Below are 221,870 nucleotides of genomic sequence, written 5' to 3' on the forward strand. Positions count from 1 at the left end.
GCCTCGCCTCCCACTCCGGCGCGGTGCTCGGCGAGCCGTACCGGCGCGAGGGCACCTTCGTCATGGACCGCCTGACGCGCTGACGGTCCGGGGTCAGTCCCAGAGCGGGGCGATCGCGGCCGAGAGGAGCGGGCCGACGTCGCCGAGGAGGTGGTGGCCGCCGGTGACGATGGGGCGGCCACCGGCGATGACGGTGTCGACGTCGGCGGAGGTGGCGGCGAACAGGGCCTGAGCAGGCTCGACGCCGGCGGTGCGGGGGGAGTCGAGGCGGACGGCGACGAGGTCGGCGTGGGCGCCGGGCGCCAGCCGGCCCGCGTCCGGCCAGCCGAGGCTCGCGTGCGCCGTCGCCGCGGCGAGCAGGTCCGCGGGGGAGAAGTGGCCGCGCTCCAGCGTCCGCAGCCGCTCGTGTGTCTCCAGCGCCCGGGCCTCCTCGAACAGGTCGATGACGGCGTGCTGGTCGGTCCCGAGTGACAGCGGCGCGCCGGCGTCGAGCAGCGCGCGGGCCGGCCCGATGCCGTCGGCGAGGTCGCGCTCGGTGGTCGGGCAGAGGCACGCGGTCGTCCGCGACGCTCCGAGCAGGGCGATGTCGCCGGGCGTCAGGTGCGTCGCGTGGACGGCGGTGGTGTGCGGCCCGAGCGCGCCGTGCGCGTCCAGCAACTCCGCCGGGGTGCGGCCGTACGCCGCCAGCGCCGCCGAGTTCTCCGCCGGCTGCTCGGAGAGGTGGACGTGCAGCGGGCGGCCGGACGCCGCGGCGGCGACGGCGCCGATCGCCTCGGCGGGCACGGCCCGGACGGAGTGGACGGCGGCGCCGACGCGCGTGGTGGCGTCGTCCCGTAGCAGGGCGAACCGCTCGGCCCAGCCGTCCGCGTCGCCGTCGCCGAAGCGCAGCTGGACGCCGTCCAGCGGCCGCCCGATGCCGCCGGCCAGGTAGCAGGTGTCCAGCAACGTCAGCCGCAGGCCGGCGTCCCTCGCGGCCGCACGCAGCGCCGCGCCCATCGCGTTCGGGTCGGCGTACGGCACACCGCCGGGGCCGTGGTGCAGGTAGTGGAACTCGCCGACGGCGGTGACGCCGGTCAGCGCCATCTCGGCGTACGTCGCCCGCGCCAGCTGGTAGTACGTGTCCGGCGTGAGCCGCCCGGCCAGCGCGTACATCGCCTCGCGCCACGTCCAGAACGAGCCGTGCCCGTCGTGCGTGCGCCCGCGCAGCGCCCGGTGGAACGCGTGCGAGTGGGCGTTCGCGAACCCGGGCAGCACGACGCCGGGCAGCCGGACGTCGTCGGCCGAGGCGGGCGACCCGGCCGCGACGGCGACGATCACCCCGGAGTCCACCGAGATCCGCACGTCGGACGCCAGCCCGCCGGGCAGCCAGGCGTGCGCGGCCCAATAGGCCGTCACCGGGTCAGCTCCGCCAGCACGTCGGCCAGCGCCTCGACCCCGGCGTGGCAGTCGGCCCGCTCGGCGAACTCGGCCGGCGAGTGCGAGACGCCGGTCGGGTTGCGGACGAACAGCATCGCCGTGGGCACGCCGGCCGCGCTGAGGATGCCGGCGTCGTGCCCGGCGCCGGTCGGCAGCAGCGGCGCATCGCCGAGCAGCGCGCTGAGCCGGGCCGCCAGCGCGGGGTCGAACACGGTGGCGGCGGTCCACGACTCCTGCCGCGGCGCGAACCGGTCGAGGTCGGCGAGGACGGCGCTGACGGCATCGGGGTCGGCGCCGCGGCAGTCCAGCCAGGCCCGCACCTCGGACGGGATGGCGTTGACGCCGTTGGGGTCGACCTCGATCTTCCCGACGGTCGCCAGCACGCCGTGCGCCGCGGCCGCCGCCCGGGCGGACGTGACCAGGGCGGCGAGGTCGAGCATCGGGTCGCGCCGGTCGTCCAGCGGGGTGGTGCCGGCGTGGTTCGCCTCTCCGGCCAGCGTGACCCGCCAGCGTCCGTGCGGCCAGATCTCCGTGGCGACGCCGACCGGCGCGGATGCGGTGTCCGCGCCCCCTTTGCAATGAGCACCGATACGCATCGATGCGTCTGGGTGCTCATTGCAAGGGGGCCCGAGCGCGAGCGCGCGGCCCTGCTCGACGTGCAGCTCGACGAACGTGCCGACGCGGGCCAGCGCCTCGGGGTCGGCGGCCGGTTCGCGCCGGCCCTGCCGGCCCAGCGCCTGGGCGAGGCTGACGCCGTCGGCGTCGGTGAGCGCCAGCGCGCGCTCCACCGGCAGCGCGCCGGTGAGCAGCCGCGACCCCGCGCAGGCGACGCCGAAGCGGGCGCCCTCCTCGTCGCCGAAGTTGACGACGCCGATCGGCCGCGACGGGACGTGCCCGCGCGAGCGGAGCAGGTCGACGGCGGCGAACGCGGACACCACGCCGAGCGGGCCGTCGAACGCGCCGCCGTTGGGGACGGAGTCCAGGTGCGACCCGGTGACGACGCCCTTCGCCGCGGCGGACGGCTCGCCCCACCACGCCCACTGGTTCCCGGCCCGGTCGGCGACGGCGGACAGCCCGCGGCGGGCGGCCTCGGCGGCGAACCACTCGCGCAGCGTCGCGTCGGCGTCGGTCCACGCGAACCGCCGGTAGCCGCCGCGCGGGTCGCGTCCGACCGGCTCGAGGTCGGCCCACATCGAGTCGAAGGAGGCGGTCATCCGCCGGAGCCCTCGCGCATCGGGACGCGGACGCCGCGCTCGGCCGCCACCTCGGCGGCGCGGTCGTACCCGGCGTCGACGTGGCGGATGACGCCCATCGCGGGGTCGTTGGACAGCACCCGGGCGATCTTCTCGCCGGCCAGCGCGGTGCCGTCGGCGACGGTGACCTGCCCGGCGTGGATCGACCGGCCCATGCCGACGCCGCCGCCGTGGTGGATGGACACCCAGCTGGCCCCCGACGCGGTGTTGACCAGCGCGTTCAGCAGCGGCCAGTCGGCGATCGCGTCGGAGCCGTCGGCCATCGCCTCGGTCTCGCGGTACGGCGACGCGACGGAGCCGGCGTCGAGGTGGTCGCGGCCGATGACGACCGGCGCGGACAGCTCGCCGGATGCGACCATGTCGTTGAACCGCAGCCCGGCGCGGTCGCGCTCGCCGTAGCCGAGCCAGCAGATGCGCGCCGGCAGCCCCTGGAAGTGCACCTTCTCGCCGGCCAGCCGGATCCACCGGGCCAGCGGCTCGTTGTCGGGGAACAGCTCGAGGATCGCGCGGTCGGTGGCGGCGATGTCGGCGGGGTCGCCGGACAGCGCGGCCCACCGGAACGGGCCCCTGCCCTCGCAGAACAGCGGCCGGATGTACGCGGGGACGAACCCGGGGAAGTCGAAGGCCCGCTCGAACCCGGCCAGCTGCGCCTCGCCGCGGATCGAGTTGCCGTAGTCGAACACCTCGGCGCCCGCGTCGAGGAAGCCGACCATCGCCTCGACGTGCCGGGCCATCGACTCGCGCGCCCGCCGCGTGAACCCGGCCGGGTCCTTGGCCCGCTCGGCCGCCCAGTCCTCGAACGCGACGTCCACCGGCAGGTAGGCGAGCGGGTCGTGCGCCGACGTCTGGTCGGTGACGACGTCGATCTCGGCCCCGCGCGCGAGCAGGTCCGGCACGACCTCGGCGGCGTTGCCGAGCACGCCGACCGACAGCGCCCGGCGGTCGCGGCGGGCGTCGGCGGCCAGCCGCAGCGCGTCGTCCACCGACGCCGCCTGGACGTCGAGGTAGCCGTGCTCGATCCGCCGGGTGATGCGCGACGGGTCGCACTCGACGACCAGCGCGACGCCGCCGTTCATCGTCACCGCCAGCGGCTGCGCGCCGCCCATGCCGCCCAGCCCGGCCGTCAGCGTCACCGTCCCGGCCAGCGAGCCGCCGAACCCCCGCCCCTTCCGAGCACATTGTGCCGCGACCGCCGCGAACGTCTCGTAGGTGCCCTGCAGGATGCCCTGGGTGCCGATGTAGATCCACGACCCGGCGGTCATCTGCCCGTACATCGTCAGCCCGAGCGCCTCGAGCCGGCGGAACTCCTCCCACGTCGCCCAGTCGCCGACCAGGTTGGAGTTCGCGATCAGCACCCGCGGCGCCCACTCGTGTGTCTGCATGACGCCGACCGGGCGGCCGGACTGCACCAGCATCGTCTCGTCGCCGCGCAGCGTGGTCAGCGTGCGCACCAGCGCGTCGAACGACGGCCAGTCGCGCGCGGCCTTGCCGGTGCCGCCGTAGACGACCAGCTCGTCGGGGTGCTCGGCCACCTCCGGGTCGAGGTTGTTCTGCAGCATCCGCAGCGCGGCCTCCTGCGGCCAGCCCTGGGCGGTCAGCCGGGAGCCGTGCGGGGCGCGGACGGGTCGGGGTCCGGACATGGGGTCCTCCTTAGTGCAGCTCGCCGGCGGCCGCCTGCGCGGCGGCGACGATCCGGCCGGTCGTGACGAGGTCGTGGACGGCGGCGATCTCCGGTGCGAGGTGACGGTCCGGCCCGGGGCCGGCGACGTGGTCGCGGATGAGGTCGCGGACGGCGCCGGTGCCGGCCGCCGGGGCCAGCGGCGCCCGCAGGTCCAGTGCGCGGGCCGCCGTCAGCAGCTCCACCGCGAGCACGCGGCCGACGCCGTCGACGCAGCGGCGCAGCTTGCGGGCCGCGGCCCAGCCCATCGAGACGTGGTCCTCCTGCATGGCGCTGGACGGGATGGAGTCGACCGACGCGGGGACGGCGAGTCGCTTCAGCTCCGACACGATGCCGGCCTGGGTGTACTGGGCGATCATGTGCCCGGAGTCGACGCCCGGGTCGTCGGCGAGGAACGGCGGCAGCCCGGCGTTGCGGGCGACGTCGAGGAAGCGGTCGGTGCGCCGCTCGCTGATGGACGCGAGGTCGGCCGCCGCGATGGCGAGGAAGTCCAGCACGTACGCGACCGGGGCGCCGTGGAAGTTGCCGTTGGACTCCACCCGCCCGTCCGGGGTCACGACGGGGTTGTCGATCGCCGCGGCCAGCTCCCGCCCGGCGACCAGCGCCGCGTGGTCCGCGGTGTCGCGGGCGGCGCCGTGCACCTGCGGCGAGCAGCGCAGCGAGTAGGCGTCCTGGACGCGGGTGCAGTCGGGCCCGCGGTGGCTGGCCACCACCTCCGACCCGGCCAGCAGCGCCCGCAGGTTCGCCGCGGACGCGCGCTGGCCCGGGTGCGGGCGCAGCGCCTGCAGGTCGTCGGCGAACACCCGGTCGGTGCCGAGCAGCGCCTCGACGCTCATCGCGGCGGCCACGTCGGCCACCTGGAGCAGGCCACGCAGGTCGTGCAGCGCCAGCACCAGCATGCCGAGCATGCCGTCGGTGCCGTTGATCAGCGCCAGCCCTTCCTTCTCGGCCAGCACGACCGGCTCGATGCCGGCCGCCGCCAGCGCCTCGGCCGCGTCGACCGGCGCGCCGGACGCGTCGCGCACCGTCCCCTCGCCCATCAGCGCCAGCGCGCAGTGCGCCAGCGGCGCGAGGTCGCCGGAGCAGCCCAAGCTGCCGTACTCGTAGACGACCGGCGTGATGCCCGCGTCCAGCAGCCGCGCGTACGCCGCCGCCGTCGCCGGGCGGACCCCCGTGCGGCCGGTGGCCAGCGTCGACAGCCGCAGCAGCATGAGCGCGCGGACGACCTCGCGCTCGGCCTCCGGGCCGGACCCGGCCGCGTGGCTGCGGATCAGGCCGCGCTGCAACGCGGCCCGCTTGTCCGCCGGTATGTGCTTCGTGGCCAGCGCGCCGAACCCGGTTGACACCCCGTAGTAGGGCAGGTCCGCGACCGCCAGCTGGTCGATGACCTCGCGGCTGCGCGCGACCGCCGCCTGCGCGTCGTCGCCCAGCACGACGCCCGCGCCGTCGCGGGCCACCGCCACGACGTCGTCGAAGGACACCGGGCCGGTGCCGACCACGACGGTCCGGCCGGGGGAGGAGAGCTCGATCGCCATGAGGACATCACAGCGCCCCTTGCACCCCCTCGCAGCACCGACGGAGCTATTTCCGTCTCGGATCTGAGACACTGACCTCATGCCCAACGCGCCGGCCGCCGCGCACGCGCTGGCGATCCTGACCTGCCTGGCCCGGCACGCCGAGCCGATGCCGGCGGCGGCCATCGCCCGGGAGCTGGGCCTGCCCCGCTCCAGCGTCTACCACCTGCTCGCCGTCCTGCGCGCCGACGGCTTCGTCACGCACCTCGGCGAGGAGCGGCGCTACGGCCTGGGCGTCGCGGCGTTCGAGCTGGGCTCGGCGTACGGCCGGCAGGCGCCGCTGCAGCGCATGGCGCGGACGTCGCTGGCCCGCCTCGTCGACGAGACGACGCACAACGCGCACCTCGCCGTGCTGCACGGGCGCGACGTGCTCTACGTCATCGAGGACCGCGCCGCCGGCCGACCGCCGCTGGTCACCGACGTCGGGGTCCGGCTGCCCGGCCAGCTGACGGCGAGCGGGCTGGCCATGCTCGCGGCGCTCCCCGCGTCGCAGGTGCGGGCGCTGTTCCCGTCGCGCGACGCGTTCGTGCGCCGTCACGACACCGGCATCACGTCCGCGCGGGAGCTGCGCTCCGCCCTGGCCGAGGTCCGCCGTCGTGGCTACGCGACCGAGGAGGGCACCGTGACCCCGGGGTTCGCCTCGGTCGCCGACGCGGTGCGCGACCACAACGGGCACCCCGTCGCCGCCGTCGCCGTCACGTTCCCGTCCGCCCGCGTCGACGAGCCCGAGCGCGAGCGGCTCGCGGCGGCCGCCGTCCGCACCGCCGCCGAGCTCTCCTCCCGGCTCGGTTTCCGCCCGGCCCAGGCCGCGCGAACCATACCCGTGTAGGGTATGGCGCACCGGATATCGTCCAGCGAGAGGAACGGCCCATGAGCACCTCCACCTTCACCGTCGTCGGCATGACCTGCGGCTGCTGCGCCAACAAGGTGCGCGACGAGATCGTCAAGATCGACGGTGTGGGAGCGGTGGACGTGGACGTCGAGTCCGGCGCCGTCGGCGTCACCAGCGACGCCCCGGTCGCCGCCGACCAGGTCAAGGCCGCCGTCGAGACCGCCGGCTACCAGCTCGCCGACGCCTGACGACGGGCGCCGCGCCACGCGGACTCCCTGAGCAGCCGCAGGCCGTTGAGGCCGACGAGCACGGTGGAGCCCTCGTGGCCGGCCACGCCGAGGGGTAGCGGCAGGTGGCCGACGAGGTCCCAGGTCACGAGGGCGGCGATGAACGTCCCCGCGATGACGAGGTTCTGGATCACCAGCCGGCGGGCGCGGCGCGACAAGCCGACGACCGCCGGGATGGTGGACAGCTCGTCGCGGACGACCACGGCGTCGGCGGTCTCCAGGGCGAGGTCGGAACCGGCCCGGCCCATGGCGACGCCGGCGTGCGCGGCGGCCAGCGCGGGCGCGTCGTTGACGCCGTCGCCGACGACGAGGACCCGGCGGCCGGCCCGCTCGAGCTCCCGGACCGCCCTCACCTTGTCCTGAGGTAGCAGTCCGGCGCGGACGTCGGTGATGCCGACTCGTTCCGCGAGCCGTCCCGCCGCGGCGGCGTTGTCGCCGGTGACGAGGACGGGCGCGGCGCCGGTGAGGCGGTGCAGCGCTCGCACCGCGGCGGACGCCTCGTCGCGCAGCCGGTCGGAGATGCCGAGGACGCCCGCGGGGGCGCCGTCGACCACGACGAGGACGACCGTCCTGCCCTCGGCCTCCAGCCGCGTCGCTTCCACCGCGGCGGGATGGGCCTGGCCGGTGAGGCGGCCCGGGCTGCCGACCGCGACCACGTGGCCGTCGACGCGCGCGGTGACGCCGGAGCCGGGCGTGGCGGCGAAGTCGTCGGCGTCCGGGAGGTCGAGGCCGCGTGAGCGCGCCGCCTCGACGACGGCGCGGGCGAGCGGGTGCTCGCTGGGGTGCTCGGCGGCCGCGGCCAGCCGCAGCACGTCGTCCTCGTCCAGGCCGGAACCGCCGAGCGGCCGGACGTCGGTCACCTGCGGGCTGCCCTCGGTGAGGGTGCCGGTCTTGTCCAGCGCGACGGCATCGACCTGGCCGAGCCGCTCCATCACCACGGCAGACTTCACCAGCACGCCGTGGCGTCCGGCGTTGGCCATGGCGGACAGCAGCGGCGGCATGGTGGCGAGCACGACGGCGCAGGGCGAGGCGACGATCATGAAGGTCATCGCGCGCAGCAGCGCGGACTGCAGGTCGGCGCCGAACAGCAGCGGGACGGCGAAGATCAGCACCGTCGCGGCGACCATGCCGACGGAGTAGCGCTGCTCGACCTTCTCGATGAACAACTGCGTGGGCGCCTTGGTCCGCGACGCCTCCTCGACCATGGCGACGATGCGGGCGATCACCGTCTCCGAAGGTTCGCGCTCGACCCGCACGCGCAGGGCGCCGGTGCCGTTGAGTGTGCCGGCGAACACGTCGTCGCCCGGCTGCTTGGCGACCGGCAGCGGCTCGCCGGTGATGGTGGCCTGGTCGACGTAGCCGGCGCCGTGCAGCACCCGTCCGTCGGCGCCGATCCGTTCGCCGGGGCGCACCAGGACGACGTCGCCGACCGCGAGCGCCGTGGCCGGCACCGTCTCCTCGTCGCCGCCGGGACGGAGCCGGGTCGCGGTCGCGGGGGCGAGGTCGAGCAGGCCGCGGACGGAGTCGGCGGTGCGCGCGGTGGCGACGGCCTCGAGCGCGCCGGAGGTGGCGAAGATGACGATGAGCAGGGCGCCGTCGAGCACCTGGCCGATCGCCGCCGCGCCGAGGGCGGCGACGACCATGAGCAGGTCGACGTCGAGGGTCCGGTCGCGCAGCGCTCGCAGGCCGGCCCAGCCGGGTTCCCAGCCGCCCGCCACGTACGTGAGCGCGTACAGCGGCCCCCACGTCCAGGCGGGCGTGCCGAGCAGGTCCAGCGGCAGCGCGACGAGGAACAGCGTCAGCGCGGCGGCGGCCCAGCGCGGTTCGGGCAGCGAGAGGATCCGGGTCCGCCGTCGCGGCGCGGCGTCCCGGACGTCGCGCGCAGGCCGCGCCGGAGCGAGGGTCGTGGGCACCGGCCGACCGTAGCATGAACACATGAACAATCATTCATGTGTTCATGCGTGGCTAGGATGAGCGCGTGGGCCACCGCACTCCTCCCGCCGCCTCGGGCGCGCCCCGCGCGCGCCTGGACGCCGCGGCCGCGGCCGAGGTCGCCACCACGCTGCAGGCCCTGACCACGCCGTCGCGGCTGCTCATCCTGTCGCGCTTGCGCGAGGGCCCGCTCCCGGCCACCGAGCTGGCCGCCGAGGTCGGGCTGGAGCAGTCGGCCTGCTCCCACCAGCTGCGGCTGCTGCGCAACCTCGGCCTCGTCACCGGCACCCGCACCGGCCGCTCCATCGTCTACGCCCTCTACGACGACCACGTCGCCGAACTGCTCGACCAAGCCCTCTACCACGTCGAACACCTCAAGGCTGGTCTGGCCGACGGCGCCGCGGGCCGGTCCTGATCAGTGCTGCCCGTCGGCGGCGAGGTCGAACGTCTTCGGGATCAGCAGGTAGGTGACGGCCGCGGCGGCGAGCATGATGATGCCGCCGACGAGGGAGGTCTGGCCGAGCGAGTCGACGAAGGCGGTGGTCGCCGCCGCGGCGAGGTCGGGGAGGCCGGTCTCACGGGCCACCTCGAGCGCGCCGACCAGCGACTCGTCGGCCGCCGCGCCCAGGTCGGCGGGCAGGCCCGCCGCGGTGAACGCGCCGATGCCGAGGTGCTCGCGGTAGAGGGCGGCGGCGATGCTGCCGAGGACGGCGATGCCGAGCACGTTGCCGAGGTCGTACATCGCCTCCTCGATGGCGGCGGCGTTGCCCGCCTTCTCCTGCGGCGTGCTGCCCATGATGATCGCGGACCCGACGGCGAGCGACCCGGTGCCGGCGCCGACCAGCGCCAGCGGCGCGATCAGCTCCGGGTAGCTCAGCGGGCTGCCGAGCGCGTAGAGCAGCAGCAGCCCGGCGCCCGCGGTCGCCAGGCCGGCGGCGAGCACTGTCCGGGCCCCGATGCGGAACGCGAGCGCGGGCGCGAACGGCGCGAACGCGAACGAGCCGGCCGCCATCGGCAGCAGCGCCAGCCCGGCGACCAGCGGCGAGTAGTCCGCGACGACCTGCAGCCACTGGGCGACCAGCAGCAGCATCGCGCCCATCGCGAACATCGAGGCCAGCGCCGCGATGGTGCCGGCGCGGAAGGGCCGACTGCCGAACAGGCGGACGTCCAGCAGCGGGTCGGGGCGGCCGAGGCAGCGGCGCACGAACCACGTCAGCAGTGCGGCCGCGGCGAGCACCGCCGTCCACGACGCGACGTCGCCCCAGCCCTCCTCGGCCAGCTGCTTGATCCCCCACACCAGCAGCGACATGCCGGCGATGGACAGCACCGTCGCGACGACGTCCCAGCGCGGCGGCCGCGGGTCGCGGGCCTCGGGCAGCAGCAGGGCTCCGGCGACGACGGCGACGAGCACGAACGGGACGTTGATCAGGAACGCTGAGTGCCAGCTGAACACCTCGAGCAGGGCGCCGCCGACGACCGGGCCGACGATGGCGCCGAGGCCGGAGACGATCGACCAGACGGCCAGCGCCTTCGCCCGCTCCTTCGGGTCCGGGAAGATGGTGCGGATCATCGACAGCGTCGTCGGCATGATCATCGCGCCGGCCGCGCCGAGCAGCGCCCGCAGCGCGATCACGAACGCCGGGCTCTCGGCGAACAGCACCAGCACCGACACCACGCCGAACAGCGTGAACCCGGTCAGCAGCAGCCGCTTGCGTCCCCACCGGTCGCCGAGCGCGCTCATCGGGATCAGCAGCCCGGCGAGGATCAGCGAGTAGACGTCGATGATCCACAGCTGCTCGGACGCGCTCGGCGCCAGCTCCTCGACGAGGTCGGGCAGCGCCATGATGAGGATCGTCATGTCCATCATGACGACGAGCAGGCTGCCGGCCAGTACGGTCAGCGCCGCCCAGCGCTGCCTGGACGTCATGGCCGGCGCGGTCAGGCTCGGCATCAGGCGTCCTTCGGCCGGGTCAGGCGGGTGAGCACGTCGAGCAGCTCGCCGGCGTCGGGCGCGCCGCCGCGCAGCATGGCCTGGACGGTCGCGCCGTCGGCGTAGGCGCTGATCGCGCGGGCCGTGGCGGGGTCGGTGTAGGGCGTGAGGATCTCCTGGAGGCCCTCGGACCAGCGGGTGGCGATGGAGTGCAGCCGCGGGCTGTCCATGCTGGCGACGTAGAACGCGGTGTCGGCGTGGACCCGCGCGGGGTCGCCCAGGTACTCGTGGAACAGGCGGGCGAGGGTGCCCACCCAGTCGCCGGACGTGGCGAGGTCGCGGGCGATCTCGGACAGCCCCTCCTCGGTCCGCCGGCCCAGCCACTCCAGTGCGGCCGCCTTGAGCTCCTCCAGTGAGGCGAAGTAGTGGGTGGTCGAGCCGAGCGGCACCGCCGCCCGCGCCGCGACCTTCCGGTGGGTGAGGTCGTTGATGCCGTTCTCGACGATCAGCGCGGCGGCGGCCTCGACGATCGCCTGCCGGCGGCCGACCGGATCGCGGGTCGCCCGTGTCGTTCCGTCCATGGTGTACAAGTGTACATGTACATCAGTACATTTCGATCACGGCCTTGACGAAGCCGTCCGGCTTGGACCGCAGCGCCTCGAACGCCGCGTCGGCCTGGTCGAGGCGGAACCGGTGGGTGATCAGCCGGCCGGGGTCGAGCCGGCCGGCGGCGACCAGCTCCAGCGCCGCCGCCGTGCTCGCCCGCAGCAGCGCGCGGTCGCGGACGTGCGCGTTGACGACGTCCAGCGCCTTCCAGTTCCAGCCGCGCAGGTCGACCTCGCGCACGGACTGGTGGTAGCCGAGGATCGACAGTGCGCCGTGCGGCCGGACCATCCGCCCGGCGAGGTCCAGCCCTGCCTGCGTCCCGGACGCCTCGACGACGACGTCGAAGCCGTGCCGTGCGGGCGAGTCCTCGCCGGAGAACGCGGCGGCGGGCAGTTGCGACGGGTCGTGCGCGACATCCGCCCCGTTCGCCAGCGCCGCGCGCTGGGCGTCGTCACGCGGGTCGACGGCGACCAGCCGGGCCACGCCGGTGGTGCGCAGCAGCTGCGTCATGACCAGGCCCATGAAGCCGAGCCCGACGACGGCGACGTGCGCGCCCAGCGGGACCGGCGTGCGGCGCAGCCCTTCGGCGACGCAGCCCAGCGGCTCGGGCAGCGCGACCGCCGGGTCGACGCCGTCGGGCAGCACGACGACGTCGTCGAGGTCGGCCAGCGCGTGCTCGGCGAACGACGGCGCGATGCGGCCGCCGACCAGCGTGCCGGGCGCGATCGTCACGCCCGGGCCGGTGGCGACGACCTCGCCGGTAGGCTCGTGCCCCAGCCGGCGCGGGCCGTCCGCCGCCGCCCACGTGGGCAGGTCGCTCGCGCACACCCCGTTCGCGATGACGCGCAGTACGAGCTGGCCGGGTCCGGGCTCGGGCAGCTCGGCGGTGACGAGCTCGCCGCGGCCGGGCGCGACGAGCTGGTAGGCGCGGGTTCTCATTTGGTCGCTCCAGCGGTGAGGCCGTTGACGAACTGGCGGTTGAACAGCAGGTAGACGATGACGACGGGCAGCGAGGCGATGGTGGTGCCCGCGGCCAGGACGGCGGTGTCGGTGGTGAACCGGCCCTGGAAGAACGTGAGCCCGATCGGCAGCGTGCGGACGTCGTCGGTCTGCAGGAAGAACAGCGGGACGACCAGCTCGTTCCACGACGTCATGAACTGGAAGACGACGATGGCGCCGAGGGCGGGCACGGCCAGCGGCCGCACGATCGACCACATCATCCGCAGGTCGCCGGCGCCGTCGATGCGGCCGGCCTCGATCAGCTCGCGCGGCAGCGCCCGCAGGTTGGCCCGGAGCAGGAAGATCGCGAACGGCAGCCCGAGCGTCGCCTCGATGAGGATCGCCCCGGCCAGCGTGTTCACCAGCCCGAGCGAGCGCAGCTGGTAGAAGAGCGGGATCACGATCGACCAGATCGGGATCATCAGGCCGAGCAGGAACAGCAGGAACGTCGCGTCGGCCCAGCGCAGGTCCAGCAGCGCGAGCGCGTAGGCGGCCGGGAAGGCCAGCGCGACGACCAGCGCCACCGTCCCGGCCGCGACGACGGTGCTGTTGACGAGGTAGTCGGAGAACCGGCCGGCGTTCCAGGCGGTGACGTAGTTCGCGAACCGCAGCGGCCACTCCAGCCCGAACGGGTCGGCGGCGGTCGCGGTCGACGTGCGCAGCGACTGCAGCCAGATCCACAGCAGCGGGACGACGGACACCAGGGTCATGACGACGAGCGCGGTGTGTGCGCTCATCCGTTGCAGCGTGTGGTTCACGGGCGCTCCCGCTCGCGGACGCGGAGGAAGATCACGGTGATGACCAGGATGATCACGGTGAGGACGACGGCGGCGGCCGCGGCGTAGCCGACCCGGTGGGTCACGAACGCCAGCGCGTAGATGTAGTACGCGACCACCTCCGTCGAGTGGCCGGGGCCGCCGTTCGTCATGACGTAGACGAGGTCGAAGGTCTTGAGCGTGTTGATGAACGACACGACGACCAGCAGCGTGATGTGGTTGCGCAGGGCCGGGACGGTGACGTGGCGGAACCGCTGCCGGGCGTTGGCGCCGTCGAGCGCGGCCGCCTCGTACAGGTGCGGGTCGATGTTCTGCAGCCCGCCGAGCAGGATCACCATCGCGAACCCGTAGTAGGTCCAGTTCGCGGTGGCGATGACGGCGCCCATCGCGGTGCCCGACTCCGACAGCCAGCCGCGGGTCAGCGACTCCAGTGCGGCGTGCTCCAGCGCGACGTTGAGCAGCCCGGACTCAGGCCGGTAGATCTGGTCCCACGCGATGCCGACGATGACCAGCGCCATCGTCGCGGGGACGAACAGCAGCGTGCGGTACAGCGTCCGGCCGCGGATCCAACTCGCCGACAGGATGGCCGCGAGCAGCAGCCCGAGGCCCTGCGCGAGCCAGCTGCCGGCCACCCAGACCAGGTTGTTGCCGAGCGATCCGAAGAACCGCTCGTCGCCGACGAGGCGGCGGTAGTTGTCCAGGCCGGTCCACGTGGGCGACGCGGTGAGGCCGTTCCAGTCGGTCAGGCTGAGCCAGACGGTCTGCCCGATCGGCCACAGCAGGAACGCCGCGTAGAGGGCGAGCGCGGGCAGCACCAGCCAGTACCCGCGCAGCGAGCGCCCGCGGCGCCTCGGCCGGCCCTGCCGGTGCGGCGGCGCCGGCGCGCGGGTGCGCGTCCGGACGACCGCCGGGGCGGCGCTGGTCACGGTGTCGCGCTCCGGGCCTCGGCGAGCGCGGCGTCGAGCGAGCCGGTGAACGCGGCGACGTCGAGGTCGCCGGCGAGGAAGGACTGGCCGCCGCCGTTCCACGCGTCGGTCACCAGCGGGCTGGAGCTGAACGCCGTCCAGCGGCCGATGCCACCGCCCTCGTTCGCCGCCTGGACGACCTCGAGGTTCTGCCGCAGCAGGGCGGGGACGTCCGCGCCGGCGCCGTCGTAGCCGGTGGTCGGCAGCACGCCGGCCTCCAGCCAGAGCCGTTCGGCCTCGTCGGAGAAGTGCACGAAGTCGATCCAGTCGGCCGCGATGTCGGCGACCGGCGACGACGCCGAGATCGCCCAGGAGCCGCCGGCGCCGCCCGCGGCCTGCTGCTCCAGCGCCGGGTCGATCATCGGGAACGGCACGAACCGCACGCTGGACTCGGGCCCGAGGGTGGCGATGAGGTCGGGCGTGACGCCGGTGCCCTCGATCAGCATGCCGGCCTGGCCGTTCATGAACGCCTTCACCGAGTCGTCGAAGCTGACCCCGTTGAAGTCGGGCGTGACGAAGCCGCCGGCCACCCAGCCGCGGGCGGCCTCGAAGGCGTCCTGGACCGCGGGCGCCGAGTAGACGCCGTCGCCGCCGAGCGACTCGACCGCGACGATCTCGTCGACCGGCACCGACGCGTGCACGGCCGCCGCGACGAGGTGCGACGACGGCCACTGGTCCTTGTTGCCGAACGCGATCGGCACGACGCCGGCGTCGCGCAGCGTCTCGGCCGCGGCCAGGAACGACGCGTAGTCCGTGGGCGCCGGCGCGCCGTGTTCGGCGAACAGCGCCTCGTCGTAGAACAGGCCGATCGCCTCGCTGGAGCGCGGCACCGCGTAGAACGTGTCGTCGAAGGTGGCCCGCTCGACGACCGACTCCGGCAGCACGTCGAGCCAGCCGTACTGCTCCGCATAGTCGGTCAGCGGGTGCACCAGGCCGTTCGTCGCCAGCACGCCGAGGGTGCTCTCGGACGCGTCGTAGTCGAACACGTCCGGCGCCGAGCCCGACGCCAGCGTCGTCGGCAGCGTCTTCTGCAGGTCGTCGTAGCTGAGGTACTGGATGTCGACGCTGACCTCGGGGTGCTCGCGCTCCCAGGCGGTGCTGATCGACTCGAGCACCGGCTGCAGCGCCGGGGTGTCGCCGAACTGGCTGACGACGGTGAGCGTGGCCTCGTCGCCGAGGGCGAGGCTCTCGCCGTCGCCGTCGTCCTGGGCGGCGCCGACGCAACCGGTCGCGGTGGCCGCCAGGGCGAGAAGCAGCAGGGTGCGGGTGGTCCTGGGCATCGTTGCCTCCGGGAATCAGGGGTGTCGCTCGGGTCCATGGCCTACTGCGCGACGCCCAGGCGGCGCCTCGCTGCGTTCTCGTCAGTCGCCATAGGCACCGCTATGTCTCCTTCCTCGGCCTTGCGAGGCATCCACCTGGACGCCGCTCGCTACGGCCGAGACCCGAGCGACACCCCCTGGAGTGAGCAGCGGCCGCGCGGCTTCGTCGACGAGCGCGACGTGCCGGGCGGCGTCCGCGAACGTGGGGAGAGGCGCGGCCGGCGGGCCGCCGTTGCCGCCGGTCAGCGGCCGGTAGAACGCGTCGAACAGGGCGACGACCCGGGCCTCGGCGTCGACCGGGGTGCGCCAGAAGCGGCTCACGCGATGCGGGTCGGCGTGCCCGTCCAGGCGCAGCCGTCGCGCGTCCGCCGTCCGGACCAGCTCCAGGGTCTCCAGGTCGCCGAGCTGCCAGCTGGCGGTGCCCTGATCGCCGTCGATCTCGACCGCGATGGTGTTGAGGTGGCCGGGGGACACCTGCGACGCGGTCAGCGCGACGACGGCGCCGCCGTCGAGCCGGGCCCGCGCCACCGCGACGTCGTCGGTGCCGGGCCGCAGCGCGTCGCGGCGCGGGGTGTGGAAGTCGGCGGCGAGTGACGTGACCGTCCGGCCGGTGAGCACCTCGACGAGGTCCAGCGCGTGGCTGCCGATGTCGGCCAGCACCCGCGACGAGCCGGACCGGGCCGGGTCGTTGCGCCACGACCCCGCCGCGCCGAGCTGCCAGTTCTGCAGGTAGCTGGCGCGGACGGAGTGGACCTGGCCGAGCAGGCCCGAGCGGACCAGCCCGGCCAGCCGGACCGCCAGCGGCGAGTAGCGGTAGTGATAGCAGACGGCCGACGCGGCGGGCGCCGACGCGGCCAGTGCGGCCAGCTCCGCGGCGTCGGCCGCCGTCGTGGCCAGCGGCTTCTCGCAGACCACGTGCAGGCCGGCGGCGAACGCGGCGCGCACCGCGGGCGCGTGCCGGTCGTTGGGCGTGCAGACGTGCAGGACGTCGGCGATGCCGGCGTCGATCAGCGCGCGCTCGGAGCCGAACGCGGCGGGGACGCCGAGCTTGCGCGCGACCCGTCGGGCCGACTCCTCGGTGGACCCGCTCACCGCGACCACCTCGACGCCGTCGAGGCGGCGCAGCGCGGCGACGTGCGCGGCCCCGACGCCGGAGGCGCCGGCGACGCCGACGCGGATCACTCGGCGCCCGTCCTGGTGGCAGCGGCGCCGAGCCGGGCGAGGGTGTCGCCCAGCCCGCCGGCCGACGTCAGCTCGTCGACCGTCATGGCCGCGGCGCCCAGGATGGCGGCGTCGTCGCCCAGGTCGGACGGGACGATGCGCAGGTCGCGCGTGGCCAGCGCCAGCGACCGGCCGTAGACGGTCTCGCGGATGCGGGCCAGGAACGCGCCGCCGCCGCTCGCCACGCCGCCGGTCACGACGACGACGGCCGGGTTGAAGAAGTCGACGAGCACGGACAGCACGGTGCCGATGTCCTCGGCGGCCTCGGCGAGGATCCGCCGGCAGTCGTCGTCGCCGAGCTGGGCCAGCTCGGCCACCAGCTGCGCGGTCACCGTCCGTCCCGCGGCGGCCGCGGCCTGCAGGGCCGGGCTCTGACCGCTGATCGCCAGCAACTCCGCCCGGGCGGCGATGTCGTCGCCGCCGGCGGTGGTGACGAGGCTGCCGGCGCAGCCCTGCGCGCCGCGGTGCAGCCGCCGGTTGGAGATGAGGCCGGCGCCGACCCAGGAGCCGATCTTGACCACCAGCGAGTCGGCGACCTCCGCGCCGGCGCCGCGGTGCTGCTCGGCCAGCGCCATGAGGTTGACCTCGTTGTCCGCCCACGCCGGCACGCCGAAGCGGACCGCCAGGCGGTCGCGGACCGGCTGGTCGTGCCAGTCGGGGTGCACCGGGGGATGGACGGTGCGGCCGGTGGCGAACTCGACCGGCCCGGCGATGCCGACCCCGACGCCGCAGAGCGTGAGCGGTGCGGCCGCGTCGTCCCGGGCGCGCTGGAGCTGCCGCTCGATCAGCCGCTCCAGCTCGGCGAGGACCCGGTCCGGCCCCTCGTGCATGGACAACGGCAGCTTCTCGTCGGTCAGGATGCGGCCGGGCAGTGTGACGACGGCGGCGCGGACGTGCGTCATCGCGATCTCCGCAGCGACCACCACGAGATCGGACCGGAACCGCACCCGCGTGGCCCGCCGTCCGCCGGTGCTGCCGAACTCGCCGGCCTCCTCCAGCAGCCCCGCGTCGACGAGCGCGCGGACCCGCTCGGAGACGATCGCCTTGCTCAGGCCGGTGCCGGCGCCGATCTCCGTCCGCGACGCGCCGTCGGCCGCGGCCCGGATGACGCCGGCCACGGCGGCCGCGCTGGCGATCGCCCCGCCGTCGCCGCGTCCTCGTGCTGCCGCATCGTTCATGGCACACCTTCGTCTGGTAGCAAGTGGGCTTCGATCGTAAAGCGATCGAAGTAGTTCCGCAAGCTACCCAAAGGTGTGGGTGCGAGGGCTGTTACTCCTCCGCGGCCAGAGCGGCCTGGACGTCCAGGGCGACGACGCTGTCGATGACCTGCTCGAGTGCGGCGGCCGGCAGCGCGCCGGGCTGGGAGAAGACGAGGTAGCCGTTCTTGAACGCCATCAGCGTCGGGATCGAGGTGATCTGCGCCCAGCCGGCGAGGTGGCGCTCGGCTTCGGTGTCGACCTTGCCGAAGACGATCTCCGGGTGCTGCTCGGACGCCTGCTCGTAGACGGGCGCGAAACTGCGGCACGGTCCGCACCAGGCGGCCCAGAAGTCGACCAGCACGATCTCGTTCTCTTCCACGGTCTGCTGGAAGGTCTGGCTGGTCAGAGTGGTGGTGGTCATGCCTCGGTCAACACTCGGGGAGGCGGGTTCGTTCCCGGCTGCATGACACCGGCCTTTACAGAAAGGAAGCTTTCCAATAAAGTCCGGGCACGGTCGCACCACGGAGGAGGCTCGCCGCCATGAGGAAGCTCGCCAGTACGCTCGCCGCACTCGCCGTCGCCGCCGCCGGCTCGGCTGTCGCGGCGCCGGGTGTCGCGGCGCCGGTCGCCGTGGCGCCGGCCGCCGCGGCCGTCCCCGACTCCATCCCGCTCACGATCACCAACGACTCCGGCCGCGGCGACCCCGTCCACGTCTACGTCCTGGGGGAGCGCGACGGCCGGCTCGGGTACGCCGACGCCGGCGGGACGTTCCATCCGTGGCCGTCCGTCGGGGGCGTCCCGGTCGACGCTCCGGACGCGTCGATCCCGGGGCCGGCCGACGGGCAGTCGGTCACCATCGCGCTGCCGCGGCTGTCCGGCCGGGTGTACTTCTCCTATGGCAGCAAGTTGGACTTCAAGATCGTCAACGACGGGCGGCTGGTGCAACCGGCGGTGCAGAACCCGAGCGACCCGAACCGCGGCATCCTGTTCAACTGGACCGAGTACACGCTGAACGACGGCGGGCTGTGGATCAACAGCACGCAGGTCGACTTCTTCTCCGCGCCGTACCAGACCGGCCTGCGCCGCGCCGACGGCACCGTCGCCCGTACCGGCATGCTGCGGCCGGACGGCTTCGGCGCGGTGGTCGCCGCCCTCGAGGCGACGCCCGGGTGGGGCGAACTGGTGCAGCGGGCGGGCGACGGTTCCGTGCTGCGCGTGCTGTCGCCCGGGCACGCCGTCGGGACCGGGCAGCTCGCGCCGGACGTGCTCGCGGACTACGTCGACCGGGTGTGGGCTCGGTACTCGGCCGAGACGCTGACCGTCCGGCCCTACGCCGCCGAACCGGACCGGGTGTTCCTCGGCCGGGTGTCCGGCGACGTCATGACGTTCACCGACGCCGCCGGCGCGGTCGTGGCCGCGTTCACCCGGCCGTCCAGCGACTCCGTCCTCGGCTGCCACCGCGACCTCGCCGCACCGAACGACGACGTCGGCGCCATCGCGCGCACGCTGTGCGCCGGGCTGAACCGGTCGACGCTGCTGGTCAACTCCCAGCAGCCCGACCCCGACGGCGGCGCGTTCTACCAGGACGCCGTCACGAACCACTACGCCAAGCACATCCACGCGCAGATGGCCGACGGCCGGGCCTACGCCTTCGCCTTCGACGACGTCGGCCAGCACGAGTCGCTGGTCCACGACGGCGCTCCGGCGGCCGCGTACATCCAGCTCGACCCGTTCACCGGCGCGGCCACCCCGATCGGCGGCTGAGCGTCGCCGGCGCGCCGGTCAGGGCGTCGAGACGCTGACGACGAGCGCGGCGGCCGCGGCCAGGGCGAAGGCGGCCGGCAGCGTGACCGCCCAGGCGAGGCCGAGGTTCGCGACCACGCGCCAGCGCACCCGTCGGTAGCTGTCATGGACGCCGGCGCCGAGCAGCCCGCCGGTCAGCGCCTGCGTCATGCTGACCGGCGCGCCCGCCGCGGCGCTGCCGAGCACGGCGGCGGCGGAGGCGAACTCGGCGGTGACGGCCTGCGGCGCGCGGGTGCTGATGATGCCGGTGCCGACGGTGCGGGCGACCCGCGGGAGGCCGATCACGGCACCGGCGGCGAACAGCCCGCCGACCACCGGGTACGCCCACCAGTGCGGCGCCGCGTCCCCGCCGGCCGCGACGCTCGCGGCGATGAACAGGACGAACGCCTTCTGCCCGTCGTTCGCACCGTAGGCGAGGCACTGCGCGAGGTACGCCGCCACGTGCGTGCGCCGGACGGTGGCGAGGTAGCGCGCGCCGCGGGCGGCCCGCCAGGCGGTCGCGCCTGCCAGCGCGAGCAGCAGCCCGGCGACCGGCGCGGCCAGGCCGATCGCGAGCACCCGCAGCACGGCCGGCCACTCGACGGACAGGCCGGCGCCCACTCCGGCGCCCGCGACGCCGCCGATGACCGCCAGCGTCAGGCTGGTCGGGAGCCCGCGCCGGGCCAGCCCGCCGGCGACGACGATCGCCACGACGAACCCGATCGCCAGCGGCGCCGGGTCGGACGGCACGATCGAGCCGGCCAGCGTCTGCGCCACCGCTGTCGTCAGCAGCAACGGGACGGCGACGACGGCCGAGACCATCAGGCCCAGACCGGCCGCGACCGGCATCCCCGGGATCCGCAGCCCGGGCGCGATCAGGGCGCCGCCGTCGTTCGCGCCGGTGACGAGGGCGAACACCATTCCCACCGCGATCATCAGGTCGGGCACGCGGCGGCTCGTCAGTAGCCGCGCTTGAGCGCACCGTCGGTGAGGACGTCGGCCGCCTCACTGATGCGCGCGCCCACGCCGTCGAGGCGCTTGATCAGCTCGCGGTGCTTGAGCGCCTCGGGCGACACGTCGCCGTCGACGATGCGGGCGAACTCCTGCTGGTACTCGCGGCTGATGCTGCGCGCTGCCTTCTTCGCGTCGAGCGCCTTGAGCGGGACGTCGTGCGGCGCGCTCCACAGTGTGCCGACGGCCTCGTCGAGTGAGTCGACGGCGGCGACCACGTGGTCGAGGAACGGGCGGTAGGTCTTGCGCCGCTGGATCTGGTAGAGGTCGGCCTCGCGGACGAACTCGCGGATGGTGTCGAGGACGTCGTCGATGGAGCGCGACAGCCGGAACAGGTCCTCGCGGTCCAGCGGCGCGACCAGCGTGCGGGACAGCCGGTCGACCAGCGCCGCGCGCATCTCGTCGCCGCGGTGCTCGATGTCGGCGATGCGCTCGCGCGCCTGCGCCGGCGACACCTTCTTGTTGACCATCGCCCGGGCCAGGGCGGCGCCGTCGCGGGCGGCGTGCACCTGGCCGCTCAGCGCCTCGGACATGTGCTGCCGGCCGCCGCGGAACCGGCGCGGCCAGCGCGGCCGCAACCGCGCGGCCTTCATCGTCACGTCCACCACCTTGTCGAGGCACCTTGACCGATGTATCACGAACTGTGGTTAATCTATCATGCAGAGGTGTGTTTTTAACATCAATCGTTGGTTGAGTGAGGGGATGCCGCGTGCGCACCACCTGGGATCGGGTCCTGATCGCCGGCGACGCCGTCGCGGCCGGCACCGAGACGGCGTACCGCGCGGTGGCCGCGGCGCCCGGTGAGGCGCACGGGATCCGCGCCGACCTCTGCGAGACGCACCCGGGCGGTATCGAGCCGGGCGAGCCGATCCTGCGGCTCGGGCACCTCACCGACCTGCACCTCGCCGACACCCAGTCGCCGCTGCGGCTCGACTTCGCCATGCAGGTGGGCGAGCGCAGCCCGGGCTGGGGCGGCGCCGTCACGTACACGTTCCGCCCGCACGAGCTGCTCACGGCGCACGCGGCCGACGCGATGCTGCGGACGCTGCGCGGGCTCGACCTCGACCTGTGCGTCGTCACGGGCGACAGCACCGACAACGCCCAGGCGAACGAGCTGGCCACGTTCCTCGCCCTGATGAACGGCCGCGACGTCGCCCCGGTCTCGGCCGGCGGCGTGTACCTGGGCCCGCAGAGCGCCGAGTGGGGCGACCCCTGGTACTGGGTGCCGGACGTTCCGGGCGATCGTTATCAGCATCGGTGGGGATATCCCCACGTCCCGGGATTGGTCGACGCCGCCGCGACGCCGTTCCGGGCGTCCGGTGCCGGCGTGCCGTGGATCGGCTGCCTGGGCAACCACGACGTGCTGGTCGGCGGCACCACGGCGGTCACCGACGAGCTCTCCGCGATCGCCGTCGGGGACCGCAAGGCCGTGCGGCTGCCCGCCGACCTCGGCGACGAGCGCGAACTGGAGCTGTACCTGCGCGATCCCGTGCGGCTGTTCTCCGGCCCCGGCGTCCGGGTGACGGCCGATCCCGGGCGCCGGCTGCTGCGCACGCGCGACATCGTCCGGGCCCATCTCGGCGCCGCCGTTGACCTCGGCGGTGGCGTCGGTGGTGGCGTTGGCGCTGACCTCGGCGGTGAGGTCGGCGGCGCCGTCGGTGGGACTCTGTCGGTGCCCGCCCATAGGGTGGGCACCCTCCCTAGAGGGGCGGGTCATACCTACCGCGTCGGCGAGGCCACGGGCGACGGATCGGGCGCGGGCGCTGGGCCAGGTGGCGGCGAGGCTGCGGGCACGGGGTCGGTTGGCGGTGAGGTCGGCGGCGCCGTCGGCGGGACTCTGTCGGTGCCCGCCCATAGGGTGGGCACCCTCCCCAGAGGGGCGGGTCATACCTACCGCGTCGGCGAGACCACGGGCGACGGGGGCGCGGGCGCGAGGCCAGGTGGCGGCGTCGGGCCGGGCACGGGGTCGGGTGGCGGCGCGGGCATGGATGCTGGCGCCACCACGGCCACGGGCGCCGGGCCGGTCGGGCACGGGTTCACCGAGGCCAACCTGCGGGCCGGCACGGCGTACTACCGGTACGACCCGGTCCCGGGCGTGCGTGTGCTGGTGCTCGACACCAACCACCGGCGCGGCATGTGGGACGGCAACGTCGACCGGGTCCAGCTCGAGTGGCTGGCCGACGAGCTGCGCGGGCTGGGCGGCGCCGACGACCCGCTCGTCGTCATCGCGTCCCACCACGCCACGCCGTCGCTGGGCAACGGTTACGGCGTCTGCCCCGACGACGAGGCGGCGGTGGCGTTCGCCGGCGAGCTGCTCGAGGTCGCGCTCGGCTGCCCCAACGTGGTGCTGTGGCTCAACGGCCATCACCACGCGAACCGGGTGGTGGCGCACCACCGTCCGGGCGGTGGCGGCCTCTTCGAGGTGACGACGGCGTCGATGGTCGACTGGCCGACGCAGGCGCGGGTGATCGAGCTGGTCAGGCAGCCCGGCGGGATCCTGCGGATCACGTCGACCATCGTCGACCACAACGCGCCGCTGGACCCGGGGCCGCGGCCGCGCACTCCCGGCGAGCTGGCGTCGCTGCACCGCCAGCTGGCCGCCAACGACGTCTGGCGCGGGGGAGCGCGGCAGGGCCTCACCGGCACGCCGCCGGACCGCAACGTCCACATGCTGGTGCCGCTCGGCAGGCCGATGTGATGACTTCTGATAAAAATCGCGCAACCGGTGTTATCCTCCGGTACCGGCCGGGTGCGGGCCTGACGTTCCGCTGTTCCGGCGACGCGCGAGGAGACGAGCCCGGATGACACCTCCCGAGGCGCCGCGCGGTGCGTCGCCGAAGCGGTCGCAGGCCAGAGAGGCTCGGCAGCAGTTGATCATCGACCACGTCGTCGCCAACGGCGTCGCGACGGCGGCCGAGTTGAGCACGCTCACCGGGGCGAGCCTGATGACCGTCCACCGCGACCTCGACGAACTCGCCCGCCGCTCGCTGGTGCGCAAGTTCCACGGCGGGGTGTCGGCGCAGCCGTCGACGGCGTTCGAGAGCAGTTCGGCGTACCGCATCCGGGTGCAGGGGCGGGAGAAGGAGGCGCTGGCCAGGACGGCGCTGGAACTGATCGAGCCGGGCATGTCGATCATGCTCGACACCTCGACGACCAACCTGTTCCTGGCCCGGATGCTTGGTGGACACGACCACGGCCCGCTGACGGTCGTCTCGAACTACCTGCCGATCATGCAGACGCTGCGGGCGGTCCCCGACGTGCACCTCATCGGGGTCGGCGGTGACTACAACGCCATGCACGACGCGTTCCTCGGCATGTCAGCGATCGAGACCATCCAGGCTCTCAGTGTGGATGTTGCCTTTCTCAGCACATCTGCGATGACTGCCGACACCGCCTACCACCAGGAGCCGGACATCGTCATGGTGAAGCGCGCGATGATGGCCGCGGGCCAGCGCAAGGTGCTGCTGATGGACCGGACGAAGCTCGGCCGGACTGCGCTGCACCGCCTCGCCGCGACCTCCGAGTTCGACCGCCTCATCATCGACGGCGAAGGTGGCTCCGCCGACGTGGTCGACCGCCTCCGCGAACACGTCGACGTCACGCTCGCCTGATCCTCGCCGGACTGCCTGCCTACCGCTGCGGGTTCGGCCGGCTACCCACCGCCGCTGCCCGCCCACCTGGGTGAGTCCGCCGCTGGTGGTGGCGCGGGTGGGTGGCTGTCGGGCTGCTGCCGCCGTCTCGCCGCGTGCCCGTCCGTTGCCGACTCGGCGGTCGTGGGTCCGGCGGTCGTGGTGTGCTGCGGGCCGGCTCGCCCGAGGTGGCTGGCTGTTGCTGCCGCCGTCTCGGTCGCATTCCGGCGGTTGCCGACTCGGCGGTCGTGGGTCCGGCGGTCGTGGTGTGCTGCGGGCCGGCTCGCCCGAGGTGGCTGGCTGTTGCTGCCGCTGTCCAGGCCGCTTGCCCGGCGGTTGCCGACTCGCCGGTCGTGGGCCCTGGCCGTCGTAGTGTGAGGGTGGCTGCCCGCTCAACCGCCTGCCGGTCGTTGTGGTGGGTGCGGCTGCCTGGTCGCCCGGCGTTGCTGGTGGTGGCTTCGGTGCTGGCTGGGCTGCTGCCGTCTCGCCGCGTGCCCGGCCGTTGCCGACTCGGCCGTCGTGATGCCGCGTCGTGGTGGGCTCGGCTGCCCGCTCGCCCGACGTTGCTGGTGGTGGCTCTCCGCTGGTTGGTCGCTGCCGCTCGCCACCCTGGGCGAACGCCGCCCGCAGGGCACGTCCCGCACCGGCGACCCTCCACGCGCTCATCACCGTTGTGATTCGATTCGCGTTAACTCTATCGAAACTCGCGTTAATTCTGTTACGGTCCTCACACCAAATCGGGCATACCCATCAGCAGCAAGCGGAGGATCACATGCAGCGCAGAGTGTTCACCGCCGCCGGCGCCGTCCTGACCGCGCTGGCGCTCACGACCGCCTGCAGCGCCGGTGACGACGGCGGCGCAGCCGGCGGGGGCAGCGGCGGCAGCGGCGACGGCGACTTCGACGGGACCATCACGTTCTGGTACGCGATGGCCGGCCGTAACGGGGAGGCGATCACCGAGCTGGTCGATCGCTACAACGACGAGAACGACGCCGGCGTGACGGTCGAGGCGATCTACCAGGGCAACTACAACGACACGCTGACGAAGCTGCGGGCGTCGGCGCAGTCGGGCGACCTGCCGAGCATGGTGCAGGTCAACGAGCTGAGCACGCGGTTCATGTACGACTCCGGGCTGGCGACGCCGGTGCAGGAGCTGGCGGAGCAGGCCGGCTACTCATTCGACGACCTCAACGAGCGGGTGGTCGGCTACTACACGGTCGACGGCGTGGTGCAGTCGATGCCGTTCAACGTGTCGGCGCCGACGCTCTACTACAACAAGGACGCGTTCGCCGCCGCCGGGCTGGACCCGGACGCGCCGCCGCGGACGCTCGACGACATCCGGGCGGCGGCCGAGCAACTGCGCGGCGGCAGCACCGAGTACGGCTTCGTGTCGTCCATCGACGGCTACCTGGTCGAGCAGTACCTGGCCGTCGCCGACGAGCCGTACTGCGACGAGGGCAACGGGCGCGAGGGCCTGGCCACGACGGTCGAATGGGACAGCGACGTGACGGAGTCGATCCTCACGTGGTGGACCGGCATGGTCGACGACGGGCTGGCGATCAACGTCGGGCGCGACGCCAACAACGCGTCGGCGGCGTTCCAGGCGGGCAACGCGGCCATGATGACCTTCACGTCGGCCAATCTGCGCGACATCGTCGACGGCGCGGACTTCGAGGTCGGCGTGGCGCCGTATCCGATGCCACGGGCCGGCGACGCCGGTGGGCCGATCCTCGGCGGCGGCTCGCTGTGGGCGCTGGCCGGGCAGCCCGACGCCGCGAAGGAGGCCGTCTTCGACTTCATGGCGTTCATGATGTCGCCGGAGAGCCAGGCCATGTGGTCCACCCGCACCGGCTACGTCCCCGTCAACACCAAGGCCGTCGAGCTGCCCGAGTACAGCGAGGTGCTCGACCAGTACCCGGGCCTGGCGCTGGCCGGCGAGCAGCTCTCCGCCACCCCGGACGGCCTGAACACCACCGGCTGCCTCATGGGGGTCATGCCGCAGGCGCGGGACAAGATGAACGACGCCATCGAGGCGTCGCTGCTCGGCGTGAAGGAACCGCGGCAGGCGCTCGTGGACGGCGCGGCCGGTCTGACCTCGGTCATCGAGCAGTACAACGACTCCGTCGGCGCGAACTGACGACAACGAGAGGCAGCACCTTGCTCACTCTGATCGCCCACCGCGGCACGCCCCGCGAACATCCCGAGAACACGCTCGACTCGCTGCGGCACGCGCAGACGCTCGGCGCCGACGCCGTCGAGTTCGACGTGCGGACCACCCGCGACGGCGTCCCCGTCCTGCTGCACGACACCGACCTCGCCCGCATCTGGGGCCGGCCGGACGTGCTCGCGGAGACCGACCACGCCGACGTCGCGGACGTGCTCCCGGCGCTGGCCGACGTCGCCGCGGACATCGCCATCACGCTGATCGTCGACTGCAAGGGCGCCGGGACGGTCGCCCGAGCGGTGCCCGTCCTGCGGGCTGCCGGAGCGCTGCCGCGGTGCGTGTTCATCGGCCAGCCCGACGTTCTGGAGGAGGTGCGCGCGGAACTGCCCGACGCGCGGCTGGCGCTCTCGTGGTCCGGCGCCAGCACGCCGCCGCCGGAGCTGCTGGCGCGGCTGCGGCCGGAGATCATGAACGTGCGCTGGGCCGACCTCGCGGAGTCCAGCCTCGACACCTACCGCGCCGCCGGCCTGACCACCTGGTGGACGTACACCATCGACGACGTCGACGCGCTGCGGCGGGCGCTGGAGCTGGGCATCACCGGCATCATCACCAACGACCTGCCGCTGATCGGCGCGGCGGCGGCGTCGGCGGCGGGCCGATGACCGGGCGCGACCTCGGCGCGGCGCTGGCAGTCGCCGAGGAGGCGGCGCGCTGGGCGCAGCGGCACATCACGTCGCGGCGCCCCGGCCCCGGCGACCCGGAGGAGAAGGCCGGCCCGGGCGACTGGGTGACGTCGGTCGATCGCGAGGTCGAGGAGCACATCCGGGCCGCGCTGCTGGCCGCTTTCCCCGGCGACGTGGTGATCGGCGAGGAGGCCGGTCGGTCGGTGGGCGCCGGGCAGACGGGTGCCGGGCCGGACGGGGCTGGGCCGGCGGCGGGCGCCGGGCAGACGGGTGCCGGGCAGGCGGCGGGTGCGGGGCCGGACAGGGCCGGGCCGGCGGCGGGTGCCGCGCAAGCGAGCGTCAGCACGGACGGGGCCGCGGCGGGGCTCGCTCAGGCCGGCGACGGCGGGCTGACGTGGTACATCGACCCGATCGACGGCACGACGAACTTCGTGCACGGGCTGCCGGGGGTGTCGGTCAGCATCGCCGCGGTCGACACCCGGGGAGTGGCCGTCGGCGTGGTGCACGACGTGTACCGGGACGAGGCGTTCACCGCGATCCGCGGCCGCGGCGCCCGCGTCGGCGGCGTGGCGGTGGCGGCCGGCGACGAGGCGGAGCGGGTCGGGCTGCGCGGCGGCCTGCTGCTCACCGAATGGTCCGGGCTGCTGCCGTGGCCCGGCATGTACGGCCTGATCACGGACCTGCAGGAGAGGTTCACCGCCACCCGCGTCCTCGGCTCCTGCGCGCTGAGCCTGGCCTCGGTCGGCGCGGGACGGGCGACCGGCGCGGTCCTCGGCGGCCACTACAACCCGTGGGACGTGCTGGGCGGCGCACTGATCGCGGCCGAGGCCGGCTGTGTGGTCTTCGACGCCGACGGGGTCGCGGGCGACGTGCCGATGGGCGGCCTCGGGGTGGCCCGCCCGGACGTGGCCGACGAGATCCGGACGGCGTGGCAGCGGGCGCGCAAGGCGGAGGCGGCGCCATGAGCGTCGCGACGAAGGTGGGGACGGCGGCCGGCCCGGCAGCGGCGCCGCAGCCGAAGCGCCGCCGCTACGACCGGCGCGAGGTGACGACGGCGGCGCTGCTGCTGCTCCCGTCGATGGCGATCTTCGCGGTGTTCGCCTTCTACCCGCTGGTCCGCACGTTCTGGCTGAGCGTGCACGCCAACGACCTACTGGGGCTGCCGACGCGGTTCGTGGGGCTGGACCAGTACATCGAGTTCTTCTCCAACCCGGAGCTGCGCCGCATCACGCTGACGACGGGGATCTTCGTGGTGCTGACGGCGCTGCCGAGCGTCGTCATCGGGGTGTTCCTGGCGTTGACGCTGCAGGCGCGGATCCGCGGCATCAACGTGTTCCGGACGCTGATGTCGACGCCGTTCGGCTTCTCGGCGGCGGCGACGGCCGTGGTGTTCGCGGTCTTCTTCAACCCGGCGGTGGGGGTCTTCAACGGCATCCTGAAGATCGTCGGCCTGGACAGCGTGAACTGGCTGACCGACCCCACGTACGCCCTGCCCAGCCTGGCGATGGTGTGCGTGTGGAGCAACGTCGGCTACACGCTGCTGGTCGCGTCGGCCGGCCTGCAGGGCATCCCGGACGAGCTGTACGAGGCGGCCCGCATCGACGGCGCGGGGCGGTGGACGGTGGTGCGCAAGATCGTGCTGCCGCTGCTGACGCCGACGATGTTCTTCCTGGTGGTGATCATGACGATCAACTCGCTGCAGACCTTCGGCGAGATCCACATCCTCACCGGCGGCGGCCCGAACGGCTCGACGACGACGCTGGTGTACGGCATCTACCAGAGCGCGTTCGCCTACGGCGGCAGCAACTACGGGCTGGCGTCGGTGCAGGCGGTGGTGCTCCTGCTGGTGGTAACGGCCGCGACGTGGGCGCAGTTCCGCGTCCTGCAGCGCAAGGTGTTCTACGGATGAGCGGCCTGCGGCGCGCCCTGACCTACGCGGGCCTGACGGCGCTGACGGCGGTCATCGTCTTCCCGCTCTACTACGCGGTGGCCGGGTCGCTGATGACCGACCGGGAGCTGACGACGTTCCCGCCGGCGCTGTTCCCGAGCGGCGTCACCCTGCAGAACTACGTGGACGTGCTGGACGCGATCCCGCTGGTGCGGCAGTACGCGAACAGCATCGGCGTGGCGCTGGTGGTCGTCGCCGGGGTGCTGGTGACGTCGCTGCTGTCGGCGTACGCGTTCGTGTTCCTGCGCTTCCCGTTCAAGCGGACGCTGTTCGCGCTGTTCCTGCTGACGATCATGGTGCCGGGGGAGTCGCTGATCATCCCCAACTACCTGACCGTCTCGAACCTGGGCCTGCTGGACACGTTCCCCGCGCTGACGCTGCCGTTCCTGGCGATGGGGTTCGGGACGTTCCTGCTGCGGCAGTTCTTCGCGGCGTTCCCGCGGGAGATCTACGAGGCGGCCCGGATGGACGGCTGCACGCACGTGCGGTTCATGTTCTCCATCCTGACGCCGTTGTCGCGGCCGGCCCTGGCGGCGCTGGCCATCTACGCGTTCATCGCCACCTACAACAAGTACTTCTGGCCGCTGCTGGTGACCCGGACGCCGGAGATGCAGACGCTGCAGATCGGGCTGAGCCAGCTGCGGTCGCTGGAGGCGCGCGAGCCGGGGCTGATCCTGGCCGGCGTGACGCTCGCGATCATCCCGATGCTGATCCTCATCTACTTCTTCCAGCGCAACATCATCCGTGGCCTCACCACGGGTTCCGGCAAGTAGCTCCTACTGCGAGGAGAACACACCGTGACGACACCACCGCACCATCCCGCCCGCAGGAACCTGCTGCGCGTCGCCGCAGCGGGCGCGGTCTCGGCGGCCGGCCTCGCCACCGCGGCGCCGGCCTGGGGACGCGCCACGGCGGCGCCACAAGCGCCGCCACCCGGGTTGTCCGACCCGGTGCAGCGCGGCGACCTCGTGGTCGACGTGCGCGACCACGGCGCCGTGGGTGACGGCGTCGCCGACGACACCGCGGCGATCCAGGCGGCGCTCGACGAGGGCCGCGGCCGGACCGTGTACCTCCCGCCCGGCACGTACCCGGTCTCGACCATGCTGACGGTGTTCGGCGGCACCACCGTGCTGGCCACCGCGACCACCGTGATCCGCCGGACGGACGGGCCGAGCATCGTCGGCAACGGCGTGCTCGGCGACATGACCGCGACCGGCTTCGACGGCGAGTCGGACATCGTCATCCAGGGCGGCGTCTGGGACGTCAACGCCTCGAACGTGGCGCTCAACGGCAACGGCTTCTCCTTCAGCCACGGCCGCAACATCCGCGTGTACGACGTCCGCGTCCGCGACGTGCAGGGCTGGCACGCCATGGAGCTGAACGCCGTCGAGACGGTCCGGGTGGTGAACTGCCGGTTCGAGGGGTTCTCCGACCCGCAGGGCAACCGGCAGTACTCCGAGGCCGTGCACATGGACTACGCCGGCGGCCCCGGCCACTTCACCCTGTTCGGCGCGCCGGACTTCTACGGCTGCAAGGACGTCGAGGTCAGCGGCTGCTACGCGGGCCCGTCGGCGGACTTCCCGTCCTACCCGCGGCTGGTCGGCTCGCACGGCGGCCCGGACGGCCACCAGCACACCGGCCTGCGCGTCGTCGGCAACTACGCCGACGGGTGCACCGAGTGGGCGGTCCGGCTCTACGACTGGCTCGACGGTGTCGTGCAGGGCAACCAGATCGTCGGCGGCGGTGGCGGCATCCAGATCGGCCCGGCCGGGGTGCAGACCGGCGGCAACGTCGTCGTCTCCGGCAACACCCTGCGCGGCCTGGCCGGGGTGCAGGAGGTGGCCGGCCGGCCGCCGGACGCCGCGATCTGCGTCGGCCGGCTGAACAACTCGCGCACGCACCGGCTGACCGTCGCGGACAACGTGGTCGAGGGCGTCGCGATGGAGGGCATCGCGGTCTACCGCACCGACGGCTGCGTCGTCAGCGGGAACGTGGTCGAGGACTGCGAGGGCGCCGGCATCAGGCTGCACGACGCGCCGCGGGCGGTGGTGACGTCGAACGCGGTGGCCCGCACGGGCGCGGAGGCCGTCGTCGTCGCCGACGCCAGCAACGCCGCCCTGGTGGCGCAGAACCGGGCCGACGACCCCACGGCGGCGGGCGTGCGCGTCACCGGCACGGTCGCCGAGGTGGTGGTGCGCGGCAACGTGGTGCGCGGCGACGCGGCGTACGGCATCGCGATCGGCGCGGGCGCCACCGGCACCTGGCACACCGGCAACGACCTGCGCGGCGGCTACACGACCGGCCCGGTCGACGACCAGGGCAGCGGCTCGCTGACCGACCCGGCGGGCGTCGCCTGACGAGCCCCGGCCGAGCCGCCCGCGCGCCCGGGCGGCTCAGCCGGGCAGCCGCACCACCAGCGGCGCCGACGACGCCGCGAGGTCCGGCCCCGCGTCCGCGGCCGCGACGACCTCGCCGGACGGCGCCAGCAGCTCGAGGCGCCGCACCGCCGCCGCACCGTGCAGCACGTCGAGCACGACGTCCGAGCCGGTCCGCGCCACCCGGCCCCACGCCGTGCCCAGCGTGACCGGCCAGCTCGCGCCGTCGTCCGGCAGCCGCAGCCGCAGGGTCGCGTCGACGGCGTTCCAGCGGGCGCCGGTCAGCGCGGGCAGCACCGACCAGCCGGCCATCGCGCGCACGTAGTGGTCACCGCACTCGATCTCGTTGTACGGGTTGCGCCGCCGCCCGTCGTAGCGGCCCCAGACGCCGCGCAGCACCGCCCAGCCCTCGTCGTCCAGCCCTTCGGCCAGGCACGCCGCGGCGAGCTGGTACTCCGATCCGGTCCACACCTCGTCGCAGTAGCGGGTCGGCACGGCCGGGCGTCCGCCGCGCGGCCACGTGCACATGAGCACGCCGGTGTCGTCGCCGTCGGCGAAGACGCGGTACGGGTGCTCGAAGCCGTCGAACCCGTGCCGCAGGTTGTGCCGCACGATCGAGCGCAGCGCGCTGACGACGTGCTCGCGCGGCAGCACGTACCCGAGGTCGAGCTGGTGCGCCCACCACTGCCCGAGCAGCTGGTCGGTGAGGCAGCCGGTGGCCCACTGGAACGTGGGGTCGTCGCCGGGCTCGATCAGCTGCTGGTAGTACTCGCCGTTCCACAGCAGCTCGTCGTAGGCGGCCGAGCCGCGCTCGAACAGCTCGCGGTGCTCGCGCGCGTACCCGGGCTCGTCGACCAGCAGCGCCAGTTCCTCCAGCGCCCGCAGAGCGGCCAGCCACAGCGACCCCATGAACGGGTTGACGCCGCACAGGTCGATGTCGTGGGTGCTGGGCTGGACGCCGCGCAGCACGCCCGACGCGGACGGGTCCCAGCGGCCGCGGACGTGCTCGCCCAGCCGCCGCAGCCGCGGCCAGTACCGTCGCAGCCAGTCGACGTCGCCGGTGGCGCGCACCTCGCGGTAGGTCTTCAGGATGGTCCCGAGCATGCCGTCCAGCGCCGGTTCGTCCGGCCCGCCGATCGGCACGTCCCACAGCTGCGGCAGGTACGTGGGGACGATGACGCGGTGCGGGATCGCCCCGTCCGGCGCCTGCATGACGTCGAACTCGGTCTCCCGCATCGACCGCTCCAGGCCGGGGAACAGCGCCGCGACGACCTGCGCGTACGTCCACACGTGGGTGCAGTTCAGCGGGCACGACCCGCCGGTGTCGCCGGCGTGGCCGAGGGTCGAGGCGCCGTTCACCCCCTCGAAGCCGAAGAACCGGCCGTCGGCGGCGCGGAAGCACGACGGGCTGCGCAGGAACGCCGCCTGCGCCGCCAGGTGCTCGACGGCGTCGGCGGGCAGCGCGCCGGCGGCCAGCAGGCCGGTCCAGGCCGACGTCCGCTCCACCAGCTCGTCCCACCGCGTCCGCACCGTCCGGGCGACGTCGGCGGCGTCGGCGTGGGCCAGCGCGTAGTGGTTGCCGAGCCAGAACCGGGTCGGGCCCCACTCCGGGCGCTGCGGGCCGAACTGGGCGAAGTCGACGTAGCGGTTCGGGAAGTGCCAGGCGACAAGGACGCGCAGCCGTGTGGTCGCGCCCGGCTCCAGGTGAAACGCCGCCGCGACGCCGCCGTTCCAGGTCGCGCCGGGCGGGCTGGCGCCGAAGCCGTCCCGCGCGCCGGGGTGCAGGTCCGGCCGCGACGGCGTGAGGTCCGGCCGCGCGGGCCGGCTGAGGCCGCGGCGGCGCAGGAACGCCAGGAACTCCTCCGGCCGCCGCCACTGCGGCAGCACTGCCGCCCCGGGATCGTCGACGGCGAGCACCAGCTGCCCGGCGCCGGGGTGGTCGGCCGCCAGCGTGTGGTTCTCCATGACGACGTGGGTCCAGCCGCCGCCGCGGGTGACGCGGTTGGTGTTGCCGCCGTACGCGGCGCCTTGGACGCCGTCGATCGGCGACACCCCGTCGTACCCGACGGCGTTCTGCAGGGCGGCGCCGAGCTGCCCGTGCACGGGGTACGCGCCGGTGTTGCGCAGCGTGATCGTCAGCATGACGACCGGCAGCGACGACGTGTCCTCGTCCATCGGCACCAGCGGGTTGAGCGCCTCGAGCGTGACGTCCAGCGGGACGGCGGCGTCGGCCAGCGCGACCCGCGCCGACGGGTACGTGGCGCTGAACTCCGCCGTCTCGAAGCCGTGCCGGGCCGCCAGCTCCGCCTGCCACTCCGGGACGGCGTCGTCGGTGACCAGCGGCGTCGGCGCGTGCGGGCCCGGCGCCGGCCGCGCCTGCAGCACGCGCAACTCGTCCAGCGGCGGCTCCCACTGGGTGGCCCGCAGCGCCAGGAACGAGCCGGGCAGGTCGCCGCGGTGGTTGCCGGTGTGGTGCAGCTGCCACTGCCGCAGCCCGCCGTCGGCGCCGAGCGCCACCGTGCCGGTGCCGATGCCGCCGAGCGGCATCGCGACCTGCCGTCCTTCGGCGTGGGGGATCGTGCGGGGCATCGAGGTCCTTCCGTCAGTCCTGCGAGGTGTGGCGCGACGGCGTGACGCCGAGCCCGGCGAGCGCCGTCCACGCGGCGCTGACCAGCACCACCGCGGCGATGCCCGGTACCACGAGCAGCAGCACCTGCAGCCGCAGCCCTAGCCAGCCGAGCAGCGCCGCGGCCACCCAGCCGCCGAGCACCGGCACCGGCCGGCGGGCGGCGGCGAGCAGCGCGACGACCCAGACGCGCCGCCACGGCGCGTCCGGCCGGTCCAGCAACAGCGCGACCGCGGCCGGCGCCAGCGCGACCGCGTACGCGGCGACGACGCAGCCGGCCAGCGCCGGGACCAGCGCCGCCGCCGACTCCGTCCGCCCGTACACCTCGAAGGCCGCGAGGGTCAGCGTGACCGCCGCCGTCGCCGCCCAGAACGCCCCGACGGCCGGCGCCCAGCCCGGCCCGCGCAGGTCGCGGGCGCGCACCTCGCCGTCCAGCACCAGCCGCTGCGCGACGATCGCCAGCGCCACCAGGACCGGCGCGCCGGCCACCCCGGCCGCCGGGACCGCGACCAGCAGCCGCCCGCCGCTCAGCCACCCGGTCGCCACGGCGACGGCGAGCACCGGCGCCGACGCGGCCAGCACCCACGGCGCCCGCGACCACAGCGCCCGGGCGCCGCGGCGCAGCCAGTCCTCCTCCACGGCGGGGGCAGCGGTCGCCAACGTCCGCATCGTCACCCCCGCAGCCCGGCCGTCGCCACCGACGCGACGAAGTTGCGCTGGAACGCGAGGAACAGCACGAGCACCGGCGCCACCACCATCGCGATGGCCGCGAAGACCACCGCCGCCGGCGCGCCGCCCTGCCCGCTCTGCAACGTCACCAGGCCCAGCGGCAACGTCATCTTCTCCGGGCTGGAGATGAAGATCAGCGGTCCGAAGTAGTTGTTCCACGACGCCTGGAAGCCGAGGATCGCCAGCGCCGACAGCGCCGGCCCGGACAGCGGCACCAGCATCCGGAACAGGATCCACAGGTGCCCGGCGCCGTCGATGCGCGCCGCCTCGTCCAGCTCGCGCGGGATCGAGTTGAAGTACTGCCGCAGGAAGAAGATCGCGAACACGTTGATCAGCGCCGGCAGCCACAGCGACGTCAGCGTGTCCACCAGGTTGAGGTTCCGCATCAGCACGAACACCGGGATGATCGTCAGCTGCGCCGGCACCATCAGCGCGCTCAGCAGCACCACCAGCACCTGGTCGCGCCCGGTGAACGCCAGCCGCGAGAACGCGTACGCCGCCAGCACGGCGACCAGCAGCGACCCGCCGACGCTGATGACGGCCACGATGAGGCTGTTCAGCGCCATCCGGCCGAACGGCATCAGCTCCAGCACCCGTGAGTAGTTCTCGGTCGAGAACGGCGACGGCAGCCACTTCGGCGGCAGTGTGAACGCCTCGCCCGGCTCGGTGGCGCTGGCGGCGAACAGCCAGATCAGCGGCGCGGCCATCAGCAGCCCGATCACGAGGATCAGGACGTCGAAGGCGATCGCGCCGGGACGGCGGCGTCGCCGCCTGCGCTCGCGCGGCTTCAGCAGCTCGTTCGCGTCAACGTCGACGCGCAGGCTCATCGGTCGTACACCCACTTCCGCGCGACCAGGAACTGCAGGCCGGTCACCGCCATGATCACGACGAACACGAGGATCGCGATGGCCGACGCGTAGCCGATCTGGAAGGCCTGGAACCCGGTCTGGTACAGGAACATGACGATGGTCATCGTGGCGTCGTCGGGGCCGCCCTTGGTGATGATCTGGATCGGGTCGAAGATCTGGAACGCCCCGATGAACGTGATGATCACGGCGAAGAACAGCACCGGCGACATCATCGGGACGGTCACGTGCCAGAAGACCTGCCGCCGGTTGGCGCCGTCCGTACGGGCCGCTTCGACCAGCTCCGACGGCACCGTCTGCAGGCCCGCGAGCATGATCACGAAGGTGAACCCGATGGTGTACCAGAAGTCGATGCCGATGATCGCCGGCAGCGACCACGACGGGTCGACGAACCAGTTCGGCGCGTCGATGCCGATCTTGTCCAGGTAGTACGCCACCAGCCCGAACGTCGGGTCGAGGACGTACTTCCACAGCAGCGCGACCGCCGCCCACGACAGCAGGTACGGGAAGAACACCGCGCTTCGGGTGAAGTACGAGACGAACCGGTTCATCGGCCGGTTCACCGCCAGAGCCAGCAGCAGCGCGCCGAACACGTGCGTCACGACCGACGCGAGCGCGAACAGGAACGTGTTCAGCAGCGCCTTCGGCAGCAGCGGGTCGGAGAACAGCTGCCGGAAGTTCGCCAGCCCGACGTACTCGCGCGGCGTCAGCAGGTCCCACGAGTGGACGCTGAGGAAGATCGCGAACGCGAACGGCCCCGCGACGAAGAGCAGGAACAGCACCAGCGCCGGGCTGAGGAACGCCCAGCCCGCGAGGGTCTGACGGCGCTTGGCGCGGCGCCGCGGGGGAGCGGCGGCGCCGGCGTCGGGCGGCGCCGCGAGGCCGGTCGTCATAGCAGGCCGGCCAGTTCCTCGTTCGCCTGTGCGAGCGCCGCCTCCGGCGTCTCGTTGCCGCTGAGCGCCTTGTCCCAGGCGTTGATCATCGCCGTCTGCACCTCGGCGCCGCGGTCCGGCGACGGCACCGGCGTCGCGTACGAGATGGCCTCCGCCAGCGCCGTCGTCCCCTCGGGCGCGTTGTCGGTGAACGCGGGGCTGTTCGCGACGGACAGCCGGGCCGGGACGATGGTGCCTCCGATGGAGGCGTAGTACTCGCCGGCCTCCTTCGACATCATGAACTTGATGAAGGTCCAGGCGGCGTCCTTCTTCTCCGACGCCTTGGTGATCGGCCAGGCGTCCCAGCCGACCGGCGAGCCGGGCCCGGCCTTCTGCGGCATCGGGACGATCGCCATCTTGTCCACCAGCTCCAGCCGGCGCATGTCGATGACCGGCCAGCGCCCGCCCGCGATCGCGGCCAGCGTCCCCTTCGTCAGCGCCTCGCCGGCGTCGAACGCGCCGCCCGGCTCCGGCGCGTAGCCGTTGGCGATGAGGTCGCGGCAGAACTGCAGCGATTCGATCGACTGCGGGGTGTCGAACGTCGGCGTGGCCCAGTCCTCGTCCAGAGGCGAGCCGCCGTTGGTGAGCATCCACGGCATGATCGCGGTGAACGGGTCGGAGCCGATCGGCAGGATGTACACCCCGGCCGCCTTCAGCTGCTCGGCCGCGACCAGGAAGTCGTCCCACGTCCAGCCGGGTGCGGGCGGGGTGGCGCCGGCGGCCGCCCAGGTCTCGGTGTTGTACCAGAAGCAGACCGTGTTGTAGCCGCCCGGGATGTAGTACGTCTTGCCGTCGTGCGACGCGTACTTCGTGTTCCACTCGACCAGGTTCGGGTCGATGTCGGCGAAGTAGTCGTCGACGACGTCCTGGTCGCGCTCCATGTACGGCTCGAGCGGTTCGAGCAGGTCCTTCGACGCGAAGATCCGCTGGCCCTCGGTGGCGATCTGGATGATGTCCGGCACCTGACCGCCGGCGATCCGCGTCGCCACCGTGTTGGAGAAGTCGCCCCAGGTGTCCGCGGCGATGCCCTGCGCCTTCAGCTTGATGTCCGGCTCGACCTTGTTGAACTCGGCGAACAGCTGGTTGAACGCCTCCTGCTGGTTGGCGTCGCCGCGGTACACGAACGTCAGCGTGTCGCTGCCGCCGCCTCCGCCTCCGCCGCTGGTCGAGCCGGGGCTCTCGCAGCCGGTGGCCGAGCCGAGCACCGGGACCGCCGCCGCGGCGCCCATGAGCTGCAGCAACCGGCGGCGCGAGAGGGGTCCGGCCCCACCGGCCGGATGGTCTGTGGTGAAGGGCACCGGATCCTCCTTGATCGACGCCTCGGAAATCGATTTCCACGGGACGATAGAGGGGAACCGATCACGCGTCAATAGCCTCGGCCGGCCGTGATCATCCACCGTCCCGGCCGTCTGGGCAGCTCAAAAGGCGGATGAACCCGGCCGAGGCCATGCAATCGATTTCCTCGGACAGTGACGTCCGGCCTCGCTGGCGGCCTTGCCGGGCGCACCGGGATCATGGTCGCGTGGACCTCATGAGCGATGCCGATTCCGCGGGGCTGGAGCGGCTGGACCGCGGCACCTGCTATGCGCTGCTGCGGTCGCTGCCGATCGGGCGCATCGTGTTCACCGAGGGTGCGCTGCCGGCGATCCAGCCGGTGAACTTCGTCCTCGACGGCGACGACGTGATCATCCGGACGGGGATGGGGTCGAAGCTGGCCGCCGCGACCCGTTCCGCCGTCGTCGCGTTCGAGGCCGACCGGTTCGACGAGGACGCGCTGGCCGGGTGGTCGGTGGTGCTGGTCGGGCGGGCCGAGGCGGTCACCGGCGAGCAGGAGCGGACCCGGCTGGCGGCGCTCGGTCTCACGCCGTGGGCGCCGGGCGAGCGGCCGCACTACATCCGCATCCGCCCGGAGATCGTCCGCGGCCGCCGCGTGCCGCCGCAGCGGCCGGGCGGCTGATCAGGCCCGCAACTCGACGCAGCACTCGCCGGGGCGCGGCGCCAGCACGGCCTCGACCCGGGCGGCCTGCAGGCCGCCGAGCAGGCCGTCGAGGAAGGCGTGGTTGATGCCGCAGACCAGCTCGGTGGAGCGGGCGGCCAGTGGGTGGAACGGGCAGTTGCGCAGCCGTACGCAGGTGGGCGACTCGCGGCTGGGCTCGAAGCCGTAGTCGGTCAGCAGCGTCTCGGCGAGCGTCAGGGCGCGTTCGGCGCCGAGCCGGCCGGGCTTGACGCGGGCGCGTTCGGCGGCGCCGGCATCGGCGCCGTGCTGCCGGGCGACCCGCACGGACGCCTCGCGGGCGGTCTCGTCGTCCCCCTCGGTGAGGACCGCGTCGATGAGGACCTCGGCGAGCATGGCGTGCCGCCGCGGCGGGATGGCGACCTGGACGTCGTCGCGGGCGGGCTCGTACACCTTGGGGGCGCGGCCGACTTTACGGATGCCGCCGACCGGCTGGAAGTGCGCCCGCAGCAGTCCGGCGTCGACCAGTTTGTCGAGGTGGAACGCGGCCAGCTTGCGGGAGATGCCGGCCGACGCGGCGGCTTCGTCGCGGGTGACGGGGCGGCGGGCCTGCCGGATGAACGCGTACATGCGGCGCCGCAGCGGCTCGTCGAGCGCGGCGACGGCGCTGATCTCGGCCTCTCCTGTCACCCCACCACGATAACGCGTACGGCGATGAGCTCAATCCGGGAACTTGACCACGTCGCCGAATAAGACCAATATCTGTTAGTGAAAAGGAGGTCGCCATGACCAGCGGCATGGAGCAGGCGAAGCGGCCGGTGAGCCGGTGGCTGGCCGGGCCGTACGGGCACCCGTTCCACCCGATCCTGGTGACGGTGCCGATCGGGGCGTGGGTCGCGAGCCTCGTGTTCGACCTGTCCTCGCAGGCGGTGTCCGACCCGGAGTTCCTGACCCGCGGGTCGATGTGGCTGATCGGCATCGGCGTGCTCGGCGCGATCGCCGCGGCCATGGTGGGCTTCCTCGACCTGTTCGCCATCCCGCCCGGCACCGCGGCGTTCCGCACGGCCATCGTGCACATGAGCCTGAACCTGACGATCACCGTGGCCTACGCGGCCAACTTCCTGTGGCGCCGCGACGGCGGCGGGCTGGACGACGCGGTCGCGCCCGGCCCGCTGGTGCTGTCGGTGGCCGCCTTGGCGGCGCTCGGGGTGTCGGGCTACCTCGGCGGCAAGCTGGCCTACCACTACGGCGTCCGGGTGGCCGACGAGACCACGCAGGCCGAGGGCTACCGGCACTGACCGCCGCGCGCACACCACGATTCGAGGAGGACATCATGGCTGTGGCCGCACTGGTCACCTGGCTGGTCACCGCGGCAGGTGGCTTCGTCATGCTGGGCATCTGGGTCGCGAACGGCGGCCCGAGCCGGCCCGGCGCCAGCCGGTTCCCACCGGCGCTGATCTTCGGCCACTTCGCGCTCGCCGCGATCGGGCTGGTCGTCTGGATCGTCTACCTGGTCACCGACGAGGACGCGCTGGCGTGGACGGCGCTGGTGTTGCTGCTCCCGGTCGCGCTGCTGGGCTTCACGATGCTGGCCCGCTGGCTGCCGGCGTACCGGGCGCGGGGTGGCGACGCCGCGTCCAGGCCGGCCGAGGGACGGTTCCCGGTGCCGGTCGTGGCCGGGCACGGCCTGTTCGCCGTCGCCACCGTCGTGCTGGTGCTGCTGACGGCGCTGGAGGTCTGAGTGGACGCGTCGACGCACCTGCGGGTGGTCCACGAGCCCGAGGACGAGCTCGACCTCGAGGCCGCCGAACGGGCCGCCGCCGACTTCCTGCACGCGCTCGGCGTGCACGGCGACGGCGAGGGGATGCGGCGCACGCCCGCGCGCATGGCCCGGGCCTACGCCGAGCTGTTCACCCCGCGCCCGTTCGACCTCACCACGTTCCCCAACGACGAGGGGTACGACGAGCTGGTGCTGGCCCGTGACATCCCGGTCCGCTCCGTCTGCGAGCACCACCTGCTGCCGTTCGTCGGCGTCGCGCACGTCGGCTACCTGCCCGGCGAGCGGATCCTCGGGCTGTCCAAGCTGGCCCGCATCGTGGAGCACTTCGCCCGCCGTCCGCAGGTCCAGGAACGCCTGACCAAGCAGGTCGCCGACTGGCTGTGCGACCGCCTCGCGCCCAAGGGCGTCGGCGTCGTCGTCGAGGCGGAGCACAGCTGCATGGTGCTGCGCGGCGTCCAGGCCATCGGCTCCACCACCGTCACGTCCACGCTGCTCGGCACCCTGCGCGACGACGGCCGCTCCCGCCAGGAGTTCTTCGCCCTCTCCGGGGTGCGGTCCTGACGCTGGTGTGAAGGTGACGCGAAGGTGGGCCGTGGCACAGTCGGGGTCCATGGGGTTCCACGACCTGCCCGGCTGGCTGCCGGAGTTCTGCCGCGAGCAGCTGGGGAGCGAGCCGGCCGAGTTGCTGTTCGAGGCGCGCAGCATCTCGGTGGTGTTCGGGCTGCGCCTGACCGGCGGGGCCGAGGTGGTGGTGAAGGTGCGCACGGCCGACCCGCGGATCGCGGCCTGCGTCGCGGCGCAGACGGCGCTGGCCGAGGCCGGGTTCCCGTGCCCGCGTCCGCTCACCGAGGCGATCGAGGTCGGCTGGCTGATGGTGCACGCCGAGGCGCACTGGCCCGGCGGCGAGCTGCTGCGGGGCGACGCGCCCGCGGTCGCGGTCCGCTACGCCGAGGTGTTCGCCGCGCTGATGGACGGCCTGCGCGACGTCGACGTCGCGCCGCCGCTGCCGAACCCGCGATGGTCCCGGTGGGACCACACCGACAGCGGCGTGTGGCCGGCCATCGGCTTCCTCGACAAGCGCGACCAGCGCGTCGTCACCGAGCACGTCCTCGACATCGCGGTCCGGGTCCGCCGCCGGCTGCTCGCGTCGACGCTGCCGCCGGTGCTGGGCCACGCCGACTTCGAGGCGCAGAACCTGCGCTGGCGCGACGGCGAACTCTGGGTGGTGCACGACTGGGACAGCCTGGCGTGGCAGCCCGAGGCGGCGCTCGCCGGCGCGGCGAGCGCGGCGTTCGCCAACGCCGGCCCGCCGTCCCTGGCGCCGATCGACAGCTCGGCCGCCTTCCTCGAGACCTACCAACGACGCCGCGGCCGCGCCTTCACCGCCGAGGAACTCGAGGTCGCCTGGGCGGCCAGCCTCTGGACGGCGGCGCACAACGCCCGCTGGGAGCTCCTGCACGGCAGCGTCCCGCTGTCCGGCATCGCGCTGCTCGACCAGGCGGCGGAGCGGCTGCGCCGGGCGAACGCGTAACGGCGGCGGCCATCGCCGGTCAGGCGGTGACGAGCTCGCGGGCGAGGCCGACGATCGGGTCGATGTCGTCGTGGTGGTTGCTGAGGACGACGCTGACCCAGCCGAGATCCGGGAAGACGTCCAGGTTGGTGCTGCGGCCGGGGCCGCTGCCGGAGTGGCCGTGGATGCGCCGCCCGCGCAGGATCGAGCTGCTGTGGCCGTACCCGTAGAAGCCGTGGTCGCGCGGCGGCCCGGGCCGGTCCGGCGACGGCGGCGGGGCGACGACCTTCGGGCTGGTGACGAGGTGGGCGTAGGCCGGCGCGAGCAGCACGTCGTCGTCGGTGAGGGCGGTGGCGAAGCGGACCAGGTCGGCGACGGTGGAGGTGGCGCCCTCGTCCGGGCCGCCGATGTAGCGGAACCGGTCGGACGCGGTGACGTCGGCGAAGGCGCCGTCGCGGGGCTCGTAGAGGCGGGCCCAGCGCTCGTCCGCGCGCAGCTGCCGCACCGTCGGGAAACCGGTGTCGCGCAGCTTCGCGGGCCCGAAGACGTGGTCGGCGACGTACTCGTGGAAGGTCGTGCCGGAGACGGCGGCGATGACGGCGCCGAGCAGGAAGAAGCCGTCGTTGCTGTACCGGTGCCGGCTGCCGGGCGCGAAGTCGGGCGCCGGCAGTGATCGCAGCAGCTCCATCCGCGCCTCCCACGTCTGCTCGACGCCGATCGGGGCGGGCGGCGGCTCCTCGCCCGGGCCCTGCAACGGCGGCCGCCCGAACCCCGACGTGTGCGTGAGCAGGTGGTGGACGGTGACGGAGGCCGCGACCGCGGACTCGAGCCCGGTGACGTACTCGCCGACGGGGTCGTCGAGGCGCAGCCGCCCCCGCTGCACCAGCTGGGCGACGGCGACGGCGGTGAACTGCTTGGTCATCGAGGCGAGGTCGAACCGGGTGTCCGGCCGGTTCGGGCGATCCGGGTCCCGGTTCGCGAGCCCGTACGACCGCGTCAGCACCGCCCTGCCGCGGTGCGCCAGCCGGACGATGCCGGAGAACCGCCCGTCCGCGGCCCGCTCCTCGACGAGGCGGTCGAAGTGGCCGCCGGGGCGCAGGTCCTGCGGGGCGGCGGCCTCGGAGCTCGCGGCCGTCGCGGCGCCGACGACGACGGCGCCCGCGCCGCCCAGCACCGAGCGGCGCGACAGCAGCGGACGCGCGCTCATCACCGCTCCTCCCCGAGCAGCAGGTAGGCCGCCGTGACGATGTCGCCGATGGCCTGGCCGGCCAGCTGCTGGACCTTCGTCGCGTCGGCGGCCGGCACGGTGTGCTCCATGAAGACGCCGAACAGCAGCGAGTCGCCGCCCGGCCGCTCGATGAAGCCGGCCAGCGCCTTGGCGAGGTCCTGATCGGTGTCCGGGCCACCGCCGCGGTGCGAGGTACCGGTCTTGGCGAAGACGTGGCCGGCCGCGGGCGAGTCGGTGGAGACGTCGGTGAGCGTGCCGTCGCGGCCCAGGATCGCCAGCGACGGGCGGAACTCGGGCAGCCAGCGCTGCCGGCTCAGGTAGGCGAGGAAGTCGACGAAGAAGGCCGGGGTGTAGTCGTTGTCCGCGCTGCCGGGCGGATCGGTGTCCAGGCCGGCCCGCCGGAACAGCCGCTGCCGCAGCCGCGCGTACCCCGCGAGCGGGTCGTCGCGGTCGTGGCCGGCGATGGCGCCGATCACGTACTGCCAGCCGGTCGCGTGCACGTTCGAGCTGGGTTTGAGCATCACCTTCACCACCTCCGACAGCGGCGGCGACACGTGCTCGGCGAGCCGGTTCGGCCGGGTGTAGTGCTCGGGCGCGCTGGCGCCGGACGACGGTCCCGCCTGCGCCTCGACGCCGGCCTCGCGCAGCGCCTGGGCGAAGGCCAGCTCGCCGAACCGGGCCGGGCCGGGGACGGGGTAGTTCCAGTGGACGTCCGGCGCGCCGGCCGGGAGGTCGCCGATGAGTGTGACGGTGCGCGTGCCGTCAGCGTTCGCGACGTCGCCGGTGTAGCGCAGCGGCCGGCCGGGCGGGCCGCCGGGAGAGACGGTGGCGACCTCGTTGACGATCGTCACGTAGCCGACGTCCGGCGAGATCGTCAGCCGCGCGGGGGCGCCGGGGGCGGCGCCGGGCGTGACGGTCACGTCGATCACGTTGTCGTTGAGCGTCAGTGGCGACACGGTCATCGCCACGCCGCCCGCGGACTCCGGCGTCTCGGCGTACAACGACGCGTCGACGACGACGTGCCCGCCCACCCGGGTGACGCCGGCCGCCGCGACCTCGGCCGCCAGCCTCCGCAGTACCGCCAGCGGATCGCCCGGCGCCGGCGGACGACCGGGGTAGGTGTGGTCGGGCTCCGGCGCAAAGACCGACCCGTCCGGCTGGATCCGCCCGCCCAGCACGAGGTCGCCGCCGGCCACGAGGACGAGGTCGCCGTGCAGCACGCCGTCCTCGACCGGGCCGGTCCGGTACACCGGCGTGCGGAAGCGGTGGTCCGGCCCCAGCGTCGAGTACGCGGTGGCGGCGATGAAGATCTTCGACGACGACCCCGCGGCGAACAGCTCGTCCGGCCGCAGCGTGTAGACCGGGTCCGTGCCCGGCCGCGCGATGACGGCGCCCCAGCGCGCCCCGGCGAACTCCGGCCGCCCGACGATGTCGCGCACCGCCGCCGCGAACTCGTCCCCTCCGGAGGCGGTGGAGGCGGCCGCGGCAGGTCTGGCCACCACCGGGGCCACCAGGGCCGTCGTCATCATTGCGAGCACGGTCCGCCGGGTCGGTGTCGTCATGCGGACACGGTGCGCGGCCCCGATGAGACGGACTTAGGACCCGTCTAAGAGAAGCCTGAACGCTCAGCTCACGAGCAGGTAGACCAGCACCGGCCCGGCGGCGATCAGCGCGAGCATGCTCCCGTGCAGCAGCTTGTGGTCGGCCAGCAGCGCCACGAACTCGCGCAGGAACGCGTTGGGGACTAGTAGCGGGCGGTCTTGGCGCCGGCCACCTGCGCGGGCAGTCGCAGCTGCCGCGACTGGATGGCGGCGCGCAGGGCGTGGTAGCTGCTGGTGACGACGAGCAGCCGGCCGTCGTCGCCGCGGGCGGCCAGCAGCCGGTGGCTGAAAACGAGATTCTCACGGGTCGACCGGGACCGGTCCTCCTCGGCCACCACCTCGGCGGGGAGGCCGCGCTCACGCAGGTAGCGGCCCATCGCGTGCGCCTCGGCGACCGGCTCGTCCGGCCCCTGCCCGCCGGACGCGATGACGAGCGGCGCGTGGCCCGCGGCCACTTCGCGGTGGTACAGCTCGACGGCCCGGTCCAGGCGGGCGGCGAGCAGCGGCGGCACCGTCCCGCGAGGGACGGCGGATCCGAGCACGACGATCGCGGCGCTGCCCGGGGCCGGCCGCAGCCGCGAGTACACCAGCGCGTACAGCGTCACCAGCGTGAACAGGAACCCGATGTAGCCGGCCACGCCGAGCAGCGAGAGCAGCAGCGCCGGCAGCACGCCGGGCTCCCGCGAGCGGGCGGCGATGAGGAAGCCGGCCGGGACCACCACCACGACGGCGAGAATGGCGAGCCCGGCCAGCAGCGACATCGCGTTGCCGAGCCGGAACCGCTCGCGGCGCAGCACGCGCACGCCGTTGACGATCAGCAGCACCGCCAGCCCGACGACGAGCAGCGGCGACACCGCGATGAGGACGACGAGCACCTCCGGCGCCAGCTCGTCGAGCAGCCCGAGCAGCACGAACCCGGCGCCGAACAGCAGCAGGAGCCCGTTGCTCAGCCGTCGGGGCTCGCGGTGGAAGCGCCAGGCGAAGACGGCGAGCAGGGCGCCGCCGATCACGAGCTGCGACGTCATGCGCGCACCCTAACCGGGCGGCGGGGGCCGCCGCGGCCGGTTCCCGCGACCCGTGCGGCGGCGTCAGCCCGGCCCGAACCCCAGCTCGTCGCGGCGCAGCCGGAACGCGGCCAGTGCCGGCGCGCGCCGCGGGTCGGCGACGACGTCGCGCCGCTCGCCCGGGTCGGCCTCGAGATCGAACAGCACCTCGGGCCCCTCGTCGCCGTACCACTGGTACTTGAGCGCGCCCCGCTTGATCATCAGCCGGGTGCCGTCGAACTGGGAGACCGCCTCGTCGTCCCAGCCGGACGCGTCGCCGGACAGCAGCGGCGCCAGGCTCCGGCTGTCCAGGCCCTTGGGCACCGGCACCCCGGTCAGCTCGCAGAGCGTGGCGTAGAGGTCGCAGAGGCTGACGTTCTGGGTGACGGCGGACGGGGCGAAGCGCCGCGGCCAGCGGACGAACAGCGGCACCCGGGCGCTGGCCTCGTAGAACCGCTGCTTCTCCCACACGCCGTGCTCGCCGAGCATCTCGCCGTGGTCGCTGGTGAACACCACGATCCAGTCGTCGAGGTCCTGGCCGGCCAGCCGTAACCCGTCGAGCACCTGCCCGAACAGGGCGTCGGCGGCCTCGATCATCGCGTAGTAGGCGGCCACCGCGCGCTGTTGCTCGCGCCGCGTGACCTCGATGCCGGCCCGCACGACGTGGCGCCGGCCGCCGAGCACGGGATGGCCGGACAGCTCCTGGTCCTCGTACAGCGGCACGCGGGTGAGGTAGTGCTCGAACAGCTCCCGGTGCGGGGTGAGGTAGGGGTAGTGCGGCTGGTGCAGGCTCACCTTGAGCAGCAGCGGCACCTCGGGGATCGCACGGTCGTAGTAGCTGTCGACGAAATGCTCGTGGACGTACTGCAGCGCGCCGGCCACGGTGTACTCGTCGCGGGCCACGTACGGCGACCGCCCGATGCCGGCCCGCTTGACCTCGGTGACCTGCGACCACTTGTGCGTGGCCGGCGTCGGCAGGCCGCGGTAGGAGTCCTCGTCGCGGCCGGCGAGGTGGTGCGGCGCGACACCGCTCTCCATGCCGATCAGGTGCGTCCAGCCCTGCGCCTGGTCGACGCCGACGTGGTGCAGCTTGCCGGCCGCGACCGTGCGGTAGCCGTGCAGTGCGAGTTGGCGGGCGAAGGTGAGGTGGCCGGGCGCGAGGTCGTCGCCGAACCGCTCGACGCCGCAGTGCCGGGGGAACTGCCCGGCCATCATCGCCTGCCGCCCGGGGACGCAGATCGGCGCGGGCGTGTAGGCGTTGCCGAACACGACGGCGCTGCGGGCCAGCTCGTCCAGCACCGGCGTGCGGACCACCGGGTCGCCGGCGAACCCCGCGACGTCGAAGCGGTGCTCGTCGGTCATGAGGAACAGGATGTTGGGGCGGCGCGGTGCCGTCACGACGTGATCACCTCCGGGAGGTCGACCTCGGCCGGCAGCACGGCGCGCAGCCGGTCCAGGGTCGGCGGACGGGTCCAGGATGCCGCCCAGGTGTCCGGCCGGGTGGTGCCGAGCACCGCGCACACCAGCCAGTGCTCGCCCGGGTCGTGCCGTCCGCGCAGCGTAGGCAGCACCGCCCGCGGCTCCAGCAGGTTGGTGTTCGGGCCGGTCAGGACGGTGACGCCGTCCCTGCCGCCGAGCAGGTCGCGCAGTCCGCTGGCGCCGCCCGGGCCGGACGCCGCGGCCGCGCCGGGACCGTCCGGCGCGGCCTGCGGCGCGTCGTCGTCGCGGCCGACGGCCCAGCCGCCCTCCGCGCTGAACAGCGTCCGCGAGGTGCTGAGGCGGTGCACCCGCACGTGCCAGGGCAGCCACGGCAGCAGCCAGGTGTCGACCTCGACGTCCGGCCACGGCGTCCAGCGCGACCACACCACGCCGTCGCCGACCCGGGTCTCGTCCGGGTCGGCGCGGGCCCGCCAGTGCACGTCGTCGTCGCTGAGCGCGAGCATGGAGTCGGCGGCGCGCTCGGCCAGCCCGTGCCCGCCGCCCGGCACGCTGAACCCGAACGCCGTCGAGTAGGCGAACTTGGCGTACTTCTCGCCGCCGTGCCGGAACCGCGCCCCGGGCTGCCCGGCCGCCAGCGTGAACACGTGCCCGTCCGATCGGCAGTGCACCATGCCGGGCGCCGGCTGGGTGGTGACGGCGTCCAGCTCCGGCAGCGGCGCCTCCTCGGCCCGCCAGAACGGGTGGTCGCCAGGAAGGGCGAGCGGCAGGAACGCCTTCATCGCCCAGTACGGCGACCCGGGCGAGTTGTAGCCCTCGGCCATGATGAGGTTCGGCCGGCCGTACCCGATGGTCAGCACACCGGCGTTGTCGGCGATCGGCCGGCCCGCCCACCAGCGCAGGCCGCGCAGCAGCAGGCCCTTGACCACTCCCCACGACAACGCCTCGACGTCCGCGTACGCGAGCGCGCCCCAGAACGCGTGCTGGGCGAACCTGTAGGTGAGGCTGCGCCCGTACGGCACCGCCGCGCCGTCATCGGCGAACCAGTGCACGTGCTCGCGCGCGAACCGGGCCGCGCGGTCGCGGAACCGGTCCGCGCGGGCGGGGTCGCGGTGGCCGGCCAGCCGCGCGTACAGCAGGCCGTAGTAGTGCATGGCCCACGGGACGTAGTAGTCGCACCGGCCGGTGGGCCCGTCCTGGTACCAGCCGTCGCGCAGGTAGAACGTCTCGAGCCGGTTCAGGGCGGCGGTCTCGGCGTCCGGGTCGTACCCGGGCGCGCCCACGCGCTCCAGCCCGACGTTGACGAGGACGCGGAAGAACAGCCAGTTGTTGTCGACCACGTCGACCCGGTTGATCTCGGACAGCCAGCCGGCCAGCCCGGCCCGCGCCAGTTGCGGCAGCGGGGTCCAGACGCGGTCCGGGACCAGCGCGAGCGCGACGCCGATCGCGGCCATCTCGACCAGCCGCTGGTCGCGGTGGCCGGGCGGGCGCCAGTACTCCGGATGGGCCGGGTCGGCGCCGGCGGCCAGGCCGGCGCGGATCGGCGCCCAGTCCACCTCACCGCCGCCGGCGGCCAGCGGCGCGAGTCCCCAGAGCGGCCGGGCGAACCCCTCCAGCTCGGCCGCGACGTCGGGGAACATGGCGGCGGTGTGGCCCAGGCGGGCCCGCGCCCGGCCGGGGCTGAGCCGGGCGGCGACGGGAGCCCACAGGTCCCGCACCGCCCGCTGCAGGTCGTCCCGGCCGGACAGCGGATTGCCGTCGAGCGGAGAGGTCACACGCCCTCCTGCTCGTCGCCGGTCTCCGACGCGATCAGCGCGTCGATGGCCGCGCGCCGCTCGGCCTCGGTGAGCTCGCGGGCCGGCGCCGCGGCGGGCGGCCCGTCGTAGGTCTGGCGCAGCCCGCGCACGCCGTCGTCGATGACGAACGACGCGCGCCGGAACACCTCGGCATCGGGGACCATGACGTCGCGGACGCACTGGTAGTCGGCCTGCAGCCGGTCCGGCGTCACCGTGACGGTGATGTAGCCGCGCAGGTCGGTGTAGAAGCGCAGGTGCGGGTTGTCGGCGAAGATGGGGTGCACGCCGGGGACGTGGTCGCGGCCGGTGCCGCCCGACGAGATGGACGTCGCGATCAGCTCCGAGCCCACCAGCGGGGCGCCGGGGGTGTCGTAGTCGAGCTTCAGGTCCGAGGCCCAGTGCGCGTGGATGTCGCCCGACAGCACCACCGGGTTGCGGACGCCGGCGTCGACCCAGGCCTGCGTCACCCGCTGCTGGGAGCCGACGTAGCCGTCCCAGGCGTCCATCTTCAGCATCAGCACGCCGTTCTGGTCCACCCACCGCCGGACGAACGCGCCCTGCTGGGCGACGAAGTCCCAGCTGGTCCGCGACTGCCGGAACCCGTCGGCCAGCCATGTCTCCTGCGCGAACCCGAGCATGGTGCGGGCCGGGTCGAACGCCTCCGGGCACGTGGAGAACTCGGCGCCGCCGCAGGCGTACGGGTCGCGGTACTGCCGGGTGTCGACGATGTGGAACGTCGCGAGCCCGCCCCACGTGGCCCGCCGGTACACCTGGATGTCGTCGCCCACCGGCGCCGAGAACGGGCGCAGCGGCATCGACTCGTAGTACGCCTGGAACGCCGCCGCGCGCCGCCGCAGGAAGTCCTCGACCGTCTGGCCGTCGCTGGGCTGGTCGCCGGCCCAGTCGTTGTCGACCTCGTGATCGTCGAACACGACCAGCCAGGGCGCCCGGGCGTGCGCCGCCTGCAGGGCGGGGTCGGACTTGTACTGGGCGTAGCGGATCCGGTAGTCGGCCAGCGTGAAGATCTCCCGCGGCGGCTGGTGCGCCCGGCCGATCGAGCCCTGGCCGGGGCCCTCGTAGATGTAGTCGCCGACGAACACCACCAGGTCGATGTCCTGCTGCGCGAGGTGCTCGTACGCGGTGTAGTAGCCGGCCGCGTAGTTCTGGCAGCAGGCCAGCGCGAACGTCAGCCGGCTGCCGCCCGGCGTGACGGGGGTGGTCCGGGTGCGGCCGACGGCGCTGGTGTCGGCGCCGACGCGGAACCGGTAGTAGTACTCGCGGTCGGCGGCCAGCCCGGTCACCTCGGCGTGGACGGAGTGCCCCAGCTCCGGCGTCGCGGGCGTGGTGCCGGCGGCGACGACGTAGCCGAACGCCGGGTCCGTCGCCACTTGCCACTGCACCTGCACGACCTGGGCGGGCATGCCGCCGGCGCCGTCGGCGGCCAGCGGGTCCGGCGCCAGCCTGGTCCACAGGACCATGCCGTCGGGGGTGGGCTCGCCGGAGGCGACGCCGAGCGTGAACGGGTTGACGGTGAAACGCGGCTTCGCCCAGACGGCGTGGGCGGAGTTGCCGGCTGCAGCCCAGGCCAGCCAGGCGCCAGTGGCGCCGGCCGCTCCGAGTAACCGGCGTCGGGTGAGGGATTCGGCCATGTGCGGTACCTCCTCTACCGGGTCGCCGGCCTCAGCTCGGCGACGAGATCGGGTGGCGCACGCCGCGCAGCTCCAGGGCCTCGGCGTGGTGACAGGCGACGTCGTGGCCCGGCGCGATGCCGCGCAACTGCGGGACCTCGGTGCCGCAGCGCTCGGCGCGCACGTGCGGGCACCGGGTGTGGAACGCGCAGCCGGGCGGGGGAGCGGCCGGGTCGGGCAGCTCGTCGGACAGCCGCGTCGTCCGGCCGCCGCGGCGGTGCGGGTCGGCGACCGGCACCGCCGAGAGCAGCGCCTCGGTGTACGGGTGCTGCGGCGCGTCGAACAGCCGGTCGGTCGTCGTGGTCTCGACGATCCGGCCGAGGTACATCACCGCGACGCGGTCGCACAGGTGCTCCACGACCGACAGGTCGTGGCTGATGAACAGGTAGGTGAGGTCGTACTCGTCGCGCAGGTCGGCGAGCAGGTTGAGGATCTGCGCGCGCACCGACACGTCGAGCGCCGACACCGCCTCGTCGGCGACCACCAGCCGGGGCCGGGTGATCAGCGCCCGCGCGATGTTCACCCGCTGCCGCTGCCCGCCGGAGAACGCGTGCGGGTAGCGGCGCATGTATTCCGGGCGCAGCCCGACGCGGACCAGCATGTCGGCCACCCGCTGCTCGGTCTCGGAGTCGACGCGGTCGCGGCGCACCGCCGGGTTGCGGAACGGCTCGGCCAGCAGCTGGAGCAACGTCATGCGCGGGTTCAGCGCGCTGAACGGGTCCTGGAAGATCATCCGGACCTGGCCGCGGTAGGCGCGCAGCGCGGAGTCGGACAGCCCGGCGAGGTCCACCGCGCCCTTGTCGCCGTGGTACACGATCTGCCCGGACGTCGGCGCGAGCGCCCGCACGACCGCCCGGCCCAGCGTGGTCTTGCCACAGCCGGACTCGCCGACCAGGCCCAGCGTCTCGCCGGCCGCGATGGTGAGGCCCACCCCGTCGACGGCGCGGACGTGCCCGACGGTGCGGTTGAGCAGGCCGCGCTTCACCGGGTAGTGCACGGTGAGGTCGCGCACCTCGAGCACCGGCGCCGCCTCGTCGCGCGCGACCGGCGCCGGGGGAGCGGCGGCGACGGCGGGCGCGGCCGGGATCAGCGGCAGCGTCCGCCCCTCCGGCCGCACGGCGTCGTCGTACCAGTGGCAGCGCGCCGCCGGCCCGCCGTCCACCTCGTGCAGCTCGGGCGTCAGCTCCTCGCAGGCGTCGCCGACCGGCGCGTGGCAGCGCGGGTGGAACGAGCAGCCGGCCGGGCGCAGCAGCGGGTGCGGGACGATCCCCTCGATGGCGGCCAGCCGCGACGTCCGACCGCCCCGGCTGCCCAGGCGCGGGACCGACGCGATCAGCGCCTGCGTGTAGGGGTGGCGGGGGTGGTCGAACACCTCGGTGACCGACCCCTCCTCGACCACCTGGCCGAGGTACATGACGGCGACGTCGTCGGCGATCTCCGCGACCACGCCGAGGTCGTGGGTGATGAACAGCATCGCCATGCCGGTGTCGGCCTGCAGCTCGGCCAGCAGGTCGAGGATGCGGGCCTGCGTCGTGACGTCCAGGGCGGTGGTCGGCTCGTCCGCGATCAGCAGCGACGGCTCGCAGGCCAGCGCCATGGCGATCATGACCCGCTGGCACATGCCGCCGGAGAGCTGGAACGAGTAGGCATGCATCCGCTGCTCCGGCCGCGGGATGCCGACCCGGCCGAGCAGGTGCACCGCCTTCTCGGTGGCCTCGCGGCGCGACAGCGGCAGGTGCAGCTGGATCGCCTCGACCAGCTGCTCGCCGACGGTGTACATCGGCGACATCGCGGCCATCGGCTCCTGGAAGATCATCGAGATGTCGGCGCCGCGCATCGACCGCATCCGCTCGCCGCGCGGGTCCAGTGCGGCGAGGTCGGCCGGCTCCGCCGCGCCGGGGTCGCCGTGCCACCAGACGTGGCCCGCGGTGATCCGTCCCGGCGGGTCGACCAACTGCAGGATGGACCGCGCGGTGATCGACTTCCCGCACCCCGACTCGCCGACGAGGCAGGTCGTGCGGCCGCGGGCGAGGCTGAGGTCCACCCCGTCGACCGCCCGGACGACGCCGTCGTCGGTCGCGAAGTGGGTCTTCAGTCCCTGCACGTCCAGCAGGACATCGGATCGGCTCACGGTCGCTCCCTCGGCGCTCATGACTGATAGGGGTCGGCGGCGTCGCGCAAGCCGTCGCCGAGGAAGTTGATCGACAGGACGGCGACGACCACGGCCAGCCCGGGCAGCAGCAGCCACGGCGCCGTCTCCAGCGCCCGCACGTCGACGTCGCTGAGCAGGACGCCCCAGCTCACCGTCGGCGGTCTCAGCCCCAGGCCCAGGAACGACAGCGACGTCTCGGCCAGGATCATCGCCGGGATGGACAGCGTCATCGCCGCGATCAGGTGACTGGCGAACGACGGCAGCAGGTGCCGGCCGATGATCCGCGGCCGGCTGATGCCGTCGAGGTAGGCCGCTGTCACGAAGTCCTCGCCGCGCAGCGCCAGGAACCGTCCGCGCACGACCCGGGCGAGGTCCGTCCAGTTGATGATCGACAGGATCACCGTGATGGCCAGGTAGCGCTGCAACGATCCCCAGTCGCGTGGCAGCGCCGCCGCCAGGCCCAGCCACAGCGGGATCGCCGGCACCGACATGAAGAACTCGACCAGCCGCTGGATGACGGCGTCGACCTTGCCGCCGAAGTAGCCGGAGGCACCGCCGAGCACCACGCCGAGGGCGAACGCCATGGCGAGCCCGACCAGGCCGATCGACATCGAGACGCGGGTGCCGTGCAGGATCCGCGACAGCTGGTCGTGGCCGGTGCGGCTGGCGCCGAGCAGGTACATCGGCGGTCCGTCCGGGTCGGCCGGGCCGAGCAGGTGGATGTCCGTGCTGATCAGCCCGAACAATTCGTACTCCGGCCCGCGGGCGAAGAAGCGCACCGGGATCTTCTCGTCCGGGTTCTCGCGGAACGTCAGCGCCAGCGTCTCCGGGTCGCGGGTCTGCTCGTAGCCGTTGACGTACAGGCCCCAGTCCCAGCCGTCGGAGGTGTCGACGACGTGCAACTGCTGCGGCGGCGCGTAGGCGTAGTCGGCGTTGATGTCGCTGGGGTCGTAGGGCGCCAGGAAGTCGGCGAACACGGCCACCAGGTACAGCAGGCAGGTGACCACGAGCCCGGCCATCGCCAGCTTGTGCCGGCGCAGCGCCCGCCACACCAGGGTGCGCTGCGACGCGACGGCGAGGTCGGCGTCGGGCGTCGTCGGGTCCACCTCGGTTGGTCGGCTCACGGCGTCCTCTCAGGCCATCCGGTGCCGGATCCGCGGATCCAGCCAGGCCAGCAACAGGTCGGAGATCAGCGTGCCGATCACGGTCATGACGCTGACCAGCAGGATGATCGAGCCGGCCAGGTACATGTCCTGGCTCTGCAGCGACGACAGCAGCAGCGGCCCGGTGGTCTCCAGCGAGAGCACCGACGACACGATCACCTCGCCGCCGATCAGCACCGGGAGCACCCAGCCGATCGTCGACACGAACGGGTTCAGCGCCACCCGCATCGGGTACCGCAGCAGCAGCCGCCGCTCCGGCATGCCGCGCGCCCGGGCCGCCGTCACGTACGGTTTGCGCAGCTCGTCGAGCAGGTTGGCGCGCAGGATGCGGATCAGGCCGGCCGTGCCGGCGGTGCCGAGCACCACCATCGGCACCCAGAGATGCCCCATGAGGTCCAGCACCTTGCCCAGGTTCCAGGCGGCGTCCTTGTACTCCGGTGAGAACAGCCCGCCGACGGAGTCCTGCCCGAACACGTTCAGGCCCACCCACATCAGCGCCAGCGCGAGCAGGAAGTTCGGGATCGCCAGGCCGAGGAAGCCGATGGTGGTCGCGACGTAGTCGGTGATCGAGTACTGCCGGATCGCCGAGTACAGGCCGATCGGGAACGCGATGATCCAGGTGAAGACCACGGTCGCGGCCATGAACACGATGGTCAGCGGCAGCCGGTCGGAGATCATCTCCGCCACCGGCCGGTTCCACTCGAACGAGCGGCCGAAGTCGCCGTCGGAGACGATGCCCCAGATCCAGGTGAGGTACTGCGCCGGCAGCGGCTCGTCCAGCCCGTACCGTGCCCGCAGCGCCGCCACCTCGGCCGGGTCGACCGTCTCGCCCTGCGCGCTGAGGTTCGTGACGTAGGTGGTCAGGAAGTCGCCGGGCGGCAGCTGGATGATCGTGAACGTCACGATCGAGATCAGCACCAGCGTCGGGATCATCAGGGCGACGCGGCGGACGACGAAGGTCAGCACACGCGGCCCCTACTCGATGAAGTACTGGCAGGGGCTGGAGCCGCCCGGCGTCGCGAAGTCGAACGACTCGGGCATCTCCTCCGGCACGTTGTGGAAGTCGTCGCGGACGATGCCGTAGCCGGTCGGCACCCGCAGCGTGCCGATGACGTAGAACTGGTCGCGGGCGATCTCGAGGATCTGGCCGAACAGCTCCTCGCGCTGGTCCGGGTCGGGCGTGCGCGCCAGCTCCCAGAACAGCTCGCACTGCCGGCGGGTCGGCTCCGGCGGCTCCTCGCCCTGCGCACCGTTGGACTGGTACCACTGCGCCCAGGCCGGCGCGAACGCCTGCTCGAAGCGCATCGTCGGCAGGTAGAAGAACGGCCGGCGGGTCTCGTCGCCCAGCCCGCCCGGCCCGACCCACACGCCGGCGTCGTGCTGGTTGGCCTCGGTGCGCTCCTTGAACAGCGTGCGGTCCTCGGGCCGGGTGCGCGCGTTGATGCCGACCTCGTTCCAGTAGCCGACGACCAGGTTCATCGCGTCCAGCCAGTACGGCACCACGCCCGGCTCGGCGACCTCGACCTCGATCGACAGCGGGCTGCCGTCGGGTGCGAGCCGGAAGCCGGAGCCGTCGCGCTGGGTCAGGCCGGCGCGGTCCAGTGCCTCGTTGGCGAGGTCGACGTCGAACTCGAGGTACTGGGTGGCCAGCTCCTCGTCGTAGTAGCGCGAGTCCGGCGCGGGCGCGGCCTGCCACGGCTCGCCCTCGTCCTGGAACGTCGCGGTGTTCAGCTCGGCGCGGTCGATGGCGTGCGACAGCCCGATCCGGAAGTCCTTGTTGCCGAAGACGGCGCGCTTCACCGGGTCCTGGTGGGTCAGGTTGAGGAAGATCACCATCTCGTTCATCAGGCTGCTGCGCAGCGTCATGAACTCGTAGCCGCCCTCTTCGCGGCCCTCGGCGAGCACCGGTTTGTTGGCCAGGCTGGTGACGTGGCGGGTGTGGAAGGCGAACTCGCCGTTCGTCGCCTTCAGCAGGATGACCTCGGCGTCGGAGACCACCTCGAAGGAGAGGCTGTCGAGGTAGGGCAGCTGGCGGCCGTCCGGGTCGGTCTTCCAGTAGTACGGGTTGCGCTCGGCCGTCACCGTCGTGGCGTCGCCCAGCGCGTTGGTCAGCATCCACGCGTTCAGCGTCGGCTTCTCGGCGTTCTGGTAGGTCTCCGAGCGGGCCAGCATCAGCTCCGTCCAGGACGCGAAGCCGGCCGACGCCGCCACCGCGTCAGCCCCCTCGGTGTAGGTGGCGTGGAACTGCTGCAGGTAGTGCGCGGGCAGCGAGACCAGCACGTCGCCGCTGTTGATGAGGGCGAGCTGTTCGAGGAACAAGCCGTTCGGCTCGGCGAAGGTGAACCGCACCGACTGGTCGTCGACCCGGGTCAGCGTGGCCGGCTGGCCGCCGTTGGTCAGGAACGACGGCACCGCCGGAGACAGCTCCTTGTTCAGCAGGAAGTCCTGGAAGGCGAAGACGAGGTCGTCGGCGGTGAACGGGGCGCCGTCGGACCACTTCATGCCGGCCCGCAGCGTGATGAGGAACTCGTGCCCGTCGTCGGACTGCTCGACCGACTCGGCGATGTTCGGTACCGGCTCGGACCACTCCGGGTTCCAGCGCATCAGCGGGTCGTAGCCGACCGTGCGCTGCAGCCAGGCCTCGTCCTCGGGGCCGAGCAGCGCGCTGGTCCACGTGCCGCCGTAGACACCGGCCCGATCGACCGGCTCCACGATGGACGGGTTCGCCGGGAGCCGTTCGCTCAGCGGCGGCAGCTCGCCGGCCTCGACGCGGGCGGCCAGCTGCGGCGACTCCCGCAGGTCGGTGCCGGGCGCATCGGACGGGCCGTCGCCGCTGCCCGCGGGGTCGGTGTCGAGCCACGAACAGCCCGACAGCGCCACGAGTCCGGCGGAGGCGCCACCGGCGATCAGCAGGCGACGGCGGGTGATGGGTCTGGTCGTCCACGAACGGTCGTTCATGGCGCCTCCTCGCTGAGGTCCTGGACGAATGACGCACAAAGCTATAGCGCTTCCACAAACGTGTCAACGATTCGGTCGGCGGCTGTTGCAGGGCCCGCAACACGCGCGGACGACGTGGACATCACCGGCTGGTGCCTGCCCGCCGTTCCCGCCTATCTAGCTGGGATATCGGCGTGAAGATTGCCCGGCGTCGATGCGCTCGGTACCATGACAAGCCTTGCGCAAGCGCTTTCTATCCTGGCGCCATGCTTGGATGAGGTCCGCACACACGAGGGAGCGAAGGACCGATGACTGACGACCTGACGGCCGCACCCGGCCGCGCCACCCTCCGCGACGTCGCCGCCCGCGCCGGAGTCTCGATGTCGACGGTCTCCCGGGTCCTGGGCGGCGGCTACCCGACCGCGGCCAGCACGAAGGAGAAGGTCCTCCGCGCGGTCGAGGAGCTCGACTACGTCGCCAACGCCCACGCGCGGGCGCTGGCCGGGGGCAGCTCGAAGACCGTCGCGATCCTGGTCGGCTCGGTGGCCATCGAGTTCCAGGCCTACATCGCCCAGGGCGTCGAGGAGCAGGCGACCGACGACAAACACCTGTGCCTCGTCTGCTCCACCGGCGGCGATCCGGAACGCGAGCTGGCCTACATCCAGCTGATGCGCGAGCAGGGCGCCCGCGCCGTCGTGCTCGTCGGCACCGTGGTCGCCGACGACGCCTACCACGCGCGGATGCGCCAGTTCGCCCAGGCGCTCGACGCCGCCGGCTCGCGGCTCGCGCTGGTCGGCCGGCCGCCGCTGGCCCGCGACGTCCCGGCCGTGGTGGTCGAGTTCGACAACGAGGGCGGCGCCTACGCGGCCACCAGCCACCTGCTGACGCAGGGGCACGAGCGCATCCTCTACCTCGGCAAGCAGCCGGGCCAGACCACCGCCGAGGGCCGGCTGGCCGGGCACCTGCGCGCGCTCGCCGACTTCGGCGTCGAGCCCGACGAGTCGCTGATCGTCGCCGGCGAGTTCGGCCGGCAGCCCGGCTACCAGATGATGAAGGCGCGCCTCGAGGCCGGGCCGGTCGACTTCACCGCCATCTTCGCCGGCGACGACCCCGCGGCGGCCGGCGCCATCCAGGCGCTGCGCGAGCACGGCCTGCGGGTGCCCGACGACGTCTCGATGGTCGGCTACGACGACCTCGCCGTGGCCGCCGACCTCGGGCTGACCACCGTCCACATCCCGCACGAGGAGCTGGGTCGCACCGCCGTCCGGCTGGCGCTGCACCAGGCCGACGCCCGCGGCGAGGGGCCCGGGCTCGTGCACCGGAAGCTGGCCACGCAGCTCATCGTGCGCGATTCCGTCCGGCCCAACCTCGGCCCCGGCGGGCGCCGGCCGGTGCGTCCCTAGGCGGAAGGGGATATTCGGTTGCGGGCCCGGCCGCCGCGCACCATCGTCGGGGGATGAGCGACGCGCCTGAGCGGTGGACCCGAGCGACCGTCTACGCGGACATGTGGGTCGACCCGGCGGACGACCCGCGCAACTCCGAGGGCGTCAGCCCCGACGGCGAGCTGCCGACGCTGCGCGACTACCTCAACGCCTACCGGCTGACGCTGCGGATGAAGTGCGACGGCCTCGACCCCGAGCAGCTGGCCCGCCGCTCCGTGCCGCCGTCGACGATGTCGCTGCTCGGCCTCGTGCGGCACCTCGCCGAGGTCGAGCGCGACTGGCGCAGCTGGGTCCGGCCCGACGATCCGGCGCCGAAGCTCTACGGCCCGCGCGACGCCGACTTCGACGGCGCCGTCGGCGACCAGGCGGTCGTCGACGGCGCGTTCGCCGATCTCGCCCGCGAGCAGGCCGCCACCGACGACGTCCTGGCGGGGTACGCCGACCTCGGCGAGCGGGTCGGCCGCGACGGCATCGCCGTCCGCGAGCTGTGGGTGCACCGCATCGAGGAGTACGCCCGCCACTGCGGCCACGCCGACCTGCTGCGCGAGTGCGTCGACGGCCGGGTCGGCCAGTAGTCGCCGGTCAGCGGCTCGCGCAGCCGACGCACAGCCGCGTCCACGGACGCAGCTCCAGCCGCTCGACGGGTATGGCGGTGGCGCAGCGCTCGCAGGCGCCGAAGGTGCCGCGGGCCAGGCGGTTCTGGGCGGCCTCGACGTCGTTGAGGATGCGGGCGACGCTTGCGCGGTGGGCCGCGGCGGGTGAGTCGCCGGCGGTCTCGGAGAGCTCGTCGAGCTGGCGCTGCCGGCTGGCGGCGGCCTCGGCGAGCGCCTCCTCGATGCGGGCGCGGGCGTCGCGATCGATCGCGGGGTAGGTGGGCGTGGTCATGCTGCTGCTCCTGGAGGTGACGCGCCGCGGGCGCGCTGAGAGGGCTCACGCGCCGCCGGCGGGTGAGCTGGATGACGGGGTCAGCAGCAGCGGGGCGGGGCGCGGTCGACGCTGCGGCGCAGGACGTCGAGGCCGCAGACGCCGCGGGCGGTCTGGGCCAGCTGGAGCGCCAGCAACGCCGGACCGGCGATGACGTGGGCAGGCTCAGGCGTCGCCGTCTGCGCCGCCGCCCATCCCGTCACCATGGCCGCACCATAGCAAGGGTCAGGACTCCCCGACGAGGAGCGCGGCGGCCCGCGGGGCGAGGAAGTGGTCCATGACCAGCTCGGCCGCGCCCTGGGCGGCCACGTGCTCGCCGATGGCCGACCCCTCGACGACGAGGGCGGGGCGGGCGACGACGAGCTCGCCGGCGACCAGCTCGGTCAGCACCGGCAGGAACGCCTGGGCGAGCCGGTTCCACAACGGCCCGCCCAGCACGACGCGGGGGACGTCGAGCAGGTTGATGAGCACGCCGAGGCCGACGGCGACCCGCCGGGCCGCGCGGTCCAGGATCCAGGTGGCGCCGCTGTTGCCGCCGGCCGCCTGCTCGCACAGCGCCGTGCAGGCGTCGTCGATGGCGACGTAGTCGCTGAGGTCGGGCAGCGGCACCAGCCCCAGCCGCGCCGCCTGGATGACCAGCGCCTCCGGCACACACGCGGCGGCCAGTCCGCCGCGGCGCCCGGCCCACTCCAGCTGCTCGGCGTCGGTGTCGACGATGATGTCGCCGACCTCGCCGATGTTGTTCGTGACGCCCCGCAGCACCTGGTTGTCGACGACGACGGAGGCGCCGACGCCGGAGCCGAGGTACAGGAAGACGAACGCGTTGGCCGGCGCCTTCGACGAGCGCAGCTCGGCTGTCGCGGCCGCCGTGACGTCCTTGTCGAGCAGGACGGGCAGCCCGGTGGCGTGGTGGAGGTCGGACCGGAGCCGGACGTTGCGCCAGTTCGGCAGCTGCGGCGGGTCGACGATGACGCCGGCGTGGACGTCCAGCGGGCCGGGCGCGGCGATGCCCAGGCCGAGCACGCGGTCGCGGTCGACTCCGGCCTCGCGGATCACGGAGTCGGCGGTGGCCGCGATCATCGCCGTGACCTCGGGCGGGTTCGTCGCCTGCGGGGTGCGCTCCTGGCGGCGCAGCCGCACCTGGCCGTCGAGGTCGAGCAGGACGGTGGTCAGCCGCGCGGGGTCGATGTGCACGCCGACGGAGAACGCGCCGTCGCGGTCGACGACGAGGGGGATGCTGGGCCGGCCGCGGGCGCTGCCGGCCGGCTCGGTCTCACGGATCAGGCCGTCGTCGATGAGCCGCCGGGTGATGTTCGAGATGGTCTGCGGGCTCAGCCCCGACTCGCGGCGCAGGTCGGCCCGGCTGGCCCCCGGCGAGCGGCGCAGGACGTCGAGCACGACGGCCTGGTTGAAGTCGGCCAGGCGGAGTTGGTTGCTGCCGCGCCGCATGCGACTCCTTCCCTGCCCGAGTGGATCCTAGGGTGTGTCTCCCAAGTCCATGGCCTACTGCGCGACGCCCAGGCGGCGCCTCGCTGCGTTCTCGTCAGTCGTCACAGAGCCCCGCTATGACTCCTTCCTCGCACCTTGCGAGGCATCCACCTGGACGCCGCTCGCTACGGCCGAGACCCGGGAGTCACACCCTAGCCAGACGATCTTTAATCCAAGCGATTGACGATATCTTCGACGAAGCCTAACCTGAGCCCCAGGTTTAGTCCATCGGATGGAAAAAAGGGTGACGCAATGAAGCGCAGTCGTGTACTTCGAGCCGTCACGACCGCCGCCCTCCTCACCGGGGTGCTGGCCGCGTGCTCGGACAGCGACGACAGTGCCAGCGGCGACGGGCCCGTGACGATCCGCCTGCTCGAGTACCAGCAGGCCCGGGCCGACGCCATCGAGCCGCTGCTCCCCGAGTTCGAGCAGGCCATGGCGGACGAGGGCAAGGACATCGAGGTCGAGCTGGTCCTCGACCCCCTGACCGACGAGCAGTTCCGCACGAAGATCACCCAGCAGTTCCACTCCGGCACCGCGCCCGACGTCATCGACATGGGCGGCACGCACGTGACCGGCTTCGCCGGTGCCGGCTACCTGCTGGAGCTGGACGAGTACCTCGACGAGTGGGACGCCTGGGGCGAGTACTACGAGCCGGTGAAGGACGCCGCCCGGCAGGTCGACGGCCACTTCTACGCCGTGCCGCACGAGGCGAACGTGCAGAGCCTGTTCTACCGCAAGGACGTGCTCGAGCAGCTCGGCGTCGACACCTCACAGCCGCAGACGTGGGACGACCTCATCGCGCGGCTGGAGCAGGTCACGGCGCAGACGGGCGAGCCGTCGATCGTGATCCCGGCCGGGACGGCGTGGGGCGGCGGCACCTGGACCGAGGGCTTCCTGCCGATCGCGGCCGGCACCGGCAGCACGTTCTACGACGAGGAGACCGGCCGCTGGACACTGGAGAGCGACGGCCTGACGGCGTCGTTCGAGCTGTACGCGCGGCTGGTCGAGGCCGGCCTGCTGCCGGTCCAGGACCTGCTCAACCCGAACCCGTGGGAGCCGACGAAGTACGTCCGGTTCCCGGAGGGCACCATGCCGGTCGCGGCCCAGGGCACGTGGGGCTGGCGCTACGACTGGGGCCCCGAGGGCACCGCGCCGATCGAGAACGTGCAGGAGAAGGTCGCCACCTGGGACTACCCGGCGCTGGTGCCGGGCACCGAGCCGTACTCCATCAGCGGCGGCGGGTTCGCCTTCGGCATCAGCGCCGAGACCGAGCACGCCGAGGCCGCGATGGCGCTGGCGACGTGGCTGAGCACCGGTGAGGCGGCGGCCGAGCAGCTGGCCGCCATCGGCGCCGCGGCGCCGCACCCGGGCATCGCCGGCATCGAGCCGTACGCGAGCGACCCGTCGCTGCTCGACGCGGAGGAGAAGGTCCGCACCGGCATCCGGGCCCCGTTCGGCGACGGCGCCGACCAGGTGTCGCAGGCGGTGCAGAGCGCGACCGAGGGCATCCTGCTCGGCGACGCGGACGGCGAGCAGGCGGCGGCCACGTTCGCCGAGGAGGCGGCGGAACTGCTGGGCGACGCCCTGGTCGAGCAGTGACGTCGGTCCCGGTCCCGGCCACGCCGGCGACGCGGCCCACCCGGCCCGCGTCGCCCGCGCGGCCGCGGCGGGGCCTGCACGGGCGCGGCCTGATCCCGCTGCTGCTGGGGCCGTCGGTGCTGCTCATCCTGGTGTTCGTCGTCGCACCGGCGGTGTACGGCCTGTACCTGAGCCTCACCAACACCCAGCTCACCGGCTTCGCCGCCCGCGACCCGCAGTTCGTCGGCCTGGACAACTTCCGCAGCCTGCTCGGCTCGGACGACTTCCTCGCCTCGCTGGGCCGCACCGGCCAGTTCGTGCTGTTCTCGGCGATCATCGGGCAGACGGTGCTCGGCATGCTCGCCGCGCTGCTGCTGCGGCGCACCTGGCTGCGGGGGAAGGGGCTGTTCGGCGCCGCGATCCTGCTGCCGATGGTGGTGCCCGAGGTGGTCGCCGCGCTGACCTGGGCGAGCGTGCTGTCGTCCAGCGAGGACGGCACCTTCAACCGGATGATCGGCCTGTTCGGCGGCTCGGCCGCGGCGCCGCTGCAGGAGTGGCCGATGCTGTCGATCGTCATCGTGAACATCTGGCGCGGCATCGCGTTCGCGATGATCATGTTCCAGGCCGCGCTGGAGGACGTCCCGGACGAGCTGATCGAGGCCTCCCGGGTCGACGGCGCCAGCGCCGCGCAGGTGTTCCGGTACGTCACGCTGCCGCTGATCCGCGGGCCGGTCTTCCTGTACCTGCTGCTGACGACGATCACGACGGTCGGCGTGTTCGGGCTGGTGTACTTCCTCACCCAGGGCGGTCCCGGCTCGGCCACCGAGCTGACCTCGATCTTCATCTTCCAGCGGGCGTTCCAGTACTCGCAGATCGGGCTCGGCAGCGCGGCCTCGGTGATCCTGCTCGCGCTGCTCATGGTGCTCGGGCTGACCTACGTCCGGCTGACGAAGGTGGAGGTCTGATGACGACCGCGGTCCAGCGCGGCCTGCAGTACGCGCTGCTGACGATGCTGGTGCTGTTCTGCCTGGTGCCGTTCGCGTGGGTGGCGCTGAGCGCGTTCGACGCCGACGCCGGCCCCACGGTGGGCGCGCCGTCGTTCTCGCTGGAGAACTTCGCCCGCTTCTTCACCAGCGCCGACACCCCGCGACTGCTGCTGAACAGCCTGATCATCTCGGTCGCGGCGACGGCGCTGAACCTGGCCTGCGGGCTGCTCGGCGCCTACGCGCTGGCACGGTTCCGGTTCCGCGGCCGCAGCTTCTTCATGTTCTCGATCCTGCTGATCCGGGTCATCCCGGCGCCCGCGACGATCGTCGCGCTGTACCTGCTGATGGTCCGGATGAACCTGGACGACAGCTACCTCGGGCTGATCCTGGTCGAGGCCGCGGCGGCGTTGCCGGTGACGTTGTGGCTGCTCAAGGGCACCATCGACGCGATCCCGTTCGAGCTGGAAGAGGCCGCCTGGATGGACGGCAACACCCGGCTGCAGGCGCTGCGCCGGGTGGTCTTCCCGCTGGTCGGCCCGGGTCTGGGCGCCGCGGCCATGCTGACGTTCATGGCGGTCTGGGGCGACTTCCTCACCCCGCTGGTGCTGCTGCAGTCGCCGGACCTGTACCCGCTGTCGATCGGGCTGTTCCGCGCCTTCTCGGCGTTCAACCAGGTCGACTGGGGCGTGCTCGCCGCCAGTGCGGTCATCTACATGGTGCCGCCGGCGATCCTCTACGCCGTGCTCCGGCGCCACCTGCTCAAGTCCAGTCTCGGCGGCGCCATCAAGGGCTGAGCCCCGCCGCGTGATCCACTTCCACCCTCCAGGAGCGATCCGTTTTGCTTGACGACAACCCGCACGGCCGTGTCCAGCTCGACGCCACCGCGTTGACGATGCTGCGCGTGCGCCGCTTCACGACGTTCCGCATCCGCCCCGCCGTCTACCGCGACGCGATCCCCGCCGACGTGCGGGCGTGGACGGTGGACGGTGAGCCGGTGTCGTTCGCGCACGCCGTGACGCAGCCGTTCGAGCCGTTCGCCGCCGGGCAGACGTGGGGCCGGCCGTGGGACACGGTGTGGTTCGACGTCCGCGGCGAGGTGCCGGCCGGCTGGTCGCCGGACGAGGCCGAGCTGGTGGTGGACCTCGGCTTCACCGGCGAGCAGCCCGGCTTCCAGGCGGAGGGGCTGGTGTACCGGCCCGACGGCACCGTCGTGAAGGGGCTGGAGCCGCTGAACAACTGGGTCACGCTGCCCGAGCCGGGCCCGTTCCACCTGTACGTGGAGGCCGCCGCGAACCCCGTCGTGCAGGTGCCGTACGAGTACGAGCCGACGACGCTGGGGGACAGGGCGACCGCCGGCGACGAGCACCAGTACCGGCTCGCCGAGGTGTCGGTGGCCCGTCGCGACCTCGTCGTGTGGGAGCTGCTGCAGGACGTCGTCACGCTCGACGGGCTGGTGGACGTGCTGCCGCCGTCGGGCTCGCGGCGCGCCGAGATCGTGCACGCGCTGGAGCGCATGGTCGACGCGATGGACCCCGACGACGTGCCGGGCACGGCCGCGCTGGGCCGCGAGATCCTGGCGCCGGTGCTGGCGAGCCGGGCGGCGGACAGCGCGCTGGTCGTGTCCGCCGTCGGGCACGCGCACATCGACTGCGCCTGGCTGTGGCCGGTCCGCGAGACCGTCCGGAAGGTCGCCCGGACCTTCGCCAACGTCCTCGACCTCGCCGAGCGGCAGCCGGAGTTCGTGTTCGCGGCGTCGTCGGCGCAGCAGTACGCCTGGCTGAAGGACAGCCAGCCGGCGCTGTTCGAGCGGGTCCGCAAGGCCGTCGCCGACGGCGTCGTCCGCCCGGTCGGCGGCATGTGGGTGGAGTCGGACACGAACCTGCCCGGCGGCGAGGCGCTGGCGCGGCAGTTCGTGCTGGGCAAGCGGTTCTTCCTGGAGGAGTTCGGGGTCGAGAGCGACGAGGTGTGGCTGCCCGACTCGTTCGGCTACACCGCCGCGCTGCCACAGCTGGTGCGGGCGGCTGGGGCGCGCTACTTCCTCACGCAGAAGCCGTCGTGGAACGAGACCAACAAGATGCCGCACTCGAGCTTCCTCTGGGAGGGCATCGACGGCTCGCGGGTGTTCACCCACTTCCCGCCGGCCGAGACGTACAACTCCGACCTCGGCGCGCAGGACCTCGCCCGCACCGAGCGCTCGTTCCGGCAGAAGGGCGCGGCCCGGCATGTCCTCGGGCTGTTCGGCTGGGGCGACGGCGGCGGCGGACCCACCCGCGAGATGCTGGCGGCGGCCGAGCGCAAGCGCGACCTCGACGGCTCGCCGCGGGTCCGGCTCGGCGACCCGAAGACGTTCTTCGACACGGCGTCGGCGGAGCTGGCGTCCCCGCCGGTCTGGGTCGGCGAGATGTACCTCGAGCTGCACCGCGGCACGCTGATCTCGCAGCAGCGGGGCAAGCGCGGCAACCGGCACAGCGAGGCGCTGCTGCGCGAGGCCGAGCTGTGGGCGGCGACGGCGGCGGTGCTGCGCGGCACGCCGTACCCGTACGACGAGCTGGAGAGCGCCTGGCGCACGGTCCTGCTACAGCAGTTCCACGACATCCTGCCGGGCACGTCCATCGCGTGGGTGCACCAGGAGGCCGAGCGGCAGTACGAGCGGGTGGCCGGCGAGCTGACGGCGCTGATCGACGCGTCGCTGGCGGCGCTGGCCGGCGACGGCGACACCCCCGTCGCCGCGAACGCTGGGCCGTACGCGCAGCAGGGCGTCGCGGGGCTCGGCATCGGGCCGGCCACCCCGCCCGCCGCCGCCCGGCCGGTCCGCGAGGGCGACCGGTTCGTGCTCGAGGACGCCGCGCTGCGGGTCGAGGTCGGCGCGGACGGCACCCTCGTCTCGGTCTACGACCGCGCCGCGGACCGCGAGCTGCTGCCGCACGGTGTCGCGGGCGGCGTCCTGCAGCTGTTCCGCGACACCCCGCGCGAGTGGGACGCCTGGGACATCAACGACGAGGACAAGCGCAGCGGCCGCGACCTGCGCGACCCGGTGTCGGCCGAGGTGGACGGCGACGCGGTGCTGGTGCGGTACGCGGTCGGCGACACCACGATCGACGTCGCGCTGCGGCTGGTGGACGGCCGCCTCGACTACGCGTTCGACATCGACTGGCACGAGTCGCAGAAGCTGCTCAAGCTGGCCTTCCCGCTGGACCTGCGGGCCGAGCGGTCGACGTCGGAGATCCAGTTCGGCCACCTGCACCGGCCGATCCACCAGAACACCTCGTGGGACGTCGCGCGGTTCGAGACCGTGGCGCACCGCTGGATCCACGTCGGTGAGCCCGGCTACGGCGTCGCGATCGCCAACGACGTCGTCTACGGCCACGACGTGCGCGGCGGCCAGGCGCCGAACGGCCGCCCGATGACGACGGCGCGGCTCTCGCTGCTGCGCGCGCCGCGCTACCCCGACCCGGCCGCCGACCAGGGCCGGCACGCGTTCACCGTCAGCCTCCGGCCGGGCGGGATCCCGGCCGCGATCGCCGACGGCTACGCCCAGCAGCTGCGGCCGCGGGCCACCCGCGGCACGCCGGTAGCACCGCTGCTGGAGGTGAGCGACCCGGCGATCGTCGTCGAGTCGGTCAAGCTGGCCGAGGACCGCTCCGGCGACGTCGTCGTGCGGCTCTACGAGGCGCACGGCAACCGGTCGCGGGCGACGCTGCGCACGTCCTTCGCGTTCACCGAGGTGGTCGCGACCGACCTGCTGGAGCGCCCGGTGCCGAGCGAGGCCGTCACCGGCACCGACCTCACCCTGCGCCCGTTCGAGCTGCTGACGCTGCGCTTCCGTTTGGAAAGGTAGACCCCATGCCCGACGACCAGACCACCCTGCCGCGCGAGGAGTACCCGCGCCCGCAGTTCCGCCGCGAGCGCTGGCTCAACCTCAACGGCCGCTGGGAGTTCGAGATCGACCGCGGCGACAGCGGGCTGGAGCGCGGCCTGCTCGACACGCCGCTGAGCGGCGAGATCCTGGTGCCGTTCGCCCCGGAGAGCGACCTGTCCGGCATCGGCGACCGCGACTTCCTGCACGCCGTCTGGTACCGGCGCACCATCCGGGTGCCGGACGACTGGGCCGGCAACCGGGTGCTGCTGCACTTCGGCGCCGTCGACCACGACGCCACCGTCTGGGTCGGCAGCGTGCAGGTGGGCCGGCACCGCGGCGGGTTCTCGAGCTTCACCCTCGACATCACCGACGCGGCGCCGCCCGGCGCCGAGGTGCCGCTCGTCGTGCGGGCCCGCGACGAGCCGCACGCGCCGCAGGCCCGCGGCAAGCAGTCCCGCGAGCACTCGCCGCGCGCGGCGCTGTACTGGCGCACCACCGGCATCTGGCAGACGGTGTGGCTGGAGCCGGTGCCGCCGGTCGCGCTACGCCGCCCGCGCGTCACCCCGAACGTCGCCGCCGGCGCGTTCGACGTCGAGGTCCCGCTGACGGCGAACCTGCCCGGCGGCGCCGTCCGCGTCACCGTCTCCGACGACGCCGGCGAGGTCGTGAGCGCCGAGGTGCGCGCCGACCTCGACCTCGCGCCGCGGCTGAGCCTGCCGCTGCCGGCCGGCCGGCAGCGGCTGTGGTCGCCGTCCGACCCGTTCCTGTACGACCTGCGCGTCGAGCTGCGCTCGGCGGACGGTGTGGTCGACGAGCTCGCGTCGTACGCGGGGCTGCGCAGCGTGGCGATCACCGGCAAGCAGGTGCGGCTCAACGGCGAGGTGGTGTTCCAGCGGCTCGTCCTCGACCAGGGCTACTACCCGGACGGCCTGATGACCGCGCCGAGCGACGCCGACCTCGTCCGCGACATCGAGCTGTCACTGGCCGCCGGGTTCAACGGGGCGCGGCTGCACCAGAAGGTGTTCGAGGAGCGTTTCCTGTACCACGCCGACCGGCTCGGCTACCTCGTCTGGGGCGAGTTCGGCGACTGGGGCTGCAACACCGGCCAGGGCGAGACGACCAACCAGCAGCCCGACGCGTCCTACGTCCAGGAGTGGCTGGAGGTGCTGGAGCGCGACTACTCGCACCCGTCGATCATCGGCTGGTGCCCGCTGAACGAGACGTGGCAGGCCTACGGCGACCGCATCACCGCGCTCGACGACGTCACGCGGGCGATGTACCTGGCCACGAAGGCGTTCGACACGTCCCGCCCGGCGCTGGACACCTCCGGCTACGCTCACCGCGTCGCCGAGTCCGACATCTTCGACAGCCACGACTACGAGCAGGACCCGGTCCTGTTCGCGGCCAACTACGCCCGCCTCTCCAAGGGCGACCCGTACGTCAACCGGGCCGACAGCACCGGCGAGTCGTGGTCCATCGCCTACCGGGGCCAGCCGTTCTTCGTCAGCGAGTTCGGCGGCATCTGGTGGAACCCGGCCGAGGCGAGCCGGCCGCAGTCGATGCGCGAGTCGTGGGGGTACGGCGACCGCGTGCGCGACCTCGACGAGTTCTACACCCGCTTCGAGGGGCTGGTCGGCGCGCTGCTCGACCACCCGGACATGTTCGGCTACTGCTACACCCAGCTCACCGACGTGTTCCAGGAGCAGAACGGGCTGTACGGCTTCGACCGGTCGGCGAAGTTCGACCTCGACCGCATCCGGGCCGCGCAGACCCGGCCGGCCGCGATCGAGCGGTCGTGAGGTCGCCGAACGTCGTCGTCATCTACGCCGACGACCTCGGGTACGGCGACCTCGGCTGCTTCGGCGCGTCCGACCTGGACACCCCCGCGTTGGACGCGCTGTCGGCGTTGGGCGTGCGATTCGGCCAGTGGTACTCGAACTCACCGGTCTGCTCGCCGTCGCGGGCGTCGCTGCTGACCGGCCGGTACCCGGCGCGGGCGGGGGTCGAGAACATCCTGGCCGGCTCGCGCGACACCGCCGGGCTGCCGCCGCAGCCGACGCTCGCGTCGGAGCTGCGCGAGCGCGGCTACCGCACCGGGATCTTCGGCAAGTGGCACCTGGGCGTCGAGTCGTCGTACGGGCCGCTGAAGCGCGGCTTCGACACCCACTTCGGCTTCCGCGCGGGCTGCGTCGACTACTACTCGCACATCTACTACTGGGGCGGCACGAACCCCACGCACGACCTGTGGGCCGACGACGAGGAGGTGTGGTCCGACGGGGAGTACCTGACGACGCTGCTGGCGGAGCGGGCGGCGGCGTTCATCGAGTCGTGCGGCGACCAGCCGTTCCTCTGCTATGTGCCGTTCAACGCGCCGCACTACCCGATGCACGCCCCCGCCTCGTACGTCTCCTTGTTCGAGCACCTGCCGCCGGAGCGGCGGATCATGGCGGCGATGATCAAGGCCCTGGACGACGGCGTGGCGCTGCTGCTCGAGACGCTGGACCGGCTCGGCGTGCGCGACGACACCATCGTCTTCTTCTCCTCCGACAACGGCCCGTCGACGGAGGAGCGCAACTGGCTCAACGGTGACGAGATCGCCTACCGCGGCGGCTCGGCCGGCGGCCTGCGCGGCAGCAAGGGCTCGGTCTTCGAGGGCGGTGTGCGGGTGCCGGCGCTGCTGTCATGGCCGGGCGCGGTGCCGGCCGGCGTCGAGTTCGCCGGCGTCGGGGCGATGATGGACCTCGTCCCGACCCTCCTGCACGCCGTCGACGGGTCGCCGCCGCCGTCCGGCGACCACGACGGGGTGTCGCTGCTGCCGTCGCTGACCTCGCCGTCGGTGCAGGCGGAGCCGCGCTGGATCGGCTGGGACTACGCGACCCAGCTGGCCGCGCGGTCCGGCGACTGGAAGATCGTGCTCGGCGCCCGCGAGGCGATGGGCCCCGAGGTCGCCGCCCGGGCCGCCCTCTACGACCTCGCCGCCGACCCCGGCGAACGCCACGACCTCTCCGCCGCCGAGCCCGAGCGGTTCGGCGCGCTGCTGGCCGAGCTGCTGGCCTGGGCGGACGGCAACGCCGCGGTCAGGGGGCCGTGACCAGACCGGTCTCGTAGGCGGTGACGACGAGCTGGGCGCGGTCGCGGGCGCCCAGCTTGAAGAACAGCCGCGAGACGTGCGTCTTGGCGGTGAGCGGCGAGAGCACGAGGTGCTCGGCGATCTCGTGGTTGGACAGGCCGCGCCCGACCAGCGCGAGGATCTCGCGCTCCCGCGGCGTGAGGCCGGCCAGCCGGCCGTCGTCCGGCTCGGCCGCGGGCGTCGGCGCCGGCGGCACGTCGGCGGGCGCGGCGGCCACGTACGCCTCGATCAGCCGCTTCGTGACCCGCGGCGCCAGCAGCGCCTGGCCGTCGTGCACCAGGCGGACCGCCTCGACCAGCGCCTCCGGTTCGACGTCCTTGAGCAGGAACCCGGCGGCGCCGGCCCGCAGCGCGCCGAACACGTACTCGTCCAGCTCGAACGTCGTCAGCACGATGACCCGGACCCCGGACAACCGAGCGTCGGCGGTGATGCGCCCGGTGGCCTCCAGTCCGTCGACGTGCGGCATGCGGACGTCCATGAGGACGACATCGGGGACGGTCTCGACCGCCAGCCGGACCGCCTCGGCGCCGTCGACCGCCTCGCCGACCACCTCGATGTCGGGCTCGGCGTTCAGCAGCGCCCGGAACCCCGCGCGCACGAGCGTCTGGTCGTCGACCAGCAGCACCCGGATGGCGGCGGTCACGACGCGCCCACCGGCAGCGACGCCGCGACCCGCCAGCCGCCTTCGGCCCGCGGCCCGGCCTCGAACGACCCGCCTACGGCGGCGGCGCGCTCGCGCATGCCGCGCAGCCCGTTGCCCGAGCCGGCGCCGGCTCCGGCGTGGCCGCCGGGCGCCGGGCCGCGGCCGCGGTCGTTCTCGACCTCGATCAGCAGCAGGTCGTCGTGGTGGGCGACCCGCACGCGGGCGGTGGTCGGCCCGGCATGGCGCAGCACGTTGGTCAGTGCCTCCTGGACGATGCGGTAGCCGGTGGCGTCGATGGCGGCCGGCAGCGCGCCGATGGCGGGGTCGAGGTCGACGTCGAGGTCGACGCCGGCCGAGCCGAGGCCGTCGCGGAGGTCCTCGATGCCGGCGAGGCCCTGCGTGGGGCGGACCGGAGCGACGGCGGCCTCGGCGCCCTCCTCGCGGAGCAGGCCGAGGACGGAGCGCAGGTCGTCCAGCGACGCGCCGCTGACCCGCTTGATCTCGCGCAGCGTCGAGCGGGCCTGCTCGGGGTCGCGGTCCAGCAGATGCGCGCCGACGCCGGCCTGGACGTTGATGGCGACCATGGCGTGCGCGACGACGTCGTGGACGTCGCGGGCGATGCGCAGCCGCTCTTCGCCGACCCGGCGCAGCGCCTCCTCCTCGCGGGTCCGCTCGGCCGACTCGGCGCGGTCGACCAGCGCCTCGGTGTAGGCGCGGCGGTCGTGCGCGGCGACCCCGAGCGCGAGCGGGATGGCGACGAACGCGAGGTTCTTCGCGGTGTCCCACGAGACGTACCCGTGCGGGCTGTAGACCTGCAGGATCAGCACTACCAGCGGCAGCCCGAGCGCGGCGGCCACCACCGCGGCGCGCCGGCCGCGGGCCGCGGCGAGCGTGTACGCGCAGATCATGGCCGGCCCCGCGATGGTGACGTAGACGTGCGCGAAAGACAGCACCGCGAAGATCAGCAGCATCGCCACCGTGAGCGCCAGCACCGGTGCGCGGCGGCGCAGCAGGATCGGCAGCGACGCCAGCACGGCCGTGCCGGCGGACAGCGCGGTGAGCTCCGTGTCCGGCGTGCGGGCGATGTCGAGGATCATCACCGTGGCGCACAGCACGACCGCGAGCGCGTCGACGACGCGCTCGCGGACGGTGCCGGGCCGGCTCATGGGGCTCACGGTAGACGGCGGGTGTGCGGCCCGTCGTCCTCCCGGGGGAGTACGTCAGCGCTCCGAGACGCCGATCCGGTCGTGCACCCGGCGCAGCCACATCGGGGCCCACCAGTTCCACTTGCCCATCAGCCCCATCAGCGCCGGGACCAGCAGCGAGCGGACGACGAACGCGTCGACCAGCACGCCGATCGCGGTCGCGATGCCGATCTGCTGGATGAACGAGATCTCGCTGCTGCTGAACGCGCCGATCGCGACGGCGAGCAGCAGCGCGGCCGCGGTGACGACGGCGCCGGTGCGGCCCAGGCCCACGGCGACGGCCTCGCGCTCCGGCTCGCCGGACTCGCGCGCCTCCTTGATCCGGCCGAGCAGGAACACCCCGTAGTCGGTGGACAGGGCGAAGACGACGGCGGCGGCGATGAGGAAGTTGGTCGGCTCGATGCCGCCGTTGGGTGTGTAGCCGAGCAGGCCGGTGAGCCGTCCGTCCTGGTAGATCCAGGTGAGCGCGCCCAGCGCCACCCCGACGGTGAGCGCGTTCATCACGACCGCCTTCACCGGCAGCACGACCGACCCGGTCATCAGCCACAGCACCAGGACCGTCAGCAGCACCAGCAGCGCGGCGGCCAGCGGCAGGCTGTCCGCGATGGCGTCCTGCTGGTCGATGAAGTCGGCGGCCGGCCCGGCGACCAGCGCGTCGACGCCGGCGTCCGCGGCCAGTTCGCGCACGTCCGTCACGACGGTCCGGGCGTCCTCGCCGGCCGGGTCGCCGGTGACCTCGAGGTCGACCTGCCACACGCCGCCGCCGAGGTCGGCGGCCTCGGCCGGCGCGATCACGCCGGGCAGCCCGGACGCCTGCCGGGCCAGCTCGGTGGCGCCGTCGCCCTCGACGGCGATGGTGACGGGGGTGGTGCCGGTGCCGCCGTACTCGCCCTCGACGGTGTCGGACACGACCCGGGCGCTCTGCCCGGGCGGCACGATGGTGCCGTCGACCGGCGTCCAGGCGGTGCGCAGGGCGGGCGCCGCCAGCACGAGCATCACCGCGGCGGTCGCGACGGCGATCAGGCCGGGGCGGCGCATGACGGCGTGCGAGACGCGGTACCAGCGGCCCTCGGCGGCGTCGTTCGTCCGGCGGCGGGCCAGCTTCCGGCCCCAGAGGCCGAAGATCATCGGGCTGACGACCAGCGCCGCGGCCGCCGCCACGACCGCGACGACGGCGCCGGCCAGGCCCATCGAGCGCAGGAAGCCCATCGGGAACACCAGCAGCGTCGCCAGCGCGACGGCCACCGTCGCCGCCGAGAACACGACCGTGCGCCCGGCCGTGCGCATCGTCGTCAGCACCGCGTCGAGGGTCGGGCCCTGCCGGTCCAGCTCCTCGCGGTAGCGGGTGAGGAGGAACAGCGTGTAGTCGATCGCCAGGCCGAGCCCCAGGCCGATGATGAGGTTCAGGGCGAAGACGCTGACGCCGTAGACCTGGTTGATCCCCGTCAGCACGAGGAACGTGCCGAGCACCGTGGTGACGCCGACCGCGAGCGGCAGCACCGCGGCGCGGCCGCCGAAGACCAGCAGCGACAGCAGGATCAGCACCGGGAACGCGAACGTCTCCGCACGGGCGAGATCCTGGCCGATCTGCTCGCCCAGCTGCACGCCGACGACCGCGCCGCCGCCGACCGTCACGCCGTCGTCGTCCGCGAACGCGTCGAGCGCCGCCCGCGCCGTGGCCTCCTCGTTCGCGTCGGCCGCCAACGTGCCGACGACCAGCGCCGACGTCCCGTCCTGCGCCGCACCCGCGACGTCGGTCCGCGCGACGCCGTCGAGGCCGGCCAGCGTGTCCGCGGCCGCCTCCACGGCCTCGTCGCCGCCCGGCGGCGTCTCGACCAGCAGCACCACACCCGGCGACGGCTGCAGCCCGGTGGCCGCCTCGATCCGCTCGACGGCGCGCACCGAGTCGGCGTCGCCCGGCGTGAACCCGCCGTCGGACCGCAGCGCCCCGGCGACCGGCCCGCCGGCCGCGCCGGCGACGGCCACGAACAGGAACAGCGCCACGAGCGCGCGGCGCGGGTGGTCGTGCAGCGCCCGGAGGAGGCGCCGCGACGGGGTGCCGGTCAGCTGGGTGAGATTCATGCCACCGACCTTCGCGGCCGCGAGGGTGCGGCCGCGTCCGGCCGGGGAAGTAACCGCGCAGGCCACCACCGCGCGGCTACTCCCGCGGGCGTACACCGGCCGGACGACCCGGCACGGTGTGCGCCGCTGAGCTCAGCCGTGGACGACGGCGACGGGGCGGGCGGCCTGGTGGAGGACGGCCCGGCTGGTCGAGCCGAGCAGCATGCTGCGGACGTCGCCGCGGCCACGCGAGCCGACGACGATCAGGGAGGCGTCGGCGGCGGCCTCGACGATGACGTCGGCCGGGTAGCCGGGCGCGACGACGACCGAGACGTCGGCGGTGGAGCCGGTGGCGGCGCGGGCCCGCTCGACCGCGGCGGCGACCAGCTCCTCGGTCTCCTGCTGCTCCGGCGCCGTCGTGTGGCCGCGCATCCGGAACGCCCCGACGGCGACGACGCGGGCGGCGCGCAGGCGGGCCTCCGTCAGCGCGAACCGCAGCGCCGCGTCGCCGAGGGGCGAGCCGTCGACGCCGACCACGATGGAACCGTCGCCGGGGCCCTCGTGCGGCGGGACGACGACCGCCGGGCAGGTGGCGTGCGCCGCGACCCGCCCGCTCACCGAGCCCAGCACCAGCGCGCCGATGCTGCCCAGCCCGCGGGTGCCGGCCACGACCAGCCCCGCGTCCTTGGCGACGTCGAGCAGCGCCTGGGCCGGCGGCCGCAGGACGAGGAAGGTGTCGACGTCGAGGTCGGGCGCCGCGTCCTTCGCCCGCTGCCGGGCCGCGTCGAGGACCTCGGTGGCGTACGCGCGCAGCTCGTCGGACGGCGGCAGCACGGCGGCGCCGCCGAACGGCGCGGCCGCGATCGGCATCCACAACCCGTAGACGGCGTGCAGCGGCGCGCCGCGCAGCTTCGCCTCGGCGACCGCCCAGTCGAGGGCGATGCCGCTGTCGGGGGATCCGTCGACGCCGACGACGATGGGCTTGCTCTGCTCGGTTGTCATGTCTCCAGGGTCGCCCCGCGGGAGCCGTCCCGCCAGGGGCGGACGGCCGCGGGCCTCGGGACCTTCGTCCCGCCGCGGCGGCTCATGCGCCGCGGAACAGCGCGACCTTGAGCACGCCGGTGTCGGCCGGGTGGGCGAAGACGTCGTAGGCGTCCTGCATCTCGTCCAGGCCGAACCGGTGCGTGACCAGGCCGGTGACGCCGAGCTGGCCGGCGGCGAGCATGCGCAGCAGGGTCGGGGTGGTGGCGGTGTCGACCAGCCCGGTGGTGATGGTGAGGTCGCGGATCCAGGCCGTCTCCAGGTGCAGCGTCGCGGGCGACCCGTGCACGCCGACGTTGGCGACGTGGCCGCCGGGCCGGACCAGCTCGACGCACGACTCGAACGTCGCCGGGATCCCGACCGCCTCGACGGCGACGTCGGCGCCGAGCCCGTCGGTGAGGTCGCGCACCCGCGCCGGCACGTCGTCGTCCGGGTCGAGCAGGACGTCCGCCCCGACCGCGGCCGCCGCCTGACGCCGTCCGGGCGCCGGGTCGACCGCGATGACGTGTGCGGGGCTGAACAGGCGGGCGGTGAGGATCGCCGCCAGCCCGACCGGGCCCGCTCCCACGACGACCACCGTGTCGCCCGGGCGCACCCCGGCGGCCAGCACGCCGACCTCGTACGACGTCGGCAGGATGTCGGCCAGCAGGACGGCGTCCTCGTCGCTGACGTCGGCGGGCAGCCGGTAGACGGAGGTGTCGGCGAACGGGACGCGGACCCGTTCGGCCTGGGTGCCGTCGATGCGGTGGCCGAGGACCCAGCCGCCCCCGCCGAGGCACTGGCCGTAGCGCGCCTCGCGGCAGTAGCGGCAGCGGCCGCAGGCGGAGATGCACGACACCAGGACGCGGTCGCCCGGCGCGATGGTGCGCACGTTGCTGCCGACCTCCTCGACGGTGCCGACCGCCTCGTGGCCGAGCACCCGGCCCGGCTCGGCGGTGGCGACGTCGCCCGCGAGGATGTGCAGGTCGGTGCCGCAGATCGTGACGCAGTCGACGCGGACGACGGCGTCGTCGGGACTCTTGACGGCCGGGTCCGGGACGTCCTCCCAGGACCGGCGGCCGGGACCGTGGTAGACGAGTGCCTTCATGCCTCCAGTCCAGCCGCCGGCGGCGCCGCGGGGGAGAGGCGATGGGCCCGCCGGTCCCGGACCATCGTCCCGGCGTGGCACCGTGTGACCTGACCGCCGACGACGAGGAGATCACCCATGCGCGGAGCAGTCCTGTACGCACCCGGCGACGTGCGCGTCGAGGAGCGCGCCGACCCGGTGGTCGAGCGGCCGTCCGACGCGGTCGTCCGGGTGGTCGCGTCCTGCGTGTGCGGCTCGGACCTGTGGACCTACCGCGGCGTCAGCCGCCCGTCCCGGCCGGTGCCGATGGGACACGAGTACGTCGGCGTCGTCGAGGAGACCGGGGCCGACGTGCGCACCGTCGCCCCCGGCGACACCGTCGTCGGGTCGTTCTTCGCGTCGGACAACACCTGCGAGATCTGCCGCGCCGGGTACCAGGCCCGTTGCGTCAACGCGGTGCCGATCGGCTCGCTCGGCGCGCAGGCCGAGTACCTGCGGGTCCCGCTGGCCGACGGCACGCTGGTGGCGACGCCGGGACCGCCCGACGACGACCTGCTGCCGTCGCTGCTCGCCGCGTCCGACGTGCTCGGCACCGGCTGGTTCGGCGCGGTGGCGGCGCAGGCGGGGCCGGGCCGCACCGTCGCGGTCGTGGGCGACGGCGCCGTCGGCCTGCTCGGCGTGCTGGCCGCGCGGCGGCTCGGCGCCGAGCGGATCATCGCGATGAGCCGGCACGCTCCCCGTCAGGCCCTGGCCCGCGAGTTCGGCGCCACCGACGTCGTGGCCGAGCGCGGCGCCGAGGGCGTCGCGCGGGTGAAGGAGCTGACCGGCGGGCTCGGCGCGCACGGCGTCATCGAGGCGGTCGGCACGCAGGAGTCGATGATGCAGGCGATCCGGTCCACCCGCGCGGGCGGTCACGTCGGCTTCGTCGGCGTCTCGCACGGCGTCGAGCTGCCCGGCCGCGAGCTGTTCTTCGCCCAGGTGCACCTGCTTGGCGGACCGGCGCCGGTGCGGCGGTTCCTGCCGGAGCTGATCGACCTGATCTGGACGCGGCAGATCGACCCCGGCCGGGTCTTCGACCGGACGCTCCCGCTCGACGACGCGGCCGAGGCGTACCGGGCGATGGACGAGCGGACGGCGGTCAAGGTGCTCTTGCGTCCTTGACGGCCGTGGTGTGCAATATATTGCATGCCTATCCCGCAGGGAGAGCCCGCGATCGGCCGCCGGCTGCTGCGCGACGACGTCTACGGACGGCTGCGCGAGGCGATCGTCGGCGGCGTGCTGGCGCCCGGTGAGCAGCTGCGCGACGCCGACCTGGCGGCCTGGCTCGGGGTCAGCCGGACGCCGGTGCGCGAGGCGCTGCTGCGGCTGGCCGAGGCCGGACTGGTCGTCGCGAAGCCGGGCCGCTCGACCGTGGTGAGCCCGCTGGACGTGCGCGACCTGCGCGACGCGCGGGACGTGGTCGCCGCGTTGCACGAGGTAGCCGTCCGCGCCGCCGTCGCCGGCCTGACCGCGTCCGACCTCACCGCGATGAGCGCCGCCAACGACCGGTTCCGGGCGGCGGTCCGCGCCGGCGACGTCGAGGCCGCCCTGCGCGCCGACGACGACCTGCACGCCGTCCCCGTCGCCGTCGCCGCGAACCGCGCGCTGGCCGCCGTCCTCGAGACGTACACGCCGGTGCTGCGGCGGGCCGAGCGGCTGCGCTTCTCCACGCTGGCCGGACGCGCGTCCGTCGCCCGGCACGACGAGCTGATCGGGCTGTGCGCCGCCGGCGACGCCGAGCGCGCGGCGGCCGTCGCGTTCGACACCTGGCACAGCCTGCCGACCACCGAGGAGTGACCATGGCCCTGAGCGACTTCCCCCGCCACCCGCTGACCTTCGGGCCCAGCCCCGTGCACCCGCTGCCGCGGCTGACGGCGCACCTCGGCGGCGCCGCGATCTGGGCCAAGCGCGAGGACTGCAACTCCGGCCTCGCCTACGGCGGCAACAAGACCCGCAAGCTGGAGTACATCGTCCCCGATGCGCTGGCGCAGGGCGCCGACACGCTGGTGTCGATCGGCGGCTACCAGTCCAACCACACCCGCCAGGTGGCCGCCGTCGCCGCGTCGCTCGGGCTGGCGGCGGTGCTGGTGCAGGAGAGCTGGGTCGACTGGCCCGACCCGCTGAACGACCGCGTCGGCAACATCATGCTCAGCCGCGTCATGGGCGCCGAGGTGCGGCTCGACCCCGCCGGGTTCGGCATCGGGTTCAAGGAGTCGTGGACGCGGGCCATCGAGGACGTCGAAGCGGGCGGCGGGCGGCCGTACCCGATCCCGGCCGGTGCGTCGGATCACCGGCTCGGCGGGCTCGGCTTCGCCAACTGGGCGTACGAGGTCCAGGCGCAGGAGCGTGAGCTGGGCGTCTTCTTCGACACCATCGTGGTCTGCGCGGTCACCGGCTCCACCCAGGCCGGCATGATCGCCGGGTTCGCCGCGCTGGAGGAGGCCGGCGGGCGGCCGCGCCGGGTCGTCGGCATCGACGCCAGCGCGAAGCTGGACGAGACGCGCGACCAGGTGGCCCGCATCGCCCGCGCCACCGCCGAGCTGATCGGCGTGGCCCGGCCGCTGCGCGACGACGAGATCACCGTCCTGCCCGGCTGGGCCGGCGACCGGTACGGCGTGCCGGTGGAGTCGACGCTCGACGCGATCCGGCTGACCGGGCGGCTCGAAGGGGTCATCCTCGACCCCGTCTACGAGGGCAAGTCGATGGCCGGGCTGATCGACCTCGTCACCGGCGGCGACGTCCCGGGCGACTCGACCATCCTCTACGCGCACCTCGGCGGCCAGCCGGCGCTGAACGCGTACAGCGGGCTGTTCACCCACTGACCTCGGCGGCCGTGAACCGCCGGGCGAGGTGTGCGAACGCCGCCCGCAGCTCGGGCGGCCCGACGACCTCGACGTCGGCGTCGAACCGGGCGATGTTCGCGGCCAGGCCGATCCAGGACCACGCGCCCAGCGTCAGCCGGCACCGGTCCGGCCCGGCCGCCTCGACCACCCCGTCGTGGACGTACGGCGCGACCTCGGCGGCGGGGAGGTCCAGCAGCACCTCGCCTCGGCACGGCCAGCCGGTGTCGCCGTCGACGGCGCCGCGGAACCGGCCGGCCACGAACGCGGCGACGTCGCCGCCGGGAACCTCGCGCGGGGCGAACCGCGGGCCGGTCGGGATCCGCGGGGTGATCCGGTCGGCGCGGAACACCCGCCAGTCGTCGCGGTCGAGGTCCCACGCGACGAGGTACCAGCGGCCGCCGCGGGCGACCAGGTGATGCGGCTGGACCCGGCGCCGTGTGCCGGCGTGCTCGAGGCGCAGCTCCTCGCGGGCCCGGATCGCCGCCGTCAGGGCGACCAGCACGTCCGGGTCGACCGGGTTCCGCGTCGCGCCGCCGACCGTGACCCGCACCGCGTCGACCCGGTGCCGCAGCCGCGCCGGCAGCAGCTGCCGGACGGTCGCCAGCGCGCGGGCGGCGTCGGCCGCGACGTCGGCGCCGCCGGCCGCCGCCAGCCGCAGCGCGACCGCGAGCGCCACCGCCTGGCCGTCGTCGAACAGCAGCGGCGGGAGTTCGGTGCCCGCGTCGAGCCGGTAGCCGCCGTCCGGGCCCTTGATCGCCCGGATCGGGTAGCCCAGCTCGCGCAGCCGGTCGACGTCGCGGCGCACGGTGCGTTCGCTGACGTCCAGCCGCCCGGCCAGCAGCGGGCCCGGCCAGTCGCGGCGGGCCTGCAGCAGCGACAGTAGCGCGAGCAAGCGGGCGGAGGTCGTCGGCACGGCTCTCATCCTGCCGGAAGTAGCGGACACATCCTGTCCGCTACCGCCGCAACACTGCCGTCATGACGCAGAACCAGACGACCACGTCCACCCTCGACGCCGAGCGGGCCGCCCTGCTCGGCCAGCTCGCGGCCGCCCGCGCCGCGCTGCTCACCACCGTCCGCGGGCTCACCGACGCGCAGGCCGCCGAGAGGCCGACTGTCAGCGCGCTCTGCCTCGGCGGGCTGGTCAAGCACGTCACCGCGATGGAGGAGAGCTGGCTGCGCTTCGTCGTCGAGGGCCCGGCGGCGATGACCTACGACCTGCCCGACGGCGTCACCTGGGCCGACCTCGCGGCCGGCACCGCGCGGGAGGTCCCGCAGTGGTCGCTCGACCACGCCGACGGCTTCCGGCTGCTGCCCGGCGAGACGCTGGCCGGCGTCGTCGACCGGTACGAGCTCGTTGCCGCCGAGACCTCGCGGATCGTGCGTGCCGTCGCCGACCTGTCCGCCGCGCACCCGCTGCCGGACGCGCCGTGGAACCCGCCCGGCGCGACGCGCAGTGTGCGTGAGGTGCTGCTGCACCTCATCGCCGAGACCGCCCAGCACGCGGGGCACGCGGACCTGCTCCGCGAGTCGCTGGACGGCCGGACGTCGAGCTGACGACGCCGTTGTCAGTGCCGGGCGGCAGGATGAGCGTGTGCAGCCTGTCGTGGTCCCGTCGCCTGACGGCTCGGTGCGCGTCGACGGCCGGCGGGTCGCGCTGGGCGAGCTGCCCTCCGTCGTCGCGTCGGCCGGCCCCGCCGCCCGCTGGACCTGGGACGACACCAACCGGTGGTATCCCGGGCTGCTGGCCGCCGGGGTCCGGGTCGACCGCTCCCACGACCTGCGGCTGGCGCACCGCATCCTGCGGGGGTCGGCGCTGGCGGCCTGGCCCGGACCCGCCGACGCGCCGCCCGGGCCGTGGGACACCCTGCCGCCCGCGCCGCTGACGCCCGCCGACGAGCCGGCCATGCTGTTCGCCGCGCCCGGTCCGTCGTCGGGGCCGGCGCAGGGGCCCGACCCGGTCGCGGAGCTGGCGGTGCACAACGCCGTCGTGGCGGCGTCGCCGTCGGCCGGGCGGCTGCGGCTGCTGCTGGCGGCCGAGTCGGCGGGCGCGCTGGCCGCCGTCGAGATGTACCACGCCGGCCTGCCGTGGCTGGCCGACGTCCACGATTCCGTCCTCACCGAGACGCTCGGCCCGCGGCCGCGGCTGGGCGAGCGGCCGGCTCGGCTGGAGGAGCTGGCGCATCGCATTCGCGACGCGCTGGGCGCGTCGGCGAGCCTCAACCCCGATTCCCCGCAGGATCTGCTGCGGGCACTGCAGCGGGCCGGTGTGGGCGCGCGCACGCTGCGCAAGTGGGAGCTGGAGCAGCTCGACCACCCCGTCGTCGAGCCGCTGCTGGAGTACAAGTCGCTGTACCGGCTGCTGACGGCGAACGGCTGGGCCTGGCTCGAGGCGTGGGTGCGCGACGGCCGGTTCCGCAGCGAGTACGTCGTCGGCGGCGTCGTCACCGGCCGGTGGGCGTCCAGCGGCGGCGGCGCCCTGCAGCTGCCCAAGAGCGTCCGCCGGGCCGTCGTCGCCGACCCCGGCTGGACCTTCGTCGTCGCCGACGCCGCGCAGCTCGAGCCGCGCGTGCTGGCCGCCATGGCCGGCGACGACGTCATGGCGGCGGCCGGTCGCGGCCCTGACGGCCGGGGCGCCGACATGTACGCGGGCATCGTCGCGTCCGGGGCGGTGCCGACCCGCGAGCTGGCGAAGGTCGGCATGCTCGGCGCCATGTACGGCGGCACCACCGGGTCCAGCGGCCAGGTGCTGCCGCGGCTGGCGAAGACGTTCCCGCGCTCGCTGGCGTTCGTCGACGAGGCGGCGCGGGCGGGGGAGCGCGGCGAGATCGTCACCACCCACCTCGGCCGGTCGTCGCCGCTGCCGGGCGCCACGTGGCACGAGGCGCAGTCCGGCGCCTACCAGGACGACGCCGGCGACGACGACGTCGCCCGCGCGCGGTCGTACGCCCGGTCGTGGGGCCGGTTCACCCGCAACTTCGTCGTCCAGGGGACGGCGGCGGAGTGGGCGCTGTGCTGGATCGCCTCCATCCGGCGGCGGCTGTGGGCGCTCGGGCCCGCCGACGTCCCCGCCGGTCTCGTGCCGGCCCCGTTCGAGGCCCGCCCCCACCTCGTCTTCTTCGTGCACGACGAGATCGTGGTGCACACCCCGGCGCAGCTCGCCGACGCGGTGGCGGCAGAGGTCCAGGAGGCGGCCGCCGAAGCCGGCCGCCTCCTCTTCGGTGACTTCCCGGTCCAGTTCCCCCTCAGCGTCGCCGTCGCCCCCTCCTACGCCGACGCGAAGTGAACCCAGCTGATCACAACCGTCCGGAACGGGTACCGCTGAGCCGTGCCCCGTCCCGAGGAGGCCCGACGCCATGGCTGTGCTGGTGGCGGCCGGCGTGGCGTACGCCGTCGCCGGCGGGATGTTGAGCAGCGCGATCACCATCCCCGGCACCCCGACGCAGCAGGTGACGGACCGGTTGGTTCTCGGGCGTCGTCGAGATGATCACCGTGACGCCGATCCTCGGCGTGATGCTCGGGCTCGCGGTCGGCATCGACTACGCGCTGTTCATCCTCAACCGGCACCGCCGCCGGCTGCGCGAGGGCATGGAGCTCGCGGAGTCGATCGGCCTCGCGAACGGGACCTCCGGCAACGCCGTCGTCATCGCCGGCAGCACCGTCGTCATCGCGCTGGTGGCGCTGAACGTCACCGGCATCGGCTTCCTCGGCCCGATGGGGACGGTCGCCGCGGTCGCCGTCGTCGTGGCCGTGCCGGCGGGTGCTGCCGCGCCGCGCCCGGCAGCAGGACGCCGCCGCGGCCGCCCGGCCCGACGACGTGCGCCCGATGCGGACGTCGCGCGCGGTGGCCAGCGCGAACATCGACATCTCCGACCAGCTCGCCGACGCGTTGCCGGTGTACCTGGCTGTGGTGATCGGGCTGTCGCTGCTGATCCTGCTGGTGGGCGTGCTGTTCGGGCTGGCCATGGACTACCAGCTGTTCCTGGTGTCGGGCATGCGCGAGGCGTACGTGCACGGCGAGCCGGCCCGCCTGGCGGTGGCCCGCAGCCTGCGGGCCGGCCGGGCCGTTGTGACGGCGGCGGCGATCATCATGATCTCGGTCTTCGGCGGGGTTCGTGTTCTCGCACCTGGCGATGGTCCGGCCGATCGGGTTCGGCCTCGCCTTCGGCGTGCTGGTCGACGCGTTCGTCGTGCGCATGACGCTGGTGGCCGGCCCTGATGCACCTGGCCGGGAACGCCGCGTGGTGGCTGCCGCGCTGGCTCGACCGCCTGCTGCCGAACGCCGACGTCGAGGGCGCGGCCCTGGAGCGCCGGCACGCGCAGCCACCCGAGTCGCCGGTGCCGGCTCAGGCCGGCCAGGCGGGCGACCGGCCCAGGTAGGCGACCAGCTGGTCCAGCCGCGACCCTCCCTCCCACGGCACCACCGGCCCGAACGCCGCACCCGGCGCCAGCCGCACCGGCCCGGTCGGGACGACGGCGGCCACGGCGTGGGCGGCGTCGAGGACGTCGTCGTCGAAGGCGAGGTCGGCGCCGAGCGTCTTCGCGACGTCCCAGGAGTGCACCACGTAGTCGACCAGGTGGAAGCCGACGGCCTGCTCGGCGGGGAACGGCTCGGGACGGAACTCGGGCAGCGGGAACCCGCGCTCCGCCACGCCGTCGGCGGCGAACGCGGCGATGACGTGGTCGGCGGAGTCGAGGTAGGCGCGGACGGGGTCGTCGCCGAGGGACAGCAGCTTCCAGGTGGCGGGGTCGGCGTCGCCGCGCGAGGCGGCCGCGAAGCCGTAGTGCTGGGTCGTCACGTGCGCCAGCAGGCCGTACAGCGTCCAGCCGAGGCACGGGGTGGGCTTGGAGAGGTCGGCGGCGGTGGCCGTGGCGACCAGCTCGGCGCTGGCCCGGACCGCCCGGGCGTCGAGGTCGATGATGTGCATGAGCTGATCGTACGCCTCTGCTTATGATCGCGCCATTGGTATTTTCGGAGGGTGCCGTCCGACGACCGCCGCGACCTCGCCGCCATGATGTACCCCGTGGTGCGGGCGCTGCTCGCGGTCGAGCAGCCAGTGCTCGACGCGCACGGCGTCGCCATGTGGGGCTACTCCGTGCTCACCGCGCTCGACCGCACGCCCATCCGCACCCAGGCTGCGCTGGCCGAGGCCATCGGCGCCGACAAGACCCGCATCATCGGCACGCTCGACGAGTTGCAGGACGCCGGGCTGATCACCCGGACCCCCGACCCCGACGACCGCCGGGTGCGGCTGCTCGCCATCACCGACGAGGGGCGCCGGGTGCGGCAGGCCATCACCGCCGGCATCCGGTCGCGCGAGGAGCGGCTGCTGTCCCGGCTGCCGGCCACCGACCGCCGCGGGTTCGTCCGGGCCCTGACGGAGCTGTCGGCACTGCCGCCGGACGAGCTGGCCGACCTCGCCGGCGACGACGGCGACGACAGCGACGTCAGTGGCTCGCCGCCGTCGCCAGCCTGATCGCCACGGCGGCCAGCAGCACACCGGTCACCTGCTCGATGCGCGCCTTGACGGCCGGACGGCGCAGCCAGCGGCCCAGCCGGTCGACGACGGCCACGTAGAGGCCGAACCAGGCGAGGTAGAGCAGCGCGAACACCGCCGAGAGCAGCAGCGCCTCGGCCCGCGCCGAGCCCGCGTCGGCGGACAGGAACTGCGGCAGGAACGTGACGAAGAACAGCGCGACCTTCGGGTTGAGCGCGTTCGACAGGAATCCCTGACGCAGGTGCGCCCAGCGCCGCGGCGGGGCCGTCGCCACCTCGCCGGCCGCCGAGGGCGAGCGCCGCGACCTCGCCGCCGAACGCAGCAGCTGCACGGCCAGCCACAGCAGGTACGCCGCGCCGGCGATCTTCAGCGCGGTGAACGCGGTGGCCGACGCCAGCAGCAGCGCCGACAGCCCCACCGCGGCGGCGGTCGCGTGCACCGCCAGGCCGAGCACGCCGCCGATCATCGTCAGCAGCCCGCCGGTGCGGCCGCCGACGAGCGCGTTGCGGGTGATGAGGGCCTGGTCGGGGCCCGGCATCATGATCAGCACGAGTGCGGCGAGGGCGAAGGTCGTCATGGAAGAAGCGTGCCCGGCCAGCACAGATAGGTCCAATGCCAGTTTCCGTGCTGACCCATGAGTAGGCTCTATGAATGGTCAGTCTGGTGCAGCTTCGGGTCCTCGACGCGGTCCACCGGCACGGCTCGGTCACGGCCGCGGCGCGCGACCTGCACTACACGCAGCCGTCGCTCAGCCATCACCTCGCCCGGCTCGAGGCCGAGACCGGCGCGCGGCTGCTGCAGCGGGTCGGCCGCGGCATCCGGCTGACCGAGGCCGGCCGGCTGCTGGCCGAGCGCGCGGCGGAGATCATCGGCCGGGTCGACTCCGCGGCGGCCGAGTTGTCGACGCTGGTCGGGCTGCGGGCGGGGCGGGTCCGGCTGGCCGGCTTCGGCTCGGTCATGAGCGGGCTGGTGCCGCGCGCCGCCGCCGTCCTCGCCGAGCGGCACCCGGGCCTGGAGCTGGGGCTGACCGACGCCCACCCCGACGACGCGCTGCGGCTGCTGCGGGCCGGGCAGGCCGACGTCGCGGTGATCTTCCGCTACGACGAGACGGCGCCCGAGGAGGACGGCGTCCGGCTGCGGCACCTGCTCGACGACCCGCTCTACCTGCTCACCGGCGGCACCGGCGGCGGCACGCTGGCCGACCACCGCGACGCCGCGTGGATCGGCGGCTGCGAGCGGTGCCGCGCCCACCTCGTCGAGCTGTGCGAGCGGTCAGGTTTCACCCCGCGGCTGACCTCGGCCACCGACGACATGGTCGTCATGCAGAGCCTGGTCGCCGCCGGGCTGGGCGTCACGACGATCCCCGGGCTGGCGCTGCGGGCGCACCGCGACCCCGCCGTCACCGTCACCCGCCTCGACGTCCCGCCGCGACGGATCGTCGCCGCCACCTACGGCGACCCGCCGGACCCGCCGGCGACGGCGGCGCTGCTCGACGCGCTCGATGAGGCGGCCCGCAGCGCCGGCGCGACGTAGGCGAGCGCCTCGCGCAGGAGGTCGTCCAGCCGTCCTCGGGGTACGACCAGCGGGCCGCGCGGACGGCCGTCGTCGGGCCGGGTCCACCGCTCGACCGCGACCCGCGTCGCCGCCGAGACCGCGGCAGCGAGCACCTCCGGGCGCAGCGAGTCGCCGTCGCCGGTGCGGTCCGCGATGGCCGCGGCCAGCGGCCGGTCCAGCGCCCCGGCCGCCTCGACGTACTCCGCCCGCAGCCGCGGCGCGGAGGTGATCAGCGGCAGCGGCTCGCCCTCGGCGGCGTACTGCTCGACCACCGCCTCGATGACGGCGACCTCCAGCGGCTCGCCGGCCGGCCGTCCCCGCACCGCCGCGGCGACGCGCAGGGCCCGCTCGGCCGTGACGGCCGCGACGATGGCCTGCTCGCGGCTGGCGAAGTAGTTGTTGTAGGTGCGCGGCGACACCCCGGCCGCCGCCGCGATGTCGTCGACCCGCACGTTCTCGGGGCCGTGCTCCTGGGCCAGTCGCAACGCGGCCGCGCTGAGCGCCGCCCTGGTGGCGGCCTTCTTCCGCTCGCGCAGTCCGCCGGTGTCGTCGTCCATGCCCGCATCCTAACCACAAAACTGCGCGTACGAAATTTTGCGTGCACGCAAGTTTGTGTCAGGCTGGAGGGACCGACAGCGGAAAGGACGGAACGGATGGCCAGGATGATCGCGTTCGACGAGGAGGCGCGGCGTGGCCTCGAGCGTGGCATGAACTCTCTTGCTGACGCCGTCAGGGTCACTCTCGGCCCGAAGGGCCGTAACGTCGTGTTGGAGAAGAAGTGGGGCGCTCCCACGATCACCAACGACGGTGTGTCGATCGCCAAGGAGATCGAGCTCGAGGACCCGTGGGAGAAGATCGGGGCCGAGCTGGTCAAGGAGGTCGCGAAGAAGACCGATGACGTGGCCGGTGACGGCACGACGACGGCGACCGTGCTGGCCCAGGCGCTGGTCCGTGAGGGCCTGCGCAACGTGGCGGCCGGTGCGAACCCGATCGCGTTGAAGCGGGGCATCGAGCGGGCCGTCGAGGCGATCGCCGAGCAGCTGCTGTCGACGGCGCGTGAGGTGGAGACGAAGGAGCAGATCGCCGCGACCGCGTCGATCTCGGCCGGTGACTCGCAGATCGGTGAGTTGATCGCCGAGGCGATGGACAAGGTCGGCAAGGAAGGTGTCATCACTGTCGAGGAGAGCAACACCTTCGGGCTCGAGCTCGAGCTCACCGAGGGCATGCGCTTCGACAAGGGCTACCTGGCGCCGCACTTCGTGACCGACCACGACCGCATGGAGGTCGAGCTGGACGACCCTTACCTGCTGCTCGCGGGCGGGAAGATCGGCGCGGTGAAGGACCTGCTGCCGGTGCTGGAGCAGGTGATGGGCACCGGCCGGCCGCTGGTGGTCGTCGCCGAGGACGTCGAGGGCGAGGCGCTGGCGACGCTGATCGTGAACCGGCTGAAGGGCACGTTCGCCTCGGTGGCGGTCAAGGCGCCCGGGTTCGGCGAGCGGCGCGAGGCCATGCTGCACGACATCGCCGTGCTCACCGGCGGCACCGTCGTCTCGGAGAAGGTGGGGCTGCGTCTCGACGGCGTCGACCTCACGTTGCTGGGGCGGGCTCGTAAGGTCGTCGTCACGAAGGACGAGACGACGATCGTCGAGGGTGCCGGCGACGCCGAGCAGATCGCCGGGCGGGTGTCGCAGATCCGCGCGGAGATCGAGAACTCCGATTCGGACTACGACCGGGAGAAGCTGCAGGAGCGGCTGGCCAAGCTGGCCGGTGGCGTGGCCGTCATCAAGGCGGGCGCGGCGACCGAGGTCGAGCTGAAGGAGCGCAAGCACCGCATCGAGGACGCGGTGCGCAACGCCAAGGCGGCTGTCGAGGAGGGCATCGTCGCCGGTGGTGGCGTGGCGCTGATCCAGGCCGGTGCGGCGGCGTTCGAGAAGCTGGAGCTCGACGGCGACGAGGCGACCGGTGCGAACATCGTGAAGGTGGCCGTCGAGGCGCCGCTGAAGCAGATCGCGGTGAACGCCGGTCTCGAGGGCGGGGTCGTGGCCGAGAAGGTGCGCAGCCTTCCGGTCGGGCAGGGCCTGAACGCGGCGACCGGTGAGTACGTCGACATGCTCGGCGAGGGCATCAACGACCCGGTCAAGGTGACCCGGTCGGCGCTGCAGAACGCCGCGTCCATCGCCGGTCTGTTCCTCACCACCGAGGCCGTCGTCGCGGACAAGCCGGAGAAGGCGGCGCCCATGCCGGACGGCCCCGGTGGGATGGACTTCTGAGCCGGGCCGCCGTCACCTCCCGTAGAGCCGCGCGGTGAGCGGGGCGAACACGGCGGTGACGGCGGCGGCCTCGGCCAGGGCGAGCGCGACCTCGCGCCCGGCCGGGTCGCCGTACAGCAACGCCCGCACCGCGTCGACCAGGTGCGAGACCGGGTTGACGTCCACGAACGCGGCCACGGCGCCGGGCAGCGTGGCGGGGTCGACGAACACGTTGCTGACGAAGACCAGCAGGAACACCGCCATCATCCCGATGCCCTGCACGGCGCCGGCGTTGCGCACCGCCAGGCCGAGCGTCGTGAACAGCCACGACAGCGCGAACGCGAACACGACGACGAGCAGCGCGGCCGCCAGCACGCCGAGCACGCCGCCGCCGGCGTCGAAGCCGAGCAGCAGCCCGGTCACGACGATGATCGCGGCCGTCGCGGCGTACCGGACGGAGTCGGCCAGCACGGCGCCGACCAGCGGCGCGGCCCGCCAGCCGGGCAGTGAGCGGAACCGGTCGACGACGCCGGAGGAGCGGTCGGCCTGCAGCGTGACGCCGGACTGGACGGCGGTGAGCAGCACGCCCATCACCAAGATGCCGGGCAGCAGGAACTGCAGGTAGTCGCCGGTCGTGCCGGAGATCGCGCCGCCGAACACGTAGGTGAACATGACCAGCAGCAGGATCGGGCCGATGGTGACGTCGACCAGCTGCTCGGGCACACGGCGCAGCTTGAGCAGGCCGCGCCGGGCGTAGGCGGCGGTGGTGGCGACGGCGCCCGCCCGGTGCGGGCGCGGGCCGCCGGTGAGCGACTCGATGGTCACGACGACACCTCCTGGCGTGCGGTGAGAGCGAGGAACACCTCGTCGAGGCTGGGCCGGTCGAGCGAGAAGCCGGTCACGGGAGCGTGCCGGCGGGTCAGCTCGGCGAGGATCGCCGTCGCGCGCTCCGGGTCGTCGACGGGCGCGGTGAGCGCGCCGCTGCCCGGCTCGTGCACGACGTCCAGGCCGAACGACGAGCGCAGTGTGTCCGCTGCGGCGGCCGCGGTGCCGCCGTCGTCGAACCGGACGTGCAGCCGGGCGGCGCCGACGGACGCCTTCAGCTCGCCCGGCGTGCCCTCGGCGACCACCCGTCCGTCGTCGACGACGGCGACCCGGGCGGCCAGCGCGTCGGCCTCCTCGAGGTACTGCGTGGTCAGCAGGATGGTGGTGCCCTGCGCGGCCAGCGCCCGGACGATGCGCCACACGTCGGCGCGGCTGCGCGGGTCGAGGCCGGTGGTCGGCTCGTCCAGCACCAGCAGGTCGGGGGTGACGACGATGCTGGCGGCGATGTCGAGCCGGCGCCGCATGCCGCCGGAGTACTGCTTGACCGGACGGCCGGCGGCGCCGGCGAGGTCGAACGCGGCCAGCAGCTCGGCGGCCCGCTCGCGCGCGGCCCGGCCGGTGTGGCCGAGCAGCCGGCCGATCAGCGTCAGGTTCTCCGGCCCGGTGAGGTCCTGGTCGACCGACGCGTACTGCCCGGTCAGCGACAGCCGGGACCGGACGGCGTCGGCCTCGCGCCGCACGTCGTGGCCGAGCACCCGGGCCTCGCCCTCGTCGGCGGCGAGCAGGGTCGCGAGCACCCGGACGGCGGTCGTCTTGCCGGCGCCGTTCGGGCCCAGCAGCCCGTAGACCACGCCGCGCTCGACCGTCAGGTCCAGACCGTCGAGCGCGCTGACCTCGCCGAATCGCTTGCGCAGCCCGGCGGTCTCGATGGCGAGCGTCATGGCATGCCTCCTCGGTTGGTAACTATCATCATAGTGAAGTAGCTTCACTATATCGTGCGGGCGATCCGGCGAAACGGCTGCTGGGAGGGGTGCGGGTGGCTAGTGTGACGAGTGTCACTGTGGTGACCAGGGGAGGTGATCGCATGACCACGCCCGACGACGACCGCCCGGCCGGCACGGCCCCGCCCGCGGCCGGCGAGGCGCCCACCGGCGACGCGACCGGCGGCGAGGCGCCGACCGGCGGCCGGCACGGCAAGCGCGGCGGTGAGCCGCCCCGGTCGCGCACCGGCGCGGTCTGGGTCGGCATCTGCGTCACGGTGCTGGTGCTCGGCCTGCTGATCGTGTTCATCGCGCAGAACACCGAGACCGTCGACGTCACGTTCCTCTGGATGAACGGCACCGTGCCGCTCGCCGTCGCGCTGCTGATCGCGGCCGCGGGCGCCGGGCTGCTGGCGGCGATCGTCGGCACCATCCGCATCGCACAGTTGCGCCGCCTCAGCCGCCGGGGCTGACCGGCGGCGACGCCGTCACGACGCCGGGACGAAGGCGTCGCCGGTCCACGCTGGGCGTCCGCCCGTCGCCACGAGGAGGACGCCATGACCGTTCGCTGGATTCTCGCCTTCGACGCCTCATGCGGCACCTGCCGCGAGATCTCGGCCGCCGTCGCCCGGGCCGCCGAGGACCGGCTCGAGGTGCTGCCGCTGCGTCACCCCGACGTCGAGGGCTGGCGGCGGCGGGCCGGCGATCCGGAGTGGGCGCCGACGCTCTTGCGCGTCGACGGCGACGAGGTGCGCGCGTGGACCGGCGCCCGGCTGGCCGTCCCGCTGGCCCGCCGGCTGGGCCCGCGCACGTCGGCAGCGGTGCTGCGCGCGCTGGGCCGCTTGCGCCGCGAGGCGGCGGGGCGCCCGCTGGACCGCTCGGGCACCCTCGACCGCGCCGGGTTCCTGCGGCTCGGCGCCGGCGCTGTGGTCGCGGCCGGCATGGTCTTCGCCGGCCGGACGCCCGCGTTCGCCGAGCGCACCTGCACGGCCGCGCAGGCCTGGGTCGACGCGCACCGCGACGCACTCCCGGCCGGCTACGACGCGTTCGGCGCCTACCCGATGGCGTACCGGCGGGCCATCTACGCCGCGCACCCGGCCGCGGTCCGCAGCGCGCTCTGGACGGAGCACGTGACCCGGTTCGATGCGGCCCGGTCCGAGGTGACGGTGAGGCAGCGTGCGGTGCTCGACGCCGCCGCCGCGGTCGCCGCCGGCCCGACGATGCACGAGCCGGCCGCTCGCCCCGACGACGCCCTGCGCGACCTGCACGACGACGCCGTCGCGGCGTTCGGCGAGGCCGGCGCCTACGCCCTGCTGGGCACGCTCGGGCCGGACGACGGCAGCGCGGTGCTCGCGGCCCGGGCGCCGGACTGCGACTGCGCCACGGAATCGGTCTTCTGCCACGGCTTCCCCTGCCGCCGCGGCATGTGGAACTGCAACACGTCCGAGTTCGGCTGCGGCGACTTCTGGTTCTTCCGCTGCGACGGCATGTGCCTCACCGACTGACCTGCGCCGCTCAGGTGCGCAGCGTCCGGCTCGGCGACTGCCCGAACTGCTGCCGGTAGTCCATGGCGAACCGGCCCGGCTTCGCGAACCCCCACGACGCGGCGACGGCGGCCACGGTCGCGCCGGACGTGGGGTCGGCGGCCTGCAGCTCCCGGTGCGCGCGCTCGAGCCGCACGCGGCGCAGGTACGCCAGCGGCGTCGTGCCCAGGTGCCGGGCGAACGCGTACTGCAGTGCGCGGGCCCCGATGCCGGCGGCCCTCGCGATGTCCGCCAGCGTGATCGGCGCGGCGGCATTCGTCTCGATGTACGCCGCCGCCCGGCGCACGGCCCGCGGCGCGACGTAGCCCGGGCCGGGGGAGTGGGCGACGGTCATCGTCGTGTTCGGGAAGGTGGCCAGCGCCGCGGCCGCCGCACTGCGCACCAGCTCCTCGGCGACCAGGGGGTGCGCCGCCGCGGAGTCGTCGGCCATCAGCTCGCGCCCGACCACCGCGCACACGTTGCGGAAGTACTGGCCCAGTCGCGGCGTCACCGGCGACATCGACTCGAACCGCAGGTCGGCGGGGTCGATGCCGAACCGTTCGGCGGCGAGGTCGGCGGCGCACGACACCGGCAGCCGCAGGATCCCGGCGTCGAGGTCGGTCCACCGGGCGGTCACCGGCGTGCCGGGCGGGAACAGCACGGAGTCGCCGGCGACGGCGTGGCGCTCCTCGCCGCCGGCGGACGCCGTGAACCTGCCGTGCACGACGGACATCGCGAACAGGTAGCCGAACGGCTCGGTGGCGGTGCGGAAGTTGACGGTGACGTGGACGCGGTCGGCGCCGAGCGGGCCGGCGCGGACCGCCGCACGTGCCGACACCACGCGGAACTCCGTCCCCGCGTGGTCGCGGCCGAGGCGCGGCTGGTGGCCGACGTACAGCCGGCGGATCACCTCGGCCGACTCGTTCATGGTGCGCGCGACCACCACGGAGCGTTCGATCGGCACCGTCGCGGCGTCGTTCCCCATGGGCACCCCCGGGTCTGCCCGGCTCTGCTGGCCCAGCGTACGCACGATCTGCCCGGAAAGCGCAAGGTTGCGCCGTCTTCCTGTTCCGGCGGTGACCGCCGCGGTTTACGGTGCCGTAGCGGCAGTGCGAGGAGTCGGGGGAATCACGCACCCGCCGCCCGTGACCCGGGTCCATTCGAGAGGCATCCCGGGTCTCCGTCCCCCGGTCGCGCGGCGCGAGAGCCGGACCAGGGCCGCGGCCGGGGGCTCACGGACCCCGCCGCCGGGACGTCGTCATCCCGCCCACAGGTGCCCGGCGGCGGCCCGTTGCGCCGCGGAAATAGTTGACATGTCATCCATGTTGTCGACGGCATGAATGACATCGCGTTCGGACTGGACACCTTCGGTGACGTGCCGGAGGGCGACGACGGCGTGCCCGTCAGCCACGCGGCGGCGATCCGCCAGGTCGTCGAGGAGGCGGTCCTGGCCGACGACCTCGGCGTCGACGCGATCGCGCTGGGCGAGCACCACCGTCCCGACTACTCGATCTCCACGCCGGAGACGGTGCTGGCCGCCATCGCCGCGCGCACGTCCTCCATCCGGCTCGGATCCGGCGTGACGGTGCTGAGCTCGGACGACCCGGTCCGGGTGTTCCAGCGCTTCGCCACCGTCGACGCGCTCTCCAGCGGCCGGGCCGAGGTGATCCTGGGCCGCGGCTCGTTCACCGAGTCGTTCCCGCTGTTCGGCTACGACCTCGCCGACTACGACCAGCTGTTCGAGGAGAAGCTGCAGCTGTTCACGCAATTGCTGGACGAGAAGCCGGTGACCTGGAGCGGCACGATGCGGGCCGGGCTGGAGAACGCCGACGTGTACCCGAAGACCGAGTCGGGCCGGCTGACGACCTGGGTCGGCGTGGGCGGAACCCCGCAGTCCGTCGTCCGCACCGCCTACTACGGCCTGCCGCTCATGCTCGCGATCATCGGCGGCGCGCCGGACCGGTTCGCGCCCTACCTCGACCTCTACCGGCGCGCGGCCGGCCAGTTCGGCACCGTCGCGCACCCCGCCGGCATGCACTCGCCGGGCTTCGTCGCCGACACCGACGAGCAGGCCCGGGAGGTCTACTACCCGCGGTACAAGGTGAACCGCGACCGCATCGGCCGCGAGCGCGGCTGGCCGCCGATCACGCCGCGCGAGTTCGAGCACGAGATCGAGCACGGCTCGCTCTACGTCGGCTCGCCGGAGACGGTCGCCCGCAAGATCGCCGGCGCCGTCCAGACGCTCGACGTCGGCCGGTTCGACCTCATCTACACCGCCGGATCGCAGCCGGTCAGCGCGCGGCTGCGCGCCGTCGAGCTGTACGGGTCGAAGGTCGTCCCGATGGTCCGCGACCTGGTGGCCGGCTCGTGACGACCATGGGCATCCTGGGCGCCGGCAAGGTCGGCACCGTCCTGGCCCGGCTCGCCGTCGCCGCCGGGTACCGGGTGCTGATCGCCGGCTCGGGCGCGGCCGACCGGATCGCGCTGATCGTCGACGTCGTCACGCCCGGCGCGGTCGCCGTCACCGCGGCATCCGCCGCCGAGCAGGCCGACGTCGTCGTGCTGGCGCTGCCGCTGGGGAGGTACCGGACGATCCCGGCCGGGGCGCTGCGCGGCAAGCTCGTGCTCGACGCGATGAACTACTGGTGGGAGGTCGACGGCGGCCGCGACGACCTCACCGACCCGCGGACGTCGTCCAGCGAGCTCGTGCGGGCGTTCCTGCCGGAGGCGCGGGTCGTCAAGGCGTTCAACCACATGGGCTACCACGACCTCGAGGACGGCGCGCGGCCCGCCGGGGCGCCGGACCGCAAGGCCATCGCCGTCGCGGGCGACGACCCCGCCGACGTCGAGCAGGCCGCGGCGATCGTCGACGCGCTCGGCTTCGACCCGGTCGTCGCCGGGCCGCTGGCCGAGGGCGTGCGGATGGAGCCGTTCACCCCCGTCTTCGGCGCGAATGTCGACGCGGCCGAGCTGCGGGCGCTGCTGGACGACTTCCCGGCGTCGCCGCGCGGACGCGAGGTGGCCGCCGCCCGCGCCGCTACGCTGGCACGATGAGCCTCGAGCCGGGCCGCGACGACGATCTGCCGCCCGGCCAGCGCGCCGACATCCTCAAGGAACGCATCTACATCACGTTCACCGCGCTCGCCGTGGTGCTCGCGCTGCGCGCCCACGCGGTGTCGGCCGGCGAGGCCGCGCTGTCGCTCGCCGTCGTCGTCCTCGGCACGGTCCTCGCCGTCCTCGTCGCCGACGTCGTGTCGCACATCGCCGTCCACGAGTCGCTGCCGCTGCGGGCCGAGCTGCGGCACATGGCCCGGGTCAGCTTCGGCGCGCTGGGCGCCCTGGTGCTGCCGGCCGTGTTCATCGCCTCGCCGTCGCGGACGTATGGAAGATCGAGACCGCCCTCCGCGCCTCCAGCATCGCCCTGGTGGCCGCCCTCGCCGCGATCGGCTACCTCGCCGTCCGCCGGGTCCGGCTGCCGACGTGGCAGCGGGCCATCGTGCTGTCCGCCGAGGTCGTCCTCGGCCTGATCGTCATCGGGCTGGAGCTGCTCGCCCACAGTCTCTGAGGGCGAGCAGCTCCGGATCGTCAGCCTTGCGAGCGCGGGGTGACGATCGCGGCGATGAGGGCGGACGCCGCCGCGGCGACGGCGGCGACGATGAAGGCGTTGGTGAAGCCGTCCAGGGTGTCGCCGACGATGCTGGCGGCGGCCACGCTGGAGACGACGGCCGCGCCGCCGGCGGCGCCGAACTCGTGGAACGTGCTGACGATGCCCGACGCGACGCCGGCCTCGTGCGGCGCGACCTGGCCGAGCGCCGTCGCGGACGCGACGACGAAGATGGCGCCGGTGCCGGCGGCCGCCACCGCCACACCCACGACGACGACGGCGGGCTCGAGCCAGAGCGCCGGCGCCGCCAGGCCCAGGGCCGCCACCAGCAGGCCGATCACGCCGAGCCGCCGGGCGCCGAGCGTGGCGATGGACCGTCCGGTGAGCTGGGCGCCCGCCATCGTGGCCAGCGCGACCGGCAGGAACAGCAGCCCCGTGCGCAGCGGCCCGTACGAGTGCGCGTGCTGGAAGTAGAACGTACCGAGGAAGAAGACCGCGATCATCAGCGCCGTCGCCAGCAGGATCAGGAACGTCCCGGTCGCCACCGGCCGCCGCGCCAGCAGGCGCACGTCCATCAGCGGGGCGCCGGCCCGGCGCTGCCATGTCACGAACGCCAGGTAGCCGGCCGCCGCGACCAGCACGAGCAGGCCCGTCGTCGCCGTCAGCCAGCCGCCGTCGCCGGCCTGGATGAGCGCGTAGATCAGCGTGCCGGACGACGCCGTCACCAGCAGGGCGCCGAACAGGTCCAGGCGGCCGCGCGGCGCCGGCACCGTGCGGCGGGGCAGCAGGCGGGCCAGCGCGACCGCGATGACCAGGCCGATCGGCACGTTCACGAAGAACACCCACGGCCAGCCCGGGCCGGCCGTCAAGAGCCCGCCGAGCAGCACGCCGAGCGCCGCGCCGCCGCCGCCGAGGGCGGACCAGATGCCGAGCGCGCGGTTGCGCTCGTCGCCGTCGAACAGCGTGACGACCAGCGACAGCGCCGACGGCGACAGCAGCGCGGCGCCGACGCCCTGGGCGACCCGACCGGCGATGAGCAGCTCGGACGATTCCGCCAGCCCGGTGAGCAGCGACGCCGCCGTGAACACCGTCAGGCCCGCGAGCACGATCCGCTTCGCCCCGACGAGGTCCGCGAGCCGGCCGCCGAGCAGCATCAGCCCGCCGAACGCGAGCGCGTACGCGCTGACCGTCCACGTCAGCGCCTCGCGGCTGGCGCCGAGGTCGGTCTCGATCTGTGGCAGCGCGATGGCCACCACGGTGACATCGAGGATCAGCATGAGCTGCGCGATCCCGAGGAAGCCCAGGATCCGCCAGCGCCAGGGGTGCGGCGCGACCTCCGCCGTCGTGTCGTGGTCCGTCATGATCCGGCCTCCTTAACTCGTATGTGGAAGTACGAACTAGGGAACCGGGGCGGTTAACTCGTATATTCCCGTACGAGCTAACATTTCTGCATGACGACCCGGACCCGCCGCCGCGCCGACGCCGAGCGCAGCATCAGCCGCATCGTCGCGGCCGCCCGTGAGCTGCTCGGACGCGACCCCGCGGCGACGATCGACGAGATCGCCGCGGCCGCCGGGGTGGGCCGCATGACGCTCTACGGCCACTTCCCCAACCGGGCCGAGCTGGTCGAGGCGGCCCTGGCCGACGCCTTGGCCGACGGCGAGCGCACGCTCTCCGCCGTCGACCTCGCCGGCGACCCGGGCGACGCGCTGGACCGGCTGCTGGCGTCCAGCTGGTCCTTGGTCGCCGAGTCGTCGTCGCTGCTCGTGGCCGCGCAGGAGGTGCTGCCGCCGGGGCGGGTGCGCCAGCTGCACGGCGCGCCGGCGGCCCGGCTGGAGGAGCTGATCCGCCGCGGCCAGCGCGACGGCGCGTTCCGCACCGACCTCCCGATCGGCTGGCTCGTCAGTGCCGTCCACTACCTGCTGAAGGGGGCGGCGGAGGAGGTCCGGGCCGGTCGCCTCGACGCCGCCGACGTCGCGGCCGTCGTCACCGCGTCGGTGCGGGCGCTGCTCAGGCCGGCGCCAGCACCGCCTCGATGACGCGGTGCGACTCCGCCCGCACCCGGGGCCCGTCGCTGTCGTCCGTGATCAGCGCCTTCTACAGCGCCCAGCCGCGGGCCCCGCGCCCACATCGCCTCGTCGGCCGGTCCGCGCTGCTCCTTGGCGACCTGCTCGCGATCGTGCGCGGCGCCGGCCAACCAGTTTCCAGGGTCAGGATTCCGGCGTCAGGACCGGGCGTCGCCGGCGTCGCGCTCGAGCTCGGCGATCAGCTCGTCCAGCCAGGCGCCGATGGCGCGCCGCTGATCGCCGTCGCCGCCCTGCCCGGCGTCGTCTCCTGCCGGACGGCGGGTGCGCCGTGCGTACTCGGCGAAGTGCGCCGCCAGTCCGACGGCGTCGAGGTCGCGGTCGTCGCCGTCCCACTCGGGGTCGGACGGCTGTGGCCGCGCCGGCCTGCCCATGTGCCCCCCACTCCGCCCGTCGCCGGGCGGTCGTCTCGAGCTCAGGGATGCCATGCTACCGACCAATCCAGACGGTGGTGATCTCCTGGACGTACATGCCGATACCCACGAAGGACGCCCTCGACACCTGCCGCTGGTGACGACCATGTTTGCCGAACGGACCGGCAAAGGTCGACGAAAGGCCAGCGCGCGGCCTCGCTGCGGGACGACGATGGTGGCGAGCGCGGAAAGCAGGGGGTCGTCATGGCTGCAGGGGACATCCACACGGTGCCACGGGGCGACCGGTGGGCCAACGTCTTCGAGGACGGTGACCGCCTCATCGTCAGCGCGGGCACGAAGGAGACGGCGGCCCGCATGGGCCGCGAGCTGGCCCGCCTCCGCGGCGTCCGCCATGTCATCCACGACCGCGACGACCGGGTCGAGGCCCCGGCGCGGGCCCGCGACCTCGTCCGCGGCTGAGCCGCGGCTGAGACCACCCCGGGCGGCCGGCGGCACGGGGCCCGCCGCGTGTGTGGTCAGGCCACACCGGTAGGTTCGCCTCGTGACCCCCGTCATCGACGTCGACGCGTTGCGAGCCGCGGTCGGATCGGCCCAGGTCAGTGACCGCGTCGCGGACCGTGCCCGCATGGCGCACGACGCCTCGCACTATCTGCTGACGCCGGCGGCGGTGGTGACGCCGTCGTCCGTGCCCGAGGTCGCCACGCTGCTCGCGACCGCCCACCGCGACGGCGTGCCGCTGACGTTCCGCTCCGGCGGCACCAGCCTGTCCGGCCAGGCCGGCACCGACGCCGTCCTCGTCGACACCCGCCGGCACTTCGGCGCCGTGACGGTGCTCGACGACGGCGCGCGGGTGCGGGCCGAGCCGGGCGCGGTCGTGCGCCGGGTCAATGCCGCGCTGGCGCCGTACGGCCGCCGGCTCGGGCCCGACCCGGCCAGCGAGGCCGCCTGCACCGTCGGCGGGGTCGTCGCGAACAACTCCTCCGGCATGACCAGCTCGACGACGGCGACGGCGTACCGCACGCTGGCCGGGCTGGAGCTGGTGCTGCCGAGCGGTACGTACCTCGACACCGCCGCGCCCGACGCCGACGGCCGGCTGGCCGCCCTCGAGCCCGGGCTGCACGCGGGGCTGGCCCGGCTGCGCGACCGGCTGCGCGCCGACGCCGTGCTGCGCGGGCGCATCGAGCACCAGTTCTCGATGAAGAACACCATGGGCTACGGCCTCAACGCGTTCCTCGACCACGACCGCCCGGCCGACCTCCTGGCGCACCTGGTGGTCGGGTCGGAGGGGACGCTGGCGTTCGTCGCGTCGGCGACGTTCGACACGCTGCCGGTGCTGCCGCACGTCGCCACCGCGCTGCTCGTGTTCGACCGCCTCGACGCCGCCATCGCGGCGCTGCCCGCGCTGGTCGGCGCCGGCGCGGGCGCCGTCGAGCTGATGGACTCGACGTCGCTGCGGGTCGCCGCGGCCGACCCGCGGGCGCCGGAGACGATCCGGTCGCTGCCGATCGCGCAGCACACGGCGCTGCTGGTCGAGGTGGCGGCAGAGTCGGCGGCCGAGCTGGTCGCGCTGGCCGGTGACGTCGGCGCCGTCATCCAGCGGCTGCCGCTGACCACGCCCGGGGGGCTGTCCACCGACCCCGGGCAGCGCGCCGCCGCCTGGCACGTCCGCAAGGGCCTCTACGCGACGGTCGCCGGCGCGCGGCCGCAGGGGACGACGGCGCTGCTGGAGGACATCGTCGTCCCGGCGCCCGCGCTCGGGCCGGCCGTGCGCGACCTGCAGGAGCTGTTCGACCGGTACGCGTACGGCGACGCCGTCATCTTCGGGCACGCCCGCGACGCCAACCTGCACTTCATGATCACGCCGCGCCTCGACGACCCGCGGGAGCTGGACGCCTACGCCGCGTTCACCGAGGACCTCGTCGACCTCGTGCTCGGCGCCGACGGCTCGCTCAAGGCCGAGCACGGCACCGGCCGCATCATGGCGCCGTACGTGCGCCGCCAGTACGGCGACGAGCTGTACGCCGTCATGCGCGAGGTGAAGGCGCTGTGCGACCCACGCGGCGTGCTGGCGCCCGGTGTCGTGCTGGACGAGGACCCGCGGGCGCACCTGCGCCACCTCAAGACCGTCCCGCCGGTCGACCCCGCGCTCGACACCTGCGTCGACTGCGGCTACTGCGAGCCGGTCTGCCCGTCGCGCGGGGTCACGACGACGCCCCGGCAGCGCATCGCGCTGCTGCGCGAGATCGCCGTCGCCACCCCCGAGGTGCGGGCCGAGCTGGAGCAGGCCTACCGCTACGACGCCGTGCAGACGTGCGCGGCCGACTCGCTCTGCGTCACGGCCTGCCCGGTGCAGATCGACACCGGCCAGGCGATGAAGGCCCGCCGCGCGGAGTCGCTGGGCCCGCTCGCGCAGCGCGCCGGGAAGACGGCGGCCCGGCACTGGGGCGCCGGCGTCGCCGCGGCCCGGGCCGGCCTGCGGGTCGCTTCGGCGCTGCCCGGGCCCGTCGTGTCAGGCGCGTCGTCGCTGGCCAGGGCCGTGCTCGGTACGGAGTGGATCCCGGCGGCGGACGGCTCGCTGCCCGGACCCGGCCGGCCGCGGCCGTCGTCGTCGTGGCCGGTGCCGCACGCGGCCGAGGCGGTGTTCTTCCCGGCCTGCATCGGCGCCCTGTTCGCCCCCGAGGGTGACGGCGACGGCGTCACCGCGGCGTTCCTGGCGCTGACGGCGCGGGCCGGCGTGCCGGTGGCGATCGCCGAGCGGACGCCGTCGCTGTGTTGCGGCACGCCATGGGCGTCGAAAGGGCTGAAGGCGGGCGCCGCGGTCATGGCGCAGCAGGTGTTCGCCGCGCTCTGGCCGCTCACCGACGACGGCCGGCTGCCGGTCGTCGCCGACGCGTCGTCCTGCTCGCACGGGCTGGCCGGGCTCGGGTCATCGCTGCCCGCGCCGGACGCCGCGAAGTGGGAGCGGGTGAGCGTCGTCGACGCGGTGTCGTTCGTCCGGTCGTCGGTGCTGCCGCGGCTCGCGCCGGTCGCCGACGACCGTCGGCTGGACCGCGTCGTCCTGCACCCGACCTGCGCCAGCGTGCACCTCGGCGAGGTCGACGACCTCACCGCGCTCGGCGCGGCCGTCGCACGCGAGGCCGTGGTGCCGTCGAACTGGGGCTGCTGCGGCTTCGCCGGCGACCGCGGGCTGTTGCACCCCGAGCTGACCCGCGGCGCGACCGAGGCCGAGGCGGCCACCGTCGCCGCGCTGGGGGAGGCCGGCGGGTACGCGTCCTGCAACCGCACCTGCGAGCTGGGCATGACCCGCGCCACCGGCAAGCCGTACCGTCACGTGCTGGAGCTGCTGGAGGAGGCGACCCGCCCGGCCTGACGCAGCCGGTCGAGGCCGTCCAGCACGAGGTCGAGGGCGAACTCGAACTCGAACTGGTCGTCGCACCCCGGGCCGACCACCGTGCCGGAGTCGTGGCTGATCCCCATGACCAGCTCGGCGATGTGCGGGAAGCGCTCGGCGAACTCCGGCGGGGGCGGTTCGGCCGGCTGCGCGGGGCCGGAGTCCTCGAACAGCTCCTGCGAGAAGCCCAGCAGCCGGCTGCCCATGACGTGCATGGCGTGGTGGGTGAGATCGATGGAGAAGCCACCGGCCCGGAAGATCCCGATCATCGAGTCCATGTAGGTCATCACCGCGGGCGTCGGATCGGGCCGCGCCCTGGTGCGCTCCTCGATCACCCGGGACGCCCACGGGTGGCGCAGCAGGACCCGGCGCGCCGACAGCACCCGTTGCCGGACGGTGGTCTTCCAGTCGGCTCCGGCGACCGGCGGGTCGATCTCGCCGACGACGGCGTCGACCATGCCGTCGAGCAGCTCGTCCTTGTTCCGCACGTGCTTGTACAGGGCCATGGGCACGACGCCCAGCGCGTGGGCGAGCTTGCGCATGCTGAGCGCCTCGACGCCGCCGGCGTCGGCCAGGGCGACGGCGGCGGCGAGGACGCGCTCCTTGCTCAACGGCGCCCGGGGCCGTTCCTGCGTGGTCATCGCACCATCCTCCCTTGACAGGTGTACGGCGTCCACCTAGCGTAGTCGAGGAGGGTGTACGCCGTACACCTCGCAGGGAAGGTGGTGTGCGAGCCATGGTGACTGCCGACTTCCGCGACGACCTGTCCGTCGCCTACGAGACCCGCAAGGAGCTGGGGCCCGAGTACGAGCGCGCGGTGCTGGAGTCCTTCGTCGCCGGTGCCGCCGAGTCCATCGACCGGCGGGTGGACGCCCGGCTGGCGCGGCACGGGCAGGAGCGGCAGCCCGACAACTCCTACGTCGCGGTGCCGGTCTTCTCGCTGCTCTTCGGCGTCGGCGGCTCGATCTGGCTGACGGCCGGCGCGCACGCCGAGGCGGACGCCGTCTTCGCCATGTGGCTGGGGATCGTGCTGCTCAACCTCGTCTTCGCCCGGCTGGTCAGGAGACTGCACGGAGAATGAAGCGGGCCAGCTCGGCCGCCATGGGCGCGACGTCCCAGGTGTGGTCGGCGCCGGGCAGCTCCAACTTGGCGCTGCCCGGGATGGTGGCCAGCACGGCCGCGGCGGCCGCGTGCATCTCGTCGAACGTCTTCTCGCCGAGCAGGAACTCGGTCGGCACCCGGACGTTCGCGAACAGCTCGGCCTGCGGCCCGGAGTCGGCCCAGACCAGCGATTCGCCGTCGGCGCGGTAGCTGACCACCTGGGCGGCGAACAGCTCGTACATCGGGTTCTGCTTGGCCTGCTCGAGCCACTCCGGCGGCATGTCCTTCATGTAGTGGGTCAGCGCGCCGTCGAAGTCGCCGGCGTCCATGCGCCGCTCCACCTCGCCGATCCACTCGGCGACGGTGCCGACCGGCGCGATGGGCGCCTCCCACAGCGCCAGCGCCGTCACCGGCAGCCCGTTCGCGGCCGCGGCCAGTGAGATGGAACAGCCGGACGAGTGCCCGCACAGCGCGGCCTCGCCGCCGAGCAGGTCCATCAGCGCACGCAGCGCGGCGAACTCGCGGTCGAGGCCGATGCGGCCGGTGGCCTCGCTCTCGCCGCGGCCGAGGCGGTCGTAGACGATCGTGGCCAGGCCCTGCTCGGCCGCCAGCTCGGCGGTCGCGGTGGTGACCGGGTCGATGGCGCGGAACGGGCCGGCGCCGGCGACGAAGATCAGCCCGGGACCGTCGCCGTAGCGGTCGTAGGCGACGCGGTCGCCCAGGGCGGTGGTGACGTACTCGGTCATGACGTGCTCCTCGTGGGTCAGCGGCGGTGCTGGAGATGGATGGTGACGTCGTCGCCGGCGCCCTTGCCGATGGCCTTCCGCACGGCCGCCTTGACCGGGACGATGTGCGTCCCGTCGCCCAGCGGCAGCAGCGTGGCCTCGAACGGGTGGCCGTCCATGGTGCCGGCCACCTTCACCGGCCTGCGGGTGCCGAACACCTGCGCGGAGTCGGCCATGACGACCACCGTCCAGCTGCCGGGTGCGTCGACGTCGCCCTGCGTGAGCGTGGCGTCGAACCTGACGTCGATGGGGCCGGCTTCGGTTGCTGGCACGGTTCTCACCTCCACTTTCGTCCATACTGGACCGTCCAGTATGGTCAGACTAGACTGTCCAGTATGATGACGTCAACACCGGGATCGGCGAAGGGAGAGGGCATGGCGCAGACCGGCGCCCGGCCGTGGGCGAGGTCCGACGAGAAGCACCAGGCCATCGTCCGCGCCGCCCGCGAGGTGTTCCTCAGCAACGGCTACCTCGGCACGAACATGGACCTCATCGCGTCCCGGTCCGGCGTGTCGAAGCAGACCGTCTACACGCACTTCGGCAGCAAGGAGGCGCTGTTCGTCGAGATCGTCGGCTCGATGACCGGCGACGCCGGCGACCGCGTCCACCACGAGCGTCCCGAACTGGGCGACGACGCCGAGCTGGAGGCCTACCTGCGCGGGTTCGCCGAGCGGCAGCTGCGCATCGTCACCGAGCCCGAGCTGCTGCAGCTGCGCCGCCTGGTCATCGGCGAGGTGGGCCGGTTCCCGGAGCTGGCGAAGGTGCTCTACGAGCGCGGACCGCAGCGGGCCATCGGCGAGCTGACGGCGATGTTCGAGGTGCTGCTCGAGCGCGGGCTGCTCACCGGCGCTGAGCCGGCCGAGGCCGCCGAGTGGTTCAACTGGCTGGTCATGGCCGCGCCGCTGAACCGGGCCATGATGCTCGGCGACGCCGCCGTTCCCGGTGACGACGAGCTGCGCCGGCACGTCGCCGAGGCGGTGCGGATCTTCCTGACGGCGTTCGGCCCGACCCCACCCCGGTAGATTGGTAAGGCGATCCTAAGTTAGGGTCGCCTCATGAATTTGTCCCGATGGGTCCCCATCGTGCTCGGCCTGGCCGTGGTGGCGACCGCCTGTGGCGACTCCGACGACGCCGAACCGGCCGCCGGCACGAGCCCGGCCGGCACCGTCACCGTCGAGCATCAGTTCGGTAGCACGGAGATCACCGGCGTGCCCGAGCGCATCGTCACGATCGACCTGCAGTGGACCGACGTCATGCTGGCGATGGGCGCCGAGCCGGTCGGCTACTCCGTCGACGCGTTCATGCCGGAGTCCGGCGTGCCGTGGCAGCAGCTGCCCGCCGAGGCCGAGCCGCTGCCGCTGGACGACGGCCCGCCGATCGAGCAGATCGCCGAGCTGCAGCCCGATCTCATCCTCGGCAGCTACTCGATCGCCGACCAGGGCGTCTACGACCAGCTGTCCGGCATCGCGCCGACCATCGCCGGCGAGGACGCGCTGCAGGTGACGCCGTGGCAGGACCTCGTGCGGACGGCGGGGGAGATCCTCGGGGAGCAGGACCGGGCCGAGGACGTCATCGCCGGTGTGGACGGTGAGGTGGCCGAGGTCGCAGACGCGCTGCCCGGGCTGGCCGGCAAGACGTTCTCGCTGGCCCAGTACATCGTCGGCGACTCGATCTACGTCGTGGCCGACGAGCAGGACGGGTCCAGCGTGTTCTTCCAGCAGCTCGGCATGACGATGTACGCGCCGGTCCGCGACGAGGGCGAGGCGACCGGCGACACCCGGATCATGGTCAGCCCGGAGCGCTCGGACCTGCTGCGCGCCGACCTGCTGGCGTTCCTCGTCAACGGCGGCGACGAGAGCGACCTCGCCGACATCCCCGGCTTCGACCAGCTGCCCGGCACCGTCGCCGTCCTCGACTACCCGACGATCGTCGGGCTGAACACGCCGTCGCCGCTGTCCATCCCGTACTCGCTGGAGCAGCTGCGGCCCTACCTCGAGGAGGCCGCCGGTGCGGCGGGGTGAGGCGCCGGCGCCGCGGGCGCCCGGCGTGCGGCTGTCGTACAGCGAGCTGCGCGTCGTCGGGTGCGAGCCGGTCACGCCGCGGATGCGCCGCGTCACCCTGGCCGGCGACGGACTGGCCGAGTTCACGCCGGTCGCGCCGGACCAGCAGGTCAAGTTGTTCTTCGCCCGCGACGGCGGGGTGCCGGAGGTGCCCGACCCGCCGGACAGCCTGGACGACGTCGGGAGCTGGTACCAGCGCTACCTGGCGATGCCGGACGAGAGGCGGCCGTGGCTGCGGACGTACTCGATCCGCGCGCACCGGCCCTCGGCGCGCGAGGTGGACGTCGACTTCGTCCTGCACGGCGACGGCGCGCACTCCGGCCCGGCGGCGCGGTGGGCGGCGGCCGCGCGGCCCGGCGACGTCGTCGGGCTGTACGGGCCGTCGGTGAGCCACCTGCGTACGCCCGGCCGGCACGACTGGAAGCTGTTCGCCGGCGACGAGACCGCGTTGCCGGCGATCGGGGCGTGGCTGGAGTCACTCGGGCCGCACGAGCGCGCCGTCGTGGTCGCGGAGGTGGCCGGACCGGAGGAGGAGCAGCCGCTGGAGTCGGCGGCGGACGTGACGGTGCTGTGGCGCCACCGCGGCGACGCGCCCGCGGGCCACTCGTCCGTGCTGTCCGACGCCGTTCGGTCGCTGTCGTTCCCCGGCGGCGAGCCGTTCGCCTGGGTCGCCGGCGAGGCGTCGGCCGTGCGGACGGTCCGGCGGCACCTGGTGAACGAGCGCGGCCTGGACCGGCGGGCGGTCGCCTTCGCCGGCTACTGGCGGGTCCAGCTCACCCACGACGACGCGCCGACGGCGGACGAGCTGGCCGACCATGCGGAGGCCGCGGCGGGCTGACGGCCGAGGGCCGCGGGGTGGGTCGTTGTCGGTGCGCGTTCGTAGAGTTGGTGGCCCGCGCGGCCGGGCGGGGTTTCACCCCGGCGGCGCATCGCGCGTTCGCTCGGACCGGTTGCCCCGAGTAGGTTCGGGGCGTGCGGCTGGCCCAGGTCAACGTCGCCCGGCTGCGGTGGGAGCTGGACTCGCCGCGGCTGGCCGGCTTCGTCGCGGCCGTCGACGGCGTGAACCTGCTGGCCGAGGCGAGCCCCGGGTTCGTCTGGCGGCTGCGGGCCGGTCACGGCCCGGTGGCGACCGCCGACGGCGATCCTCGGCTGGTCGTCAACGTGTCGGTGTGGGAGACGTACGAGCACCTGCACGCGTTCGTCTACCGCGGCCGGCACGGCGGGCTGGTCCGGCGCCGGGCCGAGTGGTTCACCCGGACACCGTCGCCGTACGTCGCGCTCTGGTGGGTGGCAGACGACGCCCAGCCGTCGGCCGCGGACGCGCTGCGGCGGCTGGAGCACCTGCGCCGCCACGGGCCGTCGCCGCGGGCGTTCACCGTGCGGCGCCGGTTTCCTCCGTAGCCGCTCAGCGGTGCAGCGCCTTGCGCGCCAGCCAGTTCCCGAGTAGCTGCGCCAGCTGCACCATCCCGATGATCACCAGCACGGTCACCAGCGTGACCTCCCAGTTGAACCGCTGGTAGCCGTACACGATGGCGAAGTTGCCCAGCCCGCCGCCGCCCACGTAGCCGGCCAGCGCCGACATGTCGACGATGCCGATGAGGAGGAACGTGTAGCCGAGGATCAGCGGCGCGAGCGCCTCCGGCACCAGCACCGTCACCAGGATCCGCAGTCGCGACGCGCCCATCGCCCGGGCCGCCTCGATGACGCCCGGGTCGGTCGCGACGAGGTTCTGCTCGACGATGCGTGCGGTGACGAACGTCGCCATGATCGCCATCGCGAAGATGACGGCGTCGTTGCCGATGGTGGTGCCGACGACGGCGAGCGTCACCGGACCGACCGCGGTGATGAAGATGATGAACGGGATCGGCCGCACGACGTTGACGGCGACGTTCAGCACCGTGAAGACGACGACGTTCTGCAGCAGGTTGCCCCGCCGCGTCGCGTACAGCAGCACGCCGAGCACCAGCCCCAGCGCGCCGCCGACGCCCACCGTCACGCCGACGATGTACAGCGTCTCGCGCACCGACTCCCACAGGATCGGCGACAGCTCCGACCAGTCGCGGTTCACGCTCGCACCCCCGCCGTCCCGAGGTCGTCCACGTCCGTGCGAGAGCGCAGGTCGGCGAGGAACGCCTCGATCGCCGCGTCCGGCCCGGCCAGCTCCAGCGTCAGCGAGCCGAACGGGCGCTCGTCGATCTCGGTGATGCCGCCGAACACGATCGTCCCGTCGACGCCGTGCTCGCGCAGCGCCGCCGTGACGTCGACGCCGGACTCGCGGATGCCGACGGTGACGATGCGGCCCGGGTGCCGGTGCCGCAGCCGCTCCACCGCCTCGGGCGTCGGCCGGTCCTTCAGGGTCGTCGCGACGAACCGGCGGGTGGCCCGCTCGCGCGGCGCGGCGAACACGTCGTAGACCGGGCCGTGCTCGATGACCTTCCCGGCCTCCATGACGGCGACCCGGTGGGCGAGCGAGCGGATCACGTCCATCTCGTGCGTGATGACGACGACGGTGACGCCCAGCTCGCGGTTGACCCGGCGCAGCAGTGCGAGCACGTCCTGCGTGGTGTCGGGGTCGAGCGCGCTGGTGGCCTCGTCGGCGAGCAGGATCCGCGGTTCCGTCGCCAATGCCCTGGCGATGCCGACGCGCTGCTTCTGGCCGCCGGAGAGCTGGCGCGGGTACGACTTCGCCTTGTCGGCGATGCCGACGTAGTCGAGCAGCTCGGCGACGCGCGCCGCCCGCTTGTCGCGCGGCCAGCCGGCCACCTTCAGCGGGTACCCGACGTTGCCGGCGACGGTGCGCGAGTTCAGCAGGTTGAACTGCTGGAACACCATCCCGATGCCGGCACGCACCCGCCGCAGCTCGGCCTCGCGGAGCGCGGTGACGTCCTGCCCGTCGACGAGCAGGCGGCCGGACGTCACCGTCTCCAGCGCGTTGACCAGCCGGACCAGCGTGCTCTTGCCGGCGCCGGAGTAGCCGATGACGCCGAAGATCTCGCCCGCCTCGATGTCCAGCGTCACGCCGTCGACGGCGCGGACGGCCCGGTCCCCGGCGCCGAAGACCTTGCTGACGTCCTGGAAGCTGATCAGGGGTGCCATCAGGGCGCGGCGAGGTCCGTCTGGATGCCGTCGAGGATCTCCGACAGCTCGTCGGACGGGTTGTCGGTGAACACCGCCGTCCCGCCGGACGCCTCCGACGACGCCGCCTCGACCTCCGGCGAGTGGTACAGCTCGACCAGCCGCTGGAAGGTCTCGTTGTCGACCTCGTCGGACCGTGCGACCCACACGTTGATGTACGGGCGGGCGCCCGGGCTGTCGGCGTGGTCCTGGTACAGCGCGTCCGTGGGCTCCAGTCCGGCGTCGGCGACGAAGTCGTTGTTGATCACCGACGCGTCGACGCTGTTCAGCGCCGTCGCCGTCTGCTCGGCCGCGACCGGCGTGACGCTGACCCGCGACTCCGCCTCGACGACGTCCGACGGCAGCGACGTCGAGCTGCCGCCGCCCTCGAGCGTGATCAGGCCGGCGTCCTGCAGGACGAGCAGCGCGCGGGCCTGGTTGGTCTCGTCGTTCGGGATCGCGACCTCGCCGCCCTCGGGGATGTCCTCCAGCGATTGGTGCTTCTGGGAGTACAGGCCGAGCGGGTAGATCGCCGTCGCCCCGATCGGCGCCAGGTCGTCGTCGTTCGCCACGTTGTAGGCGGCCAGGTACTGCAGGTGCTGGAACTGGTTGAGGTCGAGCTGGCCCTGCGACAGCGCCGGGTTGGGCTGCGTGTAGTCGGTGAAGTTCACCAGCTCGACGTCGATGCCCTCCTCCTCGGTCAGCTCGGTGAAGGCGGTCCAGTAGTCCTCGCTGGCGCCGACCACGCCGATGCGGATCGGGTCGCCGGACTCACCGGACGCGGTCTCGTCGTCGCCCCCGCCGCAGGCGGCCAGGACGGCGGCGGCTGCGGCGAACGCGACGGGCAGGGCGATGCGGCGGTTCATGGCGTGCGTGTCTCCTTGGTAAGGGTGTGGATCGCGCGGGGTAGGCGCGTGGAGGCCGCCGGACGGGCGCGGCGGGGTCGCCGGGCCGGCTCCGGTGGGGAGGGTGCCGCGAAGTGACGTCAGACGCGCGTCAGCGGCAGCAGCGCATTCGCATCGGACACTGGGACATGCCGCGGCCGGTGGCCGTGGTCACGATCCGGGCGGTGTCGGACGAAGCGCGAGACATGCGTCCATCTTCCTGATCGGACCAGCGGTCTCCAAACCAAAGACGGTGTGATCTCACATCGTGGTCGAAATTCGGCCAGAATGTGAGACGAGCCACGTGTGGGCCCACGCGGAATACCTTGCGCCGATGCTGTGCTGTGATCGCCATCACTCGACGAGAGGATCGACGATGCTGCCGGGACTGGACGACGCCACCACCGAGGCCGCGCTGCGCCGCCTCGACGCCGAGGAGGAGATCTGGATCACGACGGTGCGCGCCGACGGGCAGCCGCAGACGTCGCCGGTCGGGTTCCTCTGGGACGGCGCCCGGTTCACCCTGCTCAGCCGGCCCGGCGCGGGCAAGGTCCGCAACCTCGCCGGCAACGCCCGGGTCTCGCTGCACCTCGAGCTCGACCGCACCGCGCAGACGTCCGGCGGCGTCGTGACCGTCGAGGGCGACGCCGTCGTCGAGGCGGGGCCGCTGACCGGAGCCGAGGCCGACCGCTACGTCGCCAAGTACCACGCGACCATGGAGCTGGTCGGCATCACCCGCGACGAGTTCCTCGACGACTACTCCGCCGTCGTCCGCGTCACACCCACCCGGGTGCGCGCCTACTGAGGCGCGCGGGCGTGGCATCCTGATCCGCGTGACGAGCCCCCTCGCCGACGGCGCCGCGCCGGAGCGCCTGTACACCGGGACCGAGTGGGCCGAGGGCCCGGTCTGGCTGCCCCGCACCCGCCGCGTCCGGTGGAGCGACATCCCGAACGACCGCATCCTCGAATGGGACGCCGCGACCGGCGCGACCACCGTCTACGGCGCCGGCGTCGAGTACACCAACGGCCGCGTCCTCGACCTCGACGGCCACGTCGTCCAGTGCTCGCACGGCCGCCGCCGGGTCGAGCGCGACGTCGACGGGGTCGTCACCCCGATCGTCGACTCCTACGAGGGGCGCCGGTTCAACTCGCCCAACGACGTCGTCGTGGCGGACGACGGCGCCCTCTGGTTCACCGACCCGCCGTACGGCATCCACGAGAGCGGCCGTGAGGGGCACCCGGGAGAGCAGGAGTACGGCGGCTGCCACGTGTTCCGCTACGACGAGGCGAGCGGCGCGCTGACCGCCGTCGTCACCGACATGGCTCATCCCAACGGGCTGGCCTTCGCGCCGGACGAGTCGGTGTTCTACGTCGCCGACACCGGCGGGGACGAGCGGGCGATTCGTGCCTACGACGTGGTGGGCGGGCGGTGCGCGAACGGCCGGGTGTTCGCGACGGTGCGCCCAGGTGCGGCCGACGGCATCCGGGTCGACGAGGAGGGCCGGGTCTGGGCGTCCAGCGCCGACTCCGTGCAGGTGTTCGCGCCGGACGGCGAGCGGGTGGCGGTGGTGCCGGTGCCGGAGGTCGTGGCCAACGTCTGCTTCGGCGGCGACGACGGCACGGAGCTGTTCGTCGCGGCGACCACCAGCCTGTACCGGATCCGCACCACGACGCGATCGGCGACGGCGCGCCGCGGCTAACCGGCCGCGGGCGTCTCGATCTCGATCAGGCTGGAGTCGCCGCCGCCGGAACTGCTGTTGAGCAGGACGACCGAGGTGGCGATCATCAGGACCGCCACGAGCAGCAGGACGGCCAGTTTCGCCGGGGTGCCGGCCTCGAGGAGCCGGCGGCGCAGCGGCGCCAGAGCGTGGCGGTCGGACATCGTCGTCCTCTCGTCAGGGCAGCATCACCTCGACCGTATGTGACAACCGCCCTGACTCGCCATCGAATCCCTCACATCGGGACGAAATCGCCTACTTCCGGCCGAACGCGGCGAGGAACGTCGCGACGGCGGCGTCGGCGTGCGCGTCGAGGTCGCGTGGCGCGTGCGTCCCCGCCGGGCTGAACAGCGACTCGTTGAACGGCCCGGCGAGCAGCAGCCAGAGGAACTGCTCCGCCGCGACGTCCAGGTCGCCGGTGAGCAAGCCGCGCGTGGCCAGCGCGCCGAAGAGCTGGCGCAGCGTCCGCAGTCCCCGCATCCGGCTGCGCTCGTCCCAGGCGCGGGCGAGGTCGGGGAACCGCTCGGCCTCGGTCGCGATCAGCCGTCGCATCCGCAGCAGGTCGGGCGCCGTGACCGTCGTGACGAACTCGCGCGCGAACGCCCGCAGGTCGGCGGGGAGGTCGGTCGTCGTCGCGAGTGCGTCGAGGTGGTCCTCGGAGCGACGTTCCGCCGCCTCGATGTCGCGCTGGATCACGGCAGTGAACAGCACCTCCTTGCTGGGGAAGTACTTGTAGAGCGTCACCTTCGAGACGGCGGCGATGGCGGCGATCTCGTCGACGCCGGCCGCGCCGAAGCCGCGGCGCAGGAACACCGTCCGTGCGGCGTCGAGGATGAGCGGTTCCTTCGGTGCGCCGCGGCCCCTTGCCCGATCCATGAACTGAACAGTACAGTACTCGACGAAGCAATGTACTGAACAGTTCAGTATCCAAGGAGCGTGGGGTCATGCAGGCTCGATCCGCCGACGGGACGCCGATCGCCGTCAGCCGCAGCGGGGAGGGGCCGGCGCTGGTCATGATCGACCCCGCCGGCGCGTTCCACGGACTGCGGCCGATGGCCGGGGCCGTCGCACCGCTGGCCGAGCGGTTCGCCGTGCACACCTACGACCGCCGTGGCCGGGGCGACAGCGGCGACACCGCGCCGTTCGCGCCGGAGCGGGAGGTCGACGACCTCGCGGCGGTGATCGGGCTGGCCGGCGGCGAGGCGGACGTCTACGGGTTCAGCTCCGGCGCCGCCGTGGCACTGCGGGCGGCCGCCGCCGGGCTGCCGATCCGGAAGGTCGCACTGCTCGAGCCGCCGTTCGTCGTCGGGCAACCGGCCGACGAGGCGTTCGTCGGGCGGCTGCGGGAGCTGATCGACCGCGACGACCACAGCGGCGCCGTCGACTTCTTCAACCGCGCCGTCGGCGTGCCGGACGACTGGATCGAGGGGCTGCACGCCCACGCGGCCTGGCCCGGCATCGAGGCGCTGGCGCCGACCCTGCTCTACGACGCCGCGCAGACCGCGACGATGACCGCCGAGCTGCTCGCCGCCGTGCGCACGCCGGCGCTGGTGCTCAGCAGCACCGGCAGCGACGACTACCTGCGCGGCGCCGCCCGCGACGTCGCGTCGCGGCTGCCGGCCGGCGAGCACCGCGAGCTCCCCGGCGACTGGCACGGCATCCCCGACGCCGACCTCGCCGCGCAGCTCACCGCCTGGTTCCGCTGACGAGGCCGCCCAGGAGCGCTCGGCTCAGCGGCCGGCGCCAACCGCCGCGCGCAGGAACGCGTCGACCTCGGCCTGCCAGTCGCGGGCCGACGCCACGACGGCGGTCATGTCGTGCGAGCCGTGCACGTGCCCGGGCCATTCGTGCAGCGTGACGGGTACCCCGGCGGCGGCCAGCCGGTCGGCGTAGGCCCGGCCGTCGCCGCGGAGGACGTCGTGCTCGGCGGTCATGATCAGCGTCGGCGCCAGGCCGGCGAGGTCGGCGGCGAGGACGGGGGAGGCGTACGGCTCGCTGCGGCGGTCCGGGTCGCAGTAGCGCTCGACGTTCGCGGCCAGCTCGTCGAAGGTGAGCACGACGGCACCGGGGTCGGGCTCGCGCTCGGCGTTGCTCAGGGTGAGGTCGAGCGCCGGGATCTCCAGCACCTGCGCCACCGGCGCCGGCCCGCCACGGTCGCGGGCCAGCAGCGCGGCCGCCGCGGCGAGGTTCGCGCCGGACGAGTCGCCGCCGATCGTCAGCGACCCGGGGTCGACGCCGAGTACGCCGGCTTCGCCGGCCGGTGCGCGACCGACACGACGACGGCGCCGGTGTTCGCGGCCCGGTGTGCGCACAGCGCGTCGCGGTGGTCCAGCGTGCCGAGCCACCAGCCGCCGCCGTGCACGTAGACGTGCGCCGACGCGCGAACACCGGCGCCGTCACCGGGGTGGTAGCTGCGGACGGTGAGGTGATCGCCGTCAGGGAGCGCGACGGTGTGGTCGCGCCGGACCACGTGCGGCGGGGCGGGCAGGGCGACGGTGGCGGCGCGGTGGTCCATGCCGCGGTGGATGGCGGCGCGGCGGTCGGCGAGACTCTGCGTGGGGTCGGCGGGGTGCTGGCGGGCCTTGGCGACCTGGGCCAGCATCGGACCCAGCTCGGGGAGGACGGGCATCGTCGGCTCCTCTCGTGGTTACAGTGACTGTAACGAGTTCTGGGGGTGGAAGCGTGGCCGGTGTGCGCGAGGCGCGCAAGCGGCAGACCCGCGAGCAGCTGGCGGCGACGGCGCTGCGGCTGTTCGACGAGCGCGGCTTCGAGGCGGTCTCCGTCGCCGAGGTCGCGCGGGCCGCCGGGGTCACGGAGAAGACGGTGTTCAACCACTTCGCCACCAAGGAGGACCTCGTCTACAGCGGCGACCAGCGGTTCGAGGCCGCGCTCGTCGGCGCGATCGACGCGCGGGCGGCGGGGACGCCGGTGGCGGGCGCCGTCGGCGCGTTCCTGCTGGACCGGTACGCGCGGTTCGGCGACGACCCGGCGCGGCGCGAGCGGCAGGCCGTCCTCGCGCGGCTGGTCACGGCGAGCCCGGCGCTGCAGGCCCGCGAGCGGCAGCTGCTGGCCCGCTACGCCGCGACGCTGCGCGGGCACATCGCCCGCGAACTGGGCGCCGACGGCGACGAGGACGACCTGCGGCCGCAGCTGATCGCCGAGGCGCTGGTCGCCGCGCACGGCGTCGTCATCGCGGCGTTCCGGCGGGCGACGCTGTCCGGTGCGCCGCCGGAGGTGTACGGGCCGCGGGTGCTCGCGGCCGCCCGCGAGGCGTTCGGGCTGCTGGCCGGGTTGCCCTGACGGCGATGTCGAGAACGCGCCGCCGGCTCCGTCCCGGGGGTAGAGCCACCACAATGGGTGGTCGTCGCGCACGGAGGAGACACACCATGGCCAAGTACCTGCTGCTCAAGCACTACCGCGGCGCTCCGGCGGCCGCCAACGACGTGCCGATGGAGCAATGGACGCCGGAGGAGATCTCGGCGCACGTGCAGTACATGCGCGACTTCGCCGCGCGGCTGGTGGCCTCCGGCGAGTTCGTCGAGGAGCGGGCGCTGGCCCCCGAGGGCACCTTCGTCCGCTACGACGGCGAGGGCCGGCCGCCGGTCACCGACGGCCCGTTCGCCGAGACGAAGGACCTCATCGCCGGCTGGATGATCATCGACGTCGACGACTACGACCGCGCGCTCGAGCTGGCCGCGGAGCTGTCGGCGGCGCCCGGGGCGGGCGGCAGGCCGATCCACGAGTGGCTGGAGCTGCGCCCGTTCCTCAGCCCGCTCCTTCCGGGCACGGAGTGAACGAGGCCCTGCTGCGGGAGCTGGTGCCCGCGGTCATCGGCGTCCTCGTCCGGCGCGGCGCGGACTTCGCGTCGGCCGAGGACGCCGTGCAGGAGGCGCTGATCCGGGCGCTGGAGACGTGGCCGGACGACCCGCCGCGCGATCCGAAGGCGTGGCTCGTCGCGGCCGCGTGGCGCCGGTTCCTCGACGCGACCCGGTCCGACGTCGCCCGCCGGCGGCGCGAGGACCTCGTCGAGGAGCAGCCGTCGCCCGGGCCGGTCTCCGGCGTCGACGACACCCTCCAGCTGTACTTCCGCTGTGCCCACCCGTCGCTGACGCCGTCGTCGGCGGTCGCGCTGACGCTGCGCGCCGTCGGCGGGCTGACGACCCGGCAGATCGCCCAGGCCTACCTGGTGCCCGAGGCGACGATGGCGCAGCGCATCAGCCGGGCCAAGCGCACCGTCGCGGGCGTGCGGCTGGACCGGCCCGGCGACGTCGCGACCGTCCTGCGCGTCCTCTACCTGGTGTTCAACGAGGGCTACTCCGGCGACGTCGACCTCGCCGCCGAGGCCATCAGGCTCACCCGGCAGCTCGCGGCCGCGATCGACCACCCGGAGGTGGCCGGGCTGCTCGCGCTCATGCTGCTGCACCACGCCCGCCGCCCGGCCCGCACGGCCCCCGACGGCGCGCTGGTGCCGCTGGCGGAGCAGGACCGGTCCCGGTGGGACACCGCGGCCATCTCCGAGGGCGTCGAGATCCTGCAGGCGGCGCTGGCCCGCGACCGGCTGGGGGAGTTCCAGGCGCAGGCCGCCATCGCCGCGCTGCACGCCGACGCGCCGGCCGCGGAGGAGACCGACTGGGTGCAGATCGTCGAGTGGTACGACGAGCTGGCCCGGCTGACCGACAGCCCGGTGGTCCGGCTCAACCGCGCGGTGGCCGTCGGCGAGGCGGACGGGTCGCGGGCCGGCCTGGCGGCGCTCGCCGAGCTGGACGACACGCTGCCCAGGTACGCCGCGGTGGCGGCGTACCTGCACGAGCGCGACGGCGACCTCGCGACCGCGGCCAGGCTGTACGCCGCCGCGGCCGGCCAGGCCCACGACGTCGCCGAGCGCGACCACCTCACCCGTCAGGCGGCAAGGCTCAACGCCCGGCTGCGGGGCTGACCGCCGCGCGCCGGCCGGGCGCCTGGGCTAGCGTGGCGAGCCATGCCGGACATCCGGATCCTGCACTGGAACATCCACTCCTGGCGCGACGACGCCGGCGCCCCGAACGTCGACGCGGTGGCCTCGCTGCTCGCGGCGACCTCGCCCGACGTCGTCTCGCTGGTCGAGGTCGACGAGACCTGGGGCGGCGCGGCGGTGCTGGCGGGTCTGGCCGGCCGGTTCGGCTACGCCTGGGTCTTCCCGCCCACCGTCCACCACGGCGACGCCGACGCGCCGCGCGGGGGCTACGGCAACGCGCTGCTGGTGAAGGCACCGATCCGGGCCGTGCAGCAGTGGCAGCTGCGCTGGCCGCCCCGCCTCTACGACGGCTCGGAGTCGTCGGAGGCGCGGACGGTGCTGCTCGTGCGGCTGGACGTGGGCGGCGCGGCGCTGTGGGTGGGCAGCACCCACCTGCCCCGCCGGTCGGCGGCGGCGCGGTCGGCCGCGCTGCGGCGCCTGCTGACGCTGGCCGGCGGCCTCGACGCGCCGTGGCTGGTGTGCGGCGACTTCAACACGGCGGCGTCCACCTGGGTGCCGGCCGACGGTTCCGTCCTGCTCGCCCCGCCGTCGCCCGTCCCCTCCTACCCGGCCTCGGCCCCCGCCGAACCGATCGACTACGTCGTCGCCGCGCCGTCGCTCACCGTCGAGGCCGAGATCCTCGACCGCGCCGGCTCCGACCACCTGCCCCTCCTCGCCACGGCCTCCCTGTGATCGTCCTGGTCGTGACCGGTGCGCCGCTCGCCCGGCACGCACACCTAGGAGCGGCGCTCGCCCGCGCGGCCGGCCACCCCGTCACCGTCGTCGCGACGGCGGCCGCCGGACCCTGGCTGGATCACGATGCCCTGGCCTGCCTCGAGGTGCCGGTGCTGGACCGCCACCGGCCGCCCGGCACCGCCAAGCGACTGCCCGTCCCCGACGCCGTCGTGCCGTTCGTGAGCCGGTCGCTGGCCGGCCACCCGGCCTGGCCGCGTTCGCTGACCATGCTGCGCGAGGCGGGCGCCCGGCTGGTCGACCCGCGCACCGGCGGCCCCTGGGACGAGCCGCTCGAGTCCGGTTCCGGCGACGCCGTGGCGGCGGCGTTCGACTGGGGCTGGGCGATAGGCGCGCAGCCATTATCCTGAGTCGTCCGCTCTGACCCAGGATGACCTGCGATGACCTTGACCGAGACGCCGGCCCGGCGGGGCCTGGGCGGCACGCTGCGCGCTGCCGCCACCGACCTGTTCGCGGTGCTGGGGCGGGCGGGCCGGCTGCTGGCGCGGCACTGGCCGGTGCTGCTGGCCATCCTGTTCGCCGGCGAGGCGGGGCGGTACGCGGCGCTGTGGGCGGCGGTCGAGCTGAGCGAGTTCAGCGGCACGCTGGGCGTCCTCGTGCTGGTCCTGGGCCCGCTGGCGGCGGTGAGCGCCCTCATCGCGGCCCTCTACGCGCTGCGCCACTCGCTGCCGTCGCTGCAGGCGGCGGGGGACGAGGCGGCGGGGGACGAGGCGGGGCGGCAGCACGCGAGCGTCGTCTCCGTGCTGGGCAGCGTGATGATCCCGTTCCTCGCGATCTACGCGTCCTACGGCTACCTGTCGGAGGACGTGTTCCGGTTCGTGAACACGGCGGTCGCCGACGAGCTGTTCAACAACCCCGACCTCCTGCTGGGCACCGGCGAGGTGGACCAGAACCGGACGGCGCTGGCGACCGGCTGGCTGGCGATGGCGCTGGTGGCCATCGCGATCGTGCTGCGGTACGGGCTGGGCATCCTGGCGCAGCGCCGCCCGATGCGATGGATCGCGTGGGTCGCCGCGTACGTCGAGGTGCTGTGGCTGGTCACGCTGGCCCGCATGCTCGCCAGCCACCAGGAGGCGGCGTTCACGTGGCTGGAGGAGCGCGCCGTCACACAGGCGGTGGCGGACGCGTGGCGGTCGCTGGTGGCGTTCTTCGGCCCGGTCGGCGAGGCCGTCGACACCGGCAGCCGGTGGCTGTTCGACCTGCTCGGCGACGCCGACGCGCTGCTGGTGATCCCGGTCGCATGGCTGACGGTGGGCGCGGTCGTCTACGGGCAGCAGCTGAGGGAGCCGGAGCGGCGCCAGGCGTCGCACCGGCGGCAGCGCGGCGGGCTGGTCGGGCGCATGCACGCGCCCGCCCGGCAGGTCGGCAACGAGCTCACCGGCGGGCTCGGCGAGCGGTTCGGCGCGCTGGCCAGCGGCCTGCGCCGGCTCGCGGTGGCGGGACTGGCGCCGATGCTGCTGTTCGCGCTGGCTTTCGTCATCGCGCAGCGGCTGGAGTACGCGGTCGAGCTGATCTGGCGCGAGCTGCTCGGCCCGCTGCCGCTCGGCGCCTACCTCGCCTTCGTCCCGCACACCGGCATGGTGTCGCACGTCGTCGGCACCGTCGCGGTGGTGTGCCTGCTGGGCGCGGCCATCGACCGCGTCCTCGGCCGCGCGACCCGCGAGTCGGTCAGTCTGCGCTGATCAGCAGCCCGTCCGGCGGCCCCCAGCTGAGCACGACCTCGGTCACCTCGACGCCGTCGGGGAGGAGCACGACGGGGCTGACGGTCCACTCGTCGGGCCGGCGCGGGCCGGTGTCGGGGTCGATCCCCTCGAACAGGTCGAGGTCCGGGCCGCGGGCGTCGGGCGGCACGCACGGCGACGTCGCCTGGCTGATCGACGGCGACGTGGACTGGTAGGCGTACTCGGTGCCGGACGCGTCGCGGACGGCGAGGTCGCAGGACGCCAGCGGCACGTCCGGTGCGGCGGACAACGAGAGGTCGACGGCGACCGCCTGGACGCCCGCGGGCGGCCCGAGCGGGTCGTCCTCGCCGAACGCCACCTCGGCCGGCCGGACGTCGTCCAGCCGCACCCGCACGGTGAACGGCCGGTCGCCGCCGCGGTCGTACTGGCTGGCCGAGAACGTCACCCACTCGCCGCGCTCGGCGTGCACGAGGTCGCGCGGCTTCTCCAGCCACCAGTACGTCTCGACGCGGTACGAGCTGGCCGCGAGCGCCGCCGCCATCGCCACCGGCAGCGCGACCAGCCCCCAGCGGTTGCGCCGCCACCACCCGGGGGGCGTCACGGCGCGTCACCCGGCCCGTCGGCGGCCTCGGCCACCTCGACCGGCTCCTCCGACGCGGCCCAGGCGTCGGCGTCCTCGCCGGTCAGGCCGAGGTCGATGACGGCGATGTCGTCGCGGCGGTGGTCCTCGGGGTTCGGCTGCAGCGTGACGACCAGCCGGGCGCCGTCGACGGCGTCGGCGGGCAGCTCGATCGCGGCGGAGACCCGGCGCGGGATGCCCGGCTGCGCCGCGCCGCCCGAGCTGTACGGGTTGCGCTCGACGCTGGTGCGGAACTGGCGGCCCTCGGTGTCGCGGATCGCCACGTACGCGGGCAGCTGCGGCTCGCCCGCCGCGGTGTACGTCCAGTCGACGACGACGTACACGCCGCCGGTCACGTGGATCGTGCCGTACGGGTCCTCGATCCGTGTCGACCCGGCGACGGAGGTCACCTCGACGTCGCCCCAGCGCGTCTCGACGCGGTCGCCGACGCCGCCGGTCCGCTCGAACGGCGCCGCCGTCTCGTCGTCGACCGGCATCAGGCCCTCGACGGCGCGCCCGGTCGCCAGCGCCGCGACCAGCAGGACGCCGAACGCGGCCTGCCGCGGCAACCGGCCCAGCCGGCTGGACGGCGGGCGCGCGACGCGGCGGCCGCCGCGGCCGTTCGTCACGACTCGTCCTCGGGCACGGTGACGTCGATGGGTCCGGCGACGGCGGGTGCGGGGTCCAGCCACTCCATCGACCGGTCGATCGAGCTCTCCCGCAGCGTCCGCCCGACCAGCACCAGCCGCGCCTCGGACGGCGCGTCGGCGCGGGCGTCCTGCTCCCACACCAGCGCGACCTCGTACTCCAGGCCCGGCTGGACGGCGTCGAGGCGGGTGCCGTCGGCCATGACGTAGACGTCGTCGGCGGGCACGAGGCCGTCGCCCTCCAGGCCGGGCACCCCGTCGAGCGCGACGCTCTCGGACAGCATCGCGCCGTACTGCGTCGTCGTGCCGGTCGCGGTGACGGTGGCGACCAGGGCCAGCACGCGGGTGTCGTCGTCGCCCTCGGACACGGCCGGCAGCTCGTCGACCACCCGCAACCGGTCGGCCGTGACGACGAACGGCCCGAGGTCGACGGCCTCGCCGACGGCCAGCGGCTCGACCTCGGCGGCCGGCTTCTCCATCGGGTCGAAGCCGCCGGCGACCAGTACGGCCAGCACGATCGCGCCGGCCGCGCTGCCCGCAAGCGGCAGGTGCTGGCGCGGGGCACGCGAGCCCAGGCGCCGCAGCCGGCCCCCCGACTCGGTCATCACGGCACCAGAGTGTAAGGCCCCGGCGCCGCCGGTCAGGCGGCCGCGGCGGCCGGTAATGTGTCGCGGGGAGGGGCCCATGATCGAACGGCTCGGCGAGATCTCGCCGGAGGTCGCGTGACGGCGGGCGACGGAGCCGGCCTCGCGCTCGTCGTCGGCGAGGCGCTGACCGACGTCATCGTCGAGCGCGACGGCGCCGAGGCCCGGCACCCGGGCGGCAGCCCGGCGAACGTGGCGTACGGGCTCGGGCGGCTGGGCCGGCGGACGGCGCTGGTCACGGAGCTGGGCGACGACGCCGGCGGCGCCGCGATCCGCGCGCACCTCGCCTCGGCCGGCGTCGAGGTCCGCATCCAGGGCGCCGCCGCGCGGACGTCGTCGGCCATCGCCCGCCTCGGCGCCGACGGGTCGGCGGAATACCGGTTCGAGCTGACCTGGGAGCTCCGCCCGGTCACCGTCGCGGAGCCGCCGCTGGTGCTGCACACCGGCTCGCTGGCGGCGTCGGTCGAGCCCGGCGCGGCGGCGGTCGAGCGGCTGGCCCGCGACGTGCGGGCGGACAGCACCGTCAGCTACGACCCGAACATCCGGCCGGACCTCATGGGCGGCGCCGACGACCTGCGTGACCGGGTCGAGCGCCTGGTGGCCGGCAGCGACGTCGTCAAGGCCAGCGACCAGGACACCGCGTTCCTCGCGCCCGGCCGCGCCGCCGTCGACGTCGCCCGCGACTGGCTGCGGCTCGGCCCGGCGCTCGTCGTCGTCACGCTGGGCGGCGAGGGCGCGGTCGCCGTCACCGCCGGGGGAGAGGTGCACGTGCCGGCGGCGCCGGTCACCGTCGCGGACACCGTCGGCGCCGGCGACTCGTTCACCGCCGGACTGCTCGACGGCCTCTGGGACGAGGGCCTGCTCGGCGGTCCCGCCCGGCCGCTGCTGCGCGCCGTCCCCGCCGCCGTCGTCGAACGCGTGGTGCGCCGGGCCACCCTCGCCGCCGCCGTCACCGTCTCGCGGGCCGGCGCCAACCCGCCGACCCGCGCCGAGCTCGACGCCGTCGGCCGCGCCTGATCAGTTCGCGAGGCGTCGGGCGCGATCGAGCAGCAGCCGGCGCTCGCGGTCGTTGCGGGTCAGCCCGGCCGCCCGCTCGAACTCCGCGCGCGCCTCGCCGGGCCGGCCGAGGCGTTCCAGCAGGTCGCCACGGACGCTCGGCAGCAGGTGGTAGCCGCGCAGCGCCGGGGCGCCGGCGATCTGGTCGAGCAGGTCCAGTCCCGCCTGCGGCCCGTACGCCATGCTCAGCGCGACGGCGCGGTTCAGCTCGACGACGGCGGTGCCGCTGACCCGGCCGAGCCGCTCGTACAGCGCGGCGATGGCGGCCCAGTCGGTGTCCTCGGCGCGGGCGGCGCGGGCGTGGCAGGCGGCGATCTCGGCCTGCAGCGCGTACGGCCCCGGCTGCTGGGACAGCGCCGCCGACCGGTCCAGGGCGGCGAGGCCGCGGCGGATGCGGACGTGGTCCCAGCGGCCGCGGTCCTGGTCGCGCAGCAGCACCGGCTCGCCGTCCGGCCCGACCCGCGCGCGCAGCCGCGACGACTGCAGTTCCATCAGCGCGGACAGGCCGTGCACCTCGGGGTCGTCCGGCACCAGCGTCGCGAGGATGCGGCCCAGCCGGACCGCTTCGGCGCACAGGTCGGGCCGGGTCCAGTCGCCGCCCTCCGTGGCCGAGTACCCCTCGTTGAACAGCAGGTACACGACGCCGAGGACGGTGGTGAGCCGCGTCGCGCGGTCGGCGCCGGTGGGCTCGTCGAGGGCGGCGCCGGCCTCGGTGAGCGTCCGCTTGGCCCGGCCGACCCGCTGCGTGATGGTCGCCTCCGACGTCAGGTAGGCGCGGGCGATCTCGCGGCTGCTCAGCCCGCCGACGAGCTTGAGCGTCAGGGTCGTCTGTGCCTCGGGGGTCAGCGACGGGTGGCAGCAGACGAACATCAGCCGCAGCACGTCGTCCTCCACGTGGTCGACGGCGGCGGTGAAGTCGGGCTCGACGACGTCCGGGCCGCGGTCGCGGGCGATCGCCGCGTAGAGGACGTCGCGGCGCTCGTGCCGCCGGTAGAGGTCGACGGCGCGGCGCTTGGCGGTCGTCATCAGCCAGGCCGCCGGGCGGTCCGGGAGGCCCGATCGCGGCCACGAGTCCAGGGCCGCGACCAGCGCGTCCTGCGCGAGGTCCTCCGCGAGCCCGACATCGCGGACGATCCGGACCAGCCCCGCCACCAGCCGCGTCGACTCCAGCCGCCAAACGGCCTCGACGGCGGCCCGGGTGGTCTCGTCGCTCACCCGTCGATGAGACCACCGGCGGCCCGGCCGGGCAACTTCGCGGGGGCTACGCCCGCGGGAGGTCGGGGTGCGGGTGGTCCGCGTCCTCGATCTGGCGCAGCTCGCAGGACCCCTGCCAGCCGGGCCAGTGGACCTGGTGCAGGCGCAGCATCCGCCGGCTCAGCTCGATCGCCTCCTCCCGGGACCGCACCTCGAGCACCGCATACCCGCCGATCAGCTCCTTGGCCTCGGTGAACGGTCCGTCGACCGCGCTGATGCGGCCGTCGACCAGCGACACGATGGCGCCGGCCGAGCTGGGCAGCAGCCCGCCCATGTCGACCAGCGCGCCGGACACGCTCAGCTCCTGCGCCAGCTCGCCGACCGCCGCGAACAGCTCCGGCGGCGGCGAGCCCGCGGGGTTGGGCTCCTCGGACCGGATGAGCGACATGAACCGCATGGTGACTCCCTCCGTCGTCATGCTCTCGTTCTGTCGTCGAACGGGCGGCGCCGTTCCCGACACCGGTCAGCCGGCCGGTTGGACCTCGAGGTCGGCGGTGTGCGGGTGGGTCAGCGCAGCCGGCCCGGTCCAGGACGTGCGGGCGACGCCGTCCGGTGAGTCGACGACGACGGCGAACCCGACCAGCCCGGCGTCGTCCGTCGGCAGCGCCGCGCGCAGATCGGCCGCGATGCGCAGTTCGTACGCCCCGTCCGCGCCGGTCCGGGCGGCGGCGACCGGACCGCTGCCGGCGACCAGCTGGACGAGCGCGTCGGGGACCGGGGTGCCGTCGGCGCGGGTGATCACGCCGCGGGCGGCGACCGGCTCGGACAGCTCGGCGGAGTTGGAGATGCCGGGCACCAGCGTGGGGGCGGGCGCGGGCGTCGCGGCGGGCGCGGGCGTCGCGGCGGGCGCGGGCGTCGCGCCGGGCTCGTCCGGATCAGCGCCGGTGCAGCCGGCGACCAGCACGGCCGCGACGACGGCGGCGGGCGTCCGGAACGCCATACGCCGAGTGTAGGCGCCCGCGCGCGGCCCGGCCGGCGTCTCGCATGGTGAGAGCCGGCTCACAGTAACGGAACTGTAACCGGGCCGGCCCCGACCGGTCGGCGGTGCGACCGTGTAACCGGGCCGGTCCCGGACAGCGGCGCCCACGTGCGGTGTCAGCGACCCGCCGCCGCCCGGGCGAAACGGTGCCGCCGCTGGACGACGGACCGGGCGTGTCAGACACGGGCCGCCGGCGTGTCAGCGACCGGACAACGGCTGCGGCGACAGCGGACAACGCCTGTCCGCCCGGCCCGGCGCCGCATCGGCCGACATCGATCCGGCCGCCGCGCTGAGCGGCGATGCGCGGCGTTGACACTGGTCAGCGGCCCGGCCTCTACTGGCGCCAACCCGCCGCCCCGGCAGCAGCACCGCAGAGCCGAACCACCGAGAGAGGACGGAAGCAATGACGCTCCCACCCACGGCCCGCCGCCTCGCGGCCCGCCGCGGCATCCAGGCCGGCCTGGCGCTCTGCGTGGGCGCCAGCCTGGCGGCCTGCGCCGGCAGCGCCGACCCCGAGGAGTCCGCCGACGGCGGCGGGGACGCGCAGACGGTCTCGTTCCGCTCCTGGAGCCCGATCGAGCAGACGACCCGCCAGATGATCGACACCTTCACCGAGGCGAACCCGGACGTCACCATCGACTCGACGATCTTCAACTACCCGGAGTACATCGTCGACCTGCAGACGCGGGCGTCGTCGGGGACGATGCCGGACATCGTCGGGTTGCAGCCGGGCGCGCTGACCCAGCAGTACCGCGAGAAGCTGATGCCGCTCGAGCAGTGTGCGGCCGACACCTGGGGCGACGACTGGGAGAGCAAGTTCCACCCGGTCGGCCTCGAGCAGGCCCGCATGGGCAACCCCGACGGCGACGAGCACTACTACGCGCTGCCGCTGCTGGTGCAGACGGTGAATCTGTGGGCGAACTCGGAGCTGCTCGACGCGGCCGGGATCGAGCCGCCGGCGACGTGGGACGACCTGACGGCGGCCGTCGCGACCCTCGGCGACGCCGGTGACGCGGCGCCGTTCCTGCTGCCGGCGAAGGACGCCTGGCTGCGCAACGTCGTGTTCCTGCAGATCGCCAACAACCTCGAGCCGGGCCGCGTCTACCAGGCCGAGAACGGCGAGGTCCCGTGGACGGACGCGCGCATCGTCGAGGCGTTCGACTACTGGAGCCGGCTGTTCACCGAGGGCATCGCCCAGGACGGCGCGCTCGCGCTCGACTCGTACCCCAACGGCGTCAACCAGTTCGAGGCCGGCAACGCCGCGATGATCCCGCTCGGCGCCTGGTGGATCCAGCAGTCCGACCCGTCGAAGACGGAGATCGCGCCGCTGTCGGAGGGCATGTCCGGCTACGAGCCGTTCCTCTTCCCGACGCTGCCCGGCGGCGCGCCCGAGTCGCAGCTGGTCGGCGGCATCGACGTCGCGCTGGGCATCTCCGCCGACGCGGCCAACCCGGACCTCGCCTGCGAGGTGCTCACCGACTGGATCGCCGGCGACGGCGGCCAGGTGCTGATCAACACGTTCAACGACCTGCCCGCGGTGACCGGCCTGGACCCGGAGGAGTTCACCAGCGACAAGCAGGAGCAGATCTGGAACCAGCTCACCCAGGACTGGATGCCGAACGTGCAGTGGTCGCGCTACTTCGAGAGCCCGGAGATCGACACCGCCGTCGCCGACGCGCTCGCCGGCGTCGCCGCCGGTCAGCTGACCCCGCAGCAGGCCGCCGAGTCGGTCCAGTCGGTCCAGGACCAGCAGGGCTGATGGCCGCGTCCACGTCCCACGTCCCGGCGACCCGACCCCCCAGGGTCGCCGGGGCCCGCCCGCGCCGCCCGGCCGGCCGGTTCACCCGCGAACGCCTGGTGGCGCTGGGCTTCATCGCCCCGGCGGTCGTGCTGTTCGCCGTCTTCGTGGTCTACCCGATCGTCTTCAACGTGCAGTCCAGCCTGCTCGACTGGGACGGCGTCAGCACCGGCACCCCGGTGGGCCTGGACAACTACCGCGACCTGTTCGCCGACCCGACGTTCCACACGACGCTGCGGAACTCGGCGTTCTGGATCGTGCTGACGATCGTCCCGCAGGCGGCGCTCGGGTTCGCGCTGGCGTGGCTGCTGAACACCCGGCTGCGCGGCCGGACGGTGTACCGGACGCTGTTCTTCCTGCCGGCGGTGCTGTCGCCGGTGGTCGTCGGCATCGTGTGGCAGCGGCTGCTGGACCCGTTCAACGGCGTGCTCGCGCAGCTCGGCCGGGCCACCGGGATCGACCTGCTGACGCGGTCGTACCTGTCGGACCCGTCGACGGCGATCTTCGCGGTGATCGTGGTGAACGTCTGGATGTGGACGGGGTTCTCGATGCTCTTCTACCTCGCCGGGCTGCAGCTGGTCGACCACAGCGTCGTCGAGGCGGCCCGCATCGACGGCGCGACCGGCTGGCAGCTGATCCGCCGCATCGTGCTGCCGCTGCTCAAGCCGACCCATCTGGCGCTGCTGCTGCTCGGCATCATCGGCTCGCTGAAGACCTTCGAGCTGGTGTGGGTGCTCACCGAGGGCGGCCCGAACCACGCGTCCGAGCTGATGCCGACGTACCTGTTCAAGCAGGCGTTCCAGCTGCAGTCGTTCGGCTACGGCGCCACCATCGCGGTCGTCCTGCTGGTCGTCGCGGTCGGCTCGTCGCTGGCGATGCTGCGCACGTTCGGCTCCGGCTTCATCACGGGAGACCGCTCATGAGGCGCCGCATACGCGACGTGGACGCGCCGCCGCGCTGGGCGCACTGGGTGCTCGGCCCGCTCGCGGTGCTGTGGATGATCCCGGTCGTCATGGTCATCGGCATCTCGCTGCTGCCGACGTCGAACCCGTCGACGACCGGGCTCGGGCTGGTGCCCGAGGAGCCGACGCTGCGCAATTACGTGACGATCTTCGAGACGAACCCGATCGGGCGGCACCTGGTCAACAGCCTGCTGGTGTCGGTGCCGTCGATCGTGCTGGTGCTGCTGCTCGGGTCGATGACGGCGTTCGCGCTGGCCCGGCTGCGGGTGCCGTTCAAGGGCGTGGTGTTCGTCGGGCTGATCCTGGCGCTGGTGCTGCCGATGGCCGGCGTCGTGACGGCGATGTTCAAGATCCTGCAGGGGCTCGGCCTGTACGACAACCTGCTCGGCCTCGTGCTGGCCTACACCGCGCTGGGGCTGCCGTTCGCCGTCATCATGATCCGCACCACCTACCTCGCCATCCCGGACGAGACGTACGAGGCGGCACTGGTGGACGGATCGTCGACGTGGACGATCTTCTGGCGCATCTACTTCCCGCTCGGCAAGGCCGCCGCCGCCGTCGTCGTGGTGTGGCAGCTGATGATGAGCTGGAACGACTTCCTGCTGCCTCTGGTCGCGATCGGCGACAACGACCTCAAGCCGCTCACGCTGGTGCCGCTGGCCTACCGCGGCATCTACCTGAGCCAGCCGGGCGCGCTGTTCGCCGTGCTGGTGCTGATCTCCGTACCCATCGTAGTGGTGTACCTGTCGGTGCAGCGCTACCTGGTCAACGGGCTGGCGGGGTCGGTCAAGTGAGCTTCCTGGGCATCGACCTCGGCACGACCGGCTCGCGGGTCGCGGCGTACGACGCGGACGGCCACGAGCTGGCGGCGCGCTCGCAGCGCACGGCGGTCGTCCGGCCGGCGCACGGCCGCGCGGAGATCGACGCCGACGCGGTCCGGGCCGCCGTGGTACGGCTGGTCGGCGAGGTCGTCGCGGACCCGGCCGTCGCCGCGGATCCGGTCGAGGCGCTGTCGTTCTCGACGCTCGGCGAGGCGATCGTGCCGGTCGGGCCGGACGGCGCGGCGCTCGGGCCGGCGCCGCTGAGCATGGACCAGCGCGGCGCGGCGTCGGCGGAGAAGCTGGCGGCCGCGCTCGGCGACGAGCACGTGCAGCGGCTCACCGGCCAGCCGCTGCACCCGATGTTCTCGGTGCACAAGATCCGCGAGCTGCTGCCCGGCGGCGCGCTCCCGGCGGCCGTGCGGACGGTCGACGACCACGTGGCCGGCTGGTTCGGCGCGGCACCGGCGATCGACCTGACGATGGCGGCGCGGACCGGCGCGTACGACGTGGGCGCCGGGCGCTGGTCGGACGAGATCCTCGGCGCGCTGGACGTGCCGGCGGCGCTGCTGTCCGAGCCGGTCCCGGCCGGGACGGTGATCGGCGCGGTGACGGCGGACGCGGCGGCGGCGACGGGGCTGCGTCCGGGCACTCCGGTCGTCGCCGGGGCGCACGACCAGGCGGCCGCGTTCCTCGGTGGCGGTGGGCGGGCGGGGGAGCGGTCGGTGTTCTCCTTCGGCTCCAGCGACTGCCTCACGGTCGGGACGGCCGCGCGGCCCTCGCGGCTGCTCGGGACCGGCCTGGCGACGTACCCCGTCGGGCCGGACCTGTGGGTGACGCTGGCCGGGACCGCGGCGGGCGGGTGGGCGCTGGACTGGTTCGCCTCGCTCGTGCACCACGACCGCGTCGACCCGTGGGCGTCGCTGTTCGACCTGACGGCGACGCCGCCGCCCGCGCTGCTCGTCCTGCCGTACCTCGCCGGGTCCGGCACGCTCGACAACGACCCGAAGGCCCGCGGCGCGCTGCTCGGGCTCACGCTGGAGACGACGACGGCGCAGGTGGCGCGGGCGTTCGTCGAGGCGTCCGGGTACGAGCTGGCGAAGATCCGGGCCGCGCTGGCCGAGCGTGGCATCGCCGGCACGGACGTGTACGCCGTCGGCGGCGGGTCGGCCAATCACAGCGCCCTGCAGGCCCGGGCCGACGCCGCCGGGCTGCGGCTGCGCGCCGTCACCAAGGACGCGTCCAGCCGCGGCGCCGCGCTGCTGGCCGCCGTCGGGGCCGGGGTCCACGACGGCGTCGGCGCGCTGCCGGCGCCCCCCGTCCTGCACGACGCCCGGCCCGGGCCCGAGCACACCGCCTGGTACACCCGCCAGCGCGAGACCTTCGGCAGCCTCTACCCGCTGCTGCGGACCGTCAACGATTCGTTCACTGCCCTGGAGGAGACCGCATGACCACGCTCGACACCTTCGACCTGCAGGCCGCCCGGGAGAGCGTGCTCGCCTACTGCCTGGAGTCGGTCGAACTGGGCCTGAACTTCAACACACAGGGCAACATCAGCGTCCGCATCCCCGGCACGGAGACCTTCCTCATCACCCCGACCGACCTCGAGTACGACAAGATGACGCCGGCCGACCTCGTGGTGGTCGATAAGGACGCCAACGTCGTCGACGGGCGGCTGCAGCCGTCGTCGGAGGTGACGGTGCACCTGGCGGTGTACGCGGCGCGGCCGGACGTGCAGGCGATCGTGCACACCGAGCCGACGTTCGCCAACGTGTTCGGCGTGCTCGGCGAGCCGATCCGCGGCGCGCTGGTGAACATGGTCATCTACACCAAGGGCGACGTGCCGATCATGCCGTTCGCGCTGAGCAACTCCACCGAGTTCGGCGTCCAGATGGCCGAGTACCTCAAGGACCGCAACGCCGTCGTCTGGGCCAACCACGGGCTGCTCACCGTCGGACCGAACCTGCGCGACGCGTTCAAGACGACGGTCGCGGTGGAGAGCGCGGCGAAGGTGCTCACGCACGCCCGCGCGATCACGTCCGACCCGATCGTGCTGGACTACGCGTCGCTCGGCATCACCCACACACTGTGACCCCTTGCTCAGCCGAGCACGTTGCGGGCGGCGTCGAGCGGGATGCAGCCGCAGGTGGTGCCGTAGGCGATGTCGTAGTCGATCTCCAGCAGCCGCGGCGGCAGGCCGGGGTTGTTGATGCGCTCGGTGAGCAGCTGCACCACCCGCGCCGCCAGCGTCGTCGCCGGCGCGACCGCGTTGGTCGGGACGATGCCGGTGGTCCCGACGCCGGGGATCTGGTCGAACGTCGTCAGCACGATGTCGGACGGGATCTTCAGCCCGAGCCGGACCGCCGCCGACAGCACGCCCCAGAACATCAGGCTGTTCGTCGACAGCACCCCGAACGGCGGCTCCAGCGTCCGGAACAGCGCGTACGCGGCGGTCTCGGCCTCCTCGGCCGTCGTCAGGCCGGCCAGCACGTGGTTCTCCGTCCCGGTCCGGCCGACCACCCGGTGGAACGCGGTGTGCCGGTTGCGCAGCGTCGACACGCCGAGGTTGCCGGCCACCAGGCAGACCCGCTGCACGTGGTGCTGCTCGATCATGTGCAGCGTCAGCGACTCCGCCGCCCGGCGGCTGTCGGGCAGCACGTGGTCGACCAGCCCGCGCACCGACGGCACCGTGCGGTCGACCACCACCGTCGGGATCTGCTGGGCGAAGTCCGGCAGGCCCGGCGCGCCGGTCGGGAAGATCACCAGGCCGTCGACCTCGAGCCGGCGGTAGGCCTGCAGGATCTCCTCCTCGATGTGCAGGTCGTCGTCGGAGTCGCTGGACACCAACGTCGGGCTGACGGTGGCCAGCCGCTCCTGCAGCGCCCGGCTGACCGCCGCGAAGTAGTCGTTGCGCACGTCCGGGAAGATCAGCCCGACGACGCCCGTGCGGCGCTTGCGTCCGCGCGGGCGGCCCTCGCCGCCGGCGCCGAGCTCCTCGATGGCGGCCTCGACCGCCTGCCGGGTGGCCGCGGCGACGTGCGGCTCGGCGTTGATGACCCGCGACACCGTCTTGACGGACACGCCTGCGCGGGTCGCGATGTCGGCCAGGCGCAGGGTGCGCCCGCCGGCTCCCGTCACGTGCGGACCGTCCACTGCACCGCCCCCGTCTTCTCCCGATTCACGTCCCCGGAGCTGCCATGACGCTCGTCACGAACCGTACCCTGCTCGACGTCGCCGCCGGTGCCGGTTTCGGCGTGGGCGCCTTCAACGTCGCCGACCTGACCATGGCGCAAGCCGTGCTGGACGCGGCCCGCGCGACCGACGCGCCGGTGATCGTCGAGACGCTGGCCGGCTCGCACCCGTCCGGTTCCGACGAGGTGTTCTGGGGGCTGCTGCTCCGGCTGATCGACGAGTACCCGGAGGTGCCGGTCGCGCTGCACCTCGACCACGGGCCGACGTTCGAGACGTGCGTGCGGGCGATCTCGGCCGGGTTCAGCAGCGTGATGATCGACGGTTCGCTGGACGCGTCCGGGCGGCCGGCGTCGTTCTCCGCGAACGTCGAGGTGACGCGTTCGGTCGTCGAGTACGCGCACGCGCGGGGCGTGTCCGTCGAGGGCGAGCTGGGGACGATCGGCGGCTCGAAGGACGGGACGGCGCGGGCCGAGATCGTGCTGGCCGACCCGTCCGAGGCTCTGGCGTTCGTGTCGGCGACGGGGGTCGACGCGCTCGCCGTCGCCGTCGGCACGTCGCACGGCGCGTACAAGTTCACCGCCCCGCCGGACGGTCCGATGCTGCGGCTGGACCTCGTCGCCTCCATCGCCGCGCTGGTGCCGGACACCCACCTCGTCCTGCACGGGTCGTCGTCGCTGCCGGACGCTCTACGCGAGCGGGTGAACGCCGCCGGGGGCGCCGTCCCGTCGTCGTGGGGCGTGGCGGACGAGGAGAAGGTGCGGGCGATCGAGCTCGGCGTGCGCAAGATCAACCAGGGGATGGACCACTACCTCGCCTACACCGCCGGCGTTCGCGGGGCGCTCGCCGCGGACCCCGCCTGCGTCGACCCGGCCGTCTACCTGGCCGCCGGCCGCGAGTCGGCGCGGCGGCTGCTCGAGGAGCGCATGGTGCTGTTCGGCCAGGCCGGCCGGGCGCCGCTCTACCGCTGACGCCGCGTCCAGGTGGCGGCCCGCCCGACACCGTCGGCCTCGACCTCGCCGGAGACCTTGAGGGAGTCGAGCGCGAGCCGGATGGTCTGGTCGCTGACACCCGGCAACGCGATGCGGATGTCGGCGATGCGGAAGGTCGGCGGCGCGTGATACCGCACGTACTCGCGGACGCGGTCCTGTTTGCTGCCACCCGACCGCGCCGCGGCCGTGACCGTGGCGAACTCCTCGTAGCCGCGGCGCACGACCGTGACGAAGTAGCGAAGCCACGGCCACGGGTCGTGCCGGCTCTCGTGCCAGCCGCTGGTCGAGGCCAGGAGCGCGGCATAGTAGGCATCGGACGACTTCGCGATCATCGTCTCCAGCGAGACATAGCGCGTCATGCCGTAGCCGGCGTCCTGGAGCAGTGCGTTCGTGAGCGCCCGGGTGATGCGTCCGTTGCCGTCGAGGAACGGGTGGATGGTGAGCAGGTCCAGCGCGAACAGGCCGACGAGAACGACCGGGTGGTGCCGTCCCGCTTGCTGCGCGGTGGCGAAGCGGCCGATCAGCTCGTTGACGTAGAACGGCGTCTGCTCGGCCGGGACCGGGGTGAACCGCTTGACCCGGGTGCCGTCGGGCAACCGGTCGACCACCAGGTTGTCGGACGGTTTGAACGCGCCGCCCGACGCCTCGGTGTAGGCGAAGAGCAGCCGGTGCAGGTGCAGGAGGAGCCCGGCGTTCAGCGGCTGCCACGGCTCCCGGTAGAGGTAGTCCAGCGCGGCACGATAGCCGGCCAACTCCTGTTCGCTGCGGGTCCGCAGGCCCTCGGCCTGTCCCGCGACGATCGCCGCAGCCCGGGCACGGTCCGCCACGACGACCCCTTCGATGGCCGAGGACGCCTCGATGCTGGCCACCCGGGCGCGGTCGGCCAGGCTGGTGAGCAGCTGGGGGAGCTTGTCGGCGAACAGCGCCTCGGTACCGCGCCCGGTGTCGACCACTCGCAAGTCGTTGACCAGTGTGAACGGCACACTGCCCACGAGTGAGTCGAGGTCGGCGAAGGACTGCACCGAACCTCCTAGGGAACTCCCTAAACTGACTAATTCAGGCTACAGATTAGCATCTTTAGGGAGTTCTTGCCTTGTCGAGCATCCGGCGCGGGCCGTCGGTCAGCGCTTGCCGCCGCCGAGCAGGCCGCCGAGGGAGCCGAGGAGGTCGCCCAGGCCGCCGCCGGAACCGGAGCCGCCGCCACCGAGCAGGCCGCCGAGGATGTCGGCCAGCCCGCCGCCGGACTGGGCCTGCTGCGACGGGGCCGCGTTGCCGCCGCCCTTGACCTTGCCGGCGAGGTAGGACAGCACGATCGGGGCGAGCATCGGCAGCAGCTTGCCGATGAGGTCGGAGCCGCCGCCCTTGCTGTTGAACCCGGCCAGCTGGTTGACGACCTGGTCGCGGTTGCCGCCGAAGACGTTGCTGACGATCTTCTCGCCGTCGTCGGTGTTGACGCGGCCGAGGTCGACGCCGCCGTCGACGAGGTCGTCGTCGTGGTCGTCGAGGGCCTTGGCCAGCGACGCGGCGCCGTCGGCGTCCTGCGCGTTGGCCTGCATGCCGCCGATCAGCGCCGGCAACGCCTGCCGGGTCGCCTGCTCGGCGGTGTCCTCGTCGACGCCGAGAGAGGCCGCGATCTGGTCGATCGGGAGCCGGGCCAGCAGGTCGTCGATGTCCATGGTGTGCCTCTCGGTCGAGGGTCGCGAGTCTGCGACGAGTATGCCGCCGCGCCGTCTCGCCCGCGACCCGTTCGGCCTGGTGAGATCCGCCGGCCCGCCCGGATAGGGTGTCGGCGCGGGCACCCGGATTCGGGAGAGAGTGGCATGACGGCGGCAGAGTGGGCGCAACGGGTGCCGGCGGACCGGTTCCCGGACGTCCGGCACGAGCTGGACGAGCAGGTGCTGCGCGCGGCGCCCGGCTATGCCGAGTCGGTGCGGCGGCTGCTCGACGAATACGCGGCCGCGGCGCTGGCCGACCGGCAGGGGCAGGCCGCCTCGAGTCCGGCCATGGCGGCCCGGGCGCTGTGGCGGGGCGCCGGCCGCGTGCGCGTGACGGCGCTGGTGCTCAGCCTGGCCTTCACGCTGGGCGCCTACACACTGGTGTGGGGCCTGAAGCCGCGCAACCGGCTCACCCTGGTCGAGGCGCAGCCCTACGTCGCGCTGGACCTCGCCGTCGCCGCCGTCGCCACGTTCGTGTGGGCCGCGCCGGCCTGGCGGGGTGTCCGGCCGCCGGGGCCGCAGCAGCGGCTGGCGGTGGTGCTGGCCCTGATCGGGTGGCCGCTATGCGTGGCACTGCTGCTGAACCTCGGCGACGACGGCATCGAGCCGCGCTGGGCGCTGCTCACCTGCGCCGGTGCCGTCGCCTCCGGGGTCGCGCTGATCCCGGTGCTGCGGGCCCGGTTCACGCCCTTGGATCGGCTGTACCAGGACCGGCTCGCCGCCGCCTATGCCGCCCTCGGCGACGAGCAGCGGGCGCTGCTCGCCGCCGAGTACGCGGCCGCCGCCGACGTGCTGCGGCGGCGGGGCATCGAGACCGGACCCGACCCGTCCGGCCACCACCTGCCCGGGGCGTGGCTGCTGGCCGCCCGGACCACGGAGGCGGCGCGCTAGCCCAGCACCCCGGCGAGCAGCCCGATCGCCAGCAGCTTCAGCAGCCAGTCGCCGCCGTGGACGGCGGCGGTGCGCCACGGCACGCCGTCGTGGAACATGGCGCCGGTCCACAGCACCAGCGGGAACCCGACCCACAGCACCAGGCCGAGCAGCAGCCCGCCGCCCGCCGAGGTGACGTCGGCGGCGGCCGCCACGCCGACGACGACGGCGGCCAGGACGAGGGCGCGGACCACCTCGACGACCGGCAGCTGCCAGGCCGCCCGCCGCGGCGGGGGACCTCCGGCGGCGGCCGGCGCGCCCACCACGCCGTAGTAGACGAACCCCAGGAGGAACGCCGCGAGGGCGCCGAGCGCGACGGCGGCGAGCGACACGTCAGGCATCGGAACCGCCCTCCAGCCCGGCCTTGAGGCCGTCGAGCCGCTCGCGCCAGAACGCCTTCATCGACGCCGCGACGTCGGCGTCGGCCAGCCGGACGTGCGAGACGGTGACGCGGCTGCGGCCGGCGTCGCGGACGTCGAACACGAGGTGCACGCGCGACGGGCCGCCGTCCCAGTCGAACCGCGCGGACGCGGGACGGGTCGCCGTGCGCTCGGTCAACTTGCCGTCGGGCAGCCAGGCCGCCCGCTGCGCCGGGTCGACGACGGCGTCGTAGAGGCGCTCGGCGCCCACCGCGACGGTCCGCGAGACGCTGACGGTGAAGCCGTCGTCGTGCTGCCCGACGGCGCGGCCGAGCCGGGCCCGCTCGTAACTACCGACGACGGCCTGCGCGTTCCACGCCAGCGGCACGACGCCGAGCTGGTCGGCGACCCAGCGGGCGGTCTCGCGGTGCGGCTTGTCGGCGGCGCCCCACTCGTCGAGGAGGTCGAACCACTCCTCCCAGCCGCGGCCGGTGCGCTCGCGGATGGTCTCGTCGGACGTGGCGAGGACGGGCTTCGCGGCGGCCTCAGCGGGCCCGGTCGCGGTGCCGGCGAGCAGGACGGCGCGCGCCGCGGTGTAGCTCTCGCCGGTCTTGGCCATGCGCGAGCGGACGAGCTGCTTGAAGGATCGTTGCCTGGTCATCGGTGTTCCTCTCGTCGGCGGCCCGACGCGACTCACGCTCGCGACGTCCGCCGGAAAGGACACACCGAACCGGCATCCCGAGGACTCGAGCCCCCTTTGCCCTCGCTACCGCCGGTGGCGTGAGCACCGGAACCGAGGGTTGGGCGCGGGACGGCGCCACGACGGCCACCCTACACCCAGGCGATCGAGGCGTCGATGAGCCGATGGGCGAGCGCGGCGAACGCCGGGTTGGTCTCGCGGTAGTACGGCGCCGCCATCAGCCCCTTGGCCAGCGCGTAGCCGCGGGCCCGCGCCCACGCGTCGTCGTCGGGAGCGAGCTCGGCGCGGAAGACGTCGCGGGCGCCGCCGCTGAGCACGCACCACGCGGGCAGCAGGTCGTACGCGCCGTCGCCGGAACCGGCGGCGCCGAAGTCGAGCACCGCGGACAGCGCGCCGCCGGTCGCCAGCAGGTTCACCGGCAGCAGGTCGCCGTGCACCCACACCCGCTCGCCGTCCCACGTCTCGGCGGCCAGCGCGGCCTCCCAGACGGCGATCGCGGCGGCCGCCTCGGCGGGGTCGAGCAGCGTCGCGACGGTGGACCGCACGGCATCGTCGTCATCGGCGAGCGGCCGCACCCCGCGCCCGTCCGGCACGCCGTCGACCGGCATCGAGCGCAGCGCGCGGACGAACCCGGCCAGCCGGGCCGCCGCATCGGCGTCGTCCACCGGGCCGCCGGGCGCCACCGGCACGCCGTCGATCCACCGGTACACCGCCCAGACGAGCGGGAACTCCTCGACCGGCGCACCGGTCACGACCGGCTCCGGTATCGCCAGCGGCAGCCCGGCGGTGGCGAGCCGCGGCAGCCACTCCAGCTCGGCCTCCAGGTCGGCGGTCGACGACGGCACCAGCGGCAGCCGCACCGCGAGCTCGTCGCCGAGCCGGTAGATCGCGTTCACCGTCCCCGCCGACCGGACGGGGAACAGCGGCAGCCCGGTCCACCGCGGGAACTGCGCGTCGACCAGGCGGCGCACCAGCGCGACGTCGATCGCGACCTGGCCGGCATGCATGCGCGGCGTCATGCCCGCACCGGCCCGGCGCGCAGCACCCCGCGCACCTCGTCGACGGTGATGGTGTGCGGGTCGAAGTCGGTCAGCCACCACGTCGCGCCGGCCGCCGCGTACGCGGCGAGGTCGGCGTCGGCCGGCAGCCCGACGGCGACGTCGTACGGCCCGTCGGCGCCCGCATCGGCGCGCAGCCGCCGGACGGTGCCGAGGGCCTCCGCGAGCTGGTCCGGGTGGTCGAGGTTGACCGGGAAGAAGCCGTCGTGGCGTGCGGCCCGGCGCAGCGGCGCGGCGTTGCCGGGGAAGCCGGCGATCCACACCGGGAGGTCGCCGGGCGCCGGCTCGAACACGATGTCGTCGACGACGTAGTGCTCGCCGCGGTGCCGGACGGGCGCGCCGGACCAGGCGGCGCGCAGCACGGCCAGCGACTCGTCCAGCATGGCCGCCCGGACGCGGTCGTCGAGCTCCTCGCCGGTGCGGGAGAACTCCTCGCCGAACCGGTCGCTGCCCAGGCCGGCGCCGAGGATGAACCGGCCGCCGGAGAGCCGGTCCAGCGACGCGGTCTCACGGGCCAGCTTGACCGGGCGGCGGCGGGCCAGCGGCGTCACCATCGGCCCGAACCGCAGCCGCTCGGTCACCGCCGCGACGGCGGCGAGCGTGATCCACGGGTCGGCCGCCGCGCGCACCGGCGCACGCCAGCGCAGGTGGTCCCAGACGAACAGGCCGTCCCAGCCGGCCTCCTCGGCCGCCAGCCGTACTACGACGGCGGGGTCGGCGAGCTCGTCGAACAGCGGCAGCCACAGGCCCGAGCGCAGCGTCATCGGGACACCGTAACGGTCGCCGTCGCCCTCAGGGTGTCACTCGACCGTACGCAGGATCTGCTCGATCGACGTGGTGCGCGAGCGCAGCTCCGCGACATCGGAGGCGGTGCGCTGCTGGGCGTCGAGCGAGGTCTCGGCGAGCTGCTCGTACCGTCCCACCAGCTGGCGCAGTTGGTCCTCCTGGGCGGCGACCAGCCGGGTCTTGCGCATCTCGAGGAACGTCGCCATCGACGCGCCGACGAGGAAGATCACCAGGGCGACCACGCCCAGGAAGATCATCGCCGCCGGCCAGGTGATGTCGTCCATCAGGACTCCTTGGAAGTGAGGGTCTGGGCCGCGGTGGCCAGTGCCTCCGCGGTCAGGTGCAGGTCGAAGGCGGTGACCTCGTAAAACTTCATCGCCTTGCCGTCGTCGGACAGCTCCAGCCGGCCGGCGACCAGCCCGGCCGCCTCGAGTTTCTGCAGGTGCATGTGCAGCAGCGGGCGGCTGACGCCGATCTCGCGGGCCAGGTGGCTGACGTAGTCGCGCCCGCCGGCCAGCGTGGCGACGATGCGCAGCCGGATGGGGTTGGCGAGCGCGGCGAGCATCTCGACCAGCTGGTCGCCACTCGGCGCGTCGGCCATCAGGACCCTCCGACAGGTGTTAGGAAAAGCTGACAGGTGTCACGCTACGCTGAAACGAGGCCGGGACGCAAGAGTGCTTTCGCCGGCGGCGAACCGGACTCCCGGAACCGGGGCCGGCGCGGTTAGCGTGGCTCCATGAGCGGCCCGGAGGAACGCGAGGAGCGGCCGACGCCGCTGCTGCGCACGATGGTCGGCGACGTCCTGCGGCGCACGCGGCAGGAGCAGGGCCGCACGCTGGCCGACGTCGCGTCCGACGCCAAGGTCTCGATGCCCTACCTGTCCGAGCTCGAACGCGGCCGCAAGGAGGGCTCGTCCGAGGTGCTCGCGGCGGTCTGCGACGCGCTCGGCCTCGAGCTGTCCGACCTGCTCGGCGCCGTCCGGCGCGACCTCGTCGAGCACCGCGCCACCGTCATCCGGCTCGACACCGTCCGTGCGCTGCGCCGGCGCGACCCCGTCCGCCGTCCGTCGGCCGGCCGGGGCGGCGACGTCCTCCTGCTCGCGGCGTGACGACGCGCCCGGCCGCGTGAGCAGCCGGGCGCGTCGGGTGTTCCGTCAGCCGTAGGTCGCGCCGGCCGGCACCGCCTTCCGGCTGTCGATGATCCGGTCGGCGAGGCCGTAGGCGACCGCCTCGGCCGCGTCGAACGTCTTGTGGCGGTCGGTGTCGGCGCGGATCTTCTCCACCGGGTGACCCGTGTGCCGGCTGAGCACCGCGTCCATCTCGGCCCGCACCTTCGCCACCTCCTTGGCCTGGACGGCGAGGTCGGGCAGCGTGCCGCGGGCCTGGCTGGACGGCTGGTGCAGCATGACCTTCGCGTGCGGCAGCACGAACCGCCGCCCGGGCGCGCCGGCCGCCAGCAGCACCGCCGCGGTCTCCGACGCCTGACCCATGCAGGTGGTCGCCACTGGCGGCGTCACGAACTGCATGGTGTCGTAGATCGCGGTCAGCGCGCTGTACGTCCCGCCGGGGGAGTTGATGTACAGCCCGATCTCCAGCTCCGCGCTGACCGACTCGAGGTGCAGCAGCTGGGCCATGACGACGTTCGCGACGCCGTCGTCGATCGGCGTGCCGATGAAGACGATGCGCTCGTTCAGCAGCCGCGAGTAGATGTCGAAGGCCCGCTCGCCCGTCGGTGTCTTCTCGATCACCGTCGGGATCGTGTACTGGCTCATGCGCCCACCCCCACGACCGGGCGCCCGGACGTGGGCCGGACGTCGTCCATGCGCTCGACGATGTGGTCGATGAAGCCGTAGGCCAGCGCCTCGTCGGCGGTGTACCAGCGGTCGCGCTGGCTGTCGGCCTCGATGCGCTCCGGCGTCTGGCCGGTGTGCTCCGCCGTCAGCCTCGTCATGAGCGTCGACGTGTAGGCGAGCTGCTGCGAGTAGATCTCGATGTCCGCCGCCGTGCCGCCGAACCCGGCCGAGCCCTGGTGCATGAGCACCTGCGCGTGCGGCAGGCTGAACCGCTTGCCCGGGGTGCCGGCGGTGAGCAGGAACTGCCCCATGCTCGCCGCTAGTCCCATGGCCAGCGTGCTGACGTCGTTCGGGATCAGCCTCATCGTGTCGTAGATCGCCAGCCCGGCGCTGACCGAGCCGCCGGGAGAGTTGATGTAGAGGCTGATGTCGCTGCGCGGGTCCTCCGCCGACAACAACAGCAGTTGCGCGCAGAGCCGGTTGGCGATCTGGTCGTCGACCTCGGTGCCCAGGACGATGATCCGTTGGTGCAGCAGCCGGGTGGCGAGCTGGTCGTCCAGTGTCCCGGTGAGCGGTCCCGCGTTCGTCATGTGTGTCTCCCTTCTGCCCTCGATCATTCGCCGGGCGGGAGCGCCGCTCCAACAGAATCTGCTGGCAGCAGAGGCGGCGGCCGGGATCAGCCGCGGCGGCCCCAGACGAGGTACGCGACGGGGCCGGTGGGCTGCACGGCCAGCGCGGGCCACCACAGCGCCTTCGGCCCGCGGACCTGGGCGGACGGACGGCGCGCGAGGTCGGCCGCCGCGAGCGCGGTGAGCACCACCTCGGCGGTGCCCACCGCGATGATCGCGGTGCGCTGCGCGGTGGAGAGGTCGCTCCACCGCCGGGTCGACGCCATGCCCCGACGCTATCAGCGCACGCGGTCGTAGGTGAGGCAGATGGCGCCCGACTCCGACGTCGCCAGGTCGCCCAGCGACCACGAGCTGCGCGGGACGCCGTCCTCGAACAGCCGGGCGCCGCCGCCCACCAGCTCGGGGCAGAGGTTCAGCGTCATGCGGTCCACCTCGCCGGCGTCGAGCAGCGTGCGGATGAGGCTCACGCTGTTCTGGATGACGATGTCGCCACCGGGCTGGGTGCGAATGGCACGCACCTCCGTGACCGGGTCGTGCTCGGCCAGCCGGGAGTTCTGCCACGGCGTCTCGGTCAGCGTCGTCGAGAACACCACCTTCTCGACGGCGTCCAGCCAGCGGGCCAGCGCGCGGTCGCGCGGCTCGGCGTTCTCGTCCTGCGCGACGGACGGCCAGAAGCCGCCGAAGCCCTGGTAGTTCTTCCGGCCGAGCAGGATCGTCGTCGCGGTGGTGGTCATCCGGACCGACTGGTCGCGCTGCGAGTCGGTGAGCGCGTGCGGCGCCACCCAGCTCATGTCGTACTCGCCGCCGGGGCCGTAGTAGCGGCCGTCCAGCGAGAGCGACAGGTTGGCGACGACGCGGCGGGTGCTGGTCTCGGTCATGATCGGTTCCTCCGATTCGGTGTCGGGCTGATGGATCGATCCTGTCGCCGTCCGGCGCCCGGAACATCTGCCACCTGGCCGATCTGATGCGACACTCCTGGGTGATGTCCGACGTCCGCCACCTGCCGCCCGAGCTGTCGTCGTTCGTCGGCCGGGCCGGCGAGCTGGCCGCCGCCGCTGCCGACGTCCGCGCGGGCCGGCTGCTCACGCTGGCCGGGCCGGGCGGGTGCGGGAAGACCCGGCTGGCGGTCCGCGTCTGCCGGGCCCTCGCCGGCGACTGGCCGGAGGTCGTGTGGGCCGGTCTGGAGGACGTGCCGGACGGCACCGGCGACGGCGTGGTCGCGCGGGTCGCGGACCGGCTGGACCTGGCGTTGCCGGACGGGCCGGACCGCGCGGGGGCGCTGGCGCACGCGCTGCGCGGACGGCGGCTGGTGCTGGCGCTGGACAACTGCGAGCACGTCGCCGCCGAGGTCGCCGCGCTGGCCGGAGCGGTGCTGGCGCGCTGCCCCGACGTCGCGTTGCTGGCCACCGGACGGGCGTCGCTCGGCGTCGCGGGGGAGCAGGTCCATCGGGTGCCGCCGCTGGATCTCGCCGACGCGCTGGAGCTGTTCCTCGACCGCGCCGGCGCGACCGGCGACCCCGCGGCCGTGGCGGGCGCGCGCCGGGTCTGCGACCGGCTGGACCGGCTGCCGCTCGCGCTGGAGCTGGCCGCCGGCTGGGCCGGCACGCTGACGCCGGCGCAGATCGCCGACTCGCTGTCCGACCCGTACGCGCTGCTCGACGGCGGCGCGCGGACGGCGGCGTTCCGGCAACGGACGCTCGAGGCGTCGATGCGGTGGAGCCACTCCCTGCTCGACGACGACGAGCGGGTGCTGTTCCGGCGGCTGGCCGTGTTCGAGCCCGGGTTCGCCGCCGACGCCGTCGTCGCCGTGGCCGGGCTGCCCGCGCCGGTGGCGCTGAAGGCGCTGCGCGGGCTGATCGACACCTCGCTGGTGGTCGCCGACGCGACCGGGCCGGTGGCGCGGTACCGCCTGCTCGGCGTCGTCCGGGCGTACGCGCGGGCCCGGCTGGACGAGGCGGGCGAGGCGGCCGCCGTCGGTGACCGTCACCTCTCCTGGTGCCTGGAGCGGGTGGACGCGCTGGCGCCGCTGCTGGAGACCGACCGCGACGCCTGGCGTGCGGCCGCCGGCGCCGAGTACCCGAACCTGCGGGCGGCCGCCGAGTGGGGACTGGGCGGCGACGACGGGACCGCCGGGGAGCGGCTGACCGCCGGGGAGCGGCTGACCGCCGGGCGGCGGCTGGCGGCCGGCCTGGCGTGGCTGTGGCACCTGGAGTCGCGCGGCGCCGAAGGGCTGACGCTGCTGCGGCGCGCCGCCGAGCGCGGGGCCGGTGAGCGGACGCCGTTGCAGGCGCGGGTGCTGACGGCGCTCGCGGTGGTGGCCGACACCGCCGTGCCGGGCGGCGACGGGTACCGCGCGGCGCACGAGGCGCTGGAGCTGCCCGCCGACCCGGCGACGGCGGCGCTGGCGCGGTCGCTGGTGGCGATCGGCTGGGTCGGCGGCGACCTCGGCCGGGCCCGGGCCGAGGCGGTCCGCGCCCGCGACGATGCGGTGGCGGCCGGCGCCGGGTTCGTCGCCGACGCGTCGCAGGCGCTGATCGGCCTCGTCCACCTGCTCCGCGACCAGCACCGCGACGCCGTCGCCGAGCTCGAACCGGCGGTCGCCGGGCTGCTCGCCCGCGGCGACCGCGCCACGGCGTCGTCGGCGCTGAGCTGGCTCGCCTCCGCCACCGCCCAACTCGGCGACGTCACCCGGGCCGCCGAGCTGGCCGAGCGCGCCGTCGAGATCGCCCAGCCGCTGCACGACGTCCACCGCATCGCCATCGCCGCCACCAGGCTGGCCGAGCTGCGCACCCTGCAGGGCCGCCCGGACGACGCGGCCGCCGTCCTGGCCCCGGTCGACGAGATCGCCGCCGGCGCCGAGCCGCCGCCGTACCTGCCCGGGTGGGAGCGGGCGCACGCGCTCGTCGCATGGCGGCAGGGCCGGCCCGCCGACGCCGTCGAGTGGAGCCGCCGCGAGCTGCGGTGGCTGCCCGATCCGCGGGAGGAACTGCTGCTGCCGGAGAGCCGGCTGGTGCTGGCGGCGGCGCTGCGGGCCGCCGGTTCGGCGTCCGCGGCGGCCGAGGCGTCTGCCCTGCTCGCCGGCCTGGCCGCCGACGACGCCGTCCGGGACCGGCCGCGGATCCGCGCCGACCTGCTCGCCGAGCAGGCGCTGTTGGCGGGCGGTGAGGCCGGGGTGCGGGCGGGTGGTGAGGCCGGGGTGCGGGCGGGTGGTGAGGCCGGGGTGCGGGCGGGTGGTGAGGCCGGGGTGCGGGCGGGTGGTGAGGCCGGGGTGCGGGCGGGTGGTGAGGCCGGGGTGCGGGCGGGTGGTGAGGCCGGGGTGCGGGCGGGTGGTGAGGCCGGGGTGCGGGCGGGCGGTGAGGCCGGGGTGCGGGCGGGTGGTGAGGCTGGGGTGCGGGCGGGCGGTGATGCCGCGTTGCGGCTGCAGCACGAGGCGCTGCGGCTGCGCGCCGAGCACGACCTCGTCCTCGGCTGCATCGACAGTCTCGGCGCGCTGGCGGCGCTGCTGGCCGCGCGGGGAGCCGCCGAGGCGGCCGGCGTGCTGGCCGGAGCGGCCGAGCGGGCCCGGGAGGCGGCGGGGCTGCCCGGCGGACCGGTGCTCCCGGACGCCACGGCCGCAGCCGCTGTCGACCCGTCGTCCGTCGAACGGGGCCGCGCCCTGCCGCTCGCCGACGCCGTCGCCTACGCGATGCGCGCCCGCGGCCCACGCCGTCGTCCGGACCATGGCTGGGCCAGCCTCACGCCCGCCGAACGTTCCGTCGTCGACCTCGCCGTCCAGGGACTGTCCAACCCGGAGATCGGCGCACGGCTGTTCATGAGCCGCGGCACCGTCAAGACCCACCTGGCGCACGTGTACGCGAAACTGCAGGTCGCCAACCGGACCGAACTGGCCGCCCTGCCGCGCGACCAGTCGCGGTGAGGCTCACCCCGGCGGCCGCCGGGATGCGCATCGCCCACGCGGCGCCGGAGCGGACCTCACCCCGGCGGTGCCGCGGATCTGGTGGCCGCACCGATGCGTTCCGGCGCGCGGATGTAGTGGTGGCCGGTCGGGCTGCGCCATCGGGTGGACCCGTCGCGATGTCGGGTGACCGACCAGCCGCCATGGTGTTTGAGCAGGTGGTGCGTGGTGCAGAGTGCGTGGCAGTTGGCCGGACTGGTGGGCCCGCCGGTCTCGAACGGCACGGCGTGGTCGACGTCGCAGGCTCGTGCGGAGCGGTGGCATCCGGGCGCGCGGCAGGTGCGGTCGCGGGCGACGATGAAGTCGGCGAGCGCCGCCGTGGGCCGGTATCTGGCGCGGCCGTGGTCGAGGAGCTGCCCCGTGCCGGGCTCGGTGCGCAGCCAGGTCCAGACCCCGGCGGCGGCGAGCTCGCGGGCGATGGCCGCGGTGATGTGCCCGTAGCCGTCGAGCTCGCCGGGGTGGTCGTCGAGGCCGATCAGCGTGCTGAAGGGCACCGTGACCTGGACGACGACGGGACGCCGCCGCGCCGTGCCCCGGATGGCGGCGCGGGAGGCGCCGCTGGGTGCGGTCGGGCTTGCCGCGCCGTGGGCCACGGGCGCGCGCATGACGCGGCCGGCAGCGTGGTCGCCGTCGCCGTCGCCGTCGCTGCGGTCGCCGGCGACGCGAGCGGGGCGTGCGCCCAGGGAGGTGGCGTGAGTGGTGCGTGCGCCCGGGGAGGTGGCGTGAGCGGTGCGTGCGCCCGGGGAGGTGGCGTGAGTGGGGCGTGCGCCCAGGGAGGTGGCGTGAGCGGTGCGTGCGCCCGGGCAGGAGGTGCGGTCGTGGTCGCGAGTGTCGCCGGTGCGGTCGCCGTCGCCAACGCCGCGGTCGCCGGACGGGCGTGCGGTGGGGCTGGCGTTGCAGGCGGCGAGCGCAGTCCAGGCGAGCTCGGCGAGGGCGTCGGCGCGGCGCTGGTCGTGGCTGCGGGCCGGTGCGCCGAGGGCGGCGTCGGCGCGTTTGGCGTCGGCCGCGGCGGAGTTCAGGGCGGTGGCGAGGGCCGTGGCGTCTTCGGCCGACAGGAGCGCCTCGAGGAAGGCCATTCCCTCGGCCGCCGGAGTGACAGCGGCGTAGCGACCCTCCCTCGCCTCCAGGTGGCGTTGGCCGGTCTCGGCCGGAGCGAGCTGATGCAGCAGCCGGATGACCAGCTTGCGCAGCGCGACCGCGTCGAGCCCCGGCGCGTCGGGGAGCACCGCGGACTCGACCCGGCGCCGGACGTCGGGGTCCTGGCCGCCGAGTTCGTCGGTGATGACCCGCGCCCGGCGCAGATCGATGGCCCCCGCCGACAGGGCAGCATGGGTGGCGGGGAAGTCGTGCACCAGCTGGAGCGCGTGGCCGACCTGGTGCTCGGCCTGCCGGGCGGTGACCTGACAACGTCCGGCGATCTCCACCGCCGTGTTCGTGACCGGGTTGAGCGACCGGTAGCCGGCGGCGTCCGGCCGCATCTGCGGGCGCGACGCCAGCTCCGCCAGCGTGGCCGCCTCGCTCGCGGCGACCCAGGCGGCCAGACGTGCCCACCGGGCGGCGGCCTCGACGAGGTCGTACGCCTCGGCCGCGCCGGGATCGAACGCCGCCAGGACGGCCGCCAGCAACGGCCCCGCCTCGCCGCCGGCGCACGGCTCGCGCGGCGGCGCGCAGTCGGCCGCCGCACCGGGCGAAGGCGCAGTCAGCAGCGTTTTATCGAACATGTAGTTGATCTTACTCGGTTCAGCCATCAAGATCAATTCGATGGATCAGGGGCGGCGCGGCCGCTGGCCGACCCGGGCCAGTCGTGGCAGGATTCTGAGGGTGACCAGCGCCACGGACGACGTTCAGCGGCTGCGCGACCTCGCCCGGCTGCGGCGCGTCCGCGACCGCATCGACCGCGAGTACGCCCAGCCGCTCGACGTCGAGGCGCTGGCCCGGGGCGCGAACATGTCCGCCGGCCACCTCAGCCGCGAGTTCAAGCGGGCCTACGGCGAGTCGCCGTACTCGTACCTCATGACGCGGCGCATCGAGCGGGCGATGATGCTGCTGCGGCGCGGCGACCTCAGCGTCACCGAAGTGTGCTTCGCCGTCGGCTGCCAGTCGCTGGGCACGTTCAGCACCCGGTTCACCGAGCTGGTCGGCATCCCGCCCAGCGCCTACCGTGCCCGCACCGCCCAGCCTGCGCCGGAGATGCCGTCGTGCATCACCAAACAGGTCACCCGGCCGATCAGGAAACGAGAAGCGCCGGCCGACGCGGCCCAACTAGCGTGACGTCCATGGACATCACCATCCACAACACGTTCCTGCCGCAGACCGACCCCGACGCCGCGCTCGCGTTCTACCGCGACGTCCTCGGCTTCGAGCTGCGCATGGACGTCGGCTACGAAGGCATGCGCTGGCTCACCGTCGGGCCGCCGAACCAGCCGGGCACGTCCGTCGTCCTGCACCCGCCGGCCGCCGACCCGGGCATCACCGACGACGAGCGCCGCACCATCCTCGAGCTCATCGCCAAGGGCACCTACGGCGCGCTCACCCTGGCCACCCCCGACCTCGACGGCGTCTTCGACCGCCTGCAGGCCAGCGGCGCCGAGGTGCTGCAAGAGCCGACCGACCAGCCGTACGGCGTGCGCGACTGCGCGTTCCGCGATCCGTCGGGCAACGTCATCCGCATCAACCAGGCATCCTGAACCGGCCGGCCAACCGGTCCTACCGCGAGGTCCTGCGCGACCGCGGCGTGGCCGGGCTGCTCGCCGGCGACCTGCTGGCCGGCGCCGGCACCGGCATGCTGCTGGTGGCGATGCCGGTGCAGACGCTGTCGATCCATGGCGACGTGCCGCGCGCCGTCGCCATTGGGCTGGTCGCGGCAGCGCCGTTCGTGCTGTCGACGATCCTCGCGTCGGTCATCGGGCTGGGCCGGGCCGGGGTGTCGCCGCGGACGCTGCTGCTCGCCGACTGCGTGCTGCGGGCGGCGACGTTCACGGTGCTCGGCGTGCTGGCGGTGACGGACCGGCTGACGCTGCCGGTGCTGATCGGCGGGCTGCTCGTGGGCTCGCTGTTCCGGCTGGCCGGGTCGAGCAGCCGCCGCCTGCTGGCCACGTCGATGGCCGGCGACGAGGGCCGGTTCGCCGTCAACGGGCTGCTCGGCCTGAACACGTCCGTCGCGCTGTACGTCGTCGGGCCGGTGCTGGGCGGCATCGTCGTCGCGTCCGCGGGCGCTGGGGTGGCGCTGCTGGCCGACGCCGCCGGGGCGCTGGTCCTGCTGGCCGCCGTCCTGCTGTCGGCGCCGAGGGACGTGGGCCCGCGGCGCCGGCTGGTCGCGGGGGAGTCGGGCTGGCGGATCCTGCGTCGCCGGCCGGTCGCCGCGCGGCTGCTGGTCGTCGTGTTCTTCTTCAACTTCCTCTACATGCCGATCGAGGTGGCGCTGCCGCTGTACGTCCGCGGGACGCTCGACGCCGGGGCGTCCGCGCTGGGCCTGTTGTGGGGCGCGCTGGGCGTCGGCGCGTTCGTCGGCGCCGCCCTCGTGAACCAGCTGCGCAACCTGCCGCAGCGGCACCTCCTCGTCGCGATCGTCGCGCTGTGGGGGCTGTGCCCGATCGCGCTCTCCGTCACCGAGGACCTCACCGCCGCGATGATCGTGTTCGGCCTCGGCGGCCTGGTGTGGGCGCCGTTCACGCCGGTCGTGTACAGCTTCGTGCAGTCCGGGCTGGCGCCCGACGAGCACCAGCCGGTCGTCACGCTCTGGACCACCGGCGCGACGGTCGCCGCGCCGCTCGGGCTGCTGGCCGGCGGGCCGCTGATCGAGCTCGCCGGGGTCACCGGCGGCCTCGTGTTGTCGGGCGCGTTGACGCTGCTCCTGGTGCCGGTCGCCGCCGTCGCCGTGCTCGGGAGACGGTAACGGGTTTGTGCCTCGCGCCCTGACGGCGGAGGATCGGTGCGCATGGACGGCTCCGCGGCGGTCGAGATCGCCTGCGACGAGTCCGGCTCCGAGGGAGAGCGGCTCGCCGGCGGCAACACCGACGTCTTCGGCTACGGCAGCGTCCGCGTCGACGCCGCCGCGGCCGCCGCCTGCGTGGCCGAGCTGCGCGCCCGCATCCGCTCGCCCGCCGTCGAGTACAAGGCCAACCACCTGCTGCGCAGCAAGCACCGGGCCGCGCTGGCGTGGTTCCTCGGCGCTGACGGACCCATTGCCGGACGCGCCCACGTCCACCTCGTCGACAAGCCGTTCCTGCTGGTCACGCGGGTGGTGGCGGCGGTGGCGGACGGTTCCGAGACCGACGCGGCCGCGCTGTACCGGGCCGGGCGGCGCGCCTTCGGGCCGCAGCGCTGGACCGCGTTCCTGACGGCGTCGAACGACCTCCTGCGCGCGGCCGGGCGGCGGCCGGCGCCGGACGACCCGGCGGCGGCGTTCACCGTCGCGGTGTCGGCGCTGCGGGCGGACGCGGGCGCGGCCGGCGACGTCGTGGCCGCCCTGCTGGCCGGGCGGCAGCGGGCCGCGGACCTGCGCGACGCGCTCGACCGCGGGCCCGGCGCGGTCCCGTCGCTGGACCCCCTCCTGCCCGCCTTCGCCCGCGTCGTCGAGCACTGGAGCGCCGGCGGCCGGCCGGTCCGGGTGCTGCACGACGAGCAGCGCATCCTGACGCCGGAGCGCGTCGCCGGGCTGAGCGCCCTGAACGGGCGGCTGGCCGGGCTGCGCTTCGCCGACTCGATCACCGAGCCGCGCGTGCAGGTCGCCGACTTCCTCGCCGGCGTGGCCCGGCGCATCGCCGAGGACGAGCTGGCCGGAGCCCACGACCCCGAGCTCGCCGGCCTCCTCCGCCCGTACGTCGACCCCGGCTCCCCCTGGGCCGACGACGCCAGCTGGGCGGCGCTGCGCCCGGCGCCGGAGTCTGTGGGAGGGTCCGGCTAGCGTCGGACCGGTGGAGCTTCGCGACCGGGTGGCCGTCGTCACCGGCGGTGCTGCCGGCGTCGGCCGGGCTGTCGTGTCGGCGCTGGCGGGACGCGGTGCCGTCGTCCTGGTCGCCGATGTCGACGGCGGGCGGTGCGCCGCCACGGTGGCCGAGGTCGAAGCGGCCGGTGGGCGCGCCACGCCGCTCGTCGTCGACGTGTGCGCCGACGACGCCGCTGAGGCCGCGGGGCGGCGGTTCCCGGACGCCGCGCCTGGCGAGTGGGGCCGCGTACTCGAGCTCAACCTGGGCGCGCCGATGCGGTTGACGCAGGCCGCGCTGGGGCCGCTGCGGGCGGCCGGCGGTGGTGCGGTCGTGAACGTGGCGTCGGGGGCGGGGCTGGAGCTGTCGCCGTACGGGTCGCCGGAGTACGGGGCGGCGAAGGCGGGCCTGATCCGGTTCACCGCCGCGGTCGCCGGGTTACGGGAACGGTTCGGGGTGCGGGTCAACTGCCTGGTGCCGGGCTGGATCGGCCTGCCGCGCGCACGCCGCACTGGCCGCCATGCCACCGGCGCAACGCGCCCGGACACCACCGTTCGTGCCGCCTGAGAGCGTTGCGGCGGCGGTGCTGCAGCTCGCCGGGTCCGACGATCTCGGCCGCGTCCTGGTGCTGCGCGGCGGGCGGGCGCCGGGGCTGCTCGACCCGGCGCCCTTCGAGTAGGCCGCGGCAGGGCGCCGCGAAAACCCCTCGCGTATGGCCCCGCCGGCACCGTAGGCTCGCGGCCGTGCGCAGCCCGGAAGCGTCCCGCTAGGGAGTGTCTGACGGATCATGGGAGCCAGGTGAGTAGCGCGGCGAGGTGGAGTGCACCAAGGTAGTTGCGGGCGTGCTTGTCGTAGCGACTGGCCAGGCCGCGCCAGTGTTTGAGCTGGCAGAAGCCGCGTTCGACGACGTTGCGTCGCCGGTAGAGGGTCTTGTCGAACCCGACCGGGCGCCCGCCGGCTGAGCCGCGGCGGCGTCGGTTGGCCTGCTGATCGGCCGGTTCTGGAATGGTGTGGGCGATGTTGCGGCGACGGAGCAGTTCCCGGTTCGCGCGCGAGCTGTAGCCCTTGTCGGCCAGCACGTAGTCCGGCCGGGTGCGTGGCCGCCCGCCTGCGGGCCTGGCCACCCGTAATCCGGCCATGAGCTGCGGGAACTGGGTGGTGTCGTTGACGTTGCCCGCCGTCAGGTGCAGCACCAGCGGCCGGCCCCGCCCGTCGACGAGTGCATGGATCTTGGTGGTCAGCCCGCCCCGGGACCGGCCGATCGCATGATCGGCCGGCTCGGCCACCACCGCGGCGACGGGGTGATCGCCACGCGAACACCTGTCATTCGGTCCTGCCCCCCGCGTCCGGCGCCGGTGCGGGCCCGGACACGGTCGCGGCGTTGCCACCCACACGCCGAGCCGACGCCCCGTGCTGGTGCACCCGCACCAGCGAGGAGTCCACCGCGACCAGCCAATCCAACTCGCCCCGAGCATCAGCATCGGCCTGCGCCGCGGCCAGCAACCGCGCCCACGTGCCATCCGAACTCCACCGATTGAGCCGCTCATACGCGGTCTGCCACGGCCCGAACCGCCCCTGCGGGATCTCCCGCCACGCTGCCCCGGTCCGGAACTTCCACGCGATCGCCTCGATCACCTGCCGGTGATCACGCCACCGCCCACCCCGCCGAGGCGTCCGGTCCGGCAGCCGCGGCTCCAACCACGACCACGCCTCATCCGACAACACCCGCCGCTCAACCACACCCAGCATCTTGGACCGAACAAAGACCAAGATCCGTCAGACACTCCCTAGCCGCCACCGGCCGACCGGTGGCGTGGCTCGACGCTGCCCGCATGCGCTCGCGCGGACCCCACCGCACTCCGGCCAGACGCGTCCATCACCGTTCCGGGTCTCGTGGAGTCCGTCATGTCCGTCGTCGTCTATCTGCTCGCCCTGGCCGTGTTCGCCCAGGGCACGTCCGAGTTCATGCTGGCCGGCCTGGTGCCGGAGATCGCCGCCGGCCTGTCCGTGTCCGTCGCGGCCGCCGGCTCGCTGACGTCCGCCTACGCCGTGGGCATGGTGGTGGGCGCGCCGGCGATGGCGCTGCTCAGCCGCCGGTGGTCGCCGCGGTCGGCGCTGCTCGCCTTCCTGTCCGCCTTCCTCGTCGCGCACGTCGTGGCCGCGACGACCGGCAGCTACGCGGTGCTGGTCGCGACGCGCGTGGTCGCGGCGGTGGCGAACGCCGGGTTCTTGGCCGTCGCGCTGGGGACGGCCGCAGCGATGGCGGGGCCGCGGAACACCGGGCGGGCGATCTCGGTGCTGCTGGGCGGCGTGACGGTCGCCTGCATCGCGGGGGTGCCGGGCGGTGCGCTGCTCGGCCAGGTGTGGGGCTGGCGCGCGCCGTTCTGGGCGGTGGCCGCCGTGTGCGTGCCCGCGCTCGTGGCCATCGTCCGCGCCGTGCCGCGCGCACCCGCGGAGCAGCCGGCGCCGGCCGGCGCCTGGGCCGAGCTGGCGGTGCTGCGCCGGCCCCGGCTCCGGCTGGTCCTGCTGCTCGGCGCGCTCGTCAACGCCGCCACGTTCGGCGCGTTCACCTACGTCGCGCCGGTGGTCACCGAGGTCGCGCGGCTCGGCGACGGCTGGGTGCCGCCGGCGCTGGCGCTGTTCGGGCTCGGGTCGTTCGCCGGGGTGACGATCGGCGGCCGGGTGGCCGACCGGCCCGGCTCACGGCGCACGCTGGCCGCCCTCACGACGGCGCTGCTGGCCGGCTGGGTGCTGACGGCGCTGCTGGCGCACCGGCCGCCGGTCCTGCTGGTGCTGCTGGCCGTGCAGGGGACGCTGTCGTTCGCCGTCGGGTCGGCGCTGATCGCGCGGGCCGTCCAGGCGGCGACGGGCGCGCCGCGGCTGGCCGGCGCCTACGCGACGGCGGCCATGAACGCCGGTGCCGCGGCGGGCCCGTGGCTGGCCGGCGCCGCGCTGACGGCGGGCCACCGGGCCCCGCTGTGGGTGAGCGCCGCGCTGGTCGCCGCGGCCGCGGTGACGGCGGCCGCGGCCGTCGCCGTCAGCCGTCCTCGGCGCTTCGCAGCACGCCGGTGAGGTGCTCGGCGGCGGCGAGTACCGCGGGCGCGTGCACCCGCCCCGGCTGCCGGGTGAGCCGCTCGATCGGCCCGGAGACGGAGACGGCGGCGACGACGCGGCCGCTGGAGGAGCGGATGGGCGCCGACACCGACGCGACGCCCGGCTCGCGCTCGCCGACGCTCTGCGCCCAGCCGCGACGGCGGACGGCGGCCAGCATGGTGGCGGTGAAACGCGCCCCCTGCAGGCCGCGGTGCATGCGCTCGGGCTCTTCCCAGGCCAGCAGCACCTGGGCCGCCGACCCGGCCAGCATGGTGACGGTGGCGCCGACGGGGATGGTGTCGCGCAGGCCGCTGGGGCGCTCGGCGGCGGCGACGCAGATGCGTTGGTCGCCCTGACGGCGGAAGAGCTGCGTGCTCTCGCCGGTGGCCTCGCGCAGCCTGGCCAGGACGGGGCCGGCGGCGGCCAGCAGGCGGTCCTCGCCCGCGGCGGTGGCCAGCTCGCCGAGGCGCGGCCCCAGGACGAAGCGGCCGTGGAGGTCGCGGGAGACGAGCCGGTGGTGCTCCAGCGCTACGGCGAGACGGTGGGCCGTCGGCCGGGCGAGTCCGGTGGAGGCCACCAGGTTGGCGAGGGTGGCCGGGCCCGCCTCGAGGGCGGACAAGACGAGCGCCGCCTTGTCTAGAACGCCGACTCCGCTAGAGTTGTCCATGACTCGATATTGCCATCTCAACATGCGAGATCGCAAGTGGTGTGTATCCACCGAGATCAGACCGACGAACGGAGCAGGTGATGGGCAAGACCCTGGCGGAGAAGGTGTGGGACGCGCATGTCGTGCGTCGAGCCGAGGGTGAGCCTGACCTCCTCTACATCGATCTTCATCTTGTCCACGAAGTGACCAGTCCGCAAGCCTTCGACGGCCTGCGACTGGCCGGCCGCCCGGTCCGCCGTCCGGACCTCACGCTGGCCACCGAGGACCACAACACCCCGACGCTCGACATCGACAAGCCGATCGCCGACCTCACCAGCCGCACGCAGATCGAGACGCTGCGGAAGAACTGCGAGGAGTTCGGCGTGCGCATCCACTCGCTGGGTGACGTCGAGCAGGGCATCGTGCACGTCGTCGGCCCGCAGCTGGGCCTGACGCAGCCGGGTCTGACGGTGGTCTGCGGCGACTCTCACACGTCGACGCACGGGGCGTTCGGCGCGCTGGCGTTCGGCATCGGCACCTCTGAGGTCGAGCACGTGCTCGCCACCCAGACGCTGCCGCTGCGGCCGTTCAAGACGATGGCGATCAATGTCGAGGGAACGCTGAAGCCGGGCGTGACCGCGAAGGACATCATCCTCGCGGTCATCGCCAAGATCGGCACCGGCGGCGGTCAGGGCTACGTCCTCGAGTACCGCGGCGAGGCCGTCCGCGCGCTGTCGATGGAAGCGCGCATGACGATCTGCAACATGTCCATCGAGGCCGGCGCCCGCGCCGGCATGATCGCGCCCGACGACACCACGTTCGCCTACATCGACGGCCGCCCGCACGCGCCGCAGGGCAAGGAGTGGGACGCCGCGCTGGAGTACTGGCGAACGCTCTACACCGACGACGACGCCGTGTTCGACGCCGAGGTGACGATCGACGCCGACGCGCTCGAGCCGTTCGTCACGTGGGGGACCAACCCGGGGCAGGGGCTGCCGCTGTCGGCATCCGTCCCCGACCCCGACAGCTTCGCCGACGAGTCCGAGAAGGCCGCCGCCCGGCGGGCGCTGGAGTACATGGCGCTCGAGGCCGGCACGCCGCTGCGCGACATCGCCGTCGACACCGTGTTCATCGGGTCGTGCACCAACGGCCGCATCGAGGACCTGCGCGCCGCGGCCGCCGTCGTCAAGGGCCGCAAGAAGGCCGACACCGTCCGCGTGCTCGTCGTGCCCGGGTCGGCGAAGGTCCGGCTGCAGGCCGAGGAGGAGGGCCTGGACCAGGTCTTCACCGAGTTCGGCGCCGAGTGGCGGCACGCCGGCTGTTCGATGTGTCTGGGCATGAACCCCGACCAGCTGGCGCCCGGCGAGCGCAGCGCGTCCACGTCCAACCGCAACTTCGAGGGCCGCCAGGGCAAGGGCGGCCGCACCCATCTGGTCAGCCCGCTGGTGGCCGCGGCGACGAGCGTGCGCGGCACGCTGTCGTCGCCGGCCGACCTCGAGCCGGCGTCGTAGGAGACAGGTCATGGAGAAGTTCATCCGGCACACCGGCGTCGGTGTCCCGCTGCGGCGCAGCAACGTCGACACCGACCAGATCATCCCGGCGGTGTACCTCAAGCGGGTCACCCGCACCGGGTTCGAGGACGGCCTGTTCGCGGCGTGGCGCGGCGACGACACGTTCGTGCTGAACAACCCGGCGTTCGCGGCCGGCTCGGTGCTCGTCGCCGGTCCCGACTTCGGCACCGGGTCGTCGCGCGAGCACGCCGTCTGGGCGCTCAAGGACTACGGCTTCAAGGCGGTGCTGTCGTCGCGGTTCGCCGACATCTTCCGCGGCAACTCCGGCAAGCAGGGGCTGCTCACCGGCCAGCTCAGCCAGGACGACGTCGAGCTGATCTGGAAGGCGCTCGAGAACGCGCCCGGCACCGAGGTGACCGTCGACCTCGACCAGCGCGTCGTCACCTGTGGCGAGATCGTCGCGCCCATGCAGGTCGACGACTACACCCGCTGGCGGCTGATGGAGGGGCTCGACGACATCGGCCTCACGTTGCGCCACACCGACGCCATCGACGACTTCGAGGCGGCCCGCGCGTCGCACAAGCCGCGCACGCTGGTCTGATATCCCTGATCCGCTGCCCTCAGCCGTCTATGGTGGGTGAGATGAACTCGCCCGCCGGGCGAGACGGCTGAGGAGCAACGGTGGGGAAGAAGAAACTGATCGACCGCATTGCCGACGGTTTCGACGGCAACCGCGAGGTGGCGCAGCACGCTCTCGACTCCGTCGTCGAGGGCATCCAGCGTTCGCTGGCCGCGGGCGAGAAGGTCGCCGTCAAGGGGCTCGGCGTCTTCGACCGCGACAAGGACAAGAGCGCCAAGAACAAGAAGAAGGCCAAGAAGCGCACGGTGGCCACGTTCAGCCCGGCCGACGAGCTGCAGGACGTCGTCGCGGGCGTGAAGAAGGCGAGCACACGCGTCCGCGAGTCACTGTCGCTGGTGCCGGCCCAGGCCGCCGCGGTGGCCGAGTCGGCGACGCGTTCGGTGTCGGGCGCCGCCAAGCAGGTGGCCGACGCCGTCCGCGGCGACAAGGACGACGCGGCGCCGGCCGCGAAGGCGCCTGCGAAGGCCCCGGCGAAGAAGGCGGCGTCGACGGCGCGCAAGGTGCCGGCCAGCCGGCCGGCGGCGCCGAAGAAGGCGGCCGGACCGGCCCGCAGGACCACGACGGCGGCGAAGAAGACGGCCGCCCCGGCCGCGCGCAAGACGACCGCCGCGAAGAAGACGACGGCCCCGGCCGCGAAGAAGGCCACCACGGCGACGGCGGCCGCGAAGAAGACGACGGCCCCGGCCGCGAAGAAGGCCACGACGGCGACGGCTGCCGCGAAGAAGACGACGGCCCCCGCGGCGAAGAAGACGACGACCGCGACGGCTGCCAAGAAGACGACGGCGGCGGCGAAGAAGACGACGACCGCGACGGCTGCCAAGAAGACGACGGCGGCGGCGAAGAAGACCACGACCGCCCGCAAGACCACGACCGCCAAGAAGACGGCGGCCCGCACGACCTCGGCGGCGAAGAAGACCGCGGCACCGGCCGCCGGCGCCGCCACGGCCGCCAAGAAGACCACGGCGACCCCCGCCAAGCGGGCGGCCGCCACGCCGGTCACTCCGGCCACCACGTCGGCGCCGGGCACCACCACGCCGCCGTCGACGCGCACCTGAACAGCGGCACCCGAGCAGCACCCGAGCCGGGCGGCGGCCACCAGGCCCCGCCCGGCTCGCCGCCGTCCGGACCTCCGTCCGGCCTCAGAGCGCGACGTCCAGCTCGGCCAGCAACGCGGCCGTCCGCGGCCCCACACCGAGGCGGCGGGCGTCCCAGAGGTCGACGGCGGTGTCGACGTCGCGGCGAACCGTCGTGACGTCGTCGAGGTCCAGCTCGACGACGCCGGCCAGCCGGTGCGCGGCCCGCGACCGGCCGCCGAAGGCCGGCTCGAACGCGGCGCCCGGGCCGGCGGCGTAGCTGGTGGTGCCGATGCCCGCGGCGTCGGCGAGGAACGACCGCGGGTGCGCCGCGGCCGCGTCGAGCACGCGCGTCAGCTCGGCCGGGCGCAGAGCCGGGAGGTCGGCCGAAAGCGTCGCCACGGCCGCCGCGACGTCGTCGGCGCGCGCCACCGTCGCGCCGTGCCGCAGCGCCGCGTTCAGCCCCGCGTCGGGCGTGTCGGCCACGACCTCGGCCCCGAGCACCACGGCCTCGGCGGCCGCCTCGTCGTCGTCGGTGACGACGATGACGCGCGCCACCGGCGGGGCGTCGAGGGCGGCCTGGACGGTGTCGGCGGCGAACGCCCGGGCGAACCGCGGGCGATGCTCGCCGACGGCGTCGGCGAGTCGGGTCTTGGCGTGCTCGGGTCGCTTGACGGGGATCACGATCGTCCAGCGCTGTGGTGTCGTCATCGGGATCCAGTCTGACCCATCGGCTCGTGCGGCGCGCCGGTGGCCGGTTCGACTCGCACACCTCCGTGGAGCGACACTGTCTGCGGGCATTCACGTGGGCGGAGGGAGAGGTACGTGGCGGGACCGAGTGCGAACGGGCCGGCCGGGGTGGGGTTCGCGTTCAAGTTCATCGCAACCCTGATCCGTCCGTTCCTCATGGCCTTCACCCGGCAGAACTGGCGCGGCGGCGAGAACATTCCGCCGGGCGGCACCGGGGTGATCGTCGCGGGCAACCACATCTCGCACTTCGACCCGCTGTCGTTCGCGCACTTCCTGTGGGACAACGGCCGCGCCACCCGGTACCTCGCGAAGTCCGGCGTGTTCCGCGTGCCGGTGTTCGGGCGGCTCATCACGGCCGCCGGGCAGATCCCGGTCTACCGCGAGTCGCGCGATGCCTCGCAGGCGTACCGCGCCGCCGTCGCCGCCGTCAAGGCCGGTGAGCTGGTCGCGATCTACCCCGAGGGCACCATCTCGCGCGACCCCGACCTCTGGCCGATGGTCGGCAAGACCGGCGCCGCGCGGGTCGCGCTGGAGACCGGCTGCGACGTCATCCCGGTCGCGCAGTGGGGCGCCAACCACGTGCTGGCGCCGTACTCCAAGCGCATCCGGCTGCTGCCGCGCAAGACGATGTCCGTCATCGCCGGTCCGCCGATCCCGCTCGACGACCTGCGCGGCCGGCCGGTCGACTCCACCGTCCTGCGCATCGCCACCGACCGCATCATGGCGGCCATCACCGCGCAGCTGGCGCAGATCCGCGGCGAGGTCGCGCCGGCCGAGCGGTTCGACCCCAAGGCGGTCGGGCTGCCGCCGGTCGGCGACCCGAAGCAGCGGCCCCAGGAAGAGCAGCCGGAGGAGCAGCCGTGACCCGCGCCGCCGTCTTCGGGGCCGGCTCGTGGGGGACGGCCTTCGCGCTCGTGCTCGCCGACGCCGGCGCCGACGTCACCATCTGGGGCCGCCGCCCGGAGCTGTGCGACGCCATCAACGCCACCCACACGAACCCCGACTACCTGCCCGGCGTCGGGCTGCCGCCGGCGATCCGGGCCACCCACGACCCCGCCGAGGCCGCGCACGGCACCGACCTCGTCGTGCTGGCGGTGCCGTCGCAGTCGCTGCGCGACAACCTCTCGACCTGGGCGCCGGCGCTGCCGTCGTCCGCGGCGCTGGTCAGCCTGATGAAGGGGGTCGAGCTCGGCACGGCGAAGCGCATGAGCGAGGTCATCGACGACGTCACCGGCGCCGGACCGGGCCGCATCGCCGCCGTCTCCGGTCCCAACCTCGCCCGCGAGATCGCCCAGCGCCAGCCCGCCGCCAGCGTCGTCGCGGCCGCCGACGACGACCTCGCGAAGGCCATCCAGCGGGCCTGCCACTCGCCGCACTTCCGCCCGTACACCAACCACGACCTCGTCGGGGCCGAGCTGGGCGGCGCGGTGAAGAACGTCATCGCGCTGGCCGTCGGCATCGCCGCCGGGCTCGGCTTCGGCGACAACGCCCGCGCCAGCGTCATCACCCGCGGGCTGGCCGAGACCGCGCGGCTGGGCGCCGCGCTCGGCGCCGACGCCTACACGTTCTCCGGACTGGCCGGGCTCGGCGACCTCGCCGCCACCTGCATGTCGCCGCTGTCGCGCAACCGCTCGTTCGGCGAGCAGCTGGGCCGCGGCAGCACCGTCGCCGAGATCGTCGCCGGCACCCGGCAGGTCGCCGAGGGGGTCAAGTCGTGCGAGTCGATCCTCGACCTCGCCGGCCGCCACGGCGTCGACATGCCGATCGTCCAGCACGTCACCGGGGTGGTCCGGGGCGAGCTCACACCGGCCGAGATGGTGGGCTCGCTGCTGTCCCGGTCGGCCAAGCCCGAACGACACGGGCATTGAGGACGGTAGGGTCGGCGCGGTGAACTACTCGCAGGACCGTCGCATCAGGGTCGCCGTCGTCTTCGGCGGCCGAAGCTCCGAGCACGAGATCTCGTGCGTCACGGCCGGGGGCGTGCTGGCCGCGCTCGACCCGCGCCGCTACGAGGTGCTGCCGATCGGCATCACGACGTCCGGCCGCTGGGTTCTGACCACGGCCGATCCGGAGCGCCTGGCCATCCACGGCAGCACCATGCCGACGGTCGACGACGAGGGCGGCACCGTCGTGCTGCCCGGACGGGGCGAGCTGGCGGTGCAGTCGCCGGGCGAAGTGCCGCACGCGCTGGGCACCGTCGACGTCGTGTTCCCGCTGCTGCACGGCCCGTACGGCGAGGACGGCACCATCCAGGGGCTGCTCGAGCTGGCCGACGTCCGCTACGTCGGGTCCGGCGTGCTGGCCTCCGCCGTCGGCATGGACAAACACGTCATGAAGCTGCTGCTGGCCGGCGCCGGGCTGCCCGTCACCCGGCACGTCCTGGTGCGCCCGTCGGCGTGGGAGCCGCAGCGCGACCGCGTCATCGCCGAGGCCGAGGCGTTCGGCTACCCGGTGTTCGTCAAGCCGGCTCGCGCCGGGTCGAGCATGGGCGTCAGCAAGGCCCGCGACGCCGCCGAGCTGGAGGCCGCGGTCCTCGCCGCCCGCGAGCACGACCCCAAGGTGCTGATCGAGGAGGCCGTCACCGGCCGCGAGGTCGAGTGCGGCGTGCTCGAGGGCCAGGGCGGCGGCGAGCCCGAGGCGAGCGTCGTCGGCGAGATCCGCCTCGGCGCGGGGCACGAGCTGTACGACTTCGAGGCCAAGTACCTGCCCGGCGACGACGTGTCGCTCGACATCCCCGCCGACCTCCCGGCCGAGGTCGCCGAGCGGGTCCGGCGGATGTCCATCGAGGCGTTCCAGGCGCTGTCCTGCGAGAGCCTCGCCCGCGTCGACTTCTTCCTCCGCGACGACGGCTCGCTCGTGGTGAACGAGCTGAACACGATGCCGGGCTTCACCCCGACGTCGATGTTCCCGCAGCTGTGGGCGAAGACCGGCATCGACTACCCGTCGCTGGTCGACCGCCTCGTCGACACCGCCCTGCGCCGTCCCACCGGTCTGCGCTAGGCCGCCTTGCGCGCGTACACGACGACGTCCAGGCCCTCGTGCGTCGCCTCTTCCCAGAGCGTGAAGCCGAGGCGGCGCATGACGGCGATCGACCTCGTGTTGGCCGGGATGGTGATGGAGATCAGCCGCGGCAGGCCCAGCTCGCCGAACGCGTGCTCCATCCACGCCGTCGCGGCCTCGGTGGCGTAGCCGTGCCCCCACGCGTGCGCCGCGAGCCGCCAGCCGATCTCGACGTCGTCGGGGTACCAGCGGTGGCTGCTGATGCCGGTGAAGCCGAGGAACGCGCCGTCCTCGCGCCGCTCGACGGCGGCCAGGCCGAACCCGTCGCGCAGGTGGCGTTCGCGGATGACGGCGAGCAGCCGGTCGGACCCGGCGCGGTCCAGCGGGCCGGTGGTGAAGTGCTCCATGACGGCGGGGTCGGCGTTCAGGTCGGCGAACGCGTCGGCGTCGCGGGGCTCCATCGGGCGCAGGGTGAGACGGTCCGTCGTCAGGGTGGTGGGCATCGTCCGACGCTAGCGCAGGCCGCGCTCCGGGTCGGTGTCGAGGATCGCCGTCGCGAGGTCGGTCAGCACGTTCGCCTCAGGCGCGTAGTCGTCGGGCACGGCGACCTCGATCAGCACCTCCCGGTCGACGGCGGTGAAGAAGGTGCCGCCCTCGCCCTCGTCGGCCAGCCAGCCGACGCCGTCGACGTCGAACAGCTGGGCGTCCGGGCGGTAGGAGGCGGGCATCGCGACGCCGCAGCGCAGCACGATCGCCGGCTGACCCCATGCGGCCACGTACTCCGAGGACGGGTCGACGTCACGCTCGATCGCGTCGTCGACGGTGTCGGGGAGGGCGTCCTGGAGGGCGGCGCAGACGTCCGCGCTGCCGGGCTCGGGCTCGTGCGGCGTGACGTCGACGGCGCCGAACCCGCAGCCGGCCAGCACCGTCGCGAGGAGGATGACGGCCGGCGTCAGATATGGACGACTGGGCACGTGAGCGTGCGGGTGATGCCGTCGACCGTCTGCACGCGGGCGACCACGAGCTTCCCCAGATCGTCGACGTTGCCGGCCTCGGCCCGCACGATGACGTCGTACGGGCCGGTGACGTCCTCGGCGAGCGTGACGCCGTCGATCTCGGAGATCTTCCGGGCGACCTCGGCGGCCTTGCCCACCTCGGTCTGGATCAGGATGTAAGCCTGTACGACCACGGGTTTGCCCTCCCACGCGTGTTGTGTGCGAAGGGGTCAACCTACCTGGTCGAGGAAACGTGCGGGAGAAGAGGGAGCGCAGAGAATGCCCGACAGCGTTGGCGAGCTGGGAGAGTTCGGCCTCATCGGCGCCGTGACCGCACGGCTGCCGCAGGGCCCGGACGTCCTCCTCGGCCCCGGCGACGACTCCGCCGTGGTCGCGGCGCCCGACGGCCGCGTCGTGGTGACGACCGATCTCCTGGTGGAGAACCGGCACTTCCGCCGCGACTGGTCCGACCCCGCCGACGTCGGTCACAAGGCGGCCGCGCAGAACCTGTCCGACATCGAGGCGATGGGCGCCCGGCCCACCTCTCTGGTCGTCGGGCTGGGCCTGCCGGCCGACCTCCCGGCGTCCTGGGCGGTCGCGCTCTCCGCCGGTCTGGGCGAGGAGGCCGCCCTGGTCGGCGCCTCCGTCGTCGGGGGCGACGTCGTACGCTCGCCGCTGGTCGTCGTCTCGGTGACGGCGCTCGGCACCCTGGGCGGCGCCGCGCCCGTCACCCGATCCGGCGCCCGCCCCGGCGACGTCGTCGCGGTGTGCGGGCGGCTCGGCTGGGCCGAGGCCGGCTACCAGGTGCTGAGCCGCGGGTTCCGCACGCCGCGCCTGGTGGTCGAGGCGCACCGGCGGCCCCAGGTCCCATACGGCGCGGGTGTGGAGGCGGCTGCTCTCGGCGCCACCGCCATGTGCGACGTGAGCGACGGCCTGCTGGGCGACCTGGGCCACGTGGCCGACGCCAGCTCCGTCTCCATCGACGTCGATCCTGCTCTCCTGGAGGTGGCCGCGCCGCTGCGCGAGGTCGCCTCAGCCCTGGGCGCCGATCCGCTCACCTGGGTCCTCACCGGCGGCGACGACAACGCCCTCGTGGCGACGTTCCCCGCCGGGACCGAACTGCCCGAGCGGTGGACCGTCATCGGCGCTGTGGCCGCCGGCTCCGGCGTGACCGTCGACGGTGCGGAGTACGCCGCGCCCGGCGGCCACGACCACTTCGCCGGCCCCTGACCATCGACTGGCCGATCGTGGAGAAATCGGGGTTCCCGGTCCGCCGGATCTCCGATTTCTCCACCCTCAACGACGCCGCTTGGCCTGGCGGCAGGCCGGCAGGGCGCGCCAGCGTGGCGCGACGTTGTCGGTGCCCGCCCGTAGGGTGGGCCCCACCCGGGCCGGGAGGGGTCTACCTACCACGGGCCACCCGACGCGACTCGAGCAGCGCCGCGGTGAACTCGCGCCGCTTCCCTCGGTCGGCTTTCGCGCCATGATCGTCCAGGTTCTGTGGTGCTATCACGCCCCGAAACCTGGATGATCATGGCCCGGAGAGAGGCCAGCGGACGGCGACCCGGAGCGGAGCCGGTGGCCGAACCCGACGCGGCCAGAGGCGGCTAGCGAACCGGGACCAGCAGCGGAGTCGGTAGCCGAAACCCCACCTACGGCCAGTCAGCGGCCAGCGGAGCCGAACTCCAGCAGAGCTGCAAGCCGGGCCCATTTCCGGCCGGCCCCCTGACGCTGCTTTCACGGGGGCGCGGGCGGCCGGGTCAAGCGGTCCTCCGTCGCGCGAAGCGCCCAAGCAGAGGTCCGCTTGAGGCGGCCTCCCGCGCCCCCGACAATGGAAGCAGCAGGGGGCAGGCGGAACGCGGCAGAACAGAGCCAACGCGAGCCCAGCCAACGCGGAAACAAATCAACGCGAAAGAAGCCACCGAACGACAACGAACCGCCCCCCACCAGGGGAGCGGTTCATGGTCGTTCAGGCAAGCGTCAGCGGCGCGCGACCTTGCCGGCCTTGAGGCACGAGGTGCAGACGTTCAGCCGCTTGGGGGTGCCCCCGACGACCGTCCGCACGGTCTGGATGTTCGGGTTCCAGCGACGCGGGGTCCGGCGGTGCGAGTGCGAGATCGAGTTGCCGAAGCCCGGGCCCTTGCCGCAGACATCGCAGGTGGCAGCCACGGAGACTCCTACTGAGACGGATGATGGAAGACAACGGTCAACGTGCCCGCACCAGCACACCCGGCGCGAACAACCGCCCCAGCATACCGGGCCGCCGCGCCAGATAACAAACCGGCGCGGGGTAGTCTCGCCGGGTGCCACCGGTTCCCGACGCTGAGATCGTGCTGCGCTGGTGCCGCGCCGGGCTCGACGCGCTCGCGGCGGCCAGAGAAGAGATCGACGCGCTGAACGTGTATCCGGTGCCGGACGGCGACACGGGAACCAACCTGTATCTCACCATGGAGGCCGCCCTCCAGCACGCCGAGGACGCCGAGCCGACGCTGGCGGCCACGGCCGAGGCGGCCGCGCGCGGAGCGCTCATGGGCGCCCGCGGCAACTCCGGCATCATCGTCGCGCAGATGCTGCGCGGCGTGGCCGACGTGCTCGGACGGGAGGGGACGACGCTCGCGGACGGGCGGGCGCTCGCCGACGGGCTGGCGGAGGCCGCGACCGCGGCGCGCGACGCCGTCGCCGACCCCGTCGAGGGCACCATCCTCAGCGTCGCCCGGGCCGCCGCCGACGCCGCCCGACGCCGGGCGAGCACAGACGACCGAACCCTCCCCGCCGTCGCGCTCGCCGCGGCCGCCGCCGCCCACGAGGCCCTCGACCGGACCCCCGCCCAGCTGGACGTCCTGCGCCGGGCGGGCGTGGTCGACGCGGGCGGGAGGGGGCTGACGGTGCTGCTGGACGCGTTCGACACCGTGCTGACCGGACGGCGGCCGCTGCCTGGCCCGCGGACCGTCGGCACCCACACCGTACCTGCCCCTGCCTACACGGGTTGCGGCCCTCAAACAGGTCCCGCCTACGAGGTCATGTACCTCCTCGACGCCCCGCACGAGCGGATCGACCCGCTCAAGCGGACCCTCGCCGGCATCGGCGACTCGCTGGTCGTCAGCGGCGCCGGCGAGGAGTGGAACGTGCACGTCCACACCGACGACGCGGGCGCGGCCATCGAGGCGGGCATCGCCGCCGGCCGGCCGCACCGCATCAGCGTCACCTACCTGCCCGTCCAGCACCAAGCGCCGAAGGCGACGGCGCACCAGCGGGTGGTCGTCGCGTTCGCCGCCGGCGACGGGCTGGCCGAGCTGTTCGCCGAGGCCGGAGCGGTCGTCGTCGCGACGGCGACGGGGCACCGGCCGTCGACCGGCGAGATGCTGGCCGCCGTCGACCGCGGCGACGACACCCGCACGGGCGACGTCGTCATCCTGCCGAACGAGCGCGACGCGGTCCCGGTGGCCGAGGCCGCCGCCGCGGAGCTGCGCACCCACGGCAGGAGGGCGGCCGTCATCCCGACGGTCGCGCAGGTCCAGGGCCTCGCCGCCCTCGCCGTCCACGAGCCGCACCGCGCCTTCGACGCCGACGTCGTCGCCATGACCGCCGCCGCGGGTCAGACCCGCCACGGCGCCGTCACCGTCGCCGCCCGCGAAGCCGTCACGATGGCCGGGGTGTGCCGGCCGGGCGACGTGCTCGGGGTGGTCGACGGCGACTTCGCGGTGATCGGCGCGGACCTGCTGGAGGTGGCCACCGAGGTGGTCGCCCGTATGCTCGCGGCAGGGGGCGAGCTGGTCACGGTTGTCACCGGCGACGCCGCCACCGAGGGCCTCGCCGACGGCGTCGCCCGCGCGGTCCGCCGCGGCCACCCTGAAGCCGACACCGTCGTCTACCGCGGCGGTCAACCCCGCTACCCGCTACTGCTCGGAGTCGAGTGATGGTCGGATTCGACACGCAGCTGACCTCCGTGGTCGGCGACAAGACCGCCAAGGCGCTGGCGAAGACGCTGGACCTGCAGACCGTCGGCGACCTCATGCGCCACTACCCGCGCCGCTACGTGCAGCGCGGCGAGCTGACCGAGCTCAGCTCGTTGCGCGACGACGAGCTCGTCACCGTCGTCGCGCGGGTGAAGAGCGTGTCGCGGCGGCACATGAAGAACCGCCGCGGCACGCTGCTGGAGGCGGTCGTCACCGACGGCACCGGCGAGCTGCGGCTGACCTTCTTCAACCAGGCGTGGCGCGAGCGCGACCTGCGGCCCGACCGCATCGGGCTGTTCGCCGGCAAGGTCGGCACGTTCCGCGACCAGCGCCAGCTCGCGCACCCCGAGTACCAGATGTTCCCCGACGACGTCACCGACTTCCAGCAGGCGGCCGAGGAGTACGCCGACGAGATCATCCCGGTCTACCCGGCCAGCGAGAAGGTGCCGTCGTGGCTGGTCGCGAAGTCGGTCGAGGTGACGCTGCAGCAGCTCGGCGACCTCCCCGACCCGTTGCCCGACGAGGTGCTGCGCAAGCGCCGGCTGCCCGGCCTCGTCGCGGCGCTGAACGCCGTGCACCGTCCGAAGGCCATCGAGAAGGCGTGGACGGCGCAGCGGCGGCTGCGCTTCGAGGAGGCCTTCGTCCTGCAGACGGAGCTGGCCCGGCGCCGCCTGTCGACGGCCGCGCTGCCGGCGCATCCGCGCCGGGCCACGCCGGGCGGGCTGGTCGACGCGCTGGACGAGCGGCTGCCGTTCGAGCTGACGGAGGGTCAGCGGCAGGTCGGCGATCAGCTGGCCGCCGAGCTGGACACCCCGCACCCGATGCACCGGCTGCTGCAGGGCGAGGTCGGCGCCGGCAAGACCGTCGTCGCGCTGCGGGCCATGCTCGCCGTCGTCGACGCCGGGGGACAGGCCGCGCTGCTGGCCCCGACGGAAGTGCTGGCCCAGCAGCACCACCGCTCGCTGACGGCGATGCTCGGCGAGCTCGCGCAGGCCGGCATGCTCGGCGGCGCCGACCAGGGCACCCGGGTGGCGCTGCTCACCGGCTCGATGTCGACGGCGCAGCGCCGCACCGCGCTGAACGAGATCGTCACCGGCGACGCCGGCATCGTCGTCGGCACCCACGCGCTGCTGGAGGAGAACGTCCAGTTCTTCGACCTCGGCCTGGTCGTCGTCGACGAACAGCACCGGTTCGGCGTCGAGCAGCGGGCCGCGCTGGCCGCCAAGAGCCGCGACGGCACGCGGCCGCACGTGCTGGTCATGACCGCGACGCCGATCCCGCGGACGGTCGCCATGACGGTCTTCGGCGACCTCGAGATCTCCACGCTCTCCGACGTCCCGCGCGGCCGCGCCGACGTCGCCACGCACGTCGTCCCGGTCGACGAGAAGCCGCACTACCTCGACCGCGCCTGGCAGCGGGTGCGCGAGGAGGTCGAGAAGGGTCACCGCGTCTACATCGTCTGCCCGCGCATCGGTGACGACGACACCGGCTCGGCCGACGAGGAACCGCCGCCGGCCGACGATGACAAGCGCCGCCCGGCCGCCGTCCTCGAGCTGGCCGAGCACCTGCGCACCGGCCCGCTGCAGGGCGTCGGCCTGGACGTCCTGCACGGCCGGCTGCCGTCGGAGACGAAGGACGCGGTCATGGCGGCGTTCGCGGCCGGCACGACACCGGTCGTGGTGGCGACCACCGTCATCGAGGTCGGCATCGACGTGCCGACGGCGTCGATGATGGTCATCGTCGACGCCGACCGGTTCGGCGTGTCGCAGCTGCACCAGCTGCGCGGCCGCATCGGCCGTGGCGCCATCCCGGGCGTGTGCCTGCTGGTCACCGAGGCGCCGCCGGGCACGCCCGCGCGCGAGCGGCTGGACGCCGTCGCCAAGACCCGCGACGGGTTCGAGCTCTCGCAGGTCGACCTCGAGCACCGCCGCGAGGGCGACGTGCTCGGCGCGTCGCAGTCCGGCCACCGGTCCAGCCTCAAGCTGCTCCGGGTCATCCGCGACGTCGAGATCATCGAGCAGGCCCGCGAGGACGCCGGCGCCGTCGTCGAGGCCGACCCCGACCTCGCCGCGCACCCGGCCCTGCTGGACGCCGTCAGGGCCGCGCTGGCCGAGCAGGAGGCCGACTACCTCGACAAGGCGTGACGGGGTGTCTCCCGGGTCCGTGGCCTACTGCGCGACGCCCAGGCGGCGCCTCGCTGCGTTCTCGTCAGTCGTCATAGAACCCCGCTATGCCTCCTTCCTCGCACCTTGCGAGGCATCCACCTGGACGCCGCTCGCTACGGCCGAGACCCGGGAGACACACCCCGGGCGATCCCGGACCCGATGACGGCCGCCGCCAGCAGCGCGGCCAGCCGTAGCGCCGCCGGGGCGCCGTCCAGGGCCAGCGCACCGCCGTTGCCCAGCAGGAACGCGGTCGCGACGCACCAGCCGACGGCCGCGATGCACAGCGCCGCCACCAGGTGCGCCGCCCACGCCGCGTACACGCCGACGACGATCACCATCAGCCCCACGCGGACCTCGCCGTGCGCGGCGGGGACGGCGAGCGCGGCGACGCAGCCGCCGGCGGCGAGGACGGCGTACCCGGTGGCCAGCACGACCTCCAGCGGCCAGCCGGCGGCCCGGGCGACGAACGGGGCGGGGGAGTCGGTCACGTGCCCAGGCTCCGCCGCGGGACGGCGCCCGAGCGGTGCTCCCTACGGGTTCCTGACGCCGCGCGGGCGAATCTCAACGCTTTCTTGACGCCCGGCGGCCGGTTCGGGCCGGGTGGCCGTGCTGGAATCGAGACGTGATCGTGGACAAGGCCGTCTATCGCGACGGCGAGCGCGAAGAGATCGACGGCGACATCAGCGAGGCGTTCGAGCGGGCCAAGGCACGCGGCGACTGCTTCCTGTGGATCGGCCTGTTCGAGCCGGCGCACGAGGAGTTCGACCTCATCGTCGACGAGCTGAAGCTGCACCCGCTCGCGGTCGACGACGCCGTCAACGCCCACCAGCGGCCGAAGCTGGAGCTGTACGGCGACACCGTCTTCGCCGTGTTCAAGACGCTCGAGCACCGCGACGACGCCGCCACGCTCGACGTCGGCGAGATCATGATGTTCATCGGCGACGACTTCGTCATCACCGTCAGGCACGGCGCCATCAACCCGCTCGACACCGTCCGGCACCGGGTCGAGTCGGAGAAGTGGCTGCTCGACGCGGGCCCGGCCGGTGTGCTGTACGCCGTCAGCGACCTCATAGCCGACAGCTACACGCGGCTGGCCCGGCAGGTCGAGGCGGACGTCATCGAGACCGAGCGGCTGGTGTTCCAGCCCGGCGCCGCCGACGCCACCGAGGCGATCTACTCGCTGAAGCGGCAGGTGCTGCAGTTCCGCATCGCGGTCGACCCGCTGGTGCCGGTCATGGAGGATCTCACCCGGGGCCGGGTCGCGCTGTGCGCCGGCCTGAGCGAGTACTTCCGCGACATCCTCGACCACCTGTTGCGCGTCGACCGCATGGTCGAGGCGCAGAACGAGCTGCTCACGGGCGCGCTGGCGGCGAACCTGTCGCTGGTGACCATGCAGCAGAACATCGACCTGCGCAAGATCTCGGCGTGGGCCGCGATCGTGGCCGTGCCGACGATGATCGCCGGGGTCTACGGCATGAACTTCGACCACATGCCCGAACTGCACTGGTCGTTCGGCTACCCGCTGGCCGTGGGCGTCATGATAGGCGCGTGTCTGTTGCTCTATCGCAAGCTGCGCCGCAGCGGCTGGCTCTGAGGTCCGTACCACCTGGTACGGTCCGCCGGTGACGCGCATCGTGGCCGGCGCGGCGGGCGGCCGGCGGCTGTCCGTACCGCCCGGCAACCGCACCCGGCCGACGTCCGACCGCGTGCGCGAGGCGCTGTTCTCGTCGCTGGCGGCGACGTTCGGCGGCGGCCTCGGCGGGCTGCGCGTGCTCGACCTCTACGCGGGCAGCGGCGCGCTCGGCCTGGAGGCGCTGTCGCGCGGCGCGGAGCACTGCCTGCTGGTCGAGTCCGACGCCCGCGCGGCGGCCGTGATCAGGGCGAACGTCAAGGCGGTGGGGCTGCCCGGCGCGGTCGTCGTGGCGGCCACGGCGGAACGCACCCTGGCCACGCCGCCGGACGCGCCGTACGACATCGTGCTGGCCGATCCGCCGTACGCGATGGTTGACGCCGAGCTGAGTGGGGTACTCGTCTCGCTGACGGCGGGCTGGCTCTCCCCGGACGCGGTGGTCGTCGTCGAACGCGACCGCCGCAGCGCGCCGTTGACCTGGCCCGACGACATCGAGCCCGGCCGGGAACGGCGGTACGGCGAGACCGTGCTCTGGTACGGTCGCGCCCGGTGAGATGACACAGGAGGACACGTGCGCCGCTGTCTGTGCCCAGGCTCGTTCGACCCGGTCACGAACGGTCACCTCGACGTCATCGAGCGGGCCGCGAGCCTGTTCGACGAGGTCGTCGTCGCCGTCGGGGTGCACCCGTCGAAAAAGGGGCTGTTCTCCGTCGACGAGCGCATCGACCTGCTCGAGAAGGTATGCGCGCACCTGCCGGCTGTCCGGGTCGAGAGCTTCGAGGGGCTCTTGGTCGATTTCGCCCGCCGGCTCGACATCCCGGCTGTCGTGAAAGGGCTGCGCGCGGTCACCGATTTCGACTATGAACTTCAGATGGCGCAGATGAGCCACCGCCTGACGGGATTGGAGACGCTGTTCGTGGCGACCAATCCCGACTACTCCTTCCTTTCGTCCTCGTTGGTGAAAGAGGTAGCGTCCTACGGCGGTGACGTCGCTGGGCTGGTGCCCGACGTGGTGCTCCAGCGGCTGCATGAGAGATTGGGACGCCGGTGATCCTGCTCCGGCACACCTAGGGGGATGGTCATGGAGGTTCATGACAAGATCGCCGAGATCGTCACACTCGTCGACTCGGCGCGGACGATGCCCATGTCGTCCACCGCAATGGTGAACAAACAACAGTTGCTGACCCTGCTCGACGAGGTCCGCGAGGGATTGCCGGCGAATCTGCAGGCGGCCGAAGCGGTCCTGGGGCAGCGCGAGGCGCTGCTGATCGAGGCGCGCGGCAACGCCGAGCGCATCATCGCCAACGCCAACTCCGAGCAGGCCCGGCTGGTGGCCGACCACGCCGTCACGCAGGCCGCCCGGCAGGAGGCCGAGGAGATCCTGCGGCAGGCCCGTGAGCAGGCCGAGAACATCCGCAGCGACGCCGACGACTACGTCGACGCGAAGCTGGCCCGGCTGGAGATCTCCGCGGCCCGCATCGTCGAGACCGTCCGCGACGGCCGCGAGCAGCTGCGCCACCCCACGGCCTACGAGGAGCTGTCGCAGCGGCGCAACGGCAACGCGGTCGTCGTCCCGCAGCTCGACGGCGGGCAGGACGACTTCAGCGCCGGCTCCGACGGCCGGGCCGAGCGGTTCGGGCCGGACGCCGACGACTCGCCGGACGAGCCCGGCTCCGGCGGACGCGACGCGCGGCCCGACAAGCTCACGTCGGGTTTGGGATAGCGGGCCGCCGTCTAGTACCATCGGTCGTCGGCCTCACGCTGAGGCCGAGGTTGGCATGCCCTTACCAGCACGAGAGTTGACTACGCTGAGCACGCTCGATCCGCGCGCCCCGTTCGTACTCGCCACGCACGAGCTCGGACGACGGCCGGGTTCGACCCAGAAGGTCTCTCTCACGGTAGCGGCGCCCGCTGATCTCGGACTCGGTGCGGTGGTCGGGGTGCCCGACGGGGCCGACATCGAGCTGGACCTCCGGCTCGAGTCGGTCATGGAGGGCGTGTTGGTGTCCGGCACCGTCCGGGCGCCGTACACCGGCGAGTGCGTGCGCTGCCTGGAGCCCGTCGACGGCGAAGTCGTCGCCGAGGTCCAGGAACTGTACGTCTACCCAGAACGGGCCGACGACCCCGACACCGAGACCGACGACGAAGAACTGCGGGTCGAGGACGACCTCCTCGACCTCGAACAACCGGTCCGGGACGCGGTGGTGCTCGCACTGCCGCAGTCGCCGGTCTGCCGGGACGACTGCCCGGGCCTGTGCCCGGACTGCGGCGCCCGGCTGGCCGACGACCCGGATCACACGCACGACACCACCGATCCACGGTGGGCGGCCCTGGCCGGGTTGCTCGCCGACGACACGAACGAGACCGGCTCGAACAGGGCCGGCCCGACGGAAGAGAGCTAGCCGTGGCCGTCCCGAAGCGGAAGATGTCGCGCAGCAACACCCGCCACCGCCGTTCGCAGTGGAAGGCGAAGCTGCCGCAGGTCCAGCAGCGCACCGTCAACGGGCGCACCACCTGGGTCGTCGCGCACCGCGCCACCGTGGTCGAGGACTCCCAGGGCACGCCGCTGTTCCTGGAGTACAACGGCCGCCAGGTCGGCGACGTCTGAGGGCTCGCGTAGGAGCCCGCAGGTGACGTCCGAGGCCCCATCCCTGTCCGTGCTGGAGGGGCGCCTCGGCGTGCCCATCGAACCGCAGCTGCTGCAGCTGGCGCTGACCCACCGCTCGTACGCGTACGAGAACGGCGGGCTGCCGACCAACGAGCGGCTGGAGTTCCTGGGCGACGCCGTGCTCGGCCTGGTCGTCACCGACGCGCTGTACCGGCTGCACCCCGATCTCTCCGAGGGGCAGCTGGCGAAGCTGCGGGCCGCCGTGGTCAACATGCGCGCGCTCGCCTCCGTCGCCCGCGAGCTCGAGCTGGGCCGGTTCGTCCGGCTCGGCCGCGGTGAGGAGACCACCGGCGGGCGCGACAAGTCGTCCATCCTCGCCGACACCGTCGAGGCGCTCATCGGCGCCGTCTACCTCGACCGCGGGCTGGTCGAGACGTCCGCGCTGGTGCACCGCCTGGTCGACGACCTCATCGAGGCGTCCGCGCTGCTCGGCGCCGGGCTCGACTGGAAGACGTCGCTGCAGGAGCTGACGTCGCGGCACGCGCTCGGTGTCCCCGAGTACCGCATCGCCGAGGACGGCCCCGACCACGCGAAGACGTTCACCGCCGACGTCGTGGTCAGCGGCGAGGTGCGCGGCACCGGCACCGGCCGCAGCAAGAAGGAGGCCGAGGCGCGCGCCGCCGAACTGGCCTGGAAGGCGCTCAGCGAGGCCGCCGAGGCCGAGCAGGCCGCGGCCGGCGACCCCGGTGCCCGAACTCCCTGAGGTCGAGGTCGTCCGGCGTGGCCTCGCCGCGCACGCCGTCGGCCGCGTCATCGACCACGTCGAGGTGACGCACGCCCGCGCCGTCCGCCGGCACGTCGCCGGCCCCGCCGACTTCGCCGGCTCGCTGACGAAGGCCGCGTTCACCGACGCCCGGCGGCGCGGCAAGTACCTGTGGCTGCCGCTCGACGACGGCGTCCGCGCGGTGGTCGGGCACCTCGGCATGAGCGGCCAGCTGCTGGTCCAGCCGGGCGCCGCGCCCGACGAGACGCACCTGCGGGTCCGGTTCGTCTTCGCCGACGGCGACCCCGAGCTGCGCTTCGTCGACCAGCGCACCTTCGGCGGCCTGGCCGTCGCCGGGCTGGGTCCCGACGGCGTGCCCGTCCCGATCGCGCACATCGCGCCCGACCCACTGGACCCCGCGTTCGACGACGAGGCGTTCCGGCTGGCGCTGGGGCGCCGCCGCACCGGCGTCAAACGGGCGTTGCTGGACCAGTCGCTGATCTCCGGCGTCGGCAACATCTACGCCGACGAAGCGCTGTGGCGCGCGAAGCTGCACTTCGCCCGGCCCACCGAGACCCTGCGCCGGCCCGACGTCGCCCGGCTGCTGCAGGCGGTGCGCGAGGTCATGGCGGCCGCGCTCGAGCAGGGCGGCACGTCGTTCGACAGCCTCTACGTGAACGTCAACGGCGAGAGCGGGTACTTCGACCGCTCGCTGGACGCCTACGGGCAGGAGGGGCGTCCGTGCCGCCGCTGCGGCACCCCGATCCGGCGTGACCCGTTCATGAACAGATCGTCGTACACCTGCCCCCGCTGCCAGCCTCGGCCGCGGCATGCGCGCTGGTGAGACCGCAGCACCCCACGCCCCTGGGTCAGTCCGTGCTGGTGGGGCGGGTGCCGGGAGGCGCCTGCTGGTCGACGTCGGTCCACACCTCGGTCAGCCGCTGGATCAGCCCGTCGCGCAGGTGCGCGAACGTCGCGCACTCGAAATGCTGGATCCCGGTGTCGGCGCGCCCGGTGACGTGGGAACGGCACGCCGCCGCGTCGCCGGCTCCGACGAGCTCCTCGACGCGCAGCCGGTCGAAGCCGGGGTACTCGGCGTTGAGGCGGATCCAGGCGTCGTGGCCGAAGGTCTCGCCCGTGTGCACGTACCGGCAGGTGAAGTCCGGGTGGAGGTACTGCCCGAGGTCGCCCCATCGTCGTTCGTCGATGGCGATCATCAGAGCTCTCAACGCGGATTCCGCCTCCATGGTCGCGGACCCTACCGCGACGACCGCCGGAGCCGGGGTGCGGCCGGTCCCTCCGGGGCATGCGCGCTGGTGAGACCGGTTGAGGGATTCCTTCGAACGAGTTGACCGAGAGGCACGTCCGGTGAGATGCTGGTACGCGTTGCGGCCTGTGCGTCTACGGTCAGACGGGTGCCGCGTCACACACGAAAAGTGATCATCACATTCTCAGGCCTTCTGGAGGGCTTCGACAATGGCGAAGGCGCTGTTGGGTTATGTCGGGGGAACTGATCCAAGGCTCACTACCGAGGTACAGCGCTTGCGCAGGCGGGTGACCGACCTCGAAGCGCAGGTGCTGCGGCTTCAGGTCGAGAACGACCAGCTTGCCGAAGCAGCTGTCGAGCACGGCAGGCTCCTCGACGACACGCACGTGCCGCAACCGGCCCTGACCTGAGCCCAGCGGTTGTAGGCTGGCCCCCACATGCAGGGGAGTCGGTCCATTGCACCTGAAGAACTTGACGTTACGGGGATTCAAGTCCTTCGCGTCGTCCACGACGCTACGCCTGGAACCGGGCATCACCTGTGTCGTCGGGCCCAACGGGTCGGGTAAGTCGAACGTCGTCGACGCCCTGGCGTGGGTCATGGGCGAGCAGGGGGCCAAGAGCCTGCGCGGCGGCAAGATGGAGGACGTCATCTTCGCCGGCACCGCGGGGCGTCCCGCGCTCGGCCGCGCCGAGGTCGTCCTCACCATCGACAACACCGACGGCGCGCTGCCGATCGAGTACTCCGAGGTCACCATCTCGCGGACGATGTTCCGCAACGGCGGCTCCGAGTACGCCATCAACGGCCAGTCCTGCCGGTTGCTGGACGTGCAGGAGCTGTTGTCCGACTCCGGCATCGGCCGCGAGATGCACGTCATCGTCGGCCAGGGCCAGCTCGACGCCGTCCTGTCCGCCACGCCCGACGACCGCCGAGGCTTCGTCGAGGAGGCGGCCGGCGTCCTCAAGCACCGCAAGCGCAAGGAGAAGGCGCTGCGCAAGCTCGAGGCTATGGCCGCGAACCTCACCCGCGTGCAGGACCTCACCGCCGAGCTGCGCCGCCAGCTCGGGCCGCTGGGCCGGCAGGCCGAGCTGGCCCGCAAGGCCGCCACCATCCAGTCCGACCTGCGCGACTCCCGGCTGCGGGTGCTCGCCGACGAACTGGTGCAGGCCCGGGCCAGCTTCGAGCAGGAGGTCGCCGACGAGACCGCGCTGAAGGCCCGGCAGGCCGAGCTGGCCCGCGCGCTGGAACAGGCGCGCGCCGCCGAGGCCCGGCTGGAGGCCGAGGTCGCCCAGGTGGCGCCGCGGCTGACGCAGGCCTCCGACGCCTGGTACCAGCTGTCCGGGCTGCGCGAGCGGGTCCGCGGCACCGCGTCGCTGGCCACCGAGCGGGCCCGGCACCTGTCCGCCGCCGGCGAGGCGCCGCGGTCCGGCCGCGACCCCGACGAGCTCGAGCAGGAGGCCGCCGCCGTCCGCGAGCAGGAGGCCGAGCTCGAGGAGCAGATCGCCGCCGCCCGCGAGGCGCTCGACGACGCGCTCGAGACCAGCCGCGTCGCCGAGGAGGCGGCCCAGGCCGAGGAGCGCCGGCTGGCCGCCGCCGTCCGGGCCAGCGCCGACCGCCGCGAGGGCGTGGCCCGGCTGTCCGGCCAGCTCGACGGCGCCCGCCGCCGGGCCGCCGCGGCCGAGGCCGAGCTGACCCGCCTCGGCGCCGCCCGCGAGGAGGCGCGCCGCCGTGCCACCGCCGCCGAGCACGAGTACACCGCGCTCGAGACCACCATCGCCGGGCTGTCCGTCGGCGAGGACGGCCTCGACAGCGAGCACGAGCGGGCCGCCGCCGCGCTGGCCGCCGCCGACGACGTCCTCACGAAGCTGCGCGAGCAGGAGCGCGCCGCCGAGGGCGAGCGGGCCGCGCTGGTGGCCCGGCACGAGGCGCTGCAGATGGGGCTGGCCCGCCGCGACGGCTCCGAGGCGCTGCTGGCCGCGTCCGACCGGCTGTCCGGTGTGCTCGGTTCGGTGGCCGCGCTGCTCACGGTCGAGTCCGGCTGGGAGGCCGCGGTCGCCACCGCACTGGGCGCCGCGTCCGACGCCGTCGCCGTCGAGTCCGTCGACGACGCCGTGGCCGCGCTGCGGCTGCTCCGCGACGACGACCTCGGCCGGGCCGGGCTGCTGGTCGGCGGCGCGCCGTACGACGACCCCGGCGCGTGGCAGCCGCTGCCGGGCGGGCTGCGCTACGTCGTCGACCTCGTCACCGCGCCGGCCGAGCTGCGGCCCGCGCTCACGAACCTGTTGCGCGGCGTCGCTGCCGTCGACGACCTCGCCGCCGCCCGCGCGCTGGTCGCCGAGCTGCCCGAACTCGTCGCCGTCACCCGCGACGGCGACCTCCTCGGCCGCGACCGCGCCTACGGCGGGTCCAGCAGCGCGCCCAGCCTGCTGGAGGTGCAGGCCGCCGTCGACGAAGCCGCCGACCGCCTGGCCATCGCCACCGGCAAGGCCGAGGACCTCGGCCGCAAGCTGGCCGCCGCCGAGCGCACCCGCGCCGAGGCGGCCGCGGCCGAGTCCGCCGCGCTGACGAAGCTGCGCGAGTCCGACGCCGAGCTGTCCTCCGTCGCCGAGCAGCTGGGCCGGTTGAGCGGCACCGCTCGGGCCGCCTCCGAGGAGGCCGAGCGGCTGGCCGAGTCCGTCGCCCGGGCCGAGGAGACCCGCGACCGCGACCTCGGCGCGCTGGAAGAGATGGAAGAGCGGCTCGCCGCCGCCGAGGAGGCCGGCGACGACGACGTCGAGCCGTCCACCGACGAGCGCGACCGCCTCGCCGAGCGGTCCCGCGCCGCCCGGCAGGCCGAGACCGAGGCGCGGCTGGCGCTGCGCACCGGGGAAGAGCGGGCCCGCGCGCTGACCGGCCGGGCCGAGAGCCTCGAGCGGGCCGCCCGGCAGGAGCGCGCCGCCCGCGAGGCCGCCGTCGCCGCCGCCCGCCGCCGGGCCGCGGAGGCCCGGGTCGCCGCCGCCGTCGGCCGCGGCGCCGCCGTCGTGTTGCGGTACCTGGAGCGGTCGCTCGAGCTGGCCGCCGCCGAACGCGACGAGGTGCAGGAACTGCGGGCCGAGCGCGAGCAGGCGCTGACGGCCGAGCGGGCGCGGGTGCGCGAGGTGTCGGCGGAGCTGGACGAGATCACGTCCACCGTCCACCGCGACGAACTGGCCCGCGCCGAGCACCGCATGCGGGTCGAGGCGCTGGAGACCAAGGCGCTGGAGGAGCTGGGCGTCGACCCTGCCACGCTGGTCGACGAGTACGGCCCGCACCTGCCCGTCCCCGTTCCGCCCGGCGACGACGGCGAGCCGCGCGAGCCGATCCCGTACGTCCGCGAGCAGCAGCTCAAGCGGCTCAAGGCGGCCGAGCGCGGGCTGTCCGCGCTGGGCAAGGTCAACCCGCTGGCGCTGGAGGAGTTCGCGGCGCTGGAAGAGCGGCACGCGTTCCTCACCGAGCAGCTGGAGGACCTGAAGAAGACCCGCGCCGACCTCCTCGACATCGTCAAGGAGGTCGACGACCGCGTCCAGCAGGTGTTCGCGTCCGCGTTCGAGGACACCGCCCGCGAGTTCGCCGACGTCTTCTCCCGGCTGTTTCCCGGCGGCGAGGGCAAGCTGGTGCTGACCGAGCCCGACGACATGCTCACCACCGGCATCGAGGTCGAGGCCAGGCCGCCGGGCAAGAAGGTCAAGCGGCTGTCGCTGCTGTCCGGCGGCGAGCGCTCGCTGGTGGCCGTCGCGTTCCTGGTGGCGCTGTTCAAGGCGCGGCCGAGCCCGTTCTACATCCTCGACGAGGTCGAGGCGGCGCTCGACGACACCAACCTCGGCCGGCTGCTCACCATCTACGAAGAGCTGCGCGAGCGCAGCCAGCTCATCGTCATCACCCACCAGAAGCGCACCATGGAGATCGCCGACGCCCTCTACGGCGTCTCCATGCGCGGCGACGGCGTCACGGCGGTCATCTCGCAGCGCATCCGGGAGTCCGAGCCGGTCTGACCTTCCCTTGGGGGAATGTAGCGCGCTTCGTTGGGTACTGGAACGGTCCCCTGTGACGCGTGGGGCAACCGGACGGACACGCCGCGCGTCTTTCGGGAGACGGGGTCGCACCTGCGCTACCGTCGGTGTTGCAGGTGTGAAAGATGTTACTGCTGTGACCAACGGGGGTGTCACATGACGGCAGTAGTCGTGGCGATGCTGGTGATCGTGATGGTGGCGACGGCCGTGCTGGCCGCCGTCGGCGCGTACTACCACCTGGCCAGCTCGGCCATGGTGCGGCGAAGACTGCGCCGCTGGCGGTTCCTCGCGGTGGCCCGCCTGGACGATTGGCGCGCGGCGTCGTTCCACGCCCTGCGCGTCGCCCGCCGCGGCATCGCCCGGCGCCTGACCCGGCCCGCGCCGTCCTCCTCCGCCGCGGAGTCCGCGGACGCTCCGGAGGCGGAGCCGGCCAGCGCTCCCGCGGCGTTGCCCCGCATCGGCGGCGCCTCCGGCGTGACCCACCGCGCCGCCTGACCGCGTGGCCGCACCGGGTGGTCCGGTGCTGCGCTGAGAACGTGCGAGGATGGCGGCCGTGGAGTACATCGTCATCGTCGCAGCCGTCGTGGTCGTCCTGGGCATCGCCCTCGCAGCGTTCCTGGTGCCTCGCCGCCGGCGCGGCCAGGTCGAGGCGCCCGCGCCGCGGCCCGGCACCGACGTCCTGCCCGGGGTCGGCGACGACGCCACCACGCCGGTCGAGGAGCAGCGCACGCCGATCTCCGACGTCGAGCTGCCCGAGGCGCCGGCCGAGCCCGTCGTCGAGGAGCCGGTCCTCGAACGTCCCGAACCGGCCGCCGGACGGCTGACCCGGCTGCGCTCGCGGCTGTCCCGCTCGCAGTCCGGCTTCGGCAAGGGCCTGCTCAGCCTGCTCTCGCGTGAGCGTCTCGACGACGAGACGTGGGAGGAGATCGAGGACACCCTGCTGACGGCCGACCTCGGCGTCGCGCCGGCGCAGGAGCTGGTCGAGCGGCTGCGCACCCGGGCCCGCGTCGAGGGCGTGCAGAGCCCCGAGGCCGCGCGCACCCTGCTGCGCGAGGAGCTGCTCGCGCTCGTCGACCCCGCGCTGGACCGCGCGCTGCGCACCGAGCGGCACGTCGAGGACGGCCGCCCCGCCGTCGTCCTGGTGGTCGGCGTCAACGGCACCGGCAAGACCACGACGGTCGGCAAGCTGGCCCGCGTCCTCGTCGCCGAGGACCGCGACGTCGTCCTCGGCGCCGCCGACACGTTCCGCGCGGCAGCCGCCGACCAGCTCACCACCTGGGGCGACCGCGTCGGCGTCCTCACCGTCCGCGGCCCCGAGGGCGGCGACCCCGCCAGCGTCGCCTTCGACGCCGTCAAGGTGGGCATCGAGCAGGAGGCCGACACCGTCCTCGTCGACACCGCCGGCCGGCTGCAGACCAAGGTCGGCCTGATGGACGAGCTGGGCAAGGTCAAGCGGGTCATCGAGAAGCACGGCCCGGTCGACGAGGTGCTCCTCGTCCTCGACGCCACCACCGGCCAGAACGGCCTCGTGCAGGCCCGCGTCTTCGGCGAGGTCGTCGACGTCACCGGCATCGTGCTGACGAAGCTCGACGGCACCGCCAAGGGCGGCATCGTGGTCGCCGTCCAGCGCGAGCTGGGCGTCCCCGTCAAGCTGGTCGGCCTCGGTGAGGGGCCCGACGATCTCGCACCGTTCGACCCCGAGGCCTTCGTCGACGGCATCCTGGGCGAGTCCTGACGCACGTCCGAATCAAGAACGCCAGCACGACCAGCGGCCAGAAATCCCGAAGGATCTGACCCATGATCATGGTGTGACGACGAAGCCTCTCCAAGCGCTCCAGCGTCGAACGTCCTCGCCCGTTGCTACGACTGAGACAAGCCCTCCGTCAACGGGTAGGCCTGATCGTGGTTGGGTTTAGGTGCGTCAACACCCATGATCCCAGCTAAGCCCCGGTGTGTGCTGCTACGACTCCACACCGGGGCTTCTTGCGGCCTGCCGCTGTCGCCTAGGTCCGCACAGGCTCCGGCTCTCGCTCCGTGGCCGGCGGCAGGAAGAGCTCCGGCCGTCCCTCGACGTAGAGCTGCGGCATCCGCCGGTCCAGCCACCGCGGCGACCACCAGTTGGCCCGGCCGAGCACGTGCATCACGGCGGGGACGAGCAGCATGCGCACGATGGTCGCGTCGATGAGGATCGCGGCCGCCATGCCGACGCCGAGCGACTTCAGCACGACGTCCGGGCTGGGCACCAGCGCCGCGAACACCGTCACCATGATCGCCGCGGCCGCCGTGATGACCCGGCCGGTCCCGGCCAGCCCGTCGACGATCGCGCGGGCGTTGCTGCCGGTGCGCAGCCACGACTCGCGCATGCGGCTGATCAGGAACACCTCGTAGTCCATCGACAGCCCGAACAGCACCGCGAACATCACCACCGGCACGTACGCGGGCATCGGCGTCTCGGTCTCGACGCCGATCAGCTGGCCGACCCAGCCGCCCTCCAGCACCAGCGCCACCACGCCGTACGCGGCGGCGACGGAGAGCAGGTTCATCACCGCGGCGGTCAGCATGATGATCACGCTGCGGAACGACACCAGCAGCAGGATCATCGACACCGTCACGACGCCGCCGATCAGCAGCGGCAGCCCGTCGGCCATCGACTCGTTGACGTCGATCGCCGCGGCCGTCACGCCGCCGACGTGCACGTCGACGGGCGCGCCCGGCAGCACGTCGTCGCGCAGGGTGTGGACGAGGTCCTCGGTCGCGGCGTCCTGCGGCCCGCCCGACGGGATGACGGTGAGCAGCGCGGCGTCGCCGGCCTCGGTGACGACCGGCGGCAGGACGGCGGCGACCCCGGGCGTCGCCGCGACGGTGTCGGCCAGCGCGGGCAGCGCGCCGGCGTCGGCCCCGCCGCCGGGCAGGTCCGCCACCAGCAGCAGCGGCCCGTTCGCGCCCGCGCCGAACCCGTCGGCGAGCAGGTCGTACGCCTGCCGGCTGGAGTGGCCGGCCGGGTCGTTCCCGGCGTCGGGGAAGCCGAACCGGGCGCCCAGGAACGGCGCCGCCAACGCCAGCATCAGCCCGCCGCCGAGCACGACGGCGAGGACGTTGCGGCGCTCGATCAGCCGGCTCCACCGCAGCCACGCCCGCGACGGCGCCACGTGCCCGCCCTCGGCGACGGTCACCGCGCCGCGCCGCCGCCCGATCGGCAGCCGCCACCGCTCGATGCGGTGCCCGAAGAAGCCGAGCAGCGCCGGGAACAGCGTCGCGGCGGCCGCCATCACGACGAGGACGGCGACCATCGTCACGACGGCCGCGCCGCGCATGAACGACAGCCCCATCGCGAACAGCCCGAACATGCTCACCATCACCGTGCCGCCGGCCACCATGACGGCCCGCCCGGCGGTGTCGAGCGTCGCGACGGCCGCGTCCGGCGGTTCCAGCCCGGCCGCCCGCCACTCGCGGAACCGCGTCACCATGAGCAGCACGTAGTCGATGCCCAGCGCGATGCCCATCAGCGACGCCAGGATCGGCGCCCAGTCGGGCACGTCCATCACCGCCGCGACCAGCCCGGCCAGCGTCGAGCTGATCGCCAGCCCGGCGACGGCGACGCCGATCGGCAGGCCGGCCGCCACCACCGTCCCGAACGTCACCAGCAGGATGACGGCCGCGGCGACCAGCCCGACCATCTCGCTGCCGAACTCGCCGGACTCGGCGATGCGGATGGTGTCGCCGCCCAGCGCGACGTCCAGCCCGGGCCGCTCGGCCGCCTCCGCCGCGGCCAGCAGCCGCTCGGTGTCCTCGACCGGCATGTTCTCCGGCGCGTCGACGCCGAGGTTCAGCCGCGCCGTCAGCGTGCGGCCGTCCGGCGCCAGCCCGCCGGGCGCCGTGTACGGGTCGTCGACGGCCGTGACGTGCGGCAGCGTGCGCAGCTCGTCCAGCAGCGCGCCGACGTCGGCCTGCACGGACGGGTCGGTCACCGGACCCTCGGAGCGCACGACCACGTCCACCGGCTCGCCGGCCTGCGCCGGGAACCGGTCGGTGAGCAGCCGCTGCGCCTGCTGCGAGTCGCTGCCCGGGCTGGAGTAGTCGACCTCGTAGTCGCCGCCGAACGCCGCGGCCAGACCGACGGCGACGGCCAGCGCCGCCGCCCAGCCGATCAGCACCCGCCAGCGGTGCCGGAACGCCACGCCGGCCAGCCGCCCCAGCGGCCCCGGCCTCTGCCTCGGTGTAGTCGTCATACCGTGATCCTCGAAGGACGGCGCCACCCCCGTCGTCCGCCGCCGAGCGCGTCCGGCTACGCCACCGGGAGTAGCCCGCTGCGCCGGGTGGACGACGCCGGGCGTGGGTGCGCGTCGCTACCATCGCTTGCCATGGAGCGGTTGGTACGGCGCCTCCCGACGTTGTCGGCGCGCGCCCAGGACGTGCTGATCGCCGGTTTCGTCACACTGCTGCAGGTGCAGGGCACGCATTCGGCGATCGAGCGCGAGCCCGAGCTGGGCGGGCCGGCCGAGGCGCTCGGCATCCCCGGCAACGCGCTGCTCCTGCTCAGCGGCCTGGTGCTGCTCGTGCGGCGGCGCTGGCCGATCCCGGTTTTCATCGTGACCGGCCTGGTCAGCGTCGCCTACTTCGGCTCCGGGTTCCCCGACGGCCCCGGCTGGCTGTCGCTGTTCGTGGCCATCTACACGGTGACGGCGCACGGCGACGGGCGGCGCTCGCTGGTCGTCGTCGCGAACGGGCTGACGGTGCTGGCCGTCGTCTGGATCGCGACAGCCGAGGGCGGGACCGAGCGCATCGGCTGGCTGGCGTTCCGCATCGGCGCCACCATCATGGCCGCCGCGCTGGGCGAGTCGGTCCGCTCCCGTCGCGTCATCGCCGCCGACGCCGTCCAGCGGGCCGAGGTGGCCGAACGGACCCGCGACGAAGAGGCGCGCCGCCGGGTCGACGCCGAGCGGCTGCGCATCGCCCGCGAGGTGCACGACACCGTCGCGCACGCCATCGCGATCATCAACGTGCAGGCCGGCGTCACGGCGCACGTGCTGGACAAGCGGCCCGAGCGGGCCCGCGAGACGCTGCTGACGATCGAGCAGACCAGCGCCCGCGCGCTGCGCGAGATGCGCTCCGTCCTGGGCGTGCTCCGCGGCGACGACGACGGCTCGCCCGGGCCGAGCCTGGGCGCGCTGGACGAGTTGGTCGCCGTCGGGCGGCGGGCCGGTCTGGACGTCACGGTGACGGGGTCGGTGCCCGCCGGGGTGGTGCCCGACGACGTCGACCGCGCCGCCTACCGCATCGTCCAGGAGGGCATCACCAACATCATCCGGCACGCCGGGCCGGCCCGCGTCACCATCGGCCTCGAGCTGGCCGGCGGCGAGCTGCGGGTCTCGATCGCCGACGACGGCGGCGAGCTGAGCGGCCCGGCCGGCCCGCCGGTCGAGCCCGGCCGCGGCCTGGCCGGCATGCGGGAGCGCTGCGAGCTGCTCGGCGGCACGTTCGAGGCCGGACCTGACGGCGACGGTTTCAAGGTGTCCGCCCGGCTGCCGCTGAACCGCGTCGAGGCCACCGCCCGATGACGTCCACCACCGTCCGCGTCGTCCTCGCCGACGACCAGGTGCTCGTGCGCACCGGCTTCCGCGTCCTCCTCGACGTCGAGGACGACATCGACGTCGTCGGCGAGGCGGCCACCGGCGCCGAGGCGATCGAGCGCTGCCGCGAGTCCCGTCCCGACGTCGTGCTGATGGACATCCGCATGCCCGGCCTCGACGGCATCGAGGCGACCCGCCGCATCGCCGCCATCCCCGGCCTCGAGCGGGTGAAGGTGCTGATCCTCACCACGTACGACACCGAGGAATACGTGTTCGACGCGCTCGAGGCCGGCGCCAGCGGGTTCCTCCTCAAGGACGCCGGCCCGCAGGAGCTGCTGCACGCCATCCGCGTCGTCGCCGCCGGTGAGGCGCTGCTCGCGCCCAAGATCACCCGCCGGCTGATCGCCCAGTTCACCGCGGTCCGCGCGGCCCACCAGGTGGCCGAGGACCGCCTGGGCGTGCTCACCCAGCGCGAGCGCGAGGTGCTCGCCCTCGTCGGCACCGGCCGGTCCAACGCCGAGATCGGCGCCGAGCTGTCGCTCAGCCCGGCCACCGCCAAGACCCACGTCAGCCGGGCGATGATCAAGCTGGGCGCCCGCGACCGCGCCCAGCTCGTCGTCATCGCCTACCAGACCGGCCTCGTCAGCGCCCGCCCGCCGGCCTGACGCCGGCGGTGACGGCGGGGGATACGGCCGGCAGACGCCGCGGCGGCAGGCTGCCCCCATGCCCCGTCCGCGTTGGTGTGTCGTCGTCGTCCGCTGCTGGGTGGACGGCCAGGACCTGAAGGTCCGGATGCTGGCGACCGGTGACGTCGAGGGCCGCCTGGTGCGCGGCTCCGCGGCGGCGGCCGGCGAGCAGCTGGGCCGCTGGCTGGCCGCGCTGCTGGCGCTGGAGCCGCCGCCCGATGACGATGGCCGAGACGACGGCCGAGACGAGCCGGAGACGCCACGGTGACGATCACGGACACGGACGCCGCCTACGGTCCCTCCCGTAGTCGTCCCCGGAGGTCGTCATGAACACGCCCGCCATGGTGTCGCCCTTCGTCGGCAGCGCGTTGCAGGCCGAGCGGCCGCCCGAGCAGGAGGCCGGGCCCACGCTGCCCGGGCTGCTCTCGCCGTTCTCGGCCAGCCGCCTCGAAGCGGGCGGCGACGACGGCGAGCTGTTCGAGGACCTGCTCGCCGAACTGGAGGACGAGTCGTTCGACGAGGCCGTCGAAGCGCTGGTCGACGAGGCCGCGGCGATGCACCTGACGGCTCCGTGGGACGGTGAGGTGGACGGCCGGGACGCCCAGCTGGAGGCGTGGTCGGCCCGGCTGCTCGACGAGGCGCGGCGGGTGCTCGACCACCTGGAGGAGACGTTCGCCGGGCGCACCCCGGAGTCGGTCGCCGAGGACGAGATCGAGCTGGCCGCGGCGCAGTCGCGCACCGACACGATGAGCCCGGCCGCCGAGCAGTTCCTGGGCGGCCTGGTCAGCAAGGTGAAGAGCGGCTTCGCGAAGGTCAAGTCCGCCGCCGCGGCCGTGGCCCGCACCGGACTGGGCGTGCTCGGCAGCATCACCGGCCTGGGCCAGCTCACCGGCATCCTCAAGAAGCTGGTCGAGCCGCTGGTCAAGCGGGTGCTCAACGCCGCGCGCAACCGGCTGCCGGCGTCGTTGCAGGGCCCGGCGACCGCCCTGGCGGCCAAGCTCGGCATCCGCGTCCCGGAGACCGGCCGCGAGGTCGCCGAGGACTTCGACCGGCAGTACGCGCAGGCGCTCACCGTCACCGACGAGGCGGCGGCCGAGGAACTGCTCGCCGCCGCCGACGACGCCGGGCGGGCGGCGGGCGAGGACCCGGTCGCCGGGCTCGACGCCGCCCGCGCGCGGCTGGCCGCCGAACTGGCCGAGGCGACGCCGGGCGAGGCGCCGGTCGCGCCGGTGGAGCAGTTCGTCCCCGCCGTCACGGCGGCCATGCCCCTGGTGCGCACCGCGGTCCGGCTGATCGGCCGGGACCGCGTGAAGCGGCTGCTGGCCGCGCCCTTGGCCGCGTTCATCGCGCCGTTCGTCGGCCACCAGGCGGCGCGGTCGCTGGCCCCGCCGATCGCGGACACCGGGATGAAGCTGTTGCGCCTGGAGCACGAGGAGGCCGCGGTGCTCGGGGCGGAGGCGCTGGTGTCGACGCTGGAGGAGACGGTGCGGCAGGTGCTCTCGCTGCCGGCGGAGTCGCTGGCCGACGACGTCCGCGTCGCGGCCGAGGTGCAGGAGGCGTTCGCCGAGGCGGCCGCCCGGTACCTGCCGCCGCGGGTGCTCCGGGCCGACCTGGGGGAGGACGAGGCCGAGCCCGAGGCCGGCGGGTGGATCATGATGCCGCGCGGCCCGCGCCCGCGCTACCGCTACCGCGCCTACACCCACCCCTACCGGGTGCTGCTCAGCCGTCCCACGGCCCGGGCGATCGTCGTCAGCGGCGAGGAGACGCTCGAGGAGCGGCTGCTCGACGACGGCGTCGCCGCCTGGCCGGCCGAGGTCGAGGTGCAGCTGTTCGAGGCGATGACGGGCACCCGGCGCGGCCACCTGGCCACTGCGGACGAGGAGGACGGCACGCTGTCGCCGGACGAGTTCGGCGAGCTGACGCCGCAGGTGGCGGGCGCGCTGCTGCAGCGCCCGGCGCTCGGCGCCCACGGCTCGCGTGCCGCCGGCGCCCGGGCCGGAGTGGTCGCCGCGCCGGGGCAGCGGCTGTTCCGCGTCGTCGTCCCCGGACGGCCCGGGCACGCGCGGCGGGTGCGGCGGCTGGCCGTCCGCGTCGACCTGTCCGGACCGGCCCCGCGGCTGCGGGTGCACCTGCGCATCGGCGAGCGGATGGCGCACTCCCTGGCCGCGCAGCTGGACCGCCGCGCGCACACCCAGGTCGTCGCGGCCGTCCGGCGGCTGCTGGGCCCGCCCGTCCGCGACTGGCTGGCGCGGCGGCTGGGCCGGTCCCGCGCCCTGAACGCGCCGCGCCCCATGCCGCCCGAGCGCCGCCGCGCGCTGGCCGAGGCGCTGGCGGAGGGGATGATCACCGCGCTGGCCAAGGAGCTGCCGGCGGCCGGCCCGACGCTGGCCGGCGCCGCCCAGGACCCGGCCGCCGGTCTGACCCTGACGTTCACGTTCCCGTTCGCCAGTCGCGACGCGCTCGCGGCCGGCACACCCGGAACGCCCGTGCTCGCGATACGCCCAGGGCTGCGCCATGGCTGAGCCGGATCCGGCCGAGCCCGAGCGCGCGCAGCTGGCGGCGGAGATCGCGCACTGGCGCAACGCGGTCGACGCGCTGGCCGACCTCGACACCATCGCCGCGCCCGCCGCCTGGGCGGGCCTGGAGGAGTACCTGCGCATGCGGGTGCGCGACCGGCTCGCCGCGGTGGTCGCGGACCTCTCGCTGGAGGCCGCGCGCTGCTCGACGGCCCTGAGCCGCGGCGACGACACCGGCGCGGTGCGCCGCGCCGTGCTCGCGCTGCGCCGGCGCTACCTGCAGGTCGAGACCATTCTCGACTTCTACGGCGACGCGGTCGGCTCGCGCACCAACCCGGCGCTCGCCGCCGTGCTGAGCGGCCTGGACGTCATCGCCGGCGACAGCCTCGACGTGATCCTCGGCCGGGTCGGCATCGCGACGCCGCCGGCCGTCGTCTACCTCGACAAGGGCCTCGGGGCGGCGATCCTGCGCGCGGACGTCCGGCTCTGGGACCGCACCAGCCCGTCGCCCGTCGCGGCGATCAAGCTCACCCGGCACAACCTGAGCTACCCGACCGCCATCCTGCACGAATGTGGTCACCAGGTCGGCCACCTGACCGGCTGGAACGCGGAGCTGGCCGACGCGCTCGCGCTGGCGCTGGCGCCGCGGTCCCGCGAGCTGGCCGAGGCGTGGCGCTCGTGGGCGAGCGAGCTGGCGGCCGACGTCCACGCGTTCGCCCTGGCCGGCTGGGCGCCGTTGCCGGCGCTGGCCAACGTGGTCGACGGCGGCACCGCGGCGGTCTACCAGGCGGTCCCCGGCGACCCGCACCCGTTCCCGTGGATCCGGGTGATCGTCAACGCCGCGCTGTGCCGGAGCTGGTTCGGCGCCGGCCCGTGGGACGGCCTGGCCGTCGCCTGGGCGCGCCGCCACCCGCCGGAACGGGCGCCGTCCGAGATCGCCGGCCTGGCCCGGCTCAGCGTGGACGCGCTCGACGACATCGTCCGGGTCTGCACCCGGCAGCCGATGGCCGCGTTCGGCGGCCGGCCGCTGTCCGCCGTCGCCGACCCGGCCCGCCGGTCGCCCGAGGCGCTCGACGCCCTGGCCCGCCGCGCCGGGCCGTCGCTGCTGACCTCGCAGTACCTCGCCCGCCGGGAGCCGCTGGCCGTGCTGGCCTGGCTCGCGATCCGCCCGGTCGCCGACCCGGCGAACGGCGCCGCCCACCGCCGGGACCTGCTCGACTGGCTGGCCCGGCTCTCGCCCGGTGCGCCCGCGCGGGCCGCCTGACCCACTGGAGGAGGAGATCGACATGTCCGCTGACCGACCGCCGGACGGCGGCCTGCCGTCCGAGGCGACGCTGCGCGAGTTCGTGACGGCGCTGCACGACGTCGCCACCGCGATCACCCAGCACACCACCGAGCTGCACGACGACCGGCGTCGCGGCGACGGTGATCGGCCGGCCTCCGCGGCCCAGCGGCGCGCCGTCCTCGACTACCGGGTGCTCGGCGCCCTGACCGGCCGGCTCGCGGCGGGCGGCGTCCTGGTGAGCGCGCGGCGGTTCCAGGACAAGGACCGGGAACGCGTCGAGCTGCAGCCGCTCCCGGCGACCGCGGCCCGGGTGGCCGTGCAGGCCGCCGGCGAGAAGGAGCCGGAACTGCTCGGCATCGACCGCGGCTCCGGCTCCTCCGGGACCGTCACGCTCGACCGCACCCGCGGCAAGGACATCGCGCGCCTCGAGGTGTGGAACGGCGCCGGCCAGCCAATCCGGCTGGGACCCCGGCTGCCGCGGCTGCCGGCCCAGACTCCGGTCGACTGACCCGCCGAAGGGGGCCCACGACATGTTCAGGAACCTTGCCCAGCTGTTCGCCGGAACACCCGGCCGCGACCGCCGCGACGTCTTCCTCGTCCACCCGATCCAGCTCAGCCGCTGGCTCGACGAGGCGTGGGACAGCGCCCGGACGGTGCCCGCGTTCGGCGACCCGACCACCCTCGAACCGTTCCTCGGCGCCGCCGACGTCGTGGAGACGCTGAACCTGCCCCGGCCGCAGGTGACCGGCGGCGCCGAGGTCGCGCCGTCCGGCGTGGTGCTGGCCGACCCCGACGTCTTCGGCGGCCAGGCGCTGCGGCTGCAGGCCAGCGGGCTGGCGTGGGACCACCTGGCGTACGCGTACCTCGTCGAGTCGACCGGGGTGTTCGAGGTGCTGGCCGAGGTGGTCCGCCGCCTGGTCACCGGCGAGACCCTGGACACGCTCTCTGCCGGGGGACTGCGCTGGGTGCGGGCCACCGAGGAGCTGTTCTTCCGCGACCCGCCGCTGTTCTCCATCGGCGGCGTCACCAGCGCCGTGCGGCCGGACGACCGGGTCAACCGGCGCAACTGCATGTGGCGGATGTTCGGCATGGACCTCCCGCACCCGATCCCGGCCCGCTGGGCGCGGCCCGGCTCGGCCGGCGAGCAGGACTGGAAGTCCGACACCGGCAGCGGCGTCAACACCGGGTTCCGGGAGAAGTGGACGGAGCTGCTGCGGCAGGTGTGGCTCGGCATCGAGAACGCCCGCAACGAGAGCGGGCCGAACGCCACCGACAAGGAGTACGTGGCGTTCCTGTGCACCGCGCTGAAGGACATGATGGCCATGCGCCGCCGTGGTGGGCAGCTCGCCCGCGAGGAGTTCGTGTACGTCGCCACGATGAGCTGGTTCCACCTGACCCTCGAGACCCCCGACACGCCGATCGTGGTCGACCTGCGGGCCGACGCGACCAACGCGGCGGACCGGCTGGCGAAGATCGCCCAGCGGGTCGGCCTGCAGCCGGCCGCGCGATCGCGCGAGCTGTTCGAGCTCGCCGACCTGATGTCGGCGATGCTGCGGGCGATCGAGCTGGGCGTGTTCGACACCGGGGAGAAGGCGGAGACGCTCTACGTGCCGCTGGCCGGCGGCGTCAACGCCCAGTTGCTGCAGGACATGAACCGGATCATCGACCTGTGGCAGTCCGCCACCGGCGACCGGGTCAAGGACCGGCCGGTCGGCGGCGTGGCCGGGAGCCTGAGCGCCCAGCCGCTGCGCATCCCGGCGCCGCCGCCGCCCGTGCCGTCGCCGCCCACCCCGGCGCCGGCGCCCGCCGTCGCCGCCACCAACGGCCGCGGCTGAGACGGAGGCCGTGATGACGAGCGAACCGCTCACCGCCACCCTCCTGGAGTCGCCGTTCGCGCCGGCCGAGGCGACGCCCGAGCCGGCCGGGGAGCAGGAGTCGTGGGGACACCTCTACGAGGCGCCGGGCGGCGAGCCGGCGTTCGAGGAACAGGCCGCGCCCACCCTGTCGCGGCTGACCCGGACGTTCCCGCCGGAGGCGCTCTCCGAGCTGCCCGACGTGCTGCGGGCCAAACCGCTGGTGAGCGCCGAGGTGACGGTGCGGACCGAACGGATCCTGTGGATGATCGCCGGGGCGCGGGCGAACGTCGGCGCGGAACCGGGCTGGGGCGACCGCCTGCTGGTCGACCTGCCCGACCTCCCCAAGGCCGGGCCCAGCAGCACCGTGCACGTGCTGGTCGTCGAGACCGTGCCGTTCGACGTCGTCGAGCAGGACAAGCTCCGGGCGTTCCACCGCTTCTGCCAGAAGGCGCACCCGTCGAAGGTGCCGCCGTTCGACGCGGTCTCGGTCGGGCCGTGGACGCTGAACCGCTGGCTGGAGGAGGCGCTGGAGCTCGCCCCCGGCTCGCTGGCCGCGGCGGCCGGGCTCTCCACGCAGCTGACGGTCGACCAGGCGGCCACCTACAAGCTGGTCGTGTACGCGCTGCTGCCGCGGACCGTCGGTGCGGTCGTGGCGCCGATGGACCAGCGGTCGCTGCGCGGCTTCCCGTTCGCGAAGGCCACGCTGACGGAGGAGCACGAGCGGCTGATCGCCTCGCTGGCGCGCGAGATCGTCCGCAGCTGGTACTCGCGGCGTATCGTGACGAAGATCGTCGTGCAGGGCCACACCGACCCCGTCGGCACCCGCGCCTACAACCTGGACCTCGGCCGCCGCCGGGCCCAGGCGGTCGCCGCCCGGCTCAAGGAGCTGGTCGCCCAGCAGGCCGGCCGGCTGCCCGTCGGCACGGTGGAGCGCATCGAGTACGTCATCGAGAGCTACGGCGAGGACCGGCCGTTCTCGACCCGGCTGCACACCCTGAACCGCCGGGTCGAGGTCACCGTGTACCGCGACTACACACCGCCGCCGGACCCGCTGGTGCTGGACGAGGTGATCGTGCGGGTGACCCCGCTGCTGTCGTCGCCCACGCTGACGCCGGAGGCGGTGAAGCGGCTGAAGTGCGTGCTGGCCAAGATCAAGCAGCCCGGCATGGACGACCGGTTCGCCACCGACACCCAGGTGTTCCTCATCAAGCGCGACAACCAGATGCCCAGGCCGGAGGAGTGGAGCCGCGTGCTGAGCCGGCTGCTGCACCCGGACCTGTTCGGCCCGCAGGTGCCCGAGGACCGGCTCACCACCAACCTGCGGCTGCTCGACGAGGACATCGCCGGCGGCATCGTGAAGATGAGCCAGATCATCGCCTACGCCTCCGGCGCCGAGTGGGGCTTGGGGCTGCTGGCCCTGCCGAAGGCGTTCAAGCAGTTCAACGCCTGGATCATCGAGCGGTTGAAGAATCAGGCGAGCATCTACAGCTGCTACGCGGAGGACTTCCTCGAGTAGGCCTAGGCGAGTCGCGATCATGGGAGTACAACATTGACTAGGCCGGATCCACGAGCCATCGCGTGGATCCGGCCCATGGGGGGTGTCGCTGATGGCCGCGGTGAACCAGATGGCTGACCTGCACGTCATCGGGGCCTTCGAGGTGCTCGTCGCCGGTGTCCCGGTGGCGCTGCCCGCCGGTCCGCGGCGGCTGCTGGCCTACCTCGCCGTCAACGGCGGCGCCCAGCGCCGCGACGCGGTGACGGGGCAGCTGTGGGGCTGGGTGCCGCAGGCGCAGGCGCGGGCACGGCTGCGCACGGCGCTGTGGCGGATCGGCCAGCTCCCGGCCGGCCTGGTCCGCAGCGGTCGCGACGAGCTCCAGCTGCGGCCATCGGTGCGGGTCGACCTCGCCGAGAGCGCGGGGCTCGCGCGCGGCCTGCTCGACCCGTCCGGCCGCGACCGGCTGCCCGACTCGGCCGACCTGCTCACCGACGACATCCTCCCCGGCTGGGACGAGGACTGGCTGCAGCTCGAGCGCGAGCGGCACCGTCAGCTGCGCATCCACGCCCTCGAGGCGCTCAGCCGCCGCCTCACCGCGGCCGGCCGGTTCGGCGCGGCCATCGACGTGGCGTACCGGGCGATCGCGGCCGAGCCGCTGCGGGAGTCGGCGTGGTGCGCGTTGATCCGCGCCCACCTGGCCGAGGGCAACCGCTCGGTCGCCTCGCACCAGCTCGGCGAGTACCGGCGGCTGCTGGCCGACGAGCTGGGAGTCGACCCGTCCGAGACGATCGAGGCGCTGCTCAGCCCAGCAGGGGGTGCGTGACGGATAGTGGTGGATGCGGGCGGCGTCCAGGGGCCGGTCCAGCAAGGCGTCGAAGTAGCTCGATGCGCTGCGCCGTCGGGTGATGACACAACGCAGCTGGTCGGTTCCTGGGCGTCGATCCGCGCCGCCGAAGATCCGTCAGGTACCCCCTAGGAGGCGGGCGCCGATCGCGAGCATGACGACGGCGATCAGCCCGTCCAGCACCCGCCAGGCGCCCGGCCGCTCGAACACCGCGCTGAGCGAGCGTGCGCCGAACCCGAGCGCGGTGAACCAGCTCAGCGACGCCGCCATCGCGCCCGCGCCGTACAGCCAGCGGCCGTCGTCGCCGTGCTGGTTGGCCAGCGCGCCGAGCAGCACGACGGTGTCGAGGTACACGTGCGGGTTGAGGAAGGTGAAGCCGAGGCAGGCGAGCACCGCCGCCCGCGCGGTCGCGGCCGCGCCCGCCCCGGCGACCAGCGACGACGGCCGCAGCGCCCGCCGCGCCGCCAGCGCGCCGTACCCGAGCACGAACGCCGCCCCGCCGTAGCGCGCCACGTCCAGCGCCCACGGGTGCGTCGTCAGCGCCGCGCCGAGTCCGGCGATCCCGGCGCCGATCAGCACGGCGTCGGCCACCGCGCACACCGCGACGACAGGGACGACGTGGCGGCGCGCGAGCCCCTGGCGCAGGACGAACGCGTTCTGGGCGCCGATCGCGACGATCAGCGAGAGGGAGGTGGCGAACCCGACGACGGCACTGGACACGTCCTCGACGCTAGGGTCGGGGTGAGCCGTAGACCAGCTAAAGTTTCTACGCCTTCCTTAGCATGGCTTCATGATGCGCATCGACCTCGCCCAGCTCAGCGCGTTCGCCGCCGTCGTCGAGGAGGGCAGCTTCGAGGCCGCCGCCCGCCGGCTGCACGTCACGCCGTCCGCGGTGAGCCAGCGGGTCAAGGCGCTGGAGTCGCGGCTGGGCCGCGTCCTGGTCAGCCGCACCCGTCCGGCCGGCGCCACGGAGGCCGGGCAGTGGCTGGCCCGGTACGCGCGCCAGGTGCGGCTGCTGGAGAGCGAGGCGCTGTCCGGCCTGGCCTCCGGCGACGTCGAGGTGCGGCTGGCGGTCGCCGTCAACGCGGACTCGTTGGCGACGTGGTTCCTGCCGGCGCTGACGGGGCTGGCGGACGAGCGCGGCGCCCGGTTCGAGCTGCACCAGGAGGACCAGGACCACTCGGCGACGCTGCTGCGCGAGGGCGCCGTCATGGCCGCCGTCACCGCCGACGCGCACGCCGTGCAGGGCTGCGGCGTGCGCCCGCTCGGCCGCATGCGCTACCTCGGCGTCTCCACCCCGGCGTTCGCCGGCCGATGGTTCCCGGACGGCCCGACGGCGGCGGCGCTCGGCGCGGCCACCACGCTGGTCTTCAACCGCAAGGACGCGCTGCAGTCGCGGTTCGCCCGCGAGCTCGCCGGCCGCCGGGTCGACCCGCCGGTCACCGTGCTGCCGTCGTCGGTGGGGTTCGCCGACGCGACGATCCTGGGGCTGGCGTGGGCGATGCTGCCCGAGTCGATGGCCCGCGCCGCCCTCGACGACGGCCGGCTGGTCGAGATCGCTCCGGGCCGCCACCTCGACGTGCCGCTGTACTGGCAGCGCTGGAAGCTGGCGTCGCCGCTGCTGGACGAGCTGACCGACGCCGTCGTCGCGGCGGCCGCGGCTCAGCTGCGGGCGCCGAAGCCGTAGATCGTCGTGCGGGCGAGCGCCTCGGCGTCCTCCGGCCGGGGGAGCGCGACACCGGTGAGGATGCGCAGCACGATCATCCCGGTGAACCAGTCGAACACCAGTTGGCGGTCGACGTCCGGGGGGAGCTCGCCGCGGGCGATCGCGCGGTCGAAGACGGCGCTGGACCCGGCCAGCCGGGTGGCCAGCGAGGCGCGGTACAGCTCGGCGACCCGGGGGTCGCGGGCGGCCTCCTTCACGGCCAGCCGGAAGAACGCCAGGCCGTCGTCGCTGCCGGCCAGGGTCAGGATGTCGGTGTAGATCTCGGCGAGGTCGCCGTGCAGCGAGCCGGTGTCGGGGACCCGCACCTCCAGCTCGAACAGCGTCTCGGCGGCGGCCAGTGCCAGGTCGTCCTTGCTGGCCCAGCGGCGGTACAGCGTCGCCTTGCCGACCCCGGCCCGCTCGGCCACCGCGTCGACCGTCATGCCGTCGACGCCGCGCTCGAGCAGCAGGCCGGCCGCGGCCTCCCGGATGCGGCGGTCCGCCTCCGGGTCGCGCGGCCGGCCGCGCCGGGGCTCAGCCGGGTTGCTCATCGCGGGCGTGGCTGGGCAGCCACAGCAGCGCGACCAGCGCGCCGACCAGGACGACGATCCCGGCGACGGCGGTCGTCGTGGTCATGGCGTCGACGAACGCGGCGTCGGCGGCGTGGACGAGGGCGGCGGCGGGCTCGGCGGGCAGCTCGCCGGCGGCGGCGTACGCGCCCTGGATGCTGTCCTCGGCGGCGTGCGCGGCCTCGGCGGGCAGCTGAGCGGCGGCGTCGTCCACCTGCGCAGAGTAGACCGAGTTCAGCACCGAGATCAGCACCGCGACGCCCAGCGCGCCGCCGACCTGCCGGACGGTGTCGTTGACCGCCGAGCCGACGCCGGCCTTGGCCCGCGGCACCGCGCCCATCACCGACTCCGTCGCCGGGCCCATCGCGAACGCCATGCCGAACCCCATGACGATCGTCGCGGTGAGGCCGCGCGGCGCGTAGCCGCTCTCGACCGTCGTCCCGGTGAAGATCCAGAACGACACCGCCAGCAGCGCCAGCCCGAACACCGTCGGCCACTTCTCGCCGACCCGCTGCGCGACCGCCATGGCCGCCGGGCCGCCGAGGACCAGGCCGATCGCCAGCGGCAGGATGCGCAGCCCCGCCTCCAGCGGCGTGTAGCCGAGCACCGTCTGCAGGTACACGGACAGGAAGAACGCGGCGCCCATCATCGCGAAGAACACCAGCGTGATCGAGATGGCCGGGACGCTGAAGCGGCGGTTCAGGAAGAACTCGACCGGCAGCATCGGGTGCGGGTGGCGGCGCTCCCAGAGCACGAAGCCGGCCAGGATCGCCAGCGACGCCGCGACCGACCCGAGCGTGACGCCGTCCGTCCAGCCGCGTTCGGGCGCCTCGATCAGCGCCCAGACCAGCGCGACCAGCCCGGCGCACGACAGCGCCGCGCCGACGAGGTCCAGCCGCGGCGCCGTCCGGTCCCGCGACTCGGGCACCAGCCAGAACCCGAGCAGCAGCGCGGCGCCCGCGATCGGGACGTTGATCATCAGCGCCGAGCCCCACCAGAAGTGCTCGAGCAGCCAGCCGCCGACGGCCGGGCCGCCCGCGATGCCGATGCCGGCCATCGCCGCCCACACGCCGATGGCCCGCTTGCGCTCCTTCGGGTCGCGGAACACGTCGATGAGGATCGACAGCGTGCTCGGCATGATCAGCGCGCCGCCCAGCCCCATCACCGTCCGCGCGGCGATGACGGTGGTGGGGTCGCTCGACATGGCGCCCCAGACGCTCGCGGCGGCGAACACCACCAGGCCCGCGGCGAGGGCGAGCTTGCGCCCGTACTTGTCGCCCCACGCGCCGGCCGTCAGCAGCAGCCCGGCGAACGCCAGGGTGTAGGCGTCGATGATCCACTGCAGCTCGCTGGCGGTGGCGCCGAGGTCGCGCTGCATGGTCGGGATCGCCGTGTTCAGCACGGTGGTGTCCATGCCGATGAGCACCAGGCTCAGCGACAACACCCCGAGCGTCGCCCAGCGGCGCCGGTGCCGGGTGGAGGTGGCGTACTCGGTGTCGGGCGGTGCGAGGGACATGGCCACTCCGGGATGATTACGAGACTGATGAGTTCTGGAAATAGATACTAGACCTGGGAGTCTCGTAATCGGAACCCGTCGCGCACGTGTGCTCCGTCACCGGGTGAGTAGATTTCGGGAACGGTGTCGAAACGGGGCGGTCGCGTTCGTAGCAGGGGTGAGAGGCCGCCCACCGGGACGGCACCGAGGAGAGGAACCGCGATCATGCGACTGACCGTCACCACCAACGTCTCCGTCGACGGCGTGATGCAGGGGCTCGGCGGGCCGGACGAGGACCGCCGCGGCGGGTTCGAGCGCGGCGGCTGGGCGCTGCCGCTGTTCGACGGCGAAGGCGAGACGTACCTCAGCGAGATCTACGGGCGCGCCGACGCGTTCCTGTTCGGCCGCCGGACGTACGAGATCTTCGCCGCCTCGTGGGGGACGTGGGCCGACCCCGGCGACAGCCTCATCTGGACGGCGCTGAACACGCGGCCCAAGTATGTCGCCTCGGCCACGCTCACCGGCCCGGCGTGGGCGGAGACCACCGTCGTGGCCGGCGACGTCGCGACGATCCGGGAGCTGAAGGCCCGGCCGGGCGGTGAGCTGCAGGTGCACGGCAGCGGCGAGCTGGCCCGCTGGCTGCTCGCGAACGACCTCGTCGACGAGCTGACGCTGCTGACCTATCCGGTCGTCGTCGGCCAGGGCCGGCGGCTGTTCCCGGACGACGGCCCCGACGCGGCGCTCGAGCTGGCCGGCGCGCGGGCCTTCGCCAACGGCATCACGGCGCACGTGTACCGGCCGGCCGGACGCCCGCAATACGCCGCGAGCTGACGGGGCACGATCATGAAGCTGACCACCGTCATGCAGGTCTCCGTCGACGGCGTCATGCAGGCCAACGGCGGGTCGCACCCCGACCTCGACCCCGGGTTCGACCGCGGCGGCTGGGCGCTGCCGCTGTTCGACGACGAGGCGCTCGGCTACGTCGACGAGTTGTGCGAGCGGGCCGCCGCGTTCCTGTTCGGCCGCCGCACCTACGAGTTCTTCGCCGGCACGTGGGGCGCGATCGACGCGATGGCGGACACCCGCATCGGGCGCGCGTTCAACGCCCGGCCCAAGTACGTCGCCTCGACGACGCTCACCGACCCGGGCTGGGCGCCCGCCACCGTCGTCGGCGGCGTGGACGCCATCCGCGAGCTGAAGGGCGCCCCGGGTGGCGAGCTGCAGGTGCACGGCAGTGGCCGGCTGGTCCGCGCACTGCTCGCGAACGACCTCGTCGACGAGCTGACGCTGCTCGTCGCGCCGGTGGTCGTCGGCCGGGGCACCAGGCTGTTCCCGGACGACGGCCCGGACCTCGCGCTCGAGCTCCTCGAGTCGCGCGCCTTCCCGAAGGGCTTCGCGCTCCAGGTCTACCGACCGGCCGGACGTCCGCGGTACGCCACGGCGTGACACAGGAGATGATGCCGAGATGAAGTACATGGTTTCCGTGATCGACAACCGCACCGGCTCGGCCACGGACGACGAGATGACGGCCATCCGCGCGTTCAACGAGCGGCTCCAGGCCGACGGCAACTGGGTGTTCGCCGCCGGCCTCGCGGCGCCCGAGGCGTCCACCGTCATCGACAACCGGAGTGGCGAGGCGCTGATCACCGACGGCCCGTTCCTGGAGACGAAGGAGTACTTCGCCGGCTTCTGGATCATGGCGGCGCCCGACCTCGACGTCGCACTCCGGCTCGCCGCCGAGGGATCGAAGGCCTGCAACCGCCCGGTCGAGGTGCGTCCGCTGCTGTGACCGCCGCCGACGTCAGCGCGGCGATCACCCGGGCGCACCAGGACGAGTGGGCGCGCGTGGTCGCCTCCGTGACCAAGCGCTTCGGCGACCTCGACGTCGCCGAGGAGGCCGCCGCCGAGGCGTTCGCGGCCGCCGTCGAGCGATGGCCGTCCGACGGCGTCCCGCCCAACCCCGGCGCGTGGCTGACCACCACCGCCAACCGCCGCGCGATCGACCGGCTCCGGCGCGAGTCCAAGCGCGACGACAAGCAGAGGGAGGCACGGCTCGTGTTCGGCGACGACCCACCTGTGCCGCTCGGTCCCATCGACGACGACCGGCTGCGGCTGATCTTCACCTGCTGCCACCCGGCGCTGGCGATGCCGACCCGGGTGGCCCTGACGCTGCGCATGGTCGGCGGCCTGACGGTGCCCGAGATCGCCCGCGCCTTCCTGGTGCAGGAGACCACCATGGGGCAGCGCATCAGCCGCGCGAAGGCCAAGATCAAGGCGGCCCGCATCCCGTACCGCGTGCCGGGCGCGGCGGACCTCCCGGCCCGCGTCTCCGGCGTGCTCGCCGTCCTCTACCTCGTCTACAACGAGGGCTACCTCGCCACCGGCCCGGACACCGACCCCGTCCGTGCCGACCTCACCGCCGAGGCGATCCGGCTCACCCGCCTCATCCGCGCCCTGCTGCCCGACGACGGCGAGGTGGCCGGCCTGCTGGCGCTGATGCTGCTCACCGAGGCCCGCCGCCCGGCCCGGGTGTCCTCGGCCGGCGAGCTGGTCGCGCTCGACGAGCAGGACCGCGGCACGTGGGACGAGGCGCTGGTCGCCGAGGGCCACCGGCTGGTGCGCGAGCGGCTGGCCTCCGGGGTGGCGCCGGGGCGCTACCAGCTGCTCGCCGCGATCAACGCCGTGCACACTTCCGCCCGCGACCTCGGCGACACCGACTGGTCGCAGATCCTCGCCCTCTACGACCAGCTCGCCACCCTCGACCCGTCGCCGGTCGTCGCCCTCAACCGGGCCGTCGTCGTGGGTGAGCTCGACGGCCCCGCCGTCGCCCTGGCCAGCGTCGACCGCTTGGGGGACGACCTCGCCGGCTACCACGCCTTCCACGCCACCCGGGCCGAACTGCTGCGCCGACTCGGCCGCGACGCAGAAGCGCGGGCGGCGTACGACGAGGCGATCGCGCTGGCCGGCAACACCGCCGAGGCCGCCGCCCTGACCCGTCGCCGCGACCGGCTGGAACCGGACACTCCTTGACGCGGCCCTGTGCCGGTCGAGGCGGTCGGGTCACTGCTCGTCGGTGAAGATGCCCTCGATCGGCAGGTCGAACAGCCTGGCGAGACGGAACGCCACGGGCAGGCTGGGGTCGAACTTCCCGGTCTCGATCGCGTTGATCGACTGCCGTGACACGCCGACGCGTTGCGCCAGGTCGGCTTGCGTCCAGGCGCGTTCGGCCCGGAGCTCTGCAATGCGGTTCTTCATCGGTACCTGAACTGGCCGGCGACGAAGGCCGTCATGTAGACCACTCCCAGCATCGCGGGGAAGAGCGCCAGGTCGAGGTCGCGGGTGACGAGGCCGGCGGCGTCGGCGGCGGCGTAGGCGAAGCCGGCGACCCAGCCCACGCCGAGGGTGACCGCCAGCGCATCCTGCATGATCTTGCGCTGCAGGTCGTCGAGTGCTCTGAGGAAGCGCGCGAAGGCGACGATCCAGATGATGCCGACGAGAACGTTGACCGCGACCGCGGCCCAGCTCGCCGCCGTCTGGTCGTCCCACGCGACCTCGGGGCCGAATCTGGCCGCGGCCAGGGTCGCCGCCCAGGCGAGTGTCCAGAGCACGAGCTGAGCGGTCGCCCGGTTCGACTCTCGATAGCTTGCGGTCTCGTTGAGTGCTCGCACGGCCGCCTCCCTTCCATTCCCTGAGTCAAGTGTGCTTGACTCGCTGCTAGCGTGTCAAGCACACTTGACGCGGGGATCACCGTTGTCGACGACCACATCGAGGTAGAACGTCCGTTCGAATCGGGGTAGCCTGGCGGCATGACCGTTGCCTTCCAAGCCTCCCTGCTCGACACGGCCGGCGGTGCCACGCTCGGTGCGCTCGGCGGCGCCGTCGAGCGCACCGTGCTCACCCAGGGCGCCTGGGTCGACGTCCGGCGGGGGTGGGTCGCCGGGTCCGACCAGCTGTTCACCGGGCTGGTCGAGGCGGTGCCGTGGCGGGCCGAGCGGCGCACCATGTACGAGCGGGTGGTCGACGTCCCGCGGCTGGTGCGCTTCTACGGCGACGGCGAGCCGCTGCCCGACCCCCTGCTCACCGAGGCGCGCGAGGCGCTGAGCCGGCACTACGCCGCCGAGCTGGGCGAGCCGTTCACCACCGCCGGCATGTGCTTCTACCGCGACGGCCGCGACAGCGTCGCCTGGCACGGCGACACCATCGGGCGCAGCCGCACCGAGGACACCATGGTCGCCATCGTCTCGCTCGGCGCGCCGCGTGCCCTGCTGCTGCGCCAGCGCGGCGGCGGCAGCGCCACCCTCCGCTTCGCCGTCGGCCACGGCGACCTCCTGGTCATGGGCGGGTCCTGCCAGCGGACGTGGGAGCACGCTGTACCGAAGACGGCGAAGCCGGTCGGACCGCGCATCAGCGTCCAGTTCCGGCCCACGGGAGTCCGCTAGCCGGTGCCCGCCACGCCACGGGGTACTACGCTCCCGGCAACCACACGGGAGGGGCGGGATCATGCTGGCGCAGGTCGCGGAGGGTGTGCAGGTCCACCAGAGCGCGTTGCTCGAGAACAACGCGGTCGTCGTGCAGGGGCGCGACGGCGTCCTGGTCGTCGATCCCGGCCTCACGACCGGCGAGCTGACCTGCCTCGCGACCGACCTGTCCGGGGCGGGCCAGTCGGTGGTGGCGGGTTTCGCGACCCATCCCGACTGGGACCACGTGCTCTGGCACGCCGATCTGGGCGACGTGCCCCGCTACGGCACGGCCCGCTGCGCGGCCTTCATGCGAGACGTGCTGTCGGACGCGGACTGGCGGGCCCGCGCCGCCGAAGGGCTGCCGCCCGAGATCGCCGGCGACGTGCCGCTGGACCTCTTCGGCCGCATCGCCGGCCTGCCCGAAGGAACCGAGCGGGTGCCCTGGGACGGCCCCGCAGTCCGGATCATCGAGCATCGAGGGCACGCACCGGGCCACGCCGCGCTGCTGGTCGAGGAGCCCGGTGTGCTCGTCGCCGGCGACATGCTCTCTGACGTCCTGGTCCCGATGCTCGACGTCGGCGCCGCCACGGACCCGATCGAGGACTACCTCGCCGCGCTGCGGCTGTTCGACGACGTGGCGGGCGACGTCGAGGTCGTCGTGCCGGGCCACGGGTCCGTCGGCGGGGCCGATCAGCTCCGCGCGCGCATCGACCTCGACCGCGCCTACGTGCACGCCCTGCGCGACGGCCGCGAACCCGGCGATCCGCGCATCGGCCCGTCGGCCGAGCCCGGCTGGGAGTGGGTGGTCGACGTGCACACCGGGCAGCGCGACAGCCTCGCCCGGCGACGCGAGCGGGACGCGACGCCCGAGTAACCGCTCGTCAGGGCAGCGCCGGCTCGGCGAGCGCGGCCAGGGCGGCGGCGTGATCGCAGGCCAGCGCCGGGTCGCCGCCGACGGCGGTGGAGTCGAGGCGGGACGTCTCGGTGACGGCGAGGCTGACGACGCAGCCGCCGGTGGTCCCGGTGAACGTCACGGCCTCGTGCGTCCCGACCGGCGGCAGCGGCTGGACGTCCGTCGCGACGATGTCCGCGGCGCCGAGGCCGTCGAACAGCTCGATCGACACGGTGAAGCTCTCGTCCAGCGTCGCGCCCTCGAGCCGGTACCGGCACACCCGCGCCTCGCCGAGCTCCTTCGCCTCGCCGCCGGTCAGCCCGAGCGACGCCAGCGCGGCGGCGTCGGCCATCGCGCACGGGTCCAGCGCGGCCAGCCCGGTGTCGTCACCGCCCGGTGACGGCGACGCCGACGGCTCGGACGGCGCCGCGGACGGCTCGGACGGGACCGCGGACGGCTCGCCGGTCGCGGGGCCGGTCGCCGTGGGCGCGTCGCCGGCCGGGTCGTCGTCCCCGCCGCAGCCGGTCAGCAGGAGCAGGACGGCGGCGGCGGCAGCTGGTATCCGTGGCACGGCGCATCATCCTGGCACGCGTCCCGGCCCGCCGCGGCCGGTTCGGCGCCGAGCAGGCCACTTCCACCTGCCGCGGCCGGTTCACCACCACCCGCGCCGCGCCGCCTGGATCCCGGCCTGGAACCGGTTCGTCGCCTGCAGCTGGTCGAACAGCCGCCGGGTGCGCCGTCGCATCGTCCGCGTCGACAGCCCGAGCTGCCGTGCGATCGCGTTGTCCGTCAGCCCCGCCGCCAGCAGCCGCACCAGCTGGCGGTCCTCGTCAGGCGCGTCCGGGTCGAACGCCGCGGGCGACGACGGCAGCGGCGTCGCCCGCGCCCAGTACACCTCGAACAGTTCCACCAGCGCGTCGAGCAGCGTCGACTCGCGGATCACCAGCCCCTGCGCGTGGCCCACCTCCATCGACAGCGGCAGCAGTGCGACCCGGCGGTCGGCGATGGCCAGCTTCATCGGCAGCCCCGGCAGGACGCGGCCCTGCTCGCCGCGGCGGGTGAGGTCGTCGATCTCGTCCATGGCGCCGGGGACCTCGAGCGCCTCGGGCGCGTAGATGGCCCGCCAGTGCACGCCGCTGTCGAGGCGCACCGGCTCGACCGGGTTGACGGCGGCCAGCACGTACGGCGGGCGGTCCAGCACCATCATCTCCGAGCGCACCTGGTGCTGCAGCCGGACGAACCAGCGGCCCTGCTCCTCGGGCCCGTTGAGCAGTTCGACGGTGCTGCCGCCGCCGGCCTCACGGCGGGCGGCGTGGAAGATCGACGACAGCGCGAGGGCGGAGCCGCGCACCTGGTCGAGCTCGCCGGCGCGCTCGCGGACCAGCGCGTCGAGCGCGGATTCGGGATCGACGGCGGTGTAGCGGCGACGCCGCCCGGACATCCGGATGACCAGACCGAGCGCGCGCAACCGCCCGCACGCGCGGTCGACCCGCCCCTCGGGCTGCCCGAGCTGCTGCGCCAGCGCCGCCGGCGTGGCCTCGACGCAGGTCAGAAGGGCGCGGTAGACCTCTTCGTCGAACGGGGCGAGGCCCACGGGCGCGAGCGAGGAGTCGTCGTCGGTCGTCATCGCCCCAATGTGGCCGCTTTGTGCCACCGGCCGCAAGCGGCCAGCTACAGCCATTGATACACGGAGTCACAACCACTACGAATGTCGCAAACCCGCGGAAACCCCGCCCGCGGTCTGACCTCGGGAGCATGATGATTGCTCGACGACTCCGCGCCGGATCCGGCGCCGCTCTGGCCGTCGCACTCGCGGCGGCCGGCCTGACCCCGTTCGCCACCGGCGCGGCCGCCGAGACCGACCCGGCGGCCGGCCAGGACACCCGCGTCATCGTCCTCATGGCCGGCCCCGACGGCGAACCCGTCGCGCCCGCCGAACTCGCGGCCGCGAGCGCACAGACCGAGCGCGCCGCCGTCGCCGCCCAGCGCACCATGCTGTCGGCCGCCGCGGACCAGGGCATCGACGCCGATGTCGAGCACGAGTTCACCGGCCTGGTGCACGCCGTCGCGCTCACCGTCCCCGCCGACGATGTCGACGCGCTGCGGCAGCTGCCCGGCGTCGCCGACGTCGTACCGGACCAGCGGGTGCGGGCCAGCACCGACGTCAGCGTGCCGCTCGTCGGAGCACCCGAGGTGTGGGAGCAGGAGGCGCCGGCCGGCGGGCCCGCCGACGGCACCGGCACCGTCGTCGCCGTGCTCGACTCCGGCGTCGACTACACCCACCCGTCGCTGGGCGGCGGGTTCGGCCCCGACCACAAGGTCGTCGCGGGCCACGACTTCGTCAACGGCGACGACGACCCGATGGACGACAACGGCCACGGCACCCACGTCGCCGGCATCATCGCCGGCACCGGCGACCCCGCCGCCGCGGTCACCGGCGTCGCACCCGGCGCGCAGCTGACCGCCTACAAGGTGATGAACGCGCGCGGCGAGGGCTGGGAGTCCGACATCATCGCCGGCCTCGAGGCGGCCGTCGACCCGGCCAACCCGTACCGGGCCGACGTGGTGAACATGAGCCTCGGCGGCCCGGGCGACGGCACCGACCCGATCGGTCTCGCGTCCACCGCCGCCACCGAGGCCGGCGTCGTCGTGGTCGCGTCGTCGGGCAACTCCGGCCCCGGTGCGCACACCATGGGCAGCCCGGCGCTGGCCGACGGCGTGCTGTCGGTCGGCGCGTCGGCCAGCGCGCTGGTGCTGCCGACGGCCCGGCTGGCCGCACCCCGCCAGGAGCCGATCGCCACGTTCCGGGTGCCGTTCTCCGCGCCGGCGCCGGAGACGCCCGTGGTCGCCGAGCTGGTCGACGTCGGCGACGGCTACGAGGAGGACTACGACCGCGTCGGTGACGTCACCGGCAAGGTGGTCGCCTACCGGCAGAACCTGCCGGCTCAGATCACCGACGTCGCGCCGTGGATGATCGAGCAGGCCCGGCTGGCGGAGGAGCGCGGCGCCGTCGCGCTGCTCGCCTACATCGACAACTACGGCGGCCCGGTGCTGATGGGCGAGGACCCCGGCGCGCCGTCCGCGCTCGACGGCGGCGCCGAGCCCGGCGTCGTCGACGTGCCGCTGCCGAGCCAGGCGATCTCCGGCGACGACTTCCGGCTGGACCGGCTGGTCGTCATGAGCCTGCTCGAGTCGCAGTGGGACGTGCTGAAGCGCGACCTCGGGGCCGGGCCGGTGCAGGTCGAGATCTCCGGCGAGGACGTCACCGACCAGGTGCTCGGGTTCAGCTCGCGCGGCCCGTCGCCGGACTACTCGATCGAGCCCGACCTCGTGGCGCCCGGCTTCGAGATCATGTCGGCGATCCCCACGCAGTGGTGGGCGCCCGGCCAGTACCGGCTCTCCGGCACCAGCATGGCCGCCCCGCACGTCGCCGGCGCCGCGGCGCTGGTGCGCCAGCTGCACCCCGACGACGCCGTCGGTGACGTGAACTCCCGGCTCACCGGGTCGGCGGCGCCGGTCGAAGCCGGCCCCACCATCTCCGGCGCGGGACGGCTCGACGTCGCCGCCGCGGCGGCCGCGGACCTGATCGCGTCGCCCGCCTCGGTGTCGCTCGGCCTGGCCGACCTCACCACCCCGGTCATCGGCGGCAGCGGCACGACCACCCTGCGCAACACGTCGGACGCCGACGTCACGGTCGCGCTGACGGCGCGGTCCGCCCCCGGCAGCGCCGGCACGGCCACCGTCACGCCGGCCGAGGCGACCATCCCCGCCGGGGGTGAGCTCGCGGTCGAGGTCACGGTGTCCGCGGACCGGCCCGAGCAGGACGCCGACCTCTCCGGCTGGATCGTCGCCACCGCAGGCGACGAGGAGGTCCGGGTGCCGTATCTGCTGGCCGCGCGCGGCCTCGTCGTGCAGACGTCGCCCGACCCGAGCGACGGCGCCTCGGAGGCGTTCATCTGGACGCCCGGCCCGCTCGGCGAGCCGCCGACGGTGACGGTGACGCCGCCGCGCGGCCGCCCGGTCACCGTCCAGGCCGAGCTCGACCACGGCAGCTGGTACCGCGCCGCCCTCACCGGCCCGGACGTCGGCGCCTACGCCGTCGACGTCTCGGCCACCACACAGGACGGCGTCGGCCTGATCGGCTCGGCGACGTTCGAGGTGGTCGCGCCGGTCGGCAACTCGAACAGCCCGGCCTCCTGGCAGCCGATCGGCCCGAACTCCGGCGCCGGCCCCATCGCGACAACCCCGGCCGACCCGGACGTCGCCGCCATCACCCAGTACCTGAAGGCCGGGCCGTGGACCACCGACGACGGCGGCGAGTCCTGGCGCCAGCACAACCGGCTGCCCGTCGCCGGCGGCACCGGCAACGGCAACCTCGTCGTGGCCGCCGACGACCCGGACGTCATGTGGTACGCGGTCAACGGGTCGACCGGCGGGTTCCTCAACACCACCACCGACCCCGCCTACCGGGGCCGCATCCTGCGCACCGAGGACGGCGGCGAGACGTGGCGGCAGCTCGACGTCCCGGACGTCTCCACGATCGCGCTGGTCAGTGACCCGCAGACGCAGGTCCTGGTGGCCGTCACCGCCGACGCCCTGCTGGTCAGCCGCGACCGCGGCGACACCTGGGTCAGCCACCCCAACCTCGCCGGCAGCGAGCTGACCGGCGCCGCCGTCTCCGGCGACGACCTGTTCGTGGCCGACCTCGACGGCGTCTGGGCGGTCCGCGGGCTGATCGCCGGCGACCCGACCGGCACCGAGCAGATCTACACGGCGAAGGAGGGCTTCGTCGAGGGCATCGCCGCCGACGACGACCTGCTTGCGCTGCTGGTCGACGACGTCGTCGTCGGCTCGCACGACGGCGGCGGCAACTGGGACGTCAACTACCCGATCCCGGACGGCGGCGCGCTCGACATCGTCCTCAGCGACGACGTGCTGATGGTCACCACGTACCGCCCGGTGCAGCACGTCAGCCGCGACGGCGGGCAGACCTGGGCCGAGCTGCCGCAGCCGGTGGCCGGCGCCGTCGAGGACGACGTCGTGCCGTGGGGCGACGGCCTGCTGTGGTCGTCGCCGGGCGCGGGCCTGTTCGCCGTCGACGAGGACGGCGAGAACCCGGAGCGCCTCGGTGTTCAGGCGGCGACGCCGTACGACCTGGAGATCGTCGGCGGCGACACCCTGCTGGCCGGCACCGATTACGACGTGTACTCCACCGGCCTGCCGAACCGGCCGAAGCTGCCGGCCGGCGGCACCGAGTGGGGGCTGTCGGGGTACGAGGCCTACATCGGCACCCGGGTGGGGCAGCTCGCCGCCGACCCGCAGGACCCGGAGACGGTGTGGAAGGTCCGCAAGGACGCGCTGTCGCAGTTCTGGGTCTACCGCAGCACCGACGGCGGCCAGGAGTGGGAGCACCTCACCAGCACCAACGAGGTCCCGTTCGACCTCGCCGTCTCGCCGGCCGACAGCGGCCGCGTCGTGATCCCGTTCTGGAGCCTCGGCGGCGTCGGCGTGTACGTCACCGACGACGACGGCCAGAGCTGGCGCAAGCAGTTCCACAGCGAGATGTTCACCACCGTCGCCATGGACCCGGACGACCCGGACGGGCTCTGGCTGGGCAGCGCGTCCGGCCTGTACCGCTCCGACGACTTCGGGCGGACGGTGCGCAAGGTCGCCGACGGCCAGGTGACCTCCGTCGCGGTGGACGGTGAGCGGGTCGTCGCCGGCGGCGCCGCCATCCAGGTCAGCGACGACGGCGGCGAGACGTTCCGCACCGCCGACACCGGCGGGGTGCCGATGTCGGTCGCCGACCTGATCGTGTCGCCGGCCGATCCGGACACCTGGTACGCCGCGACCACGTCGTTCTCCGCGAACGGCCTGATCAAGGGCGGCCGCGGCGTCCTGCGCAGCAGCGACGGCGGGCAGACCTGGGTGAACGTGTCCCAGGGCCTGCAGAACCTCGCCGTGGTGTCGCTGGAGATCAGCCCGGACGGGCGCTGGCTCTACGCCGGCACCCAGCTGGGCGGCGTGCACCGGATCCGCACCCGGTAGGCCGCAGCGCGCGACGAGTGGGACGACGCGGAGTCAGCCGTCGTCCCACTCGTCGCGCAGTTCCTTGCGCAGCACGTCGACCTGCACCATCAGCGCACCGAGCAACTCCTCGCGGTTCAGCCGGTTGGTGGTGCGGTACGACCACGCGGGCCGCCCGTCCGCGTCGAGGACCTTGATCAGCACGAACGCCTCGATGGCCGTCTCGCCCTGCGCGAGCGGGTGCACCTCGAGGCCGCTGAGCACCTGAGCGACCGGCACGCGCTCGTCGCCGATCGAATCGGGGTCGCTGTCCATGGAGCACATCCAAGCACCCGCCGCCGGCACGCCGCGCGGGCGGTCTTCACCCAGGAGTCGACCCAGGTCCGACTCCGCGTCACGTCCCGGTGTCAGCCTGGCGGCCACCCATCCGGATCGGAGGATCCATCGTGCGGATCGCCAGCATCGCCAGACTCGCCGGGCTCGTCGTGACCTCGGTGCTGATCGTCTCCCCCGCAGCCGCCGTCGCGGCGGACGAGGCCGACGGGCCCGCCGTCATCGCCCATCGCGGGTCGTCCGGCATCGCGCCGGAGAACACGGCCGCCGCCGTCCGGGCCGCCGTCCGCCAGCGCGCGGACGTCGTCGAGATCGACGTCCAGCGGACGAAGGACGGGCGGCTGGTGAACTTCCACGACTGCACCCTGGAACGCACCACCGACGTGGAGGAGCGCTTCCCGGGCCGGGCGTCGTACCGGGTGTCCGACTTCACATGGGCCGAGCTGCGCACTCTCGACGCCGGCTCCTGGTTCGACGAGAGCTTCGCTGGCGAGCCGATCATCACCGTACGGGAGGTGATCCGGCTGCTCGGCCGGCACACCGGCATGCTGGCCGAGATCAGCCCGTGCGGGCACTACGCCGGCACGGGCCTGCCGGAGCAGCTGGCCGCCGAGCTGAGCGCGATCCCGGGCTACGTCGACGGCGCTCTGGCGGACGGCCGGCTCGGCGTGCAGTCGTTCGTGGTCGCCGACGCGCGGGCGTTCCAGGCCGCGCTGCCGGAGGTGCCGATCGGCCTGCTCGACGCCGACCGGCCCACCGAGGCGGAGCTGCTGGAGCTGTCGGCCTGGGCGGACCAGGTGAACCCGCAGTTCACCGTCACCGACCAGGCGCTGATCGACCGCGTCCACGAGCTGGGCATGGAGATCAACGTGTGGACGGTCAACGAGCCCGGCGCCATGCGGCGCATGCGCGACCTGGGCGTCGACGGGATCATCACCGACTTCCCGCAGTCGCTGACCCAACGGGGCTGAGGACGTCTCCGGGGCCGGCTCAGGGACCACCCCGAAATGTCCCTGAGTCAGCCCTGAAACCACCCTTGAACTGCTGTTTCATCGACGGCGATGGCCGTAACGTGACGGCCATGATCACAGCGGAACGGCTGACGAAACGCTACGGAGACAAGACCGCGGTCGACGCGATCGACTTCACGGTCCGGCCCGGCGCGGTCACCGGCTTCCTGGGCCCGAACGGCGCCGGGAAATCCACGACCATGCGCATGGTGATGGGCCTCGACCACCCGTCCGGCGGCCGCGTCACCGTGAACGGCCGCGCCTACCGCGACCTCCCCGCGCCGCTGCACGAGGTCGGCGCGCTGCTGGAGGCGAAGGCGATCCACGGCGGCCGCACTGCGCACAACCACCTGCTGTGGCTGGCGAAGACCAACGGCATCTCCCGCCGCCGCGTCGACGAGGTCATCGGCATGGTCGGGCTGGACGCCGTCGCGCGCAAGCGGTCCGGCGGGTTCTCGCTCGGCATGGGCCAGCGCCTCGGCATTGCCGCCGCGTTGCTCGGCGACCCCGGCGTGCTGCTGTTCGACGAGCCGGTCAACGGCCTCGACCCGGAGGGCATCCGGTGGATCCGCACCCTCATCCGGTCGCTGGCCGCCGAGGGCCGGACGGTATTCGTGTCCAGCCACCTCATGTCGGAGATGGCGCTGACCGCCGACCACCTGCTGGTCATCGGCCGCGGCGCGATCCTCGCCGACACCGACATGTCCGACTTCATCGCCCGCAACTCCGCCGCCCACGTCCGGGTCCGCTCGCCCCAGGGCGGCGCGCTGGCCGACGCGCTGCGCGAGCAGGGCTGGGCCATCCGCCGCGACGACGACGGCGCACTGCTCGTCGACGGCGCCACACCCGAGCAGATCGGCGACGTCGCCGGCTCGCGCGGGCTGTACCTGCACGAGCTGAGCGCGGTCAGCGCCTCGCTCGAGGAGGCCTTCATGCGCCTCACCGCCGACAGCGTCGAGTACCACGCCCGCACCGACCAGCCCGTCCCCGCCGGAGTGTGACCACCATGAGCACGTCCTCGACCCTGACAGCGCCGGCGTCGCCGCCGGCCCACCGCGCCGACGTCGGCCGGCCCCGGCTCACATTCGGCCGCATCCTCGACGCCGAGTGGACCAAGATCCGCACCGTCCGCTCCACCGTCTGGACGCTCACCTCGCTGTTCGTCCTCAGCGTCGGGTTGACGGCGCTGATCTGCTGGGGCGTCGCCGGTGAACTCGCCGACGACAGCGCCGGCGAGCCGGTCGGCGCGTTCGTCACCTGGGGCCTGATGTTCGGCCAGCTCGCCGCGCTCGTCCTGGGCATCCTGGTAGCGACCGCCGAGTACTCCAGCGGCATGATCCGCACCACCCTCGCCGCGGCGCCGCGCCGGTGGTCGGTGCTGGCCGCCAAGACGACGGTGCTCACCGCGCTACTGCTGGTCCTGGGCGCCATCACGTCGACCGTCGCGATCCTGGCCGGCAACTTCTTCCTCGACCGCGAGGGGATCGGCTTCTCCCTCAGCGACCCCGACGTGCTGCGGACGATGGCCGGCGGCGGCCTCTACCTCGCCGTGCTGGGCGTGTTCGGCCTGGGCCTCGGCCTGCTGATGCGCCACACCGCCGGCGCGGTCACCGTCGGCATCGCGCTGATCTTCGTCGTCGGCAACCTCGTCGGCCTCATCCCCGGCGCGACCGGCGAGTGGCTGACGAAGCTGATGCCGGGCAACGCCGGCACGACCATGGCCACGGTCGAGTCCTTCAACCCCGACCTGCTGGGCCCGTGGACCGGCATCGGGGTGTTCGCCGGCGAGGCGGCGCTGCTGCTGCTGGTCGCGGGCTGGCTGTTCTCCAAGCGCGACGCCTGAAAACGGTGTGCGCGGCGGCGGTCGCGTCGGTTTGAATACCGGCGTGACCGCCTTCGCGCTGCCCACGAAACTGGCCGAGTTCGCCGCCGGCGGTCAGGAGCCGCGGCTCACGCGGTGGGCGGCGACGCTGCCGTCGGTGCTGCCGGCGGTGGTGGCGCGGTGGGAATTGGACGTCGACGAGGCGTACGAGCCGGGCGGGCAGTGCTCGTGGGTGGCGCCGGCCACCACGGCCGCCGGCGACCCCGTCGTCCTCAAGGTCGGCTTCCGGCACCCCGAGGCCGAGCACGAGGCCGCCGGCCTGCGGTTCTGGGACGGCGACGGCGCCGTGCGGGTCTACGCCGACGAGACCTCCGGCGACACCAGCGCGCTGCTGCTGGAACGGGCCGAGCCGGGCACGCCGCTGGCCCGGTCGCTGCCGCCGCTCGAGCAGGACGTCGTGCTGGCCGGGCTGCTGCGCCGGCTCTGGCGCCGTCCGCCCGAGGGGCACCCGTTCCGCTCGCTGGCGTCGATGTGCGAGTTCTGGGCCCGCGACTTCGACCAGCGCGTCGACGCCGCACCGGCCCGGTTCGACCGCGGCCTGCTCCGCGAGGGCGTCACGCTCTACCGCGAACTGCCCCTGACCAGTGACGACGACGTCCTGCTCTGCACCGACCTGCATCCCGAGAACATCGTCGCGGCGCGACGCGAGCCGTGGCTGGTCATCGACCCCAAGCCGTACGTCGGCGACCGCACCTACGACGCCACGCAGCACATGTTCAACATGGACCGCCTGATGGCCGACCCCGGCGCGCTGTCCGACCGCATGGCCGGCCTGCTCGACCTCGACCCGAAGCGGCTGCGGCTCTGGCTGTTCGCCCGCTGCGCCCAGGAGGCGCCCGAGTGGCACGACCTCTACGACGTCGCGGTGAAGCTGGCGCCCTAGAACTCGCGCCGCATCACCACCCGCCGCGGGGTCGGGCGTGCGACCTCGACGTGCAGCTCCTCCTGGAGCACTGCGGTCGTGGTGATCGGGTAGCCCTCGACGGCGGTTGCGCCGCGGCCCACGGCACCCGGAACACCCGGCGCAGCCCGGCGTAGTCCGCGCGCGGCTTGACGGCACACCACCCGGCTGGCTCACCGTCCAGGTAGCCGACGAGACCGGCGGTACGCCCCGCCGCGACGTCGTTGCACGCGGTCTCGTCGCGTAGACGGCCGGCACGGACCTCGGCCGGCGCCGACGCGAACGATTCTGCTGGTGCCAGCTGGTACCGCTGGCACCAGCACCGCGAGGCCGGTCCGCGGGTGCCGAACACCGCTCGTAGGTCGTCCCAGCCCGCCCGGTTCGCCGGTACCGCCGCGATCACGTCAGACCCGCAGGGCGTCCGGGAACCCCGTCCACCGCAGCTCGTCGGGCAGGTGCCGGGTGTCGTTGTGCACCAGGACCGACGGCGCGCGCTCCGGCGCGTAGCGGATCACCGTCAGCGCCGCGTTGCCCTGGTTGACCGTCAGCCACCGCCACGGCGCCGCGTCGAGCGCGTGCCGCAGCAGCCAGCCGATCGTGAACGCGTGTGTCACCACCAGCTCGTGCCGCTCGGCGTCGCCGTCCGCGGTTCCGGTGAACCGCCGCACCGCCTCGGCCGCGAGCTCCGCGCCGCCGTCGTCGTCGACCTGGTCGACGAAGCCCTGGTAGGCCGCGGGGACGTCGTCGCGGTGCGGCACGTAGTCGCCGGCCGCCGCCGTCTGCGCCGGCTCGACCCGGAGTGCCGCGGCGACGATGCGCGCGGTCTCGGCCGCGCGCGGGAGCGGGCCGTGCCAGACCGCGTCGAACCGGCGCCCGCCGTCGCGCAGACGCTGCCCGAGCAGTTCGGCCTGCCGGCGGCCGGCGGCGTTCAGCCCGGTGTCGTCGGGCGCGGCCTCGGCGTGGCGGGCGAGGTACAGGTAGCGGGTGGCGGTCATGCGCTCCTCATCAGCTCGCCGACGGCGTCCAGCACGGCCGGCCAGGCGCTCGACTCGGGGTCGATGAGGCCGAAATGCTCCACGCCGTCCAGTTCTCGCAGCGTCGCGTCCGCGCCGGCCGCCGCGGCGTAGCGGCGGCTGAGCTCCGGCGGCACCTGCCGGTCGGCGGTGCCGTGCAGCAGTCTGACGGGTCGCCCGGGCGGCGCCAGCGCCTGCGGGTCGGCGACGGCGTACCGCTCCGGCCGCTCGTCCGGCCCGCCGCCGAGCAGCTCGTCCGCCGCGCCGCCGTCCAGCCGCAGCTCGGACGCCGTACGCAGGTCGAGCACCCCGGCCAGCGACACCACCCCGGCCGGCGGCGACTGCGGTGCGGGCGGGGCCCAGCGGGACCCGGCCGGCAGCCGTCCCCGCGACGCCGCCCAGACGGCGAGGTGGGCGCCCGCGGAGTGCCCCACGTGCACGACCTGGCCCGGCTCCACCGGCACGACCTCGGCGACCAGCCGCGGCGCCGCGTCCAGCGCCGCCGCCACGTCGTCGAACGTCACCGGCCAGCCGCCGCCCGCCCCCGTCCGCCGATACTCGACCGCCGCCACCGCGTACCCCGCCGCGGCGAAGCCGGCGCAATCGGACCACGCGTGCCGCCGGTCGTACTCCGCCCGCCAGAACCCGCCGTGCACCACCACCACGAGCGGCCGCGCCCCGCCGCCGTCCGCCGCCCACACGTCGATCACCTGGTCGGGAAGCTCGCCGTAGGTCACCGTCCGCCGTGGCGGGGGAGCGGCCCGGGTCAGCACCTCGCGCGGGTCACGCACGCGCCGCACCGCCCAGGTCGTGGCGCATGACCCACCGCGGCCGCCGGGCGCTGGTCGCGTCCGTCGCGGCGATACGCGCGAACCCGGCCCGCTCGAACATCCCCGTCGTGCCGACGTAGGCCAGCGACGTGCTGAGCCGCGCCCCGCCGGACTCGACCGGGTAGCCCTCCAGCGCGGGCGCGCCGTGCGCCGCCGCGAACGCGACCGCCTCGTGCAGCAGCTCCTCCGCCAGTCCGCGCCGCCGGTAGCCCGTCCGCACCACGAAGCACACGACCGACCACACCGGGAGGTCGTCGACCGGCCGGATCGTCGTCGAGCGGACCAGCCGCGCCATCGCCGTCCGCGGCCCGACGTGGCACCAGCCGGCCGGTTCGCCGTCGACGTAGGCCAGCAGGCCGGGCGGCAGCGGGCCGGCGACCAGCTCGTGCAGCCGGTCCTCGCGGTCCGGGTCGGGCAGCCGCCCGAACTCGCCCGACGGCAGCCGCCAGGCCAGGCACCAGCAGGCGCCGGCGCCTTCGCCGCGCGGCGCGAGCAGGACGCGCAGATCGTCCCAGCGATCCGCCGTCGCGGGGTGGATCCGGACGTCGTCGGCCATACGGGCAGTCTGGCGCATGCCACGGGGGAGGGCAGCGCGTTAGGCTTGCGAGGGACTCCCGTACCCTGCCGACGACCCCGAGGACATCAGCAGACGTGTTCGCCACGCTCACCGACCGCCTGACCGCGACGTTCAAGAACCTGCGCGGCAAGGGTCGCCTCTCCGAGGCCGACATTGACGCCACCGCCCGCGAGATCCGCGTCGCGCTGCTCGAGGCCGACGTCGCGCTGCCGGTGGTCAAGGACTTCATCGCGGCGGTGCGTGAGCGCGCCCGCGGCGAGGAGGTCTCGCAGGCGCTCAACCCGGCCCAGCAGATGATCAAGATCGTCAACGACGAGCTGGTCCGCATCCTGGGCGGCGAGACCCGCCGGCTGCGGTTCGCCAAGCAGCCGCCGACGGTCGTCATGCTCGCTGGTCTGCAGGGCGCCGGTAAGACGACGCTGGCGGGCAAGCTCGCGCTCTGGCTGAAGGAGCAGGGCAAGCAGCCGCTGCTCGTCGCGGCCGACCTCCAGCGCCCCAACGCCGTCACCCAGCTGCAGGTGGTCGGCGAGCGCGCCGGCGTCGCGGTGTGGGCGCCCGAGCCGGGCAACGGCGTGGGCGACCCCGTCGCCGTCGCGAAGTCCAGCATCGAGCACGCCACCAGCCGCCTCTACGACGTCGTCCTCGTCGACACCGCCGGCCGGCTGGGCGTCGACGAAGAGCTGATGAAGCAGGCCGCCGACATCCGCGACGCCGTGAAGCCCGACGAGACGCTGTTCGTCGTCGACGCCATGATCGGCCAGGACGCCGTCACCACCGCGCTCGCCTTCCAGGACGGCGTCGGCTTCGACGGCGTCGTCCTCACCAAGCTCGACGGCGACGCCCGCGGTGGCGCCGCGCTGTCCGTCGCGTCGGTCACGGGCAAGCCGGTGATGTTCGCGTCGGCGGGCGAGAAGCTCACCGACTTCGACGTGTTCCATCCCGAGCGGATGGCCTCGCGCATCCTCGACCTCGGCGACATGCTCACGCTGATCGAGTCGGCCCAGAAGGCGTTCGACGCCGAGCAGGCCGAGGAGATGGCCCGCAAGCTGCAGGCCAAGGGCGGTAAGGACTTCACCTTCGACGACTTCCTGCAGCAGATGCAGGCGATCAAGAAGATGGGGTCGTTCAAGAGCCTGCTCGGCATGCTCCCCGGCGCCGGCCAGATGCGCGAGGCGCTCGACTCCTTCGACGAGCGCGAGCTCGACCGCGTCCAGGCCATCGTCCACTCCATGACGCCGGGCGAGCGGGCCAACCCGAAGATCATCAACGGCTCGCGCCGCGCCCGCATCGCGAAGGGCTCCGGCCGCCAGGTCAGCGAGGTCAACCAGCTGGTCGAGCGGTTCTTCATGGCCCGCGAGATGATGAGCCAGGCCGCGCGGGGCAAGCTCGGCGGCATCCCGGGCATGCCCGGCATGGCCGGTGGCATCCCCGGCATGCCCGCCATCGGCGGCAAGAAGAGCAAGGGCAAGCAGCCGAAGCAGGGCAAGAAGGGCAAGCGCGGGGCGCGCTCGGGCAATCCGGCCAAGCGGGCGGCGCAGCTCGCGGCCGCCGACGAGAAGCGCGCGGCCGAGCCGCAGCCCGGCCAGCTGCCGTCCGCGTTCGGCGGTTCCGCCCCCGAGGGCGACGGCGACTTCGACCTGCCCGACGACATCGCGCAGTTCCTCAAGCGTCGGTGACCCCGTCGCCTGCCCTGCACCTGCGGGGCGTGGTCCTGCCCGAGGCCGAGCACCGCGACCTCTGGGTGCGTGACGGCGCCGTCACGTACGAGCCGGTGCCCGACGCGGTCAGCGTGGGCACGGGCTGGATCCTGCCCGGCCTCGTCGACCTCCACTGCCACGTCGGCCTCGACGCCGGCGGCGCCGTCCCCGACGACGTCGCCGAGCAGCAGGCGCTCACCGACCGCGACATCGGCGTCCTCCTCGTCCGCGATGCCGGCTCGCCCGCCGACACCCGCTGGATCGACGACCGCGACGACCTCCCGCGCGTCGTCCGGGCCGGCCGTCACATCGCCCGCACCAAGCGCTACCTGCGCAACTTCGGCTGGGAGATCGAGCCCGACGAGCTCGTCGCGTACGTCGAGCAGGAGGCCCGCCGCGGCGACGGCTGGGTCAAGCTCGTGGGCGACTGGATCGACCGCGACAAGGGTGACCTCTCGCCGTGCTGGCCGCGGTGGGCGCTGGACGCCGCCATCGAGCGGGCGCACGAGCTGGGCGCCCGGGTGACGGCGCACGTCTTCGGCGAGGACGCGCTGCCCGACCTCCTCGGCGCCGGCATCGACGGCATCGAGCACGGCACCGGGTTGTCGCCTGATCTCGTCGCCCACATGGCCTCCCACGGGGTGTCGCTCGTCCCCACCCTCGTCAACATCGCCAACTTCCCCAAGTTCGCGGCCCAGGGCGAGGCGAAGTTCCCCGGGTACGCGGCGCACATGCGCTCGCTGCACGCGCGGCGCTACTCCAACGTTCGCGATGCCTACGACGCCGGCGTGCCCGTGTACGCAGGCACCGACGCCGGGGGTCAGCTGCCGCACGGGCTGCTCGCGCGCGAGGTGCTCGAGTTCGTCGCCGCCGGCATCCCCGCCGAAGCCGCCGTCGCGGCCGCCTCCTGGAAGGCGCGGTCGTACCTGCTCGGCGGCAGCGGACTCCTGGAGGAGGGCGCTACCGCCGACCTCTGCCTCTACGCCGACGACCCCCGCGTCTCGCCGAAGACCCTCCTCGACCCCGTCCGCATCATCCTCCGCGGCCGCGTCGTCCGCTGAGCTCCATGATCATCCACCGTTGACGACCTCCTAACGTCGCCACTCGTTGATGATCGCCCCGGGTCGGCGCCGCCCGACCAGCCGCCGGCGGCGTGCGGAGCGGGACGGCGTGTGCGGACCGTGGCGGGGTGCGGATTGGGACGGCGTGCCGGGTGTGGTGCGCGGTGCGCGCGTGTGGGGTGGCGCGTGCGGAGCGTGGCGGGGTGCGGATTGGGACGGCCTGCCGGGCGCGGTGTGGGACAGCGTGCCGGGAGTGGTGCGTGGCGGGGTATGGGGCGTGGTGCACGGCGCGCAGTTCGTGGTGTGTGGTGCACGGCGCGCAGTTCGTGGTGTGTGGTGCACGGCGCGCGGTTCGCGGCGCGAGGTTGTCGGTGCCCGCCCGTAGGGTGGGCCCCACCCGGGCCGGGAGGGGTCTACCTACCACCGCGCGACGCGACGCTCGAGCAGCGCCGTCGTGAACTCGCGCCGCTTCCACCCAGTCACCGGGCCCTCGGTCGGCTTTCGCGGCAAGACCATCCAGGTTTCGGGGCGCGATAGCACCACCACACCTGGATGATCATGGCACGGTGACCGGCCAGCGGGCCCGGACCAACCGCGGAGCCGGTAGCCGCACGCGACGCGGCCAGAGGTGGCCAGCGAACCGGGACCAGCAGCGGCGTCGGTAGCCGAACCCGGCGCGGCCAGTGAGCGGCCAGCGACGGCGACCTGGAGCGGAGCCGGTGGCCGAACCCGACGCGGCCAGAGGTGGCCAGCGAACCGGGACCAGCAGCGGAGCCGGTAGCCGGAACACCACCCACGACCCGTCAGCGGCCAGCGGAGCCGAACTCCAGCAGAGCTGGAAGCCCGGGCCCATTTTCCGGCCGGCCCCCTGACGCTCCTTTCACGGGGGCGCGGGCGGCCGGGTCAAGCGGTCCTCCGTCGCGCGAAGCGCCAAGCAGAAGGTCCGCTTGAGGCGGCCTCCCGCGCCCCCGACCATCGAGAGCAGCAGGGGGCTGGCGGAACGCGGCAGACCCAACCAACGGAAGCCCGGCCAACCCGAGCCCGGCCAACCCGAGCGGCCAACCCGAGCCCGGCCAACCAAAGAAGAACAAGACTTATTGCTCAACAACCCTTGCTAAAGAACTCTTTAGCAAGGTACCTTTAGGTCATGCCCAGCGATCAGCCCCAGAAGGTCACCGACCCGCAGTCGATGCGGGCGCTGGCCCACCCGCTCCGCCTCCAGCTCATGGACCTCCTGGGCATCGAGCCCGAGCTGACCGCCACCGAGTGCGCCGAACGCACCGGCGAGAGCGTCGCCAGCTGCTCGTTCCATCTGCGCATGCTGGCGAAGTACGGCTACGTCGAGCTGGGCGAGCCGCGTGGACGCGAGAAGCCGTGGCGCCTGGTCAGCCGCAACCGCACCGTCGGCCCGGACGTCGAGAACCCCGAGTCGGTGCGGGAGGCGTCGGCGTTCGCGCGCATCGTGGTCGAGCGTGAGGCCGACCGCCTGCTGCGCACCATCGGCCGGGCGGCGGAGCTGGGTCCGGGCTGGGATCAGTCCATGGTCATCAACACGTCCAGTTTCTGGTTGACGCGCGACGAGCTCACCGAGGTCATGGACCGGCTGGGCGCGTTCACCGACGACATCGTGGCGCGGTACGGGCACCGCCGCGAAGATCCCGCGTCCCGGCCCGACGACGCCCGGGTCGTCCACTTTCTCGGCGCCCTGAGCCCCGATCCCGACCTCGACACCCACAGCACCGCAGACCACGAGCAGTAGGAGACCGCCATGTTCATCGAGCCCAGCCTCCACCACGACCCGCACGCCGAGCGCCGCACGTCCGCCGCCCACTACCGGGCCCGCCGCGACCTCGTCCGCGCCCGCCGGTTACGCCGCTGGGCCGACCGGTCCGCCCGGCTCGCCGCCCGTCTCGACCGCCGAGCCGGCGCGACGGCGAGCGTGGCTAGCGCGGCGAGCGCGCGCCCCGTCACCCGGCTGATCAGCGCGGCCTGAGCCGGTGCCGTCCGCGCTGGCGCACCGGCCGTTCCGCCGGCTCACCGTCGCCTGGACCTTCAGCAACTTCGGCGACAGCGCGCTGTACCTGACGGTCGCGATCTGGGCCAAGGATCTCACCGGCAGCAACGGCGCCGCGGGCCTCGTGTTCCTGATGCTCGGCCTGCCGGTGTTCCTGGCACCGCTGGCCGGGCAGCTGGCCGACCGCCTGTCCCGTAAGCGCCTGGTCGCGGCCGTCAACGTCGTCGCGGCCGCCGGAGTGCTGGCGCTGCTCGCCGTCGACGACGCCGCCGACCTGTGGCTGATCTACCTGGTCACGTTCGGGTACGGCTGGGTCGGCTACGTCACCAGCGCGGCGCAGTCGGGGCTGCTCAGGGACCTGCTCGACGACGACGACCTCGCCGGCGCGAACGGGCTGCTCACGACGCTCGATCAGGGGCTGCGGCTGCTCACCCCGCTGGCCGGCGCCGGCGTCTACGCGCTGTACGGGGGCGGCGCGGTCGCGGTCCTGACGGCGTCCATGCTGGTCATCGCGGCACTGGTGGTCATGACGGTGCGGGTCGACGAGAGCCCGCCGACGCCGGCCGCGGAACGCGAGGGGTTCCGGCGCGAGCTGACCGCCGGGTTCCGGCACCTGCGCGCCACGCCCCAGCTGGCCGACCTCACGCTGCTGCTGGGCGTCGCGGTCGCGATCACCGGCCTCGCCAACTCCACGACGTTCGCCGTCGTCGAGGCGCTGGGCATGCCCAGCGAGTTCTTCGGCGTCATCGCCAGCGTTCAGGGCGGCGGCTCGATCGTCGGCGGCCTGACGGTGGCGCTGCTGATCAAGCGGACGGGGGAGCGGACGGCGGTGGGCGTCGGGCTCGCGGCGGTCGCCGCCGGGCTGGTCGCCGCGCTGGCGCCGTCCACCCTCGTCGTGTCGGCCGGAGCGGTGGTGGTCGGGCTGGGCGTGGTGTGGGCCGTCGTCGGCATGGTGACGCTGCGGCAGCGGCTCACCCCGGCCCGCCTGCAGGGCCGCACGTCCGCCGCCACGAACATGGTGCTCAACGGGCCGCAGGTCGCCGGCACCGCCGCAGGCGCGGCGCTGATCTCCGTCGTCGACTACCGCGTGCTCGTCGCCGCCATGGCCGTCACGGTCCTGACCTGCGGCATCGTCCTCCTCTCCCGTCGAATGGCCGCGCCCGCCGCCGTCACGGACGAGCAGCCGGCCGCCCAGACGGTGTAGGAGTTGGGTCCGCGCGCCGCGATCTGGCACAATGACCTGCTGAACCGGCGATCGTGCGGCCCTCTCACCCTCGAGCTCCGGATCCATCGAACCGTCGTGACCGGTGCCCCACTCAGGTGACGACGGCTCACCCGTGCGTGAACATCCAAGGAGACTCCACCCCAGTGGCTGTCAAGATCAAGCTGAAGCGGATGGGCAAGATCCGCTCGCCGCACTACCGCATCGTCGTGGCCGACTCCCGCACCAAGCGCGACGGCCGGGCCATCGAGGAGATCGGCCTGTACAACCCGAAGCTCGAGCCGAGCCTCATCAAGGTCGACTCCGAGCGCGCGCAGTACTGGCTGGGCGTCGGCGCGCAGCCGACCGAGCCGGTGCTGGCCATCCTCAAGGTCACCGGCGACTGGCAGAAGCACAAGGGCCTCCCGGGCGCCGAGGGCACGCTGAAGGTCGCCGAGCCGAAGCCGGAGAAGCGGGCCGCGTTCGACGCCGCGCTGGCCGAGGTGCACGGCGAGCCGAAGTCCGAGGCCACCACGGCGAAGAAGAAGCCGGCCAAGAAGTCCGCCGCCAAGAAGTCCGAGGCCAAGGCCGACGAGGCCAAGGCCGACGAGGCCAAGGTCGACGAGCCGAAGGCGGACGAGCCGAAGGCGGACGAGCCGAAGGCCGACGAGGCGCCCGCCGCCGAGGCGAAGGCCGACGAGGCCCCGAAGGCCGAGGCCAAGGCCGACGACGCGCCGGCCGCCGAGGCGAAGGCTGACGAGTCCTGATGCTGGCCGAGGCGCTGGAGCACCTGGTCGCCGGGGTGGTCGACCACCCCGACGACGTCAGCGTGCGCACGCGTCAGCTCCGCCGCGGCCGGCTGCTCGAGGTCCGGGTCCACCCCGACGACCTCGGCAAGGTCATCGGTCGCGGCGGCCGCACGGCCACGTCGTTCCGGACGGTCGTCGCGGCGCTGTCGAACGACGGCGGCGTGCGCATCGACTTCGTCGACGTCGACGGGCGCTGACCTCACGGTGATCGTCACCGTCGGGCGCATCGGGCGCGCGCACGGGGTCCGCGGCGAGGTCTCCGTGGATGTCCGCACCGACACGCCCGACGAGCGGTTCGCCGACGGCGCCGTGCTCGCCACCGATCCCGCCCAGCGGGGCCCGCTGACGGTTCTCGGGTCCCGCTGGCACAGCGGGCGGCTGCTGGTGACGTTCGACGCCGTCCCCGACCGCACCGTCGCCGAAGGGCTGCGCGGCACGCTGCTGCTGGCCGAGATCCCCGACGGCGCCACCACCGGCGACCCCGACGAGTTCTTCGACCACCAGCTGATCGGGCTGGCCGTCGTCGGCGTCGACGGCGCCGAGCTGGGCGTCGTCCGCGAGATCATCCACGCACCCGGCCAGGACCTCCTCTCCGTCCGGCGTCCCGGCGGGGGAGAGGCGCTGGTGCCGTTCGTCACCGAGATCGTGCCGGAGATCGACGTCGCGGCGTCCCGGCTGGTCGTCGATCCGCCACCCGGGTTGTTCGAATGAGGATCGACGTCGTCACGATCTTCCCGGACTATCTGACGCCGCTGGACCTCTCCCTGGTGGGCAAGGCTCGCGAAGCCGGCGTCCTGGACCTGCGCGTTCACGACCTGCGCGACTGGACCACCGACCGCCACCGCACGGTCGACGACACCCCGTACGGCGGCGGCGCCGGCATGGTGATGAAGCCCGACGTGTGGGGCGCGGCGCTCGACGACGTCATCGGCTCCGGCGCCTCCGGCAGCGTGCCGCGGCTGCTGGTGCCGACGCCGTCCGGCCGGCCGTTCACCCAGGAGGTCGCCCACGAGCTGGCCGGCGAGCCGTGGCTGGTGTTCGCCTGCGGGCGGTACGAGGGCATCGACGCACGTCTCGTCGAGGACGCCGCCACCCGCATGCCCGTCACCGAGCTGTCACTGGGCGACTACGTGCTCAACGGGGGCGAGGTCGCCGCGCTGGTCGTCGTCGAGGCGGTCGCCCGGCTGCTGCCCGGCGTCGTCGGCAACCCCGAGTCGCTGGTCGAGGAGTCGCACGGCGCCGACGGCCTGCTCGAGTACCCCGTCTACACCAAGCCGCCGACGTGGCGCGGGCTGGACGTCCCCGAGGTGCTGCTCTCCGGCCACCACGGCAACGTCGCACGGTGGCGGCGCGACCAGGCGCTGCGCCGCACCGCCGAGCGCCGTCCCGACCTCGTCGCCCGCCTCGATCCCGCCGCTCTGGACGCCCGCGACCGCGAGGTCCTCGACGCGGCCGGGTTTCCGGTTCCGCCGCCGTCTGTGGCAGACTGATCCGCTGGTGCCCGGCTCGCGACGCCCCTGCCACAGGGGGAGCGCCGACGCGAAGGTCCGGTCACACCGACCCTGACAGCACTTGAATCCGCGGGCGACCTGTGGCGCCGGCGAGAGAGCGAACACACCATGCATCTGCTCGACTCCGTCGACTCCGCGCAGCTGCGCGACGACATCCCCGCCTTCCGCGCCGGCGACAACCTCAAGGTCCACGTCCGCGTCGTCGAGGGCAACCGCTCCCGCATCCAGGTCTTCCAGGGCGTCGTCATCCGCCGCCAGGGCTCGGGCATCCGCGAGACGTTCACCGTCCGCAAGGTGAGCTTCGGCGTCGGCGTCGAGCGCACGTTCCCGGTGCACACCCCGGTCATCGAGAAGATCGAGCTGGTCACCCGCGGCGACGTCCGCCGGGCGAAGCTCTACTACCTGCGCAACCTGCGTGGCAAGGCCGCCAAGATCCGCGAGAAGCGCGAGACGGCCTGACGATCCCCTGACGGGAACCCGGCGGCATGACACGGCACCGCCGCCGGGTTGCGTGCCCGAGGCACGTATTGTTGCTCACGTGCCACCGGAAGCGTTCGACTCTTCGCCGGGCTCGCCCCGGAAACCCCAGGGAGATGCCGTGACCGAGGAGAGCGCGCCTCGGGAAGGCGACGGGAGCCCGCGTCGCGGTGGCGACGACACCGAGACGCCGAACGCGGGCACTCGGAACGGCCTGGCCGCCTTCTTCAAAGAGACCGCCATCGTGGTGGCGCTCTCCCTGCTCATCGCCACGGTCGTGCGCATCTTCCTCGTCCAGGCGTTCCTCATCCCGTCCGGGTCGATGGAAGACACCCTGCTGGTCGGCGACCGCGTGCTGGTGTCGAAGATCAGCCTGCAGTTCGGTGAGATCCACCGCGGCGACGTCGTCGTGTTCGAAGACCCCGACCGCTGGCTGGGCGACCAAGCGCCGTCCGGCGGCACCGGCGTCGGCGGCGCCATCAAGGACGTCTTCGAGTTCGTCGGCGTGCTGCCCGACGACTCCGAGGAGCACCTGATCAAGCGCGTCATCGGTGTCGGCGGCGACACCGTGGCCTGCTGCGACGACGCCGGGCAGCTCACCGTCAACGGCACCGCCATCGACGAGTCGTCGTACCTCTACCCGGGCGACTCCCCGTCGCTGAACGAGTTCGAGCGCACCGTCCCCGACGGCGAGCTGTTCGTCATGGGCGACCACCGCTCCAATTC

The 221,870-nt window shown here is 74.0% G+C and carries 227 protein-coding genes and 1 pseudogene (2 of these 228 cut by a window edge); 127 read left to right on the forward strand and 101 right to left on the reverse strand.

The genetic code is table 11. From position 1 onward, the window contains the following. Positions 1–83, forward strand: partial view of a PIG-L deacetylase family protein gene (locus tag BLU82_RS06820; protein WP_092617555.1) — the 3' end only. Its footprint begins 661 nt before the window's first position; the window shows 83 of its 744 coding nt (coding positions 662–744); its start codon lies off the left edge, out of view; its stop codon occupies positions 81–83. 10 nt (positions 84–93) lie between these two features. Here BLU82_RS06820 and BLU82_RS06825 read toward each other — a convergent pair whose 3' ends face one another. From BLU82_RS06825 to hutH, 4 genes are read right to left on the reverse strand one after another with little or no spacing between them, the layout of a single operon-like run. After that, entirely contained in the window at positions 94–1,395 is a 1,302-nt protein-coding gene (locus BLU82_RS06825; RefSeq protein ID WP_092617558.1) for a formimidoylglutamate deiminase, read from the reverse strand. Beyond that, positions 1,392–2,630: an allantoate amidohydrolase gene (locus BLU82_RS06830; protein ID WP_157740674.1), complete on the reverse strand. Its 1,239-nt coding sequence runs from the start codon at positions 2,628–2,630 to the stop codon at positions 1,392–1,394. Before BLU82_RS06830 ends, BLU82_RS06825 begins: the two co-directional genes overlap by 4 nt. Next, positions 2,627–4,309, reverse strand: coding sequence for a urocanate hydratase (gene hutU, locus BLU82_RS06835; RefSeq protein ID WP_092617561.1), 1,683 nt, complete (start codon positions 4,307–4,309; stop codon positions 2,627–2,629). Before hutU ends, BLU82_RS06830 begins: the two co-directional genes overlap by 4 nt. Positions 4,310–4,319: 10 nt before the next feature. After that, a complete protein-coding gene (gene hutH / locus BLU82_RS06840; RefSeq protein WP_092617564.1) occupies positions 4,320–5,882 on the reverse strand; it encodes a histidine ammonia-lyase in 1,563 nt (520 codons plus the stop codon). Positions 5,883–5,961: 79 nt separating this feature from the next. On the opposite strand from hutH, the gene BLU82_RS06845 reads away from it, so the two are divergent. Both BLU82_RS06845 and BLU82_RS06850 read left to right on the forward strand, forming a co-directional pair. Continuing rightward, positions 5,962–6,750: an IclR family transcriptional regulator gene (locus BLU82_RS06845; protein WP_092617568.1), complete on the forward strand. Its 789-nt coding sequence runs from the start codon at positions 5,962–5,964 to the stop codon at positions 6,748–6,750. A 41-nt stretch (positions 6,751–6,791) separates the two neighbouring features. Then, a complete protein-coding gene (locus BLU82_RS06850; RefSeq protein ID WP_092617571.1) occupies positions 6,792–7,001 on the forward strand; it encodes a heavy-metal-associated domain-containing protein in 210 nt (69 codons plus the stop codon). On the opposite strand, the gene BLU82_RS06855 is transcribed toward BLU82_RS06850, so the two are convergent. Continuing rightward, positions 6,980–8,977, reverse strand: a complete 1,998-nt coding sequence (locus BLU82_RS06855; RefSeq protein ID WP_092617574.1) for a heavy metal translocating P-type ATPase — start codon at positions 8,975–8,977, stop codon at positions 6,980–6,982. The genes BLU82_RS06850 and BLU82_RS06855 overlap by 22 nt on opposite strands. A 41-nt stretch (positions 8,978–9,018) precedes the next feature. Between BLU82_RS06855 and BLU82_RS06860 the strand changes: the two genes are divergently transcribed. Next, the gene (locus BLU82_RS06860; protein WP_092617577.1) at positions 9,019–9,387 is read left to right on the forward strand and encodes a helix-turn-helix transcriptional regulator; all 369 of its coding nucleotides are present in this window, start codon (positions 9,019–9,021) and stop codon (positions 9,385–9,387) included. Here the strand turns inward: BLU82_RS06860 and BLU82_RS06865 are convergent, their stop codons facing one another. From BLU82_RS06865 to trxA, 9 genes are all read right to left on the reverse strand, one after another. Beyond that, positions 9,388–10,923 (reverse strand): MFS transporter, encoded by a 1,536-nt coding sequence (locus BLU82_RS06865; protein ID WP_197682776.1) that lies wholly within the window; start codon positions 10,921–10,923, stop codon positions 9,388–9,390. After that, positions 10,923–11,483 (reverse strand): TetR/AcrR family transcriptional regulator, encoded by a 561-nt coding sequence (locus BLU82_RS35005; RefSeq protein WP_092617581.1) that lies wholly within the window; start codon positions 11,481–11,483, stop codon positions 10,923–10,925. The genes BLU82_RS06865 and BLU82_RS35005 overlap by 1 nt, the downstream gene beginning before the upstream one ends. A 22-nt stretch (positions 11,484–11,505) precedes the next feature. Next, a complete protein-coding gene (locus BLU82_RS06875) occupies positions 11,506–12,447 on the reverse strand; it encodes a zinc-binding dehydrogenase (protein WP_092617584.1) in 942 nt (313 codons plus the stop codon). Further along, positions 12,444–13,244, reverse strand: coding sequence for a carbohydrate ABC transporter permease (locus BLU82_RS06880; RefSeq protein WP_092617587.1), 801 nt, complete (start codon positions 13,242–13,244; stop codon positions 12,444–12,446). Before BLU82_RS06880 ends, BLU82_RS06875 begins: the two co-directional genes overlap by 4 nt. A gap of 17 nt (positions 13,245–13,261) precedes the next feature. Further along, positions 13,262–14,209: a carbohydrate ABC transporter permease gene (locus BLU82_RS06885; RefSeq protein WP_157740676.1), complete on the reverse strand. Its 948-nt coding sequence runs from the start codon at positions 14,207–14,209 to the stop codon at positions 13,262–13,264. Beyond that, complete coding sequence (locus tag BLU82_RS06890) at positions 14,206–15,528, reverse strand: ABC transporter substrate-binding protein (protein ID WP_092617590.1); 1,323 nt, start codon at positions 15,526–15,528, stop codon at positions 14,206–14,208. The genes BLU82_RS06885 and BLU82_RS06890 overlap by 4 nt, the downstream gene beginning before the upstream one ends. 81 nt (positions 15,529–15,609) lie before the next feature. After that, positions 15,610–16,749 (reverse strand): Gfo/Idh/MocA family protein, encoded by a 1,140-nt coding sequence (locus BLU82_RS06895; protein ID WP_092617593.1) that lies wholly within the window; start codon positions 16,747–16,749, stop codon positions 15,610–15,612. Continuing rightward, a complete protein-coding gene (locus BLU82_RS06900; protein WP_092617597.1) occupies positions 16,746–17,966 on the reverse strand; it encodes an ROK family protein in 1,221 nt (406 codons plus the stop codon). The genes BLU82_RS06895 and BLU82_RS06900 overlap by 4 nt, the downstream gene beginning before the upstream one ends. Before the next feature lie 91 nt (positions 17,967–18,057). Continuing rightward, positions 18,058–18,408 carry a thioredoxin gene (trxA, locus tag BLU82_RS06905; RefSeq protein WP_092617600.1) on the reverse strand — a complete coding sequence of 117 codons (351 nt, stop codon included), beginning with the start codon at positions 18,406–18,408 and terminating at the stop codon, positions 18,058–18,060. Positions 18,409–18,527: 119 nt separating this feature from the next. Here trxA and BLU82_RS06910 point away from each other — a divergent pair, with 119 nt between their 5' ends. After that, positions 18,528–19,751, forward strand: coding sequence for a glycoside hydrolase family 64 protein (locus tag BLU82_RS06910; protein ID WP_092617602.1), 1,224 nt, complete (start codon positions 18,528–18,530; stop codon positions 19,749–19,751). An 18-nt stretch (positions 19,752–19,769) separates the two neighbouring features. Here BLU82_RS06910 and BLU82_RS06915 read toward each other — a convergent pair whose 3' ends face one another. Both BLU82_RS06915 and BLU82_RS06920 read right to left on the reverse strand, forming a co-directional pair. Further along, positions 19,770–20,717, reverse strand: a complete 948-nt coding sequence (locus tag BLU82_RS06915; RefSeq protein WP_197682777.1) for an inorganic phosphate transporter — start codon at positions 20,715–20,717, stop codon at positions 19,770–19,772. A gap of 11 nt (positions 20,718–20,728) precedes the next feature. Continuing rightward, positions 20,729–21,373: a DUF47 domain-containing protein gene (locus BLU82_RS06920; RefSeq protein WP_231947815.1), complete on the reverse strand. Its 645-nt coding sequence runs from the start codon at positions 21,371–21,373 to the stop codon at positions 20,729–20,731. Between the two features lie 116 nt (positions 21,374–21,489). On the opposite strand from BLU82_RS06920, the gene BLU82_RS36115 reads away from it, so the two are divergent. The 8 genes from BLU82_RS36115 (at position 21,490) to BLU82_RS35010 (ending at position 31,561) form a co-directional block, all read left to right on the forward strand. Then, a complete protein-coding gene (locus BLU82_RS36115; RefSeq protein ID WP_092617605.1) occupies positions 21,490–23,478 on the forward strand; it encodes a hypothetical protein in 1,989 nt (662 codons plus the stop codon). Positions 23,479–23,581: 103 nt separating this feature from the next. After that, on the forward strand, positions 23,582–24,391 hold the full coding sequence (locus tag BLU82_RS06930; RefSeq protein ID WP_092617609.1) for a DeoR/GlpR family DNA-binding transcription regulator: 810 nt from the start codon (positions 23,582–23,584) through the stop codon (positions 24,389–24,391). A gap of 790 nt (positions 24,392–25,181) precedes the next feature. Further along, positions 25,182–26,546, forward strand: a complete 1,365-nt coding sequence (locus tag BLU82_RS06935) for an ABC transporter substrate-binding protein (RefSeq protein ID WP_092617613.1) — start codon at positions 25,182–25,184, stop codon at positions 26,544–26,546. A 20-nt stretch (positions 26,547–26,566) separates the two neighbouring features. After that, positions 26,567–27,235, forward strand: a complete 669-nt coding sequence (locus tag BLU82_RS06940; protein WP_157740678.1) for a glycerophosphodiester phosphodiesterase — start codon at positions 26,567–26,569, stop codon at positions 27,233–27,235. Then, positions 27,232–28,221 (forward strand): inositol monophosphatase family protein, encoded by a 990-nt coding sequence (locus tag BLU82_RS06945; RefSeq protein ID WP_092617619.1) that lies wholly within the window; start codon positions 27,232–27,234, stop codon positions 28,219–28,221. Before BLU82_RS06940 ends, BLU82_RS06945 begins: the two co-directional genes overlap by 4 nt. Then, positions 28,218–29,165, forward strand: a complete 948-nt coding sequence (locus tag BLU82_RS06950) for a carbohydrate ABC transporter permease (RefSeq protein ID WP_092625538.1) — start codon at positions 28,218–28,220, stop codon at positions 29,163–29,165. The genes BLU82_RS06945 and BLU82_RS06950 overlap by 4 nt, the downstream gene beginning before the upstream one ends. Continuing rightward, positions 29,162–29,977, forward strand: a complete 816-nt coding sequence (locus BLU82_RS06955) for a carbohydrate ABC transporter permease (RefSeq protein WP_092617622.1) — start codon at positions 29,162–29,164, stop codon at positions 29,975–29,977. The genes BLU82_RS06950 and BLU82_RS06955 overlap by 4 nt, the downstream gene beginning before the upstream one ends. Positions 29,978–30,001: 24 nt before the next feature. Next, positions 30,002–31,561, forward strand: a complete 1,560-nt coding sequence (locus BLU82_RS35010; RefSeq protein ID WP_092617625.1) for a right-handed parallel beta-helix repeat-containing protein — start codon at positions 30,002–30,004, stop codon at positions 31,559–31,561. Positions 31,562–31,597: 36 nt separating this feature from the next. Here the strand turns inward: BLU82_RS35010 and BLU82_RS06965 are convergent, their stop codons facing one another. Genes BLU82_RS06965 through BLU82_RS06985 form a run of 5 tightly spaced genes read right to left on the reverse strand, consistent with a single transcriptional unit; the run spans position 31,598 to position 38,030 of the window. Then, positions 31,598–34,168, reverse strand: a complete 2,571-nt coding sequence (locus BLU82_RS06965) for a GH116 family glycosyl-hydrolase (protein ID WP_092617629.1) — start codon at positions 34,166–34,168, stop codon at positions 31,598–31,600. A 13-nt stretch (positions 34,169–34,181) separates the two neighbouring features. Beyond that, positions 34,182–34,865, reverse strand: coding sequence for a hypothetical protein (locus BLU82_RS06970; protein WP_157740680.1), 684 nt, complete (start codon positions 34,863–34,865; stop codon positions 34,182–34,184). A gap of 11 nt (positions 34,866–34,876) precedes the next feature. After that, the gene (locus tag BLU82_RS06975; RefSeq protein WP_197682779.1) at positions 34,877–35,761 is read right to left on the reverse strand and encodes a carbohydrate ABC transporter permease; all 885 of its coding nucleotides are present in this window, start codon (positions 35,759–35,761) and stop codon (positions 34,877–34,879) included. Beyond that, a complete protein-coding gene (locus BLU82_RS06980; RefSeq protein WP_092617636.1) occupies positions 35,758–36,693 on the reverse strand; it encodes a carbohydrate ABC transporter permease in 936 nt (311 codons plus the stop codon). The genes BLU82_RS06975 and BLU82_RS06980 overlap by 4 nt, the downstream gene beginning before the upstream one ends. After that, positions 36,690–38,030 carry a sugar ABC transporter substrate-binding protein gene (locus BLU82_RS06985; protein ID WP_197682780.1) on the reverse strand — a complete coding sequence of 447 codons (1,341 nt, stop codon included), beginning with the start codon at positions 38,028–38,030 and terminating at the stop codon, positions 36,690–36,692. Before BLU82_RS06985 ends, BLU82_RS06980 begins: the two co-directional genes overlap by 4 nt. Positions 38,031–38,263: 233 nt before the next feature. Between BLU82_RS06985 and BLU82_RS06990 the strand changes: the two genes are divergently transcribed. Further along, positions 38,264–38,689 carry a pyridoxamine 5'-phosphate oxidase family protein gene (locus BLU82_RS06990; RefSeq protein WP_172885553.1) on the forward strand — a complete coding sequence of 142 codons (426 nt, stop codon included), beginning with the start codon at positions 38,264–38,266 and terminating at the stop codon, positions 38,687–38,689. Here the strand turns inward: BLU82_RS06990 and BLU82_RS06995 are convergent, their stop codons facing one another. Next, positions 38,690–39,376 carry a metalloregulator ArsR/SmtB family transcription factor gene (locus BLU82_RS06995; RefSeq protein WP_092617639.1) on the reverse strand — a complete coding sequence of 229 codons (687 nt, stop codon included), beginning with the start codon at positions 39,374–39,376 and terminating at the stop codon, positions 38,690–38,692. 95 nt (positions 39,377–39,471) lie between these two features. Between BLU82_RS06995 and BLU82_RS07000 the strand changes: the two genes are divergently transcribed. From BLU82_RS07000 to BLU82_RS07015, 4 genes are read left to right on the forward strand one after another with little or no spacing between them, the layout of a single operon-like run. Beyond that, entirely contained in the window at positions 39,472–39,984 is a 513-nt protein-coding gene (locus BLU82_RS07000) for a DUF2231 domain-containing protein (RefSeq protein ID WP_197682781.1), read from the forward strand. A gap of 35 nt (positions 39,985–40,019) precedes the next feature. Then, positions 40,020–40,427 carry a hypothetical protein gene (locus tag BLU82_RS07005; RefSeq protein ID WP_092617642.1) on the forward strand — a complete coding sequence of 136 codons (408 nt, stop codon included), beginning with the start codon at positions 40,020–40,022 and terminating at the stop codon, positions 40,425–40,427. Then, positions 40,428–41,027, forward strand: a complete 600-nt coding sequence (folE, locus tag BLU82_RS07010) for a GTP cyclohydrolase I FolE (protein WP_092617645.1) — start codon at positions 40,428–40,430, stop codon at positions 41,025–41,027. Positions 41,028–41,076: 49 nt separating this feature from the next. Then, complete coding sequence (locus tag BLU82_RS07015) at positions 41,077–41,997, forward strand: phosphotransferase (protein WP_092617648.1); 921 nt, start codon at positions 41,077–41,079, stop codon at positions 41,995–41,997. Between the two features lie 19 nt (positions 41,998–42,016). Here BLU82_RS07015 and BLU82_RS07020 read toward each other — a convergent pair whose 3' ends face one another. The 10 genes from BLU82_RS07020 to BLU82_RS07065 form a co-directional block, all read right to left on the reverse strand. Beyond that, complete coding sequence (locus tag BLU82_RS07020) at positions 42,017–43,183, reverse strand: serine hydrolase (protein ID WP_092617651.1); 1,167 nt, start codon at positions 43,181–43,183, stop codon at positions 42,017–42,019. Further along, a complete protein-coding gene (gene dacB / locus BLU82_RS07025) occupies positions 43,183–44,766 on the reverse strand; it encodes a D-alanyl-D-alanine carboxypeptidase/D-alanyl-D-alanine-endopeptidase (protein WP_092617654.1) in 1,584 nt (527 codons plus the stop codon). Before dacB ends, BLU82_RS07020 begins: the two co-directional genes overlap by 1 nt. 182 nt (positions 44,767–44,948) lie before the next feature. Next, positions 44,949–45,830 carry a YdcF family protein gene (locus BLU82_RS07030; RefSeq protein WP_092617657.1) on the reverse strand — a complete coding sequence of 294 codons (882 nt, stop codon included), beginning with the start codon at positions 45,828–45,830 and terminating at the stop codon, positions 44,949–44,951. A gap of 63 nt (positions 45,831–45,893) precedes the next feature. Next, complete coding sequence (locus BLU82_RS07035) at positions 45,894–47,246, reverse strand: sulfatase-like hydrolase/transferase (protein ID WP_092617660.1); 1,353 nt, start codon at positions 47,244–47,246, stop codon at positions 45,894–45,896. Next, positions 47,243–49,060, reverse strand: coding sequence for a DUF2264 domain-containing protein (locus tag BLU82_RS07040; RefSeq protein ID WP_092617663.1), 1,818 nt, complete (start codon positions 49,058–49,060; stop codon positions 47,243–47,245). The genes BLU82_RS07035 and BLU82_RS07040 overlap by 4 nt, the downstream gene beginning before the upstream one ends. Further along, complete coding sequence (locus BLU82_RS07045; RefSeq protein ID WP_092617666.1) at positions 49,057–50,730, reverse strand: alkaline phosphatase; 1,674 nt, start codon at positions 50,728–50,730, stop codon at positions 49,057–49,059. The genes BLU82_RS07040 and BLU82_RS07045 overlap by 4 nt, the downstream gene beginning before the upstream one ends. A gap of 31 nt (positions 50,731–50,761) precedes the next feature. After that, the gene (locus tag BLU82_RS07050) at positions 50,762–52,900 is read right to left on the reverse strand and encodes an ABC transporter ATP-binding protein (protein WP_197682782.1); all 2,139 of its coding nucleotides are present in this window, start codon (positions 52,898–52,900) and stop codon (positions 50,762–50,764) included. Between the two features lie 17 nt (positions 52,901–52,917). Next, entirely contained in the window at positions 52,918–54,045 is a 1,128-nt protein-coding gene (locus BLU82_RS07055; protein ID WP_197682783.1) for an ABC transporter permease, read from the reverse strand. A 9-nt stretch (positions 54,046–54,054) separates the two neighbouring features. Then, a complete protein-coding gene (locus BLU82_RS07060) occupies positions 54,055–55,017 on the reverse strand; it encodes an ABC transporter permease (protein ID WP_370246310.1) in 963 nt (320 codons plus the stop codon). 42 nt (positions 55,018–55,059) lie between these two features. After that, the gene (locus tag BLU82_RS07065; RefSeq protein WP_092617675.1) at positions 55,060–57,042 is read right to left on the reverse strand and encodes an ABC transporter substrate-binding protein; all 1,983 of its coding nucleotides are present in this window, start codon (positions 57,040–57,042) and stop codon (positions 55,060–55,062) included. 287 nt (positions 57,043–57,329) lie between these two features. Between BLU82_RS07065 and BLU82_RS07070 the strand changes: the two genes are divergently transcribed. Both BLU82_RS07070 and BLU82_RS07075 read left to right on the forward strand, forming a co-directional pair. Beyond that, positions 57,330–58,424, forward strand: a complete 1,095-nt coding sequence (locus tag BLU82_RS07070) for a LacI family DNA-binding transcriptional regulator (RefSeq protein WP_092617678.1) — start codon at positions 57,330–57,332, stop codon at positions 58,422–58,424. Positions 58,425–58,477: 53 nt separating this feature from the next. Beyond that, on the forward strand, positions 58,478–59,038 hold the full coding sequence (locus tag BLU82_RS07075; protein WP_092617682.1) for a DinB family protein: 561 nt from the start codon (positions 58,478–58,480) through the stop codon (positions 59,036–59,038). A gap of 7 nt (positions 59,039–59,045) precedes the next feature. Here BLU82_RS07075 and BLU82_RS07080 read toward each other — a convergent pair whose 3' ends face one another. The 3 genes from BLU82_RS07080 to BLU82_RS07085 all read right to left on the reverse strand — a co-directional run bounded on the left by BLU82_RS07080 (position 59,046) and on the right by BLU82_RS07085 (position 60,836). Further along, complete coding sequence (locus BLU82_RS07080; RefSeq protein WP_092617685.1) at positions 59,046–59,348, reverse strand: TraR/DksA C4-type zinc finger protein; 303 nt, start codon at positions 59,346–59,348, stop codon at positions 59,046–59,048. An 80-nt stretch (positions 59,349–59,428) separates the two neighbouring features. Beyond that, the gene (locus tag BLU82_RS34045; RefSeq protein ID WP_157740682.1) at positions 59,429–59,593 is read right to left on the reverse strand and encodes a hypothetical protein; all 165 of its coding nucleotides are present in this window, start codon (positions 59,591–59,593) and stop codon (positions 59,429–59,431) included. Between the two features lie 19 nt (positions 59,594–59,612). Then, positions 59,613–60,836 (reverse strand): ROK family transcriptional regulator, encoded by a 1,224-nt coding sequence (locus BLU82_RS07085; protein ID WP_092617689.1) that lies wholly within the window; start codon positions 60,834–60,836, stop codon positions 59,613–59,615. A 291-nt stretch (positions 60,837–61,127) separates the two neighbouring features. Here BLU82_RS07085 and BLU82_RS07090 point away from each other — a divergent pair, with 291 nt between their 5' ends. The 6 genes from BLU82_RS07090 to BLU82_RS07115 all read left to right on the forward strand — a co-directional run bounded on the left by BLU82_RS07090 (position 61,128) and on the right by BLU82_RS07115 (position 70,392). Continuing rightward, positions 61,128–62,477 (forward strand): ABC transporter substrate-binding protein, encoded by a 1,350-nt coding sequence (locus BLU82_RS07090; protein ID WP_092617693.1) that lies wholly within the window; start codon positions 61,128–61,130, stop codon positions 62,475–62,477. Further along, positions 62,474–63,421 (forward strand): carbohydrate ABC transporter permease, encoded by a 948-nt coding sequence (locus BLU82_RS07095; protein WP_197682784.1) that lies wholly within the window; start codon positions 62,474–62,476, stop codon positions 63,419–63,421. The genes BLU82_RS07090 and BLU82_RS07095 overlap by 4 nt, the downstream gene beginning before the upstream one ends. Next, the gene (locus BLU82_RS07100) at positions 63,421–64,236 is read left to right on the forward strand and encodes a carbohydrate ABC transporter permease (RefSeq protein WP_092617697.1); all 816 of its coding nucleotides are present in this window, start codon (positions 63,421–63,423) and stop codon (positions 64,234–64,236) included. The genes BLU82_RS07095 and BLU82_RS07100 overlap by 1 nt, the downstream gene beginning before the upstream one ends. 98 nt (positions 64,237–64,334) lie before the next feature. Continuing rightward, complete coding sequence (locus tag BLU82_RS07105) at positions 64,335–67,280, forward strand: alpha-mannosidase (RefSeq protein WP_092625553.1); 2,946 nt, start codon at positions 64,335–64,337, stop codon at positions 67,278–67,280. A gap of 5 nt (positions 67,281–67,285) precedes the next feature. Continuing rightward, positions 67,286–69,100 (forward strand): glycoside hydrolase family 2 protein, encoded by a 1,815-nt coding sequence (locus tag BLU82_RS07110; protein ID WP_092617700.1) that lies wholly within the window; start codon positions 67,286–67,288, stop codon positions 69,098–69,100. Continuing rightward, positions 69,097–70,392, forward strand: a complete 1,296-nt coding sequence (locus BLU82_RS07115) for a sulfatase-like hydrolase/transferase (RefSeq protein WP_092617703.1) — start codon at positions 69,097–69,099, stop codon at positions 70,390–70,392. The genes BLU82_RS07110 and BLU82_RS07115 overlap by 4 nt, the downstream gene beginning before the upstream one ends. Here the strand turns inward: BLU82_RS07115 and BLU82_RS07120 are convergent. The 5 genes from BLU82_RS07120 to BLU82_RS07140 all read right to left on the reverse strand — a co-directional run bounded on the left by BLU82_RS07120 (position 70,379) and on the right by BLU82_RS07140 (position 76,468). After that, positions 70,379–71,074: a response regulator transcription factor gene (locus BLU82_RS07120; protein WP_197682786.1), complete on the reverse strand. Its 696-nt coding sequence runs from the start codon at positions 71,072–71,074 to the stop codon at positions 70,379–70,381. The two genes, BLU82_RS07115 and BLU82_RS07120, sit on opposite strands and share 14 nt — an antisense overlap. Further along, positions 71,071–72,240, reverse strand: a complete 1,170-nt coding sequence (locus tag BLU82_RS07125; RefSeq protein WP_092617707.1) for a sensor histidine kinase — start codon at positions 72,238–72,240, stop codon at positions 71,071–71,073. Before BLU82_RS07125 ends, BLU82_RS07120 begins: the two co-directional genes overlap by 4 nt. Positions 72,241–72,294: 54 nt before the next feature. Next, positions 72,295–74,361 (reverse strand): MMPL family transporter, encoded by a 2,067-nt coding sequence (locus BLU82_RS07130; protein WP_092617710.1) that lies wholly within the window; start codon positions 74,359–74,361, stop codon positions 72,295–72,297. A gap of 132 nt (positions 74,362–74,493) precedes the next feature. Further along, positions 74,494–75,342, reverse strand: a complete 849-nt coding sequence (locus BLU82_RS07135) for a universal stress protein (RefSeq protein ID WP_092617713.1) — start codon at positions 75,340–75,342, stop codon at positions 74,494–74,496. A gap of 82 nt (positions 75,343–75,424) precedes the next feature. Further along, positions 75,425–76,468: an alcohol dehydrogenase catalytic domain-containing protein gene (locus tag BLU82_RS07140; RefSeq protein WP_092617715.1), complete on the reverse strand. Its 1,044-nt coding sequence runs from the start codon at positions 76,466–76,468 to the stop codon at positions 75,425–75,427. 117 nt (positions 76,469–76,585) lie between these two features. Between BLU82_RS07140 and BLU82_RS07145 the strand changes: the two genes are divergently transcribed. Genes BLU82_RS07145 through BLU82_RS07155 form a run of 3 tightly spaced genes read left to right on the forward strand, consistent with a single transcriptional unit; the run spans position 76,586 to position 79,308 of the window. Continuing rightward, positions 76,586–77,608, forward strand: coding sequence for a zinc-dependent alcohol dehydrogenase family protein (locus BLU82_RS07145; protein WP_092617718.1), 1,023 nt, complete (start codon positions 76,586–76,588; stop codon positions 77,606–77,608). A 24-nt stretch (positions 77,609–77,632) separates the two neighbouring features. Beyond that, positions 77,633–78,283, forward strand: a complete 651-nt coding sequence (locus tag BLU82_RS07150; RefSeq protein ID WP_092617722.1) for a GntR family transcriptional regulator — start codon at positions 77,633–77,635, stop codon at positions 78,281–78,283. A 2-nt stretch (positions 78,284–78,285) separates the two neighbouring features. Next, positions 78,286–79,308, forward strand: a complete 1,023-nt coding sequence (locus BLU82_RS07155) for a 1-aminocyclopropane-1-carboxylate deaminase (RefSeq protein ID WP_092617725.1) — start codon at positions 78,286–78,288, stop codon at positions 79,306–79,308. Here BLU82_RS07155 and BLU82_RS07160 read toward each other — a convergent pair. Next, entirely contained in the window at positions 79,298–80,251 is a 954-nt protein-coding gene (locus BLU82_RS07160; RefSeq protein WP_092617728.1) for a WYL domain-containing protein, read from the reverse strand. The genes BLU82_RS07155 and BLU82_RS07160 overlap by 11 nt on opposite strands. Before the next feature lie 53 nt (positions 80,252–80,304). On the opposite strand from BLU82_RS07160, the gene BLU82_RS07165 reads away from it, so the two are divergent. The 3 genes and pseudogenes from BLU82_RS07165 to BLU82_RS36265 form a co-directional block, all read left to right on the forward strand. Beyond that, complete coding sequence (locus tag BLU82_RS07165; protein WP_092617731.1) at positions 80,305–80,883, forward strand: DinB family protein; 579 nt, start codon at positions 80,305–80,307, stop codon at positions 80,881–80,883. 37 nt (positions 80,884–80,920) lie between these two features. Next, positions 80,921–82,612, forward strand: coding sequence for a bifunctional 3'-5' exonuclease/DNA polymerase (locus tag BLU82_RS07170; RefSeq protein WP_092617734.1), 1,692 nt, complete (start codon positions 80,921–80,923; stop codon positions 82,610–82,612). A gap of 182 nt (positions 82,613–82,794) precedes the next feature. After that, positions 82,795–83,706, forward strand: a pseudogene (locus BLU82_RS36265) (MMPL family transporter); the annotation flags it as partial. Here BLU82_RS36265 and BLU82_RS07180 read toward each other — a convergent pair. Then, positions 83,673–84,254 (reverse strand): TIGR03086 family metal-binding protein, encoded by a 582-nt coding sequence (locus BLU82_RS07180; RefSeq protein WP_092617738.1) that lies wholly within the window; start codon positions 84,252–84,254, stop codon positions 83,673–83,675. The pseudogene BLU82_RS36265 and the gene BLU82_RS07180 overlap by 34 nt on opposite strands. A gap of 84 nt (positions 84,255–84,338) precedes the next feature. Here BLU82_RS07180 and BLU82_RS07185 point away from each other — a divergent pair, with 84 nt between their 5' ends. After that, positions 84,339–84,803 (forward strand): MarR family winged helix-turn-helix transcriptional regulator, encoded by a 465-nt coding sequence (locus BLU82_RS07185; protein WP_092625557.1) that lies wholly within the window; start codon positions 84,339–84,341, stop codon positions 84,801–84,803. Here BLU82_RS07185 and BLU82_RS07190 read toward each other — a convergent pair. Beyond that, complete coding sequence (locus BLU82_RS07190; RefSeq protein ID WP_092617741.1) at positions 84,775–85,401, reverse strand: LysE family translocator; 627 nt, start codon at positions 85,399–85,401, stop codon at positions 84,775–84,777. The two genes, BLU82_RS07185 and BLU82_RS07190, sit on opposite strands and share 29 nt — an antisense overlap. 74 nt (positions 85,402–85,475) lie before the next feature. Between BLU82_RS07190 and BLU82_RS07195 the strand changes: the two genes are divergently transcribed. Then, complete coding sequence (locus BLU82_RS07195) at positions 85,476–86,357, forward strand: LysR family transcriptional regulator (protein WP_092617744.1); 882 nt, start codon at positions 85,476–85,478, stop codon at positions 86,355–86,357. Here BLU82_RS07195 and BLU82_RS07200 read toward each other — a convergent pair. Next, complete coding sequence (locus tag BLU82_RS07200) at positions 86,273–86,935, reverse strand: TetR/AcrR family transcriptional regulator (RefSeq protein ID WP_092617747.1); 663 nt, start codon at positions 86,933–86,935, stop codon at positions 86,273–86,275. The two genes, BLU82_RS07195 and BLU82_RS07200, sit on opposite strands and share 85 nt — an antisense overlap. Positions 86,936–87,031: 96 nt before the next feature. Between BLU82_RS07200 and groL the strand changes: the two genes are divergently transcribed. Next, a complete protein-coding gene (gene groL / locus BLU82_RS07205) occupies positions 87,032–88,648 on the forward strand; it encodes a chaperonin GroEL (RefSeq protein WP_092617750.1) in 1,617 nt (538 codons plus the stop codon). Positions 88,649–88,660: 12 nt separating this feature from the next. On the opposite strand, the gene BLU82_RS07210 is transcribed toward groL, so the two are convergent. Together BLU82_RS07210 and BLU82_RS07215 are read right to left on the reverse strand one after the other, a co-directional pair. Next, the gene (locus BLU82_RS07210; protein ID WP_092617753.1) at positions 88,661–89,452 is read right to left on the reverse strand and encodes an ABC transporter permease; all 792 of its coding nucleotides are present in this window, start codon (positions 89,450–89,452) and stop codon (positions 88,661–88,663) included. After that, positions 89,449–90,393 carry an ATP-binding cassette domain-containing protein gene (locus tag BLU82_RS07215; RefSeq protein ID WP_092617756.1) on the reverse strand — a complete coding sequence of 315 codons (945 nt, stop codon included), beginning with the start codon at positions 90,391–90,393 and terminating at the stop codon, positions 89,449–89,451. The genes BLU82_RS07210 and BLU82_RS07215 overlap by 4 nt, the downstream gene beginning before the upstream one ends. A gap of 143 nt (positions 90,394–90,536) precedes the next feature. Between BLU82_RS07215 and BLU82_RS07220 the strand changes: the two genes are divergently transcribed. Both BLU82_RS07220 and BLU82_RS07225 read left to right on the forward strand, forming a co-directional pair. Then, a complete protein-coding gene (locus BLU82_RS07220; protein ID WP_092617759.1) occupies positions 90,537–90,905 on the forward strand; it encodes a lipopolysaccharide assembly protein LapA domain-containing protein in 369 nt (122 codons plus the stop codon). An 84-nt stretch (positions 90,906–90,989) separates the two neighbouring features. Next, positions 90,990–91,937: a bacteriocin fulvocin C-related protein gene (locus BLU82_RS07225; RefSeq protein ID WP_092617762.1), complete on the forward strand. Its 948-nt coding sequence runs from the start codon at positions 90,990–90,992 to the stop codon at positions 91,935–91,937. A gap of 10 nt (positions 91,938–91,947) precedes the next feature. Here the strand turns inward: BLU82_RS07225 and BLU82_RS07230 are convergent, their stop codons facing one another. After that, positions 91,948–92,940, reverse strand: coding sequence for a helix-turn-helix transcriptional regulator (locus BLU82_RS07230; protein WP_092617765.1), 993 nt, complete (start codon positions 92,938–92,940; stop codon positions 91,948–91,950). 351 nt (positions 92,941–93,291) lie between these two features. Here BLU82_RS07230 and BLU82_RS07235 point away from each other — a divergent pair, with 351 nt between their 5' ends. From BLU82_RS07235 to BLU82_RS07245, 3 genes are read left to right on the forward strand one after another with little or no spacing between them, the layout of a single operon-like run. After that, complete coding sequence (locus tag BLU82_RS07235; RefSeq protein ID WP_092617768.1) at positions 93,292–94,326, forward strand: LLM class flavin-dependent oxidoreductase; 1,035 nt, start codon at positions 93,292–93,294, stop codon at positions 94,324–94,326. A 5-nt stretch (positions 94,327–94,331) separates the two neighbouring features. Next, a complete protein-coding gene (locus BLU82_RS07240; protein ID WP_092625560.1) occupies positions 94,332–95,009 on the forward strand; it encodes an NADPH-dependent F420 reductase in 678 nt (225 codons plus the stop codon). Beyond that, complete coding sequence (locus BLU82_RS07245) at positions 95,006–95,482, forward strand: hypothetical protein (RefSeq protein ID WP_092617771.1); 477 nt, start codon at positions 95,006–95,008, stop codon at positions 95,480–95,482. Before BLU82_RS07240 ends, BLU82_RS07245 begins: the two co-directional genes overlap by 4 nt. A gap of 58 nt (positions 95,483–95,540) precedes the next feature. Here BLU82_RS07245 and BLU82_RS07250 read toward each other — a convergent pair whose 3' ends face one another. Then, entirely contained in the window at positions 95,541–96,920 is a 1,380-nt protein-coding gene (locus BLU82_RS07250) for an MFS transporter (protein WP_092617774.1), read from the reverse strand. A gap of 90 nt (positions 96,921–97,010) precedes the next feature. On the opposite strand from BLU82_RS07250, the gene BLU82_RS07255 reads away from it, so the two are divergent. Further along, positions 97,011–97,598: a TetR/AcrR family transcriptional regulator gene (locus BLU82_RS07255; protein ID WP_092617777.1), complete on the forward strand. Its 588-nt coding sequence runs from the start codon at positions 97,011–97,013 to the stop codon at positions 97,596–97,598. Between the two features lie 185 nt (positions 97,599–97,783). Here BLU82_RS07255 and BLU82_RS07260 read toward each other — a convergent pair whose 3' ends face one another. Next, positions 97,784–98,017 (reverse strand): hypothetical protein, encoded by a 234-nt coding sequence (locus BLU82_RS07260; protein WP_092617781.1) that lies wholly within the window; start codon positions 98,015–98,017, stop codon positions 97,784–97,786. A gap of 243 nt (positions 98,018–98,260) precedes the next feature. Between BLU82_RS07260 and BLU82_RS07265 the strand changes: the two genes are divergently transcribed. Further along, positions 98,261–98,476 (forward strand): DUF2188 domain-containing protein, encoded by a 216-nt coding sequence (locus tag BLU82_RS07265; RefSeq protein ID WP_092617783.1) that lies wholly within the window; start codon positions 98,261–98,263, stop codon positions 98,474–98,476. Positions 98,477–98,558: 82 nt separating this feature from the next. Then, positions 98,559–101,387, forward strand: a complete 2,829-nt coding sequence (locus BLU82_RS07270) for an FAD-binding and (Fe-S)-binding domain-containing protein (protein WP_197682792.1) — start codon at positions 98,559–98,561, stop codon at positions 101,385–101,387. On the opposite strand, the gene BLU82_RS07275 is transcribed toward BLU82_RS07270, so the two are convergent. Further along, positions 101,345–102,049 (reverse strand): TetR/AcrR family transcriptional regulator, encoded by a 705-nt coding sequence (locus BLU82_RS07275; protein WP_092617786.1) that lies wholly within the window; start codon positions 102,047–102,049, stop codon positions 101,345–101,347. The two genes, BLU82_RS07270 and BLU82_RS07275, sit on opposite strands and share 43 nt — an antisense overlap. A 95-nt stretch (positions 102,050–102,144) precedes the next feature. Between BLU82_RS07275 and BLU82_RS07280 the strand changes: the two genes are divergently transcribed. Beyond that, a complete protein-coding gene (locus BLU82_RS07280) occupies positions 102,145–102,489 on the forward strand; it encodes a hypothetical protein (protein ID WP_092617789.1) in 345 nt (114 codons plus the stop codon). Here BLU82_RS07280 and BLU82_RS07285 read toward each other — a convergent pair. Beyond that, positions 102,467–103,255 carry an alpha/beta fold hydrolase gene (locus tag BLU82_RS07285; protein ID WP_092617792.1) on the reverse strand — a complete coding sequence of 263 codons (789 nt, stop codon included), beginning with the start codon at positions 103,253–103,255 and terminating at the stop codon, positions 102,467–102,469. The two genes, BLU82_RS07280 and BLU82_RS07285, sit on opposite strands and share 23 nt — an antisense overlap. 17 nt (positions 103,256–103,272) lie before the next feature. Beyond that, positions 103,273–103,566 carry a DUF1905 domain-containing protein gene (locus tag BLU82_RS07290; RefSeq protein WP_092617795.1) on the reverse strand — a complete coding sequence of 98 codons (294 nt, stop codon included), beginning with the start codon at positions 103,564–103,566 and terminating at the stop codon, positions 103,273–103,275. Positions 103,567–103,668: 102 nt separating this feature from the next. On the opposite strand from BLU82_RS07290, the gene BLU82_RS07295 reads away from it, so the two are divergent. The 4 genes from BLU82_RS07295 to BLU82_RS07310 all read left to right on the forward strand — a co-directional run bounded on the left by BLU82_RS07295 (position 103,669) and on the right by BLU82_RS07310 (position 106,755). Further along, on the forward strand, positions 103,669–104,316 hold the full coding sequence (locus BLU82_RS07295; protein WP_092617798.1) for a TetR/AcrR family transcriptional regulator: 648 nt from the start codon (positions 103,669–103,671) through the stop codon (positions 104,314–104,316). 33 nt (positions 104,317–104,349) lie between these two features. Beyond that, a complete protein-coding gene (locus BLU82_RS07300; RefSeq protein WP_092617801.1) occupies positions 104,350–105,315 on the forward strand; it encodes an ABC transporter substrate-binding protein in 966 nt (321 codons plus the stop codon). Further along, positions 105,302–106,192 (forward strand): siderophore-interacting protein, encoded by an 891-nt coding sequence (locus BLU82_RS07305; protein WP_231947730.1) that lies wholly within the window; start codon positions 105,302–105,304, stop codon positions 106,190–106,192. Before BLU82_RS07300 ends, BLU82_RS07305 begins: the two co-directional genes overlap by 14 nt. A gap of 134 nt (positions 106,193–106,326) precedes the next feature. After that, entirely contained in the window at positions 106,327–106,755 is a 429-nt protein-coding gene (locus BLU82_RS07310; RefSeq protein ID WP_092617804.1) for a DUF3291 domain-containing protein, read from the forward strand. Positions 106,756–106,759: 4 nt separating this feature from the next. On the opposite strand, the gene BLU82_RS07315 is transcribed toward BLU82_RS07310, so the two are convergent. Genes BLU82_RS07315 through BLU82_RS07325 form a run of 3 tightly spaced genes read right to left on the reverse strand, consistent with a single transcriptional unit; the run spans position 106,760 to position 109,334 of the window. Further along, entirely contained in the window at positions 106,760–107,422 is a 663-nt protein-coding gene (locus BLU82_RS07315) for a methionine ABC transporter permease (protein ID WP_069111210.1), read from the reverse strand. After that, entirely contained in the window at positions 107,419–108,450 is a 1,032-nt protein-coding gene (locus tag BLU82_RS07320) for a methionine ABC transporter ATP-binding protein (protein WP_092617807.1), read from the reverse strand. Before BLU82_RS07320 ends, BLU82_RS07315 begins: the two co-directional genes overlap by 4 nt. Beyond that, complete coding sequence (locus BLU82_RS07325) at positions 108,450–109,334, reverse strand: MetQ/NlpA family ABC transporter substrate-binding protein (RefSeq protein ID WP_092617810.1); 885 nt, start codon at positions 109,332–109,334, stop codon at positions 108,450–108,452. The genes BLU82_RS07320 and BLU82_RS07325 overlap by 1 nt, the downstream gene beginning before the upstream one ends. 394 nt (positions 109,335–109,728) lie before the next feature. Between BLU82_RS07325 and BLU82_RS07330 the strand changes: the two genes are divergently transcribed. Next, positions 109,729–110,157, forward strand: coding sequence for a pyridoxamine 5'-phosphate oxidase family protein (locus BLU82_RS07330; protein ID WP_157740684.1), 429 nt, complete (start codon positions 109,729–109,731; stop codon positions 110,155–110,157). A 28-nt stretch (positions 110,158–110,185) separates the two neighbouring features. Next, complete coding sequence (locus tag BLU82_RS07335; protein WP_092617816.1) at positions 110,186–111,052, forward strand: SMP-30/gluconolactonase/LRE family protein; 867 nt, start codon at positions 110,186–110,188, stop codon at positions 111,050–111,052. On the opposite strand, the gene BLU82_RS07340 is transcribed toward BLU82_RS07335, so the two are convergent. Both BLU82_RS07340 and BLU82_RS07345 read right to left on the reverse strand, forming a co-directional pair. Continuing rightward, positions 111,049–111,234, reverse strand: a complete 186-nt coding sequence (locus tag BLU82_RS07340) for a hypothetical protein (RefSeq protein WP_092617819.1) — start codon at positions 111,232–111,234, stop codon at positions 111,049–111,051. The two genes, BLU82_RS07335 and BLU82_RS07340, sit on opposite strands and share 4 nt — an antisense overlap. A gap of 91 nt (positions 111,235–111,325) precedes the next feature. Continuing rightward, on the reverse strand, positions 111,326–111,946 hold the full coding sequence (locus BLU82_RS07345; protein WP_092617822.1) for a TetR/AcrR family transcriptional regulator: 621 nt from the start codon (positions 111,944–111,946) through the stop codon (positions 111,326–111,328). A gap of 68 nt (positions 111,947–112,014) precedes the next feature. Between BLU82_RS07345 and BLU82_RS07350 the strand changes: the two genes are divergently transcribed. Then, positions 112,015–112,776, forward strand: a complete 762-nt coding sequence (locus BLU82_RS07350; protein WP_092617825.1) for an alpha/beta fold hydrolase — start codon at positions 112,015–112,017, stop codon at positions 112,774–112,776. Between the two features lie 24 nt (positions 112,777–112,800). Here the strand turns inward: BLU82_RS07350 and BLU82_RS07355 are convergent, their stop codons facing one another. Further along, positions 112,801–113,382, reverse strand: a complete 582-nt coding sequence (locus tag BLU82_RS07355; RefSeq protein WP_157740686.1) for an alpha/beta hydrolase fold domain-containing protein — start codon at positions 113,380–113,382, stop codon at positions 112,801–112,803. Further along, positions 113,286–113,699: an alpha/beta hydrolase fold domain-containing protein gene (locus BLU82_RS07360; RefSeq protein WP_092617831.1), complete on the reverse strand. Its 414-nt coding sequence runs from the start codon at positions 113,697–113,699 to the stop codon at positions 113,286–113,288. The genes BLU82_RS07355 and BLU82_RS07360 overlap by 97 nt, the downstream gene beginning before the upstream one ends. 53 nt (positions 113,700–113,752) lie before the next feature. Between BLU82_RS07360 and BLU82_RS07365 the strand changes: the two genes are divergently transcribed. The 6 genes from BLU82_RS07365 (at position 113,753) to BLU82_RS07390 (ending at position 118,498) form a co-directional block, all read left to right on the forward strand. Continuing rightward, positions 113,753–114,370 carry a TetR/AcrR family transcriptional regulator gene (locus BLU82_RS07365; protein ID WP_172885554.1) on the forward strand — a complete coding sequence of 206 codons (618 nt, stop codon included), beginning with the start codon at positions 113,753–113,755 and terminating at the stop codon, positions 114,368–114,370. Positions 114,371–114,456: 86 nt separating this feature from the next. Then, positions 114,457–114,864 (forward strand): YciI family protein, encoded by a 408-nt coding sequence (locus BLU82_RS07370; RefSeq protein ID WP_092617838.1) that lies wholly within the window; start codon positions 114,457–114,459, stop codon positions 114,862–114,864. After that, the gene (locus tag BLU82_RS07375; protein ID WP_092617841.1) at positions 114,861–116,006 is read left to right on the forward strand and encodes an RNA polymerase sigma factor; all 1,146 of its coding nucleotides are present in this window, start codon (positions 114,861–114,863) and stop codon (positions 116,004–116,006) included. The genes BLU82_RS07370 and BLU82_RS07375 overlap by 4 nt, the downstream gene beginning before the upstream one ends. Positions 116,007–116,048: 42 nt before the next feature. Beyond that, positions 116,049–116,756 carry an endonuclease/exonuclease/phosphatase family protein gene (locus BLU82_RS07380; protein ID WP_092617844.1) on the forward strand — a complete coding sequence of 236 codons (708 nt, stop codon included), beginning with the start codon at positions 116,049–116,051 and terminating at the stop codon, positions 116,754–116,756. A gap of 11 nt (positions 116,757–116,767) precedes the next feature. Beyond that, the gene (locus BLU82_RS07385; protein ID WP_157740688.1) at positions 116,768–117,166 is read left to right on the forward strand and encodes a hypothetical protein; all 399 of its coding nucleotides are present in this window, start codon (positions 116,768–116,770) and stop codon (positions 117,164–117,166) included. 30 nt (positions 117,167–117,196) lie between these two features. After that, the gene (locus BLU82_RS07390; RefSeq protein ID WP_092617850.1) at positions 117,197–118,498 is read left to right on the forward strand and encodes a hypothetical protein; all 1,302 of its coding nucleotides are present in this window, start codon (positions 117,197–117,199) and stop codon (positions 118,496–118,498) included. On the opposite strand, the gene BLU82_RS07395 is transcribed toward BLU82_RS07390, so the two are convergent. Genes BLU82_RS07395 through BLU82_RS07405 form a run of 3 tightly spaced genes read right to left on the reverse strand, consistent with a single transcriptional unit; the run spans position 118,485 to position 120,369 of the window. Beyond that, positions 118,485–119,099, reverse strand: coding sequence for a hypothetical protein (locus BLU82_RS07395; protein WP_092617853.1), 615 nt, complete (start codon positions 119,097–119,099; stop codon positions 118,485–118,487). The two genes, BLU82_RS07390 and BLU82_RS07395, sit on opposite strands and share 14 nt — an antisense overlap. Continuing rightward, positions 119,096–119,746 carry a hypothetical protein gene (locus BLU82_RS07400; protein ID WP_092617856.1) on the reverse strand — a complete coding sequence of 217 codons (651 nt, stop codon included), beginning with the start codon at positions 119,744–119,746 and terminating at the stop codon, positions 119,096–119,098. Before BLU82_RS07400 ends, BLU82_RS07395 begins: the two co-directional genes overlap by 4 nt. After that, complete coding sequence (locus BLU82_RS07405) at positions 119,743–120,369, reverse strand: hypothetical protein (RefSeq protein WP_092617859.1); 627 nt, start codon at positions 120,367–120,369, stop codon at positions 119,743–119,745. Before BLU82_RS07405 ends, BLU82_RS07400 begins: the two co-directional genes overlap by 4 nt. A 117-nt stretch (positions 120,370–120,486) precedes the next feature. On the opposite strand from BLU82_RS07405, the gene BLU82_RS07410 reads away from it, so the two are divergent. After that, complete coding sequence (locus tag BLU82_RS07410; protein WP_092617862.1) at positions 120,487–121,425, forward strand: carbohydrate kinase; 939 nt, start codon at positions 120,487–120,489, stop codon at positions 121,423–121,425. Here the strand turns inward: BLU82_RS07410 and BLU82_RS07415 are convergent, their stop codons facing one another. Genes BLU82_RS07415 through BLU82_RS07425 form a run of 3 tightly spaced genes read right to left on the reverse strand, consistent with a single transcriptional unit; the run spans position 121,426 to position 123,658 of the window. Then, positions 121,426–122,679, reverse strand: a complete 1,254-nt coding sequence (locus BLU82_RS07415) for an RNA polymerase sigma factor (protein ID WP_092617865.1) — start codon at positions 122,677–122,679, stop codon at positions 121,426–121,428. It abuts the gene before it with no gap. Positions 122,680–122,725: 46 nt separating this feature from the next. Then, positions 122,726–123,136: a YciI family protein gene (locus BLU82_RS07420; protein WP_197682793.1), complete on the reverse strand. Its 411-nt coding sequence runs from the start codon at positions 123,134–123,136 to the stop codon at positions 122,726–122,728. Between the two features lie 45 nt (positions 123,137–123,181). Further along, complete coding sequence (locus BLU82_RS07425; protein ID WP_092617867.1) at positions 123,182–123,658, reverse strand: carboxypeptidase regulatory-like domain-containing protein; 477 nt, start codon at positions 123,656–123,658, stop codon at positions 123,182–123,184. A gap of 442 nt (positions 123,659–124,100) precedes the next feature. On the opposite strand from BLU82_RS07425, the gene BLU82_RS07430 reads away from it, so the two are divergent. From BLU82_RS07430 to BLU82_RS07450, 5 genes are read left to right on the forward strand one after another with little or no spacing between them, the layout of a single operon-like run. Then, positions 124,101–125,456: an ABC transporter substrate-binding protein gene (locus tag BLU82_RS07430; protein ID WP_092617870.1), complete on the forward strand. Its 1,356-nt coding sequence runs from the start codon at positions 124,101–124,103 to the stop codon at positions 125,454–125,456. Continuing rightward, entirely contained in the window at positions 125,456–126,418 is a 963-nt protein-coding gene (locus BLU82_RS07435) for a carbohydrate ABC transporter permease (RefSeq protein WP_092617873.1), read from the forward strand. Before BLU82_RS07430 ends, BLU82_RS07435 begins: the two co-directional genes overlap by 1 nt. Continuing rightward, positions 126,415–127,251, forward strand: coding sequence for a carbohydrate ABC transporter permease (locus BLU82_RS07440; RefSeq protein WP_092617876.1), 837 nt, complete (start codon positions 126,415–126,417; stop codon positions 127,249–127,251). Before BLU82_RS07435 ends, BLU82_RS07440 begins: the two co-directional genes overlap by 4 nt. Further along, a complete protein-coding gene (locus tag BLU82_RS07445; RefSeq protein WP_092617879.1) occupies positions 127,248–128,726 on the forward strand; it encodes an L-fuculokinase in 1,479 nt (492 codons plus the stop codon). Before BLU82_RS07440 ends, BLU82_RS07445 begins: the two co-directional genes overlap by 4 nt. After that, on the forward strand, positions 128,723–129,367 hold the full coding sequence (locus tag BLU82_RS07450; protein WP_092617882.1) for a class II aldolase/adducin family protein: 645 nt from the start codon (positions 128,723–128,725) through the stop codon (positions 129,365–129,367). The genes BLU82_RS07445 and BLU82_RS07450 overlap by 4 nt, the downstream gene beginning before the upstream one ends. An 8-nt stretch (positions 129,368–129,375) precedes the next feature. Here BLU82_RS07450 and BLU82_RS07455 read toward each other — a convergent pair whose 3' ends face one another. Then, complete coding sequence (locus BLU82_RS07455) at positions 129,376–130,413, reverse strand: LacI family DNA-binding transcriptional regulator (RefSeq protein ID WP_172885555.1); 1,038 nt, start codon at positions 130,411–130,413, stop codon at positions 129,376–129,378. Between the two features lie 59 nt (positions 130,414–130,472). Between BLU82_RS07455 and BLU82_RS07460 the strand changes: the two genes are divergently transcribed. Then, positions 130,473–131,435, forward strand: a complete 963-nt coding sequence (locus BLU82_RS07460) for a ketose-bisphosphate aldolase (protein ID WP_092617888.1) — start codon at positions 130,473–130,475, stop codon at positions 131,433–131,435. Here BLU82_RS07460 and BLU82_RS07465 read toward each other — a convergent pair. Both BLU82_RS07465 and BLU82_RS07470 read right to left on the reverse strand, forming a co-directional pair. Continuing rightward, positions 131,426–132,478 (reverse strand): Fic family protein, encoded by a 1,053-nt coding sequence (locus BLU82_RS07465; protein ID WP_092617891.1) that lies wholly within the window; start codon positions 132,476–132,478, stop codon positions 131,426–131,428. The genes BLU82_RS07460 and BLU82_RS07465 overlap by 10 nt on opposite strands. 99 nt (positions 132,479–132,577) lie before the next feature. Next, positions 132,578–133,132: a DUF937 domain-containing protein gene (locus BLU82_RS07470; RefSeq protein WP_092617894.1), complete on the reverse strand. Its 555-nt coding sequence runs from the start codon at positions 133,130–133,132 to the stop codon at positions 132,578–132,580. A 144-nt stretch (positions 133,133–133,276) separates the two neighbouring features. On the opposite strand from BLU82_RS07470, the gene BLU82_RS07475 reads away from it, so the two are divergent. Continuing rightward, complete coding sequence (locus BLU82_RS07475; protein ID WP_157740690.1) at positions 133,277–134,062, forward strand: hypothetical protein; 786 nt, start codon at positions 133,277–133,279, stop codon at positions 134,060–134,062. Here the strand turns inward: BLU82_RS07475 and BLU82_RS07480 are convergent. The 6 genes from BLU82_RS07480 to BLU82_RS07505 all read right to left on the reverse strand — a co-directional run bounded on the left by BLU82_RS07480 (position 134,059) and on the right by BLU82_RS07505 (position 137,605). Then, the gene (locus BLU82_RS07480) at positions 134,059–134,442 is read right to left on the reverse strand and encodes a DUF1761 family protein (protein WP_092617900.1); all 384 of its coding nucleotides are present in this window, start codon (positions 134,440–134,442) and stop codon (positions 134,059–134,061) included. The genes BLU82_RS07475 and BLU82_RS07480 overlap by 4 nt on opposite strands. Further along, positions 134,435–135,121: a hypothetical protein gene (locus BLU82_RS07485; protein ID WP_197682794.1), complete on the reverse strand. Its 687-nt coding sequence runs from the start codon at positions 135,119–135,121 to the stop codon at positions 134,435–134,437. The genes BLU82_RS07480 and BLU82_RS07485 overlap by 8 nt, the downstream gene beginning before the upstream one ends. A gap of 170 nt (positions 135,122–135,291) precedes the next feature. After that, the gene (locus BLU82_RS07490) at positions 135,292–136,179 is read right to left on the reverse strand and encodes an aminoglycoside phosphotransferase family protein (protein ID WP_092617907.1); all 888 of its coding nucleotides are present in this window, start codon (positions 136,177–136,179) and stop codon (positions 135,292–135,294) included. Next, positions 136,176–136,982: an LLM class flavin-dependent oxidoreductase gene (locus BLU82_RS07495; RefSeq protein ID WP_092617910.1), complete on the reverse strand. Its 807-nt coding sequence runs from the start codon at positions 136,980–136,982 to the stop codon at positions 136,176–136,178. Before BLU82_RS07495 ends, BLU82_RS07490 begins: the two co-directional genes overlap by 4 nt. 36 nt (positions 136,983–137,018) lie before the next feature. Then, a complete protein-coding gene (locus BLU82_RS07500) occupies positions 137,019–137,288 on the reverse strand; it encodes a hypothetical protein (protein WP_069114013.1) in 270 nt (89 codons plus the stop codon). Then, on the reverse strand, positions 137,288–137,605 hold the full coding sequence (locus BLU82_RS07505; RefSeq protein WP_092617913.1) for a winged helix-turn-helix domain-containing protein: 318 nt from the start codon (positions 137,603–137,605) through the stop codon (positions 137,288–137,290). The genes BLU82_RS07500 and BLU82_RS07505 overlap by 1 nt, the downstream gene beginning before the upstream one ends. A 135-nt stretch (positions 137,606–137,740) precedes the next feature. On the opposite strand from BLU82_RS07505, the gene BLU82_RS36125 reads away from it, so the two are divergent. Then, positions 137,741–138,112 carry a helix-turn-helix domain-containing protein gene (locus tag BLU82_RS36125; protein WP_092617916.1) on the forward strand — a complete coding sequence of 124 codons (372 nt, stop codon included), beginning with the start codon at positions 137,741–137,743 and terminating at the stop codon, positions 138,110–138,112. Between the two features lie 45 nt (positions 138,113–138,157). Here the strand turns inward: BLU82_RS36125 and BLU82_RS07515 are convergent, their stop codons facing one another. From BLU82_RS07515 to BLU82_RS07530, 4 genes are read right to left on the reverse strand one after another with little or no spacing between them, the layout of a single operon-like run. Continuing rightward, positions 138,158–138,775, reverse strand: coding sequence for a ClpP family protease (locus BLU82_RS07515; protein ID WP_092617919.1), 618 nt, complete (start codon positions 138,773–138,775; stop codon positions 138,158–138,160). Then, positions 138,772–139,413, reverse strand: a complete 642-nt coding sequence (locus BLU82_RS07520; RefSeq protein WP_370246289.1) for a ClpP family protease — start codon at positions 139,411–139,413, stop codon at positions 138,772–138,774. Before BLU82_RS07520 ends, BLU82_RS07515 begins: the two co-directional genes overlap by 4 nt. A 59-nt stretch (positions 139,414–139,472) precedes the next feature. Continuing rightward, the gene (locus BLU82_RS07525) at positions 139,473–139,691 is read right to left on the reverse strand and encodes a PLDc N-terminal domain-containing protein (protein WP_092617925.1); all 219 of its coding nucleotides are present in this window, start codon (positions 139,689–139,691) and stop codon (positions 139,473–139,475) included. A 12-nt stretch (positions 139,692–139,703) separates the two neighbouring features. Next, the gene (locus tag BLU82_RS07530) at positions 139,704–140,303 is read right to left on the reverse strand and encodes a dihydrofolate reductase family protein (protein WP_092617928.1); all 600 of its coding nucleotides are present in this window, start codon (positions 140,301–140,303) and stop codon (positions 139,704–139,706) included. Positions 140,304–140,407: 104 nt separating this feature from the next. On the opposite strand from BLU82_RS07530, the gene BLU82_RS36130 reads away from it, so the two are divergent. Beyond that, the gene (locus tag BLU82_RS36130) at positions 140,408–143,341 is read left to right on the forward strand and encodes a LuxR C-terminal-related transcriptional regulator (RefSeq protein WP_304440727.1); all 2,934 of its coding nucleotides are present in this window, start codon (positions 140,408–140,410) and stop codon (positions 143,339–143,341) included. Between the two features lie 56 nt (positions 143,342–143,397). Here the strand turns inward: BLU82_RS36130 and BLU82_RS07545 are convergent, their stop codons facing one another. Then, the gene (locus BLU82_RS07545; RefSeq protein ID WP_092617931.1) at positions 143,398–145,128 is read right to left on the reverse strand and encodes an HNH endonuclease signature motif containing protein; all 1,731 of its coding nucleotides are present in this window, start codon (positions 145,126–145,128) and stop codon (positions 143,398–143,400) included. Positions 145,129–145,201: 73 nt separating this feature from the next. On the opposite strand from BLU82_RS07545, the gene BLU82_RS07550 reads away from it, so the two are divergent. Genes BLU82_RS07550 through BLU82_RS35925 form a run of 6 tightly spaced genes read left to right on the forward strand, consistent with a single transcriptional unit; the run spans position 145,202 to position 148,984 of the window. Beyond that, positions 145,202–145,651, forward strand: coding sequence for a helix-turn-helix transcriptional regulator (locus BLU82_RS07550; RefSeq protein WP_092617934.1), 450 nt, complete (start codon positions 145,202–145,204; stop codon positions 145,649–145,651). Between the two features lie 5 nt (positions 145,652–145,656). After that, the gene (locus BLU82_RS07555) at positions 145,657–146,067 is read left to right on the forward strand and encodes a VOC family protein (RefSeq protein WP_069114061.1); all 411 of its coding nucleotides are present in this window, start codon (positions 145,657–145,659) and stop codon (positions 146,065–146,067) included. Positions 146,068–146,114: 47 nt separating this feature from the next. Beyond that, complete coding sequence (locus tag BLU82_RS07560) at positions 146,115–147,275, forward strand: MFS transporter (protein ID WP_197682795.1); 1,161 nt, start codon at positions 146,115–146,117, stop codon at positions 147,273–147,275. Positions 147,276–147,317: 42 nt separating this feature from the next. Next, positions 147,318–148,286: a DUF3800 domain-containing protein gene (locus BLU82_RS07565; RefSeq protein WP_092617937.1), complete on the forward strand. Its 969-nt coding sequence runs from the start codon at positions 147,318–147,320 to the stop codon at positions 148,284–148,286. A 10-nt stretch (positions 148,287–148,296) separates the two neighbouring features. Beyond that, the gene (locus BLU82_RS07570; protein ID WP_092617940.1) at positions 148,297–148,872 is read left to right on the forward strand and encodes an SDR family NAD(P)-dependent oxidoreductase; all 576 of its coding nucleotides are present in this window, start codon (positions 148,297–148,299) and stop codon (positions 148,870–148,872) included. Further along, on the forward strand, positions 148,862–148,984 hold the full coding sequence (locus BLU82_RS35925) for a hypothetical protein (protein ID WP_255367102.1): 123 nt from the start codon (positions 148,862–148,864) through the stop codon (positions 148,982–148,984). Before BLU82_RS07570 ends, BLU82_RS35925 begins: the two co-directional genes overlap by 11 nt. A 106-nt stretch (positions 148,985–149,090) precedes the next feature. Here the strand turns inward: BLU82_RS35925 and BLU82_RS36270 are convergent. Next, positions 149,091–150,054 (reverse strand): IS5 family transposase gene (locus BLU82_RS36270; protein ID WP_370246194.1). Its coding sequence is split into 2 segments (ribosomal slippage): positions 149,091–149,679 and positions 149,678–150,054, totalling 966 coding nucleotides; the frame shifts between segments, so codons are not numbered across the junction. A 156-nt stretch (positions 150,055–150,210) separates the two neighbouring features. Here BLU82_RS36270 and BLU82_RS07580 point away from each other — a divergent pair. Beyond that, complete coding sequence (locus BLU82_RS07580; protein ID WP_092625573.1) at positions 150,211–151,377, forward strand: Cmx/CmrA family chloramphenicol efflux MFS transporter; 1,167 nt, start codon at positions 150,211–150,213, stop codon at positions 151,375–151,377. Here the strand turns inward: BLU82_RS07580 and BLU82_RS07585 are convergent. Next, positions 151,343–152,065 carry an IclR family transcriptional regulator gene (locus BLU82_RS07585; RefSeq protein ID WP_046771421.1) on the reverse strand — a complete coding sequence of 241 codons (723 nt, stop codon included), beginning with the start codon at positions 152,063–152,065 and terminating at the stop codon, positions 151,343–151,345. The two genes, BLU82_RS07580 and BLU82_RS07585, sit on opposite strands and share 35 nt — an antisense overlap. An 80-nt stretch (positions 152,066–152,145) precedes the next feature. Between BLU82_RS07585 and leuC the strand changes: the two genes are divergently transcribed. The 3 genes from leuC to BLU82_RS07600 all read left to right on the forward strand — a co-directional run bounded on the left by leuC (position 152,146) and on the right by BLU82_RS07600 (position 155,250). Next, positions 152,146–153,555, forward strand: a complete 1,410-nt coding sequence (gene leuC / locus BLU82_RS07590; protein WP_092617943.1) for a 3-isopropylmalate dehydratase large subunit — start codon at positions 152,146–152,148, stop codon at positions 153,553–153,555. Between the two features lie 10 nt (positions 153,556–153,565). Beyond that, positions 153,566–154,156, forward strand: coding sequence for a 3-isopropylmalate dehydratase small subunit (leuD, locus tag BLU82_RS07595; protein WP_092617946.1), 591 nt, complete (start codon positions 153,566–153,568; stop codon positions 154,154–154,156). 80 nt (positions 154,157–154,236) lie between these two features. Further along, on the forward strand, positions 154,237–155,250 hold the full coding sequence (locus BLU82_RS07600) for an HU family DNA-binding protein (RefSeq protein ID WP_092617948.1): 1,014 nt from the start codon (positions 154,237–154,239) through the stop codon (positions 155,248–155,250). 84 nt (positions 155,251–155,334) lie between these two features. Here BLU82_RS07600 and cofC read toward each other — a convergent pair whose 3' ends face one another. Next, positions 155,335–155,979 (reverse strand): 2-phospho-L-lactate guanylyltransferase, encoded by a 645-nt coding sequence (cofC, locus tag BLU82_RS07605; RefSeq protein ID WP_092617949.1) that lies wholly within the window; start codon positions 155,977–155,979, stop codon positions 155,335–155,337. Between the two features lie 114 nt (positions 155,980–156,093). On the opposite strand from cofC, the gene BLU82_RS07610 reads away from it, so the two are divergent. From BLU82_RS07610 to BLU82_RS07620, 3 genes are read left to right on the forward strand one after another with little or no spacing between them, the layout of a single operon-like run. After that, entirely contained in the window at positions 156,094–156,882 is a 789-nt protein-coding gene (locus BLU82_RS07610; protein ID WP_197682796.1) for a 1-acyl-sn-glycerol-3-phosphate acyltransferase, read from the forward strand. Next, positions 156,879–157,886 carry an NAD(P)H-dependent glycerol-3-phosphate dehydrogenase gene (locus BLU82_RS07615; protein WP_092617950.1) on the forward strand — a complete coding sequence of 336 codons (1,008 nt, stop codon included), beginning with the start codon at positions 156,879–156,881 and terminating at the stop codon, positions 157,884–157,886. The genes BLU82_RS07610 and BLU82_RS07615 overlap by 4 nt, the downstream gene beginning before the upstream one ends. Positions 157,887–157,905: 19 nt before the next feature. Then, positions 157,906–159,018, forward strand: coding sequence for a D-alanine--D-alanine ligase family protein (locus tag BLU82_RS07620; protein WP_092617951.1), 1,113 nt, complete (start codon positions 157,906–157,908; stop codon positions 159,016–159,018). On the opposite strand, the gene BLU82_RS07625 is transcribed toward BLU82_RS07620, so the two are convergent. From BLU82_RS07625 to BLU82_RS07635, 3 genes are read right to left on the reverse strand one after another with little or no spacing between them, the layout of a single operon-like run. Continuing rightward, positions 159,015–159,521 carry a GNAT family N-acetyltransferase gene (locus BLU82_RS07625; protein WP_092617952.1) on the reverse strand — a complete coding sequence of 169 codons (507 nt, stop codon included), beginning with the start codon at positions 159,519–159,521 and terminating at the stop codon, positions 159,015–159,017. The two genes, BLU82_RS07620 and BLU82_RS07625, sit on opposite strands and share 4 nt — an antisense overlap. Before the next feature lie 9 nt (positions 159,522–159,530). Further along, positions 159,531–159,992, reverse strand: coding sequence for a DUF3515 domain-containing protein (locus tag BLU82_RS07630; protein ID WP_092617953.1), 462 nt, complete (start codon positions 159,990–159,992; stop codon positions 159,531–159,533). Beyond that, positions 159,971–160,207 carry an Lrp/AsnC family transcriptional regulator gene (locus tag BLU82_RS07635; protein ID WP_069113992.1) on the reverse strand — a complete coding sequence of 79 codons (237 nt, stop codon included), beginning with the start codon at positions 160,205–160,207 and terminating at the stop codon, positions 159,971–159,973. Before BLU82_RS07635 ends, BLU82_RS07630 begins: the two co-directional genes overlap by 22 nt. A gap of 85 nt (positions 160,208–160,292) precedes the next feature. On the opposite strand from BLU82_RS07635, the gene BLU82_RS07640 reads away from it, so the two are divergent. After that, positions 160,293–161,243, forward strand: coding sequence for a thiamine-phosphate kinase (locus tag BLU82_RS07640; protein WP_092617954.1), 951 nt, complete (start codon positions 160,293–160,295; stop codon positions 161,241–161,243). A 750-nt stretch (positions 161,244–161,993) separates the two neighbouring features. On the opposite strand, the gene rpmB is transcribed toward BLU82_RS07640, so the two are convergent. After that, positions 161,994–162,182, reverse strand: coding sequence for a 50S ribosomal protein L28 (rpmB, locus tag BLU82_RS07645; RefSeq protein ID WP_046771409.1), 189 nt, complete (start codon positions 162,180–162,182; stop codon positions 161,994–161,996). Positions 162,183–162,316: 134 nt separating this feature from the next. Here rpmB and BLU82_RS07650 point away from each other — a divergent pair, with 134 nt between their 5' ends. Continuing rightward, a complete protein-coding gene (locus BLU82_RS07650) occupies positions 162,317–163,930 on the forward strand; it encodes a DAK2 domain-containing protein (RefSeq protein WP_092617962.1) in 1,614 nt (537 codons plus the stop codon). Beyond that, the gene (recG, locus tag BLU82_RS07655; protein ID WP_092617964.1) at positions 163,930–166,113 is read left to right on the forward strand and encodes an ATP-dependent DNA helicase RecG; all 2,184 of its coding nucleotides are present in this window, start codon (positions 163,930–163,932) and stop codon (positions 166,111–166,113) included. Before BLU82_RS07650 ends, recG begins: the two co-directional genes overlap by 1 nt. Before the next feature lie 134 nt (positions 166,114–166,247). On the opposite strand, the gene BLU82_RS07660 is transcribed toward recG, so the two are convergent. Continuing rightward, entirely contained in the window at positions 166,248–166,622 is a 375-nt protein-coding gene (locus BLU82_RS07660; protein ID WP_092617965.1) for a hypothetical protein, read from the reverse strand. A gap of 134 nt (positions 166,623–166,756) precedes the next feature. On the opposite strand from BLU82_RS07660, the gene BLU82_RS07665 reads away from it, so the two are divergent. The 8 genes from BLU82_RS07665 (at position 166,757) to mutM (ending at position 171,979) form a co-directional block, all read left to right on the forward strand. After that, positions 166,757–167,728 (forward strand): magnesium and cobalt transport protein CorA, encoded by a 972-nt coding sequence (locus BLU82_RS07665; RefSeq protein WP_092617968.1) that lies wholly within the window; start codon positions 166,757–166,759, stop codon positions 167,726–167,728. 28 nt (positions 167,729–167,756) lie between these two features. Beyond that, complete coding sequence (gene rsmD / locus BLU82_RS07670; RefSeq protein WP_092617971.1) at positions 167,757–168,317, forward strand: 16S rRNA (guanine(966)-N(2))-methyltransferase RsmD; 561 nt, start codon at positions 167,757–167,759, stop codon at positions 168,315–168,317. An 18-nt stretch (positions 168,318–168,335) separates the two neighbouring features. Continuing rightward, positions 168,336–168,815 (forward strand): pantetheine-phosphate adenylyltransferase, encoded by a 480-nt coding sequence (gene coaD, locus BLU82_RS07675; RefSeq protein ID WP_092617974.1) that lies wholly within the window; start codon positions 168,336–168,338, stop codon positions 168,813–168,815. A 30-nt stretch (positions 168,816–168,845) separates the two neighbouring features. Then, on the forward strand, positions 168,846–169,487 hold the full coding sequence (locus BLU82_RS07680) for a hypothetical protein (protein WP_157740692.1): 642 nt from the start codon (positions 168,846–168,848) through the stop codon (positions 169,485–169,487). Positions 169,488–169,563: 76 nt separating this feature from the next. Then, on the forward strand, positions 169,564–170,166 hold the full coding sequence (locus BLU82_RS07685) for a DUF177 domain-containing protein (RefSeq protein ID WP_370246290.1): 603 nt from the start codon (positions 169,564–169,566) through the stop codon (positions 170,164–170,166). Between the two features lie 2 nt (positions 170,167–170,168). After that, the gene (gene rpmF / locus BLU82_RS07690) at positions 170,169–170,372 is read left to right on the forward strand and encodes a 50S ribosomal protein L32 (RefSeq protein ID WP_053205413.1); all 204 of its coding nucleotides are present in this window, start codon (positions 170,169–170,171) and stop codon (positions 170,370–170,372) included. A 22-nt stretch (positions 170,373–170,394) separates the two neighbouring features. Further along, entirely contained in the window at positions 170,395–171,135 is a 741-nt protein-coding gene (gene rnc / locus BLU82_RS07695; protein ID WP_069113983.1) for a ribonuclease III, read from the forward strand. Further along, positions 171,119–171,979: a bifunctional DNA-formamidopyrimidine glycosylase/DNA-(apurinic or apyrimidinic site) lyase gene (gene mutM / locus BLU82_RS07700; RefSeq protein WP_092617983.1), complete on the forward strand. Its 861-nt coding sequence runs from the start codon at positions 171,119–171,121 to the stop codon at positions 171,977–171,979. The genes rnc and mutM overlap by 17 nt, the downstream gene beginning before the upstream one ends. A 25-nt stretch (positions 171,980–172,004) precedes the next feature. Here the strand turns inward: mutM and BLU82_RS07705 are convergent, their stop codons facing one another. Beyond that, on the reverse strand, positions 172,005–172,382 hold the full coding sequence (locus BLU82_RS07705) for a nuclear transport factor 2 family protein (protein ID WP_092617985.1): 378 nt from the start codon (positions 172,380–172,382) through the stop codon (positions 172,005–172,007). A 229-nt stretch (positions 172,383–172,611) separates the two neighbouring features. Here BLU82_RS07705 and BLU82_RS36275 point away from each other — a divergent pair, with 229 nt between their 5' ends. The 4 genes from BLU82_RS36275 to ftsY all read left to right on the forward strand — a co-directional run bounded on the left by BLU82_RS36275 (position 172,612) and on the right by ftsY (position 178,163). Next, the gene (locus BLU82_RS36275; protein ID WP_092617987.1) at positions 172,612–172,812 is read left to right on the forward strand and encodes a hypothetical protein; all 201 of its coding nucleotides are present in this window, start codon (positions 172,612–172,614) and stop codon (positions 172,810–172,812) included. Between the two features lie 46 nt (positions 172,813–172,858). After that, positions 172,859–176,410 (forward strand): chromosome segregation protein SMC, encoded by a 3,552-nt coding sequence (gene smc, locus BLU82_RS07715; RefSeq protein ID WP_092617990.1) that lies wholly within the window; start codon positions 172,859–172,861, stop codon positions 176,408–176,410. A 174-nt stretch (positions 176,411–176,584) separates the two neighbouring features. Beyond that, positions 176,585–176,923: a hypothetical protein gene (locus tag BLU82_RS07720; protein WP_157740694.1), complete on the forward strand. Its 339-nt coding sequence runs from the start codon at positions 176,585–176,587 to the stop codon at positions 176,921–176,923. 49 nt (positions 176,924–176,972) lie between these two features. Beyond that, on the forward strand, positions 176,973–178,163 hold the full coding sequence (gene ftsY, locus BLU82_RS07725; protein WP_092617995.1) for a signal recognition particle-docking protein FtsY: 1,191 nt from the start codon (positions 176,973–176,975) through the stop codon (positions 178,161–178,163). A gap of 268 nt (positions 178,164–178,431) precedes the next feature. Here the strand turns inward: ftsY and BLU82_RS07730 are convergent, their stop codons facing one another. Continuing rightward, on the reverse strand, positions 178,432–180,657 hold the full coding sequence (locus BLU82_RS07730) for an MMPL family transporter (protein WP_092618010.1): 2,226 nt from the start codon (positions 180,655–180,657) through the stop codon (positions 178,432–178,434). 132 nt (positions 180,658–180,789) lie between these two features. Between BLU82_RS07730 and BLU82_RS07735 the strand changes: the two genes are divergently transcribed. The 9 genes from BLU82_RS07735 (at position 180,790) to BLU82_RS07775 (ending at position 190,659) form a co-directional block, all read left to right on the forward strand. Continuing rightward, complete coding sequence (locus tag BLU82_RS07735; RefSeq protein ID WP_092618015.1) at positions 180,790–181,986, forward strand: sensor histidine kinase; 1,197 nt, start codon at positions 180,790–180,792, stop codon at positions 181,984–181,986. Further along, a complete protein-coding gene (locus BLU82_RS07740; protein ID WP_092618018.1) occupies positions 181,983–182,663 on the forward strand; it encodes a response regulator transcription factor in 681 nt (226 codons plus the stop codon). The genes BLU82_RS07735 and BLU82_RS07740 overlap by 4 nt, the downstream gene beginning before the upstream one ends. Positions 182,664–182,721: 58 nt before the next feature. Then, positions 182,722–182,952: a hypothetical protein gene (locus tag BLU82_RS07745; protein WP_157740696.1), complete on the forward strand. Its 231-nt coding sequence runs from the start codon at positions 182,722–182,724 to the stop codon at positions 182,950–182,952. 58 nt (positions 182,953–183,010) lie between these two features. Further along, positions 183,011–185,206, forward strand: coding sequence for a hypothetical protein (locus tag BLU82_RS07750; protein ID WP_092618022.1), 2,196 nt, complete (start codon positions 183,011–183,013; stop codon positions 185,204–185,206). Beyond that, positions 185,199–186,464 carry a hypothetical protein gene (locus BLU82_RS07755; RefSeq protein ID WP_092618024.1) on the forward strand — a complete coding sequence of 422 codons (1,266 nt, stop codon included), beginning with the start codon at positions 185,199–185,201 and terminating at the stop codon, positions 186,462–186,464. The genes BLU82_RS07750 and BLU82_RS07755 overlap by 8 nt, the downstream gene beginning before the upstream one ends. Before the next feature lie 22 nt (positions 186,465–186,486). Further along, entirely contained in the window at positions 186,487–186,993 is a 507-nt protein-coding gene (locus tag BLU82_RS07760; protein WP_157740698.1) for a hypothetical protein, read from the forward strand. A 22-nt stretch (positions 186,994–187,015) separates the two neighbouring features. Further along, entirely contained in the window at positions 187,016–188,320 is a 1,305-nt protein-coding gene (locus tag BLU82_RS07765; RefSeq protein ID WP_092618033.1) for a hypothetical protein, read from the forward strand. Between the two features lie 13 nt (positions 188,321–188,333). Beyond that, positions 188,334–189,857, forward strand: coding sequence for an OmpA family protein (locus BLU82_RS07770; protein WP_092618037.1), 1,524 nt, complete (start codon positions 188,334–188,336; stop codon positions 189,855–189,857). A 109-nt stretch (positions 189,858–189,966) separates the two neighbouring features. Next, entirely contained in the window at positions 189,967–190,659 is a 693-nt protein-coding gene (locus BLU82_RS07775) for a BTAD domain-containing putative transcriptional regulator (protein ID WP_157740700.1), read from the forward strand. 138 nt (positions 190,660–190,797) lie between these two features. Here the strand turns inward: BLU82_RS07775 and BLU82_RS07780 are convergent, their stop codons facing one another. Beyond that, the gene (locus BLU82_RS07780) at positions 190,798–191,400 is read right to left on the reverse strand and encodes a LysE/ArgO family amino acid transporter (RefSeq protein ID WP_092618044.1); all 603 of its coding nucleotides are present in this window, start codon (positions 191,398–191,400) and stop codon (positions 190,798–190,800) included. A 70-nt stretch (positions 191,401–191,470) separates the two neighbouring features. Between BLU82_RS07780 and BLU82_RS07785 the strand changes: the two genes are divergently transcribed. After that, entirely contained in the window at positions 191,471–192,367 is an 897-nt protein-coding gene (locus BLU82_RS07785) for a LysR family transcriptional regulator ArgP (RefSeq protein ID WP_231947733.1), read from the forward strand. Here BLU82_RS07785 and BLU82_RS07790 read toward each other — a convergent pair. Together BLU82_RS07790 and BLU82_RS07795 are read right to left on the reverse strand one after the other, a co-directional pair. Continuing rightward, entirely contained in the window at positions 192,343–192,936 is a 594-nt protein-coding gene (locus tag BLU82_RS07790) for a TetR/AcrR family transcriptional regulator (RefSeq protein ID WP_092618048.1), read from the reverse strand. The genes BLU82_RS07785 and BLU82_RS07790 overlap by 25 nt on opposite strands. Continuing rightward, positions 192,920–194,470 (reverse strand): MFS transporter, encoded by a 1,551-nt coding sequence (locus BLU82_RS07795; protein WP_092618063.1) that lies wholly within the window; start codon positions 194,468–194,470, stop codon positions 192,920–192,922. Before BLU82_RS07795 ends, BLU82_RS07790 begins: the two co-directional genes overlap by 17 nt. A gap of 204 nt (positions 194,471–194,674) precedes the next feature. Here BLU82_RS07795 and BLU82_RS07800 point away from each other — a divergent pair, with 204 nt between their 5' ends. Genes BLU82_RS07800 through BLU82_RS07815 form a run of 4 tightly spaced genes read left to right on the forward strand, consistent with a single transcriptional unit; the run spans position 194,675 to position 197,479 of the window. Next, on the forward strand, positions 194,675–195,280 hold the full coding sequence (locus tag BLU82_RS07800; RefSeq protein WP_092618066.1) for a dihydrofolate reductase family protein: 606 nt from the start codon (positions 194,675–194,677) through the stop codon (positions 195,278–195,280). 12 nt (positions 195,281–195,292) lie between these two features. Beyond that, entirely contained in the window at positions 195,293–195,895 is a 603-nt protein-coding gene (locus BLU82_RS07805) for a dihydrofolate reductase family protein (protein ID WP_092618070.1), read from the forward strand. A 19-nt stretch (positions 195,896–195,914) separates the two neighbouring features. Next, complete coding sequence (locus BLU82_RS07810; protein ID WP_092618073.1) at positions 195,915–196,238, forward strand: YciI family protein; 324 nt, start codon at positions 195,915–195,917, stop codon at positions 196,236–196,238. Beyond that, the gene (locus BLU82_RS07815) at positions 196,235–197,479 is read left to right on the forward strand and encodes an RNA polymerase sigma factor (RefSeq protein WP_092618075.1); all 1,245 of its coding nucleotides are present in this window, start codon (positions 196,235–196,237) and stop codon (positions 197,477–197,479) included. The genes BLU82_RS07810 and BLU82_RS07815 overlap by 4 nt, the downstream gene beginning before the upstream one ends. A gap of 30 nt (positions 197,480–197,509) precedes the next feature. Here the strand turns inward: BLU82_RS07815 and BLU82_RS07820 are convergent, their stop codons facing one another. Together BLU82_RS07820 and BLU82_RS07825 are read right to left on the reverse strand one after the other, a co-directional pair. Beyond that, positions 197,510–197,704 (reverse strand): helix-turn-helix transcriptional regulator, encoded by a 195-nt coding sequence (locus BLU82_RS07820; RefSeq protein WP_092618077.1) that lies wholly within the window; start codon positions 197,702–197,704, stop codon positions 197,510–197,512. After that, positions 197,701–198,117 carry a hypothetical protein gene (locus tag BLU82_RS07825; protein WP_157740702.1) on the reverse strand — a complete coding sequence of 139 codons (417 nt, stop codon included), beginning with the start codon at positions 198,115–198,117 and terminating at the stop codon, positions 197,701–197,703. Before BLU82_RS07825 ends, BLU82_RS07820 begins: the two co-directional genes overlap by 4 nt. A gap of 138 nt (positions 198,118–198,255) precedes the next feature. Between BLU82_RS07825 and BLU82_RS07830 the strand changes: the two genes are divergently transcribed. Together BLU82_RS07830 and BLU82_RS07835 are read left to right on the forward strand one after the other, a co-directional pair. Continuing rightward, positions 198,256–198,888, forward strand: coding sequence for an alpha-ketoglutarate-dependent dioxygenase AlkB (locus BLU82_RS07830; protein ID WP_092618085.1), 633 nt, complete (start codon positions 198,256–198,258; stop codon positions 198,886–198,888). 61 nt (positions 198,889–198,949) lie between these two features. Continuing rightward, positions 198,950–199,783, forward strand: a complete 834-nt coding sequence (locus BLU82_RS07835) for an MBL fold metallo-hydrolase (RefSeq protein WP_092618089.1) — start codon at positions 198,950–198,952, stop codon at positions 199,781–199,783. A gap of 7 nt (positions 199,784–199,790) precedes the next feature. On the opposite strand, the gene BLU82_RS07840 is transcribed toward BLU82_RS07835, so the two are convergent. Then, on the reverse strand, positions 199,791–200,372 hold the full coding sequence (locus BLU82_RS07840) for a DUF3558 family protein (protein ID WP_092618092.1): 582 nt from the start codon (positions 200,370–200,372) through the stop codon (positions 199,791–199,793). Between the two features lie 81 nt (positions 200,373–200,453). Continuing rightward, positions 200,454–201,428 carry a helix-turn-helix domain-containing protein gene (locus BLU82_RS07845; protein WP_197682798.1) on the reverse strand — a complete coding sequence of 325 codons (975 nt, stop codon included), beginning with the start codon at positions 201,426–201,428 and terminating at the stop codon, positions 200,454–200,456. A 128-nt stretch (positions 201,429–201,556) separates the two neighbouring features. Here BLU82_RS07845 and BLU82_RS35940 point away from each other — a divergent pair, with 128 nt between their 5' ends. After that, positions 201,557–205,849: a S8 family serine peptidase gene (locus BLU82_RS35940; protein WP_092618096.1), complete on the forward strand. Its 4,293-nt coding sequence runs from the start codon at positions 201,557–201,559 to the stop codon at positions 205,847–205,849. Positions 205,850–205,882: 33 nt separating this feature from the next. Here BLU82_RS35940 and BLU82_RS07855 read toward each other — a convergent pair whose 3' ends face one another. Then, on the reverse strand, positions 205,883–206,143 hold the full coding sequence (locus BLU82_RS07855; protein ID WP_069113953.1) for a hypothetical protein: 261 nt from the start codon (positions 206,141–206,143) through the stop codon (positions 205,883–205,885). 131 nt (positions 206,144–206,274) lie between these two features. Here BLU82_RS07855 and BLU82_RS07860 point away from each other — a divergent pair, with 131 nt between their 5' ends. The 4 genes from BLU82_RS07860 (at position 206,275) to BLU82_RS07875 (ending at position 209,936) form a co-directional block, all read left to right on the forward strand. Next, entirely contained in the window at positions 206,275–207,132 is an 858-nt protein-coding gene (locus tag BLU82_RS07860) for a glycerophosphodiester phosphodiesterase family protein (protein ID WP_197682799.1), read from the forward strand. 110 nt (positions 207,133–207,242) lie between these two features. After that, a complete protein-coding gene (locus BLU82_RS07865; protein WP_092618097.1) occupies positions 207,243–208,172 on the forward strand; it encodes an ATP-binding cassette domain-containing protein in 930 nt (309 codons plus the stop codon). A 5-nt stretch (positions 208,173–208,177) separates the two neighbouring features. Continuing rightward, on the forward strand, positions 208,178–209,014 hold the full coding sequence (locus BLU82_RS07870) for an ABC transporter permease subunit (RefSeq protein ID WP_157740704.1): 837 nt from the start codon (positions 208,178–208,180) through the stop codon (positions 209,012–209,014). A 43-nt stretch (positions 209,015–209,057) separates the two neighbouring features. Further along, positions 209,058–209,936: an aminoglycoside phosphotransferase family protein gene (locus BLU82_RS07875; RefSeq protein ID WP_157740706.1), complete on the forward strand. Its 879-nt coding sequence runs from the start codon at positions 209,058–209,060 to the stop codon at positions 209,934–209,936. Here BLU82_RS07875 and BLU82_RS35945 read toward each other — a convergent pair. From BLU82_RS35945 to BLU82_RS07890, 4 genes are all read right to left on the reverse strand, one after another. After that, a complete protein-coding gene (locus BLU82_RS35945) occupies positions 209,933–210,058 on the reverse strand; it encodes a hypothetical protein (protein WP_255367104.1) in 126 nt (41 codons plus the stop codon). The genes BLU82_RS07875 and BLU82_RS35945 overlap by 4 nt on opposite strands. 300 nt (positions 210,059–210,358) lie before the next feature. Further along, positions 210,359–210,949, reverse strand: a complete 591-nt coding sequence (locus BLU82_RS07880; RefSeq protein ID WP_092618103.1) for a histidine phosphatase family protein — start codon at positions 210,947–210,949, stop codon at positions 210,359–210,361. Beyond that, entirely contained in the window at positions 210,946–211,758 is an 813-nt protein-coding gene (locus tag BLU82_RS07885) for a S9 family peptidase (protein ID WP_092625583.1), read from the reverse strand. Before BLU82_RS07885 ends, BLU82_RS07880 begins: the two co-directional genes overlap by 4 nt. Beyond that, entirely contained in the window at positions 211,751–212,353 is a 603-nt protein-coding gene (locus tag BLU82_RS07890) for a GNAT family N-acetyltransferase (RefSeq protein ID WP_092618106.1), read from the reverse strand. The genes BLU82_RS07885 and BLU82_RS07890 overlap by 8 nt, the downstream gene beginning before the upstream one ends. Positions 212,354–212,448: 95 nt before the next feature. Between BLU82_RS07890 and ffh the strand changes: the two genes are divergently transcribed. The 11 genes from ffh to lepB all read left to right on the forward strand — a co-directional run. Continuing rightward, positions 212,449–214,050, forward strand: coding sequence for a signal recognition particle protein (ffh, locus tag BLU82_RS07895; protein ID WP_092618107.1), 1,602 nt, complete (start codon positions 212,449–212,451; stop codon positions 214,048–214,050). Then, a complete protein-coding gene (locus BLU82_RS07900) occupies positions 214,047–215,132 on the forward strand; it encodes an amidohydrolase family protein (RefSeq protein ID WP_092618108.1) in 1,086 nt (361 codons plus the stop codon). The genes ffh and BLU82_RS07900 overlap by 4 nt, the downstream gene beginning before the upstream one ends. 1,147 nt (positions 215,133–216,279) lie before the next feature. Continuing rightward, entirely contained in the window at positions 216,280–216,891 is a 612-nt protein-coding gene (locus BLU82_RS07905; protein ID WP_092618109.1) for a winged helix-turn-helix domain-containing protein, read from the forward strand. A 9-nt stretch (positions 216,892–216,900) separates the two neighbouring features. Continuing rightward, positions 216,901–217,125 carry a hypothetical protein gene (locus tag BLU82_RS07910; protein ID WP_092618110.1) on the forward strand — a complete coding sequence of 75 codons (225 nt, stop codon included), beginning with the start codon at positions 216,901–216,903 and terminating at the stop codon, positions 217,123–217,125. Between the two features lie 4 nt (positions 217,126–217,129). Then, positions 217,130–218,350, forward strand: a complete 1,221-nt coding sequence (locus BLU82_RS07915; RefSeq protein WP_092618111.1) for an MFS transporter — start codon at positions 217,130–217,132, stop codon at positions 218,348–218,350. A gap of 164 nt (positions 218,351–218,514) precedes the next feature. Further along, on the forward strand, positions 218,515–219,114 hold the full coding sequence (gene rpsP / locus BLU82_RS07920) for a 30S ribosomal protein S16 (RefSeq protein WP_092618112.1): 600 nt from the start codon (positions 218,515–218,517) through the stop codon (positions 219,112–219,114). Then, positions 219,114–219,353: an RNA-binding protein gene (locus BLU82_RS07925; protein WP_092618113.1), complete on the forward strand. Its 240-nt coding sequence runs from the start codon at positions 219,114–219,116 to the stop codon at positions 219,351–219,353. The genes rpsP and BLU82_RS07925 overlap by 1 nt, the downstream gene beginning before the upstream one ends. A 7-nt stretch (positions 219,354–219,360) precedes the next feature. Beyond that, a complete protein-coding gene (gene rimM, locus BLU82_RS07930; protein ID WP_092618115.1) occupies positions 219,361–219,867 on the forward strand; it encodes a ribosome maturation factor RimM in 507 nt (168 codons plus the stop codon). Then, positions 219,864–220,646, forward strand: a complete 783-nt coding sequence (gene trmD / locus BLU82_RS07935) for a tRNA (guanosine(37)-N1)-methyltransferase TrmD (RefSeq protein ID WP_092618117.1) — start codon at positions 219,864–219,866, stop codon at positions 220,644–220,646. The genes rimM and trmD overlap by 4 nt, the downstream gene beginning before the upstream one ends. 129 nt (positions 220,647–220,775) lie before the next feature. After that, entirely contained in the window at positions 220,776–221,126 is a 351-nt protein-coding gene (gene rplS, locus BLU82_RS07940; protein WP_069113941.1) for a 50S ribosomal protein L19, read from the forward strand. Between the two features lie 139 nt (positions 221,127–221,265). Then, positions 221,266–221,870 carry the 5' portion of a signal peptidase I gene (lepB, locus tag BLU82_RS07945; protein ID WP_157740708.1) on the forward strand. Its footprint extends 133 nt past the window's final position, so only the first 605 of its 738 coding nucleotides appear in the window; the start codon lies at positions 221,266–221,268; its stop codon lies off the right edge, out of view.

Origin of the sequence: Jiangella sp. DSM 45060, assembly GCF_900105175.1 — a bacterium.
Taxonomy (GTDB): Bacteria; Actinomycetota; Actinomycetes; order Jiangellales; family Jiangellaceae; genus Jiangella.

Excerpts from the sequence above, each read along its gene's own strand:
- BLU82_RS06830 (WP_157740674.1), bottom strand. The coding sequence starts at position 2,630 with ATGACCGCCTCCTTCGACTCGATGTGGGCCGACCTCGAGCCGGTCGGA.
- hutU (WP_092617561.1), bottom strand. The coding sequence starts at position 4,309 with ATGTCCGGACCCCGACCCGTCCGCGCCCCGCACGGCTCCCGGCTGACC.
- hutH (WP_092617564.1), bottom strand. The coding sequence starts at position 5,882 with ATGGCGATCGAGCTCTCCTCCCCCGGCCGGACCGTCGTGGTCGGCACC.
- BLU82_RS06845 (WP_092617568.1), top strand. The coding sequence starts at position 5,962 with ATGCCCAACGCGCCGGCCGCCGCGCACGCGCTGGCGATCCTGACCTGC.
- BLU82_RS06850 (WP_092617571.1), top strand. The coding sequence starts at position 6,792 with ATGAGCACCTCCACCTTCACCGTCGTCGGCATGACCTGCGGCTGCTGC.
- BLU82_RS06855 (WP_092617574.1), bottom strand. The coding sequence starts at position 8,977 with ATGTGTTCATGCTACGGTCGGCCGGTGCCCACGACCCTCGCTCCGGCG.
- BLU82_RS06865 (WP_197682776.1), bottom strand. The coding sequence starts at position 10,923 with ATGCCGAGCCTGACCGCGCCGGCCATGACGTCCAGGCAGCGCTGGGCG.
- BLU82_RS35005 (WP_092617581.1), bottom strand. The coding sequence starts at position 11,483 with ATGGACGGAACGACACGGGCGACCCGCGATCCGGTCGGCCGCCGGCAG.
- BLU82_RS06875 (WP_092617584.1), bottom strand. The coding sequence starts at position 12,447 with ATGAGAACCCGCGCCTACCAGCTCGTCGCGCCCGGCCGCGGCGAGCTC.
- BLU82_RS06880 (WP_092617587.1), bottom strand. The coding sequence starts at position 13,244 with ATGAGCGCACACACCGCGCTCGTCGTCATGACCCTGGTGTCCGTCGTC.
- BLU82_RS06890 (WP_092617590.1), bottom strand. The coding sequence starts at position 15,528 with ATGCCCAGGACCACCCGCACCCTGCTGCTTCTCGCCCTGGCGGCCACC.
- BLU82_RS06900 (WP_092617597.1), bottom strand. The coding sequence starts at position 17,966 with ATGAACGATGCGGCAGCACGAGGACGCGGCGACGGCGGGGCGATCGCC.
- trxA (WP_092617600.1), bottom strand. The coding sequence starts at position 18,408 with ATGACCACCACCACTCTGACCAGCCAGACCTTCCAGCAGACCGTGGAA.
- BLU82_RS06910 (WP_092617602.1), top strand. The coding sequence starts at position 18,528 with ATGAGGAAGCTCGCCAGTACGCTCGCCGCACTCGCCGTCGCCGCCGCC.
- BLU82_RS06920 (WP_231947815.1), bottom strand. The coding sequence starts at position 21,373 with ATGAAGGCCGCGCGGTTGCGGCCGCGCTGGCCGCGCCGGTTCCGCGGC.
- BLU82_RS06930 (WP_092617609.1), top strand. The coding sequence starts at position 23,582 with ATGACACCTCCCGAGGCGCCGCGCGGTGCGTCGCCGAAGCGGTCGCAG.
- BLU82_RS06935 (WP_092617613.1), top strand. The coding sequence starts at position 25,182 with ATGCAGCGCAGAGTGTTCACCGCCGCCGGCGCCGTCCTGACCGCGCTG.
- BLU82_RS06945 (WP_092617619.1), top strand. The coding sequence starts at position 27,232 with ATGACCGGGCGCGACCTCGGCGCGGCGCTGGCAGTCGCCGAGGAGGCG.
- BLU82_RS06950 (WP_092625538.1), top strand. The coding sequence starts at position 28,218 with ATGAGCGTCGCGACGAAGGTGGGGACGGCGGCCGGCCCGGCAGCGGCG.
- BLU82_RS06955 (WP_092617622.1), top strand. The coding sequence starts at position 29,162 with ATGAGCGGCCTGCGGCGCGCCCTGACCTACGCGGGCCTGACGGCGCTG.
- BLU82_RS06965 (WP_092617629.1), bottom strand. The coding sequence starts at position 34,168 with ATGCCCCGCACGATCCCCCACGCCGAAGGACGGCAGGTCGCGATGCCG.
- BLU82_RS06975 (WP_197682779.1), bottom strand. The coding sequence starts at position 35,761 with ATGAGCCTGCGCGTCGACGTTGACGCGAACGAGCTGCTGAAGCCGCGC.
- BLU82_RS06980 (WP_092617636.1), bottom strand. The coding sequence starts at position 36,693 with ATGACGACCGGCCTCGCGGCGCCGCCCGACGCCGGCGCCGCCGCTCCC.
- BLU82_RS06990 (WP_172885553.1), top strand. The coding sequence starts at position 38,264 with ATGAGCGATGCCGATTCCGCGGGGCTGGAGCGGCTGGACCGCGGCACC.
- BLU82_RS07000 (WP_197682781.1), top strand. The coding sequence starts at position 39,472 with ATGACCAGCGGCATGGAGCAGGCGAAGCGGCCGGTGAGCCGGTGGCTG.
- BLU82_RS07005 (WP_092617642.1), top strand. The coding sequence starts at position 40,020 with ATGGCTGTGGCCGCACTGGTCACCTGGCTGGTCACCGCGGCAGGTGGC.
- BLU82_RS07015 (WP_092617648.1), top strand. The coding sequence starts at position 41,077 with ATGGGGTTCCACGACCTGCCCGGCTGGCTGCCGGAGTTCTGCCGCGAG.
- BLU82_RS07020 (WP_092617651.1), bottom strand. The coding sequence starts at position 43,183 with ATGAGCGCGCGTCCGCTGCTGTCGCGCCGCTCGGTGCTGGGCGGCGCG.
- dacB (WP_092617654.1), bottom strand. The coding sequence starts at position 44,766 with ATGACGACACCGACCCGGCGGACCGTGCTCGCAATGATGACGACGGCC.
- BLU82_RS07030 (WP_092617657.1), bottom strand. The coding sequence starts at position 45,830 with ATGACGTCGCAGCTCGTGATCGGCGGCGCCCTGCTCGCCGTCTTCGCC.
- BLU82_RS07045 (WP_092617666.1), bottom strand. The coding sequence starts at position 50,730 with ATGGCCGAATCCCTCACCCGACGCCGGTTACTCGGAGCGGCCGGCGCC.
- BLU82_RS07060 (WP_370246310.1), bottom strand. The coding sequence starts at position 55,017 with ATGATCCCGACGCTGGTGCTGATCTCGATCGTGACGTTCACGATCATC.
- BLU82_RS07065 (WP_092617675.1), bottom strand. The coding sequence starts at position 57,042 with ATGAACGACCGTTCGTGGACGACCAGACCCATCACCCGCCGTCGCCTG.
- BLU82_RS07070 (WP_092617678.1), top strand. The coding sequence starts at position 57,330 with ATGACTGACGACCTGACGGCCGCACCCGGCCGCGCCACCCTCCGCGAC.
- BLU82_RS07075 (WP_092617682.1), top strand. The coding sequence starts at position 58,478 with ATGAGCGACGCGCCTGAGCGGTGGACCCGAGCGACCGTCTACGCGGAC.
- BLU82_RS07080 (WP_092617685.1), bottom strand. The coding sequence starts at position 59,348 with ATGACCACGCCCACCTACCCCGCGATCGATCGCGACGCCCGCGCCCGC.
- BLU82_RS34045 (WP_157740682.1), bottom strand. The coding sequence starts at position 59,593 with ATGGTGACGGGATGGGCGGCGGCGCAGACGGCGACGCCTGAGCCTGCC.
- BLU82_RS07085 (WP_092617689.1), bottom strand. The coding sequence starts at position 60,836 with ATGCGGCGCGGCAGCAACCAACTCCGCCTGGCCGACTTCAACCAGGCC.
- BLU82_RS07090 (WP_092617693.1), top strand. The coding sequence starts at position 61,128 with ATGAAGCGCAGTCGTGTACTTCGAGCCGTCACGACCGCCGCCCTCCTC.
- BLU82_RS07100 (WP_092617697.1), top strand. The coding sequence starts at position 63,421 with ATGACGACCGCGGTCCAGCGCGGCCTGCAGTACGCGCTGCTGACGATG.
- BLU82_RS07105 (WP_092625553.1), top strand. The coding sequence starts at position 64,335 with ATGCTGCGCGTGCGCCGCTTCACGACGTTCCGCATCCGCCCCGCCGTC.
- BLU82_RS07110 (WP_092617700.1), top strand. The coding sequence starts at position 67,286 with ATGCCCGACGACCAGACCACCCTGCCGCGCGAGGAGTACCCGCGCCCG.
- BLU82_RS07125 (WP_092617707.1), bottom strand. The coding sequence starts at position 72,240 with ATGAGCCGGCCCGGCACCGTCCGCGAGCGCGTCGTCGACGCGCTCGCG.
- BLU82_RS07130 (WP_092617710.1), bottom strand. The coding sequence starts at position 74,361 with ATGAATCTCACCCAGCTGACCGGCACCCCGTCGCGGCGCCTCCTCCGG.
- BLU82_RS07135 (WP_092617713.1), bottom strand. The coding sequence starts at position 75,342 with ATGACAACCGAGCAGAGCAAGCCCATCGTCGTCGGCGTCGACGGATCC.
- BLU82_RS07140 (WP_092617715.1), bottom strand. The coding sequence starts at position 76,468 with ATGAAGGCACTCGTCTACCACGGTCCCGGCCGCCGGTCCTGGGAGGAC.
- BLU82_RS07145 (WP_092617718.1), top strand. The coding sequence starts at position 76,586 with ATGCGCGGAGCAGTCCTGTACGCACCCGGCGACGTGCGCGTCGAGGAG.
- BLU82_RS07150 (WP_092617722.1), top strand. The coding sequence starts at position 77,633 with ATGCCTATCCCGCAGGGAGAGCCCGCGATCGGCCGCCGGCTGCTGCGC.
- BLU82_RS07155 (WP_092617725.1), top strand. The coding sequence starts at position 78,286 with ATGGCCCTGAGCGACTTCCCCCGCCACCCGCTGACCTTCGGGCCCAGC.
- BLU82_RS07160 (WP_092617728.1), bottom strand. The coding sequence starts at position 80,251 with ATGAGAGCCGTGCCGACGACCTCCGCCCGCTTGCTCGCGCTACTGTCG.
- BLU82_RS07165 (WP_092617731.1), top strand. The coding sequence starts at position 80,305 with ATGACGCAGAACCAGACGACCACGTCCACCCTCGACGCCGAGCGGGCC.
- BLU82_RS07180 (WP_092617738.1), bottom strand. The coding sequence starts at position 84,254 with ATGCACATCATCGACCTCGACGCCCGGGCGGTCCGGGCCAGCGCCGAG.
- BLU82_RS07185 (WP_092625557.1), top strand. The coding sequence starts at position 84,339 with ATGATGTACCCCGTGGTGCGGGCGCTGCTCGCGGTCGAGCAGCCAGTG.
- BLU82_RS07190 (WP_092617741.1), bottom strand. The coding sequence starts at position 85,401 with ATGACGACCTTCGCCCTCGCCGCACTCGTGCTGATCATGATGCCGGGC.
- BLU82_RS07195 (WP_092617744.1), top strand. The coding sequence starts at position 85,476 with ATGGTCAGTCTGGTGCAGCTTCGGGTCCTCGACGCGGTCCACCGGCAC.
- BLU82_RS07200 (WP_092617747.1), bottom strand. The coding sequence starts at position 86,935 with ATGGACGACGACACCGGCGGACTGCGCGAGCGGAAGAAGGCCGCCACC.
- groL (WP_092617750.1), top strand. The coding sequence starts at position 87,032 with ATGGCCAGGATGATCGCGTTCGACGAGGAGGCGCGGCGTGGCCTCGAG.
- BLU82_RS07215 (WP_092617756.1), bottom strand. The coding sequence starts at position 90,393 with ATGACGCTCGCCATCGAGACCGCCGGGCTGCGCAAGCGATTCGGCGAG.
- BLU82_RS07220 (WP_092617759.1), top strand. The coding sequence starts at position 90,537 with ATGACCACGCCCGACGACGACCGCCCGGCCGGCACGGCCCCGCCCGCG.
- BLU82_RS07225 (WP_092617762.1), top strand. The coding sequence starts at position 90,990 with ATGACCGTTCGCTGGATTCTCGCCTTCGACGCCTCATGCGGCACCTGC.
- BLU82_RS07230 (WP_092617765.1), bottom strand. The coding sequence starts at position 92,940 with ATGGGGAACGACGCCGCGACGGTGCCGATCGAACGCTCCGTGGTGGTC.
- BLU82_RS07235 (WP_092617768.1), top strand. The coding sequence starts at position 93,292 with ATGAATGACATCGCGTTCGGACTGGACACCTTCGGTGACGTGCCGGAG.
- BLU82_RS07240 (WP_092625560.1), top strand. The coding sequence starts at position 94,332 with ATGGGCATCCTGGGCGCCGGCAAGGTCGGCACCGTCCTGGCCCGGCTC.
- BLU82_RS07245 (WP_092617771.1), top strand. The coding sequence starts at position 95,006 with ATGAGCCTCGAGCCGGGCCGCGACGACGATCTGCCGCCCGGCCAGCGC.
- BLU82_RS07250 (WP_092617774.1), bottom strand. The coding sequence starts at position 96,920 with ATGACGGACCACGACACGACGGCGGAGGTCGCGCCGCACCCCTGGCGC.
- BLU82_RS07255 (WP_092617777.1), top strand. The coding sequence starts at position 97,011 with ATGACGACCCGGACCCGCCGCCGCGCCGACGCCGAGCGCAGCATCAGC.
- BLU82_RS07260 (WP_092617781.1), bottom strand. The coding sequence starts at position 98,017 with ATGGGCAGGCCGGCGCGGCCACAGCCGTCCGACCCCGAGTGGGACGGC.
- BLU82_RS07265 (WP_092617783.1), top strand. The coding sequence starts at position 98,261 with ATGGCTGCAGGGGACATCCACACGGTGCCACGGGGCGACCGGTGGGCC.
- BLU82_RS07275 (WP_092617786.1), bottom strand. The coding sequence starts at position 102,049 with ATGACCACGCAGGAACGGCCCCGGGCGCCGTTGAGCAAGGAGCGCGTC.
- BLU82_RS07280 (WP_092617789.1), top strand. The coding sequence starts at position 102,145 with ATGGTGACTGCCGACTTCCGCGACGACCTGTCCGTCGCCTACGAGACC.
- BLU82_RS07285 (WP_092617792.1), bottom strand. The coding sequence starts at position 103,255 with ATGACCGAGTACGTCACCACCGCCCTGGGCGACCGCGTCGCCTACGAC.
- BLU82_RS07295 (WP_092617798.1), top strand. The coding sequence starts at position 103,669 with ATGGCGCAGACCGGCGCCCGGCCGTGGGCGAGGTCCGACGAGAAGCAC.
- BLU82_RS07300 (WP_092617801.1), top strand. The coding sequence starts at position 104,350 with ATGAATTTGTCCCGATGGGTCCCCATCGTGCTCGGCCTGGCCGTGGTG.
- BLU82_RS07320 (WP_092617807.1), bottom strand. The coding sequence starts at position 108,450 with ATGGCACCCCTGATCAGCTTCCAGGACGTCAGCAAGGTCTTCGGCGCC.
- BLU82_RS07325 (WP_092617810.1), bottom strand. The coding sequence starts at position 109,334 with ATGAACCGCCGCATCGCCCTGCCCGTCGCGTTCGCCGCAGCCGCCGCC.
- BLU82_RS07330 (WP_157740684.1), top strand. The coding sequence starts at position 109,729 with ATGCTGCCGGGACTGGACGACGCCACCACCGAGGCCGCGCTGCGCCGC.
- BLU82_RS07340 (WP_092617819.1), bottom strand. The coding sequence starts at position 111,234 with ATGTCCGACCGCCACGCTCTGGCGCCGCTGCGCCGCCGGCTCCTCGAG.
- BLU82_RS07345 (WP_092617822.1), bottom strand. The coding sequence starts at position 111,946 with ATGGATCGGGCAAGGGGCCGCGGCGCACCGAAGGAACCGCTCATCCTC.
- BLU82_RS07350 (WP_092617825.1), top strand. The coding sequence starts at position 112,015 with ATGCAGGCTCGATCCGCCGACGGGACGCCGATCGCCGTCAGCCGCAGC.
- BLU82_RS07360 (WP_092617831.1), bottom strand. The coding sequence starts at position 113,699 with ATGCCCGTCCTCCCCGAGCTGGGTCCGATGCTGGCCCAGGTCGCCAAG.
- BLU82_RS07370 (WP_092617838.1), top strand. The coding sequence starts at position 114,457 with ATGGCCAAGTACCTGCTGCTCAAGCACTACCGCGGCGCTCCGGCGGCC.
- BLU82_RS07380 (WP_092617844.1), top strand. The coding sequence starts at position 116,049 with ATGCCGGACATCCGGATCCTGCACTGGAACATCCACTCCTGGCGCGAC.
- BLU82_RS07390 (WP_092617850.1), top strand. The coding sequence starts at position 117,197 with ATGACCTTGACCGAGACGCCGGCCCGGCGGGGCCTGGGCGGCACGCTG.
- BLU82_RS07405 (WP_092617859.1), bottom strand. The coding sequence starts at position 120,369 with ATGACCGAGTCGGGGGGCCGGCTGCGGCGCCTGGGCTCGCGTGCCCCG.
- BLU82_RS07420 (WP_197682793.1), bottom strand. The coding sequence starts at position 123,136 with ATGACGACGGAGGGAGTCACCATGCGGTTCATGTCGCTCATCCGGTCC.
- BLU82_RS07425 (WP_092617867.1), bottom strand. The coding sequence starts at position 123,658 with ATGGCGTTCCGGACGCCCGCCGCCGTCGTCGCGGCCGTGCTGGTCGCC.
- BLU82_RS07430 (WP_092617870.1), top strand. The coding sequence starts at position 124,101 with ATGACGCTCCCACCCACGGCCCGCCGCCTCGCGGCCCGCCGCGGCATC.
- BLU82_RS07435 (WP_092617873.1), top strand. The coding sequence starts at position 125,456 with ATGGCCGCGTCCACGTCCCACGTCCCGGCGACCCGACCCCCCAGGGTC.
- BLU82_RS07440 (WP_092617876.1), top strand. The coding sequence starts at position 126,415 with ATGAGGCGCCGCATACGCGACGTGGACGCGCCGCCGCGCTGGGCGCAC.
- BLU82_RS07450 (WP_092617882.1), top strand. The coding sequence starts at position 128,723 with ATGACCACGCTCGACACCTTCGACCTGCAGGCCGCCCGGGAGAGCGTG.
- BLU82_RS07460 (WP_092617888.1), top strand. The coding sequence starts at position 130,473 with ATGACGCTCGTCACGAACCGTACCCTGCTCGACGTCGCCGCCGGTGCC.
- BLU82_RS07470 (WP_092617894.1), bottom strand. The coding sequence starts at position 133,132 with ATGGACATCGACGACCTGCTGGCCCGGCTCCCGATCGACCAGATCGCG.
- BLU82_RS07475 (WP_157740690.1), top strand. The coding sequence starts at position 133,277 with ATGACGGCGGCAGAGTGGGCGCAACGGGTGCCGGCGGACCGGTTCCCG.
- BLU82_RS07480 (WP_092617900.1), bottom strand. The coding sequence starts at position 134,442 with ATGCCTGACGTGTCGCTCGCCGCCGTCGCGCTCGGCGCCCTCGCGGCG.
- BLU82_RS07485 (WP_197682794.1), bottom strand. The coding sequence starts at position 135,121 with ATGACCAGGCAACGATCCTTCAAGCAGCTCGTCCGCTCGCGCATGGCC.
- BLU82_RS07490 (WP_092617907.1), bottom strand. The coding sequence starts at position 136,179 with ATGACGCCGCGCATGCATGCCGGCCAGGTCGCGATCGACGTCGCGCTG.
- BLU82_RS07495 (WP_092617910.1), bottom strand. The coding sequence starts at position 136,982 with ATGACGCTGCGCTCGGGCCTGTGGCTGCCGCTGTTCGACGAGCTCGCC.
- BLU82_RS07500 (WP_069114013.1), bottom strand. The coding sequence starts at position 137,288 with ATGGACGACATCACCTGGCCGGCGGCGATGATCTTCCTGGGCGTGGTC.
- BLU82_RS07505 (WP_092617913.1), bottom strand. The coding sequence starts at position 137,605 with ATGGCCGACGCGCCGAGTGGCGACCAGCTGGTCGAGATGCTCGCCGCG.
- BLU82_RS36125 (WP_092617916.1), top strand. The coding sequence starts at position 137,741 with ATGAGCGGCCCGGAGGAACGCGAGGAGCGGCCGACGCCGCTGCTGCGC.
- BLU82_RS07515 (WP_092617919.1), bottom strand. The coding sequence starts at position 138,775 with ATGAGCCAGTACACGATCCCGACGGTGATCGAGAAGACACCGACGGGC.
- BLU82_RS07520 (WP_370246289.1), bottom strand. The coding sequence starts at position 139,413 with ATGATCGAGGGCAGAAGGGAGACACACATGACGAACGCGGGACCGCTC.
- BLU82_RS07525 (WP_092617925.1), bottom strand. The coding sequence starts at position 139,691 with ATGGCGTCGACCCGGCGGTGGAGCGACCTCTCCACCGCGCAGCGCACC.
- BLU82_RS07530 (WP_092617928.1), bottom strand. The coding sequence starts at position 140,303 with ATGACCGAGACCAGCACCCGCCGCGTCGTCGCCAACCTGTCGCTCTCG.
- BLU82_RS36130 (WP_304440727.1), top strand. The coding sequence starts at position 140,408 with ATGTCCGACGTCCGCCACCTGCCGCCCGAGCTGTCGTCGTTCGTCGGC.
- BLU82_RS07545 (WP_092617931.1), bottom strand. The coding sequence starts at position 145,128 with ATGGCTGAACCGAGTAAGATCAACTACATGTTCGATAAAACGCTGCTG.
- BLU82_RS07555 (WP_069114061.1), top strand. The coding sequence starts at position 145,657 with ATGGACATCACCATCCACAACACGTTCCTGCCGCAGACCGACCCCGAC.
- BLU82_RS07565 (WP_092617937.1), top strand. The coding sequence starts at position 147,318 with ATGGACGGCTCCGCGGCGGTCGAGATCGCCTGCGACGAGTCCGGCTCC.
- BLU82_RS07580 (WP_092625573.1), top strand. The coding sequence starts at position 150,211 with ATGTCCGTCGTCGTCTATCTGCTCGCCCTGGCCGTGTTCGCCCAGGGC.
- BLU82_RS07585 (WP_046771421.1), bottom strand. The coding sequence starts at position 152,065 with ATGGACAACTCTAGCGGAGTCGGCGTTCTAGACAAGGCGGCGCTCGTC.
- leuC (WP_092617943.1), top strand. The coding sequence starts at position 152,146 with ATGGGCAAGACCCTGGCGGAGAAGGTGTGGGACGCGCATGTCGTGCGT.
- leuD (WP_092617946.1), top strand. The coding sequence starts at position 153,566 with ATGGAGAAGTTCATCCGGCACACCGGCGTCGGTGTCCCGCTGCGGCGC.
- cofC (WP_092617949.1), bottom strand. The coding sequence starts at position 155,979 with ATGACGACACCACAGCGCTGGACGATCGTGATCCCCGTCAAGCGACCC.
- BLU82_RS07625 (WP_092617952.1), bottom strand. The coding sequence starts at position 159,521 with ATGCCCACCACCCTGACGACGGACCGTCTCACCCTGCGCCCGATGGAG.
- BLU82_RS07640 (WP_092617954.1), top strand. The coding sequence starts at position 160,293 with ATGCCCGACAGCGTTGGCGAGCTGGGAGAGTTCGGCCTCATCGGCGCC.
- recG (WP_092617964.1), top strand. The coding sequence starts at position 163,930 with ATGGTCGGATTCGACACGCAGCTGACCTCCGTGGTCGGCGACAAGACC.
- BLU82_RS07680 (WP_157740692.1), top strand. The coding sequence starts at position 168,846 with ATGGAGGTTCATGACAAGATCGCCGAGATCGTCACACTCGTCGACTCG.
- BLU82_RS07705 (WP_092617985.1), bottom strand. The coding sequence starts at position 172,382 with ATGGAGGCGGAATCCGCGTTGAGAGCTCTGATGATCGCCATCGACGAA.
- BLU82_RS36275 (WP_092617987.1), top strand. The coding sequence starts at position 172,612 with ATGGCGAAGGCGCTGTTGGGTTATGTCGGGGGAACTGATCCAAGGCTC.
- BLU82_RS07720 (WP_157740694.1), top strand. The coding sequence starts at position 176,585 with ATGACGGCAGTAGTCGTGGCGATGCTGGTGATCGTGATGGTGGCGACG.
- ftsY (WP_092617995.1), top strand. The coding sequence starts at position 176,973 with ATGGCGGCCGTGGAGTACATCGTCATCGTCGCAGCCGTCGTGGTCGTC.
- BLU82_RS07730 (WP_092618010.1), bottom strand. The coding sequence starts at position 180,657 with ATGACGACTACACCGAGGCAGAGGCCGGGGCCGCTGGGGCGGCTGGCC.
- BLU82_RS07735 (WP_092618015.1), top strand. The coding sequence starts at position 180,790 with ATGGAGCGGTTGGTACGGCGCCTCCCGACGTTGTCGGCGCGCGCCCAG.
- BLU82_RS07740 (WP_092618018.1), top strand. The coding sequence starts at position 181,983 with ATGACGTCCACCACCGTCCGCGTCGTCCTCGCCGACGACCAGGTGCTC.
- BLU82_RS07745 (WP_157740696.1), top strand. The coding sequence starts at position 182,722 with ATGCCCCGTCCGCGTTGGTGTGTCGTCGTCGTCCGCTGCTGGGTGGAC.
- BLU82_RS07750 (WP_092618022.1), top strand. The coding sequence starts at position 183,011 with ATGAACACGCCCGCCATGGTGTCGCCCTTCGTCGGCAGCGCGTTGCAG.
- BLU82_RS07755 (WP_092618024.1), top strand. The coding sequence starts at position 185,199 with ATGGCTGAGCCGGATCCGGCCGAGCCCGAGCGCGCGCAGCTGGCGGCG.
- BLU82_RS07760 (WP_157740698.1), top strand. The coding sequence starts at position 186,487 with ATGTCCGCTGACCGACCGCCGGACGGCGGCCTGCCGTCCGAGGCGACG.
- BLU82_RS07765 (WP_092618033.1), top strand. The coding sequence starts at position 187,016 with ATGTTCAGGAACCTTGCCCAGCTGTTCGCCGGAACACCCGGCCGCGAC.
- BLU82_RS07770 (WP_092618037.1), top strand. The coding sequence starts at position 188,334 with ATGACGAGCGAACCGCTCACCGCCACCCTCCTGGAGTCGCCGTTCGCG.
- BLU82_RS07775 (WP_157740700.1), top strand. The coding sequence starts at position 189,967 with ATGGCTGACCTGCACGTCATCGGGGCCTTCGAGGTGCTCGTCGCCGGT.
- BLU82_RS07785 (WP_231947733.1), top strand. The coding sequence starts at position 191,471 with ATGATGCGCATCGACCTCGCCCAGCTCAGCGCGTTCGCCGCCGTCGTC.
- BLU82_RS07790 (WP_092618048.1), bottom strand. The coding sequence starts at position 192,936 with ATGAGCAACCCGGCTGAGCCCCGGCGCGGCCGGCCGCGCGACCCGGAG.
- BLU82_RS07795 (WP_092618063.1), bottom strand. The coding sequence starts at position 194,470 with ATGTCCCTCGCACCGCCCGACACCGAGTACGCCACCTCCACCCGGCAC.
- BLU82_RS07800 (WP_092618066.1), top strand. The coding sequence starts at position 194,675 with ATGCGACTGACCGTCACCACCAACGTCTCCGTCGACGGCGTGATGCAG.
- BLU82_RS07805 (WP_092618070.1), top strand. The coding sequence starts at position 195,293 with ATGAAGCTGACCACCGTCATGCAGGTCTCCGTCGACGGCGTCATGCAG.
- BLU82_RS07810 (WP_092618073.1), top strand. The coding sequence starts at position 195,915 with ATGAAGTACATGGTTTCCGTGATCGACAACCGCACCGGCTCGGCCACG.
- BLU82_RS07820 (WP_092618077.1), bottom strand. The coding sequence starts at position 197,704 with ATGAAGAACCGCATTGCAGAGCTCCGGGCCGAACGCGCCTGGACGCAA.
- BLU82_RS07830 (WP_092618085.1), top strand. The coding sequence starts at position 198,256 with ATGACCGTTGCCTTCCAAGCCTCCCTGCTCGACACGGCCGGCGGTGCC.
- BLU82_RS07835 (WP_092618089.1), top strand. The coding sequence starts at position 198,950 with ATGCTGGCGCAGGTCGCGGAGGGTGTGCAGGTCCACCAGAGCGCGTTG.
- BLU82_RS07845 (WP_197682798.1), bottom strand. The coding sequence starts at position 201,428 with ATGACGACCGACGACGACTCCTCGCTCGCGCCCGTGGGCCTCGCCCCG.
- BLU82_RS35940 (WP_092618096.1), top strand. The coding sequence starts at position 201,557 with ATGATGATTGCTCGACGACTCCGCGCCGGATCCGGCGCCGCTCTGGCC.
- BLU82_RS07855 (WP_069113953.1), bottom strand. The coding sequence starts at position 206,143 with ATGGACAGCGACCCCGATTCGATCGGCGACGAGCGCGTGCCGGTCGCT.
- BLU82_RS07865 (WP_092618097.1), top strand. The coding sequence starts at position 207,243 with ATGATCACAGCGGAACGGCTGACGAAACGCTACGGAGACAAGACCGCG.
- BLU82_RS07870 (WP_157740704.1), top strand. The coding sequence starts at position 208,178 with ATGAGCACGTCCTCGACCCTGACAGCGCCGGCGTCGCCGCCGGCCCAC.
- BLU82_RS07880 (WP_092618103.1), bottom strand. The coding sequence starts at position 210,949 with ATGACCGCCACCCGCTACCTGTACCTCGCCCGCCACGCCGAGGCCGCG.
- BLU82_RS07890 (WP_092618106.1), bottom strand. The coding sequence starts at position 212,353 with ATGGCCGACGACGTCCGGATCCACCCCGCGACGGCGGATCGCTGGGAC.
- BLU82_RS07905 (WP_092618109.1), top strand. The coding sequence starts at position 216,280 with ATGCCCAGCGATCAGCCCCAGAAGGTCACCGACCCGCAGTCGATGCGG.
- BLU82_RS07910 (WP_092618110.1), top strand. The coding sequence starts at position 216,901 with ATGTTCATCGAGCCCAGCCTCCACCACGACCCGCACGCCGAGCGCCGC.
- BLU82_RS07925 (WP_092618113.1), top strand. The coding sequence starts at position 219,114 with ATGCTGGCCGAGGCGCTGGAGCACCTGGTCGCCGGGGTGGTCGACCAC.
- trmD (WP_092618117.1), top strand. The coding sequence starts at position 219,864 with ATGAGGATCGACGTCGTCACGATCTTCCCGGACTATCTGACGCCGCTG.
- rplS (WP_069113941.1), top strand. The coding sequence starts at position 220,776 with ATGCATCTGCTCGACTCCGTCGACTCCGCGCAGCTGCGCGACGACATC.